At 72.4% G+C, this 225767-nt stretch carries 214 protein-coding genes, 2 pseudogenes and 2 riboswitches (2 of these 218 running past the window's edge); of the genes and pseudogenes, 98 read left to right on the forward strand and 118 right to left on the reverse strand.

Going from position 1 to position 225767, the window contains the following annotated elements; translation table 11 throughout:
* The 8 genes in view from pyrF to pyrR are tightly spaced (at most 24 nt apart) and all read right to left on the reverse strand, a layout consistent with a single transcriptional unit that may run on beyond the window.
* On the reverse strand, window positions 1-513 hold the 5' portion of the coding sequence (pyrF, locus tag ACGFI7_RS16815; RefSeq protein ID WP_393405036.1) for an orotidine-5'-phosphate decarboxylase. It extends 186 nt beyond the left edge of the window; only the first 513 of its 699 coding nucleotides appear in the window; the start codon lies at window positions 511-513; its stop codon lies beyond the left edge, outside the window.
* On the reverse strand, window positions 510-1487 hold the full coding sequence (locus tag ACGFI7_RS16820; protein WP_393405039.1) for a dihydroorotate dehydrogenase: 978 nt from the start codon (window positions 1485-1487) through the stop codon (window positions 510-512). Before ACGFI7_RS16820 ends, pyrF begins: the two co-directional genes overlap by 4 nt.
* Before the next feature lie 12 nt (window positions 1488-1499).
* Window positions 1500-2366 carry a dihydroorotate dehydrogenase electron transfer subunit gene (locus tag ACGFI7_RS16825; protein ID WP_393405695.1) on the reverse strand — a complete coding sequence of 289 codons (867 nt, stop codon included), beginning with the start codon at window positions 2364-2366 and terminating at the stop codon, window positions 1500-1502.
* 24 nt (window positions 2367-2390) lie between these two features.
* The gene (carB, locus tag ACGFI7_RS16830; protein ID WP_393405042.1) at window positions 2391-5678 is read right to left on the reverse strand and encodes a carbamoyl-phosphate synthase large subunit; all 3288 of its coding nucleotides are present in this window, start codon (window positions 5676-5678) and stop codon (window positions 2391-2393) included.
* Window positions 5665-6771 (reverse strand): glutamine-hydrolyzing carbamoyl-phosphate synthase small subunit, encoded by a 1107-nt coding sequence (gene carA / locus ACGFI7_RS16835; RefSeq protein WP_393405045.1) that lies wholly within the window; start codon window positions 6769-6771, stop codon window positions 5665-5667. Before carA ends, carB begins: the two co-directional genes overlap by 14 nt.
* Window positions 6768-8057, reverse strand: a complete 1290-nt coding sequence (locus ACGFI7_RS16840) for a dihydroorotase (RefSeq protein ID WP_393405047.1) — start codon at window positions 8055-8057, stop codon at window positions 6768-6770. The genes carA and ACGFI7_RS16840 overlap by 4 nt, the downstream gene beginning before the upstream one ends.
* Window positions 8054-8971 (reverse strand): aspartate carbamoyltransferase catalytic subunit, encoded by a 918-nt coding sequence (locus tag ACGFI7_RS16845; RefSeq protein ID WP_393405050.1) that lies wholly within the window; start codon window positions 8969-8971, stop codon window positions 8054-8056. Before ACGFI7_RS16845 ends, ACGFI7_RS16840 begins: the two co-directional genes overlap by 4 nt.
* Window positions 8968-9513 (reverse strand): bifunctional pyr operon transcriptional regulator/uracil phosphoribosyltransferase PyrR, encoded by a 546-nt coding sequence (gene pyrR / locus ACGFI7_RS16850; protein ID WP_393405053.1) that lies wholly within the window; start codon window positions 9511-9513, stop codon window positions 8968-8970. The genes ACGFI7_RS16845 and pyrR overlap by 4 nt, the downstream gene beginning before the upstream one ends.
* A 144-nt stretch (window positions 9514-9657) precedes the next feature.
* Here pyrR and ACGFI7_RS16855 point away from each other — a divergent pair, with 144 nt between their 5' ends.
* The 5 genes from ACGFI7_RS16855 (at window position 9658) to ACGFI7_RS16875 (ending at window position 14951) form a co-directional block, all read left to right on the forward strand.
* Entirely contained in the window at window positions 9658-10896 is a 1239-nt protein-coding gene (locus tag ACGFI7_RS16855) for an arginine deiminase (protein ID WP_393405056.1), read from the forward strand.
* 2 nt (window positions 10897-10898) lie between these two features.
* Window positions 10899-11834: a carbamate kinase gene (gene arcC / locus ACGFI7_RS16860; protein WP_393405059.1), complete on the forward strand. Its 936-nt coding sequence runs from the start codon at window positions 10899-10901 to the stop codon at window positions 11832-11834.
* Window positions 11835-11844: 10 nt separating this feature from the next.
* A complete protein-coding gene (locus ACGFI7_RS16865) occupies window positions 11845-13266 on the forward strand; it encodes an amino acid permease (RefSeq protein ID WP_393405061.1) in 1422 nt (473 codons plus the stop codon).
* Entirely contained in the window at window positions 13267-14133 is an 867-nt protein-coding gene (locus ACGFI7_RS16870; protein ID WP_393405063.1) for a universal stress protein, read from the forward strand.
* Window positions 14134-14456: 323 nt separating this feature from the next.
* On the forward strand, window positions 14457-14951 hold the full coding sequence (locus ACGFI7_RS16875; RefSeq protein ID WP_148032734.1) for a transcriptional regulator: 495 nt from the start codon (window positions 14457-14459) through the stop codon (window positions 14949-14951).
* Window positions 14952-16438: 1487 nt separating this feature from the next.
* Here the strand turns inward: ACGFI7_RS16875 and ACGFI7_RS16880 are convergent.
* Window positions 16439-17344 (reverse strand): SAV_6107 family HEPN domain-containing protein, encoded by a 906-nt coding sequence (locus tag ACGFI7_RS16880; protein WP_393405066.1) that lies wholly within the window; start codon window positions 17342-17344, stop codon window positions 16439-16441.
* Between ACGFI7_RS16880 and ACGFI7_RS16885 the strand changes: the two genes are divergently transcribed.
* On the forward strand, window positions 17286-17669 hold the full coding sequence (locus ACGFI7_RS16885; protein WP_393405068.1) for an SdpI family protein: 384 nt from the start codon (window positions 17286-17288) through the stop codon (window positions 17667-17669). The two genes, ACGFI7_RS16880 and ACGFI7_RS16885, sit on opposite strands and share 59 nt — an antisense overlap.
* A gap of 803 nt (window positions 17670-18472) precedes the next feature.
* The gene (locus ACGFI7_RS16890; protein WP_393405071.1) at window positions 18473-19195 is read left to right on the forward strand and encodes a class I SAM-dependent methyltransferase; all 723 of its coding nucleotides are present in this window, start codon (window positions 18473-18475) and stop codon (window positions 19193-19195) included.
* On the opposite strand, the gene ACGFI7_RS16895 is transcribed toward ACGFI7_RS16890, so the two are convergent.
* Entirely contained in the window at window positions 19182-19373 is a 192-nt protein-coding gene (locus tag ACGFI7_RS16895) for a ferredoxin (protein ID WP_393405073.1), read from the reverse strand. The two genes, ACGFI7_RS16890 and ACGFI7_RS16895, sit on opposite strands and share 14 nt — an antisense overlap.
* A 9-nt stretch (window positions 19374-19382) precedes the next feature.
* Window positions 19383-20582 carry a cytochrome P450 gene (locus ACGFI7_RS16900; RefSeq protein WP_393405076.1) on the reverse strand — a complete coding sequence of 400 codons (1200 nt, stop codon included), beginning with the start codon at window positions 20580-20582 and terminating at the stop codon, window positions 19383-19385.
* Window positions 20583-20667: 85 nt separating this feature from the next.
* Here ACGFI7_RS16900 and ACGFI7_RS16905 point away from each other — a divergent pair, with 85 nt between their 5' ends.
* The gene (locus tag ACGFI7_RS16905) at window positions 20668-21282 is read left to right on the forward strand and encodes a TetR/AcrR family transcriptional regulator (protein WP_393405079.1); all 615 of its coding nucleotides are present in this window, start codon (window positions 20668-20670) and stop codon (window positions 21280-21282) included.
* A gap of 4 nt (window positions 21283-21286) precedes the next feature.
* Here the strand turns inward: ACGFI7_RS16905 and ACGFI7_RS16910 are convergent, their stop codons facing one another.
* Both ACGFI7_RS16910 and ACGFI7_RS16915 read right to left on the reverse strand, forming a co-directional pair.
* Window positions 21287-22954, reverse strand: coding sequence for a hypothetical protein (locus ACGFI7_RS16910; RefSeq protein ID WP_393405080.1), 1668 nt, complete (start codon window positions 22952-22954; stop codon window positions 21287-21289).
* 99 nt (window positions 22955-23053) lie between these two features.
* Entirely contained in the window at window positions 23054-23869 is an 816-nt protein-coding gene (locus ACGFI7_RS16915; RefSeq protein WP_393405082.1) for a peptidoglycan-binding protein, read from the reverse strand.
* 96 nt (window positions 23870-23965) lie between these two features.
* Between ACGFI7_RS16915 and ACGFI7_RS16920 the strand changes: the two genes are divergently transcribed.
* Entirely contained in the window at window positions 23966-24442 is a 477-nt protein-coding gene (locus ACGFI7_RS16920) for a YbaK/EbsC family protein (RefSeq protein ID WP_393405085.1), read from the forward strand.
* Window positions 24443-24478: 36 nt separating this feature from the next.
* Window positions 24479-25042 carry a GNAT family N-acetyltransferase gene (locus ACGFI7_RS16925; RefSeq protein ID WP_393405088.1) on the forward strand — a complete coding sequence of 188 codons (564 nt, stop codon included), beginning with the start codon at window positions 24479-24481 and terminating at the stop codon, window positions 25040-25042.
* 134 nt (window positions 25043-25176) lie between these two features.
* Here the strand turns inward: ACGFI7_RS16925 and ACGFI7_RS16930 are convergent, their stop codons facing one another.
* Window positions 25177-25776 carry a disulfide bond formation protein DsbA gene (locus ACGFI7_RS16930; RefSeq protein ID WP_393405090.1) on the reverse strand — a complete coding sequence of 200 codons (600 nt, stop codon included), beginning with the start codon at window positions 25774-25776 and terminating at the stop codon, window positions 25177-25179.
* Window positions 25777-25808: 32 nt separating this feature from the next.
* Complete coding sequence (gene metF / locus ACGFI7_RS16935) at window positions 25809-26732, reverse strand: methylenetetrahydrofolate reductase [NAD(P)H] (protein WP_393405092.1); 924 nt, start codon at window positions 26730-26732, stop codon at window positions 25809-25811.
* A gap of 86 nt (window positions 26733-26818) precedes the next feature.
* Between metF and ACGFI7_RS16940 the strand changes: the two genes are divergently transcribed.
* A complete protein-coding gene (locus ACGFI7_RS16940) occupies window positions 26819-27886 on the forward strand; it encodes a polyprenyl synthetase family protein (protein WP_393405093.1) in 1068 nt (355 codons plus the stop codon).
* Between the two features lie 10 nt (window positions 27887-27896).
* Here ACGFI7_RS16940 and thiE read toward each other — a convergent pair whose 3' ends face one another.
* Genes thiE through ACGFI7_RS16955 form a run of 3 tightly spaced genes read right to left on the reverse strand, consistent with a single transcriptional unit; the run spans window position 27897 to window position 30087 of the window.
* Window positions 27897-28541, reverse strand: a complete 645-nt coding sequence (gene thiE / locus ACGFI7_RS16945) for a thiamine phosphate synthase (protein WP_393405095.1) — start codon at window positions 28539-28541, stop codon at window positions 27897-27899.
* Window positions 28519-28893 carry an Rv2175c family DNA-binding protein gene (locus ACGFI7_RS16950; protein ID WP_393405098.1) on the reverse strand — a complete coding sequence of 125 codons (375 nt, stop codon included), beginning with the start codon at window positions 28891-28893 and terminating at the stop codon, window positions 28519-28521. The genes thiE and ACGFI7_RS16950 overlap by 23 nt, the downstream gene beginning before the upstream one ends.
* 30 nt (window positions 28894-28923) lie before the next feature.
* A complete protein-coding gene (locus ACGFI7_RS16955) occupies window positions 28924-30087 on the reverse strand; it encodes an NAD(P)/FAD-dependent oxidoreductase (protein WP_393405100.1) in 1164 nt (387 codons plus the stop codon).
* A 129-nt stretch (window positions 30088-30216) separates the two neighbouring features.
* Window positions 30217-30334: riboswitch (TPP riboswitch) on the forward strand.
* Between ACGFI7_RS16955 and ACGFI7_RS16960 the strand changes: the two genes are divergently transcribed.
* From ACGFI7_RS16960 to pknB, 4 genes are all read left to right on the forward strand, one after another.
* On the forward strand, window positions 30324-31874 hold the full coding sequence (locus tag ACGFI7_RS16960) for an FAD-dependent oxidoreductase (RefSeq protein ID WP_393405102.1): 1551 nt from the start codon (window positions 30324-30326) through the stop codon (window positions 31872-31874). Its footprint overlaps the riboswitch before it by 11 nt.
* Complete coding sequence (gene thiS, locus ACGFI7_RS16965) at window positions 31871-32071, forward strand: sulfur carrier protein ThiS (RefSeq protein WP_393405105.1); 201 nt, start codon at window positions 31871-31873, stop codon at window positions 32069-32071. The genes ACGFI7_RS16960 and thiS overlap by 4 nt, the downstream gene beginning before the upstream one ends.
* Complete coding sequence (locus ACGFI7_RS16970) at window positions 32025-32819, forward strand: thiazole synthase (RefSeq protein ID WP_393405108.1); 795 nt, start codon at window positions 32025-32027, stop codon at window positions 32817-32819. Before thiS ends, ACGFI7_RS16970 begins: the two co-directional genes overlap by 47 nt.
* Before the next feature lie 265 nt (window positions 32820-33084).
* Window positions 33085-34974, forward strand: a complete 1890-nt coding sequence (pknB, locus tag ACGFI7_RS16975; protein WP_393405110.1) for a Stk1 family PASTA domain-containing Ser/Thr kinase — start codon at window positions 33085-33087, stop codon at window positions 34972-34974.
* Here the strand turns inward: pknB and alc are convergent.
* From alc to uraD, 9 genes are all read right to left on the reverse strand, one after another.
* Entirely contained in the window at window positions 34971-35915 is a 945-nt protein-coding gene (alc, locus tag ACGFI7_RS16980; RefSeq protein WP_393405112.1) for an allantoicase, read from the reverse strand. The two genes, pknB and alc, sit on opposite strands and share 4 nt — an antisense overlap.
* Complete coding sequence (gene allB, locus ACGFI7_RS16985) at window positions 35916-37217, reverse strand: allantoinase AllB (protein WP_393405116.1); 1302 nt, start codon at window positions 37215-37217, stop codon at window positions 35916-35918.
* Between the two features lie 11 nt (window positions 37218-37228).
* Window positions 37229-38371: a glycerate kinase gene (locus ACGFI7_RS16990; RefSeq protein WP_393405118.1), complete on the reverse strand. Its 1143-nt coding sequence runs from the start codon at window positions 38369-38371 to the stop codon at window positions 37229-37231.
* A 61-nt stretch (window positions 38372-38432) separates the two neighbouring features.
* Window positions 38433-39812: an 8-oxoguanine deaminase gene (locus tag ACGFI7_RS16995; RefSeq protein WP_393405120.1), complete on the reverse strand. Its 1380-nt coding sequence runs from the start codon at window positions 39810-39812 to the stop codon at window positions 38433-38435.
* On the reverse strand, window positions 39809-40279 hold the full coding sequence (locus ACGFI7_RS17000; protein WP_393405122.1) for a (2Fe-2S)-binding protein: 471 nt from the start codon (window positions 40277-40279) through the stop codon (window positions 39809-39811). The genes ACGFI7_RS16995 and ACGFI7_RS17000 overlap by 4 nt, the downstream gene beginning before the upstream one ends.
* The gene (locus tag ACGFI7_RS17005) at window positions 40279-41139 is read right to left on the reverse strand and encodes an FAD binding domain-containing protein (protein ID WP_393405125.1); all 861 of its coding nucleotides are present in this window, start codon (window positions 41137-41139) and stop codon (window positions 40279-40281) included. The genes ACGFI7_RS17000 and ACGFI7_RS17005 overlap by 1 nt, the downstream gene beginning before the upstream one ends.
* A 3-nt stretch (window positions 41140-41142) precedes the next feature.
* Window positions 41143-42006 (reverse strand): factor-independent urate hydroxylase, encoded by an 864-nt coding sequence (gene pucL / locus ACGFI7_RS17010; protein WP_393405128.1) that lies wholly within the window; start codon window positions 42004-42006, stop codon window positions 41143-41145.
* Complete coding sequence (gene uraH, locus ACGFI7_RS17015) at window positions 42007-42306, reverse strand: hydroxyisourate hydrolase (RefSeq protein WP_393405131.1); 300 nt, start codon at window positions 42304-42306, stop codon at window positions 42007-42009.
* Entirely contained in the window at window positions 42303-42812 is a 510-nt protein-coding gene (uraD, locus tag ACGFI7_RS17020; RefSeq protein ID WP_393405135.1) for a 2-oxo-4-hydroxy-4-carboxy-5-ureidoimidazoline decarboxylase, read from the reverse strand. The genes uraH and uraD overlap by 4 nt, the downstream gene beginning before the upstream one ends.
* A gap of 171 nt (window positions 42813-42983) precedes the next feature.
* Here uraD and ACGFI7_RS17025 point away from each other — a divergent pair, with 171 nt between their 5' ends.
* Window positions 42984-43826, forward strand: a complete 843-nt coding sequence (locus tag ACGFI7_RS17025; RefSeq protein WP_393405137.1) for a deoxyribonuclease IV — start codon at window positions 42984-42986, stop codon at window positions 43824-43826.
* Window positions 43827-44351: 525 nt separating this feature from the next.
* Here the strand turns inward: ACGFI7_RS17025 and ACGFI7_RS17030 are convergent.
* From ACGFI7_RS17030 to ACGFI7_RS17040, 3 genes are all read right to left on the reverse strand, one after another.
* Window positions 44352-45092 (reverse strand): LytR/AlgR family response regulator transcription factor, encoded by a 741-nt coding sequence (locus tag ACGFI7_RS17030; protein WP_393405140.1) that lies wholly within the window; start codon window positions 45090-45092, stop codon window positions 44352-44354.
* A gap of 65 nt (window positions 45093-45157) precedes the next feature.
* Window positions 45158-46282, reverse strand: coding sequence for a sensor histidine kinase (locus tag ACGFI7_RS17035; protein WP_393405143.1), 1125 nt, complete (start codon window positions 46280-46282; stop codon window positions 45158-45160).
* 55 nt (window positions 46283-46337) lie between these two features.
* Window positions 46338-46934: a molybdopterin-dependent oxidoreductase gene (locus ACGFI7_RS17040; protein WP_393405146.1), complete on the reverse strand. Its 597-nt coding sequence runs from the start codon at window positions 46932-46934 to the stop codon at window positions 46338-46340.
* Window positions 46935-47182: 248 nt separating this feature from the next.
* Between ACGFI7_RS17040 and aroF the strand changes: the two genes are divergently transcribed.
* Complete coding sequence (aroF, locus tag ACGFI7_RS17045) at window positions 47183-48214, forward strand: 3-deoxy-7-phosphoheptulonate synthase (RefSeq protein WP_393405149.1); 1032 nt, start codon at window positions 47183-47185, stop codon at window positions 48212-48214.
* 38 nt (window positions 48215-48252) lie between these two features.
* Here the strand turns inward: aroF and thiI are convergent, their stop codons facing one another.
* On the reverse strand, window positions 48253-49449 hold the full coding sequence (gene thiI / locus ACGFI7_RS17050; RefSeq protein ID WP_393405151.1) for a tRNA uracil 4-sulfurtransferase ThiI: 1197 nt from the start codon (window positions 49447-49449) through the stop codon (window positions 48253-48255).
* A gap of 274 nt (window positions 49450-49723) precedes the next feature.
* Between thiI and ACGFI7_RS17055 the strand changes: the two genes are divergently transcribed.
* Window positions 49724-50500, forward strand: coding sequence for an MHYT domain-containing protein (locus ACGFI7_RS17055; RefSeq protein WP_393405153.1), 777 nt, complete (start codon window positions 49724-49726; stop codon window positions 50498-50500).
* 148 nt (window positions 50501-50648) lie between these two features.
* Here the strand turns inward: ACGFI7_RS17055 and ACGFI7_RS17060 are convergent, their stop codons facing one another.
* Window positions 50649-51674 (reverse strand): 6-phosphofructokinase, encoded by a 1026-nt coding sequence (locus ACGFI7_RS17060; protein ID WP_393405155.1) that lies wholly within the window; start codon window positions 51672-51674, stop codon window positions 50649-50651.
* A gap of 116 nt (window positions 51675-51790) precedes the next feature.
* On the opposite strand from ACGFI7_RS17060, the gene ACGFI7_RS17065 reads away from it, so the two are divergent.
* Window positions 51791-53263 (forward strand): FGGY family carbohydrate kinase, encoded by a 1473-nt coding sequence (locus ACGFI7_RS17065; protein WP_393405157.1) that lies wholly within the window; start codon window positions 51791-51793, stop codon window positions 53261-53263.
* A gap of 16 nt (window positions 53264-53279) precedes the next feature.
* Here the strand turns inward: ACGFI7_RS17065 and ACGFI7_RS17070 are convergent, their stop codons facing one another.
* Window positions 53280-53783, reverse strand: coding sequence for a hypothetical protein (locus tag ACGFI7_RS17070; RefSeq protein WP_393405159.1), 504 nt, complete (start codon window positions 53781-53783; stop codon window positions 53280-53282).
* A gap of 43 nt (window positions 53784-53826) precedes the next feature.
* Here ACGFI7_RS17070 and ACGFI7_RS17075 point away from each other — a divergent pair, with 43 nt between their 5' ends.
* A complete protein-coding gene (locus ACGFI7_RS17075) occupies window positions 53827-54549 on the forward strand; it encodes a Clp protease N-terminal domain-containing protein (protein WP_393405161.1) in 723 nt (240 codons plus the stop codon).
* On the opposite strand, the gene ACGFI7_RS17080 is transcribed toward ACGFI7_RS17075, so the two are convergent.
* On the reverse strand, window positions 54546-55466 hold the full coding sequence (locus tag ACGFI7_RS17080; RefSeq protein ID WP_393405163.1) for a lactonase family protein: 921 nt from the start codon (window positions 55464-55466) through the stop codon (window positions 54546-54548). The genes ACGFI7_RS17075 and ACGFI7_RS17080 overlap by 4 nt on opposite strands.
* 22 nt (window positions 55467-55488) lie before the next feature.
* Here ACGFI7_RS17080 and ACGFI7_RS17085 point away from each other — a divergent pair, with 22 nt between their 5' ends.
* Window positions 55489-56427 carry a GNAT family N-acetyltransferase gene (locus tag ACGFI7_RS17085; RefSeq protein ID WP_393405165.1) on the forward strand — a complete coding sequence of 313 codons (939 nt, stop codon included), beginning with the start codon at window positions 55489-55491 and terminating at the stop codon, window positions 56425-56427.
* Window positions 56428-56431: 4 nt separating this feature from the next.
* Here ACGFI7_RS17085 and ACGFI7_RS17090 read toward each other — a convergent pair whose 3' ends face one another.
* Both ACGFI7_RS17090 and ACGFI7_RS17095 read right to left on the reverse strand, forming a co-directional pair.
* On the reverse strand, window positions 56432-57454 hold the full coding sequence (locus tag ACGFI7_RS17090; protein ID WP_393405168.1) for an alkaline phosphatase PhoX: 1023 nt from the start codon (window positions 57452-57454) through the stop codon (window positions 56432-56434).
* A gap of 152 nt (window positions 57455-57606) precedes the next feature.
* Window positions 57607-58074 carry a Dps family protein gene (locus ACGFI7_RS17095; protein ID WP_393405171.1) on the reverse strand — a complete coding sequence of 156 codons (468 nt, stop codon included), beginning with the start codon at window positions 58072-58074 and terminating at the stop codon, window positions 57607-57609.
* A gap of 89 nt (window positions 58075-58163) precedes the next feature.
* Between ACGFI7_RS17095 and ACGFI7_RS17100 the strand changes: the two genes are divergently transcribed.
* The 3 genes from ACGFI7_RS17100 to mmuM all read left to right on the forward strand — a co-directional run bounded on the left by ACGFI7_RS17100 (window position 58164) and on the right by mmuM (window position 62182).
* Window positions 58164-58889 (forward strand): helix-turn-helix domain-containing protein, encoded by a 726-nt coding sequence (locus ACGFI7_RS17100; protein ID WP_393405173.1) that lies wholly within the window; start codon window positions 58164-58166, stop codon window positions 58887-58889.
* Window positions 58886-61156: a VIT domain-containing protein gene (locus tag ACGFI7_RS17105; protein ID WP_393405175.1), complete on the forward strand. Its 2271-nt coding sequence runs from the start codon at window positions 58886-58888 to the stop codon at window positions 61154-61156. The genes ACGFI7_RS17100 and ACGFI7_RS17105 overlap by 4 nt, the downstream gene beginning before the upstream one ends.
* 168 nt (window positions 61157-61324) lie before the next feature.
* A complete protein-coding gene (mmuM, locus tag ACGFI7_RS17110; protein WP_393405697.1) occupies window positions 61325-62182 on the forward strand; it encodes a homocysteine S-methyltransferase in 858 nt (285 codons plus the stop codon).
* A 12-nt stretch (window positions 62183-62194) separates the two neighbouring features.
* Here the strand turns inward: mmuM and ACGFI7_RS17115 are convergent, their stop codons facing one another.
* On the reverse strand, window positions 62195-62902 hold the full coding sequence (locus ACGFI7_RS17115) for a lysophospholipid acyltransferase family protein (protein WP_393405178.1): 708 nt from the start codon (window positions 62900-62902) through the stop codon (window positions 62195-62197).
* Window positions 62903-63050: 148 nt separating this feature from the next.
* On the opposite strand from ACGFI7_RS17115, the gene ACGFI7_RS17120 reads away from it, so the two are divergent.
* Both ACGFI7_RS17120 and ACGFI7_RS17125 read left to right on the forward strand, forming a co-directional pair.
* Window positions 63051-63809, forward strand: coding sequence for an alpha/beta hydrolase (locus tag ACGFI7_RS17120; RefSeq protein WP_393405181.1), 759 nt, complete (start codon window positions 63051-63053; stop codon window positions 63807-63809).
* A 46-nt stretch (window positions 63810-63855) separates the two neighbouring features.
* Entirely contained in the window at window positions 63856-64350 is a 495-nt protein-coding gene (locus ACGFI7_RS17125; protein ID WP_393405184.1) for a hypothetical protein, read from the forward strand.
* A gap of 84 nt (window positions 64351-64434) precedes the next feature.
* On the opposite strand, the gene ACGFI7_RS17130 is transcribed toward ACGFI7_RS17125, so the two are convergent.
* From ACGFI7_RS17130 to ACGFI7_RS17160, 7 genes are read right to left on the reverse strand one after another with little or no spacing between them, the layout of a single operon-like run.
* Window positions 64435-65541 carry a hypothetical protein gene (locus ACGFI7_RS17130; RefSeq protein ID WP_393405186.1) on the reverse strand — a complete coding sequence of 369 codons (1107 nt, stop codon included), beginning with the start codon at window positions 65539-65541 and terminating at the stop codon, window positions 64435-64437.
* Between the two features lie 39 nt (window positions 65542-65580).
* On the reverse strand, window positions 65581-66279 hold the full coding sequence (locus ACGFI7_RS17135) for an endonuclease/exonuclease/phosphatase family protein (RefSeq protein WP_393405189.1): 699 nt from the start codon (window positions 66277-66279) through the stop codon (window positions 65581-65583).
* Window positions 66280-66283: 4 nt separating this feature from the next.
* Entirely contained in the window at window positions 66284-67216 is a 933-nt protein-coding gene (locus tag ACGFI7_RS17140) for an ROK family glucokinase (RefSeq protein ID WP_393405191.1), read from the reverse strand.
* A 14-nt stretch (window positions 67217-67230) separates the two neighbouring features.
* Window positions 67231-67653, reverse strand: coding sequence for a DUF5304 family protein (locus ACGFI7_RS17145; RefSeq protein ID WP_393405193.1), 423 nt, complete (start codon window positions 67651-67653; stop codon window positions 67231-67233).
* A gap of 38 nt (window positions 67654-67691) precedes the next feature.
* A complete protein-coding gene (locus ACGFI7_RS17150; RefSeq protein WP_393405195.1) occupies window positions 67692-68873 on the reverse strand; it encodes an ArsA family ATPase in 1182 nt (393 codons plus the stop codon).
* A 1-nt stretch (window position 68874) separates the two neighbouring features.
* Window positions 68875-69312, reverse strand: a complete 438-nt coding sequence (locus ACGFI7_RS17155; protein WP_393405198.1) for an SRPBCC family protein — start codon at window positions 69310-69312, stop codon at window positions 68875-68877.
* A gap of 46 nt (window positions 69313-69358) precedes the next feature.
* Window positions 69359-70126, reverse strand: a complete 768-nt coding sequence (locus ACGFI7_RS17160; protein WP_393405201.1) for a metallophosphoesterase — start codon at window positions 70124-70126, stop codon at window positions 69359-69361.
* Window positions 70127-70263: 137 nt separating this feature from the next.
* Between ACGFI7_RS17160 and ACGFI7_RS17165 the strand changes: the two genes are divergently transcribed.
* The 5 genes from ACGFI7_RS17165 (at window position 70264) to ACGFI7_RS17185 (ending at window position 75746) form a co-directional block, all read left to right on the forward strand.
* Window positions 70264-72030 (forward strand): AMP-dependent synthetase/ligase, encoded by a 1767-nt coding sequence (locus tag ACGFI7_RS17165; protein ID WP_393405204.1) that lies wholly within the window; start codon window positions 70264-70266, stop codon window positions 72028-72030.
* A gap of 132 nt (window positions 72031-72162) precedes the next feature.
* A complete protein-coding gene (locus ACGFI7_RS17170; protein ID WP_393405206.1) occupies window positions 72163-72537 on the forward strand; it encodes a hypothetical protein in 375 nt (124 codons plus the stop codon).
* A 136-nt stretch (window positions 72538-72673) separates the two neighbouring features.
* Entirely contained in the window at window positions 72674-73960 is a 1287-nt protein-coding gene (locus ACGFI7_RS17175) for an ABC transporter substrate-binding protein (RefSeq protein ID WP_393405209.1), read from the forward strand.
* Window positions 73960-74832, forward strand: a complete 873-nt coding sequence (locus ACGFI7_RS17180) for a carbohydrate ABC transporter permease (protein ID WP_393405212.1) — start codon at window positions 73960-73962, stop codon at window positions 74830-74832. The genes ACGFI7_RS17175 and ACGFI7_RS17180 overlap by 1 nt, the downstream gene beginning before the upstream one ends.
* Window positions 74829-75746 carry a carbohydrate ABC transporter permease gene (locus tag ACGFI7_RS17185; RefSeq protein ID WP_393405215.1) on the forward strand — a complete coding sequence of 306 codons (918 nt, stop codon included), beginning with the start codon at window positions 74829-74831 and terminating at the stop codon, window positions 75744-75746. Before ACGFI7_RS17180 ends, ACGFI7_RS17185 begins: the two co-directional genes overlap by 4 nt.
* 1 nt (window position 75747) lies before the next feature.
* Here ACGFI7_RS17185 and ACGFI7_RS17190 read toward each other — a convergent pair whose 3' ends face one another.
* The 8 genes from ACGFI7_RS17190 to ACGFI7_RS17225 form a co-directional block, all read right to left on the reverse strand.
* The gene (locus ACGFI7_RS17190) at window positions 75748-76833 is read right to left on the reverse strand and encodes a glycosyltransferase family 4 protein (protein ID WP_393405218.1); all 1086 of its coding nucleotides are present in this window, start codon (window positions 76831-76833) and stop codon (window positions 75748-75750) included.
* A complete protein-coding gene (locus ACGFI7_RS17195; protein WP_393405221.1) occupies window positions 76830-78362 on the reverse strand; it encodes a M48 family metalloprotease in 1533 nt (510 codons plus the stop codon). Before ACGFI7_RS17195 ends, ACGFI7_RS17190 begins: the two co-directional genes overlap by 4 nt.
* The gene (locus ACGFI7_RS17200) at window positions 78359-79162 is read right to left on the reverse strand and encodes a hypothetical protein (RefSeq protein WP_393405224.1); all 804 of its coding nucleotides are present in this window, start codon (window positions 79160-79162) and stop codon (window positions 78359-78361) included. Before ACGFI7_RS17200 ends, ACGFI7_RS17195 begins: the two co-directional genes overlap by 4 nt.
* A 102-nt stretch (window positions 79163-79264) precedes the next feature.
* The gene (locus tag ACGFI7_RS17205; RefSeq protein ID WP_393405227.1) at window positions 79265-79720 is read right to left on the reverse strand and encodes a C40 family peptidase; all 456 of its coding nucleotides are present in this window, start codon (window positions 79718-79720) and stop codon (window positions 79265-79267) included.
* Between the two features lie 154 nt (window positions 79721-79874).
* Window positions 79875-80041: riboswitch (cyclic di-AMP (ydaO/yuaA leader) on the reverse strand.
* 314 nt (window positions 80042-80355) lie between these two features.
* Window positions 80356-81330 (reverse strand): NlpC/P60 family protein, encoded by a 975-nt coding sequence (locus tag ACGFI7_RS17210; protein ID WP_393405230.1) that lies wholly within the window; start codon window positions 81328-81330, stop codon window positions 80356-80358.
* A gap of 84 nt (window positions 81331-81414) precedes the next feature.
* The gene (locus ACGFI7_RS17215; protein ID WP_393405233.1) at window positions 81415-82737 is read right to left on the reverse strand and encodes an NYN domain-containing protein; all 1323 of its coding nucleotides are present in this window, start codon (window positions 82735-82737) and stop codon (window positions 81415-81417) included.
* 469 nt (window positions 82738-83206) lie between these two features.
* Complete coding sequence (locus tag ACGFI7_RS17220) at window positions 83207-83875, reverse strand: response regulator (protein ID WP_393405236.1); 669 nt, start codon at window positions 83873-83875, stop codon at window positions 83207-83209.
* Between the two features lie 296 nt (window positions 83876-84171).
* Window positions 84172-85371 carry a sensor histidine kinase gene (locus ACGFI7_RS17225; RefSeq protein WP_393405239.1) on the reverse strand — a complete coding sequence of 400 codons (1200 nt, stop codon included), beginning with the start codon at window positions 85369-85371 and terminating at the stop codon, window positions 84172-84174.
* Window positions 85372-85954: 583 nt separating this feature from the next.
* On the opposite strand from ACGFI7_RS17225, the gene ACGFI7_RS17230 reads away from it, so the two are divergent.
* From ACGFI7_RS17230 to ACGFI7_RS17240, 3 genes are all read left to right on the forward strand, one after another.
* Window positions 85955-86596: an ATP-binding cassette domain-containing protein gene (locus tag ACGFI7_RS17230; protein WP_393405241.1), complete on the forward strand. Its 642-nt coding sequence runs from the start codon at window positions 85955-85957 to the stop codon at window positions 86594-86596.
* A gap of 193 nt (window positions 86597-86789) precedes the next feature.
* Entirely contained in the window at window positions 86790-87602 is an 813-nt protein-coding gene (locus ACGFI7_RS17235; RefSeq protein WP_393405243.1) for an ABC transporter ATP-binding protein, read from the forward strand.
* Window positions 87599-90586, forward strand: coding sequence for an FtsX-like permease family protein (locus ACGFI7_RS17240; protein WP_393405245.1), 2988 nt, complete (start codon window positions 87599-87601; stop codon window positions 90584-90586). Before ACGFI7_RS17235 ends, ACGFI7_RS17240 begins: the two co-directional genes overlap by 4 nt.
* On the opposite strand, the gene ACGFI7_RS17245 is transcribed toward ACGFI7_RS17240, so the two are convergent.
* The 3 genes from ACGFI7_RS17245 to ACGFI7_RS17255 form a co-directional block, all read right to left on the reverse strand.
* Window positions 90583-91968 carry a hypothetical protein gene (locus tag ACGFI7_RS17245; protein ID WP_393405247.1) on the reverse strand — a complete coding sequence of 462 codons (1386 nt, stop codon included), beginning with the start codon at window positions 91966-91968 and terminating at the stop codon, window positions 90583-90585. The two genes, ACGFI7_RS17240 and ACGFI7_RS17245, sit on opposite strands and share 4 nt — an antisense overlap.
* Window positions 91969-92561: 593 nt before the next feature.
* Window positions 92562-94010 (reverse strand): serine/threonine-protein kinase, encoded by a 1449-nt coding sequence (locus ACGFI7_RS17250; protein WP_393405250.1) that lies wholly within the window; start codon window positions 94008-94010, stop codon window positions 92562-92564.
* Entirely contained in the window at window positions 94000-95508 is a 1509-nt protein-coding gene (locus tag ACGFI7_RS17255) for a serine/threonine-protein kinase (protein ID WP_393405253.1), read from the reverse strand. Before ACGFI7_RS17255 ends, ACGFI7_RS17250 begins: the two co-directional genes overlap by 11 nt.
* Before the next feature lie 84 nt (window positions 95509-95592).
* Between ACGFI7_RS17255 and ACGFI7_RS17260 the strand changes: the two genes are divergently transcribed.
* Both ACGFI7_RS17260 and ACGFI7_RS17265 read left to right on the forward strand, forming a co-directional pair.
* Window positions 95593-97317, forward strand: coding sequence for a DEDD exonuclease domain-containing protein (locus ACGFI7_RS17260; protein WP_393405256.1), 1725 nt, complete (start codon window positions 95593-95595; stop codon window positions 97315-97317).
* A gap of 17 nt (window positions 97318-97334) precedes the next feature.
* Complete coding sequence (locus tag ACGFI7_RS17265; protein ID WP_393405259.1) at window positions 97335-97622, forward strand: Lrp/AsnC family transcriptional regulator; 288 nt, start codon at window positions 97335-97337, stop codon at window positions 97620-97622.
* Window positions 97623-97812: 190 nt separating this feature from the next.
* Here ACGFI7_RS17265 and ACGFI7_RS17270 read toward each other — a convergent pair whose 3' ends face one another.
* The 4 genes from ACGFI7_RS17270 to ACGFI7_RS17285 are packed head-to-tail and all read right to left on the reverse strand — an operon-like array spanning window position 97813 to window position 102057.
* The gene (locus ACGFI7_RS17270) at window positions 97813-99465 is read right to left on the reverse strand and encodes a cytochrome bc complex cytochrome b subunit (protein WP_393405262.1); all 1653 of its coding nucleotides are present in this window, start codon (window positions 99463-99465) and stop codon (window positions 97813-97815) included.
* Complete coding sequence (locus ACGFI7_RS17275) at window positions 99462-100583, reverse strand: Rieske 2Fe-2S domain-containing protein (protein WP_393405265.1); 1122 nt, start codon at window positions 100581-100583, stop codon at window positions 99462-99464. Before ACGFI7_RS17275 ends, ACGFI7_RS17270 begins: the two co-directional genes overlap by 4 nt.
* Window positions 100580-101389, reverse strand: coding sequence for a c-type cytochrome (locus ACGFI7_RS17280; RefSeq protein ID WP_393405268.1), 810 nt, complete (start codon window positions 101387-101389; stop codon window positions 100580-100582). Before ACGFI7_RS17280 ends, ACGFI7_RS17275 begins: the two co-directional genes overlap by 4 nt.
* A gap of 14 nt (window positions 101390-101403) precedes the next feature.
* Window positions 101404-102057, reverse strand: a complete 654-nt coding sequence (locus tag ACGFI7_RS17285) for a heme-copper oxidase subunit III (protein WP_393405270.1) — start codon at window positions 102055-102057, stop codon at window positions 101404-101406.
* Window positions 102058-102253: 196 nt separating this feature from the next.
* Here ACGFI7_RS17285 and ACGFI7_RS17290 point away from each other — a divergent pair, with 196 nt between their 5' ends.
* Window positions 102254-102652, forward strand: coding sequence for a hypothetical protein (locus ACGFI7_RS17290; RefSeq protein ID WP_393405699.1), 399 nt, complete (start codon window positions 102254-102256; stop codon window positions 102650-102652).
* A gap of 9 nt (window positions 102653-102661) precedes the next feature.
* Window positions 102662-103702, forward strand: coding sequence for an anthranilate phosphoribosyltransferase (gene trpD, locus ACGFI7_RS17295; protein WP_393405271.1), 1041 nt, complete (start codon window positions 102662-102664; stop codon window positions 103700-103702).
* A gap of 421 nt (window positions 103703-104123) precedes the next feature.
* On the opposite strand, the gene ACGFI7_RS17300 is transcribed toward trpD, so the two are convergent.
* The 4 genes from ACGFI7_RS17300 to ACGFI7_RS17315 all read right to left on the reverse strand — a co-directional run bounded on the left by ACGFI7_RS17300 (window position 104124) and on the right by ACGFI7_RS17315 (window position 108327).
* Window positions 104124-105278, reverse strand: a complete 1155-nt coding sequence (locus ACGFI7_RS17300) for an Ig-like domain-containing protein (protein ID WP_393405273.1) — start codon at window positions 105276-105278, stop codon at window positions 104124-104126.
* A 201-nt stretch (window positions 105279-105479) separates the two neighbouring features.
* Complete coding sequence (locus ACGFI7_RS17305) at window positions 105480-105893, reverse strand: cytochrome c oxidase subunit 4 (protein ID WP_393405275.1); 414 nt, start codon at window positions 105891-105893, stop codon at window positions 105480-105482.
* A complete protein-coding gene (gene ctaD, locus ACGFI7_RS17310) occupies window positions 105890-107566 on the reverse strand; it encodes a cytochrome c oxidase subunit I (RefSeq protein ID WP_393405277.1) in 1677 nt (558 codons plus the stop codon). The genes ACGFI7_RS17305 and ctaD overlap by 4 nt, the downstream gene beginning before the upstream one ends.
* Complete coding sequence (locus ACGFI7_RS17315) at window positions 107563-108327, reverse strand: cytochrome c oxidase subunit II (protein ID WP_393405279.1); 765 nt, start codon at window positions 108325-108327, stop codon at window positions 107563-107565. Before ACGFI7_RS17315 ends, ctaD begins: the two co-directional genes overlap by 4 nt.
* Before the next feature lie 217 nt (window positions 108328-108544).
* On the opposite strand from ACGFI7_RS17315, the gene ACGFI7_RS17320 reads away from it, so the two are divergent.
* Genes ACGFI7_RS17320 through ACGFI7_RS17330 form a run of 3 tightly spaced genes read left to right on the forward strand, consistent with a single transcriptional unit; the run spans window position 108545 to window position 110396 of the window.
* Window positions 108545-109678 carry a cysteine desulfurase family protein gene (locus ACGFI7_RS17320; RefSeq protein ID WP_393405281.1) on the forward strand — a complete coding sequence of 378 codons (1134 nt, stop codon included), beginning with the start codon at window positions 108545-108547 and terminating at the stop codon, window positions 109676-109678.
* Complete coding sequence (locus tag ACGFI7_RS17325) at window positions 109675-109920, forward strand: sulfurtransferase TusA family protein (protein ID WP_393405283.1); 246 nt, start codon at window positions 109675-109677, stop codon at window positions 109918-109920. The genes ACGFI7_RS17320 and ACGFI7_RS17325 overlap by 4 nt, the downstream gene beginning before the upstream one ends.
* A 59-nt stretch (window positions 109921-109979) precedes the next feature.
* On the forward strand, window positions 109980-110396 hold the full coding sequence (locus tag ACGFI7_RS17330) for a CBS domain-containing protein (RefSeq protein ID WP_393405285.1): 417 nt from the start codon (window positions 109980-109982) through the stop codon (window positions 110394-110396).
* 61 nt (window positions 110397-110457) lie between these two features.
* On the opposite strand, the gene ACGFI7_RS17335 is transcribed toward ACGFI7_RS17330, so the two are convergent.
* The gene (locus tag ACGFI7_RS17335) at window positions 110458-111444 is read right to left on the reverse strand and encodes a carbohydrate kinase family protein (RefSeq protein WP_393405287.1); all 987 of its coding nucleotides are present in this window, start codon (window positions 111442-111444) and stop codon (window positions 110458-110460) included.
* 115 nt (window positions 111445-111559) lie between these two features.
* Entirely contained in the window at window positions 111560-111913 is a 354-nt protein-coding gene (gene erpA / locus ACGFI7_RS17340; protein ID WP_393405289.1) for an iron-sulfur cluster insertion protein ErpA, read from the reverse strand.
* 157 nt (window positions 111914-112070) lie between these two features.
* Here erpA and nadA point away from each other — a divergent pair, with 157 nt between their 5' ends.
* A complete protein-coding gene (gene nadA / locus ACGFI7_RS17345) occupies window positions 112071-113222 on the forward strand; it encodes a quinolinate synthase NadA (RefSeq protein WP_393405291.1) in 1152 nt (383 codons plus the stop codon).
* On the opposite strand, the gene ACGFI7_RS17350 is transcribed toward nadA, so the two are convergent.
* From ACGFI7_RS17350 to ACGFI7_RS17380, 7 genes are all read right to left on the reverse strand, one after another.
* Window positions 113219-113821 carry an SIMPL domain-containing protein gene (locus ACGFI7_RS17350; RefSeq protein WP_393405293.1) on the reverse strand — a complete coding sequence of 201 codons (603 nt, stop codon included), beginning with the start codon at window positions 113819-113821 and terminating at the stop codon, window positions 113219-113221. The two genes, nadA and ACGFI7_RS17350, sit on opposite strands and share 4 nt — an antisense overlap.
* 16 nt (window positions 113822-113837) lie before the next feature.
* Complete coding sequence (locus ACGFI7_RS17355) at window positions 113838-116138, reverse strand: protein kinase (protein ID WP_393405295.1); 2301 nt, start codon at window positions 116136-116138, stop codon at window positions 113838-113840.
* Between the two features lie 81 nt (window positions 116139-116219).
* The gene (locus tag ACGFI7_RS17360; RefSeq protein ID WP_393405297.1) at window positions 116220-117593 is read right to left on the reverse strand and encodes an alpha/beta fold hydrolase; all 1374 of its coding nucleotides are present in this window, start codon (window positions 117591-117593) and stop codon (window positions 116220-116222) included.
* 42 nt (window positions 117594-117635) lie between these two features.
* Window positions 117636-118193, reverse strand: a complete 558-nt coding sequence (locus ACGFI7_RS17365; protein WP_393405299.1) for a hypothetical protein — start codon at window positions 118191-118193, stop codon at window positions 117636-117638.
* A gap of 5 nt (window positions 118194-118198) precedes the next feature.
* Window positions 118199-119098, reverse strand: a complete 900-nt coding sequence (htpX, locus tag ACGFI7_RS17370; protein ID WP_393405301.1) for a zinc metalloprotease HtpX — start codon at window positions 119096-119098, stop codon at window positions 118199-118201.
* 2 nt (window positions 119099-119100) lie between these two features.
* Complete coding sequence (locus ACGFI7_RS17375; RefSeq protein WP_393405303.1) at window positions 119101-119379, reverse strand: hypothetical protein; 279 nt, start codon at window positions 119377-119379, stop codon at window positions 119101-119103.
* The gene (locus ACGFI7_RS17380; RefSeq protein ID WP_393405305.1) at window positions 119376-120206 is read right to left on the reverse strand and encodes a PspA/IM30 family protein; all 831 of its coding nucleotides are present in this window, start codon (window positions 120204-120206) and stop codon (window positions 119376-119378) included. The genes ACGFI7_RS17375 and ACGFI7_RS17380 overlap by 4 nt, the downstream gene beginning before the upstream one ends.
* Window positions 120207-120358: 152 nt before the next feature.
* On the opposite strand from ACGFI7_RS17380, the gene ACGFI7_RS17385 reads away from it, so the two are divergent.
* Complete coding sequence (locus ACGFI7_RS17385) at window positions 120359-120946, forward strand: DUF3043 domain-containing protein (protein ID WP_393405307.1); 588 nt, start codon at window positions 120359-120361, stop codon at window positions 120944-120946.
* A gap of 3 nt (window positions 120947-120949) precedes the next feature.
* Here ACGFI7_RS17385 and ACGFI7_RS17390 read toward each other — a convergent pair whose 3' ends face one another.
* Window positions 120950-121885 (reverse strand): hypothetical protein, encoded by a 936-nt coding sequence (locus ACGFI7_RS17390; protein ID WP_393405309.1) that lies wholly within the window; start codon window positions 121883-121885, stop codon window positions 120950-120952.
* A gap of 72 nt (window positions 121886-121957) precedes the next feature.
* On the opposite strand from ACGFI7_RS17390, the gene ACGFI7_RS17395 reads away from it, so the two are divergent.
* Complete coding sequence (locus ACGFI7_RS17395; RefSeq protein ID WP_393405311.1) at window positions 121958-122959, forward strand: aldo/keto reductase family protein; 1002 nt, start codon at window positions 121958-121960, stop codon at window positions 122957-122959.
* Between the two features lie 54 nt (window positions 122960-123013).
* Here the strand turns inward: ACGFI7_RS17395 and ACGFI7_RS17400 are convergent, their stop codons facing one another.
* Window positions 123014-123220 carry a hypothetical protein gene (locus tag ACGFI7_RS17400; protein WP_393405313.1) on the reverse strand — a complete coding sequence of 69 codons (207 nt, stop codon included), beginning with the start codon at window positions 123218-123220 and terminating at the stop codon, window positions 123014-123016.
* A 153-nt stretch (window positions 123221-123373) separates the two neighbouring features.
* Here ACGFI7_RS17400 and ACGFI7_RS17405 point away from each other — a divergent pair, with 153 nt between their 5' ends.
* Window positions 123374-124411, forward strand: a complete 1038-nt coding sequence (locus ACGFI7_RS17405; RefSeq protein ID WP_393405315.1) for a bifunctional adenosylcobinamide kinase/adenosylcobinamide-phosphate guanylyltransferase — start codon at window positions 123374-123376, stop codon at window positions 124409-124411.
* A 16-nt stretch (window positions 124412-124427) separates the two neighbouring features.
* On the opposite strand, the gene ACGFI7_RS17410 is transcribed toward ACGFI7_RS17405, so the two are convergent.
* Window positions 124428-125225 carry an ABC transporter ATP-binding protein gene (locus ACGFI7_RS17410; RefSeq protein WP_393405317.1) on the reverse strand — a complete coding sequence of 266 codons (798 nt, stop codon included), beginning with the start codon at window positions 125223-125225 and terminating at the stop codon, window positions 124428-124430.
* Window positions 125226-125297: 72 nt separating this feature from the next.
* Here ACGFI7_RS17410 and ACGFI7_RS17415 point away from each other — a divergent pair, with 72 nt between their 5' ends.
* Window positions 125298-126023, forward strand: a complete 726-nt coding sequence (locus ACGFI7_RS17415; protein WP_393405319.1) for an aminoglycoside 3'-phosphotransferase — start codon at window positions 125298-125300, stop codon at window positions 126021-126023.
* Window positions 126020-126835 carry an adenosylcobinamide-GDP ribazoletransferase gene (locus ACGFI7_RS17420; RefSeq protein WP_393405321.1) on the forward strand — a complete coding sequence of 272 codons (816 nt, stop codon included), beginning with the start codon at window positions 126020-126022 and terminating at the stop codon, window positions 126833-126835. Before ACGFI7_RS17415 ends, ACGFI7_RS17420 begins: the two co-directional genes overlap by 4 nt.
* Here ACGFI7_RS17420 and ACGFI7_RS17425 read toward each other — a convergent pair.
* Genes ACGFI7_RS17425 through ACGFI7_RS17435 form a run of 3 tightly spaced genes read right to left on the reverse strand, consistent with a single transcriptional unit; the run spans window position 126817 to window position 129031 of the window.
* The gene (locus ACGFI7_RS17425; RefSeq protein ID WP_393405323.1) at window positions 126817-127728 is read right to left on the reverse strand and encodes a CPBP family intramembrane glutamic endopeptidase; all 912 of its coding nucleotides are present in this window, start codon (window positions 127726-127728) and stop codon (window positions 126817-126819) included. The genes ACGFI7_RS17420 and ACGFI7_RS17425 overlap by 19 nt on opposite strands.
* A complete protein-coding gene (locus tag ACGFI7_RS17430) occupies window positions 127725-128687 on the reverse strand; it encodes a hypothetical protein (RefSeq protein ID WP_393405325.1) in 963 nt (320 codons plus the stop codon). The genes ACGFI7_RS17425 and ACGFI7_RS17430 overlap by 4 nt, the downstream gene beginning before the upstream one ends.
* A complete protein-coding gene (locus ACGFI7_RS17435; RefSeq protein ID WP_393405327.1) occupies window positions 128684-129031 on the reverse strand; it encodes a GntR family transcriptional regulator in 348 nt (115 codons plus the stop codon). Before ACGFI7_RS17435 ends, ACGFI7_RS17430 begins: the two co-directional genes overlap by 4 nt.
* Before the next feature lie 104 nt (window positions 129032-129135).
* Here ACGFI7_RS17435 and ACGFI7_RS17440 point away from each other — a divergent pair, with 104 nt between their 5' ends.
* The 13 genes from ACGFI7_RS17440 (at window position 129136) to ACGFI7_RS17500 (ending at window position 143734) form a co-directional block, all read left to right on the forward strand.
* Window positions 129136-130614 (forward strand): leucyl aminopeptidase, encoded by a 1479-nt coding sequence (locus tag ACGFI7_RS17440; RefSeq protein ID WP_393405329.1) that lies wholly within the window; start codon window positions 129136-129138, stop codon window positions 130612-130614.
* 42 nt (window positions 130615-130656) lie between these two features.
* Window positions 130657-132021, forward strand: coding sequence for a dihydrolipoyl dehydrogenase (gene lpdA / locus ACGFI7_RS17445; RefSeq protein WP_393405331.1), 1365 nt, complete (start codon window positions 130657-130659; stop codon window positions 132019-132021).
* A 37-nt stretch (window positions 132022-132058) separates the two neighbouring features.
* Window positions 132059-133558 carry a 2-oxo acid dehydrogenase subunit E2 gene (locus tag ACGFI7_RS17450; RefSeq protein WP_393405333.1) on the forward strand — a complete coding sequence of 500 codons (1500 nt, stop codon included), beginning with the start codon at window positions 132059-132061 and terminating at the stop codon, window positions 133556-133558.
* Window positions 133559-133691: 133 nt separating this feature from the next.
* The gene (locus ACGFI7_RS17455; RefSeq protein ID WP_393405335.1) at window positions 133692-134480 is read left to right on the forward strand and encodes a hypothetical protein; all 789 of its coding nucleotides are present in this window, start codon (window positions 133692-133694) and stop codon (window positions 134478-134480) included.
* Between the two features lie 28 nt (window positions 134481-134508).
* Window positions 134509-135402, forward strand: a complete 894-nt coding sequence (locus ACGFI7_RS17460; RefSeq protein ID WP_393405337.1) for a TIGR01777 family oxidoreductase — start codon at window positions 134509-134511, stop codon at window positions 135400-135402.
* 32 nt (window positions 135403-135434) lie between these two features.
* Window positions 135435-136172, forward strand: coding sequence for a Type 1 glutamine amidotransferase-like domain-containing protein (locus tag ACGFI7_RS17465; protein WP_393405339.1), 738 nt, complete (start codon window positions 135435-135437; stop codon window positions 136170-136172).
* 38 nt (window positions 136173-136210) lie between these two features.
* On the forward strand, window positions 136211-136903 hold the full coding sequence (gene lipB, locus ACGFI7_RS17470) for a lipoyl(octanoyl) transferase LipB (protein WP_393405341.1): 693 nt from the start codon (window positions 136211-136213) through the stop codon (window positions 136901-136903).
* Window positions 136904-136966: 63 nt separating this feature from the next.
* Entirely contained in the window at window positions 136967-137926 is a 960-nt protein-coding gene (locus ACGFI7_RS17475; RefSeq protein ID WP_393405343.1) for a hypothetical protein, read from the forward strand.
* 48 nt (window positions 137927-137974) lie between these two features.
* The gene (lipA, locus tag ACGFI7_RS17480) at window positions 137975-138904 is read left to right on the forward strand and encodes a lipoyl synthase (RefSeq protein ID WP_393405345.1); all 930 of its coding nucleotides are present in this window, start codon (window positions 137975-137977) and stop codon (window positions 138902-138904) included.
* An 89-nt stretch (window positions 138905-138993) separates the two neighbouring features.
* Window positions 138994-140019 (forward strand): helix-turn-helix domain-containing protein, encoded by a 1026-nt coding sequence (locus ACGFI7_RS17485; protein ID WP_393405347.1) that lies wholly within the window; start codon window positions 138994-138996, stop codon window positions 140017-140019.
* Between the two features lie 45 nt (window positions 140020-140064).
* Window positions 140065-140448, forward strand: coding sequence for a VOC family protein (locus ACGFI7_RS17490; RefSeq protein ID WP_393405349.1), 384 nt, complete (start codon window positions 140065-140067; stop codon window positions 140446-140448).
* Window positions 140448-141257 (forward strand): alpha/beta fold hydrolase, encoded by an 810-nt coding sequence (locus ACGFI7_RS17495; protein ID WP_393405351.1) that lies wholly within the window; start codon window positions 140448-140450, stop codon window positions 141255-141257. Before ACGFI7_RS17490 ends, ACGFI7_RS17495 begins: the two co-directional genes overlap by 1 nt.
* A 32-nt stretch (window positions 141258-141289) precedes the next feature.
* Window positions 141290-143734 carry a beta-glucosidase gene (locus tag ACGFI7_RS17500; RefSeq protein ID WP_393405353.1) on the forward strand — a complete coding sequence of 815 codons (2445 nt, stop codon included), beginning with the start codon at window positions 141290-141292 and terminating at the stop codon, window positions 143732-143734.
* A gap of 53 nt (window positions 143735-143787) precedes the next feature.
* On the opposite strand, the gene ACGFI7_RS17505 is transcribed toward ACGFI7_RS17500, so the two are convergent.
* Complete coding sequence (locus ACGFI7_RS17505) at window positions 143788-144930, reverse strand: RNA-guided endonuclease InsQ/TnpB family protein (protein ID WP_393405355.1); 1143 nt, start codon at window positions 144928-144930, stop codon at window positions 143788-143790.
* A 107-nt stretch (window positions 144931-145037) separates the two neighbouring features.
* Between ACGFI7_RS17505 and ACGFI7_RS17510 the strand changes: the two are divergent.
* From ACGFI7_RS17510 to ACGFI7_RS17520, 3 genes and pseudogenes are all read left to right on the forward strand, one after another.
* Window positions 145038-145136: pseudogene (locus ACGFI7_RS17510) on the forward strand (transposase); the annotation flags it as partial.
* A gap of 331 nt (window positions 145137-145467) precedes the next feature.
* Window positions 145468-146163 carry a DUF4191 domain-containing protein gene (locus ACGFI7_RS17515; protein ID WP_393405357.1) on the forward strand — a complete coding sequence of 232 codons (696 nt, stop codon included), beginning with the start codon at window positions 145468-145470 and terminating at the stop codon, window positions 146161-146163.
* Window positions 146163-146927, forward strand: coding sequence for a class I SAM-dependent methyltransferase (locus ACGFI7_RS17520; RefSeq protein WP_393405359.1), 765 nt, complete (start codon window positions 146163-146165; stop codon window positions 146925-146927). The genes ACGFI7_RS17515 and ACGFI7_RS17520 overlap by 1 nt, the downstream gene beginning before the upstream one ends.
* Here ACGFI7_RS17520 and ACGFI7_RS17525 read toward each other — a convergent pair.
* From ACGFI7_RS17525 to ACGFI7_RS17535, 3 genes are read right to left on the reverse strand one after another with little or no spacing between them, the layout of a single operon-like run.
* Window positions 146908-147849, reverse strand: a complete 942-nt coding sequence (locus ACGFI7_RS17525) for a hypothetical protein (RefSeq protein WP_393405361.1) — start codon at window positions 147847-147849, stop codon at window positions 146908-146910. The genes ACGFI7_RS17520 and ACGFI7_RS17525 overlap by 20 nt on opposite strands.
* Entirely contained in the window at window positions 147846-148451 is a 606-nt protein-coding gene (locus ACGFI7_RS17530; protein ID WP_393405363.1) for a TetR/AcrR family transcriptional regulator, read from the reverse strand. The genes ACGFI7_RS17525 and ACGFI7_RS17530 overlap by 4 nt, the downstream gene beginning before the upstream one ends.
* A gap of 48 nt (window positions 148452-148499) precedes the next feature.
* Entirely contained in the window at window positions 148500-148961 is a 462-nt protein-coding gene (locus ACGFI7_RS17535) for an RDD family protein (protein WP_393405365.1), read from the reverse strand.
* An 89-nt stretch (window positions 148962-149050) separates the two neighbouring features.
* On the opposite strand from ACGFI7_RS17535, the gene ACGFI7_RS17540 reads away from it, so the two are divergent.
* The 4 genes from ACGFI7_RS17540 to ACGFI7_RS17555 all read left to right on the forward strand — a co-directional run bounded on the left by ACGFI7_RS17540 (window position 149051) and on the right by ACGFI7_RS17555 (window position 152303).
* Window positions 149051-149347: a hypothetical protein gene (locus tag ACGFI7_RS17540; protein WP_393405367.1), complete on the forward strand. Its 297-nt coding sequence runs from the start codon at window positions 149051-149053 to the stop codon at window positions 149345-149347.
* A gap of 85 nt (window positions 149348-149432) precedes the next feature.
* On the forward strand, window positions 149433-150857 hold the full coding sequence (gene glnA / locus ACGFI7_RS17545) for a type I glutamate--ammonia ligase (RefSeq protein WP_393405369.1): 1425 nt from the start codon (window positions 149433-149435) through the stop codon (window positions 150855-150857).
* A 90-nt stretch (window positions 150858-150947) separates the two neighbouring features.
* Window positions 150948-151307, forward strand: a complete 360-nt coding sequence (locus ACGFI7_RS17550) for a hypothetical protein (RefSeq protein ID WP_393405371.1) — start codon at window positions 150948-150950, stop codon at window positions 151305-151307.
* Between the two features lie 66 nt (window positions 151308-151373).
* On the forward strand, window positions 151374-152303 hold the full coding sequence (locus ACGFI7_RS17555) for a class I SAM-dependent methyltransferase (protein ID WP_393405373.1): 930 nt from the start codon (window positions 151374-151376) through the stop codon (window positions 152301-152303).
* A 196-nt stretch (window positions 152304-152499) separates the two neighbouring features.
* Here the strand turns inward: ACGFI7_RS17555 and ACGFI7_RS17560 are convergent, their stop codons facing one another.
* Window positions 152500-153303 (reverse strand): SDR family NAD(P)-dependent oxidoreductase, encoded by an 804-nt coding sequence (locus tag ACGFI7_RS17560; protein WP_393405375.1) that lies wholly within the window; start codon window positions 153301-153303, stop codon window positions 152500-152502.
* A 206-nt stretch (window positions 153304-153509) separates the two neighbouring features.
* Window positions 153510-154298, reverse strand: coding sequence for an SDR family oxidoreductase (locus ACGFI7_RS17565; RefSeq protein ID WP_393405377.1), 789 nt, complete (start codon window positions 154296-154298; stop codon window positions 153510-153512).
* A 162-nt stretch (window positions 154299-154460) separates the two neighbouring features.
* On the opposite strand from ACGFI7_RS17565, the pseudogene ACGFI7_RS17570 reads away from it, so the two are divergent.
* A pseudogene (locus tag ACGFI7_RS17570) lies at window positions 154461-156260 on the forward strand (ABC-F family ATP-binding cassette domain-containing protein); the annotation flags it as partial.
* Between the two features lie 82 nt (window positions 156261-156342).
* Here the strand turns inward: ACGFI7_RS17570 and ACGFI7_RS17575 are convergent.
* The 3 genes from ACGFI7_RS17575 to ACGFI7_RS17585 are packed head-to-tail and all read right to left on the reverse strand — an operon-like array spanning window position 156343 to window position 160907.
* On the reverse strand, window positions 156343-156867 hold the full coding sequence (locus ACGFI7_RS17575) for a GNAT family N-acetyltransferase (protein WP_393405379.1): 525 nt from the start codon (window positions 156865-156867) through the stop codon (window positions 156343-156345).
* Between the two features lies 1 nt (window position 156868).
* Window positions 156869-157918 carry a hypothetical protein gene (locus ACGFI7_RS17580; protein WP_393405380.1) on the reverse strand — a complete coding sequence of 350 codons (1050 nt, stop codon included), beginning with the start codon at window positions 157916-157918 and terminating at the stop codon, window positions 156869-156871.
* Window positions 157919-157967: 49 nt separating this feature from the next.
* On the reverse strand, window positions 157968-160907 hold the full coding sequence (locus tag ACGFI7_RS17585; RefSeq protein WP_393405382.1) for a bifunctional [glutamine synthetase] adenylyltransferase/[glutamine synthetase]-adenylyl-L-tyrosine phosphorylase: 2940 nt from the start codon (window positions 160905-160907) through the stop codon (window positions 157968-157970).
* Window positions 160908-160984: 77 nt separating this feature from the next.
* On the opposite strand from ACGFI7_RS17585, the gene ACGFI7_RS17590 reads away from it, so the two are divergent.
* The 3 genes from ACGFI7_RS17590 to ACGFI7_RS17600 are packed head-to-tail and all read left to right on the forward strand — an operon-like array spanning window position 160985 to window position 163378.
* On the forward strand, window positions 160985-161506 hold the full coding sequence (locus tag ACGFI7_RS17590) for an HXXEE domain-containing protein (protein WP_393405384.1): 522 nt from the start codon (window positions 160985-160987) through the stop codon (window positions 161504-161506).
* A gap of 13 nt (window positions 161507-161519) precedes the next feature.
* Window positions 161520-161990: a MarR family winged helix-turn-helix transcriptional regulator gene (locus ACGFI7_RS17595; protein WP_393405386.1), complete on the forward strand. Its 471-nt coding sequence runs from the start codon at window positions 161520-161522 to the stop codon at window positions 161988-161990.
* Entirely contained in the window at window positions 161987-163378 is a 1392-nt protein-coding gene (locus tag ACGFI7_RS17600) for a carboxylesterase/lipase family protein (RefSeq protein ID WP_393405388.1), read from the forward strand. The genes ACGFI7_RS17595 and ACGFI7_RS17600 overlap by 4 nt, the downstream gene beginning before the upstream one ends.
* On the opposite strand, the gene ACGFI7_RS17605 is transcribed toward ACGFI7_RS17600, so the two are convergent.
* Entirely contained in the window at window positions 163333-164037 is a 705-nt protein-coding gene (locus tag ACGFI7_RS17605) for a type 1 glutamine amidotransferase (RefSeq protein WP_393405390.1), read from the reverse strand. The two genes, ACGFI7_RS17600 and ACGFI7_RS17605, sit on opposite strands and share 46 nt — an antisense overlap.
* Before the next feature lie 41 nt (window positions 164038-164078).
* On the opposite strand from ACGFI7_RS17605, the gene ACGFI7_RS17610 reads away from it, so the two are divergent.
* Window positions 164079-164924: an alpha/beta hydrolase gene (locus tag ACGFI7_RS17610; RefSeq protein WP_393405391.1), complete on the forward strand. Its 846-nt coding sequence runs from the start codon at window positions 164079-164081 to the stop codon at window positions 164922-164924.
* A gap of 49 nt (window positions 164925-164973) precedes the next feature.
* On the opposite strand, the gene ACGFI7_RS17615 is transcribed toward ACGFI7_RS17610, so the two are convergent.
* Both ACGFI7_RS17615 and glnA (ACGFI7_RS17620) read right to left on the reverse strand, forming a co-directional pair.
* The gene (locus ACGFI7_RS17615; protein WP_393405393.1) at window positions 164974-165690 is read right to left on the reverse strand and encodes a PaaI family thioesterase; all 717 of its coding nucleotides are present in this window, start codon (window positions 165688-165690) and stop codon (window positions 164974-164976) included.
* A gap of 300 nt (window positions 165691-165990) precedes the next feature.
* Window positions 165991-167352: a type I glutamate--ammonia ligase gene (glnA, locus tag ACGFI7_RS17620; RefSeq protein ID WP_393405395.1), complete on the reverse strand. Its 1362-nt coding sequence runs from the start codon at window positions 167350-167352 to the stop codon at window positions 165991-165993.
* Between the two features lie 151 nt (window positions 167353-167503).
* Here glnA (ACGFI7_RS17620) and ACGFI7_RS17625 point away from each other — a divergent pair, with 151 nt between their 5' ends.
* On the forward strand, window positions 167504-168049 hold the full coding sequence (locus tag ACGFI7_RS17625) for an EF-hand domain-containing protein (protein WP_393405397.1): 546 nt from the start codon (window positions 167504-167506) through the stop codon (window positions 168047-168049).
* Window positions 168050-168057: 8 nt separating this feature from the next.
* A complete protein-coding gene (locus ACGFI7_RS17630) occupies window positions 168058-169038 on the forward strand; it encodes a terpene synthase family protein (RefSeq protein ID WP_393405399.1) in 981 nt (326 codons plus the stop codon).
* On the opposite strand, the gene ACGFI7_RS17635 is transcribed toward ACGFI7_RS17630, so the two are convergent.
* Window positions 169029-170000: a DUF5937 family protein gene (locus ACGFI7_RS17635; protein ID WP_393405401.1), complete on the reverse strand. Its 972-nt coding sequence runs from the start codon at window positions 169998-170000 to the stop codon at window positions 169029-169031. The two genes, ACGFI7_RS17630 and ACGFI7_RS17635, sit on opposite strands and share 10 nt — an antisense overlap.
* A 58-nt stretch (window positions 170001-170058) precedes the next feature.
* On the opposite strand from ACGFI7_RS17635, the gene ACGFI7_RS17640 reads away from it, so the two are divergent.
* Genes ACGFI7_RS17640 through ACGFI7_RS17655 form a run of 4 tightly spaced genes read left to right on the forward strand, consistent with a single transcriptional unit; the run spans window position 170059 to window position 176551 of the window.
* Entirely contained in the window at window positions 170059-171291 is a 1233-nt protein-coding gene (locus tag ACGFI7_RS17640) for an MDR family MFS transporter (protein WP_393405403.1), read from the forward strand.
* A gap of 36 nt (window positions 171292-171327) precedes the next feature.
* Entirely contained in the window at window positions 171328-173202 is a 1875-nt protein-coding gene (locus ACGFI7_RS17645; protein WP_393405405.1) for an ATP-binding protein, read from the forward strand.
* A gap of 47 nt (window positions 173203-173249) precedes the next feature.
* Entirely contained in the window at window positions 173250-174728 is a 1479-nt protein-coding gene (locus ACGFI7_RS17650) for a BTAD domain-containing putative transcriptional regulator (RefSeq protein WP_393405407.1), read from the forward strand.
* Between the two features lie 53 nt (window positions 174729-174781).
* Window positions 174782-176551 carry an NAD+ synthase gene (locus ACGFI7_RS17655; protein ID WP_393405409.1) on the forward strand — a complete coding sequence of 590 codons (1770 nt, stop codon included), beginning with the start codon at window positions 174782-174784 and terminating at the stop codon, window positions 176549-176551.
* Between the two features lie 34 nt (window positions 176552-176585).
* On the opposite strand, the gene ACGFI7_RS17660 is transcribed toward ACGFI7_RS17655, so the two are convergent.
* From ACGFI7_RS17660 to ACGFI7_RS17685, 6 genes are all read right to left on the reverse strand, one after another.
* Window positions 176586-177812, reverse strand: a complete 1227-nt coding sequence (locus ACGFI7_RS17660; RefSeq protein WP_393405411.1) for a hypothetical protein — start codon at window positions 177810-177812, stop codon at window positions 176586-176588.
* Window positions 177809-178195: a hypothetical protein gene (locus ACGFI7_RS17665; RefSeq protein ID WP_393405412.1), complete on the reverse strand. Its 387-nt coding sequence runs from the start codon at window positions 178193-178195 to the stop codon at window positions 177809-177811. The genes ACGFI7_RS17660 and ACGFI7_RS17665 overlap by 4 nt, the downstream gene beginning before the upstream one ends.
* Window positions 178192-180288 carry a hypothetical protein gene (locus tag ACGFI7_RS17670; protein WP_393405414.1) on the reverse strand — a complete coding sequence of 699 codons (2097 nt, stop codon included), beginning with the start codon at window positions 180286-180288 and terminating at the stop codon, window positions 178192-178194. The genes ACGFI7_RS17665 and ACGFI7_RS17670 overlap by 4 nt, the downstream gene beginning before the upstream one ends.
* A gap of 49 nt (window positions 180289-180337) precedes the next feature.
* Window positions 180338-180937 carry a TetR/AcrR family transcriptional regulator gene (locus ACGFI7_RS17675; RefSeq protein ID WP_393405416.1) on the reverse strand — a complete coding sequence of 200 codons (600 nt, stop codon included), beginning with the start codon at window positions 180935-180937 and terminating at the stop codon, window positions 180338-180340.
* Between the two features lie 7 nt (window positions 180938-180944).
* Complete coding sequence (locus ACGFI7_RS17680) at window positions 180945-182495, reverse strand: MFS transporter (protein WP_393405418.1); 1551 nt, start codon at window positions 182493-182495, stop codon at window positions 180945-180947.
* A gap of 90 nt (window positions 182496-182585) precedes the next feature.
* Window positions 182586-183935 carry an MFS transporter gene (locus tag ACGFI7_RS17685; protein ID WP_393405420.1) on the reverse strand — a complete coding sequence of 450 codons (1350 nt, stop codon included), beginning with the start codon at window positions 183933-183935 and terminating at the stop codon, window positions 182586-182588.
* A gap of 144 nt (window positions 183936-184079) precedes the next feature.
* On the opposite strand from ACGFI7_RS17685, the gene panB reads away from it, so the two are divergent.
* Window positions 184080-184907 (forward strand): 3-methyl-2-oxobutanoate hydroxymethyltransferase, encoded by an 828-nt coding sequence (gene panB, locus ACGFI7_RS17690; RefSeq protein ID WP_393405422.1) that lies wholly within the window; start codon window positions 184080-184082, stop codon window positions 184905-184907.
* Window positions 184908-184911: 4 nt separating this feature from the next.
* Here the strand turns inward: panB and ACGFI7_RS17695 are convergent, their stop codons facing one another.
* From ACGFI7_RS17695 to ACGFI7_RS17705, 3 genes are read right to left on the reverse strand one after another with little or no spacing between them, the layout of a single operon-like run.
* Entirely contained in the window at window positions 184912-185838 is a 927-nt protein-coding gene (locus ACGFI7_RS17695; RefSeq protein WP_393405423.1) for a threonine/serine dehydratase, read from the reverse strand.
* The gene (locus ACGFI7_RS17700; protein ID WP_393405425.1) at window positions 185835-186131 is read right to left on the reverse strand and encodes an ArsR/SmtB family transcription factor; all 297 of its coding nucleotides are present in this window, start codon (window positions 186129-186131) and stop codon (window positions 185835-185837) included. The genes ACGFI7_RS17695 and ACGFI7_RS17700 overlap by 4 nt, the downstream gene beginning before the upstream one ends.
* Before the next feature lie 27 nt (window positions 186132-186158).
* Window positions 186159-187331, reverse strand: coding sequence for a trans-sulfuration enzyme family protein (locus ACGFI7_RS17705; protein ID WP_393405427.1), 1173 nt, complete (start codon window positions 187329-187331; stop codon window positions 186159-186161).
* Between the two features lie 59 nt (window positions 187332-187390).
* Between ACGFI7_RS17705 and ACGFI7_RS17710 the strand changes: the two genes are divergently transcribed.
* The 6 genes from ACGFI7_RS17710 to ACGFI7_RS17735 all read left to right on the forward strand — a co-directional run bounded on the left by ACGFI7_RS17710 (window position 187391) and on the right by ACGFI7_RS17735 (window position 192953).
* The gene (locus ACGFI7_RS17710; protein WP_393405429.1) at window positions 187391-188842 is read left to right on the forward strand and encodes a PLP-dependent aminotransferase family protein; all 1452 of its coding nucleotides are present in this window, start codon (window positions 187391-187393) and stop codon (window positions 188840-188842) included.
* A 76-nt stretch (window positions 188843-188918) separates the two neighbouring features.
* Window positions 188919-189602 (forward strand): alpha/beta hydrolase, encoded by a 684-nt coding sequence (locus ACGFI7_RS17715; RefSeq protein ID WP_393405431.1) that lies wholly within the window; start codon window positions 188919-188921, stop codon window positions 189600-189602.
* A gap of 45 nt (window positions 189603-189647) precedes the next feature.
* Window positions 189648-190535 (forward strand): ABC transporter ATP-binding protein, encoded by an 888-nt coding sequence (locus tag ACGFI7_RS17720; protein WP_393405433.1) that lies wholly within the window; start codon window positions 189648-189650, stop codon window positions 190533-190535.
* Window positions 190532-191251, forward strand: coding sequence for an ABC transporter permease (locus ACGFI7_RS17725; protein ID WP_393405435.1), 720 nt, complete (start codon window positions 190532-190534; stop codon window positions 191249-191251). The genes ACGFI7_RS17720 and ACGFI7_RS17725 overlap by 4 nt, the downstream gene beginning before the upstream one ends.
* An 8-nt stretch (window positions 191252-191259) precedes the next feature.
* A complete protein-coding gene (locus tag ACGFI7_RS17730) occupies window positions 191260-192345 on the forward strand; it encodes a sensor histidine kinase (protein ID WP_393405437.1) in 1086 nt (361 codons plus the stop codon).
* A complete protein-coding gene (locus ACGFI7_RS17735) occupies window positions 192342-192953 on the forward strand; it encodes a DNA-binding response regulator (protein ID WP_393405439.1) in 612 nt (203 codons plus the stop codon). Before ACGFI7_RS17730 ends, ACGFI7_RS17735 begins: the two co-directional genes overlap by 4 nt.
* A 100-nt stretch (window positions 192954-193053) precedes the next feature.
* On the opposite strand, the gene ACGFI7_RS17740 is transcribed toward ACGFI7_RS17735, so the two are convergent.
* Together ACGFI7_RS17740 and npdG are read right to left on the reverse strand one after the other, a co-directional pair.
* Window positions 193054-193761, reverse strand: a complete 708-nt coding sequence (locus ACGFI7_RS17740; protein WP_393405441.1) for a MerR family transcriptional regulator — start codon at window positions 193759-193761, stop codon at window positions 193054-193056.
* 126 nt (window positions 193762-193887) lie between these two features.
* Window positions 193888-194541, reverse strand: a complete 654-nt coding sequence (npdG, locus tag ACGFI7_RS17745; protein ID WP_393405443.1) for an NADPH-dependent F420 reductase — start codon at window positions 194539-194541, stop codon at window positions 193888-193890.
* 120 nt (window positions 194542-194661) lie between these two features.
* Between npdG and ACGFI7_RS17750 the strand changes: the two genes are divergently transcribed.
* Window positions 194662-195240: a hypothetical protein gene (locus ACGFI7_RS17750; RefSeq protein WP_393405445.1), complete on the forward strand. Its 579-nt coding sequence runs from the start codon at window positions 194662-194664 to the stop codon at window positions 195238-195240.
* Here the strand turns inward: ACGFI7_RS17750 and ACGFI7_RS17755 are convergent.
* Window positions 195237-196235: a zinc-dependent alcohol dehydrogenase family protein gene (locus ACGFI7_RS17755; protein WP_393405701.1), complete on the reverse strand. Its 999-nt coding sequence runs from the start codon at window positions 196233-196235 to the stop codon at window positions 195237-195239. The genes ACGFI7_RS17750 and ACGFI7_RS17755 overlap by 4 nt on opposite strands.
* Before the next feature lie 89 nt (window positions 196236-196324).
* Between ACGFI7_RS17755 and ACGFI7_RS17760 the strand changes: the two genes are divergently transcribed.
* Window positions 196325-196717: an ArsR/SmtB family transcription factor gene (locus ACGFI7_RS17760; protein ID WP_393405447.1), complete on the forward strand. Its 393-nt coding sequence runs from the start codon at window positions 196325-196327 to the stop codon at window positions 196715-196717.
* On the opposite strand, the gene ACGFI7_RS17765 is transcribed toward ACGFI7_RS17760, so the two are convergent.
* Window positions 196714-197673: a LysR family transcriptional regulator gene (locus ACGFI7_RS17765; RefSeq protein ID WP_393405449.1), complete on the reverse strand. Its 960-nt coding sequence runs from the start codon at window positions 197671-197673 to the stop codon at window positions 196714-196716. The genes ACGFI7_RS17760 and ACGFI7_RS17765 overlap by 4 nt on opposite strands.
* A 71-nt stretch (window positions 197674-197744) precedes the next feature.
* Here ACGFI7_RS17765 and ACGFI7_RS17770 point away from each other — a divergent pair, with 71 nt between their 5' ends.
* The 3 genes from ACGFI7_RS17770 to ACGFI7_RS17780 all read left to right on the forward strand — a co-directional run bounded on the left by ACGFI7_RS17770 (window position 197745) and on the right by ACGFI7_RS17780 (window position 199624).
* Complete coding sequence (locus ACGFI7_RS17770) at window positions 197745-197993, forward strand: hypothetical protein (RefSeq protein ID WP_393405450.1); 249 nt, start codon at window positions 197745-197747, stop codon at window positions 197991-197993.
* Window positions 197994-198059: 66 nt separating this feature from the next.
* Entirely contained in the window at window positions 198060-198725 is a 666-nt protein-coding gene (locus ACGFI7_RS17775) for a TetR/AcrR family transcriptional regulator (protein ID WP_393405452.1), read from the forward strand.
* Complete coding sequence (locus ACGFI7_RS17780) at window positions 198722-199624, forward strand: alpha/beta fold hydrolase (protein ID WP_393405454.1); 903 nt, start codon at window positions 198722-198724, stop codon at window positions 199622-199624. Before ACGFI7_RS17775 ends, ACGFI7_RS17780 begins: the two co-directional genes overlap by 4 nt.
* An 80-nt stretch (window positions 199625-199704) precedes the next feature.
* On the opposite strand, the gene ACGFI7_RS17785 is transcribed toward ACGFI7_RS17780, so the two are convergent.
* The gene (locus ACGFI7_RS17785; protein ID WP_393405456.1) at window positions 199705-199890 is read right to left on the reverse strand and encodes a hypothetical protein; all 186 of its coding nucleotides are present in this window, start codon (window positions 199888-199890) and stop codon (window positions 199705-199707) included.
* A gap of 22 nt (window positions 199891-199912) precedes the next feature.
* On the opposite strand from ACGFI7_RS17785, the gene map reads away from it, so the two are divergent.
* The gene (gene map / locus ACGFI7_RS17790; RefSeq protein ID WP_393405458.1) at window positions 199913-200761 is read left to right on the forward strand and encodes a type I methionyl aminopeptidase; all 849 of its coding nucleotides are present in this window, start codon (window positions 199913-199915) and stop codon (window positions 200759-200761) included.
* Here the strand turns inward: map and ACGFI7_RS17795 are convergent.
* The 4 genes from ACGFI7_RS17795 to ACGFI7_RS17810 all read right to left on the reverse strand — a co-directional run bounded on the left by ACGFI7_RS17795 (window position 200748) and on the right by ACGFI7_RS17810 (window position 205211).
* Window positions 200748-201137 carry a sensor histidine kinase gene (locus tag ACGFI7_RS17795; protein WP_393405460.1) on the reverse strand — a complete coding sequence of 130 codons (390 nt, stop codon included), beginning with the start codon at window positions 201135-201137 and terminating at the stop codon, window positions 200748-200750. The two genes, map and ACGFI7_RS17795, sit on opposite strands and share 14 nt — an antisense overlap.
* A 176-nt stretch (window positions 201138-201313) precedes the next feature.
* Window positions 201314-203284: a cytochrome c oxidase assembly protein gene (locus ACGFI7_RS17800; protein ID WP_393405462.1), complete on the reverse strand. Its 1971-nt coding sequence runs from the start codon at window positions 203282-203284 to the stop codon at window positions 201314-201316.
* The gene (locus tag ACGFI7_RS17805; RefSeq protein WP_393405464.1) at window positions 203281-203883 is read right to left on the reverse strand and encodes a copper resistance protein CopC; all 603 of its coding nucleotides are present in this window, start codon (window positions 203881-203883) and stop codon (window positions 203281-203283) included. The genes ACGFI7_RS17800 and ACGFI7_RS17805 overlap by 4 nt, the downstream gene beginning before the upstream one ends.
* 44 nt (window positions 203884-203927) lie before the next feature.
* On the reverse strand, window positions 203928-205211 hold the full coding sequence (locus ACGFI7_RS17810; RefSeq protein WP_393405466.1) for a helix-turn-helix domain-containing protein: 1284 nt from the start codon (window positions 205209-205211) through the stop codon (window positions 203928-203930).
* Window positions 205212-205675: 464 nt separating this feature from the next.
* Here ACGFI7_RS17810 and ACGFI7_RS17815 point away from each other — a divergent pair, with 464 nt between their 5' ends.
* Window positions 205676-208501, forward strand: coding sequence for a BTAD domain-containing putative transcriptional regulator (locus ACGFI7_RS17815; protein WP_393405468.1), 2826 nt, complete (start codon window positions 205676-205678; stop codon window positions 208499-208501).
* 8 nt (window positions 208502-208509) lie between these two features.
* On the opposite strand, the gene ACGFI7_RS17820 is transcribed toward ACGFI7_RS17815, so the two are convergent.
* Entirely contained in the window at window positions 208510-209991 is a 1482-nt protein-coding gene (locus ACGFI7_RS17820) for a PucR family transcriptional regulator (protein ID WP_393405470.1), read from the reverse strand.
* A gap of 94 nt (window positions 209992-210085) precedes the next feature.
* Here ACGFI7_RS17820 and ACGFI7_RS17825 point away from each other — a divergent pair, with 94 nt between their 5' ends.
* Genes ACGFI7_RS17825 through ACGFI7_RS17835 form a run of 3 tightly spaced genes read left to right on the forward strand, consistent with a single transcriptional unit; the run spans window position 210086 to window position 213948 of the window.
* Complete coding sequence (locus ACGFI7_RS17825) at window positions 210086-212254, forward strand: xanthine dehydrogenase family protein molybdopterin-binding subunit (RefSeq protein WP_393405472.1); 2169 nt, start codon at window positions 210086-210088, stop codon at window positions 212252-212254.
* A 20-nt stretch (window positions 212255-212274) separates the two neighbouring features.
* Entirely contained in the window at window positions 212275-212508 is a 234-nt protein-coding gene (locus ACGFI7_RS17830) for an EF-hand domain-containing protein (protein WP_393405474.1), read from the forward strand.
* Between the two features lie 54 nt (window positions 212509-212562).
* Window positions 212563-213948 carry an NCS2 family permease gene (locus ACGFI7_RS17835; RefSeq protein ID WP_393405476.1) on the forward strand — a complete coding sequence of 462 codons (1386 nt, stop codon included), beginning with the start codon at window positions 212563-212565 and terminating at the stop codon, window positions 213946-213948.
* Here ACGFI7_RS17835 and ACGFI7_RS17840 read toward each other — a convergent pair.
* Complete coding sequence (locus tag ACGFI7_RS17840) at window positions 213945-214817, reverse strand: excalibur calcium-binding domain-containing protein (protein ID WP_393405478.1); 873 nt, start codon at window positions 214815-214817, stop codon at window positions 213945-213947. The two genes, ACGFI7_RS17835 and ACGFI7_RS17840, sit on opposite strands and share 4 nt — an antisense overlap.
* A gap of 157 nt (window positions 214818-214974) precedes the next feature.
* On the opposite strand from ACGFI7_RS17840, the gene ald reads away from it, so the two are divergent.
* Window positions 214975-216090 (forward strand): alanine dehydrogenase, encoded by a 1116-nt coding sequence (ald, locus tag ACGFI7_RS17845; RefSeq protein WP_393405480.1) that lies wholly within the window; start codon window positions 214975-214977, stop codon window positions 216088-216090.
* Between the two features lie 9 nt (window positions 216091-216099).
* Here ald and ACGFI7_RS17850 read toward each other — a convergent pair whose 3' ends face one another.
* Together ACGFI7_RS17850 and ACGFI7_RS17855 are read right to left on the reverse strand one after the other, a co-directional pair.
* A complete protein-coding gene (locus ACGFI7_RS17850; RefSeq protein ID WP_393405482.1) occupies window positions 216100-216558 on the reverse strand; it encodes an SRPBCC family protein in 459 nt (152 codons plus the stop codon).
* Between the two features lie 89 nt (window positions 216559-216647).
* Window positions 216648-217358 (reverse strand): DUF3105 domain-containing protein, encoded by a 711-nt coding sequence (locus ACGFI7_RS17855; protein WP_393405484.1) that lies wholly within the window; start codon window positions 217356-217358, stop codon window positions 216648-216650.
* A 123-nt stretch (window positions 217359-217481) separates the two neighbouring features.
* Between ACGFI7_RS17855 and ACGFI7_RS17860 the strand changes: the two genes are divergently transcribed.
* Both ACGFI7_RS17860 and ACGFI7_RS17865 read left to right on the forward strand, forming a co-directional pair.
* Window positions 217482-218111: a DUF305 domain-containing protein gene (locus ACGFI7_RS17860; RefSeq protein ID WP_393405485.1), complete on the forward strand. Its 630-nt coding sequence runs from the start codon at window positions 217482-217484 to the stop codon at window positions 218109-218111.
* Window positions 218112-218164: 53 nt separating this feature from the next.
* Window positions 218165-219568, forward strand: a complete 1404-nt coding sequence (locus tag ACGFI7_RS17865; RefSeq protein ID WP_393405487.1) for a phytoene desaturase family protein — start codon at window positions 218165-218167, stop codon at window positions 219566-219568.
* Window positions 219569-219587: 19 nt separating this feature from the next.
* On the opposite strand, the gene ACGFI7_RS17870 is transcribed toward ACGFI7_RS17865, so the two are convergent.
* From ACGFI7_RS17870 to ACGFI7_RS17890, 5 genes are all read right to left on the reverse strand, one after another.
* Window positions 219588-220637, reverse strand: a complete 1050-nt coding sequence (locus ACGFI7_RS17870) for a threonine aldolase family protein (RefSeq protein WP_393405489.1) — start codon at window positions 220635-220637, stop codon at window positions 219588-219590.
* Complete coding sequence (locus ACGFI7_RS17875) at window positions 220634-221263, reverse strand: SDR family NAD(P)-dependent oxidoreductase (protein WP_393405491.1); 630 nt, start codon at window positions 221261-221263, stop codon at window positions 220634-220636. Before ACGFI7_RS17875 ends, ACGFI7_RS17870 begins: the two co-directional genes overlap by 4 nt.
* Window positions 221260-223365, reverse strand: coding sequence for a DUF6421 family protein (locus ACGFI7_RS17880; protein WP_393405493.1), 2106 nt, complete (start codon window positions 223363-223365; stop codon window positions 221260-221262). The genes ACGFI7_RS17875 and ACGFI7_RS17880 overlap by 4 nt, the downstream gene beginning before the upstream one ends.
* An 86-nt stretch (window positions 223366-223451) precedes the next feature.
* Window positions 223452-224111 (reverse strand): response regulator, encoded by a 660-nt coding sequence (locus ACGFI7_RS17885; protein WP_393405495.1) that lies wholly within the window; start codon window positions 224109-224111, stop codon window positions 223452-223454.
* 89 nt (window positions 224112-224200) lie between these two features.
* Window positions 224201-225767, reverse strand: partial view of a serine/threonine protein kinase gene (locus ACGFI7_RS17890; protein WP_393405497.1) — the 3' portion only. It continues 251 nt past the right edge of the window; the window shows 1567 of its 1818 coding nt (coding positions 252-1818); the start codon falls outside the window, past its right edge — the gene reads right to left on this strand; it ends in the stop codon at window positions 224201-224203.

Here is a 225767-nt window from a genome sequence, read left to right on the forward strand (position 1 = left end):
GAGCGTGATGTCGTCGCCCACCTCCGCGCGGACCGCGCCCACCTCGTGCGGCGAGCACACCAGCGCGGTGGCGCCCGCCGACACGGAGAGCGCGGCCAGGCGGCGGACCGCGTCGGGCGCGGGCCCGGCGAGTCCGATGCGGCCGAGGTCCTCCTCGGCGAGCGAGGTGAGCACGGTGACGGCGGCGATCTGGGTGTGCGGTGCCGCCTCGACGGCCGCCCTGATCATGGCGGGCCCGCCCGCCGCGTGCACGGTCAGGATGGCCGGCCGCAGCCGGGCGACGGCCTTGGCGGCGCCCGAGACGGTGTTGGGGATGTCGTGCAGCTTGAGATCGAGGAAGACCTTGACGCCACTGGCCCCGCGCACGGAGGCGATCACGTCGGGCCCGTAGCGCAGGTAGAGCTCCAGGCCCACCTTGACCGTGCTGACGTGCGGGGTCACCAGGCCGGCCCACCGGGCGGCGGTCTCCAGGTCGGGGGCGTCGAGGGCGACGGCGATCGGTGCGGGAGTCAAGAGGTGCTCTCCTCGGTGTCGACGAGCAGGTGCCGGGCGGCACTGCCCGGCGGGCGGTGGGCCAGGCCGACCGCGTCGGCCAGCCGCTGGAATCCGCGCGCCTGCAACAGGTCCTCGAGCTCGCGCTCGATGCGCAGGCACGCGTACGGGTCGTGGAACAGCGCCGTGCCGACCCCGACCGCGCAGGCGCCGGCCAGGATGAGCTGGAAGGCGTCCCTGCCGGTCATGACGCCGCCGACGCCGATGAGCGGCACGCCGGGCAGCGCGGCGTGCACCTGCCACACGCAGCGCACGGCGAGCGGCAGGATGGCCGGGCCGGACAGCCCGCCGGTGACGGCGGCCAGCGACGGCCGCAGGGTCTCGGTGTCGATGGCCATCCCGAGCGGGTTGTTGATCATCGAGAGGGCGTCGGCCCCGGCGTCGACGCAGGCGCGGGCCACGGCCACGATGTCGGCCACGTCGGGCGCCAGCTTGGCGACGACCGGGACGTCGTAGCGCATGATGGACCGCACGGAGGCGATCACCTCGGCCGCGGTGCCGCCCTCACGGGCGAAGACGCGGCCGCGGTCTTCCATGTTGGGGCACGACAGGTTGACCTCGAGCGCGGTCACCCCGGGCGCGTCGGCGAGCCTGCGGGCCAGCTCGGAGTACTCGGCGACGGAGCCGCCGCCGACGGACACGATGGTCTTGATGCCGCGCTGGGCCAGCCAGGGCAGCTCGCGCTCCAGGAAGGCGTCGATGCCCGGCCCCTGCAGGCCGACGGCGTTGAGCATGCCGGAGGGCGTCTCGGCCATGCGGGGCGTGGGCCGGCCGGCCCGCGGCGCCATGGTGACCGAGCGCGTGGTGAGCGCGCCCAGCCGGTGCAGGTCGAAGAACTGGGCCAGTTCGCGCCCCGAGGCGGCGCAGCCCGCCGCCGTGCAGACCGGGTTGGCCAGCTCCACGTGGGCGAGGAAGGTGCGCATGTCGACGGGCATCGCGCTCACCCGCTATCCGGCATGGCGGGCACCGCCTCCCGGGGCGCCGAGCGCGTCGAACGGGATCGTTCCGACGTCCTCGAAGCGCACCCGCTCGCCGCGGAACACCGGACCCTCGGCGCAGGCGCGGACCATCCGGGTGGCGCCGTCATCGCCGATGACCGGCAGCACGCACGTCATGCAGACGCCGATGCCGCACGCCATCGACTCCTCCACCGCCACCTGGACGGGGATGTCGAACTCCATCGCCACGGCGGTGACGGCGCGCAGCGACTCCATCGGCCCGCACGCGTAGACGGCGTCGGCCCGCGTGTCGGCGATCACCGAAGGGAGCGCGTCGGTGACCCTGCCCCGCACCCCGAGCGAGCCGTCCTCGGTGGTGAGCGTGGTGGTCTCGGCCATGCGGCGGGCCCGCATGGCGCCGAACACCCGGTCGGCGCTGGCCGCGCCGAGCACGAAGTCGACCCGGCAGCCGCGCTCCAGCAGCATGTCGGCCAGCGGGAACAGGACAGCGGAGCCGTACTCGGCGCCGACCAGCACGCAGTGGACCGGGTCACGGGGCAGCGGGAACGGCCGGCCGAGCGGCCCGACCAGGTCGAGCGTGTCGCGGGCGCGGCGCTCGGCCAGCCACGCGGTGCCGGGGCCGCGCACGGTGAAGACCAGCTCGACCGTGCCGCCGTAGTCGGCCTTGACGTCGTGGATGGTCAGGGCGCGCCGCGTCACCATGGACGTGTGCGCGCCCCCGACCGCGACGGAGACGAAGTGGCCGGGACGGTAGCGCTCGGCGATGCCGGGCGCCACCACGGTCAGCGCATGGTAGGCGTCGACCCGGCGCGTGGTCAGCACCGTGCCCGTCACCTGCACCGGAGTGCCGGCCAGTCTTCTTCACCTCCCGAGGGTGTGTCAGCCCCGTAGTGCCTGAGCGTGCTCCTGGAGGGACCGTACGCCCACATCGCCCCGCACGATGGCCTGGATGCCGGCCGCGGCGGCGGCGAGCCCCGCGACCGTGGTGATGCACGGGATGCCCCGCAGCACCGCGGCGGTGCGGATCTCGTAGCCGTCGAGCCGCGACCCGGCCTGGCCCGGGCTGTCGAACGGGGTGTTGACGATCAGGTCGATCTCTCCGTCGAGGATGGCCTGCACGCTGGTGGGCTCACCTCCTGGACCGCTCCCCTCGCTGTGCTTGCGCACGATCTTGGCATGGACGCCGTTGCGGCGCAGCACCTCGGCCGTGCCCTCGGTGGCGAGGATCTCGAAGCCCAGGTCGGCCAGCGCCTTCACAGGGAAGATCATGGCACGCTTGTCCCTGTTGGCCACGGATACGAACGCGCGTCCCTTGGTCGGAAGTTCGCCGTAGGCGGCCGCCTGCGACTTGGCGAAGGCGATGCCGAAGAACGCGTCGATGCCCATGACCTCGCCGGTGGAGCGCATCTCGGGCCCGAGCACGATGTCGACGCCGCGGAACCGGTTGAACGGCAGCACCGCCTCCTTGACCGCGATGGAGGCGTCCAGGGGGAGCGTGCCGCCGTCGCCCTCGGCCGGGAGCATGCCCTCGGCGCGCAGTTCGCGCAGCGTGGCGCCGAGCATGATCCGGGCGGCCGCCTTGGCCAGCGGCACCGCCGTCGCCTTGGACACGAACGGGACGGTGCGGCTGGCGCGAGGGTTGGCCTCCAGCACGTAGAGCACCCCGGCGGAGATCGCGTACTGGACGTTGAGCAGCCCGCGCACGCCGACGCCGCGCGCGATGGACTCGGTGGCGGTGCGGATGCGCTTGATGTCGGCGCTGCCCAGCGTGATCGGCGGCAGCGCGCACGCCGAGTCGCCGGAGTGGATGCCGGCCTCCTCGATGTGCTCCATGACGCCGCCCAGGTAGAGCTCGTGGCCGTCGTAGAGGGCGTCGACGTCGATCTCGACGGCCTCGTCCAGGAACCTGTCGACGAGCACCGGGTGCCCGCCCTCCTGGGCGGCCATGTAGCGGGTGAGCGTGTCGTCGTCGTACACGATGGCCATCCCGGCGCCGCCGAGCACGTACGAGGGACGCACGAGCACGGGGTAGCCGATCTCGCCGGCGATGGAGAGTGCCTCGGCGACGGTGGTGGCGGTGCCGTGCTTGGGCGCGGGCAGCCCGGCCTCGGCCAGCACCCGCCCGAACGCGCCGCGTTCCTCGGCCAGGTGGATGGATTCGGGCGAGGTGCCGACGACGGGCACGCCGGCGTCCTTGAGCGCCTGCGCGAGGCCGAGCGGCGTCTGCCCGCCGAGCTGCACGATGACGCCGGCGACCGGGCCGGTCTGCTGCTCGGCGTGCACCACCTCCAGGACGTCCTCCAGGGTGAGCGGCTCGAAGTAGAGCCGGTCGGAGGTGTCGTAGTCGGTGGAGACGGTCTCGGGGTTGCAGTTGACCATGACGGTCTCGAACCCGGCTCTGGACAGCTCGAAGGAGGCGTGCACGCACGCGTAGTCGAACTCGATGCCCTGGCCGATGCGGTTCGGCCCGGAGCCGAGGATGATCACCTTCTGGCGGGTGCCGGTCGGGACCTCGGTCTCCTCGTCGTAGGCGGAGTAGAGGTAGGGCGTCTTGGCGGCGAACTCGGCGGCGCAGGTGTCGACGGTGTTGTAGACGGGCCGCAGGCCGAGGGCGTGCCGCAGGTCGCGGACGCGGGCCTCGCCGATGCCGCGGATCTCGCCGATCTGGGCGTCGCTGAAGCCGTGACGCTTGGCCCTGGCCAGCACCTCGAAGGTCAGCTCGTCGGCGGCGGCGATCTCCCCGGCCTCCTCGTCGAGGAGGAAGAGCTGGTCGAGGAACCACGGGTCGACGCTGGTGGCCTCGAACAGCTCCGCGGCGGTGGCGCCCGCCCGGATGGCCTGCTGCATGGCGCGCAGCCGGCCGTCGTGCGGGGTGCGGCACGCCTCCAGCAGCTCGTCCTTGGACGGCGCCGGGCCCGCCCAGGAGAACGACGACTCCTTCTTCTCAAGCGACCGCAGCGCCTTCTGCAGCGCCTCGGGGAAGGACCGGCCGATGGCCATGGCCTCGCCCACGGACTTCATGTGGGTGGTGAGGGTGCGGTCGGCGCCGCGGAACTTCTCGAAGGCGAACCGCGGCACCTTGACCACGATGTAGTCGAGGGTCGGCTCGAAGGAGGCCGGGGTCTCCTTGGTGATGTCGTTGGGGATCTCGTCGAGGGTGTAGCCGATGGCCAGCTTGGCGGCGATCTTGGCGATGGGGAAGCCGGTGGCCTTGGACGCCAGCGCCGACGAGCGCGACACCCGCGGGTTCATCTCGATGACGATCATGCGGCCGGTGCGCGGGTCGACCGCGAACTGGATGTTGCAGCCGCCGGTGTCGACGCCGACCTCGCGGATCACCGCGATGGCCACGTCGCGCATGTTCTGGTATTCGCGGTCGGTGAGGGTGAGCGCGGGCGCGACGGTGACGCTGTCGCCGGTGTGGACGCCCATCGGGTCGATGTTCTCGATGGAGCAGACGATGACGACGTTGTCGTTCTTGTCGCGCATCACCTCCAGCTCGTACTCCTTCCAGCCGAGGATGGACTCCTCCAGGAGCACCTCGGTGGTCGGGGAGGCGTCGAGCCCGGCCCCGGCGATGCGCCGCAGGCCGGTCTCGTCGTAGGCGAACCCGGACCCGGCGCCGCCCATGGTGAACGACGGCCGGACGACCAGCGGGTAGCCCAGCTCGGCGGCCCCGGCCAGCACCTCGTCCATGGTGTGGCAGATGACCGAGCGGGCCGATTCGGCGTTCAGGCCGTGCTCGGCGGCGACCTTGGCGACGATCTCCTTGAACCGCTCGCGGTTCTCGCCCGCCTGGATGGCGTCGAAGTCGGCGCCGATCAGCTCGACCCCGTAGCGCTCCAGCACGCCCGCCTCGTGCAGCGCGACGGCGGTGTTGAGCGCGGTCTGGCCACCCAGGGTGGGCAGCAGCGCGTCGGGGCGCTCCTTGGCGATGATCTTCTCGACGAACTCGGGGGTGATCGGCTCGACGTAGGTGGCGTCGGCGAACTCGGGGTCCGTCATGATGGTGGCCGGGTTGCTGTTGACCAGGATCACCCGGAAGCCCTCGGCACGCAGCACGCGGCAGGCCTGGGTGCCGGAGTAGTCGAACTCGCACGCCTGCCCGATCACGATCGGCCCGGAGCCGATCACCAGCACTGACGTGATGTCCTCACGCTTGGGCACGGCTCATAACCTCGCAGAACTCGTCGAAAAGGTAGGCGGCGTCGTGGGGCCCGGCGGCGGCCTCGGGGTGGTACTGGACGCTGAAGGCCCGCCCGTCGAGCAGGCGCAGGCCCTCCACGCAGCGGTCGTTGAGGTTGACGTGGCTGACCTCGGCGGGGCCGTACGGGGTGTCGAACGGGCCGTCGAGCGGGGCCTCGACGGCGAACCCGTGGTTGTGCGCGGAGATCTCCACCTTGCCGGTCCGGATGTCCTGGACGGGCTGGTTGACGCCGCGGTGGCCGTAGCGCAGTTTGTAGGTGGACAGGCCGAGCGCCCGGCCGAAGAGCTGGTTGCCGAAGCAGATGCCGAAGAACGGGATCTTCGCCTCCAGCACCCGGCGCAGCGCGGTGACGTCGGCGGTGGCCGGGTCACCGGGGCCGTTGGAGAAGAACACCCCGTCGGGGCCGACAGCCGTGATGTCGTCGTACGTCGCGGTGGCGGGCAGCACGTGCACCTCGCAGCCGCGCTCGGCCAGCCGGTGCGGGGTCATGCCCTTGATGCCGAGGTCGACGGCGGCCACGGTGTGGCGCCTGCCGCCGATCGCGGGCACCACGTAGGGCTCGGCGGTGGCGACCTCGGCGGCGAGGTCGGCGCCGGTCATGGCGGGCGTCTGCCGCACCCGCTCGACCAGCTCCTCGACCGGGCCGGCCGGGTGGGAGAAGATGCCGGCCCGCATCGCGCCCCGCTCGCGCAGGTGGCGGGTGAGCGCGCGGGTGCCGGGGATGGCGATGCCGACGACGCCCTGCTCCTTGAGGTAGTCGTCGAGCGAGCGGGTGGCCCGCCAGTTGGACACCACCCGGGACGGCTCGCGCACGACATAGCCGGCGACCCAGACGCGGCCCGACTCCGGGTCCTCGTCGTTGACACCGGTGTTGCCGATGTGCGGGGCGGTCATGGCGACGATCTGGCGGTGGTAGGACGGGTCGGTGAGCGTCTCCTGATAGCCGGTCATCCCGGTGTTGAAGACCATCTCGCCGAAGGTCTCGCCTTCGGCGCCGTAAGGGGTTCCGTGGAAGACGCGGCCGTCTTCCAGCACGAGCACCGCTGTGGTCACACCAGCTTCCCTTCGAGGACGGTGGGCTTGCCGCGCAGGAATGTGGCCACTACCCGCCCGGGCAGGGTCATCCCCGCGTACGGGGTGTTGCGGCTCCTGGAGGCGAAGGACGACGGGTCCACCTGTGTGCGGTGGGAGGGGTCGTAGAGGGTGAGGTTGGCGGGCACGCCGGCCTCGATCGGGTTGCCGTGACCGGCCAGGCGGCCGATGCGGGCGGGAGCGTACGACATGCGCTCGGCGACGCCGGCCCAGTCGAGCAGGCCGGTGTCGACCATGGCCTCCTGCACGACGCTGAGCGCGGTCTCCAGGCCGATCATGCCCATGGCGGCGGCCGACCACTCGCTCTCCTTGTCCTCCACCGGGTGGGGGGCGTGGTCGGTGGCGACGACGTCGATGGTGCCGTCGGCGAGCGCCGCGCGCAGCGCCTCGACGTCGGCGCGGGTGCGCAGCGGCGGGTTGACCTTGTAGATGGGGTTGTAGGCGCCGACCGGCGACTCCTCGACCAGGTCGTCGGTGAGCAGCAGGTGGTGCGGGGTCACCTCGGCGGTGACGTTCCAGCCCTTGGACTTGGCCCAGCGCAGGATCTCGACGGAACCGGCGGTGGAGACGTGGCAGACGTGCAGCCGGGAGCCGACGTGCGCGGCCAGCAGGCAGTCGCGGGCGATGACCGCCTCCTCGGCGACGGCGGGCCAGCCGGTGAGGCCGAGCCTGCCGGAGACGTCGCCCTCGTTCATCTGCGCGCCCTCGGTGAGCCTGGGCTCCTGGGCGTGCTGGGCGACGACGCCGTCGAACGCCTTCACGTACTCCAGGGCGCGGCGCATGAGCACCGCGTCGGAGACGCACTTGCCGTCGTCGGAGAAGACGCGGACCCGGGCCGCGGAGTCGGCCATCGCGCCCAGCTCGGCGAGCTGGCGGCCCTCCAGCCCGACGGTGACGGCGCCGACGGGCTGCACGTCGCAGTGGGCGTACTCGCGGCCGAGCCGCCACACCTGCTCGACGACGCCGGCGGTGTCGGCGACCGGGGAGGTGTTGGCCATGGCGTGCACGGCGGTGTAGCCGCCGCGGGCGGCGGACTGGGTGCCGGTCTCGACGGTCTCGGCGTCCTCGCGGCCTGGCTCGCGCAGGTGGGTGTGGAGGTCGACGAGGCCGGGCAGGGCGATCGCGCCGCCGCCGTCGAGCTCGTCGCCGGCGCCCCGCAGATCGGGGCCGACCTCGGTGATGACGCCGTCGTCGACGCGGATGTCGGCCGGTTCGCCGCCGAGGATCCGTACGTTTCGAATGATCACGCTATCTCTCCCCCGAGGAGCAAGTAGAGGACGGCCATGCGGATGGTCACCCCGTTGGCGACCTGCTCGACGATGGTCGAGCGCGGCGAGTCGGCCACCTCGGCGGCGATCTCCATGCCCCGGTTCATCGGGCCGGGGTGCATGACGATGGCGTCGTCGGGCATCTTGGCGAACCGGCCGCGGTCGAGCCCGTAGCGGCGGGAGTATTCGCGCTCGCTCGGGAAGTAGGCGGCGTTCATCCGCTCCTTCTGCACCCGGAGCATCATGACCGCGTCGGACTTGGGCAGCACCGCGTCGAGGTCGTACGAGACCGCGCACGGCCAGGTGTCGACCGAGACGGGCAGCAGCGTGGGCGGGGCCACCAGCGTGACCTCGGCGCCGAGGGTGTGCAGGAGCAGCACGTTGGAGCGGGCGACCCGGCTGTGGAGCACGTCGCCGACGATGGTGATCTTGCGCCCGTCGAGGCCGCCCAGGCGGCGGCGCATCGAGAACGCGTCGAGCAGCGCCTGCGTGGGGTGCTCGTGGGTGCCGTCGCCGGCGTTGACCACGCTGCCGTGCACCCAGTTGGCCAGCCGGTGGGGCGCGCCCGAGGCGGCGTGGCGGATGACGACCGCGTCGGCGCCCATGGCCTCCAGGGTGAGCGCGGTGTCCTTGAGCGACTCGCCCTTGGAGACGCTGGACCCCTTGGCCGAGAAGTTGATCACGTCGGCGGACAGCCGCTTGGCCGCGGCCTCGAAGGAGATGCGGGTGCGGGTCGAGTCCTCGAAGAACAGGTTGACGACCGTGCGGCCGCGCAGGGTGGGCAGCTTCTTGATGGAACGTTCCGAGACCCTCGCCAGCTCCTCGGCGGTGTCGAGGATGAGCAGCGCCTGGTCCCTGGTGAGGTCTCCGGCGGAGATGAGATGGCGCTTCACCTGGCCCCCTCCTTCCTGAGGATCACGGCGTCGCGCCCGTCGGTCTCGCGCAGGGACACCTTCACCTTCTCGCTCTTGGCCGTAGGGAGGTTCTTGCCGACGTAGTCGGCGCGGATGGGCAGCTCACGGTGGCCGCGGTCGACCAGGATGGCGAGCTGGACGGCGGCCGGGCGGCCGAACTCGCTCAGCGCGTCGAGCGCGGCGCGGACCGTGCGTCCGGAGTAGAGGACGTCGTCGACCAGCACCACGATCTTGCCGTCGACGCCGTCGGCGGGCAGGTCGGTGCGGCCGAGCGGCCGGGCGGGGCCCTGGCGCAGGTCGTCGCGGTACATCGTGATGTCGATCGACCCGACGGGGATCTTGACCCCTTCGAACTGCTCGATGCGCTCGCCGAGCCGGTGGGCGAGGGTCACGCCGCGGGTGGGGATGCCGATGAGGACGACTTCGTCGGCGCCTTTGGTGCGCTCGAGGATCTCATGCGCGATGCGGGTCAGCGCCCGATGGATGTCCGGGCCTTCGAGGACGGCCCTGGGTTCGGACATGCCGGAATCTCACCACCTTTCCCGCCTCACGGGACGGGTCTTAAAGGGCTGTGGTCGCGACACACAGTACCAGGCGCTACCAGCCAGAACGGGACGCACCCCGGCCGGAGGTGATCCCTGGGCGAGGGTGGGGATAGAGACACAATGACGTTCCGTGTCGACTCCGAAGTGGGCGTGCTCCGGCAGGTGCTGGTGCACCGGCCCGACCTCGCGCTGAAGCGGCTGACCCCGACCAACAAGGAGGCGTTCCTCTTCGACGAGGTGCTGTGGGTCCAGCGGGCGGTGGAGGAACACGAGCAGTTCCAGCGGGTGCTGCGGGAGCGGGGCGTGCGGGTCCTCCTGCTCGACGAGCTGATCAGGGAGACGGTGGAGATCCCCGAGGCGCGCCGGCACATCCTGGACAAGACCGTCGACGAGCGGTTCCTCGGGCCGCTGGCGGTCGACGACGTGCGCAACACCCTGGACGCGATGGACTCGGCCACTCTGCAGCTGTTCCTGACGGGCGGCATCACCAAGCGCGACCTGCTCGAACGCGACTGCGACCCGACGTCGGTGGCCTACCACTCGCTCGACGACGACGACTTCGTGCTGCCGCCGCTGCCCAACCACCTGTTCACCCGCGACCCGTCGTGCTGGGTGTACGACGGGGTGGCGGTCAACGCGATGCGCAAGAAGGCCCGGATGCGCGAGACCGTGCACATGGAGGCGATCTACGCCTTCCACCCGGCGTTCGCCCCCGGCTTCGACCGGCAGGGCGGCTTCCGGGTCTGGCTGCCGGGGCAGGCGATCGCGCCGGCCACCATCGAGGGCGGCGACGTGCTGGTGATCGGGCGCGGCGCGGTGCTGGTCGGGATGAGCGAGCGCACTCAGCCGCAGACGGTCGAGATGCTGGCCAGGCGGCTGTTCGAGCGGGGCTCGGCGACCCGGATCGTGGCGCTGCGGATGCCTCGTACGCGCGCCTTCATGCATCTCGACACGGTGATGACGATGGTCGACGTGGGCGTGTTCACCAAGTACGCGGGCCTGGGCATGCTGCCCTCCTACACGATCGAGCCCGGCGACAACGAGAAGGAGCTGAAGGTCACCGACCATCCGCCGGAGGACATGCACCGGGTCATCGCCCGCGCCCTGGACCTGGACGACATCAAGGTGCTCACCGCCACCCAGGACGTCTACGCCGCCGAGCGGGAGCAGTGGGACGACGGCTGCAACGTGCTGGCCGTCGAGCCCGGCGTGGTGATCGCGTACGAGCGCAACACCACCACCAACAACCATCTGCGCCAGAACGGCGTCGAGGTGATCACCATCCCGGGCAGCGAGCTGGGGCGCGGCCGGGGCGGCCCGCGCTGCATGAGCTGCCCCCTCGAACGAGAGGGGATCTGACCGTGCGGGTCATCATCGCGCTCGGCGGCAACGCGGTGCTGCGGCGGGGGCAGCGGCCCGACGCCGCCGCGCAGATCGCCAACGTGAACGCGTCGATCAAGACGCTCGCCGGGCTCGCCGCCGAGCACGAGCTGATCATCACCCACGGGAACGGCCCCCAGGTCGGCATGCTGGCCCTGGAGAGCGCCGCCGATCCCGACCTGAGCGGGCCCTACCCGTTCGACACCCTCGTCGCGCAGACCCAGGGCATGATCGGCTACTGGATCCTCCAGGCTTTGCAGAACGCGCTGCCCGGCCGGCAGGTCATGGCCATGGTCACGCAGACCCTCGTGTCGGCCGTCGACCCGGCCTTCGACGACCCCACCAAGTTCGTCGGGCAGATGTACGAGCAGGCGGACGCCGAGAAGCTGGCCGCCGAGCACGGCTGGACGGTCAAGCCCGACGGCGAGCAGTGGCGGCGGGTGGTCCCCTCGCCCACCCCGCAGCGCGTGGTGGAGACCCGGCTGATCCACAAGATGGTCCGCGAGGGCATGGTGGTGATCTGCGCGGGCGGCGGTGGCATCCCCGTCATCCGCGACGAGAACGGCCGGCTCACCGGCGTCGAGGCGGTGGTGGACAAGGACCTGACCGCGTCGATCCTGGCCGAGGCGCTGGAGTGCGACGCGTTCCTCAGCCTCACCGACGTGCCCCGCGTGATGCGCGACTACGGCACCCCGCGCGCGTCCGAGATCGCCCACACCACCCCGCACGAGCTGCGCGCGCTGGACCTGCCCGCCGGGTCGATGGGTCCCAAGGTGGAGGCGGCCTGCCGGTTCGTCGAGCACACCGGCGACATGGCCGCCATCGGCCGGCTCGACCAGGCCGAGCTGATCCTCGAGGGTGACGCCGGCACCATCGTGACGCCCAACGCGCGCTGGCCGCTCACCGGCACGCTCTAGGAGATCTGTCATGGCCGGCCTACAACGCCTCTTCAGGACCAAGCCCACCGAGCGGATCGTCGCCGAGGGGGGCCACGGCGAGGGCGGCGAGCTGCGGCGCACGATGGGACTGTGGCAGCTGACGCTCTTCAGCGTCGGCGCCACCCTCGGCACCGGCATCTTCGTCATCCTCGGCCAGGCCGTGCCCAAGGCGGGCCCGGCGGTGGTCCTGGCGTTCGTGCTGGCCGCGATCACGGCGTTGTTCTCCGCGCTCTCGTACGCGGAGCTCGCCGGGACCATCCCGGTGGCCGGGTCCTCCTACTCCTACGCGTACGCCACGCTGGGCGAGCTGGTCGCCTGGGTGTGCGGGTGGTGCCTGATGCTGGAGTACGCGGTCTCGGTGGCGGCCGTGTCGGTCGGCTGGGGCGAGTATCTCAACGCGTTCCTGGAGAGCCTGGCCGGCTGGAGCCTGCCCGACGCCATCACCCGCTCGCCCGGCCAGGACGGCGGCGTGGTCAACGTCACCGCCATCCTCATCGTGCTGCTGGCCACCTGGCTGCTGATGCGCGGCGCGTCCGAGAGCGCCACGGCCAACGTGGTGTTCGTGGTCATCAAGGTGGCGGTGCTGCTGTTCTTCTGCGCGGTGGCGTTCACCGGCTTCACCGCGGGCAACTTCGCGCCGTTCGCGCCGATGGGCGTCGCGGGCATCACCGCCGCGGCCTCGCAGGTGTTCTTCTCCTACATCGGCTTCGACGCGGCCTCGACGGCCGGCGAGGAGGCCAAGAACCCCCGGCGCGACCTGCCGTGGGCCATCGTGCTGTCGCTGGTCATCGTGACGGCCGTCTACGTGCTGGTGGCCGTGGCCGCCGTCGGCGCGATGCCGTGGACCGACTTCGACCCCGAGCACACCGAGGCGAGCCTGTCCCTCATCGCCGACCTGGCCACCGGCTCCACCTGGGCGGGGCTGATCATCTCGTTCGGCGCGGTCATCGCCATCGCGAGCGTGGTGCTCACGGTCATGTACGGGCAGACGCGCATCCTGTTCGCCATGTCCCGCGACGGGCTGGTCCCCCGGATCTTCCAGCGGGTGAGCATGCGCCGGCAGGTGCCCGCGGCCAACACACTCATCGTCACCGCCTTCGTCTGCGTGCTCGCCGGGCTGGTCCCGCTCGGCCAGCTCGCCGAGGCGACCAGCATCGGCACCCTGTTCGCGTTCGCGATCGTGAACGCGGGCGTGCTGGTGCTCCGTTATCGCAGGCCCGACCTGCCGCGCAGTTTCCGCACACCGTTCTTCCCGGTCACCCCGGTGCTGGGCGTGTTGTTCTGCTTCCTGGTGATGGCCGGGCTGGCCGGGGTCACCTGGGCGGCGTTCGGGCTGTGGATGCTGGCCGGGCTGGTCTGCTATTTCCTGTACGGCTACCGCCACTCGCGGCTGAACGCCGAGGTGCCATAGATGAAGATCGAGACTGTGCTGAGCGGGTTCGTGCCGGAGCCGCGCGGCCGCGACGGGCTGGCGCTGGCCGTGCTGCTGGCCCGGCAGACCGGCGCCCGGCTGGAGGTGGCGTTCGTGAAGGCGCCCGCCTGGGACACCCCGGGGCCCGGCCGGGCGGAGGCGAGCGCGTGGGCGGCCTTCCTGGAGGAGCAGGCCGAGGCCACGCTGGCGCAGGCGCGCGAGCTGGCGGGCGACGAGGCCGGCCTGGTCGACTACACCCATCGGGGCAGCGGGCGCGGGCTGGTGGAGCTGGCGCGCAAGCGCGGCGCGGACGTGGTGGTGATCGGCTCGGCGCCACGCGGCGGGCGGGGGCGCATCTCCGTGGGCAGCACCGCCGACCAGCTCCTGCACGCCTCGCCGGTGCCCGTGCTGCTGGCCCCGCGCGGGTACGCCGAGGCCGCGCCCGCGGCGCTGACCCGGCTGACCGTGGCCTACCGCCGTGGCCGCGGCGCCGACGCGGCGGTCCAGGGGGCGGCCAAGCTGGCGGTCGCGCTGGACCTGCCACTGCGGCTGGTGACGCTGGTCGTGGCGACCCACCGGCGGCACCCGATGGGCGAGGAGCTGCGGGCCGGGATGCGCGAGCAGGCCCTGGCCGACCTGACCGCCGCCGCCCGCGGCCACCGGCGCCGCCTCGAGGTGGACGTGCAGGTCCTCGAAGGCAGGAACATCGCCACAGCCATGCGGGCGGGCTCCTGGGAGCCGAGCGAAATGATCATCTGCGCCTCCAGCAACACCGCGCCGCTCAGGCGGGTGTTCCTGGGCGACACCAGCATCAAGATCGTACGGGCGGCGACCTGTCCGGTCATGATCCTGACCCGCCAGCCCTGACTGGTTCCCCTGTCGGCGGAAACCGCCGTGGTTACTCGGCAATCTATGACGAAGTACAGTTACTACAGGGACAAGAGGGGCTTAAGAGGCGTTCCATGCCGGACCGGATTCGGCATCTTTTTTCCAATCAGCTTGACCTTAGGCGTCGACCCCTTTACCGTCACTGTGCGTAACCAGCACCGCGCGGCGTTCTGGGGAAACCCAGGGCCATCGCTACCGATTGGTGCCCCGAGCGGCACCGGACCCCCGGTGGCACCGGCATTCGCCGCAAGGGAGCACAATCTACTGAGAGCTATAGATACGAGGAGCCGGGGGGCCACACGATGCCGTCTGAGTACGCAAAGTCGCTGGGTGCACGACTCCGCGCGATCCGCACCCAGCAGGGCCTGTCCCTGCACGGAGTCGAGGAGAAGTCGCGTGGCAGGTGGAAGGCCGTGGTCGTGGGCTCGTACGAGCGTGGCGACCGTGCGGTCACGGTGCAGAAGCTTGCCGAACTTGCCGACTTCTACGGGGTGCCCGTCTCCGAGCTGCTGCCCGGCGGCGCCGCGCCGAGCCCGCTCGGGCCGACGCCCAAGCTTGTGATCGACCTGGAGAGGCTGGCCACGCTGCCCAAGGAGAAGGCGGGGGCGCTGGCCCGCTACGCCGCCACGATCCAGAGCCAGCGGGGCGACTACAACGGCAAGGTGCTCTCGATCCGCCAGGAGGACCTCCGCTCCCTGGCCGTGATCTATGACAAGTCGCCGAGTGAGCTCACCGAGGAGCTGATCAGCTGGGGCGTCCTCGACGCCGAGGCCCGCCGGGCCGTCGAGACGTTCTGACCCCGGCACCGCACAACCGCACCAGCGAGGGGCGCGCCCACCCGGGCGCGCCCCTCGCTGCTTCTGACAGAAGTCCTAAACTCCCCCACATCAGACATTTCGCCGGAGCATCCGAAAGGGGCGGCGCTTTATCCGGCGATTCCGACGTTTGATAATTCAATCAACTCCTCACTTACTCTTGACTCCCGCCTCCCGGCGTATGCCCGAGGACGACGGCACCAGCAACCCCGCGGTCCCCGCCCGAACAGAACCCCAGCATCCCCACCGGGACCAGGAACAGACCCGAGCGGGCAGTGATCTGAGACGACCCATCCGGGAAGCAGTCCCGGAAGGGCGAGCCGTACGGGGCCCAGACCCGTCCAGGCGGAGGCACGCGAAGTGCGGACCCGAACTACGGAGCCCTGCCGAGAGCGGAACCCCGAGACGATCCGACGGGACCAGACCCCGACCAGGACAGAGCTACGCAACGGCCCGCTCGGGAACCTACCCCTCGACACGCCGGAGCCGTAGAGAGCCCAGAACCCGACGGACCGCAAACCCGAACAGCGGAGCCCCGCCGAGAACAGAACCCGAACAAAGCCGGAGAAGCACGCAGAGCGGAACCCGAGCCGGACGAGGCCTACCGGAACGGAACCCCCAGCGAGAAGGAAGCCACACGACACAGCACCGAACGGGACCGAGCGAACGGAAGCCCCGCGGGACAGGCCCCGAGCGAAACCGAGCCGACCGAACCGGGCCCGACGAAAGTGGACCGCCCAGGCGGTGCCGGGACCAGGCGGTGCCGGGACCAGGCGGTGCCGGGACCAGGCGGTGCCGGGACCAGGCGGTGCCGGGACCAGGCGGTGCCGGGGCCAGGTAAGGGCAAGCTCGGAGACGGCGTAGGAGCTGCACGCGACAGAACCCACACGGACCGAAGCCGCGCAGGACCGGAGCCGCGCCGGACCGAAGCCGTACGGGGCCGGAGCCGCGCAGGACCGGAGGCGCGCCGAGAGCGACCCGAGCAAAGCCGGAATCACGTGGGAGGCAGCCCGAGCGCGACGGCGTTGCGCCAAGACAGAGCCCGAGCTCGACGGAGCTGTGTCGAGGCCAGAGCCCGAACCAGGGACAGCTGGAATCGGCGGAGAGCCACAGGAGAAGACGCTGAGCCACACGGAGAAGCCGTTGAGGCACAGAGGAAGGCGTTGAGGCCAAGGGGAAGACGCTGAGGCACAGGGGAAGACGCTGAGCGGCGGGAAGCAAGGCTGCGACACGGTCGGCGCAGGTGGAGATGGTCATCGGGCGCGAAGGGGGGGATCGCCGGGCACGGCGGGGCCGGCGATGGTCGTCAGGCTGGACGAGGGCGGCTCGTCGGCCTGGCGTGAAGAGCGGCGGACATCCCATCGGCGCGGTGACCGCCGTGGCGGCCGGCGCCTGGCCCCGTTACGTCTCCTCCTGCGAGGGCTGGGGCGGCGGGGAGACCGGGGCGCTCGTGGGGGATGGATGGGATGTCATCCCGCCAGGGGCACGTCCACAGGGAGCTGGGGCTGGGAAGGGACGCCCAGCAGGCCCTCGACCGTGCAGACGAAGGTCTCGGCCTCCGCCATGATCTCGTCCGCGTCCGCGGCGGTGACGCCACGGACCATGCCGGCCTCGGCGGCGGCACGCTTGGCGGCGCTGGCCGCGAAGTAGGCCGCCCACTCCGCAAGTGAGGGCTCGGCCTCGGGCAGCAGCTCCCACGCGCTGCGCAGGCGGCGCCTGCGGCCCTGGGTGGGCTGCGGGCGGGCGGCCAGGATCGCCGCGGCGGCGCGCAGAGCGGCCAGGTGGGCCGACACGTAACGCGACGCCGGACTGCGAGCCGTCGCAGCCTCCGCCAGGCAGGAACGTGAATCTGTCAGATGTGCCCGAACCGCAGGCGACAGCCTGGGCCCGGGCGTTTCTCTGGGCCGTGGTGCCATCATGCTCACCTCCTGAGAGTCGTGGGCGACTCCCGGCGTTTCCACCGGTAAGGCCAACGATCGCAGACCCCACCGACATTTCCGCCGGGCAGGCCGGACGAGGAGCTTCCCCTCTCCCCGTCCGGCCAGGACGCGCCCACTCGTCTCCGCCGACGACGAGGACGCGCCCTTCGCCCTCGGAGCCTGACCGCGGGTCGGCGCTTGGGGGAAGCGCATGGCCCGCGACCAGGTCCTTTCGACGTGAGCCGCGAGCCTCACGTCACATGGTCGAACATAATTTCGATCACGCTCGGTGTCAACCTGTTCCACGAACACAGGTTCGATGACCATGACGCAAAACGACCGTGTTCTCATGATTACGGCGTTCCTGTGATCGGCGGTCGTGGTTACGATGGCGGGCATGGGGCCGATCCTGATCACCGCTATCCTCACCGCCCCCGTTCTGCTGCTCCTCCTCATCCCCTTCCATGACGAGTCCGGCGCCGTCGACAGCCGTAACGGGCTGGCCGGGTTGCGCACGCGGGAGACGCTCGCCTCGCGCGAGGCGTGGGACGCGGCGCACACGTGGGCCAAGGCGCCCCTGCGACGGCTGGCCGCCGTCATGGCGGGGGTGCTGGTGGTGTCCGCGGGCGTCGAGCTGGTGGTCGGGCTGCCGGAGGGCGTCCAGGTGGCGGTGGTCATAGGCCAGGCCGGGCTGCTCGTAGGCGGACTTTCACTGGTCGGGTGGCGCGCTCACCGACTGGCCGCGCGGGTGAATCACGAACTCGCCGGCGGACCTCGATGAGCCGCACAGCCCCCGCACTCCCCCGCGACCAGATCCCACCCACCCCCGCGCCGGGTCTCATACCAATCCTCGCCACCAACTCCCCGCCCAGCCCCGTACTTGATTCCACGGCCGGCTCCGCGTTCAGTGCCACGGCCGGAGGCCCCATACTCGGCACCGCGCCCAGCCCAGCGCTCGGGTCCATGACCAGCTCCGCACTCGGTACCACAGCCAACCCCGCGCTTGGTTCCACGGCCGGAGGCTCCATACTCGGTACCGCGCCCAGCCCCGCGCTCGGGTCCATGACCAGCCCCGCGCTCGGGTCCATGACCAGCTCCGCACTCGGTACCACGGCCAACCCCGCGCTCGGTTCCACGGCCGGAGGCTCCATGCTCGGCACCGCGCCCAGCCCCGCGCTCGATTCGACGGCCAGCGCCGCGCTCTCCCGCGCCCGAGCCTCGGACTCCCCCGTCCTCCCCGGCGGACGTCCTACGAGCCTCCAGAGACACCCCCGCCAGCAGCCCCCAGGAGGTCCGGCCTTCCCTCGAGGACCAGCCGCTCTCACGCCCCTCCCCCAGCAGCAGGTCCCAGACAACCCCACCCTCCGCCAGAGACCAGCCCCGGACGCTCCCACGCCCCGCGAAGAGATCCCGTGTGGTGGTCCTGCGCTCATCCTGGAGCCGGCTACAGACGCCCCGAACGATCCCACCCTTCACCAGGCCCCAGCCACAAACTCCCCAAAGAGCCCCTGGCGGTCCCGTTGGCCGGTTCCCGGATGGAGGGGCGGGGCGCGGGCCGGAGGGTTCGGGCGGTTCGCGCGGCCCGTGCCGTTGCTCGTCGGGGCGGCCGCGATCGGTCTCACGTGGGAGGCGGCGCTGCCGCTCAGTGAGGAGATCCTGCACCTGGGCGGGCCGGTCACCCTGCGGGGGCTGCGGCAGGGTCTGGCGCGGCTGGTGTACGACCGCCGGTACGGGGTGAACACGGCGGAGTTCGCCGATCTGAGCGACTTCGGCCTCGATCATCCGGAACGGGTCTACTACTCCCCCGCCCACTGGGGCACGCTGCGCCGGGCGCTGCCGGCGAGTGACGTGCGCGAGCACGACGTGTTCCTCGATCTCGGCGCGGGCAAGGGCCGGATGGCGCTGGAGGCGGCCAGCCGCTATCCGTTCGCGCGGGTGATCGGCGTGGAGCTGTCGCACGAGCTGACGGAGATCGCACGGTCCAACCTGGCCGGCACCCGGTTGCGGCTGCGCGCGGGCAGCGTCGAGTTCGTCCGTTCGGACGTGCTGGACTACGAGATCCCGGACGACGTCAGCGTGGTGTTCCTGAACAACCCGTTCCGGGGTCGCATCTTCGCCGCCGCCGTGGACCGGCTGATCGCCTCCGCGGACCGCAGGCCGCGCCCGCTCACCGTGGTCTACTTCAACCCCGTCGAGGAGTCGTACCTCCTCGGCACCGGACGCTTCCGCCATGTGCGGACGGTCCGGCGCCGGTCGGGTGACGACGTGTTCGGCACGACCCGCGTCTATGCACTCAGACGGCCTTGAGCGCGCCTGAGGGGCACAGTGTCACGGCCCGCCGGGCCTTCTCCTCGAGCCCCTCGGGCGGGACGGGCTGGAGGAGCAGGACGGTCCCGTCGTCCTCGCTCTGATCGAACACCTCGGGCAGGGTGAGCGCGCACATGCCCGCACCGATGCACACCGTCGTGTCGGCCTCAATCTTCATGGCTTCTGCTTACCAGGTCACGGGCAGCCGGTGCACGCCGTAGATGCCCATGTCGGTTCTGAGCGGCACCTCGTCGGCCGGCACCGCCAGCCGCAGGCCGGGGAAGCGGCGCAGCAGGGCCGCGAACCCGATGCGCATCTCCGACCGGGCGAGCTGCTGGCCCAGGCACTGGTGGATGCCGTGGCCGAAGCCGAGGTGGCCGGACGCGGGCCGGGTGATGTCGAGCCGGTCGCCACCGGGGAACCGCGCGGGATCGCGGTTGATCACCGGCAGGTGCAGGGTGACCGACTCGCCCTTCTTGATCAGCTGCCCGTCGATCTCGACGTCCTCCAGGGCGGACCTGACCGGGCCGACGTGGATGATGGACAGGTGCCGGAGCAGTTCCTCGACGGCGTTGTCCATCAGCGACGGGTCGTCGCGCAGGGCTTCGAGCTGGGCCGGGTCGGCGAGCAGCGCGTAGGTGCCGAGGCCGAGCATGTTGGCGGTGGTCTCGTGCCCGGCGACCAGCAGCAGGAACGCGACCCCGGCGAGCTCGTCGTCGGTCAGCTCGCCGCCCTCGACGAGGCCGCCGAGCAGGTCGTCGCCCGGGTGCTCGCGCTTACGTGAAATCAGCCCGTACAGGTAGGCGAAGACGCGGCCGATGGCGGCGAGCGCGTCGTCCGCCTGCACGTCCAGGCGCACCATGATCTTGGTGTCCTCCTGGAAGGCCGCCCTCTCCTCGTACGGGACGCCGAGCAGTTCGCAGATGACCAGTGACGGGATGGGCAGCGCGAAGGCGTCGACCAGGTCGATCGGGCCGCCCGCCGCTTCCATCTCGTCCAGCCGGGCCTCGGTGATCTCCAGGATCCTGGCTTCGAGCGCCTTCATCCGGCGCACGGTGAACTGCCCGGTGAGCAGCTTGCGGTAGCGGGTGTGCTCGGGCGCGTCGGTACGCAGGAAGAAGCCGGGCGGGACCTTGAACTCCTGGGCGCGGACCTCCCGGGCGAGTTCGGCGCGGGCCGCCAGGGGCGAGTGGGCCAGTTCGGGCCGGTTGCTGAAGCGCGGGTCGGCCAGGATCGCGCGGGCGGCCGCGTAGCCGGTGACGAGCCAGCCCTCGTGGCCGTCGGCGTAGCGCATCCGGTGCACGCTCCCCTCCTCCCGGAGCCGTGCGTAGGTGTCGGGCGGGTCGAACGGGCGTTCCCGCTCGGTGGTCAGCGTCAGGCCGGTCATGCTCGTCTCCTTCTCCGTGTCGTCACTCCAGAAAACATCACTCGATGCAATTTTGCAATCTGTGAAGCTAGAGTACTCTTCGGATATGAGCGGGCTACGGGAGCGCAAGAAGCAGCGCACGCACCGGGCGCTGGTGAACGCCGCGCTCCGGTCGTTCAAGGAGAAGGGGTACGAGGAGACGACGATCGCGGAGATCGCGGCCGCGGCCGACGTGTCGGCCCGCACCTTCTTCAGCTACTTCGCCAGCAAGGAAGACGTGATCTTCCACGACTACCCCGAGCGGATGCGCCACGTCCTCGACCTGATGGCCGGGCGCCGGCCGGGCGAGCCGGTGACGGACCTGCTGCTGCGGACGATGCGGGCGAGCCTGGAGCAGGCCGCCGACCCCGACGTCTTCGACATGGAGGAGGCCGCGGCCCGCATGGAGCTCATGCTGACCGTGCCCGCTCTGCAGGCCCGCGCCCTCCATCTGCTGTTCGAGCAGCAGCTCCGCCTTGCCAAGACCCTGGAGCAGGCCTACGCGGGCGAGCTCGACGCGGTGGAGGCGGCCGCGGTGGTGGGCTCGCTGGTCGGCGCGGTCAAGCTCGCCGCCATGGTCAGCATCACCCGGGGCGACCCGCGCGAGCAGGTGTGGGAGGCCATCACGGCGGCGGCCGAGATCTCGCTGTACGGGCGGCGACAGCTTCCCGCCGAGGCCTGAACGCTCAGCGGCACGAGCCGGATGCCCAGGCCGTCCAGCCGCCGCCCCGCCCGCTGACGGCCCAGCCCTCGGGAGGCGGCCCGGCGGTGTCCGGGACGACCGCGGTGCAGGCGCCGGGCGGCGGCCCCTGACGGGCGCCGTCGTAGCGCTCCAGGGCCGTCCACCACACCTTGTTGGCGAGCGGCAGCGCGATCCGCCACGGCAGCCGCGCGTCCACCGCCACCCGGCCGCCCGCCGCCGGCGCGGGCAGCCCGTCACCGGCTCGCGGCGCGGCCGGCGCCAGGTAGGCGGCGAAGGCCAGGTGGATCGCCGCGAGCACGGCCGACACCGCCGCGCCCCGGTGACGCGGCAGGCAGGCGGCGGCGGTCAGGCAGGCCAGGAACACCGCCGCGACGGCCGAGGCCTTCGCCATGTCGAGGCTGTCCCGTACCCCGCTGAGGAAGGAGATCTCGGGGAAGTCGAAGGCGATGAAGGCGTAGCGGCGCAGCCGGTCGCCCGCGTACCAGGCGGCGGCCCCGCCCGTCACCGCGGCGAGCGCCGCCGACGCGGCCGCGTACCGCAGGACGGCTCCCCGGCGGGCGCGTACCAGCGCGACCAGGCCCGCCAGCAGCCACACGACGGCCACGCACGCCAGATAGCGCCCGTAGGCGTAGTTGCCGACCCGGTGCTCGTCCGGCAGCGCGGCCGAGGACGCGTAGGCGATGCCGAGCGTGGTGGCCAGCAGCGCGCCCGCCGCCACCCGCAGCCCGAACGGCCCGGCCCGCCGCACCGCGACCACCACGGCCGCGACCATGCCGGCCCCGGCGAGCCCCCACGTGCCGACGATCAGGTACCAGAGCTGCCCGGCGGCGCCCGCCAGCGCCCACGCCTGCCCCTCCAGCGACGTGAACCGCTCGACGGCCAGCCCGCTCAGGTCACGGTGACCGCCGGGGTAGAGCCCCGCGGCCACCGCCCCGTTGAGCGCCTGCCCGGCCGCCAGCACCACGCCGGCGGCGGCGAGCGCGGCCACCCCGGCCCGGCGTGGCAGCCGCCGCCCGGCCAGCAGCCCGACGACCACGGCCACCGTCACGGCCAGGATCACGGTGCCGCGCAGGTGCACCGCCGCCGCGTACGCGGCCACCGTCCCCGCGCCCAGCGCCGCCCGCACCGAGCCGCCGCGGGCCAGCTCGTGCACCGCGAGCAGCCAGCCGAGCAGCAGTGTCGGCAGCATCGCGTCGGCCAGGGCCAGCCCCGAGAACAGCAGCAGCGACGGCGCGGCCCCCGCCGCGAACCCCAGCGGCAGCGCCGCCCGTCGGCCGAGGCCCAGCCTCCGCAGCATCAGGTACGCCAGCGGGAACACCCCGGCGGCGGCCACCGACCCCAGCACGACCACCAGCCGGTACACGGTCACGGGGTCGTCGGCCAGCCAGTGCGCCGGCGTCAGCAGCAGCGCGTATCCGCCCTGATAGAACGTGGAGCCGCTGAAGTCGGCGGCCGGGCCGCCGGCCAGCCAGCGCGCCGCGATCAGGTAGCCGGTCTCGTCAGGGTTCGCCACCGGCCTGGTGTGGAAGCGGAACAGCCATAACCGCAGCGTCACCTGCACCAGGAACCCGGCGGCCAGCAGCGGGCCGGGGCGGATCCTCGACGCGCGGGCCGCGGGCGCGGCGACGACGGCGGTGAGCGTGGACGGCATGAGACTCCCCCAGCCGCCCCGGGACCCTCCCGGAAGCGGTGAGGGGAGTCCACCAGCAGACCCCTAACGCCCCCGTCACCAAGATCGGTTATGCGGACGTTATCTCCGGAACTTGCCCCGCACGTGCACCGGCACCCCGGTGCCCAGCAGGCCGGGCAGCTCCTCGGCCACGTTCATCGGCAGCCGCACGCACCCGTGGGAGGCCGGGTAGAGGGGCACCGACAGCGCGCCGTGGAAGGCGATGCCGCCGTTGAAGAAGATCGGGTTGTAGAGCTCGCCGAGGTAGGACTTGTGCCAGCCGTCACGCCGCCAGGTGGTCTTGAACGAGCCCGTCGGCGTGCTGGCCGAACCGCAGAAGCGCTGCTCCTTGCCCTGCCACACGGTGGTCTCGCAGTAGGGGACGCCGCTGCCGGACGACATGTGGCTGATCAGCTTCAGCTCGCCGTCGACGTACAGGGTCATGATCTGCTTGGACAGGTTGACCTCGGCGCGGGTCCGCCTGCCGTTCTTGGCCAGGACCTTGGGCAGCTTCGGCTGCTCCAGGGCGCGCCAGGTGGTCTTGCCGATGGTGCTGGTCGGCGTGATGCCGTTGACCTTCTGGAACGCCCAGACGGCGGCGAGCGTGGTGCCGCCGTAACGTCCGTCGATCTTGCCGGGGCGGTAGCCCAGCTCGCGCAGCCGCTTCTGCAGCCAGACGACCGCCTTGCCCTTGGCGCCCAGCTTCAGCTTCTTGGTGGGCGCGATCACTGGCTCGGTCGCGGTCACGGGCGCGGTCGCGGGCCGCGCGGCGAGCGCGCCCGCCGCGGCGGGGATGGCCTGGAACGCCGCCTCGGCGGGTGCGGCTCCGCAACCGGTCAGCGCGACCGCCCCGGCGGTCAGGAGAGCGAGCACTCCCGGAAGCCGTCGAGCCCTCACCGGTATCACCTCTCAAGCAGGTAACAAGCGAATCAAAGGACCCTACACCACCCGTCAAAAGGGTCATGCGAGAGTCAATCTGTTTAGAGTGTGCGCATGCCCGAGAAGTTGCCCGCCAATGCGGTACGAGTGGAAAACGCGCTCCGGAGCCTGGGCGCGACCGGCGAGATCGTGGTGCTGCCCGAGAAGGCGCCCACCGCGGCCACCGCGGCCGCGCAGCTCGGTTGCGAGGTAGGCGCCATCGCCAACAGCCTGATCTTCGACGCTGACGGGGCGCCGCTGCTGGTCCTGACCAGCGGCGCGCACCGGGTGGACGTGGACCTCGTCGCCCGTACGGCGGGGGTGTCGAAGGTGCGGCGGGCCACGCCGGAGTTCGTCAGGGAGGCCACCGGGCAGCCCATCGGCGGTGTCGCCCCGGTGGGGCATCCGGCGCCGGTCCGGACGTTGGTGGACAACTGGCTGCAGAAGCACGAGGTGGTGTGGGCGGCCGGCGGCCATCCGCTCACCGTCTTCCCGACCACGTTCGACGAGCTGGTCCGCATCACCGGCGGCACGCCCGTGGACGTCGAATGACACGGATCGTCGAATGACACGGATCAAGGTGCGACGGTGATCGAGTTTCGCGGCGCGGACCCCGCCGAGTTCGGCGAGCGGCTGGACACGGTGCTGGACGTCTACACCTCCGCCATGCGCCCGCCTGCGGAGCAGGTCGCGGGCCGCGGCAGCATCATGCGCAACCACGCGACCTACCCCTTCTTCCAGTGCTACTTCGCCGAATGGCGGGACGCGCCGGAGGGAGTGAAGATCGTCGGGTTCGCGTACGGCTTCCGCGGCGCCCCGGGCCAGTGGTGGCACGACGTGGTCCACCGGTCGCTCGCCGACCGGGCCGGGCGCGACGTCGCCGACGCGTGGCTGGGCTACGCGTTCGAGCTGGCCGAGATCCACGTGCATCCCGACTACCAGCGCAAGGGCATCGGCCGCGCCATGATCACCACCCTGTGCGCGGGCCGGCCGGAGCGCACGGCCGTGCTCTCGACGCACGACCGGCCGACCGTCGCCCGCCACCTGTACGCGGCCATGGGGTTCGTGGACCTGCTGAGCCGGTTCGTCTTCCCCGGAGGTTACGAGGAGTATGCGATCGTCGGCAGGCGGCTCCCCCTGACGCCTTCGTGACCTGAGGTTTTGCCGACCATGACGCAGGGCATCACCTTGACGGAGGGTGATTCACCCTTTACCTTCCGCACACCCATCCGCACACCCATCCCCAACGCCACCCGCTCGGTCCCCCTGCGGGCGGGTGGCACCGATCACGGGAGCCGGGGTTCCTCGTGGGGCAGGCCCTTCAGCTCGTGGAAGTGCGGGGTGCCGGCGACCAGGAGGGTGCCGTCCCAGAGGCGCCCGGCCTGCTCGCCCTCCGGAACCTGTGAGATGACCGGGCCGAAGAACACCACCCGATCCTCGCCCGCCCCGCTGACCGCGATCACCGGGGTGCCCGACTCGCCGCCCATGAGTGCCATGCCCTCGGCGTGGGAGGCGCGCACCAGGTGGTCGTGCTCGTCGGTGAGCCCGGCGTCGGCCAGCTCGGCGGGCAGGCCCGTGGCGGTGAGCGCGGTGCGCAGGTCGCCGATCCAGTCGTCGTTGTCGCCGGTGGTCCACAGCGCGGTGTAGAAGCGGCCGAGCGTCTCCTGGCCGTAGCGGTCGGCCACCACGGCGGCGATCCGCGCCGGCACCCACAGGTAGCCCTCCGGGTCGCCCTCGGGGTCGTCCTCGCGGCCCTCGTTGAGCACCGCGAGGCTGAGCACGTGCCAGCGCACCTCGACCGGGCGGACCTCGGTCACCTTCACCAGCCACCGCGAGGTGAGCCAGGTGTACGGACAGGACGGGTCGAACCAGAAGTCAGCGATCATGTCTCCAGTCAACACCCGTCACGCCCCGCCGGTCAGGCGGACATGACCGGGGTCGGCTGGAGTCGCTGGAAGACCTCGCGTGAGGCGCTCGACCGGTTGAAGGTGATGAAGTGGATGCCCGGGGCTCCCTCGTCGAGCAGCCGCCGGCACAGCTCGGCGCCGTGCTCGATGCCGAGCTCGCGCACCGCGGCCGGGTCGTCGGCCACCTTCTCGAACCGGGCGGCCACCTCCGGCGGGAACGGCGCCCCGGAAAGCTGCTCGGACCGGGCGATCGTGCTCATCTGCGTGACGGGCATGACGCACGGGATGATCGGGGTGTCGCAGCCCTGGGCCGCCACCCGGTCACGCAGCCGCAGGTAGTCGTCGGCGCGGAAGAACATCTGCGTGATCGCGTAGTCGGCGCCGGCCCGGCACTTGCGCACGAAGTGCTCGGTGTCGGCCTCGATCGACGGCGAGCGGGGGTGCTTGTAGGGGAACGCGGCCACGCCCACGCAGAAGTCGCCCGACTGGCGGATCAGCCTGACCAGGTCTTCCGCGTACAGGACGCCTTCAGGATGGGCGACCCACTCGCCGGTGGGGTCGCCGGGCGGGTCGCCGCGCACGGCGAGGATGTTGCGCACGCCCGCGTCGGCGAAGCGGCCGATCAGGTGGCGCAGCTCGCGCACCGAGTGGTTGACGGCGGTGAAGTGGGCGACCGGCGTCAGCGTGGTGCCGTGGGCCAGCCGCTCGACGATGTCGACCGTGCGGTCGCGGCTGGAGCCGCCGGCGCCGTAGGTCACCGACACGAACGTCGGCCGGAGCGACTCGAGCTCCCTGATCGCCTTCCACAGCTGCCGCTCGCCCTCGTCGGTCTTCGGTGGGAAGAACTCGAAGGAGAACGACCGGCCACCCGAGGCCAGCAGCTCCCGGACGGTGGGGACACGGTCGGGCAGGATGGAGGGTTGACCAAGCGCCATGGCCCCCAGCGTACCCTCAGCCCCCTCGGCGACGGCACCGGAACCTGGTCGGCGGCCTTTCCCGGCCGGGCCACTAGTCTCAAGACATGACCGTTGACGCCGCGAAGATGGACGACCTGCGCCCCCAGGTGGACCGCCGCCTCAGGGAGTTCGTCGATCGGCGCCTCCCGTCCGACGGCGAGCCCGACTTCCTGCCGCTCCGCGCCGCCGCGGAGGATCTGCTGGCCGGGGGCAAGCGGCTGCGCCCCGCGTTCTGCTACTGGGGCTGGCGCGCCGCGGGCGGCGGCGACGAGCCCGGCGTCCTGACCGCGGCGGCCTCGCTTGAGCTGCTGCAGGCCAGCGCCCTGGTGCACGACGACGTGATGGACAAGAGCGACCTGCGCCGCGGCATGCCCGCCGCTCACCGCCGCTTCCAGGCGCTGCACGAGAAGGCGGCCTGGCACGGGTCGGCCGAGCAGTTCGGCGAGGGCGCGGCGATCCTGCTGGGCAACCTGCTGCTGATCTGGTCGGGCGAGATGTGGCGCACCAGCGGGCTGCCCGCGCCCGCGCTGGCGGCGGCCCAGCCGGTGCACGACCACATGCGCACCGAGCTGATGTGCGGCCAGTATCTCGACCTGCTGGAGCAGGCCAACGGCGAGAACACCTTCGACTCGGCCCTGCGGGTCGCCCTCTACAAGAGCGGCAAGTACTCGGTCGAGCAGCCGCTCCGGCTCGGCCTGGTGCTGGCCTCGGGCGGGCGGGAGCCGTGGGTCGACGAGCTGTGCACCACCTACGGCACCCGGGTGGGCATCGCCTTCCAGCTGCGCGACGACATCCTGGGTGTGTTCGGCGACCCGGCGGCGACCGGCAAGCCCGCGGGCGACGACCTGCGCGAGGGCAAGCGGACGATGCTCGTGGCGCGCACGCTCGCCGCCGCCTCTCCGGCCGACGCGGCGACCGTGCGCCGCCTGCTCGGCGACCCCGAGCTCGACGGCGCCGGGGTCACCGCCCTCCGCGACATCATCGACGGTACGGGGGCGCTGCGGGCGTGCGAAGACATGATCGCCGACTACCTCGGCGAGGCCCTGGCCTCGCTGGAGCAGGCGCCGATCACGGCGGAGGCCCGGGCGGCGCTGGCCGACCTGGCCGTCGCCGCCACCTCACGCAAGACCTGACCCGCGCGGGTCAGCGCGAGCCCTCGGCCAGGCGCTTGGCGAACTCGGCCGCCGCCGCGCCCGGGTCGTCGGCGTCGGTGATCGCCCGTACCACCACCACCCGCGAGACCCCGTACGACATGATCTCGTCCAGGTTGGCCAGGTCGATGCCGCCGATGCCGAACCACGGCCGGTCCGTGCCGAGCGACGCCGCGTGCCTGAGCAGCGGCGGGCCCGGCGCGTGCCGGCCCGGCTTGGTCGGCGTGGGCCAGATCGGGCCGCAGCAGAAGTAGTCGACGCCCTCCTCCACCGCCGCGGCGGACGCCTCGGCGAGGGAGTGGGTGGACCTGCCGATGACGATGTCGTCGCCGAGCATCTCTCGCGCGACCGTCACCGGTAGGTCGTCCTGCCCCAGGTGGAGCACGTCGGGCCGGGCGGCGAAGGCGATGTCGGCCCGGTCGTTGACCGCGAGCAGCTTGCCGTGGCGGTCGCAGGCGTCGCGGAACACCTCGAGGAGCTCCAGCTCCTCCCGGGCCTCCAGCCCCTTCTCACGGAGCTGGACGATGTCCACGCCACCGGCGAGCACCGCGTCGAGGAACGCGGCGAGGTCGCCGCGGTCGCGCCGGCCGTCGGTGCAGAGATAGAGGCGGGCGTCAGAAAGCGAGGGCTTGGGCACGCCGCTTGACCTCGGTGTGACGACCGGCTCTGATCGCGTCGACGGGCGATCCGGGCAGTGAGTCGTCTGGGGTGAACAGCCAGCGCAGCGCCTCGACGTCGTCGTAGCCCGCGTCCTGGAGGACGGTGAGTGTGCCCGGCAGGCCCTTCATCACCTCACGTCCGTCGAGGAACACCGCGGGCACCTGTGGCCCGCCGCCGCCCCGGCGCACGCCGAGGAGCTTGTGGTCCTTGAGGAGTTGCTTGGCGCGACCGATGGTGAGCCCCATCCGGTCGGCCACTTCGGGGAGAGTGAGCCACTCGTCGACGAGGGCGTCGGTCTCCCGGTCGATCTGTGCAACAGAAAGCGTCACGAAACCACAACTACCACACGCCGTGCTTGCTCAAACAACACAATCTCGTAGGGGTACGTCCGGATCTACCAGGCGTTCCGGGTCCAGCCGGTGGCCCGCCTCGACGATCCGGCGGCCCTGGACGAGATCCCGCGGCCGGTCGACGGCCAGCACGGCCGCGAGAGTGTCGTCGGCGGCCAGCCAGCAGGCCGACCACTTGCCCGTCACCTCACCCCGGTGGACCAGCCGCTCGCCGGCCGGATGATGGCCGGCGTACTGGACCATGTGGCCGAACTGCTCCGACCAGAAGTACGGGACCGGGTCGTACACCGCCTCCTCGCCCAGCAGGGTCGCGGCGGCCACCTCGGGCGCGCCCAGCGCGGTGTCCCAGTGCTCGACCCGCAGCCGCCTGCCGAAACGGCGCGACCACCAGGCGGCGCAGTCGCCCACGGCGACCACGTTCGGCAGCGACGTGCGCAGGTGCTCGTCGGCGACGACGCCGTTGTGCAGGTCGAGGTCGGCGTCGGCGAGCCACTCGACGGCCGGGCGGACGCCGATGCCGGTCACCACCACGTGCGCGTCCACGAACCCGCCGCCGACCAGCGCCACGCCGCCCTCGTCGACCGAGGCGACCATCGTGTCCAGGCGCAGGTCGATGCCGTCGTACCAGGACTGCGTGCGGGCGCCGAGCTCGGCGCCGACCGCGTGGCTGAGCGGCGCGGGGCCCGCCTCGATCACCGTGACCTCGCAGCCGGACCGGCGGGCCGCGGTGGCCACCTCGGCGCCGATCCAGCCCGCGCCGATGACCGCCACCCGGGCGCCCGGCACCAGCAGGGCGCGCAGCTCCAGCGAGTCGTCCAGGGTGCGCAGCACGTGCTGCGGGCCGTCGCCGGGCAGCGTGATCGGCTCCGCGCCGGTGGCGATCACCAGCCCGTCGTAGCCCAGCTCGCCCTCGGTCGTCTCCACGACGCCGTCGCGCAGCGCCTTGGCGGTGACGCCCGGCCAGAAGTCGACCTCCAACGCCACCAGGTCGGAGTCGACGAAGCTGGAGTCGGCGTCGCCCAGCAGCACGGCCTTCGACAGGGGCGGCCGGTCATAGGGCCGGTGCCGTTCCTGACCGATCAGCGTGATCCTGCCGGCGAACCCGCGTGCGCGCAGCGCCTCGACGCTCCGCACGCCGGCCAGCCCCGCGCCCACCACCACGACATGATTCACGTAAGCGACCATAACGGGGGCCGCCCGGCGCCGTCGCGCCGAGGCCCGGTTCACGCCCCACCTGGCACTCCACCTCACCCGGTACGGGTCCGGCGTGTCGGTCAGCCGCCGGAGGTCGTAGGGTGGGGGTGCACGACGCGCGGGAGTCCGGCCGTTCACCGGGCTGAGAGGAAGGCTGCACCGGGCCTTCGACCGCAAGACACCTGATCCGGATCATGCCGGCGAAGGGAGCGGACATGGATGTGATCGTCGGAGGCGGCGTCGTCGGCCTGTCGATCGCCTGGCGGCTGGCCAGGCGGGGGCGCGAGGTCCTGGTGGTGGACCCGTCCCCGGCCCGCGGCGCCTCCTACGCGGCGGCGGGCATGCTGGCCCCGATCAGCGAGGTCGCCTTCACCGAGGAACCCCTGCTCCGGCTGGGCGCGGCGTCCCTGCGCCGCTGGCCCGCCTTCGCCGCCGCCCTCGCCGCCGACGCCGGCCTCACCCCCGACGGCCCCCCTCCCCCGGCCGACACCGCCCTCGCCGCCGGCGTGGGGCCCACTTCCCGGGCTGGCACCGACCTCACCGCCGACGCCGGACGCACACCGCCCACCGGCACCACCAACGCGGGACGCGCGCCCTTGGCAGCCGCCGACGCGGCGCGTACTCCCCCTGCCGACGTCGGCCTCGCCGCCGACGCGGGACACCCTTCCCCCGCTGATGCCGCCCGGCCGGTGGGGTCCGGGGGTGCGGGTGCGGGGGCCGAGTGGTTGGCGGCGGCTCGGGCCGGGCTGGATCTGCGGGACGACGGGACGCTGGACGTGGCGTTCGGGTCCGACGACCTGGCGATGCTCGACGAGCAGGCCCGGTTCATGGAGAAGCTGGGGCTGCCGGTGGAACGGCTGACGGGGCGCGAGTGCCGTCGGCTGGAGCCCATGCTGGCGCCCACCGTCCGGGGCGGGCTGCTGGCCCGTACCGACGCCTGGGTCGACCCGCGCCGCGTGACCGCGGCGCTGCTCGCCGCGCTGGACCGGCTGGGCGTCCCGGTGGTGCGCGCCCGCGTGACGGAGCTGCTGCGCGACGGCGGCGGCCGGGTGACAGGCGTACGGCTGACCCCCGCTGAACCTGCCCCGGGGCCCGCGACGACGATCGGCCCCTCAGCGCGACCCGAAACCGCGCCCGCCGCCCTGCGCGCCGCCCTGCCCGCGTCCCTGTCAGCCACCACGCCCGCCGCCCTGCGCGCCGACATGCCCCCCGCCGTGCCCGTGGGAGCTCTTCGACGCGCAGCCCAGGTGCCTGAGACGCTGGTCGCGGAGCGGGTGGTGCTGGCGGCGGGGGCGTGGAGCGGGGAGCTGGCAGAGGTGCCGGTGCGGCCCGTGAAGGGCCAGATCATGCGCCTGCGGTCACCTCAGCCGCTGCTCGGCCGGTGCGTGCGCGGGACCGTGCACGGCAACCCGGTCTACCTGGTGCCCCGGGGCGACGGGGAGCTGGTGGTCGGCGCGACCCAGGAGGAGCTGGGGTTCGACACCAGGGTGACGGCGGGCGGGGTCTACGAGCTGCTGCGGGACGCCAGGGAGCTGGTGCCCGGCGTCACGGAGCTGGAGGTGGCCGACGTGGTGGCGGGGTTGCGTCCGGGTACGCCGGACAACCTGCCGGTCATCGGGCCGAGCGGGATCCCCGGGCTGGTGCTGGCCACCGGCCACCATCGCGGCGGGGTGCTGCTCACGCCGCTCACCACCGCGATCCTGGAGGGCGAGGAGACCGACCTCGCGACACTGTGCTCACCGGCGAGATTTCGGGATGTGGCATGAAAGTGATGATCAACGGGGCCGCCCGCGAGGTGGCCGAGGGCATGACCGTGGCGCAGGCCGTGCGGACCCTGACCGAGGCTCATTCAGGCGTGGCGGTGGCCGTGAACGACGAAGTGGTCACCCGCGGCGCGTGGGAGACGACGGCGCTGCGTGACAGCGACCGTGTGGAGGTGCTCACGGCGGTGCAAGGTGGATGATCTGGTCATCGCCGGGGAGAAGTTCTCGTCCCGGCTCATCATGGGCACCGGCGGCGCGCCGTCCCTGGGCGTGCTGGACCAGGCGCTGGAGGCGTCGGGCACCGAGCTGACCACGGTGGCGATGCGGCGGCTGGACCCGAACGCCCGCGGGTCGGTGCTGGACGTGCTGCGCCGGCGCGGCATCAAGGTGCTGCCGAACACCGCGGGCTGCTTCACCGCGGGCGACGCCGTGCTGACGGCGCGGCTGGCGCGCGAGGCCCTGGGCACCAACTGGGTCAAGCTGGAGGTCATCGCCGACGAGCGGACCCTGCTGCCCGACCCCATCGAGACGTTCGACGCGGCGGAGCGGCTGGTCGCCGACGGGTTCGTGGTGCTGCCGTACATCGGCGACGACCCGGCCCTGGCCCGGCGCCTGGAGCTGGCCGGGTGCGCGGCGGTGATGCCGCTGGGCTCGCCGATCGGCTCGGGCCTGGGCATCAGGAACCCGCACAGCATCGAGCTGATCGTGGAGGCGGCCGGGGTGCCGGTGATCCTGGACGCGGGCATCGGCACGGCCAGTGACGCGGCGCTGGCGATGGAGCTGGGGTGTGACGCGGTGCTGCTGGCCACGGCGGTCACCCGGGCGCAGCGGCCCGAGCTGATGGCTTCGGCGATGCGCTCGGCGGTCGAGGCCGGGCGGGCGGCCCGGCTGGCGGGCCGGATCCCGCGCCGCCGGTACGCCGAGGCGTCCTCGCCGATGTCCCCCTGACGCGCGTCCTCGGACGGCCCCTTTCGGAAACGCTGAGCGTCCGAGAGGGGCCGACCGAAAAGGGAGAATTTTTCCGTGGAAGTTCTCCCTCCCGGCGGGACGGCTCTCCCGGGGGCGGATCGGCGCCGCAGCGGCGGTGACGAGCCACGGGATGCGGGTTCTCCGGTGGCGCAGGAGTACTCTTGCGTCACGGAACGGCACGGGTCGGCATCGGTTTCGGATGGTCAGGCCCTCCCGAGGGCGAAACGCCCGTAAACTCAGCCGCGTGGACACGACGACTGCGGACCCTCTGGTCGGTCGGCTGCTCGACGGGCGTTACCGCGTCGAGTCCCGGATCGCCCGGGGTGGCATGGCGACTGTCTACCTCGCGCTCGACGTCCGGCTCGACCGGACCGTCGCGCTGAAGGTGATGCACCGCTCGCTCGCCGACGACCCTGCGTTCGTGCGCAGGTTCATCGGCGAGGCGAAGTCGGTGGCCAGTCTTTCGCACCCCAACGTGGTGCACGTGTTCGACCAGGGCACCGACGGCGACGTCGTCTACCTGTCGATGGAGTACGTTCCGGGCAAGACGCTCCGCGACGTGCTGCGCGACCGTGGCAGGCTGCCCGCCCGCGAGGCGCTGGAGATCATGATCCCGGTGCTCGCGGCGCTCGGCGCGGCCCACCAGGCGGGCATGGTGCACCGCGACGTCAAGCCCGAGAACGTGCTGCTGGCCGACGACGGCCGCATCAAGGTGGTGGACTTCGGCCTGGCCCGCGCCATCGAGGCCACCAACCAGACGCGCACCGGCGTGATGATCGGCACGATCGGCTACATGTCACCCGAGCAGGTGATGACCGGCGGCGCCGACGTGCGCAGCGACGTGTACGCGGCCGGCATCATGCTGTTCGAGCTGGTGACGGGCCGGCAGCCGTACGACGGCGAGACGCCGATGTCGGTCGCCTACCGCCACGTGCACGACACGGTGCCGGCGCCGTCGTCGCTGGTGGGCGAGGTGCCCGCGCTGATCGACACGCTGGTGGCGCGGGCGACGGCGCGCGAGCCGCAGGATCGTCCCTCGGACGCGACGGCGATGCTGGTGCAGGCGGTCGAGGCGCACCGTGCGCTGCCGAGGCTGTCGGGCGCGCAGCACGCGCGGCCGAGCGGCGCCTACACCAGTCCGGCGGCGGCCCCGGCGCACACGCTGATCCAGCCGCGCGAGGAGGTGCCCCCGCCGGCCCCGCCGCGGCCCAAGGGCGGCCGGATCAAGCCGACCTGGTTCCTGGTGGCGCTGGCCGTGATCATGGTGGCCGCGGTCGCCGCGACCGGGCTCTACTTCTCGCAGAAGAGCTACAAGATCGTGCCCGACCTCGTGGGCAAGAACCTAGCGGTGGCCGAGCAGAGCGCGCGGGCGCAGGGCTTCAAGGTGGCCAAGGTCGAGGGCCGCCACGACGAGAAGATCGCCGAGGGGTCGGTGCTGAGCATGGAGCCGGCCCACGGCACCGAGGTGGAGGCCGGCACCACGATCACGCTGGTGCCGTCGCTGGGCCCGAAGCGGGTGCTGGTGCCGAAGACCGCCGGCATGACGCAGGACGACGCCAGGGCGGCGATCGGCGAGGCCGGGCTGACGGTCGGCAAGATGCGCCGCGTCAAGAACCTCGAGGTGGAGCGCAACCACGTGATCCGCACCTCGCCGCAGGTGGGCGAGAAGGTCAAGGAAGGCGCCAAGGTCGACATCTACGTGAGCGCGGGCCTGGTCATGCCGGACGTCGCGGGCATGCCGAAGGACGAGGCGGCGGCGTTCCTGACCGAGCAGGGCTTCCAGGTGCAGGTCAACGAGGTCGACGACGACGCCGAGCCCTGCACCGTGATCGCGCAGGCGCCGAAGGCCAAGTCCGAGGTCGACCGGGGCACCGGCGCGATGATCACGGTCGCGCGCTGCCAGACCGACTTCTGGCACTGGTTCCAGGGTGATCAGGAGGCCCGCGACGACCGGGAGTTCCGGGTCATGCCGGGCGTGATGGGCAAGAGCATCAACGACGCGAAGAACGAGCTGCAGGCCCAGGGCTTCCGGGTGCGGGTGCACAACCTGTCCAACAGCGGCGTGGTGCGGTTCCAGCGCCCGGGGCCCAACGCCGAGCGTCCGCCGGGCTCAGAGGTCCACCTCTGGCACTAGCTCAGGTGGCCCCACAGGCGGACGCGGGCCAGCCCGCCGTCGGGGTGGATGTCGACGCGTACGTGGTCGACGGGGTCGTGCGGCGCGAGCCGGAAGCGGTGCGGCGTGTCGGGCCGGAGCGGAGTCCTGTCCAGCAGCGGGACCTCGCGGTCGCCGTCGAGGCCGGTGAGCGTCACGGCGGCGGGCGCGTTGAAGATCAGGTTGGTGGTGTCGATCTCGGCGAGGCTGACGCGCCCGCGCCCGGCCAGGCGGACGACGAGCCAGTCGTGGCCGCCGTCGCGGCGGCGCGCGGTCTCCCAGCCCTCGGCCTGGTTGCGGGCCAGGCCGGGGGCGATGACGTTGTTGGGCGAGGAGTAGAACGCGTCTGAGCAGGCGGTGACCAGCCCGCCGTTCTCCAGCGCGGCGAGGTCGAGGCCGAGCCCGTCCCAGACGGACAGGTCGGGGCGGGGCTCGCCGTGCACGCGCAGCCGGGCGATGCCGCCGTCGGGATACATGAGCAGCCGTACGTGGGTGAAGCGGCGTTCGCCGGCCACCTCGAACAAGTGCTCGCTGTCGCCCTTGAGCGGGCTCTTGGGCACGATCGTGACCCAGTCGGCCCGCTCCAGCTCGTCGGCCGATGGGTGGCCGGCGACGTCGGCGGCCTCGACGGCGGCGTGCGGCGGATAATTGCCCTTGAACCAGGCGGTGTCGACGACCACGCCGCGGACCACGCCGGGCAGGCCGAGCCGGACGATCGCCCAGTCGTGCCCGGGCTCGCGGCGGCGGCGGGTCTCCCAGCCGTCGTAGACCTGCCCCTTGCCGTCGAAGGTGGCGGCCTGGAAGGCGGGCCTGCCGGGCCGGATGAGGTTCTCCTTCCCGGCGAACGACTCGTCGCTGGCGGCGATCACCGATCCGCCGTGCCGGCGCAGCGCGAGGTCGGGCAGGCGGGTGAGGTCGCTCATCTACGCTCCCAGCAGGAAGGTCCCGTACGGGACGTCGTCGACGGGCCGGCCCCGCAGCCAGGTGGTGAGCACGGCGCCCTTGAGACGGCGGCCCTGGTACGGGGTGACGGGGTTCTTGTGGTGCAGCCGGTGGGCGTCGACGGGTTCGGCGGCGTCCGGGTCGAAGGCGACCAGGTCGGCGTCGTTGCCCGGCTCGATGCCGCCCTTGCCGCGCAGGCCTGCCAGCCGGGCCGGGGCGGCCGACATCCAGCGGGCGACGTCGGCGAGCCCGTGCCCGCGCCGGGACGCCTCGGTCCAGACGGCGCGCAGCCCGAGCTGGAGCGAGGCGACGCCGCCCCAGGCGGCGGCGAAGTCGGGCACCTTGAGGTCGGCTGTGGACGGCGAGTGGTCGGTGACGACGCAGTTCAGCACGCCGCGGGCGAGCCCGTCCCAGAGCCGGTCGCGGTTGGCGGCGGAGCGGATGGGCGGGCAGCACTTGTAGGCGGTGTCGCCTTCCGGCACGTCCTCTTCGGTGAGCGTCAGGTAGTGCGGGCAGGTCTCGGCGGTGACGGGCAGGCCGTCGGCCTGGGCGGCCTCCAGCACGTCGAGGCAGTCGGCGCTGGAGACGTGCAGGACGTGCGCGCGGGCACCGGTCTCGCGGGCGAGCCGGACGACCCGCTCGACGGCGCTGCGCTCGGCCGCGCCGGGCCGGGAGCGGAGGAAGGCGGCGTAGCCGGGGCCGGCACACTCGCCCAGCAGGGCGGGGTCCTCGGCGTGCACGACCAGCAGCCCGCCGAACCCGGCCAGCCCGGCCATGACCTCGCGGATCTCCTCCGGCGCGAGATGCGGGAACTCCTCCACCCCGGACGGCGACATGAAGCACTTGAACCCGCGCACGCCCCGGTCGTGCAGCGGCCGGAGGTCATCGAGGTTGCCGGGCACGGCGCCGCCCCAGAAGCCGACGTCGACGTGGCACTGCCCCTCGGCGGCCCGCAGTTTCTCCTCCAGCGCGGCCACGCTGACGGTGGGCGGCAGCGCGTTGAGCGGCATGTCGACGATCGTGGTGACGCCGCCGGCCGCGGCCGCCCTGGTGGCGGTGGCGAACCCCTCCCAGTCGGTGCGGCCGGGCTCGTTGACGTGCACGTGGGTGTCGACCAGGCCGGGCAGCAGGACGAGGTCGCGCAGGTCGACGTCCTCGGCCGTCTCCAGCGGCGCCGCGTGGTCGTGCAGCGCCGCGATCCGCCCGGCGCGGACGGCCACGGCGAGCGGCCGCTCGCCCTCCGGGGTGACGGTCCTGTGGGATCGGACGACGAGGTCGTACAAGGCGTGCTCCTTCAGGCGAGCCGTTCGGCGGCCAGCAGGGCCGTGAGGCGGGCGAGGAGCGGGCGGGCCTCGGCCATGCTGCGGGCGGGGTCCGGCTCCAGGTCGGCGAGCGCGTACGCGGCCTCGATGCCGGCCTCGCGCAGCTGCTCGTCGGTGAGGGTGCGGCGGCCGCAGACGGCGACCACGGGGACGCCCGCCGCGGCGGCGGCGCGGGCGACGCCGGCGGGGGCCTTGCCGCGCAGCGTCTGCTCGTCGAGCGAGCCCTCGCCGGTGATCACCAGCCGGGCGCCTTCGACGTGCTCGGGGAAGCCGAGCAGGTCGAGTAGGTAGTCGATGCCGGGCCGGATGCCGGCGTGCAGGAAGGCAAGGGCGGCGAAGCCGACGCCGCCGGCCGCGCCCGCGCCGGGCGCCCCTGCGACGCCCATGGCGCGCGGGGTGTCGTCGTGCTCGACGGCGCCCGCCAGGCCGTGAGTGCGGGTGGCCACGGCGGCGAACCGGCCGAGCGCGGCGTCGAGCAGCTTGACCTGCTCCGGGTTGGCGCCCTTCTGCGGCCCGTAGACGGCGGCGGCGCCGTGCGGGCCGAGCAGCGGGTTGTCGACGTCGCCGGCCACCACGAACGAGACGCCGGAGACGTCGAGGAGGCCGGAGACGTCGATGCGGTCCAGGTCGCGCAGGGCGGCGCCGCCGCGGGCCAGGTCGCGGCCCTCGGCGTCGAGGAGCCGAGCGCCGAGCGCCTGGACCATGCCCGCTCCCCCGTCGGTGCAGGCGCTGCCGCCGAGGCCGAGCACGATCCGGGTGGCGCCCTGCTTGACGGCGTCGGCGATCAGCTCCCCGGTGCCGTGGCTGGTGGCGGTGAGCGGCTCGGGCCCGGCGGGCAGGCGGCGCAGCCCGGACGCCTCGGCGAGCTCGACGACGGCGGTGCCGTCGCGCCTGGCGTACGAGGCGTCGACGGGCTCGCCGGTCGGCCCGGTCACGCGCACGGGGACGCGGTCGAACCCGGCGGCCACGGCGGCGTCGACGGTGCCGTCGCCGCCGTCGGCGACGGGCAGCTCGACGGCGGGGACGCCGAGGTGGGCGGCGACGGTGGCGGCCACCTCGGCCGCGGTCAGCGATCCCTTGAACTTGTCCGGGGCGACGAGGACGTGCTGGACCACTGGGGAACTCCTGTCATGGACGGCATAGCGGCGAGATCCACCATCATCACATCCGCGCGTCTCAGAGCTCACGGGAGGCGGTGAACCCCTGCTCCTCCGCCATCCGCAGCAGGCGGCGGTGTGCGTCGGCCCCCGCCCGCCCGGCGGCGTCGTGCGCGACGGTGCGCAGCTCGCCGTCCTCGACCACGGTGCGCCCGCCTACCAGGAGCCTGGCCAGCGGCGGCTGGGGGCCGAAGACGAGCGCGCAGACCGGGTCGGTCACGGCGGCGGTGAACGGCCCGTCCACCCGCCACAGCGCCAGGTCGGCGAGCTTGCCCGGTTCCAGCGTGCCGAGGTCGTCCTCGCGGCCGAGGTTGCGTGCGCCGCCGAGGGTGGCGACCTCCAGCGCCTGGCGGGCGGTGAGCGCCGTCGGGCCGTAGCGGGCCCGCTGGAAGAGCAGCGCCTGGCGCATCTCCCCGGCCAGGCCGGTCAGCTCGGACGAGGCGCTGCCGTCGACGCCGAGCCCGACGTTGGCGCCGCGCCGCAGCATCTCCGACACGCGGGCGATGCCCGCGCCGAGGCGGCCGTTGGACGAGGGGCAGTGGGCCGAGCCGGTGCCGGTGCGGGCGAGCTTGCCGATGTCGGCGTCGTCGAGGTGCACGGCGTGCGCCACCCACACGTCAGTGCCGAGCCAGCCGAGCTTGTCCATGTAGTCGACCGGGCGCATGCCGAACTGGGCCTGGCAGTGCTCCTCCTCGTCGAGCGTCTCGGCCAGGTGGGTGTGCAGCCGCACGCCCTTCTCACGGGCGAGCCTGGCGGCCTCGGTCATCAGCTCGCCGCTGACGGAGAACGGCGAGCAGGGCGCGACCGCGATCCGCAGCATCGAGGACGGCGACGGGTCGTGGTAGGCGTCCACGGCGTCGGCGGTGGCGGCGAGGATGTCGTCCAGTTCCTCCACGACCACGTCCGGCGGCAGCCCGCCCGCCGACTGGCCGCGGTCCATGGAGCCCCGGGCCGGGTGGAAGCGGATGCCCAGCTCGCGGGCGGCCTCGATCTCGGCGGCGAGCAGGTCGCCGCGGCCCTTGGGGAAGACGTAGTGGTGGTCGCTGGAGGTGGTGCAGCCGGTCAGCGCGAGATAGCCGAGCCCGGCCGTGGCCGCGCCCCGGACGACCTCGGCGTCCATGGCGGCCCACACCTGGTAGAGCGCCACCAGCCAGGCGAACAGGGTCGCGTCCTGGGCGAGTCCCTGGGAGGCCCATTGGTAGAGGTGGTGGTGGGTGTTGACCAGGCCGGGGGTGGCCAGGCAGCCGGTGGCGTCGATCCGGGTCGCGCCGTCGGCGTCGGCGGGCCGGTCCATCGGGCCGAGCGCGGTGATCCGGTCGCCGTCGACGAGGATCCAGCCGCGCTCGATCTCCGGGCCGGCGACGGGGGCGAGGTAGGCGTTCTCGATGAGCAGGCTCACCGGGCCGCCGCCTTGCGCTCGGCCGCCAGCCGGACGGCGTCGAGGATCTTCTCGTAGCCGGTGCACCGGCACAGGTTGCCGGCCAGCGCCTCGCGGATCTCCGCGTCGGACGGGCGTTCGACGCGTTCGAGCAGGTCGTGCGCCTGCACGATGAGGCCGGGCGTGCAGAAGCCGCACTGCACCGCGCCGGATTCCACGAACGCCTCCTGCACCGGGTCCAGCCCCCGCTCGGCAAGTCCTTCGACGGTGCGCACCCGGCGGCCCTGGACCTGGCCCGCGGCGACCAGGCAGGCGCAGACCGGCGCGTCGTCGAGGTAGACCGTGCAGGAGCCGCACTCGCCCTGCTCGCAGGCGTTCTTGGACCCGGGCAGGCCCAGCCGCTCGCGCAGCACGTACAGCAGGCTCTCGCCCTCCCACACGTCCTCGGCCGTCTCCTCGCGGCCGTTGACCGTGAACGTCACCCTCATCAGGCCGCCCTCCTTCCCAGATGGTCCTGCCACGCCCAGGTGAGCGTGCGGCGGGCCAGCACCGCGATGGCGTGCCGGCGGTAGCCGGCGGTGCCGCGCACGTCGTCGATCGGCGAAGCGGCGGCCGCGCACAGCTCGCCGAACCGCGTCAGCAGCGCGGGCGGGAGCGGCGCCGACCAGTCGAGCTCGGCGGCGAGGAACTCCTCGGCCTCCAGGGCCCGGCGCGGCGTGGGCGCGGCGGAGCCCAGCCCGGTGCCGACGCGCCGCTCGTCCGGGTGCAGCGCGACCGCGAACGAGCAGACGGCGATCACCATGGCGTTGCGGGTGCCGACCTTGGAGAAGTACTGCGGCCCGGACGCGGGGGCGACGTGCACGGCCTTGATCAGCTCGTCAGGGAGCAGCGCGGAGCGCTTGACGCCCAGGTAGAACTCGTCGGCGGGGATCGTCCGGACGCCGCGGTCGCGTGACTCCACCTCGACGGCGGCGCCGGCGGCGAGCAGGGGCGGATGGCTGTCGCCCGCGGGCGAGGCCGCGCCGAGGTTCCCGCCGACCGATCCGCGGTTGCGGATCTGCGGCGAGCCGACCGTCCGCGCCGCCTGCGCGAGCCCCGGCAGCGCGCCGCCGAGCTCGGTGATGATCGTGCTGTACGGGACGGCGGCGCCGATCCGGTGCCGGCCGCCTTCCAGGGACCAGGTGGCCAGCTCAGGCACGGCGGTGAGGTCGAGCAGGGCCGGCGGCCGGCGCACGGCGAAGTTGATCTCGACCATGACGTCGGTGCCACCCTGGACGGGCACCGCGTCCGGCTGGTCGGCCTTGGCGGCCAGCGCCTCGGCCCATGTGGTGGGGCGCAGGAATTCCATCGCTCACTCCCAGGCGAATCCGGCGTCGGGTGCGTCGTCGCGCAGCACCGTGCCCTCGATCAGCCCGTAGGGCCGGTCGGCGGCGTAGAAGATCTCGTTCTCGTTGTCCAGCCCGAACGGGGCCAGGTCGACGAGGAAGTGGTGCTTGTTCGGCAGGGTCAGCCTGATCTCGCAGATGTCCGGGCAGGTGGCCAGCACCCGTTCCCCCATCGCGTACAGGGTCTGCTGCAACGACAGGCTGTGCGTGCCGGCGAACGCCTCCAGCAGGCACCGGCGGACGAGCGCGTGGGACGCGGCGAAGTCGCCGCTCGTGCCCGCGTGCCGCCAGCGGGCGTCCACGGCGGTGGCGAGGATCCGGTCGGTGGCGGGCCGCAGCGTGGTGTACGGGTCGGTGCGGAAGCCGTGGAACTCCGAGCCGGTCGTGTTCATCACCACCAGGCCCGTCAACCCGGAGACCAGGCTGGCGCGGCCGTCGCGGTCGTGGTGCACCACGCAGGTGCGCACCTCGCCGCCGGAGCGGGCGAAGGAGTGGCCGGTGTCGCCGATCCGGTCCCAGCCGTACTCCTCGATCGCGACCCTGGCGTGGTGGATCGTGTCGTGGCCGGTGAAGTGGCGGGCCAGCAGGAGGGCGAAGTCCTCGATCTGGTCCACGCCGTGCTCGCGGGCCAGGGCGTACGCGGTGTTCTTCTGCGTGTCGGTCGGCAGCACGGCGGCGTTGTCGCCGGTGAGGTGCGCGTCGCGCATGGCGCCGGACAGCGAGGTGCTGACGTTGACGTCCTTGACGTGATGGACGTCGCCGTCCCTGACGACCCGCACCAGCCTGGTCTCGGCCTTGCCGTAGCGGTTGGGCCCGAGAACGATCGCCATTTAGCTCCCTCGGTAGGTGGAGTACGCGTACGGGCTGAGCAGCAGCGGCACGTGGTAGTGGTCGGCCGGGTCGGTCACGGTGAAGGCGATGACGACCTCCGGGTAGAAGGTGTCGGCCAGATGGGCGCCGGTGTCGAACACCACCCGGTGCACGCCCGCGCCCGGCTGCCAGCCCTTGATCCGGCCGTCGGCGTCGGTGACGCCCTCGGCCACGACCTCGCCCGCGTGCTCCAGCCGTACCCGCATCCCGGCGGCGGGCCGGCCGGTCGTCGCGTCGAGCACGTGCGTCGAGAAGCTCATCGGTCCCCCTCCGCCAGCTTGCCCGCCCGGAGCCGGGTGATCTTGGCGAGTTCCTCCCGTACGGTGCGGCGCTCGGTCTCCTCGTCGTGGCCGAGCCGCTCGCGCAGCAGCCGGAGCATCTCGGCGCCGGTCCGGCCGGTGGCGCAGACGAGGTAGACGTGCCCGAAGCGCTCCTCGTAGGCGCGGTTGCCCTCGGCGAGCGCGGCGCGCTGCTCGTCCCCGACCCCGGCCTGCTCGCGGCGGGACCAGGCGGCCTCGCGCGAGTCGCCTGCCGGGCGTTCGCCGATGCGCGGGTGGGCGCTCAGCGCCTCCAGCACGGCGGGCCAGTCCAGCGCCAGCACGGCCTGCCCGGCGGTCTCCGTGAGCCGTTCCTGGTCCGGGTAGGGGCGGCGCGCGGCGACCTCCCGGGCGAAGGCGCGGGAGGCGCAGCAGGCGAGCAGTTCCTTCTCCGCGTCCTCCTGGTCGAGGGCGTTGAAGGCGGCCAGCCCGGCGGGTGTGTGCGGCATGAGACGAGTACACACACGCCGGTCGTGCCCGGTCCAGCCGCGAGAACTCCGAACCGGCCCCCGGGTTGGCCAAGACTTTTCGTGTCATGCTCCAAGCCGCCGCGGGCGCGCGGGCGGCCACCGGCCTGCCGACCAGCGCGGACGTCGCGGGGTCGTACACTGATGGCCATCATGACCCCACGCTCTCTCATCGGCGGCCACGTGTCCGTCAGCGGCGGCCTGGCCAAGGGCGGTCTCGCCTACATGGCCGAGATCGGCGCCGAGATGATCCAGGTGTTCGTCACCAACCCGCGCGGCTGGGCCCTCCCGCCCGGCAAGCCCGACCAGGACGCGCTGCTCGCCGAGTCCGGTGTCGAGACCTTCGTGCACGTCCCCTATCTGGCCAACTTCGGCTCGCCGAACGCCGAGACGCTCGCCAACTCGGTGGCGGTGGTCCGTCACACGCTGCGGCGCGGCGCCGACATCGGGGCCAAGGGCGTCGTGGTGCACACCGGGTCGGCGGTGTCGCAGCCGCGCGACGACGCGATGCGCCAGCTGCGTGAGCATCTGCTGCCGCTGCTCGACGAGATCCCCGACGGCGGGCCCGACCTGCTGCTCGAGCCGATGGCGGGGCAGGGCGCGATGCTCTGCGCCACGGTGGAGGACCTGGAGCCCTACCTCGCGGCGCTCGACTGGCATCCGCGGGCCGGCGTCTGCCTCGACACCTGTCACGCCTTCGCCGCGGGTCACGACCTGGCTGCGGAGGGCGGCGTCCGCGACACGCTCGACCTGCTCCACAAGGTCGCGCCGGGCCGGCTCAAGCTGATCCACGCCAACGACTCCAAGGACGTGTGCGGCGCCAAGAAGGACCGTCACGAGAACATCGGCGCGGGCCACATCGGCGCCCGGCCCTTCGCCGAGCTGATGCGTCATCCGGCGGCGGCGGGGGTGCCCCTCTGCATCGAGACGCCGGGCAAGGCCGACAAGCACCGCGAGGACATCGAGACCCTGAAGCGCCTGCGCGACGAGGGCTGAGCCCCCGGGCCTCCGTGCAAAGGGCGCCCGCCGGTGGGATCCGGCCGCCCCCGTGTGGCCGGATCGCGGTCTGTCCGCGACCCCCGCGGGCGCCCCTGCACGTGTCCGGCCGGCGGGCCCCACCCCCCGGTCAAGGGCCCGTCAGCCGAGGTGACCTGCGTGGTCACCAGGGATCCGGCGCATACGGCGAACCTTTCGGCTCGTCCCCCCGATGCGCCGGGTGGCTTCCGATGCCGAAACACTACGGTCGTGATCTACCTGGGGTAACCCCCTTCGCGACCAGCTCGTCGAACGGCGCGTAGCCATCGATGTGCGGAGCGTGTCCGTACGATGTGCGGTCGTCCGGGTGCGACGAACGGTCGCTTCCCGGGTGCCGAGCGTCTCCACCGGGATGCGGGACCAGCGCGGGCCGAGGCAGCGCGAGGCGTGTGACCTGCGAAATCACGATCGTTCCCGAACATGGGGGACCGGCGGGCGGGCGTGCGCCCGGCCCTCGTTCACACCCGCCCCGAGGGCGGGAGCGCGTCAGGACATGACGCCGCGGTGCTGGCGGACCAGCTGCTCGCGCACCTGCCTGGTGTGCCGCCGGCTGACCTGCAGGGTCTCGGTGCCGACGGTGAGGGTGACGCGGCCGCCCTCGAACCTGAGCTCGCTCACGTGGCGGCTGGAGACCAGCGTGCTGCGGTGGACCCGGATGAACCCGGCGTCCGCCCAGCGGCGCTCCAGAGCCGCCAGCGACATGCGGACGAGGTAGCTGCCGTCGACGGTGTGCAGGCGCACGTAGTCGCCCTGGGCCTCGGCGAAGCGCACCGCCTGCTGCGGCACGAACCGGGTCCGGCCGCCGAGCTCGACCGGGATCACGTCGTCCTGGCCGGGATCGGGGGGCGGCGAGGAGGCGACCTCCAGCCGGCGCACCGCCTCCGCGAGCCGCTCGGCCCTGACGGGCTTGAGGAGGTAGTCGACGGCCTCCAGCTCGAACGCCTGCACCGCGCACTCGTCGTGGGCGGTGACGAACACCAGCTTCGGCGGGCTGGGGAAGCCGCCGACCAGCCGGGCCAGGTCGAGGCCGTCGAGGCCGGGCATGCGGATGTCGAGGAACACGGCGTCGAGCCGCTCGCCGGTCGCGACCATCTGGACCATGTCCTGCAGCGCCGTGACCCCGTCGGACGCGGTCAGCACCTGCTCGACGCGGCCGTCCTGGCGCAGCAGGTAGGCCAAGTCCTCCAGCGCGGGCACCTCGTCGTCGACGACCAGCACACGAAGCATGTCACTACGCTGCACCAGAAACGCCGGGCTCACAAGGCCCAAGAACACGATGGGTGACTGTGGCGTCACAGAGAGGTCAGTTGCGCCTTCGGCACCCGCAGCCGCACCTTCGTGCCCGCGCCCAGCGCCGTTTCTACCCGCAGCCCGTAGCCGTCGCCGTAGATCTGGCGCAACCGCAGGTCGACGTTGGCCAGGCCGATGCCGGCGCCCTCCCGGCCGGGGTCCTCGTCGAGCACGCGCCTGGCGCGTTCGGGGTCCATGCCTGCGCCGTCGTCCTCGACCGTGATGTGCGCCTCGGGGCCGGCGTCGCGGGCGACGATCCGCACCTCCCCCGCGCGGCCGCGCATGCCGTGCTTGATGGCGTTCTCGACCAGCGGCTGCAGGCACAGGAACGGGACGGGCACGGGCAGCACCTCGGGCGCCACCTGAAGGCTGAAGCGCAGCTTGTCGCCGAACCTGGCGCGCTCCAGCAGCAAGTAGCGGTCGACGCAGGTGAGCTCGTCGGCGAGGGTGGTGAAGTCGTCCGCCCGGCGCAGCGCGTACCGGGCGAAGTCCGCGAAGTCCAGCAGCAGCTCGCGGGCGCGGCCGGGGTCGGTGCGGACGAACGAGGCGATGGTGGTGAGCGCGTTGTAGACGAAGTGCGGCGAGATCTGCGCGCGCAGCGCGCGCATGTCGGCCTCCAGCGCGCGCCGCCGCGAGGTGTCCAGCTCGGCCAGCTCCAGCTGGCCGGACATCCAGCGGGCGACCTCGCCGACGGTGCGCACCAGCCCGGCGCTGAGCTCGTCGTCGAAGGCCGCCAGCGCCCCGACGACCTTGCCGTCGACGGTGAGCGGCACGACGACCGCGCCGTACGGCTCGCCGGCGAACACCTGGGCCCGGCCGGCGGCGAGCGCGGACCTGGTGTAGGTGAGGACCTCGTCGGAGCAGGGGCCGTCCCAGGCCAGCGCGGCCTCGGTGGAGGTGATCGCGACCGCGTACGTGCCGAGCAGGGCGTGCAGATGGCGCACGGCCTTGCGGGCGGAGTCGCGGTTGAGCCCCGCACGCAACGCGGGGGCCGCCAGGGCGGCGAGGTGCAGCGTGGTGAAGACCGCCTCGCGATCCCGGCGTTCCGGCACCGCGCGGCGCCGGGCAAGGGTGTAGCCGAGGACGAAGGCGAGACAGGGGAGCACCACGCATGCGGTGGTCAGCATGCGGGCAACCGTAGCCAACAACCGCCCAGGTGGTGGCGGAAACCCGCAGGTCACCTCATGGTGGGCCGTCGCCCGGGTCCTCCTGGTAGGAGTAGCGCTGCTCGCGCCACGGGTCGGCGACGTTGTGGTAGCCGCGTTCCTCCCAGAAGCCCCGCCGGTCCTCCAATAGGTACTCGATCGCGCGCACCCATTTGACGCTCTTCCACCCGTACAGGTGGGGCACGACGAGGCGGACGGGCGCGCCGTGCTCGGCGGTCAGCGGCTTCTCCCCCATCTCGGTGGCGAACAGCGTGGCCTCGGCGGTGAAGTCGGACCACCGGAGGTTGGCGCTGTAGCCGTACTCGGCCCAGATCATCACGTGCCGCACCCCGGGAGCGGGTGGGGCGGCGGCGACCACGGCGGCCGGGGCCACGCCGCGCCACTCCAGGTCGGGCACGGAGAACTTGGTGACGCAGTGGAAGTCGGCCACGCGGGTCGTCTGGGCCAGGCCGGAGAACTCCTCCCAGCCGAAGGCGTGCTCGGCGCCCGAGGCGGTGGCGCCGAACACCTTGAAGTCCCACGACTCGGGCTTGAACGGAGGCACCCGGCCGTAGTGGATCACGGGTAGGCCGCGGGGGACGTACTGGCCTGGCGGCAGGCGCGTCTCCTCCACGATTACTGCTCCCCTCGCCGGTCGCTCGGTCTTGAGCCATCCTGCCACCGGTGGGTGAGCGGCCGGGCAGCGGGTCGACGTGGGGTAGTATTGCCGCACTATGCGCACCGCGTTCCTGTTTTGGTATGGCGACGGACCCATCGGTCGGACCGTTCGCCACCTAGCGCTGCGCTAGCAGACATAGGCGAGCACGAAGGCCCCGGGTCCGACAGGACCCGGGGCCTTCTGCGTTTCCCAAGGGAGTACACATGGTCATCGTGATGGGCCCCGAGGCCACCTCGGCGGACGTGGCGTCCGTCGTCGCCGTCGTGCAGTCGGCCGGCGTGGAGGCGTTCGTGAGCAAGGGGGTGCAGCGGACGATCGTCGGCCTGGTGGGCGACGTGACCCAGCTCGACGCGGCGGGCCTGCGCGGCATGGCGGGGGTACGGGACGTGATGCGGATCTCCAGTCCCTACAAGCTGGTCAGCAGGGAGAACCACCCCGAACGCTCGACGGTGCACGTGGGCGGGGTGCCGATCGGGCCCGGCACGGTGACGCTCATCGCGGGCCCGTGCGCGGTGGAGACGCCGGAGCAGACGCTGGAGGCGGCCAGGATGGCGCAGGCGGCCGGGGCGACGCTGCTGCGCGGCGGAGCCTACAAGCCGCGCACCTCGCCCTACGCGTTCCAGGGGCTGGGCGAGCAGGGGCTGCGCATCCTGGCCGACGTGCGTGAGGAGACCGGGCTGCCGATCGTGACCGAGGTGGTGGACGCGCACGACGTGCCGCTGGTGGCCTCGTACGCGGACATGCTGCAGGTCGGCACCCGCAACGCGCAGAACTTCGGGCTGCTGCAGGCGGTCGGCGCGGCCGGGAAGCCGGTGCTGCTCAAGCGCGGCATGAGCGCCACCATGGAGGAGTGGCTGATGGCGGCCGAGTACATCGCGCAGCGCGGCAACCTGGACGTGGTGCTGTGCGAGCGGGGCATCAGGACCTTCGAGACCGCGACCCGCAACACGCTGGACGTGTCGGCGGTGCCGGTGGCGCAGCGGCTGTCGCACCTGCCGGTGCTGGTGGACCCGTCGCACTCGGGCGGCCGTCGCGACCTGGTGCTGCCGCTGAGCCGGGCGGCCATCGCCGTCGGCGCCGACGGCGTCATCATCGACGTGCACCCGCGGCCTGAGCAGGCGCTGTGCGACGGGCCGCAGGCGCTGGTCGACACCGACCTGGGCGAGCTGGCCCAGGTCATGCGCGACTTCCCGCCGCTGCTGGGCAAGACGGCGGCGGCCGCGCTGGCGGTCTGACGCTTGAAGGGGCGGGGCCCGGCGGGCCCCGCCCCCGGTCAGAGCGTGTACTCCTGGATGGAGTCGGCGAGCTGGACGGCCAGCTCCTCGGCGTCGAGGCGCTTCTCGATCTGCTTGAGGTCCTCGATCTTGGCGCGGGTCTCCGCGCGGCGCGGGGCCAGGAGCGTGCAGCAGTCTTCGTCGGGCAGCTCGGAGATCTCCAGCGTGCCGATGCGCCGGGCCTCGGCCATGATCTCGGTCTTGTCCCAGCCCACCAGCGGGCGCAGGATCGGCAGGTCGACGGCGTGGTCCTGGGCGGTGATGTTGGCCAGCGTCTGGGAGGACACCTGGCCCAGCGCGTCACCGGTGATCAGCGCGCCGGCGCGGATGCGGTGGGCGACCTCCTCGGCCGTCTTGAGCATCAGCCGCCGCTGGGCGATCACGGCGAGCCGGTCCTGGCCGGAGTTGCGGATCGACTGCTGGGCCTTGCCGAACGGCACCACCCACAGCCGTGACGCGCCCTGGAACCGGTCGAGCTTCCGCACCAGCGCGTAGGCCTTGTAGATGGACTCGGACGTGGTGAACGGGATGCCGGAGAAGTGGAGGAAGTCGACGTGCAGCCCGCGCCGCATCATCCGGTAGGCGGCCACGGGCGAGTCGATGCCGCCCGACATCAGGACCAGCGCCCGGCCGCTGCTGCCGACAGGGAGGCCGCCCTGTCCGGGCAGCCCGCCGGTGAAGACGAACACCTCGTCCCTGTCGACCTCGATGAACAGCGTCAGCTCGGGGTTGCTGAGGTCGACCGGCAGGCCGTACTCGTCGTTGATGGCGCCGCCGACGAGCCGGTCGAGCTCGTTGGAGCGCAGCGGGAAGCGCTTGTCGCGGCGGCGTGAGCGGACCGCGAAGCTGGCCTTGCGTGCGACCTCCTCGCGCTCGGCGAACAGCGCCAGCCCGGCCTTGAGCACGGTCTCGGGGTCCTTGGCGACCCGCCAGGCGGGGTGGATCCACACCAGGCCGGGCACGTCGGCGACCCGCTCGGCGACGGCCCGCGCCCGCTCGGGGGTGGTGCCGCCGGGCAGGAAGATCGCGATGACGCCGTGCCGCCTGCGCACGTCGACCCTGAGGTCGAACTCCTTGAGCGCGTGGCGGATGTTGCCGATGAGGCGGCGTTCGAACAGCTCGCGGTTCTTGCCTTTGAGGACGATCTCGCCCAGCTTGAGCAGAACGCACGGCTCGCCCAGGGCCGACATCGTCATGGTGGAACCTCCGGGGAGACAGGGGATGCGCGCTCTGAGGGCAACGCTTCAGGGCATCGAGTTTAGTCCGGAGAGGGCATTCGCGGACGCTCCGAGCTTGGCTCATCTTAATGATCAAGCCGCAGGTCGCGCGTCGTTCCGGCCGTCACAGAACCGTTAGTTGCGCTTTCATCTAAATCCCGCGCATACTCCCTCCAACGGAATTCTAGGGGCGGGTATGTCACCAATTGACCATTTCGCGTATGGATGGATCACGCCGATCCTCGCGTACGCCATGTCGAGCCTGGGTTCGCTGCTCGGGCTGCTGCTCAGCTCCCGCGCCCGGCTCGCGCACGGGCGGGAGAGCGGCTACTGGCTCGTCGGCGCGGCCGTCGCCATCGGCGGCACCGGCATCTGGACGATGCACTTCATCGCCATGATGGGCTTCGCGGTGAGCGGTACCGTGATCCGTTACGACGTGCCTCTGACCGCCGCCTCCGCCCTGCTGGCCATCGTGGTCGTCGGCGCGGGCCTGTTCCTGGTCCACTACGGCAGGCTGCGGACGCCGTACCTGATCGGCGGCGGGGTGCTGGCCGGGCTCGGCGTGGCCGGCATGCACTACCTGGGCATGATCGCGATGCGGATGTCCGCGCACGTCTCGTACGACCCGATCACGGTCACGCTGTCCGTGCTCATCGCCGTCGCGGCGGCGACCGCGGCGCTCTGGTTCGCCGGCCGCGTCTCCGGAGCGCTGAAGACGGGCGGCGCCGCCCTGCTCATGGGCGTCGCGGTGACGGGCATGCACTACACCGGCATGCTGGGGATGTCGGTGGAGCTGCACCACACCCCGGGCCACGTGGGCGGCACGCCGGGCATCGACTTCCTGCTGCCGCTGGTCGTCGGCATCACCGTGATCACGGTGGGGCTGCTGCTGGCCGTCATGCTCTCCCCCAGCGAGCGGGAGCTCCGCCACGAGCAGGAATTTCTCGCCCGCGCCCAGGGACGGCCGCCGGTCAGGGACAACAGCGGGGGCGCGCCGGATGTGGATCTCTTCGGCACGCCCCGCGGTTGAGCTATCTCATGGGTACGGCTTGCGACGCGTGGTGGGCCGCCTACTCGCCGCGGCGCAAGCCGTACCCCTAAGGGGGGTTGTAGCGGTAACCCCGCTGTTGAAGAAGGTACGGCCGCCCGCTTGCAAGTCGCTTACAGCCCGGAAACACTCACCCGAAGAAGACCTCGGCCTCGGTGTAACGCTCGGCCGGCACCGTCTTCAGCTCGGCCGTGGCCTCGTCCAGCCCGACGCGGATGATGTCGGTGCCGCGCAGCGCCACCATCTTGCCGAAGTCGCCGTCGTGCACCGCGTCGATCGCCTGCAGGCCGAACCTCGTGGCCAGCACCCGGTCGAAGGCCGTGGGCGTGCCGCCGCGCTGGATGTGGCCGAGCACGGTCGTGCGGGCCTCCTTGCCGGTCCGCTTCTCGATCTCCTTGGCCAGCGTCTCGCCGATGCCGCCCAGCCGGACGTGCCCGAACGCGTCGAGCTCCCCTGCCTGCAACTGCATCTGCCCCTCGATCGGGTGGGCGCCCTCGGCGACCACGATGATGGGCGAGTAGCGGGTGCGGAAGCGGGACTCGACGTACTCGCAGACGCGGTCGATGTCGAACGGCTTCTCCGGGATGAGGATCACGTTGGCGCCGCCGGCCATGCCCGCGTGCAGCGCGATCCACCCGGCGTGGCGGCCCATGACCTCGCAGATGAGCGCCCGGTGGTGGGACTCGGCGGTGGTGTGGAGCCGGTCGATGGCCTCGGTGGCGATGTTGACCGCGGTGTCGAAGCCGAAGGTGTAGTCGGTGCCGGACAGGTCGTTGTCGATCGTCTTGGGCACGCCGACGACCTTGACGTCGCGGTCGAAGAGCTGCTTGGCCACGCCGAGGGTGTCTTCGCCGCCGATGGCGATGAGCGCGTCGACGCCGGTGGCCGCGAGGTTCTCCTTGATCCGGTCGACACCGCCCTCGATCTTGAGCGGGTTGGTCCTGGAGGAGCCGAGTATGGTGCCGCCGCGCGGCAGGATGCCCCGGACGGCCTGGATGTCCAGCGGCATCGTCTCGCCTTCCAAGGGACCGCGCCAGCCGTCACGGAAGCCGACGAACTCGTGTCCGTAGACGCTCACCCCCTTGCGGACGACGCCTCTGATCACCGCGTTCAGACCGGGGCAGTCGCCCCCTCCGGTGAGCACTCCTATACGCATGGCGGGTTCCTCCCGACGTGGTTCACGACCAGAATCGCATTGTGCCCGTCGGTACGGGCATTGGTCTAGACCAAAGGCGAGCGTAGCGGCCTAAACGTGGTTCAGGAGGCGATTTCGTGAGCGTGTTGGCCATTGACGCGGGGACGACGGGCGTCACGGCGCTCGTGGTGACCGAGGACGGCCGGATCGAGTCGAGGGGGTACGAGGAGTTCGCCCAGCACTTCCCGCGCCCGGGCTGGGTGGAGCACAACCCCGAGGACATCTGGCAGGCCACGCTGAGCGCCTGCGCCACCGCGCTGCGCGGGGCCGCGAGGACGCCGGCCTGCGTCGGGATCACCAACCAGCGCGAGACGGCGGTGCTGTGGGACCGGCGTTCCCTGGCCGCGCCGCGCCGCGCCGTCGTGTGGCAGGACCGCCGCACCGCCGGCATCTGCGAGCGGCTGCGCGACGCCGGGCACGAGCCCCGGGTGACCGAGCTGACCGGGCTGCGCCTCGACCCGTACTTCACCGGGTCCAAGCTCACCTGGCTGGCCGAGCACGACCCGGCCGCCTGGGAGGGCGTCACCTCGGGCCGGGTCGTGGTGGGCACCGTCGACTCCTACCTGATCGCCCGGCTCACCGCGGGCGCGCGGCACGTGACCGACCCGTCCAACGCCTCGCGCACGCTCCTGTACGGGCTGGAGTCCGGCGCGTGGGAGCCGGAGCTGTGCGAGCTGTTGGGGGTGCCCGAGTCGGCGCTGCCCGAGGTGGTGCCCAACTACGGCGAGCTGGGCCGGACGGACCCCGGCGCGTTCCTCGGGCTGTCCCTGCCGATCAGCGGGGTGGCGGGCGACCAGCAGGCGGCGCTGTTCGGCCAGACCTGTTACGGGGTGGGCGAGGTCAAGTGCACCTACGGGACGGGCTCGTTCATCCTGACCAACACCGGCACCGAGATCGTCCGCTCGGAGTCGGGGCTGCTGACCACGGTGGCCTGGCAGGCCCCGTCGGGCGAGCGCACGTACGCGCTGGAGGGGTCGGTGTTCGTGACCGGCGCGGCGGTGCAGTGGCTGCGCGACGGGCTCGGGCTGATCGGCACCGCGGCGGAGTCCGAGGCGCTGGCCCGCACGGTCACCGACAGCGGCGGCGTGGTGTTCGTGCCCGCGCTGACCGGGCTGGGCGCCCCGCACTGGGACCCCGAGGCGCGCGGCCTCATCACCGGCATCACCCGCGGCACCACCCGCGCCCACCTGGTGCGGGCCACGCTGGAGGCGATCGCGTTCGAGGTCCGCGACGTGGTGGAGGCGTCGGCCGAGGGGCGGCCGCCGGTGCTCAAGGCCGACGGCGGGGCCAGCGGCAACGACCTGCTCATGCAGTTCCAGGCCGATCAGCTCGGCACGCCCGTCGAACGGCCGGTCATCCAGGAGACCACGGCGCTGGGCGCGGCGTTCCTGGCCGGGCTGGGCGCGGGAGTGTGGGGCTCGCCGGACGAGCTGCGCAAGACCTGGCAGCTCGACCGCCGCTTCGAACCGGGTGAGCGCGACGACGCTGCCTACGCCCACTGGCGCCGGGCGGTGCGCCTGGCGATGACGACACACGGAGAGACGTTGTGACTGCCGGCGACAACTGTCACTGAGCATCCATCGCGTCTGGCCCTCCGGCACCTCCTCGCCCAAGGGACTGACCGCCATGCAGCGCGGACCGCTCCCGTTCCGCGAGGAACTCGTCCAGCAGCATGAAAAGGACGTCGATGACCTTGGCCTCCTCCTCGCGGGTCAGTTCCCGCCGCTTCCACCCCTCGGGGAGAGCGATATGGCGCACTTGCCCATGCCAGGCGTGATCACAGTCCTGGCCTCGCCGAGCCACCAACCACTCCCGCCAGCCACGCAGGCCAGGGCCTCCATGCCGCAGGGCATGCTGGTCATATCCGTCCAGGAACCCCTCCACCGCAGCGAGCCGCGAGCCGATCACGAACAGGCCCAGCCGCTTGGCCACCAGGGCGAAGTACTCACGTTCGCTCATCCCCGCCAGGTCCGTCGTCACCGGTCCGCCTCCCGACGCCACCGCCACCTCGATCTCGGTGACAAGTATCGCCGGGATGTGACAACCATCCGAGGCAATCAGAAACGTCAACCTGAGGTTGACGGCCCGAGGCGCGTCAACCTATGGTTGACGCATGGAACACACCGTCCGTCTCGACGACCTCATCGCGGCCGTCAAGAGCCGTCATCCCGACGGTGACCCGCTCGGCGAGCTGTCCGACGCGGTCACCCTGGGCGAGCACCTCGGCGAAGTGGCCGACCACCTGATCGGCCACTTCGTCGATCGTGCCCGCAACTCCGGCGCCTCCTGGACCGACATCGGCCGCAGCATGGGCGTCTCCAAGCAGGCGGCGCAGAAGCGCTTCGTCCCCCGGGAGGGCTCGCTCTCCGACGACCTGCGCGTCTACGCCCGCTACACCGACCGCGCCCGGGTGGTGATCGTCAAGTCGCAGGAGGAGGCGCGCCGGCTCGGGCACGACCACATCGAGCCCGGCCATCTGGTGCTCGGCCTGCTGCACGAGCCCGACGGGCTGGCTGCCAGGGCCATGGTGACGCTCGGCGCGCCGCTCGCCGAGGTCAGGCAGGCGACCGAGGGCGCGCTCGGGCCCCGCGGCGACGCCTCGGCCACCCCGCCGTTCGCCGCGCAGGCCAAGAAGGCGCTGGAGCTGACGATGCGCGAGGCGCTGCGGCTCGGCCATAACTACGTCGGCACCGAGCACCTGCTGCTCGCCCTGCTCATGCTGGACGACGACCCGGCCACCCGGGCGCTGGCGGGGCTCGGCCTGACCAGGGAGTCCGTCGAGGAGCAGGTCACGCGCATGCTGGCGGAGTTCGCCGAGAGAGGCGGGAGCGACTAGGCGGGCAGCACGCAGGAGGCGCTCTCGACCTCGATCACCTCGCCCGTCGGCTCCGGGACGCCGTCGGTGAGCGCGAACTCCACGACGTTGCCCGCGTACTGGTTGGCGACGTACATGCGGTCGCCGTCGATCGCGAAGTGGCGCGGCCAGTGGCCACCCGACGGCACCTCCGCCACCTGGGACAGGTCGTCGGCCCGGAGCACGGAGATCGTGTCGGGGCCGCGGTTGGCCACGTAGACCAGGTCGCCCGCGAGCTCCAGGTGGGAGGGGGCGTTCTCCGTCACGGCGGTGGAGGCGCGCACCCGGATGCCGTCGTCGCCGGGGGCGAGCCGGGTGACGGTGCCGTCGAGCTCGCCCGCCACGTAGAGGACCGGCCCGGCGAAGGCGAAGTGGCGCGGGCCGGTGCCCGGCGGCAGCGCGATCGGCTCCAGCGCCTCGCCCTCCAGGGTGTAGCGGCGGATCTGGTCGGTGCCGAGGTCGGAGACGTGCAGCAGGTCGTCGTGGAAGACGGCCTGGTGGGCGTGCGGGCCCTGCTGCCGCTCGGGGTGGGGCCCGGAGCCCTGGTGACGGAGCACGATCGGGTCGCCGTCGAACACCCCGCGCGCGTCGAGCCGGTGGAGGCCGGCGGTGCCGTCGCCGTAGTTGGCGACCGCGAGGAACGCCCCGGACGGGTGGACGGCCAGATGACACGGGCTGTCGCCGTCGCTGGAGCGCTCGTCCCACGGCGCCAGCCGCCCCTCGCGGACGCTGAACGCGGTGATCCAGCCCTGAGCCAGCTCCCCCACCGCGTAGATCATGGGCAGCGACGGATGGCGTGCCAGAAAGGACGGGGCCGCGAGGCGGGCCAGCTCACCGCTGGAGGTGACGACGCCGGGCCCGTAACCGCCTATATAGAGGTGCCTCTTCACATCTCCCATCCTCTCATGGTTGACTGAGGCAATGAGTTCGTTGACAGAGGCAAGGATTTCCGAGGTCCGAGCCTTCAACCGCTTCTACACCAAGGTCATCGGGGTGCTCCAGTCCGGCATGCACCACCTGCCCTACTCGCTGACCGAGGGCAGGGTGCTGTACGAGGTCGCGCACGCGGACTCGATCGAGACCGGCGAGCTGCGGACGCTGCTCGACCTGGACGCAGGCTACCTGAGCAGGATCCTGACCAGGTTCGACGCCGACGGCCTGATCGTCAGGGAGCGCTCGGCCGCCGACGCGCGCAAGCATGTCGTACGGCTCAGCGCGGCGGGCCGCGAGGCGTTCGAGGCGCTCGACCGGGCCTCGACCGAGGACATCGGGCGGCTCCTGGCCGGGCTGCCGGAGGACGCCAGGGAGCGGCTGGTCGACGGCATGCGCGCGATCAGGGACGTGCTCGACCCGCCCGCCGGACCGGAGACCGTCCTGATCAGGCCGCCCCGCGACGGCGACCTGAGCTGGGTGGTCCACCGGCACGGCGTGCTCTACGCCAGGGAGTACGGCTGGGGCAGGACGTTCGAGCAGACGGTGGCGCGCATCGTCGCCGACTTCGACCCGCCGGGCGACGCCGCCTGGATCGCCGAGGTCGGCGGCAGGCCCGCCGGCTGCGTCTTCTACGTGCGCAAGCCGGACGCGACGGGCCAGCTCAGGCTGCTGCTCGTGGAGCCGTCCGCGCGCGGGCTCGGCCTGGGCCGCCGGCTGGTCGACGAGTGCCTGCGGCACGCCAGGGCCGACGGCCGCGAGCGGGTGGTGCTGTGGACCCGCGACTGCCTGTCCAGCGCGCGCCGCATCTACGAGGCCGCCGGGTTCCGGCTCGACTCGGAGGAGAAGGGCGTCGAGAACGGCATCGAGGTCAACGAGCAGATGTGGTCCGTCGACCTCGCGGCCACGCCGAGCTCGAACGGGCGCTGACGGGCTACCTGCGGAACGGGCCGGTGACCTCGAACGTGTGCCCCTCCGCCGCGCCCCGCCTGGCGGAGAAGTAGAGCCGGTCACCGCCCGGCGCGAACGCCGGCCCGGTCAGCTCGGCGCCCGGATGGCCGTCGAGCCGGAGGAACGGGACGATCTCCCGGTCGGGGGTGATCACGTCGATCCGGGTGGTGGTCATGGACACGAACAGGTCGCCGGACGGGGCCGCGGTGACGGCGCGCACGCCGTCGCAGATCCGCTCCACCGCCGAGGTCTGCGCGTCGTACGCCCACAGCGCGCCGTCGCCCCTGGTGGTGAAGTAGCACACGCCGCCGGCGTAGTGGCAGGCGTCGCCGCCGTCGAACCGGCGCGCCTCGCGCACCTGGTGACGGGTGCCCTTGAGGAGTGCGGCCGGCCACGGCACCTGCTCCCACCGGCCGGAGGAGCACAGCACCTCCAGCGTGCCCTCGGTCAGGTCGCCCCAGTCGTACGGGCGGAACCGGTAGAAACAGCCGTCGCGCTCGCCCTCGGTCAGGTAGACGACCTGCCGGTCGGGGTCGCAGGCGGCCGCCTCGTGCTTGAACCGGCCCATGGCCAGCCGGGGCCGGGCCGCGCGGGCGCCGTACGGGTCGCACTCGAACACCCGGCCCCGGTGGCCGAGCTCGCACGACAGCCAGGTGTGCCAGGGGGTGGCGCCGCCCGCGCGGTTGAGCTCGGTGCCGGACAGGATGCGGTAGGCGTCGGCGACCGAGCCGTCGGGCCGGAAGCGGATCGCCGCCGCGCCGCCGAGCAGGGGCAGCTCGGAGTTGGACACGTAGATCCAGCCGTCGCCGTCGGGAAAGCACGCGCCGCCGTCGGGCGCGGCGTGCCAGGTCAGTGCGGCGACCTTGCTCCCGGAACGGGCCACCACCCTGCCGCCGAACCCCTCGGGCAGCGACAACCCGTCGGTGCCGGGCTCCCGGACCGGGCCGTACGGGCTCACGCCGCCCCGGGAGAGCGGGCCCGTACGGAGGAGAGTCTTGTGGGACATCGGTTGGGCCTCCCTCTGGATGCCACGGTAGTGGACCGCACGGACATGAACGGGGAGGACGCCGAGATCGAACGACATGCGAACGGCCGGCGGCCTCTCGGCATGCGGAAGCCCGGGGCCGATCGGCTCCCGGGCTCGTGTCCGCACCCGCATCAGCTCATGGCCTGGAACATCCAGTGCTGCTTCTCGATGTCCTGGGTGATCGCGATGAGGAGGTCCTGCGTCGCCGGGTCGGACTCCTCGGTCAGGTCGATGCGCTCGCGCATCCGCCTGCTGACGCCGCCGAGGATGTCCGTCATGCCGGAGACCACCTTGCCCGACTCGATCCAGCCGGACTCCGGCTGAGCCAGCTCGGTGGCCTTGGCCACGGTGGCGGCCCGGCCGTCGGCGTTGATGCCCAGGGCGGACATGCGCTCGGCGATGGTGTCGGTGTGCGTGCGCGCCAGCGCGACGACCTCGTCGAGCTGCAGGTGGACCGAACGGAAGTTGGGGCCGATGACGTTCCAGTGCATCTGCTTGCCGACCAGCGAAAGGTCGATCAGATCCATGAGCGCGCCCTGGAGGCACTTGGCGGTCGTGGACTTAGCGTCGCCCGAAAGCGGGCTGGTAATCGTAGCCATGCCGTACCTCCTCCCCGAGGATGTCCCTTCCATGCCTCGGCATCCGGATTTCCTTGACACTGTAATAGTGACAGTGTCATCGTGAGGGTATGAGCGACACCTGGACCATCGGCGAACTGGCGGAGCGTGCGGCCGACGCGCTGCGCGCGCACGCGCAGCCGCTCAACGGCCGGGTCCGCGAAGTGCCGGGCGAGCGGCTCATCAGGTGGTACACGACGATCGGGCTGGTCGACCCGCCGCTGACCCGGCGCGGCAGGATCGCCCGCTACGGTCGGCGTCACCTGCTGCAGCTGGTCGCCGTCAAACGGCTGCAGGCGGAGGGGATGTCGATCGCCGACATCCAGGCCGCCCTGACCGGCGCCGAGGACGCCGCGCTCGAAGCCGCGGCCCGCCTGCCCGGCGCCCCTGACCCGGCGGAGGCGCCCCGGCCCGCCGCCCCGCCCGTGGCCTACCAGGGGGACGGGCAACCGGCGCCTCGGGCCAGGTTCTGGGCAGACCGGCCCGTACCGGAAGCGGACCGGTCCGTAGGGAAAGCGGACCGGTCCGTAGGGAAAGCGGACCGGCCCGTACTGAAAGCGGACACGTCCGTACCGAAAGCGGACCGGTCCGTACCGGAAGTGGACCGTCCCGTACCGGAGGCGGTGCGGGAAGGCGGGCGTGAGGCGCCGGGAGCCGTGCACGGGGTGCGGCTGGCGGCGGGCGTGATGCTGGTGCTGGACGGAACGGGCCGGGTTCCGGCGGATGACGACGTGCGGGCGGTGCTCGCGGCGGCTGGGCCGCTGCTCGCGGTGCTCGAAGAGAGGGGACTCACATGAAGATCACATCGCTCGAGCCCGCCCGATGCGTGCCGGAGCCCGACGCCGGGATCGGCGCGCTGCGGACCGAGCGCGGCAATCTGCCGCTGGAGAGCGTAGACGTGCACGCCGCGATCGCGGGCCTGGTCGCCGGGGTCGAGGTGGCCCAGGGCTTCCGCAACCCGTTCGACGTCACGCTGGAGGCCACGTACGTCTTCCCGCTGCCCGACAGGGCCGCGGTCACCGCGTTCCGGATGGAGGCGGACGACCGCGTGGTCGAGGGCGTGCTGAAGGAGCGCGGCCAGGCGCGCGCCGACTACGACAGGGCGCTGCGCGAGGGCAGGCGGGCGGCGATCGCCGAGGAGGACCGGCCGGACGTGTTCACCATCCGGGTGGGCAACATCCTGCCCGGCGAGCGGGTGACGGTCCGGCTGACGCTGAGCCAGCCGCTGCCGTACGAGGACGGGGCGGCGACGTTCCGCTTCCCGCTGGTCGTGGCGCCCCGCTACATCCCGGGCGAGCCGATCGACGGCCCGCCTGCGGGACAGGGCACGGCGCCGGACACCGACGCGGTCCCGGACGCCTCCCGCATCACTCCCCCGGTGCTGCTGCCCGGCTTCCCGAACCCGGTCCGCCTGTCCCTGTCGGCCACGATCGACGCGGCCGGGCTGGACCTGCGCGAGCTGGCCTCCAGCCTGCACGTGGTCGAGGAGGAGGGCGACACCGTACGGCTGCGGCCGGGTGAGCGGCTGGACCGCGACTTCATCCTGCGGCTGTCGTTCGCCGCGTCCACGTCCCTGCAGTTCGACGGCGCGGGCACGTTCGGGCTGTTCGTGGTCCCGCCGGAGCTGGAGGCGGAGCGGCGGCCGCGCGACCTGGTGCTGCTGCTGGACCGTTCGGGCAGCATGGCGGGCTGGAAGATGGTCGCCGCGCGCAGGGCGGCGGCCCGGATCGTGGACACGCTCACCCCGCGCGACCGGTTCGCGGTGCTGGCGTTCGACTCGGTGGTGGAGGAGGCGTTCGAGGGGCTGGCCGAAGGCTCCGACCGCAACCGCTACCGCGCGGTCGAGCACCTGGCCAGGGTGGACGCGCGCGGCGGCACCGAGCTGCTGGACCCGCTGCGCCGGGCGATCGTCTTGCTCGACGGCGAGCACGACAGGGAGCGCGTCCTGGTGCTGGTGACCGACGGCCAGGTGGGCAACGAGGACCAGATCCTGGAGCAGACCGGCGGCGCGCTGTCGGCGATGCGGGTGCACACGGTCGGCATCGACCGGGCGGTGAACGCCGGCTTCCTGGGCCGGCTGGCCGGCCTGGGCGCGGGCCGCAGCGAGCTGGTCGAGTCGGAGGACCGGCTGGACGCGGCCATGGAGCAGATCCACCGCCGGATCGGCGCGCCGCTGGTGACGGACCTGTCGCTGAAGGACCTGGACGTGGAGCCCGGCACAGTCACCCACCTGGGCTCGATCTTCCCCGGGGTGCCGCTGCGGGTCTACGGGCGGTGCCGGGGCGGCTCGGCGGTGACCGTGCGCGGGCTGGCGTCCGGCGCGCCGTGGGAGCAGCGGGTGTCCGGCACGGTCGCCGACAACCCCGCCCTGCGCGCCGTCTGGGCGCGCGCCCACCTGCGCGAGCTGGAGGACCGGTACGCGATGGGCGAGCGGGAGCTGGAGCAGGAGATCGTCCGGGTCTCGCTGGAGCACGGCGTGCTGTGCCGGTTCACCGCCTACGTCGCGGCCGACACCCGGCAGGTGGCCGAGGGCGGGCCGGAGCACCAGGTCGTCCAGCCGGTGGAGCTGCCGAGCGGGTGGGCCCCGCCGGTCGCGCCCCAGTCCTACGGGTTCACCGCGATGGCGGCGCCGAGCCCCGCCCCGTTCGCGCAGGCGGCCCCGCCCCCGGTGGCCGCCGGCGGCGTGCCCGACTTCCTGACCGGCGCGGCCGGAGGTCCGAGGGGCCCGATGTTCGCCCGCCGGGCGCCCGCGCCGCGCGCGACGCGGAGCCTGGACACCGTCAGGGCCCAGCTCGTGGCCGAGCTGGACCGGCTGAAGGCGCTGCACGCGCCGAACGCGCTCTACCTGGCGGATCTGGGGTCCCGGCTGGCCGCGCTCTCGGCGTACCTGGGCGGGCACGCCGAGCTGGCGGCGCTGGCCCGGGAGCTGGAGGCGGCCGACCGGCCGGAGGCCGATCCCGGGGCGCTCAGGCGGCGCGCGATCGAAGTGCTCACCGCCCTCACCGGCGGTACGCCGCCGGAGAACCCGGGCGAGGAGCGCCGCCCGTTCTGGAAGCGGGCCTGACCGCCGTTCCCGTGCCCGGCCGGCGAGCCCCGGCTGGGCACCGGAAACCCGCGCGCCCCTCACCAGCGCCCGGCCTTTCACCGGGTCGCCGGCTGAGGGCGCGCGAAAACGTGGGTTCCGGAGAACCGGACGACGCCGTACGGACCATATTCTGGACAGGTGAGCACGATGGTTCTGGACGGTGGGCTCGCCACCCAGCTCGAAACGCTCGGCGCCGACCTCGGCGACGAGCTCTGGTCGGCGCGCCTGCTGCTCGACGACCCCGGCCTGATCCGGCAGGCGCACGCCGCCTACTTCGGGGCGGGCGCCGACGTGGCCACGACCGCGAGCTATCAGGCGTCCGTCCCCGGCTTCCTGCGCAAGGGCCTCGACCTCGACCAGGCTGAGCGCCTGATGCGCCTGTCGGTCGAGGTGGCCGCGCAGGCCCGCGACGAGGCGGGCGGAGGGCTCGTCGCCGCCTCGATCGGCCCCTATGGGGCGTTCCTGGCCAACGGCGCCGAATACACCGGCGACTACGGCCTCGACGAGGACGCCCTGCTGGCCTGGCACCGTCCCCGCTGGGAGATCCTCGCCTCCTCGGAGGCCGACATGCTCGCCTGCGAGACCATCCCGTCGGCCGCCGAGGCGCGGGCGCTGGCCCGGCTGCTGGCCGAGACGCCGTCGGTCAAGGTGTGGGTGAGCTTCTCCTGCCGCGACGCCGCCCACATCAGCGACGGCACCCCGATCACCGAGGTGGCGGCGTTGTTCGCCGGCAACTCGCAGGTGGTGGCCGTCGGCGTCAACTGCACCGCCCCGCGGCACATCCCCGGCCTCATCGCCGCCCTGCGCGGCGGCCTGCCCGTCGTCGTCTACCCGAACTCGGGCGAGACCTGGGACGCCGCCGAACGCCGCTGGCACGGGCTGGCCGACCCGATCGAGTACGGGCTCGCGGCCAAGGAGTGGCAGGAGGCGGGGGCGTCGCTGATCGGCGGCTGCTGCCGCACCACGCCCGAGTACATCCGGCAGATCCGCGCCCACCTGACCTGAGCCGCGCCCCGGTCAGTCGCCCTTGGCCGCGGCCCTGGCCGCCCGCTCCATCTCCACCTTGGCGCTGGCGGCGTACTTGTCGACGTACTCCTGCCCCGACAGCTCCATCAGCGCGTACATGATCTCGTCGGTCACCGCCCGGAGCACCAGCCGGTCGTCCTCCATGCCGTAGTAGCGGGAGAAGTCGAGCGGCTTGCCGAACCGCACCACGGGCCGGATGCCGACCTTGGGCATCGGCCGCCCCGGCGGCATCATCTCGAAGGTGTTGACCATGGCCCACGGGATGACCGGGGCCCGCGACTCCAGGGCGAGCCTGGCCACGCCGGTCTTGCCCTTGTAGAGGCGGCCGTCGGGCGAGCGGGTGCCCTCGGGGTAGATGCCGAGCAGGTGGCCCTCGCGCAGCACCCGCAGGCCGGTGCGGAGCGCGGCCTCGCTGGCCTTGCCGCCGGAGCGGTCGATGGGGACCGTGCCGACGCCGCTGAAGAACAGGCGGGTGAAGAAGCCCTTCACGCCACGCCCGGTGAAGTAGTCGGACTTGCCCAGGCTGATGACCTTGCGCCGGAGGTGGAGCGGGCCGAAGAAGTGGTCGGCGAAGGAGAGGTGGTTGCCGGCGAGGATGCCCGGCCCCTCCTTGGGCACGTTCTCGACGCCCTCGGCCATCGGCCGGAAGACGATGTGGAGGATCGGCCCCAAGATGGCCTTGACCACCCAGTAGAACACCCGGCCACCTCTTCCTCACGTGACGGTCGCCAATGCGTAGTCATCTTCCCATCCCACGGTGGATGCTCCTACACCACCTCTCGCACAAATGCCCTGGATCGTGCGACGATCGGGCAGTTCCGGGATGAAAAAGCATGGAGGAGCTGTTATGCCGCTCATGCCAGGCGCCGAGCCCTACCACCACCGAGCAGGTCCGGTCGGCGTGCTGCTGTGCCACGGCTTCACCGGCACTCCGCAGTCGCTGCGCCCATGGGCCGAGTATCTGGCCGGGCACGGGCTCACCGTGTCACTGCCGCGTCAACCCGGGCACGGCACCACCTGGCAGGAGATGAACCGCACCCGCTGGGAGGACTGGTACGCCGAGCTGGAGAAGGCGTTCGAGGACCTCCGTGGCCGCTGCGCCGAGGTGTTCACCGCCGGGCTGTCGCTGGGCGGCTGCCTGGCGCTGCGGCTGGCCGAGATGCACGGCGACGGGGTGCGCGGCGTGGTGGTGGTCAACCCGTCGATCACCAACGACGTGTGGCTGCTGAAGCTGGCGCCGCTGCTGAAGTGGTTCGTCCCTTCGGTGCCGGGCGTGGCCAACGACGTGAAGAAGGCCGGCGTCACCGAGCTGGCCTACTCCCGCACCCCGGTGAAGGCCGCCGCGTCGCTGCCCGACCTGTGGTCGCTGGTGCAGGCCGACCTGAACAGGGTGACCCAGCCGCTGCTGGTCTACCACAGCACCGACGACCACGTGGTGAAGCCCGCCAGCGTGGCCATCATCCGCGAGAAGGTCCCGCACGCCACGATCGAGGAGCTTGCCGATAGCTACCATGTTGCGACGCTGGACAACGATGCCGACAGGATCTTTGCCGGGAGCCTCGACTTCATCCGAACCCATGCCTCGGTACCCTTGCAGAGGGACTGATCGCACCCAGGGGGAAGTCGCGATCGCTGTGGAGAGGCCCATCTGAGTGACGCCCCAGAGTGACGAGGACGAGGTCTGGCGTCAGATCGTCGCGTCCTTCAACGACACAGCCGAGCGCGACTCGGCCGATCAGCCCTGGCCGGACAGCGAGAACGTCCCGGCCGAGCCGGCCCGGCGGGTGGTCAAACCGCCGGAGGAGTTCGCCGCCTCCGACGACGACCTTGAGGCCGACGGCACGGGCGGGTCCGACGAGTCCGAGGAGCCGGACCGGCGGGAGGACGAGGAGGAGGGTGAAGGCCACTACGTGCCGCCGCCTCCGCCCCCGCTGCCCAAGCTCGACCTGCCGACCAAGCTCGCCTGGGCGGCGCTGTTCGGCGGCCCCGCCTACCTCCTGGTCGCGGCGATGGCCGGCTGGCACATGGAGGGCTGGGCGCTGTTCACCGCGGTGGCGGCGTTCATCGGCGGGTTCGTGGCGCTGGTCGTGCGGATGGGCGACGGACCGCCGGGCGACTCCGGCTGGGACGACGGAGCCCGTCTCTAGACCCGCGCGCCCCGAGGATCCACGACTCCGGCTCGTGCGGTCGGAGGGATCCAGGACCTCTGTGGCTCGCGCGGCCTGACGGGCCTACGACTTCTCCGGCTCGCGCGGGCCGAAGGACTCGACCACGTCGGTGTAGCGTTCCTTGCCGTCGACCGCGTGGCCGACCGCCCACACCGCCTGGCTGCCCGCCAGATAGGTGACGGCCTGCAGCCGGACGCTGCTCCGGCCGTCGGCGGCCACGCCGCGCATCACCTCGCACGAACGCGTGTCGCAGCGCAGCAGGTAGGCCTCGGCGGGGCGCGCGGGGTCGTGGCCGGAGATCCAGTAGCGGCCCTTGCCGTCGCCGGTCACCCCGTAGAGCCTGACGCCACCGGTCGGGACGGGCAGGCGCCGCCACTGCTTGCCGTTCCAGGCCAGCGCGAGCGGCTCGATCTCGCCGGGGCCGTGGTAGACGCCGCCCACCGCCAGCGCCCGCTTGCCGCTGTCGGCGTGCACGTCGCGCAGGTAGCCGCCGGAGACGGCCGGCGTCTTGACCTTCTTCCACGAGCTTCCGGACCGCTTCATGATCAGCGGCCCGGTGCCGGTGTCGCCGACGGCGAAGTCACCGTCGACGGCGTAGAGCGCGCCCTTCTCGGCGGTCTCGCGGACATGCCAGTCGCCGTCCTCGCGGGTGACGACGAGCGCGTGCTTGCCGCGGCTGCCGACGCTCACGACCCGGTCCGCGCCCGCCTCGACCCCGCCCAGCCAGTCGCCGCTGCGCAGCCCCTGCGGCCTGACCCGGTCGAAGCCCGCGACGTTGCCGTGGGCGAGGTAGGGCAGGCCGTCGTGGCCGTCGCCGACCGCCCACACGTCGCCGGGCCCGGCGGCCGAGACCGACCGCAGGTTGCCGGCGCCGGTGGTGTCGCGGATGCCGATCTCGCTCCACCGCTCTCCGCTCCAGTGGCGGATGGTGCCGCGGTTCTTCCATACGTCCCAGATCTGCTGCTGGCCGACGGCCCACACGTCGCCGGGCGACAGGGCGAGCACGTCGGAGAGCGAGCCGTCGACCGGCAGGCGCACGCTCGTGGTCCGCTGCCACGCGTCGATGGCGGCGGGGCGTGGATCGGCATGCGCGGCGGTGGGGAGGCCGGGTACGGCCAGGGCGGCCGCCAGGATCATGGTGAGCGCACGCCGCTGAGAGCGACGGGTCATGAAGGGAATGCTACGGGTTGCGGGGATGCGGGACGCCCTTCACCCGCCAAGTCTCAGTTCGGCGACGACCGGCAGATGGTCGGTGGCGGCGACCAGATCGTCCCCGGTGGCGTCCACTCCGCCGCAGGACACCACCCGGATCCCGGGCGCGGCGAAGAGGCCGTCGATGCGGTGTCCTGGCCGCCGGGCGGTGAAGGTCAGCCCGTCGCCCCGCGGGGCCGCGGCGTAGCAGTCGGTGAGCTGCCCGGCGAGGTAGCGCCAGGTGGGCTGGTGCGGGTTCTCGTTCAGGTCGCCGCCCAGCACGACGGGCGCGCCGTACGGTGCCGCGAGCCGGCGCACGCGGGCCATCGCCTCGGCGGCGTGGTGCAGCCGGGCCCGGCCGTCGAGGTCGAGGTGGACCGAGCCGACGGCCAGGGCCGCGCCGCCCACCTCCACGACGGCCGCGGCCAGCCCGCGCGGCTCCAGCCCGAGGAAGACCCGCAGCAGGCCGCTCTCGGCGCGCAGCAGCCGCACCCGGGGCCCGGCCAGCACCGCCACCCCGGTCATGCCCTGGCCCGCCACCAGGCGCAGCCCGCAGCGGGCCGCCAGCCTGCCGCACCGGGCCCGCCAGCCGACCATCCTGGGAGCCTCCTGCAGGCAGATCAGGTCGGCCCGCATCGCGGTCAGCACACGGACGAGCGCGCGCACGTCGTCTCTCAGGCCCCGCAGGTTGTACGTGCCGACCCTGAGCGCGGTCACCCGATCAGCGCCGGCGGGCCAGGTCGGCCGCGCCCACCAGCCCGGCGGAGGCGCCGAGCTCGGCCAGCCGCACCTCGGCCACCGGCCGGTGGCCCCGGCCGGTCAGCCGCTTCTCGAACGCCGCCCTGGCCCGGTCGAGGAACAGGTCGGCCGCCCTGGACACGCCGCCGCCGACGATGAAGCAGCCGGGGTCGAGCACGGCGGCGAGGTCGGCCATGCCCTGGCCGAGCCAGTCGGCGAGACCGGCGAACGCGGCGAGCGAGGCCTCGTCGCCCTTGCGCGCCGCCTCGGTCACCTCCTCGCCCTCGATCTTGCCGCCGGCCAGCCCGAGCAGGATCTCGGCCCGTTCCGGGTGCGCGGCGGCGATCTCCCTGGCCTCGATGACCAGCGCGTTGCCGCTCGCGTACTGCTCCCAGCAGCCGTGCAGGCCGCAGCCGCAGAGCCGGCCGTCGGGCACCACCTGCATGTGGCCCAGCTCGGCGCCCATCCCCCAGCGGCCGCGGTAAAGGGCGCCGTCGACCACGATGCCGCCGCCGATGCCGGTGCCGAGGGTCAGGCAGACGATGTGGGACTGGCCGCGCCCAGCGCCGAACGTGGACTCGCCCCAGGCCATGGCGTTGGCGTCGTTCTCCACCACGACGGGCAGCCCCACCAGGCCGCTGATCCGCTTCTGCAGCGGCTCCTCGCGCCAGGCCAGGTTGGGCGCGAAGCGCACCACCGAGCGGGACTCGTCGACGAACCCGGCCGCGCCGATGCCCACCGCCTCGATCTCACGCCCCTCGCCGAGCTCGCGGACGCAGGCGGCGACGGTCTCGGCGACCAGATCGGGGTGTTCGGCGTCGGTGGGTCTGAGGGTCTGCTCGACGATCGTGCCGTCGTCGTCCACCACACCCGCGGCGACCTTGGTGCCGCCGATGTCCACACCGATCGTGAGCATGGCCCATCCCTCTGCTAGTCCAGGTCTATGTGTTCCACATTGTCGCGGTCGTCACGCCCTCGATCGTCCCGCGTCCGCGGCGCGGGACGGCTGCTGAGCACGTCGAGCGCGTCGCGGAAGGCGGCGAACAGCTCGCCGCCCGCCGCCACGAGGTGGGTGGCGACGTCGGCGGTGCGCTCGCCGCCCGACTCGCGCTGCGCAGCGATGGCCCGGCAGACCGGGCAGGCGCGGCAGACGTACTCGTCCTCCGGATCGGAGACGGCCTCGCTCCACACGTCCTTCTCGGACCGCCCGCCGCCGGTGAACGAGTTGAACATGGTCTTGCCGACCTGCCTGGTGGCGCGGCCCTGCAGGCTGTCGAGGAGCTTGCGCGCCTCCTCGGCGACGGTGCCGATGGGATCTCTGTCGTTTCCTGAGTTGCGAGCGTTCTCGGTCATCTGGCCCTCCCGGTCGGTACGGCGTCCGCCCTCTTCGCTCACGTGCCGTCCCGGCCGCGCGCTTCGTCGGTTTCCGCCTCCGAGGTGAACCGTACCCGGAGCAGGCCGTCGCGGAGCACCGCGCCGCTGATCTTCCTGCGCGCGAGCGCCACGGGCAGCGCCAGGATCCGCCGGTACGGGCCGGCGGTGATGATCAGTTCGTCGCCCTTGCGCGCCAGGTCCACCGCGCCCCGTTCCGCGCCGGGCAGGGCCAGGGTGAGCTCGTCGGCGGCCAGTTTCAGCGGCGGCTCGACCGCGGGCGGCGCGAACGGGTCGCTCTCGCCGTACAGCGCCTCGCCCACGGCGGCCAGGGCGTGCCTGCCCACGGGCTCGGCGGGCAGGTAGGGCACGGTGTGCACGGGCAGCGGCGCGAACGACTCCTCGGCCTCGGCCAGCAGCCGGGACTGGGCCGCCACCCAGCGGGCGCGCCACTCGTCGGCGTCGTCGCCGGGGAAGACCCGGTTGGCGATGACCGCGTCGACGCGGTAGCCGTACAGATTGAGCGAGGTGAGCGTACGCCTGGCCTCGGCCAGCACCACCGCCTCCGGCGTGAGCACGAGGCGCACCGAGGCGTGGTCACCGGTGAGCAGCTCGCGCACCTCCATCAGCCCGCGGTGGAAGCGCTCGCCGGCGCTCATCACCTCCTCGCCCGGCGCGCTGACCCGGGCCACGCCGCGCACCAGCGGCGCGGCCAGCCGCATGAGCTTGCGGCCGACCGGCATGAGCCGGTTGACGTGCCAGTCGAGCGCCTCGGGCAGCGCGAGCAGGCGCAGCGTCTCGGCGGTGGGCGCGCAGTCGACGACGATGACGTCCCAGCGGCCCTCGCGGGCGTGCTCGCGCAGCTCCAGCAGGGCGATGACCTCTTCGGCGCCGGGCAGGACGGTGATCTCCTCCGAGGTGATCTCGTCCAGGCCCAGCTCGGTGAGCACGCCCCGGGCGTAGTCCTGCAGCTCGCCCCAGTGGCGTTCGAGCGTGCGCTGGGTGTCGACCTGGTGCAGGTGGAGGCCGGGGGCGATCTCACCGGGCTCGGCGGAGAGCGCGTCGGCCAGGGAGTGGGCGGTGTCGGTGGAGACGATGAGCGTCTTGAGGCCGCGCCTGGCGGCGAGAGTGGCGGTGGCCGCCGCGGCGGTGGTCTTGCCGACGCCGCCCTTGCCGGTGAAGAGGAGGACCCGCGTGGTCACCTCAGCGGCCTTCGACGCGCTTCTTGAGGCCCTTGAGCGCCGTGTCGACGATCACCTTCTCCGCCTTCCGCTTGATCATGCCGATCATGGGGACGGCGAGGTCGACCGCGAGCTCGTACGTCACCTCGACTCCTCTGCCCGTCTCGGCAAGCAGGTAACTCCCGTCGAGCTCGGCGACCATCTTGCCGGGCTCGATCACCTGCCAGGTGACGCTCTCGTCGTCGTTCCAGGCGTAGGCCAGGGTGTAGGTGTCGCTGATCACGCCGGCGTCGAGCACGAACCGCACGGTGTGCGGGCGTCCGTCGGGGGCGCTGGTGAGGACCTCGGCGCTCTTGACCTGGCCGGCCCACTCCGGGTAGGAGGGGAGGTCCGCGATGACCGCCATGACGCGGGTGCGGTCGGCGTCGATGACGATGCTCGAACTGGTGCGATCAGCCATGGCCCCAAAATAGTGCAGGAACCGCCCCCCGTGCGGGAGCGGCTTGTCACCACTCGAGCACGTACGGGACGCCCTTGCCGCGGAAGTGACCGACGTTCACGCACTCGGTGCGGCCGATGCGGGTGCGCCGGTGCAGCGGCTGGTGGACGTGGCCGAACAGGGCGTAGCGCGGCTGGGTGCGCCTGATCAGCTCCAGCGTGGCCTCGCTGCCCCGCTCGAAGCGCCGGGCCACCACGTCGTAGAGCAGCTCGGGCACGGCGGGCGGGATGTGGCAGCACAGCACGTCGACCTCGCCGATCGCCTCGACCTTGGCGGCGAACTCCTCGTCGCTGATCTCGTTGGGGGTCCGGTAGGGGGTCTTGAGCCCGCCGCCGACGAAACCGAACCGCAGCCCGCCGATCTCCACGGTCTCGCCGTCGAGCACCCGGTGACCGGGGCCGAGGTAGTCGTTCCACAGACGGGGGACGTCGACGTTGCCGTAGGTCAGGTAGGCGGGGGCGGGCATGGCGGCGAACAGCTCGGCGTACTGGGCGCGCACGTGGCGCTCGATGTGGTCGCGCGGCTCGCCGCCGAGACTCGCCCACAGCTCGGCCGACATGGCCCTGGCCTCGTCGAACCGTTTGGCGGTGCGCAGCGCGATGAACTCCCCGGCCCGCTCGGCGCCGAACAGGTCGGCGAAGATGCCCTGGCCGTGGTCGTCGTAGTCGATGAACAGGATGAGATCACCGAGGCAGATCAGCGCGTCCGCGCCGTCGCCCGCCCTGGCGAGCGCGTCGGCCCTGCCGTGCACGTCGCTGACCACATGGACCCTCATGCGGGGAATCCTATGAGTAACGCCTGCTAGCGTGATGAATGGCTTCTCATAACGCCTGGATGACGAAAGCTACCCATTGGTAACTTAACGCGGTAACGTCCGGGTGGTCCGAAGCGTGCACCTGGAGGAGTGGATCCGTGCGCGAATACAGCGTTCCCGTGCTGGTGGATGTCCCGGAGTCGGCCTCGCTGGCCGACACCGTTTTCCGGCGCGGCGAGCAGGAGCCCGGCCGGGTGATCCTGCGGCGCAAGGCCGGCGACGGCTGGCCCGCGATCACCGCGGGCGAGTTCCGCGACCAGGTCGCCGACCTGGCCAAGGGCCTGACGGCCGCGGGCGTCGGGCACGGCGACCGGGTGGCGCTGATGTCGCGCACCCGCTACGAGTGGACGCTCGTCGACTACGCGATCTGGGCGATCGGCGCGGTCACCGTGCCGATCTACGAGACCTCCTCCACCGAGCAGGTCAGGTGGATCCTCTCCGACAGCGGGGCCAAGGCCGCCTTCGTCGAGCTGGACAACCACGAGCAGACGGTGCGCGACGCGGCGCCCGGGCTGAAGCACGTCTGGCGGGTCGAGGCCGCGCTGGACGGCTCGATCGACCCCGCCGGCGTCGACGACGCCGCGCTGGCGGAGCTCCGGTCGCGGGTGAGCGGGTCCGACCTGGCGACGATCGTCTACACCTCCGGCACCACCGGCCGGCCGAAGGGCTGCCTGATCACCCACGACAACCTGCTGTTCACCGCGCTGAACGTGCTGCGCGGGCCGCTGCGGCCGTTGTTCACCGGCGACCCCGCGGCGCTGCTGTTCCTGCCGCTGGCGCACATCTTCGCGCGGATGATCCAGGTCGTGCTGGTGGAGGCGGGCGCGGTCATGGCGCACACCCCCAACATGAAGAACGTCGGGCCCGACCTGCAGGACTTCAAGCCCACGTTCCTGCTGGGCGTGCCGCGCGTGTTCGAGAAGGTCTACAACGCCGCCGAGCAGAAGGCCATCACGGGCGGCAAGGGCAAGATCTTCGCCAAGGCCGTCGACGTGGCGGTGGCCTGGAGCAAGGCGGAGGCCGACGGCGGCGCCGGGCTCGGGCTGCGGCTGCAGCACACGCTGTTCGACAAGCTCGTGTACGCCAAGCTGCGCGAGGCGACGGGCGGCCGGCTGTCGGCCGCGGTGTCGGGCGGGTCGGCGCTGGGCGACCGGCTGGGCCACTTCTTCCGCGGCGTCGGCATCGAGGTGTTCGAGGGCTACGGGCTGACCGAGACGTCCGCGCCGTGCTCGGTCAACATGCCGGGCGGCAACAAGGTCGGCACCGTGGGCCGGCCGCTGCCCGGTGTCACGCTTCGCGTCGCCGAGGACGGCGAGATCCTGGCCAGGGGCCGCAACGTGTTCGTCGGCTACTGGAACAACGAGCAGGCCACCGGCGAGGTCGTCGACGCCGACGGCTGGTTCCACACCGGCGACGTGGGCGACCTGGACGAGGACGGCTACCTGCGCATCACCGGGCGCAAGAAGGAGATCCTGGTGACGGCGGCGGGCAAGAACGTCGCGCCGGGCCCGCTGGAGGACGCGCTGCGCGCACACCCGCTCGTCTCCCAGGCGCTGGTCGTCGGCGAGGGGCGGCCGTTCGTCGGCGCGCTGGTCACGCTCGACCCGGAGGCGCTGGCGCCGTACGCCCCGGCCACGGCCGCCGAGCTGCGCACCGACCCGCGCATCCTGGCCGAGGTGCAGGGCGCGGTCGACCGGGCCAACAGCATGGTGTCCAAGGCGGAGCAGATCAAGAAGTTCACCGTGCTGGCGACGGACATCACCGAGGAGAGCGGCCACCTGACCCCGACGCTCAAGATCAAGCGTGCTGTGGTGATGCGTGACTTCGCCGCCGACATCGAGGCGCTGTACGACGCGAAGGGCTGACCTGGAGCTCCAACCAGTTAAAGAAACGGTGTGGAGTCATTCCGTGACTCGGAGTAGCCTTTCGCTGACAGTTCGGGACCGGAGATCCCTAACATCCCCGGTCCCTACCTCCGAAGGTAGGGGAAGTGACCCATGAGCATCAATGACACAGCCGTTCGATTCGGCACCGCGATCCAGAACGAGCTGATCGCCATCCGGGCCGACCAGATGGAGATGGGCCAGCAACTGACCGAGCGCGTCAACGGCGTGGCCGAGCGGGTGAAGGTCGTAGACAAGAAGGTGACCCTCCTCGACCAGCGGGTCACCTCGCTGGAGGTCAAAGTCGACAACCTGGCCGAGTCCGTCGACAAGCGCTTCGACGCGGTCGACCAACGCTTCGAGGCTGTCGATCAGCGGTTCGACGCCATGCAGGCCACGCAGACCGAGATGCAGGCCACGCAGGCGCAGATGATGAAGATCCTCATCGACATCCAGCGCAAGATCGGCAACTGCCCGTCCTGCAACTGACGATCATCCGAGAGGCCGCCGGGGTCGCCCCGGCGGCCTCTTCGCGTATGTCCGTTGACAGTTTGAAAAGTTGGCTTTTCGATGAGGGGTGATCGAACTCGGGGGAATCTGAGGGTCCGGCAAGGAGGAACCACCCATGGACCAACGTCCGCCGATATCTCGCCGCAATTTACTTCTCGGTACGGCCGCCGCCTTCGGCGTGCCCGCCGTGCTCGCCGGTTGCGGCGGCTCCGAGCAGCCGAGCCCCGGCAGCAGCGCCACCGGCAACCTGGGCACCGTCACTCTGGGCTCCAACGCATCCGACGAGGTGCCGAAGAAGTCGCTGGCCACCGTGGTCAAGAACTTCACCCTGGCCGACGTGAAGATCAACACTGTCGACCACAACACGTTCCAGGAGAACATCAACCGCTATCTCAGGGGCACGCCCGACGACGTGTTCACCTGGTTCGCCGGCTACCGCATGCAGTTCTTCGCCGAGCAGGGCCTGGCCACGGACATCTCGGACGTGTGGCAGGAGATCGGCGGCGACTACACCCAGGCGTTCAAGGACGCCTCCACCGGCACCGACGGCAAGCAGTACTTCATCCCGTTCACGTACTATCCGTGGGCCGTCTTCTACCGCAAGAGCGTGTGGGAGGAGAAGGGGTACGAGCCCCCCAAGACGCTCGACGAGCTGACCGCGCTCGCCAAGAAGATGCAGGGCGACGACCTGGTGCCGATCGCGTTCGCGGACAAGGACGGCTGGCCCGCCATGGGCACGTTCGACATCATCAACATGCGGATGAACGGCTACGACTTCCACATCGCGCTCATGGCGGGCAAGGAGTCGTGGACGGATCCGCGGGTCAAGCAGGTGTTCGACACCTGGCGCGGGCTGATGGAGTTCCACCAGCCGGCGTCGCTTGGCCGCACCTGGCAGGAGGCCGCGCAGTCGCTGGCGCAGAAGAAGAGCGGCATGTACCTCCTCGGCATGTTCGTGGCCCAGCAGTTCCCCGAGGAGGACCTGGACGACCTGGACTTCTTCACCTTCCCGGAGATCAACCCCACCTACGGCACCGACTCGATCGACGCCCCCATCGACGGCTACATGGTCTCCGCCAAGGCGAAGAACGTCGACGCCGCCAAGGCCCTCGTCAAGCACTTCGCCCAGGCGGCCTCCCAGGACGTCGCCACCGAGCTGGACCCCGGCACGCTCGCGGCCAGCTCGAAAGCCGACACCAGCGGCTACAGCGCGCTGCAGAAGCGCGGCGCCGAGCTGGTCTCGCAGGCCGCGCACATCGCCCAGTTCCTCGACCGTGACACCCGGCCCGACTTCGCGTCCACGGTGATGATCCCGTCACTCCAGTCGTTCATCGACAAGCCCGCCGAGATCGACTCCTTGGTGAAGAGCATCGAGCAGCAGAAGGCCAACATCTTCCGCTGATGGCCGTCAAGACCCGTCGCTACTCCGCCCGCGACGTGACCGTGCTGGTCATCGGGCTGGGGGTGGCCGTCATCGTCAACGTGGGCCTCATCTGGGGGCCCACGTTGGCCTCCGTGGCCCTGTCCGCCACCGACTGGAACGGCTTCGGGCCGATCGAGTGGGTCGGCGGGCAGAACTACGCCGACCTGGCCGGCGAGTACCCGCCGTTCTGGTCGGCCGTCCGCAACAACATTCTCTGGCTGGTCTTCCTCGGGCTGGTCGCGACCCCGTTCGGGCTCTTCTGCGCGGTGCTGCTGGACCGGCGGCTGCGCGGCTCGCGCCTGTACCAGAGCGCCCTCTACATGCCGGTGGTGCTGTCGCTGGCGGTGGTCGGGTTCATCGCCCAGCTCGTCTACTCGCACGACTACGGCGTGCTGAACGCCGTCACCGGGCTGTCGGTCGACTGGCTCGGCGACCGGTCGATCAACATCTGGGTGGTCATGGTCGCGGCCGCGTGGCGGCACGTCGGCTACGTGATGATCATCTATCTGGCGGGGCTGAAGGCGGTCGACCCGGCGCTCAAGGAGGCCGCCGCCATCGACGGGGCGAACGAGAGGCAGGCGTTCTTCCGGGTGGTGTTCCCGACGCTGCGGCCGGTCAACGTGATCGTGCTGGTGATCACGGTGATCGAGGCGCTGCGCGCGTTCGACATCGTCTACGCCATCAACAAGGGCAGGAACGGCCTCGAACTGCTGTCGGTGCTGGTCACCGAGAACATCGTGGGCGAGGCCAGCCGGATCGGGTTCGGCTCGGCCATCGCGGTGATCCTGCTGGTGATCTCGCTCGGGTTCATCGTCACCTACCTGTCGCAGCTGTTCCGGGAGGAACGATGACCCTCATCGCGCCCGTCGACACGAGCCCGGGGCGCAAGGCGGCGACGCCGTCGCGGGCCCCGGTGCGTCCGCTGCGCTGGCTGCTGCACGCCTTCCTGGCGGTGGTGGCGCTGGGCTGGCTGCTGCCGCTCGTGCTGGCCGTGTACGCGTCGCTGCGCCCGTACGAGGAGACCTCCCGGCTGGGTTACTTCTCGCTGCCCGAGGAGCTCACGCTCGACTACTACGGTCAGGCGTGGAGCCAGGCCGAGCTGCCCCGCTACTACCTGAACACGCTGATCATCGTGATCCCGGCGGTGATCCTGACGTTGTTCCTGGCCTCGTTCGTGGCGTTCGCCATCGCCCGGGCGCGCATCCCCGGGCGCAAGACGCTGCTCATCGTGTTCACCGCGGGCAACCTGCTGCCGCCGCAGGTCCTCATCACGCCGCTGTACTCGCTCTACACGCTGATCCCGCTGCCCGCGTGGCTGTCGGACTCCCAGTCGCTGTACGACTCGTACCTGGGGCTGATCCTGATCCACGTGGCGTTCCAGTTCGGGTTCTGCGTGTTCGTCATGGCGAACTTCATGCGCACGATCCCCGAGGAGATCACCGAGGCGGCGCTGGTCGACGGGGCGAGCCTGTGGCGGCGTTACTGGACGCTGACGCTGCCACTGTGCCGGCCCGTGCTGGCGGCGCTGGGCACGCTCCAGTTCACCTGGATGTACAACGACTTCCTGTGGGCGCTGGTGCTCATGGTGTCGGGCGACAAGCTGCCGGTCACCTCGGCGCTGAACAATCTGCGCGGCCAGTTCTTCACCGACTACAACCTGCTGGCGGCCGGTTCGGTGCTGGTGGCGCTGCCGACGCTGATCGTGTTCCAGCTGCTGCACAAGCAGTTCGTGGCCGGGCTGACGCTCGGCTCGACGAAGGGGTGATTCAGAGCAAGGTGTGGAAGCGGGCGGCGACCCGGTCCCAGGACCACTCGCGGACGACCCAGTCGCGGCCGGTCTCGCCCATCTTCCGCGCCTGCTCGGGCCGGGTGAGCAGCTCGGTCAGGGCCTCGGCCACCGGCGCCGGGTCCCGGCCGTCGACCACCAGGCCCGTCTCGCCGTCGCGTACGGCCTCGGGCGCGCCGCCCGAGCGGCCGGCCACCACCGGCAGGCCGGTCGCGGCCGCCTCCAGGAACACGATGCCGAGCCCTTCCACGTCGATCCCGCCCCAGCGGGTACGGCACGGCATCGCGAAGACGTCGGCCGCGGCGTAGTAGCCGGGCAGGTCGGCGGCGGGGACGGTGCCGGTGAAGACGATCGACGGGTGCCCGCCGGCCAGCTTCTCCAGGGCGCGCCGGTGCGGGCCGCCGCCGACCAGGAGCAGCACCGCGTCCGGCACCGCGCCGAGCACCGCCGGCCAGGCCCTGATAAGCCGGTCCTGGCCCTTGCGCGGCACCAGCCTGGACACGCACGCCACCACCGGCCGGCCCGCCAGCCCCAGCTCCGCCTTGGCCGCCTGCGGGTGGTAGAGGCCGGTGTCGACGCCGGGCGCGAGCCGTACCAGCTTGTCGTCCGGGACGGCCCGGGCCAGCCGGGCGCGCGTGTACTCGCCCAGGTAGGTGACCACGTCGGCGTGCCCGCCGATGCGGCGCAGCACCGCGCGGAAGCCTGGCGCGCTCGCCCAGGACGCCTCGTGGCCGTGGGTGAGCATCACCACGCGCCGCGCCCCCGCCGCGCGCAGGCGCGGCGCGAGCAGGCCGAGCGGCGCCGCCGCGCCGAACACCACGGTGTCCGCGCCGTGCTCGGCCACCAGCGCGGCGGCCGTACGGGCGACGGACGGCACGGGCAGCATGAGGCGTCCGGGATGCCGGACGACCGGGTACGGCTGCCCGCGGTCGAACTCGGCGCACCCGCGCCAGGCTGGCGCGTAGACGACGGCGCCGGGGGTGCGCAGCGCCAGTCCGTGCACGAACGACTGGATGCCGCCCGGGCGGGGCGGGAAGTCGTTGGTGACGAAGACGACGCGGGTCACGGTCCGGGGACGCCGTTCAGCCGCGCCCAGGAGCGGGCCATCGCGATCCGCTGCGGCGCCGTGGGATGGGAGGCATAGAGCACATATTCCACCGCATCCGGCGACAAGTCGGAAATGTTGGCTGTTGCCAGGCGTTTTTGCATCGCCGCGAACGTCACCGGGTCGCGGGTCAGGTTCAGCGCGTGGGCGTCGGCCCTGGCCTCGACGTGGCGGCTGACGAGGTTCTGGGCGGGCCCGGACAGGAACGTCGCCAGCGTCATCAACCCCATGATCGCGCCCGCGGCCCGCCAGTCGGCGATCGACGTGACCCCGGCGCGTCCGCGCACCGGCCCGAAGACCAGGTAGAGCAGGATCGCGCCGAAGGCGGCGCCCAGCGCGCCGATGAGCGTGCCGTACAGCACGTCGTTCTCGTCGGCGTGCCCCAGCTCGTGCGCCACCACCAGCTCGACCTCCGGCTGCGGGGCCTTCAGCAGGTTGTCGTAGACCACGATGCGCCGCGTCGCGCCGAACCCCGAGACGTAGGCGTTCAGCGCGGTGGTGCGGCGCGAGGCGTCGGCCACCAGCACGTCCTCCACCGGCACCCCGTCGCGCTCGGCCATGGCCAGCAGGTTCGTCCGCAGCGGCCCGGCGGGCATGGAGTGGAAGTCGTTGAACACCGGCTCGAACACCACCGGGTAGGCGAACGAGGCGGCCACGGTGAGGGTGAACGCCCCGGCCGCGGCGGGGATCCACCAGCGCCTGAACCGGCGGGCCAGCGCCACCACCGCGAGGATCATCACCGCCAGCAGGGCCGTGTTGATGCCGATGCTCTTGAGCCGGTCACCCGTCCACGACACCCAGTCCTGCGTGGACAGGCCGTAGTCGCGCAGCACGGTCTCGAACCAGAGGCCGAGCGGCCAGCGCAGCGCCTCCTCGATCGCCGTCAGCGCGAACACCCCCAGCAGCACCCGCACCCACCACGGCCCGCGCAGCACCCCGAGGACCTTCGCGCCCAGCGGAGTGGCGACGAGCAGACCGGCGAAGACGAGCGTCAGGCCGAGCGACAGGTAGGAGGGGACGCTGGTGGCCGCGTCGAACGCCTGCGCGCGGGCGATCTGCGCGGCGGTGAAGTCCCTGGCGGGATCCGCGGCCACCGGCGGTGCGCCGGGCAGCGCCTGCCACGGCGTCGTCAGCCCCACCACGGCGAGAATCGCCGCCCCCAGCACCACCCCGGCCACCCCGGCCTGCCGGCGCAGCCTCCGATCCGGCTCACCCCTCCCGGGCCTCGAGGCCCCATCCCCCGGCTCGGGCAAGCCGTCTCCCGAAACCTCACTCACCCCCGGCCCAGGGATGGCGCCCTCCGAGGTCTCCCGCGCTCCCCGCCCGGGCTCGCCCGTCAGCGGCGTCTCCCGGGCCCGCCTGCGGGCCGGTCCTGTGGTGGCTTCTCGGCGGGCGGGGTCCCCGGCCGGCGGGTCGCCGGGCCGGGTCGCGGCCTCGTCGCCCGCGGTGCCGTTCCTGTCCTGGCCGTCGTCCACTTCGCGTCCCCTCACCCCAGCTCGTCCCGCACGTACGCGCGCCACTCCCGGGTCAGCTCGCCGATCGTGAGCCCGTACGCGGCGAGCGCCCGGCCGGCGCCGGCACTCCGCGCTTCACGGTAGAGCCTCACCAGGGTCCCCTCGCCCATCCTCGCGGCCAGGTACCGACACGCCAGCCACGCCCCCTGGTACGCCCGCGCCTGCGCGTCCCCCCGCGCGCCGAAGTCCGCCGGCCCGGGCAGGTCGCCGGGAAGCCGCCCGGCCCGCACCTCGGCCGCCAGCTCGGCCGCGGCCACGGTGACCGGCAGCCCGGAATCCCGATAGGCCACGTAGTCGGCGAATCCCTCGTACAACCAGACAGGAAGCCCACCGGTGCCCGCGGCGACGTGGGTGAGCTCGTGGGCGAGCACCACGTCCCGCCCCACCGGGTTGAGCCGGGCGAACCCCTCCGGCACCACGATCACCCGCCGCCCGTCGGCCACGGCCGCCAGCCCGTCCACTCCCCCGGTGCCCGCCAGCCGCGCGGCCTCCGCGCCGGACGCGGGCACCAGCACCAGCGGCCGCACGGTCCCGCCCAGCACCGCCGACACGCGCAGCCCGGCCGCGTCGGCCCGCCGCGCCAGATCGGCCAGCAGCCCAGGTCTGGCCCGACGCCCCGCGACCAGGGCCCGCTCGCCGCGGGCGATCTCCAGCTCACCCCGCCACAGCTCTCGGACGTCGGCCAGCTCGTCAGCCGGGAGTCGTGCCCCGTCGGCCGCGGCGACGGCGAGAACCAGCCCCGTCAGCACCGCTCGACGGCTCACGTACCCGGACACGCTGCCCGATGCTAGCCGTTCGGCACGCCGCGGCTCCCGCGGGACGTGGGCCGGGCAGCACGAAGGCCCCGCCCCCACAGGGGACGGGGCCTTCGTGGACGGTCACAGACCGGGGCGCACCGCTCCGGCGAACGACGACTTCCGCCATCCGCCGAGCTTCTCGATACGCACGGTCTTGCCCGTGCTCGGCGAGTGGATCATCTTGCCCTTGCCGACGTACATGCCCACGTGGCCGAGCCCGCGGAAGAACATCAGGTCACCCGGTCGCAAGTTCTTGTAGGAGACCTTCGTCCTGATGCGCGCGAACTGGCTGTTCGTCACGCGCGGGATCTTCACTCCGGCCTTGCGCCAGGCGAACTGGACGAGACCTGAGCAGTCGAACGCGTTCGGCCCGGTGGCTCCGTACCGGTACGGGTCACCGATCTGCTTCTTGGCCACCGCGACGGCCTTGTGGGCTCTCACCTTCTGCCGAGCGGCCTTCGCCTGCTTACGGGACTTGGCGGTCTTGACTGCCTTGACGACCTTGACCGTCTTGGCAGATTCCACCGCCTTCGTCACGGAAGCTCCGGCTGGGGCGCTCACCGTCTCCGCCTGCGCCGCCGGGACGTGGAGGCCTGCGCCTCCGGCCGTCACGGTCATCGTGAGCGCTATGCCACTGAGGGCAAGACGGGACAGACGGGGGTTATGCGGGGAGGTAGACAGGATTGCTCCTTGACTCTTCCACGAACGCCTACCGGGTTAGCTGACGGATTCGGGCCTGGAAGTCGCCCTACGGCGCGCGTCACGCGCCGATTCACCCCTGATCCCGCCCTGAAATGACGGGTTCGATGGTTCCCCGGCTCCGTACTCCTGGCTGTACGGATTCGGCAGGCCACCGCCCCGGATCAGTTGTCTACGGGGATACGGCGGTGACCGGCGGATGTGTATACGTCCACATCGCGACGCCTGCGGCACCGGCGATGATGGTCGGCGGCGGGCATGGCATGTCCGCCGCGACGCCAGAACCTACGCCGGAAAGTCACGATCTGGCAAAACCGCGGTCAACGAGTAAAGATCTGACAGGACCCTTGTAAGAACCGGCGACCCCAGGTGCACAGGCGGCCTCGTTACTCGAATGTGACCATACTCACACTTACCGCTCTGACGTCATGTCAAGACCCTTGTGTCACACGAGTCACACGAGTTTCAGGAGCTCACGGGCGTACCGCCCCGACGAGACGTCGTCCGTACGACGAAAGTGGGACGACTTTCACGACGTCTCCGGTCTGCGGCGCGTGCACGATCTTGCCGTCACCGGCATAGATGCTCACGTGGCCGAGCCCCTCGCTGAAGATGAGGTCCCCGGGCTGGAGTGCGTCCAGCGAGACCCGCCGGCTGGCCCCCCACGCCCACTGCTGCCAGGTCGTACGCGGCAGGGACACGCCAGCGGCGCGCCAGGACGCCTGGGTCAGGCCGGAGCAGTCCCAGCCGCCGGGGCCGGTGCCGCCGAACTGGTAGGGCTTGCCGATCTGCGCGTAGGCGAAGTTGAGCACGGCGACGGCGCTTCCCGAGGCGGGCCCGGTGTACTTGACGCCGGTGCTGTTCGGGTCGCCGACGCGGTAGGCGCCGAGGCGGTTGAGCAGCTTCTTCTGCTGGGCGATCAGCTTCTCGACCTCGGCGCGCTCCTGCTTGATCTTGTCGCGCTCCTCGTCGGCCTCGCCCAGGGCATCCTGCGCCTTGTCACGCTCGGCCTTGAGCCCGCGGTTCTCCCGGTCGAAGGCGGCCAGCATGCCGGCCCGCTCCTGGCTCAGCTGACCGGTCAGCGCCATCTGGTAGAGCATGTCGTCGGGCCGGTCACTGGTGAGCACGGACGGCATCGCGGTGAGGTCGCGGCCCATCTTGTAGCCGTCGACGGCCATCTGGATGACCTGCTCGCGCAGTTCGGAGACGGTGGCCAGCTTGCGCTTGTAGCTGCCGTTCAGCTTGTCGTAGCGCTTCTTGGCGTCCTTGTAGCTCTCGGTGGCCGTGTTGTAGCGATCGACGACCTTGTCGGCCTTGTCGTTGAGCTTCTCGAGCTTCTTCTTGGCCTGGCTGATCGTCGGTCGGGGATCAGCGGAGACTCCTCCCGCCGGGACGATGATCAGCCCGATCGCTAGACCCGCGGCCAGCGGCGCCCGGCCCAACCTCACAGCTCGCCTCCCAGGGGGAATATATCTGGGGCGAAATAGTACAGAAGTGTTAGGTGGGGTCTCACCTAAACACTGATTTGTAATCTAGGCGCGGCCGAGCCTGCGGAGCAGCAAAGCAGACGGAACGGGTCTGGCTCCCATCCGGCGCACCGACTCGGCGACCTCGCGGTCGGAGGAGACCACGGCCATGGCCCGGCCCGGCGGCTCGGCGCGGACCAGCTGGCGGATCAGGTCGTCGGCGATCTCCCCGGGCGCGCTGAACAGCACCCGTACCCCGCGCGGCGCCACCACCTGCACCGGAGCGTTCAGCTCGGCGCCGTCGAAGACCACGGTCACCTCGACCCTGGTCTGCGCCACCAGCCCGCCCAGCCCCGTCATCAACCGGTTGCGCTGGTCGGCCAGGGTGAGGGTGCCGTAACCGGTCTTCGTCACGTTGTAGCCGTCGATGATCAGATGGACCTGGGGCAGCGCGAGAAGCTGGTCGAGCAGCTGCGGGTCGTCGTCGGCCAGTGCGCGGGCCGGCACCCCGCGCACTCCCGGCACCTCCCCGGCGACGGCGGCCACCGAGTCGGCCGGCCGGGAGATCGTGGTGGGCAGCGCCAGCTCCCTGCGCAGCCCGGCGGAGGCGTCCTGCAGGGCGTCGAGCAGCACTCTGATGCGGGCGTCCTCGATGCTGCGGCCCTCCCTGGCGGCTCTGCGGGAGGCTTCGAGCTGCTTCTCCACGTCCGCCAGCCGCTCGCGCAGCCGGCGCAGCTCGGTCTCACCTGCGCTGCCGGCCGCCGTGGCCGCGACCCGGGCCTCCTCGGCGGCCTGCTCCATCGCCTCGGCCCGCTGCACCGCGGCCTTGGCCCGCTCACGCGCGTCATGCAGCTTGCGGCGCAGGTCGGAGTTCTCGCTCCGGGCGGTCTTGAGCTGCTCGCGCAGCCGGTCGATCTCCTCCTTGGCCGCCGACTTCTGCGCGGCGAGCTGCTCGCGCAGCCGGGAGACGACCTCCTCGCGCTCCGAGCCCTCGGCCGCGGCGGCGCTCTTCTCCAGATCGGCCCGGGCAGCCTCGACCATCTCCTCCCAGCTCGGCGGGCGGATCAGATAGGCGGCAGCGGCGACGAGCACGGGATCGGCGGCGGGCGGCACGTGGCCCTCGGCCAGGGACGAGACGAGCTCCGGCCATCCGGCGCTCACGTGCTCGGCGACGGCCTCGCGGAAGTCCTTGTCGTTCTCCAGCTGGGCGGCGATCGGCGCACTGCCGAGGCGGGCGCGCTTGCGCGGGTCGAACTTGGCGATGCCGCGCAGCGGGGGCGGGATGACGGCAGCGGGCATCGAGCCGAGGACCTGGGCCGCCAGGTCGACGACGTTGAGCCGCACCTGCTCGGGAAGCGGGCGAGACAGGCCTTCACCCGCTGCGCTCATCCCACTGTCCCTTCATGACATGCTCTTTCAGACAAGGGTACGGCTGTCGGGTACCTGTCCGTAACGGGCACCCTTTTCCGGGCAAGCGCTTGTTCAGACCGCCGATTCCGCCTCGGTTTCCGGACCGACCTGCGGCAGGCCTCCCCTCCACCCGGGCCGCGCTGCCACCCCGCCGTCCACGATCAACGGTGCGTATGTGGCCCGTACCAGCACGGAGTCATTCCCGTACGAGCCAGACGACGCGCTGGCGAGACCGGCAAAAACCTGGAATTCCAGCATGGAGGCACGCCATCCCGCCAGCCGCCGGCCTCATGGGGTCACCGTGCCCAGAGGACCAGGACCCCGGACAGCAACCAGAGCGAGAGCCAAGCGTTCCTGGATCGCAACCAGCCTCACCCGAGCCCATCCCCACCAAAGGCGGCAACCCACCCCGCCGGCGCATCCTCCCCTCCCCAGGGCACATGTCCAGTCAAAGACTGGCGTCGTAGACGAGCAGGGCCACCTGGACCCGGTTGTTCAGCTCCAGCTTGGTCAGAATGCGTGAGACGTGCGCCTTGACCGTGGGCACGCTCATGAATAATTCCCGCCCGATCTCCGCGTTGGACCTGCCCTGCCCCACGGCCAGCGCCACCTCCCGCTCACGCTCGCTGAGCCGGTCGATCAGGGTCCGCGCCCGGTCGGCCCGAGCGCCGGCACCGCCGTTGGAGACATGAGAGATGAGTTGCCGGGTCACAGCGGGCGAGAGGATCGGCTCCCCCGCCGCCACCTTCCTGATCGCAGCGACCAACTCACCCGGCGGAATGTCCTTGAGCAGGAACCCGGCCGCCCCCGCACGCAGCGCTCGCAACACGTGTGCATCGGCGTGGAAGGTGGTCAGCACGACGACCTCGGGCGGTGACTTGGCAGCCCGCACCGCCTCGGTCGCGGCGAGCCCGTCGACGTCCGGCATCCGGATGTCCATGAGCACCACATCCGGCCGGAGCTCGGCGACCATCAGCGGCACCTCGGCACCATCCGCCGCCTCACCCACGATCTCGATGTCGCCGACACCACCCAGGATCATCGACAGACCCGCACGCACGAGCGCGTCGTCATCCACGATCAGCACCCGTATCGGCCGCTCCCCCGGCATCGTCATCCGCTCTCCTTCACGTACCACCGAACTGTCCGCCCACCATGACCCACCTACTCACTCCACCGCCCCTCCAACGGAACGAGCGCCATTGTGAGAGACGTTTCCTGACCCCCACTCACCGCCCCACGGCCCCTTCACTTCAGGACCAACCCAGCGCCACCGCAGGGAAACGCCGGACGCCCTGGGCCATCCGCCACCGCCATGTGCCCCAGCGCCTGAACCACCAGGTGGCCTTCCCGCTACCGAGGGGGAACCGCAGACCTCCGGGACCCCTCGGGAGCCGGCAACCCCCACCGTCGTCACGTCTCCGCCGGCCAGGGCAGCCAGGCGTGGACCACGTACTCGCCATCATGGGTCGGGCCGTGTTCCAGCCGCCCGCCCGCCAGGCCGGCGCGCTCCGTCAGGCCGATGAGCCCGGCCCCGGCGCCCGGGATGTGGACGCGGGACCCATGACGGACGGGCAGCCCGTTGCGTACCTCGGCCGCCAGCCCTTCGCCCGGCGCGCCGGTCACGGTGACGCTGACAGGAGCGCCGGCGGCGTGCTTGCGGGCGTTGGTGAGCGCCTCCTGCACGATGCGGTAGAGATTGCGCCCCGGCTTCTCCGGCGCTTCCCTCACCTCCAGGCTCAGGCGCACGTCCATGCCCGCCTGCTCGCACTCGGCCACCAGGGCGGGCAGGTCGGCGAGCGTGGGCTGGGGCCGGTCGGGCACCTCGGGAGCCGTGTCGTGGTGGCGCAGCACCCCGATCACCTCGCGCAGGTCCTGCAGCGCGAGGTGGGCGCTGGTCCTGATCGCCCCTGCCGCTCTGGAGATCTCTTCGGCGGGCGCGTCGGGCCGGAACTCCAGCGCGCCCGCGTGCAGGCTGAGCATGGACAGCCGGTGCGCGAGCACGTCGTGCATCTCCCGCGCGATCCGTTCCCGTTCGAGCCGTTTCGCCTCCTCCGCGGCGCTGTCGGCGCGTTGTCTCAGCGACCAGATGAGCTGCCGCCGTGCCCGGATGACGATGCCCCAGGCGAAGATGGTCAGCACGATCGCGACGCTGATCACCCCGTACACCGGACCGTCGAGGTCCACGTCCTGCCGAAGAAGATAGAACGGCACGATCGTGAGCAGACTGAGCCCCACGAGCGGCCCGGACACCTTGAACGGCCGGTGCACCGCCACCGTGAACAGCGCGACCACGGACGCCCCGCCCACCATCTCGAAGTACGCCGAGGCCACGGTGGTCACCACCGCCAGGGTGATCGGCCAGCGGCGGCGCACCCACACCGACACGCAGGAGATCACCCCGACCACCTGCTCGGCGGCCACCAGCGGTGTCGGCCCGTCGACCTCCAGCGCCGTCAGCAGCGTCAGCCCGCAAGCCAGCAGGAACATGGCGATGTCGACGATCCAGTCGCGAGTGGACCGTCGCACCGGCCCGCCGGCGCTCCCGTCGCCGAGCAGCACGGACGGGAGCACCCACCGGTACTCCTGCTGCGGCTCGCTCGCTCGGTTCACGTTGCCCGAGGTTAAGCCCTGCCGATGCCGCGCGAACAGCGACCAAAGTCGATCGGAAGTCGGGCTTGTCGACGGTCTCGGCGACGACAGCGGCGGGTGACGGGCACTACGACGTGACGGATGCTGCACGCGGCGAAATCCTGGAGATGGCCGCGCGTGCCGTGCCCGGCCTCCTGCACGCGGCCGGTATCCATGGATCCGTCAGCTCACGCGGCCGTGTGGTTCGGCAACGCCCAGCTCATGTAGCCGAGCGACCCGGCAGCGGTGGTCGCGGCGGGGTGCGGCATTCCGTCCCAGCAGTGTCGGCTCACGGACCGGGGCGTCCCGACAACGTCGGCGCACACGGTCAGCTGGCCCGCCGGCGCCCAGCTCGCGTGGCCTTCTAGCCTGACAGCGTCAGGGGGGTGGCGGTGAGCCGCGCGGCTCCCCCACTCGGTCTCGCCCGAGGCCCCTGTGCTGGGCGAGCCCTGCTCGCGCGGCTCACGTACTGCCTGCGGATATAACAGTATGTGTCGGGCTTGCAGCCGACTTGCAAAGTCGTTAATGGTTGACGTAAAGCCAACGGACAGAGGATGCTCCACTGGTGCCCCCGCCAGCACTGTCCTGCCGCGCGCTCTCCTGTGTCGTCACGGGCAGGAAACTCGTCGACAATCTCACGCTCGAACTGGCCGAAGGAGAGCGGGTCGCGCTCATGGGTCCGTCGGGCTCGGGCAAGACGACGCTGCTCACGACGCTGGCCGGGCTGGTTCCGCCCGCCGAGGGCCGGGTCCTCGTGGGCGGCGTGCCGCTGGACGAGGAGCCGGAGCTGCGCACCGGTCTCGCTCTCGTCTTCCAGTCGTACGGGCTGTTGAGCCTGTTGACGGCGGCGGAGAACGTGGAGGTGGCGCTGCGCGCGGCGGGCCGCCCGCCGCGTGAGGCGATGCGGCTGGCGGCGGCGGCGCTGGAGCGGCTGCGGGTGGCCAGGTTCGCCGATCACCTGGTGGAGGAGCTGTCCGGTGGCCAGCAGCAGCGGGTCGCGGTGGCCAGGGCGCTGGCGTTGCGGCCCCGGGTGCTGCTGGCCGACGAGCCGACGGCGGAGCAGGACGCGGTCCACCGCGCGGTGGTGCTGGACGAGCTGCTCGCGGTGGGCGCCGAGGGCACCACGCTGGTGGTCGCGACCCACGACCCGGAGGTGGCCGAGCGCTGCGACCGGGTCATCGAGCTACGCGCGGCGGTCCGCCAATGAGCAAGGTGTCCGGTGACCGAGTTGTCCAGTCATGTGCGGCGCCGATGAGCAAGGTGTCCGGTGACCGAGTTGTCGAATTATGCGCGGCGCCGATGAGCAAGGCACCCCGCGACCGAGTCGTCGCGTTACCCACGGCGCCGATCACCCAAGCGCCCTGCGACCGGGTCGTCCGGTTACGTGCGGCGGTGCGCCGATGAGCATTGTGCGCTGTGACGGGATCGTGCAGATCTACCGGGCGCAGGACGTCGAGGTGGTGGCGCTGCGCGATGTCGACCTGGTGATCGACGCGGGCGAGACGGTGGCGCTGCTGGGCCCTTCTGGGGCGGGCAAGTCGACGCTGTTGTGGCTGCTCGCCGGGCTGCTGAGGCCGAGCGCGGGCCGGTTGTGGCTGGACGGGGTGGAGGTGGGCCGGCTCGACCAGCGCGGGCTCGACCGGCTGCGGGCGGCGCGGATCGGCGTGGTGCTGCAGAACCCGTCGCGCAACCTGATCGGCTACCTGCCAGCCGCCCAGAATGTCGCGTTCGCCCAGCGGTCGGTGAAACGTGACCGCCGCCGGGTGCGTGACCTGCTGAACCGGGTCGGGCTGGGCGACACCGGCGACCGGCCCGCGGGCCGGATGTCGGGCGGCGAGCAGCAGCGGCTGGCCCTGGCCGTGGCGCTGGCGAACTCCCCCCGGCTGCTGCTGGCCGACGAGCCCACCAGCCAGCTCGACGCCGGGTCCGGGCGGCGGGTGATCGATCTGATCAAGGAGTCCGCCGAGGCGGAAGGCACCACGGCGGTGGTGGTGACGCACGATGAGGCGGTCAGCGAGGCGCTGGGCCGCACGGTGACGATCAGGGACGGCCGGGTCGGCGCCGAGGGCCGCCGCGGCGAGGACTTCGTGGTCGTGGGCAGGGAGGGCGCGGTGCAGGTGCCGCCCGAGTACCACCATCTGCTGCCGCCCGGCTCCATGGCCAGGATCGAGCCGCTGGAGGACGGGGTCGTGCTGCGGAGGGCCGAGTCGTGATCCTGCGGGGGCTGTGGGAGCGCCGCGCGCTCGCCCTGGTGGTGCTGCTGATCGCGGTCGTGCCGATCGCCTCGGCCGCGGTGGCCCCGATCTACTCGGCGGCGGCGTTGACCACGATCGTCCGCGACGCGATGCAGGAGGCGCCGGTCGACGGGCGTGGCTGGCGTTACACCTCGACCGGCGGCACCATCGAGGCGAAGGTGGCGGGGTTCACCGCCGGGGCCGATTTCGTGGATCCGCCGGTGTTCGGCATGGAGGTGTCCAGCGCCAGTTCCGAACAGGACGATCCTCGCGCGTACACGCTGGTCTGGCAGGACGGCCAGTGCGAGCACCTGGAACTGGCCCGGGGCCGCTGTCCTGGCGCCGCCCGTGAGGTGATGGCCAGCGAGGCGTCCGGGCTGGAGATCGGCGACGTGGTGCGGCTGAGGTCCATCCGGGCCGCGGAGCCGGGCGCGACCACGCTGGACTCGGTGCCGCTGGAGGTGGTCGGCGTCTACCTGCCGGGCGATCTCGCGGATCCGTACTGGTTCGGCAGGACGCTGTTCGACCCGGCGGGGCAACCGAGCCAGAGCAAGGTGGACGCGCTGTTCACGGTCCGCGAGACCCGTACCGTGACGTACTTCGTCAGCGGTGGCCCCGAGGAGGGGTCCTGGACCGATTACGCCCTGATCCACATCGCCCCGGACCGGCTGGCCGGGACGGATCTGCCGCTGCTGGCGGAGATGCAGGCGCTGGCCGAGGCCACCGGCCGGGACACCGACGCGATCGTGTTCTCGCGGGTGGCCGACACGCTGAAGACGATCAACGCGAACGCCGAGACGCTGGGCGTGCCGGCGCTGCTGGTGGCGGCGCAGCTCGTCGGGCTGGGCTGGCTGCTGCTGTTCCAGACGGTCGGCGACCTGGTACGGGCGCGCGGGCCGGAGATCGCGCTGGCCCGGTTGCGCGGCCACGGCAGGCCGCGGGTGTGGCGGTTCGCGCTGGCGGAGCCGTTGCTGCTGCTCCTGCTGGCGGTGCCGGTCGGCCTCGCGGCGGGGTTCGGGGCGGCGAAGCTGATGATCGGCGCGCTGCTGCCCGCGGGCATCCCGGCGACGTTCCCGCCGTTGGCGGTCGCGGCCGGGCTGGCGGCCATGCTGGGCGGCGTGCTGGCCGCGACGGCGTCGGCGTGGCGCATCGCCACCCGGCCGATCACCGAGGAGTGGCGGCGCACGCCGCGCAGGAGCGCCCGCGGCTGGGTGCTGGACGCGATCGTGCTGGCCATAACGGCGCTGGGCCTGACGGAGCTGCTGGCGGCCGGCGTCATCACCGACGCGTCCGGGGAGAGCACCGCCGCGCTGGCCGTGCCCGGGCTGATGGCTCTCGGCGTCGCGCTGCTGGCCAGCCGGGTGCTACCGGTGGTGAGCGGGTGGCTGTTCGGGCTCACCCGGCGGCGGGGCGGGCTGGGTCCGTTCCTGGCGCTGCGTCAGGTGGCCAGGGGGCCCGTCACGTCGGGCAGCGTGATCGTCCTGGGCACCGCGTTGGGGCTGGCCACGTTCGCCGTGGCCGCGTGGACGGCGACGAGCGGCGACTACGCGCGGGTCGCGGCCTTCCACAACGGCGCTCCCGCCGTGATCAACGTCGACGCGGTCGAGCCGTCCCGCCTGGCCGCCGCGGTCGAGGCAGCCGACCCGGAGGGCGTCGCCGCGCCGGTGATCAAGATGCGGGGTACGCCGCAGCTCGTGGTCGCCGACCCAGAGCGGCTCGCGCGCGTGGCGCACTGGGACCCCGCCCTGGCGGGCGGCGTCAGCCTGGCCGAGGCCATGGCGGCGCTGCCGGGGCCGGACGCCGCCCGGGTATGGGTGCGCGGCGACCGGTTCCGGCTGCAACTCGCCCACGGTGAGCTGCCCCGAGGCTGGGAGGCGCAGATCACCGCCACCTTCCGGATCACCGGCAGGGTGGGCCCCGTCGCGATCCCGATGGGCAAGCTCCGCGCCGCGGGCGGCGCGTACGAGTGGAACCTGCCGCTGCCCTGCCGTCAGGTGGCCTGCGAGCTGCGCAGGATCCACGGCGACCTGACACCCCTGGAGACTGTCGAAGGCGGGGCGTTCACCGAGGTCCGGGTGGAGAAGATGGAGGTGCGGCAGGACGGCCGCTGGCAGACGTTGCCGACGCCGGTCTGGCGGGTGGACCAGGACCCGGACAGGACCGACGGCTCGTTCGCCTTGACCGACGTGGGCGTCCAGGTGCTGCGCCCGGCCACCCATGATCAGGAGCCCGCGGGGATCGTGGTCGGCGACGTGGGCGCGAGGGCGGTGCCGGGCCTGGACAGCGCCTTCACCTACCGCGTGCGGGCCGCGGTCGCCGCCGCCGCGGCGCCGGGCATCACCGACGTGGGCGTCCTGATGGACTTCGAGCAGGCAGACAGGATCTCGTACGGCGTGCATGAGAACGCCGAGTTCCAGGTGTGGACCCGCCAGGCCGACACGGCGGCGCTGGAGCGGGCGCTGGCCGGTGAGGGGCTGACGGTGGTGTCCACGGTGCGCGACAGCGACCTGGAGGCCGGGTACGCCGCCGAGGGGCCGGGGCTGGCGCTCATGCTGCTGCTGGTGTCGGCGCTGGCCGCGGCCGTGCTCGCGCTCGGCAGGACCGTGCTGGCCCTGTACACGGCGGCGCGGCGGCGCGGCTACGAGCTGGCCGCGCTGGAGGCCGCGGGCGCGAAGGTGCCGGCGCTGCGGGTGGCGCTGCTGCTGGAGCAGGCGATCACCGTGCTGGCCGGCACCCTGGCCGGGCTGCTGGCCGGGCTGCTCGCGGCCAGGGCGGCGCTGGGCCGCATCCCGCAGTTCGCCGAGCCGGTGGTCACGCCGCCGCTGCCGCACGAGGTCGCGGCGGCGCCCGTCGCGCTGGTCACCGGCGGCGCGCTGGCGGCCACGCTGCTGTGCGCGCTGCTCATCTCCGAGCTGCTGCTGCGCGGCATCCGGGTGGAACGCCTGCGCGACACCCCGGCCTAGCTGCCGATCGGCTTCTCCGCCAGCGCGGCCATGAACGCCTTGGCCATCTTGAGCGCGCCCTCGCGGGCCTCCTTCTCGGGGAGCATCACGACCTCGGGCGCGTTGGCCGGCTTGCCCTTGGGCCGGTCGGCGCCCGCGAAGTCGACCTCCACGACCAGCGGGCCCTGCCGCACCATCACGCTGGCGCTGCCCGCGTGCACGTCGCCGCGCCGGGTCTGGAGGTAGCCCTGATGGGCGGCCTCGCCCACCCCCTTGACGTCCTTGACGTCGCCGAACACGATGCCGTCGAGCGACGAGTTCTCGGTGGTGTTGCTCCCCGCGCGCCGGGTCGAGTAGTAGGACCCGGCTGCGGTCTTGTCGGCCACACCGGCCCGGTTGGCGAAGCTGTGGACGGTGATGAGGACGCTGCGCACCCGGGTCGTGCCCGCCACGCCCGGCACGTCCAGGTTGAGCCAGCGGCACTCGGTCTGGGTGTCGTTGCCCACCTCGGCGCCGCGGGCCCGGATCACCGGCTTCGGCACCAGCCCGGTGGCGGCCGGGGTGAGCGTCTCGCACGCCGCCGGGAAGATCTTCAGCTCCGACGGTGACGGGGTGGGGGTGGCCTGCGGCGAGCTCGTGGTGGTCGGGTACGGCTGCGCGACCACGTTCGGGTGCTTGGCCTTCCAGTCGGCCACGCCCTTGGCGAAGTGCTTGATGAGGCCGGTCACCTCGCGGATCGCGTTCGCCTCGGTGATCGACTGGACGCTTTCGCTGGTGAGGATCTGCGCGTCCTTGCGCCGCTGGCCGGCCTGGAACTTGACCTCGATGGTCATGTCGTGGACGCGGGCGTAGGCCTGGCCGAACGAGTACCACAGCATGTCGCCGGAGCGCCGCCAGGTGTACTGCGCGTAGGCGCCGTCGGCGACGCCGGGGATGTCCTTGACCGGCGAGATGTACTCCTTATCCCCCTTCGACGGGGTCGGCTTGGCCGTCTCGCGGTACTTCGCGCCTCCGTAGTCGAACTCGTAGGAGTTCTGGGCCATGGTCCTGCCGGTCTTCGCGCCGTCGCCCAGGTGCTGGTTGATCTTGACGTCGATCTCGCGCTCACGCCAGAACTCGCCGTACGAGATGCGATGGTTCAGCCAGTTGCAGGTGAACGTGATGGCGGACGAGTGGTCCCGGGAGCCTTTGACCACGGTCGCCCCGGGGACCAGCCGCTCGGCCTCCTCCTTGGGCAGCATCGCGCAGGCGTCGGGGCCGGCCGCCGGGGCCTTGCCGGCCGAGGCGCCGGTGGCGGTGGCGGTGGCGGTGGGGCCGGTCTGCGGCTGGGTGGCCACGGGGGCGTCGTCGCCCGTCAGCTGGCCGTACACCAGATAGCCGCCCGCGCCGCCGCCCACGAGCACGACCGCACCGGCGGCGAGCAGGGGCAGCAGCCACGCGCGCCGCTTGGGCGGGCGCGGCGGACCGGACGGACCGGAAGGGCCAGAGGGACCGGAAGGGCCACCGATCGGACCGGTCGGCCCGAAAGGACCTCCCGGGCCTCCAGGACCGACGGGTCCTCCAGGGCCTGCCGGACCTCCGGGACCGACCGGACCTCCGGGACCGACCGGACCTCCCGGACCGACCGGACCTCCAGGACCGACCGGACCTCCAGGACCGACCGGACCTCCAGGGCCTCCCATGCCGCCGGGGCCCACCGGACCCGCAGGACCCGGGCCTCCCAAGCCACCCGGCCCCGCCGGGCCTCCCATGCCCGCGGGACCCGGATAGTCGGGCGGGCCCATGGCGTCCGGTGGCATGCGCAGTGTCGGCTGGGGCGCGGGCGGCGGGTATGCGCCGGGGAAACCCGCCGGTGGCTGGAAGGGCCCGCCAGGTGCCGGATGAGGGGACGTCGGCGGCTCGTTCTCGCTACCGGGATGCACCAATGACTCCTGGGGTTAGCCATGACTTGCGGGGAAACATGCTAGTCATCCCGGTTGCAAGCCACTTGAATGCCTCAGCCTTGCAACGCACCCGAGACCATCGCGGCCACGGCGGCGGCGGTTTTCTCGTCGGCCGCCCGGGCGGCGGTGACGTCCCTCCGGAACCAGACCACCTCGGCGATCAGGTTGCTGTCACGCAGCAGCACCGTGGTGGCCGCGCTGCCGGTCGAGCCCGAGTTGATGTAGCGCTCGAAGCGGGTCTGCACGAACGCGGCCTCGCCCAGGTCCGGCATGTCGCGCACCTTTCCGACCTGTTCGCGGAAGACCGACCCCTCGGCGGCCTGCCGGCCGGTGCGCTCCAGGTCGAACCGCCGGGCCGCCACCTCGGCCGCCCCGCGCGAGCCGTCGGGCCGCTCGATCCAGACGCGTACGGTCAGCCTGCGCGGGACCTGGGAGCCCCGCTGCAGCCGCCACTGGCACTCCCCCTCGCGGCTTTTCTCCGGGCCCGTGCCGCCTCCCATCACCTTCTCGACCTGGGTCTCGGTGAGCAGGCGGCAGGGGTCGGGCGCGGTCGCGTACCGGCCCGGCTCTCCCCGGTTGAGCACCGTGAGCCCGTACCAGCCGCCGGCGCCGAGGAGCACGACGGCGGCGAGCAGCACCGGCACCAGCCACCACGTGCGGCGCCGGGCCGGCGCCGGCGGGGTGTAGCCGGGCGAGGCGACGTGCTCCAGCACCTGGCGGACCTGCCCGGCGGCGGGACGCGCGGCCGGGTCCTTGGCGAGCATGGCCACCAGCAGCCCGCCGAGCTCGCGTCCCGCCCTGGCGGGCGGCGGCGGGTCGTGCAGCAGCACGGCGGCGGCCATCGCGGCCGGGTTGGGCCGCTCGAAGGGCGGCCGTCCCTCCACCGCCGTGTAGAGGCTCGCCCCGAGCGACCACAGGTCGGAGGCCGGACCGGACGGCTGCTCGTTGAGCCGCTCCGGCGCCATGAAGCCGGGCGAGCCCGCGCTGCCGTAACGGTCGCCCTTGGCGCCCATCGTGACCGCGATGCCGAAGTCGGTGAGCATGGCCGAGCCGTCGGCGTCGAGCAGGATGTTGGCCGGCTTGACGTCCTGATGGACCATGCCGTATGAGTGCGCGACCTGGAGCGCCGACAGCACGCTGAGGCCGATGCGGGCCACACTCGGCGGCGGCAGCGGCCCGAACTGCCTGATCGCCTGGTCGAGGGAGCGGCCGGTGACCAGGTCCATGATGATCCAGGGCTGGTCGACTTCGAGCACCACGTCGTGGATCATGACGATGGCCGGGTCGCGCAGCCGGCCGGCCGCCCGCGCCTCGTAGATCGCCCGGTCGGCGAACTCGGCCCGCTCGGCCGGGGTCAGCTGCGGCGGGATGCGCACCTGCTTGACCGCCACCTCGCGGTTGAGCATCTCGTCGCGGGCCCGCCACACCGTGCCGGCGCCGCCTTCGCCGAGCCGCTCCACCAGGCGGTAGCGGCGGGCCAGCAGGTAGCCGTCAGCCTGCACGGCGCAACGCCTGCTCGGTCGCCTGCGCGGCCTTGACGGCCGTCTGCTTGATGTCTTCGTCGCCGAACCGCTCGGACAGCGCGGTGTAGCCGACGAAGACCACCAGGTTGGCCAGGCGGAAGTGGACGATGGCGGTGTGGATGCGGCCGGTCTTGCCCTTCAGCTCGAACGCGAACGCCTCCTCACCGACGCCGGAGATCTTCCGCACGGCGGTGCGGGTGACCGGGACGCTGCCGTCGGCGCCGATCTCGGGCCAGGTCCAGTCGAGCGTGTCGTGCTGGCCCCACCAGCGCTGCTGGTTGGCGAAGAGGACGCGGGCCGACTCGGGGGTCATGGCCCACGGGTCGCGGGTGTCGGAGTCCTTCTGCACCTGGATCTCCACCCCGCTGCTCTGGATCGGCCACTGGCAGCGCGGGCCCACCTCGTTGGAACCCGGCATCGCCTTGGGCGGCTGCTGGGTGCGGAGGTAGCGGCCGATCTCCTCGGCACTGAGGAGCGAGCAGACGTCCATGGGGGCCGTGAACGCCTCGGGGACACCGCTCGACGCGCGGTCGCGTACGAGCAGGACGGCGGTCGTGGCGGCGGCGACCACCACGGCAGCGACCGCGGCGACGATCACCCACAGCAGCGGCCTGCCGCGCTTCTTGACGTGTCCGGGGGCCGTGACGTCGTGGTGGACGGGCAGCTGCGGCTGCTGACCGGCGGCGATCCGGCGCAGCGCCTCGATCAGCTGCGGCGCGGGCGGCCGGGCGGCCGGGTGGGGCGCCATCATGGCGGCGATCACCTGGCCGAGCGGGCCGGGCACGTGCGGCACCGGCTGGGTGAGCGTCGCGCGGATGCGCTGGGCCGCCGTGCCGTCGTAGGCGGGGCCTCCGGTGACCGCGAGGAACAGGGTGGCGCCGAGGGACCACACGTCGCTGGCGGGACCACCTGGGTCGCCCTCCAGCCGCTCGGGCGCGATGAAGCCGGGCGAGCCGATCATCAGGCCCTGCTGGGTGAGCGTCGCCTGGCCCTCCTGGCGGGCGATGCCGAAGTCGGTGAGCACCACCCTGCCGCTGTCGGTCAGGAAGACGTTGCCCGGTTTGACGTCGCGGTGCTGCAGGCCGCGGGCGTGCGCGGCGGACAGCGCGTCGAGCATCTCCGCGCCGATCCTGGCCGCGTACTCCGGCGGCATCGGCCCGTGCTCGCGGACCGCGTCGCCCAGCGTGCGGCCGCGCAGCAGCTCCATCACCAGCCACGGCCGGTCGTGCTCGACGACCACGTCGTGCAGCGCCACGATGCCGGGGTGGCGGAGCTGGGCGGTGGCCTGCGCCTCGCGCACGGCCCTGGTGACCAGCTCGGCCCGCTCGTGCGGGGGCAGCCCCTCGGGCAGCGTCAGCTCCTTGACCGCCACCTCGCGGTCGAGCATCTCGTCCCTGGCCAGCCAGACCCGGCCCATGCCACCGCTGCCGAGCGGTCGCAGCAGGAGGTAGCGGTTGGCGAGTCTTTCCCCGGACACAAAGGCAGGGTAACGAAGGATCAAGCCGAATAGTTATTCGTCGGCCTCTGTAACTGTCGGTCGTCCTCTCTATGGTCTTGGTTCGTGGATCCCGTTCAAGGCACTCTCGACGAGCTCGGCACCCCGCTGAGCGAGGTCACGTTCGTCGTGTTCGACCTCGAGACCACCGGCGGATCCCCGGCCGAAGACAAGATCACCGAGATCGGCGCCGTGAAGGTGCGGGCGGGCGAGGTGCTGGGCGAGTTCTCCACCCTGGTCGACCCCGGCGGCCCGATCCCGCCGTTCATCTCGGTGCTGACGGGCATCACCGACGCGATGGTCATGGCGGCGCCGCGCGTCGAGGCGGTGCTGCCGAGTTTCCTGGAGTTCATCAAGGGGTCGACGCTCGTCGCCCACAACGCCGGCTTCGACACCCGCTTCCTCAAGGCGGCCTGCGCCGCCCATGGCTATCCCCCGCCGGCCAACCCGGTGGTCGACACCGTCGACCTGGCCCGCCGGGTGCTGACCCGCGACGAGACGCCCAACGCCAAGCTGTCCACGCTGGCCCGGTTCTTCCGCGCCGAGACCGAGCCGTGCCACCGCGCGCTGCAGGACGCCAAGGCCACCGTCGACGTGCTCCACGGGCTCATCGAGCGGGCCGGGTCCTTCCAGGTCCACACGCTGGAGGAGCTCAAGTCGTTCGTCCGCGCCCCCACGCCCGAGCAGCAGCGCAAGCGCCACCTCGCCGAGTCGGTGCCGCACGCCCCCGGCGTCTACTTCTTCGAGGACGAGCGCGGCGAGATCCTCTACATCGGCAAGAGCACCAACCTGCGCAACCGCGTGCGTTCCTACTTCACCGCCAGCGAGACCAGGCCGCGCATCCGCGAGATGATCGGCATCGCCGATCGGGTCCGCCACATCGTGTGCGCGACCGGCCTGGAGGCGGAGGTGCGCGAGCTGCGCCTGATCGGCGGCGCCAAGCCCCGCTACAACCGCAGGTCCCGGTTCCCGGAGAAGGTCTTCTGGCTCAAGCTCACGCAGGAGCCGTTCCCGCGCCTGTCGATCGTCCGCGAGGTCAAGGACGACGGCGCCGCCTACCTCGGCCCCTTCTCCAGCACCCGGCTGGCCGACGACGCCCGCAACGCGCTGCACGAGGCGGTGCCGCTGCGCCAGTGCACGCAGCCGATCAGCCTGCGCACCCGCCGCGCGGCGTGCGTCCTGCACGAGATGGGCCGCTGCGGCGCCCCCTGTGAGGGCAAGCAGGACCAGGCCGACTACCTGACGTACGCGGAGGCGGCGCGGCGGGCGATGACGCTCGACGCGTCCCCGGTCTTCTCCGCGGTCTCGGCCCGCATGGAGCGGCTTTCGGTCGAGCAGCGCTACGAGGAGGCGTCCGTCGACCGCGACCGGCTGGCCGCGTTCGTCCGCGCCGCCGCCCGCATGCAGCGGCTCGCCTCCGTCACCCGCATCCCCCACCTGGTGGCGGCGAGCCCCGCCTTCGACGGCGGCTGGGACATCCACGTGATCCGCTACGGCCGGCTGGCCGCGGCCGGGGTCATGCCGCGCGGCGCCCACCCCACCCCGTTCGTCGAGTCGCTCACCGCCACCGCCGAGGCCGTGATCCCCGGCCCCGGGCCGGTCCACGCCGCCAGCGCCGAGGAGACCGAGTGCATCCTGCGCTGGCTGGAGTCCCCCGGGGTGCGGCTGGTCGAGGTCGACGGCGAATGGAGCCTGCCCGCCCACGGCGCCGCCCGTCACAAGGCCCGCATCGACCTGGCCTACCAGGGCTTCGACCGCGTCCGCCACCGGGAAGGGCGGCCTCTGCGCTGATTCGATACAGTGGCGTCATGGTCACGGCTATCGTTCACATCAACGCCGAGGTCGACCGCATCCCGGAGGTCGCCGAGACGATCGCCGAGATCGACGGCGTCAGCGAGGTCTACTCCATCACCGGCGAATACGACCTGATGGCCATGGTCCGCGTGGCCGAGTACGAGCAGATCGCCGAGGTCATCCCCGGTCACATCAACAAGGTGCCCGGCGTGCTCAACACCGAGACCCACATCGCCTTCCGCGCCTACTCCAAGCACGACCTGGACGCGGCCTTCTCGATCGGCTTCCCCGACGCCGACTGACGCCGCGCCCTGCTCCGCCGGGCCGCGATGATCGGTCCAGTTCCCCGTACGCCTGGTAGTCGCATGCGCGCATGCCGGGGACTTCGCCGTCGACGGGCTCGTACGCGTCCGTGAACCCGCTGGTGCCCTCCAGGGCCCGGAACAGCGGAAAGGGCCCGGACGAGGTGTCCGGGCCCTTCAGAACCGCTTTCTAGCGCGTCAGCGTGTGGTCCTCGCCGGGACCGACCGCCGCGTGCTCCTCCTCGTGACCGTGGCCGTCGCCGGACTCGAGGGGGATCTTCTCGCCGCCGTACGCCTTCGACATGCGGCTGCGGAGCTTGCCGAGCGGGCCGCGCATGCCCTTCGGCGGGATGCCGGACGGGTCCTCGGCCACCGGCAGCATGAGCACCGGCTCCTTGCCGCGGATGTGCGCCTCGATGTCGTCCGCCGGAGGCGTGTGGACCTCGATGAACTCACCGTGCGGCAGGCGCTTGATGACGCCCGACTCCACGCCGTGGCTGATGACGTCGGCGTCGGAGCGCTGCAGGCCCAGGCAGATCCGGTAGGTGATGATGTACGCCAGCACCGGCGCGACGAAGATCAGCACCCGACCGGCGTACGTGGTCCAGTTGAGGTTGATGTGGAAGAACGCCGAGATCTCGTCGTTCGCCCCCAGCAGCCAGAGCACGCCGTAGAAGGTGATGCCCGCCATGCCGATCGAGGTGCGGTGCGGGTTGTTGCGCGGGCGCTCCGCGAAGTGGTGCTCGCGGTGGTCGCCGGTGATCCACCGTTCCAGGAACGGGTAGAGCGCCAGACCGGTCATGACGATGCCCAGGGGCAGCAGCGCCGGGATGATCACGCTGAGCGGCAGCGTGCCCGCTTGGGCCGTGCCGAACATGTTGATCTCCCAGGCCGGCATGATGCGCAGCGAGCCTTCCAGGAAGCCCATGTACCAGTCGGGCTGGGATCCCGCGGAGATGTCGGCCGGGGTGTAAGGACCGTAGATCCAGATCGGGTTGATCTGGGCGAACGTCGCCAGACCCGCGACCACGCCGAGCGTGAACAGGAAGTAGGCGCCCGCCTTGGCCATGAACGCGGGGTAGAACGGCGCGCCCACCACGTTCTGGTTCGTCCGTCCCTTGCCGGGCATCTGGGTGTGCTTCTGCACCCACATGAGGACCATGTGGGCGGAGATGAGCGCCAGCAGGATGCCCGGGATGAGCAGGATGTGCAGCGAATAGAACCGGGCGACGATGTCCGTGCCTGGATACTCGCCGCCGAACAGGAAGAAGGTGATGTACGTGCCGACCAGCGGCAGCGAGATCGCCACACCCTCGGTGATCCGCAGACCCGCGCCGGAGAGCAGGTCGTCCGGCAGCGAGTAGCCGGTGAGGCCCTCGGCCAGCGCCAGGGTCAGCAGCAGGATGCCGATGATCCAGTTGATCTCACGCGGCTTGCGGTAGGCGCCGGTGAAGAACACCCGCAGCATGTGGGCCATCATGCCCGCCACGAACAGCAGGGCCGCCCAGTGGTGCATCTGCCGGATGAGCAGACCTCCGCGGACGTCGAAGCTGATCTCCAGCGACGACGCGTAGGCCGCGGACATCCCCACACCCTGCAGCGGGGCGTAGGAGCCGTCGTAGATCACGTGCTCCATGCTCGGCTTGAACCAGAACGTCAGGAACGTACCGGTCAGCAGCAGGATGATGAACGAGTAGAGGGCGATCTCCCCCAGCAGGAACGACCAGTGGTCGGGGAAGACCTTGCGCAGGTTGCGCTTGAGGAAGTTGGCTCCGCCCAGCCGCTCGTCGAACCAGTTGGACGGTCCGCCGATCGCCTTGGGAACGGTTGTCAGCTCACTCATGCCTGGCCTCCCTTGGCCCTGGCCTCCGCCTCGGCGTCACCGCGCTCCCAGTAGCTGGGACCGACCGGGACGGCGAAGTCGCCCTGCGCGACGAGGTAGCCCTCGTTGTCGACGGTGATCGGCAACTGCGGCAGCGGCCGGGCGGCCGGGCCGAAGATGACCTTGGCACCGTCGGCGGCGTCGAACGTCGACTGGTGGCAGGGGCACAGGATGTGGTGGGTCGTCTGCTCGTACAGGGCCGCGGGGCAGCCCACGTGCGTGCAGATCTTCGAGTAGGCCACGATGCCGTCGTGCGTCCAGTTCTTGTTGACGCCCGACTTGAGCTCCTCGGGCCGGAACTTGATCAGGATCAGCGTGGCCTTGGCGAGCACGTTCAGGTCGTGCTCGTAGCCCTCGGGCACGATCGACAGGATGCCGCCGGGCGAGTTGAAGTCGGCCGCCCGGATCGGCTCGCCGGTGCCCTCGACGACGAGCCGCAGCGGCTTGCCGTCCTCGGTCTTCTCGCCCCAGACGGTGTGGCGCAGCAACTTGTGGAAGTTGGTGGCCTTCATATTGGTGTTGTCGAGGTCGCGCAGCAGGATCAGCGGGATCAGGCCCAGCGGCGCGGCCGCCAGCAGCAGCGTGCGGCGCATCATCTTGCGCTTGACGAAGCCACTCTCGTTGGCGCCCTCGACGAACGTGTCGGCCACGACCTCACGGTCGTCGCCGCCGGAGACCATCAGGTGGCGCTCCTGGACCAGGGCGTACTTCGGCATGATCTGGCGGACCCAGACCACGATGCCGACGGCCAGGGCCAGCACCGCCACGGTCAGCGAGCTGCCCAGGGCCAGGTTGGACGCGCCGGTCGCCTCAGGGCTGCCCACCTGGAAGACCACGTAGGAGATGAGGAAGGCGATGCCCGCCAGGAACGTGATCAGGAAGCAGAGGGCCACGAGCTTCTCGGCCCGGCGCGCCCTCTGCTCGTCCTGCAGCGTGATGCCGGGGGTCTCGCCCCCGGTGACGCCGGCGTCGTGCGCCTCCGCCTCGCCGAGCATCGAGGTGCCCGGTGCGGGGGTGCCGATCACGCGCTTGGGGACGCGATCGTCCGGCTGCTCGATCTCGTGCTCGTTGTCAGTCATGACTTCTGTCGCTTCTTCGCGGTGATCCAGATGGCGGCGAGGACGAGGGCCAGGATGCCCACGATCCACGCTACGAGTCCTTCGGTGACCGGGCCAATACGCCCGAGGGCAAAACCTCCGGGATCCTTCTGCTCGCGCATCTGAACGATGTAGGCGATCATGTTGCGCTTCTCTTCGGGCGTGATGGTCGTGTCGTTGAAGACCGGCATCGCCTGCGGGCCGGTGACCATCGCCTCGTAGATCTGCGTGGGAGAGGCGTCGTTCAGGTTGGGCGCGTACTTGCCGCGGGTCAGCGCGCCGCCCGCGCCGGCCCAGTTGTGGCACTGGATGCAGTTGGCGCGGAAAAGCTCACCGCCCTTGGCGGCGTCGCCCAGCGCGGGGTCGACCTGCTCGCCGGACGGCACGGCGGGACCGCCGCCGAGCGAGGCGACGTAGGCCGCGATGTCGCTGATGCTCTGGCCGTCGACCCACGAGGGCAGCGGCTTGCGCGGCACCTGGGCGCCCGGGTCGGACGCGGGCATCCGGCCGGTGCTCATCTGGAAGTCGACGGCTGCCGCGCCGACGCCGATCAGCGTGGGCCCGTTCGTCGTGCCCTGGGCCTTCGGCCCGTGGCAGCTGGCGCAGTGGGCCACGAAGAGGCTCTCGCCCCTGGCCACGTCGTCAGCCTTACCCGACGCGAGCGCCGCGTCAGCGGGCTTGCTCACCTGCACAAAGGTGGCATATGCCGTCCCGACCAGCGCCAACGCCAAAATCAGGACGGCATATCTCGCGAGGGGATGCCGCCGCCAAGCGGTGATCCTAACCACAGAGATCCCGTTCCTTACCGAATGATGTAGATGGTCGCGAAAAGACCGATCCAGACGACGTCGACGAAGTGCCAGTAGTAGGACACGACGATGGCGCTGGTGGCCTGCTCATGCGTGAAGCGCTTCGCGGCGTACGTACGTCCCAGCATGAACAGGAACGCGATCAGTCCACCGGTCACGTGCAGGCCGTGGAAGCCCGTCGTGAGGTAGAACACCGACGTGTAGGGGTTGGCGGACAAGGTCGCGCCCTCGCTCGCCAGCTCCATGTACTCGTACAGCTGGCCGCCGATGAAGACCGCGCCCATGAGGAAGCTGACGAAGTACCAGAACCGGAGCTTGCTGACTTGCCCCTTTTCCGCGGCCCACACGCCGAGCTGGCACGTCACACTGGACAGGACCAGGATGATCGTGTTGACCGTCGCGAACGGGATGTTCAGGTGAGCCAGACCCTCGGCCGAGGCGCCCGCCTGGGTGTACGCGGGCCCCCAATCGATGCCTTGGCCCACGCTCACGGACCGGATGGTGAAGTACATCGCGAACAGCGCCGCGAAGAACATGAGCTCAGAGGACAGCCAGACGATCGTACCCACGCTGACCAGGTTGGGTCTGCGGTACGGCTGACCTGTCGTCGTCGAAGTAATTGCGGATGCTGTCGCCACGGGCAGCATTATTGCGGCTCCGGTGGTCGGTCCGGCGCACGACCCCCCGTTAGCGGGAACAAACAGGCATCCAACCTGGGATAATCAGGACATAACCCCCACCTGGGGTGCTGGCCTGGGTTCGCACGCCGTGCCAACGGTACGATCCCAGATGACCCTACCGCTACGACCGATAGTGAGCGCGACCGTGAGCACCGACGACACGATGAAGGTCCTCGTCTACAGCGACGACGCCGCCACCCGGCAGGAGGTAAGGCTGGCGATCGGCCGGCGACCGGCCGCGGACGTGCCCTTCGTGGAGGTCGTCGAGTGCGCCACCGAGCCGAAGGTGCACCAGTGGCTCGGCTCCGGCGAGATCGACGTCGCGGTGCTCGACGGCGAGACCCAGCCCGCGGGCGGCATGGGCGTGAGCCGCCAGGCCAAGGACGAGGTCTACGACTGCCCGCCCATCTGCCTCATCATCGCCCGGCGCGACGACCGCTGGCTGGCCGACTGGTCCAAGGCCGACGCCGTCGTCGCCCAGCCCCTCGACCCCATGGTGCTGGCCGACACGGTCGCCGACCTCATGCGCCGCCGCTCCGCCACCCGACTCAACGCTAAGTAGGTGCCTCACGTGGACTCGCGGACGACCTGGCCAGCCATCCTTTCCGCGCTCCTGTCCGGGGAGCACCTGTCGGCCGACGAGACGGCGTGGGCGATGCGGGAGATCATGTCCGGCTCCGCCACGCCCTCCCAGATCTCCGCCTTCGTCGTCGCGCTGCGGGCCAAGGGCGAGACCGTGGCCGAGGTGACCGGCCTGGCCCGCACCATGCTCGACCTGGCCACGCCGCTGCACGTCGAGGGCCCGATCGTCGACGTGGTCGGCACCGGCGGCGACCGCGCCCACACCGTCAACGTGTCCACCATGGCCGCCATCGTGGCCGCCGCCGCCGGCGCCCGCGTCGTCAAGCACGGCAACCGCGCCGCCTCCTCCTCGTGCGGCGCCGCCGACGTGCTGGAGCACCTCGGCATCCGCCTCGACCTGACCCCCGAGCAGACCGCCAGGGTTGCCGCCGAGGCCGGCATCGCCTTCTGCTTCGCCCCGGTCTACCACCCGGCGCTGCGCTTCGCGGGGCCCACCCGCAAGGAGATCGGCGTCCCCACCGTCTTCAACTTCCTCGGCCCGCTCACCAACCCGGCCCGGCCGACCGCCCAGGCCATCGGCGTGTACGACCCGCGCATGCTCCCGGTGCTGGCCGGGGTCTTCGCCGAGCGCGGCGTCTCCGCCCTGGTCTTCCGCGGCGACGACGGGCTCGACGAGCTGACCATCGCCACCACCTCCACCGTGTGGGTGGTCAAGGACGGCGGCGCCGACCGGACCACCTTCGACCCGGCGGTGCTCGGCATCCCCCGCGCCGAGGCGGGCGCCCTGCGCGGCGGCGACGTGGCCTTCAACGCGCAGGCGGTGCACGACATGCTCGGCGGCAAGCCGGGGCCGGTGCGCGACGCCGTCCTGCTCAACGCGGCCGCCGCGCTGGTCGCGCTCGACGGTCCCGGCGACGACCTCGACTCGGCCATGATCGACGCCTACGCCCGGGTCACTCAGGCCGTCGACTCCGGCCGCGCCTCGGCCACCCTCGACGGCTGGGTCAAGACCAGCAGCTCCGTCTCCTGACGCCCGGGGGGCCTGCTCCGGCGGGCCCATGAGGCTCTGCAGCCCCGGGCCGCCCGCCCCGAGCCACCCGAGCCACCGCAGACCACCCCGAGCCGCCACCCCCGAGTAGCCCCGAGCCGTCCCGGGCCATCCTGGGCCGCAGAACCACCCCCGAGCCGCCTGGGCCGTCCCGGGCCGCTTGGAAGCCCTCGTCGGCCTCCACGAGCGCCCTGCCGCGCGCCCTCTCCCCCCCACAGATCTCCCCGTACGGACAAGGCATCGTTCGGATCTCTCCGTACGGACAGCGCGTCGTCCGGGTCTCCCTCGGACGGACGCTCCTGCGCGCGGGCCACTCGCACAGCGTCCTGAAGGGACGCAGGCAGCCACCGGCGGGCCGCCTGCCCCCCGAGGAACCCCAGGGACGCCCGCCCCACCGGACGGGTCAGGAGAAGGGGAGGGTGGGGCCGTCCTTGAGCGAGCTCCACTGGAGCCACTGCTTCCACGTCTCCTGCCAGTGCCCCCAGCCGTTGGTCGGCTCCAGGGGGCGCGGGGAGCCCGTGATGATGATGGGGTCCCCGATCAGGGTGTTCTTGATGAACCAGGACGCGTTGTCGGGGCTGACGTTCACGCAGCCGTGGCTGACGTTGGCGTGGCCCTGGGAGCCGACGGACCAGGGGGCGCTGTGCACGTACTCGCCGCTGTTGGAGATGCGCACCGTGTTGTACACGGTCATCCGGTAGTAGCCGGACTGGCCGGGGCCGATGCCGGGCGAGGTCATGATGGTGACGGGCTCGCGGGACATGGCCAGGTGGATGCCCGAGGTGGTGTGATATTTCATGACCCCGCCGCGCCCTGCGCTCATCGGCATCTCGCGGACCTTCCTGCCGTTCCGCCGCACGATCAGCACGTGCTCGTTGACGCTGCCCTTGGTGATCTGGGAGCGGCCGACGCGGAAGTCGAGCGCCAGGTCACGCTTGCCGAACATGCCCTTGCCGCCGTGCACGCCCGCAAGGTTGGCCTCGACCCGGACGTCGGTGTGCGCGGGCCAGTACTGGCGCGGCCGGAAGTCGATGTGCTGGTCGTCGAACCAGTGCCAGGCCCCTTCGACGGGCTTGGAGGTACGGACGAGCAGGTTGCGCTCGACCGACACCCGGTCGGTGATCGGCTGGTCGAACGCGATCATGATGGGCATGCCGACGCCGACCGTCACGCCGGTGGTGTTCTTGCTGGGCGTGATGCTCTGGATGTCGAAGGACTTGGCCGCCTTGACGGTGGAGAACGTGCTGGTCTTCTCGGTCTGCTTGCCGTCGGCGTTGGCGGCGACGGAGCTGATCGTGTAGGTGGTGCCGGGGCGGGCGGTGGCGGTGCTGCGCCAGCGGGTCTTGTCGCCGCTGAGCACGCCCGGCAGGGCGCCGTCCGCGCTGCGCACGGTGACGCTCTTGAGCGTGCCGTCCTGGGCCGCCACGACGACCGTCTGATCCGTCGGCACGTTGGCCGACCGGTCGGCCGGCTGGATCGCCACGGTGGCGTCGGGCGCCGCCTGCCGGTCCTCCTCGGCCGCGCTGCTCGCCGAGCACGCCGCCAGCAGCACGGTCATGCCCAGGCTGAGTCCGACACTCAGGGCCGGGCCCAACGATCGATACGCTACGCGCGCCACGCGCACTCCCCCGTCCGAGTCGAGCAGATTCACCTCTCTTATTACCCTGAGTGATCGATTGGCCACATCCGCGTTCCGGTAAAGAACACCAAAAAGCGGGCGTCCCCTCCGAAGAAGGACGCCCGCTCATGGACGAAGGGCTCAGTGCGAGAAGTGGCCCCGGTAATACTGGAACACGAAGCCGATCATCGCCATGATCACCAGGAACACGCCGATGAGGAACATCCACATGCCGATGACGAACCCGGCGAAGGTGAACGCCGCCGCCAGGCAGACGAACAGCGGCCACCAGCTGCTCGGGCTGAAGAAGCCGATCTCGCCGGCGCCGTCGCTGATGTCGGCCTGCTTGTTGTCCTCCGGCTGGGCGCCGATGCGCCGCGCGGTGAACATCAGGTAGTAGCCGATCATGAACGCGAAGCCGACCGAGATGGCCATGGCGGTGGTGCCGACCGGCTCACCGACCCCCGTCGCCGCCTTGGTCCAGAACCAGTAGGCGACGGTCACGCCGGCGAAGAACACGCCGCACAGCAGGAACAGCCAACCTTGAACCTTCATCGGGCCTCCACCTCCGGCGCGGGCTTGGCGGACAGGTGCGGGTACTTGAGGTCGAACGCGGGACGCTCGGACCGGATGGGAGGCAGCTTGGTGAAGTTGTGCCGCGGCGGCGGGCAGGAGGTCGCCCACTCGAGCGAGCCGCCGTAACCCCACGGGTCGTCGACGGTGACCTTGGGCGCGGTGCGCCAGGTCTTCCAGACGTTGTAGAAGAACGGCAGCGTGGAGGCCCCGAGCACGAACGCGCCCACGGACGAGATCATGTTGAGGTCGGTGAAGCCGTCGGCGGCCCCGTAGTCGGCGTAGCGGCGCGGGAAGCCGAGCATGCCCAGCCAGTGCTGCACCAGGAACGTCGAGTGGAAGCCGATGAACAGCAGCCAGAACTGCACCTTGCCGAGCCTGTCGTCGAGCATCTTGCCGGTGAGCTTGGGCCACCAGAAGAAGAACCCGGCGAACATCGCGAACACCACGGTGCCGAAGACCACGTAGTGGAAGTGGGCGACCACGAAGTAGGTGTCGCTGATGTGGAAGTCGAGCGGCGGCGAGGCCAGGATGACACCGGTCAGACCGCCGAGCAGGAACGTCACCAGGAAGCCGATCGAGTAGAGCATCGGCGACTCGAAGCTCAGGTGACCGCGCCACATCGTGCCGACCCAGTTGAAGAACTTCACACCGGTGGGCACCGCGATGAGGAACGTCATGAACGAGAAGAACGGCAACAGCACTTGACCGGTCGGGAACATGTGGTGCGCCCACACGGTCATCGACAGGCCGGCGATGGAGATCGTCGCGCCCACGAGGCTGATGTAACCGAAGATCGGCTTACGGCTGAAGACCGGCAGGATCTCGGTGATGATGCCGAAGAACGGCAGCGCGATGATGTAGACCTCGGGATGGCCGAAGAACCAGAACAGGTGCTGCCACAGCATCGGCCCGCCGACCTCGGGGCTGAAGATGTGGGTGCCGAACTTGCGGTCGGACTCCAGCGCCAGCAGCGCGGCGGCCAGCACGGGGAAGGCCATCAGAACGAGCATGCTGGTCAGCAGGACGTTCCAGGTGAAGATCGGCATCCGGAACATGGTCATGCCGGGCGCGCGCATGCAGATGATCGTGGTGATGAAGTTGACCGCACCGAGGATGGTGGCCAGACCCGACATCGCCAGACCCATGATCCACAGGTCGCCGCCGATGCCCGGCGAGTAGACCGCGTTGGACAGCGGCGCGTAGCCGAACCAGCCGAAGGACGCGGCGCCCTCAGGGGTGAAGAAGCCCGAGACGGCGATGAGGCTGCCGAAGAGGTAGAGCCAGTAGCTCACCATGTTGAGACGCGGGAAGGCCACGTCGGGGGCGCCGATCTGCAGCGGCATGACCGCGTTGGCGAAGGCCGCGAAGAGCGGCGTCGCGAACATCAGCAGCATGATCGTGCCGTGCATGGTGAACAGCTGGTTGAACTGCTCGTTGCTGGTGAACTGGAGCCCCGGCTGAGCCAGCTCGGCCCGCATGACCAGCGCCATCAGGCCGCCGACCAGGAAGAACAGGAACGAGGTGATCAGATAGAGGTTGCCGATCACCTTGTGGTCGGTGGTCGACAACCACTTGGCGATGATCCGGCCCTTGGAGGTGGGCCGGTGGACCGGCGGGGCCGGTGTCGTTACGGGCTCTTGAATGGCGGTCACTGGGCACTCTCCGCCTGGTTGGACGCGACGTACTGGTCGAACTCTTGCTTGTCGACGAGCTTCACCGAGAAGAGCATGCGGCTGTGGTCGACGCCGCACAGCTCGGCGCAGCGGCCGGCGTAGACGCCGCGCTTGTCAAGGGTGGTGATCTCGAACTTGCGACCCGGGCTGTCCTCGGGGATGCCGGGGATGATGTCCCGCTTGAACAGGAACTCGGGCACCCAGAAGGAGTGGATCACGTCGTCGGTCTGGAGCTCGAACTCCACCTTCTCACCGGCGGGCAGCACGAGCTGCGGACCCTGCTGGTAGTCGCTCACCGGCATGCCGGCCACCGGCTTGGTCTCCTTGCCGTCGACGGTCGTGGTGAAGCGCCAGCTCCACTGGAACGCCTCGACCTTGACCTTCACCTTGGCGTCGCCCGAGACATGGGTCAGCGCCTCGCTGTCACGCGCGGTGAAGAAGAAGAAAACCGACACCATGACGAGCGGCACCAGGGTGTAGAGCATCTCGATCGGCAGGTTGTAACGAACCTGCGGCGGGAGCTCGGCCTTGGCCCTGCGTCTGGTGTGGAAGAGGCACGCCCAGATGATGAGCCCGATGACCACCGCGCCGGTGGCGAGCGCGGCGATCCACGCTCCGTTCCACAGACTGGTGACGGTCTCACCCTGCTGGGTGATCGCATCCGGCAGCAGCCCGTTGCCCCACTTGGCCTCGGGAACGTCACTAGCACACGCCGCAGCGGAGGCCGCAAGCAACGCCAAAGCGACGGCGCTCGGCACTCTACGCCGGGCCAACGGTCGCCGTGTCGAACGGCGGGTCGGACTCACGGATCGCCTACCCCACAGATGAAGCCCGGGAGTCTCTCCCGGGCGCTCGTATTTCCTGATGCACAGCTGATTGCAGACACATTAGCGTGCAAGTGCCCCGCCCTTCCGCGCGGCCCCTCCATGGCGTGCCGCGAGTGGGATCATAGGACTCGTGGCGTACTTCGACGCGGCCTCCACCGAGCCGCTGCACCCTCAGGCGCGTGAGGCGCTGCTGGCGGCCATCGACGTCGGCTGGGCCGATCCCGCTCGGCTCTACAACCAGGCCCGCCGTGCGCACCTGCTGCTGGAGCAGGCCCGTACGGAAGTGGCCGAGGCGCTGGGCGCGCGGCCCGACGAGGTGACGTTCACCTCGTCCGGCACGCAGGCCGTGCATCTCGGTCTGCTCGGGACGATACAGGGCAGACGGCGCGTCGGCCGTCACCTGGTGACCTCGGCGGTCGAGCACTCCAGCGTGCTGCACGCCGCCCGGCTGCACGAACGCGACGGCGGCAGCGTCGAGACCGTCGGCGTCGACCTGCTCGGACGGGTCGACCAGGCGGCGTTCGCCGAGGCGGTGGCCCGCCCCGACACCGCTCTGGCCTGCCTGCAGACGGCCAACCACGAGGTCGGCACACTCCAGCCGGTGGCCGAGGTCGCCGCCGCCTGCCGCCGCCACGGGGTGCCGCTGCTGGTCGACGCGGCGCAGACGGCCGGCCGGATGCCGGTGCCGGACGGCTGGTCGGTGCTGGCGGCCAGCGCGCACAAGTGGGGCGGCCCGCCCGGCGTGGGCGTGCTGGCGGTCAGGAAGGGCACCCGGTTCCGCTCCTTCCTGCCGGAGGACGAGCGCGAGCGCCGGCGGGTGCCGGGGTTCGAGAACGTGCCGGGCATCGTGGCCGCGGCGGCCGCGCTGCGCGCGATGACGGCCGACGCCGCCCGGGAACGCTCCAGGCTGTCGGCGCTGGTCGACAAGATCAGGGAGACGGTGCCGAAGGTGGTGCCGGACGTGGAGGTGATCGGCGACCCCGACGAGCGGGCGCCGCACATCGTCACCTTCTCCTGTCTGTACGTCGACGGGGAGGCGCTGCTGACCGAGCTCGACAAGGCCGGATTCGCGGTCTCGTCCGGTAGTTCCTGTACGGCTAGTACGCTTCGTCCATCGCACGTTCTGGAAGCGATGGGCGTGCTCACGCATGGGAATGTCCGGGTGTCACTGCCCAGGGGCGCTTCCGCGGCGGAGGTCGACAGGTTCCTCGCCGTGCTGCCCGAGCTGGTGCTCCGGATCCGCCAGGACGCAGGAGTCGCATGACCGAGACCACTCAGCCGGCATTGACGATCGACGCGCTGGGGAAGAAGTGCCCCATTCCGATCATCATGCTCGCCGAGAAGATCAACTATGTGCCGCTCAACGCCGTGGTGGCCGTGCTCGCCGACGATCCGGCGGCCTACACCGACGTGCCCGCGTGGTGCCGGCTCAAGTCCCACCGCCATGTCGGCTCGTACGAGCTGCCGGAGGGAGGCTGGGCGATCCACGTGCGGCGTAATTACTGACCTGGCCGGTACGGGGTAGCTCCCCTGGTGAGGCACGACGTCACCGAGGGGGGAACGAGATGAGCGACACCGCCGGCGATCTGATGAGCCGGGGCGTGGAGTGCGTCCAGGCGCACGAGACGCTCGACCGGGCCGCGCAGCTCATGCGCGAACTCGGCGTGGGCGCGCTGCCCGTGTGCCTGGACGACCGGGTGACCGGCATCATCACCGACCGCGACATCGTGGTGGAGTGCGTGGCCCTGGGCCACGACCCGGCCCGCGTGCGAGCCGGGGACCTCGCGACGGGCCTGGTGTGGGTGCCGGCCGAGGCCACGGTCGAGGAGGCCCTGACGCGCATGGAGGAGCACCGCATCAAGCGGCTTCCGGTGATGCGCGACCACCGCATGGTCGGCATGATCAGCGAAGCCGACCTGGCCCGCCACCTGCCCGACGACAAGCTGGCCGAGTTCGTGCACCGGGTCTACGCCGGGAGCTAGCCGTACGGACGACACCCGCGCAAACTGCGCCCCCGCCGCTGCCGGCGGGGGCGCGCCCGTGTCAGGGGTGGTAGCAGCGGATGTGCGGGGCGATCTCCTCGGCGGCGGCGGCGCCGTAGGCCGCGGTGAACCGGTCCATGAAGTCCTTCTGGCCGAGTTCGTACTCCTGGCCGCCGACGCGCTCCAGCACGTGGGTGGCGGTGAGGTTGCCGATCTGGCCGCACCGCTCCAGCGACATCCCCCAGGCGAGACCGGCCAGGAACCCGGCGCGGAAGGCGTCGCCGACGCCGGTCGGGTCGGCCTTGCCGCGCTCGGGAGCGGGCCCCACGTGGATCGACGGCTCGCCCTGGCGGTCGATGACCGCGCCCTTGGGGCCGAGCGTGGTGACGCGGACGCCGACGCGGCTCAGCACCTCGTCGTCGGACCAGCCCGTCTTCTGCTCGATCAGGCCCTTCTCGTAGTCGTTGGAGAAGAGGTAGGCGGCGCCGTCGACGAGCTGGCGGATCTGCTCGTCGGCCATGCGGGCGAGCTGCTGGGAGATGTCGGCGGCGAACGGGATGCCGCGGTGGCGGCACTCGTCGGTGTGGCGGAGCATGCCGTCGGGGTCGTTCGGGCCGATCAGCACCAGGTCCAGGCCGCCCACCCGGTCGGCGACGGGCTTCAGCTCGATGAGCCGGGCCTCGGCCATCGCGCCGGTGTAGAAGGACGCGATCTGGTTGTGGTTGTCGTCGGTCGTGCACAGGAACCGAGCGGTGTGCTGGGTCTCGGAGATGTGCACGGAGTCGCAGTCGACGCCGTGGCGCTCCAGCCAGGAGCGGTAGTCGGCGAAGTCGTTGCCGACCGCGCCGACGAGGAGCGGCTTCAGGCCCAGGCAGGCCATGCCGAAGGCGATGTTGGCCGCACAGCCGCCACGCCGGATCTGCAGGTCGTCGACCAGGAACGACAGTGACACCCGGTCGAGTTGCTCGGCGATGAGCTGGTCGCCGAAACTTCCGGGAAAGGTCATCAGATGGTCAGTCGCGATGGAGCCGGTGACGGCGATGCGCACGGGATTCTTCTTCCTCGTTGTCAGCAAGCCAGTTGAGCCCCACGAGGATACGCGAAGGCCCCGCCCGCACAAAGGCGGAGCGGGGCCGGGCGGTGCCGATCGAGCGGGCTCTCGACTAGTTGAACGAGTCGCCGCAGGCGCAGGAGCCGGTGGCGTTCGGGTTGTCGATGGTGAAGCCCTGCTTCTCGATCGTGTCGACGAAGTCGATGGTGGCGCCCATCAGGTAGGGAGCGCTCATCCGGTCGGTGACCACGCCGACGCCGCCGAAGTCCGTCACGACGTCGCCGTCCATGGAACGGTCGTCGAAGAAGAGCTGGTAGCGCAGCCCCGAGCAGCCACCCGGCTGCACGGCGACGCGCAGCTGCAGACCTTCCTCACCCTGCTGCTCGAGCAGGTTCTTGACCTTGGCTGCGGCCGCGTCGGTCAGGATCAGGCCCTGTGCCGTGGTCTCGCTGCTCTCAACCGTCATCTGCTGACTCCCTAACCGGGTCTGTTTCCGACGTCTCGCTATTGACGCTACCAACACTGAGGGGATGCCACACATTCCCGCCCCCTCCCCCGGGGACAAATCGGTCTTCCGGGTATGTCATCATGAATCGTCACTTCGACGATAAGGGGGTAGGGCGATGACCACCCAGACGGGACTTCCGCTCTTCGTGCTTGGCCGGGGCGCCGATCCGCACAGTGAGGCAGGCGTGGACTGCCCCGGTGAGCTGCCACCGGCCTCCGACCCCCAGCTGGTCGAACGGGCCCGCAAGGCCAAGGAGGCGCTCGGCGACCGCCTGTTCGTGCTGGGCCACCACTACCAGCGCGACGAGGTGATCCAGTTCGCCGACGTGACCGGCGACTCGTTCAAGCTGGCGCAGCAGGCCGCCGCCCGCCCGCAGGCCGAGTACATCGTGTTCTGCGGCGTGCACTTCATGGCGGAGTCGGCCGACATCCTGACCACCGACGCGCAGAAGGTGGTGCTGCCGGACCTGGCCGCCGGCTGCTCGATGGCCGACATGGCCACCTTCGACCAGGTCGAGGAGGCCTGGGAGGCGCTGGAGGACGCCGGGCTGGCCGACCGGGTGGTCCCGGTCACGTACATGAACTCCAGCGCGGACATCAAGGCGTTCTGCGGCAGGAACGGCGGCGTGGTGTGCACCTCGTCCAACGCCCGCCGCGCCCTGACCTGGGCCTTCGAGCAGGGCGAGAAGGTGCTCTTCCTGCCGGACCAGCACCTGGGCCGCAACACGGCCGTGCTGGAGATGGGCATGTCGCTCGACGACTGCGTGGTGTGGAACCCGCACCGCCCCAACGGCGGGCTGACCGCCGAGGAGCTGGAGCGGGCGCGCATGATCCTGTGGCGCGGCCACTGCTCGGTGCACGGCCGGTTCACCGCCGAGTCGGTGGACGACGTGCGCGCGCGCATCCCCGGCGTGAACGTCCTGGTGCACCCGGAGTGCCGCCACGAGGTGGTGCTGAAGGCCGACCACGTGGGCTCCACCGAGCACATCATCAAGACGCTGCGCGAGGCGCCCGCCGGGTCCGCCTGGGCCGTCGGCACCGAGCTCAACCTGGTCAAGCGGCTGGCCCAGATGTTCCCCGACAAGAGCGTCTCGTTCCTGGACCGCACGGTCTGCTACTGCTCGACCATGAACCGGATCGACCTGCCGCACCTGGTGTGGGCGCTGGAGTCGCTGGCGCTCGGCGAGGTGGTCAACCGGATCACGGTCGACGCGGACACGGCCCACTGGGCGCGGGTCGCCCTGGACCGGATGCTCGCCCTGGCCTAGTCGCCGAAGACGTAGCCGACCCGGACGGTGACCTGCGTGGTCTGCCGTCCGGGGCTGATCGAGTCGTGCGCCTCGGCCGCCATGGTCCGCATCATCGGGACCGGCGGCCCGTGGAGGTCCTCCTCGCTGATCGACACCACCCGGCCGAGCGGCCGCCCGGCCAGCCCGGCGAGCTGCGCGGCCCTGGCCTCCGCCTGCCGGAACGCCGCCTCCCTGGCCGTGGCCATGGCGGCGTCCGGGTCGGACACCTCGAACGCGATCCCGTTCAGCCGGGCCTCCTCCCCCACGCCGGCGACGGTGTCGATGACGTGGTCGGCCCGCGCCAGGTCGCGGATCACCGCCTCCACGCCCTGCGCCGCCCGGTAGGACGACACCTTCGGGTACGCCTCGTACTCCGGGCCGAGCGACACCTCGGTGGTGCGCAGGTCGTGCGCCGCGATGCCGGCCCCGCGCAGCGCCTCGGCCAGCCGGGCCGCGGCGGCCCGCGCCCCGGCGAACGCCTCGGCCGCCGACCGGCCGCGCACCTCGACGCCGGCGTTCAGCCGCATGATGTCGGGCGCGGCGTCGGCCGAGCCCCTCCCGATCACGCTGATGTCCACGAGGACCCTCCGGCCTCTAGGGTGTGCCCCTGCTGAATCGGAACGCCATCTTGTCGAACTCCGCCCGCTTCGGGGCCGTGGCGAGCACCCTGTTCACCTTCCCGGAAAGGTCGATCACCACCGCCTCGTAACCGGCGCCCTTGGCCCGCCAGACGGCCAGGTGGTCGTCGTCCCACCAGCCGATCAGCCGCTGGCTGGTGAACGGCACCCGGTCCGCCTCGCCGTCGCCGCCGGTGGGGTGCGCGCAGATGGTGCCGGCCGAGGACGGGCAGTGGGCGAGGAAACGGTCGCCGTTGGGCGACACGTCGTCGCCCTCCACCCAGACCGGCTCGCCCGCCGCCGGCACGGTGCGCAGCTTCTTGCCCCGCAGGTCGTAGAACGTCATCCGGCCGTTCACCCAGGTGCCGACCTCGTCACCGCGGGAGTTCCAGAAGAACCGCCACTCGCCCGCGCCCTTCTCGCTGACCCGGTACGTGCGGGCGGTGCCGGCGTCCACGTCGACGATGCCGTACCCGTACTCGACGCTGTCGGTGTCGGTGGCCCGGTACAGGGTGACCAGGGCCAGCTTGCCGTCGGGCGACCAGCGCGGCGTGGTGGGGAAGATCGGGGCGGAGCTGACCTCGATGGCGCGCTTGTTGCCGGTCCGGTGGTCGATGACCGACAGCAGCGCCTTGCGGTCGGTGTTGTAGTCGACGTCGGTGCCGAGCGCGCGGGCGCCGTCGTGGTCGAGCGCGTACTCGAAGTACCGCGAGTTGCGGGTGTAGCGGTCGGTGCCGGGCTGCCTGACGTAGAGCCTCTTGCCGTTCTCGGTCGTGTACGAGGCGAGCTTGACGGGGTCGGTGGCCCGCTCCTCCAGCTCGACGGAGGTGCCCGGGAGCCGGATCGTCCTGGTCTCGGGCGTGGGGGTCGGCGTGGGGGTCGGCGTGCCGGAGGCGACCGTCTGACTCGGTGACGGCGACGGCGTGGGCGTCGGGTCGGGCATGGCGGCGATCCGGTTCACCACGAAGGCGCCGGCGGCCAGCAGCACGGCGGTGGCCACGGCGGCGCCGGCCACGATCCAGCCGGTCCCGCGCCCGCCGCCCGCGCGGGTGGGCGGCGGCGGGTGGTACGGCGCGCGCGGCCCGTATCCGGGGCCCGCCGCGGCGGCGCTCCCCTGCCACAGCAGCCCCGCCGGATCACCGCCCGGGCCGGGGAACGGACCCGAAGGGCCCGAAGGGCCCGAAGGGCCCGAAGGGCCCGAAGGACCCGAGGGACCTGAAGGACCTGAAGGACCGCCGCCGGGCGGCCCGGAGAACCCCCCGGGGTGGAACCTCGCCGGACCGGGACCCGAAGGACCCGCGCCGCCGGTCGGATAGGGCACCCCCGGTCCGGACATGCCCGGGGAGGACGGACCCGGAGGAGGCGCCGGGAAACCCGGACCTCCTGCGGGGGCTCCGCCTCCGTTGCCCGGCGGGAAGCCCGGGGAGTACGGGGCGGGCCCGGCGGGGTTCGCCCACGGGGCGTTCTGGGCCTGTCCCAGGAGGCGCATCAGGGCCTGCTGGGCGGTGGGCCGCCGGGCCGGGTCCTTGGCCAAACAGTCCGCGACCAGCGCGCGCAGCGCGGGATCGTCGATGACGCCGACGTCCGCCTCGCTGTTCATGATCCGGTTGACCACGGCGGGGACGCTGTCCTGCCCGAAGGGCGCCTGCCCCGACGCCGCGAAGAGCAGCGTGCAGGCCCAGGCGAACATGTCCGCCGCGGCCCCCGGGCTCCCGGCGCTGAGCTGCTCGGGCGCCATGAACGACGGCGTACCGATCGCGCTGGCGGTCAGCGTGGAGGTGAGGTCGAGCGCCTTGGCGATGCCGAAGTCGATCACCCGGGGCCCGTCGGAGGCCAGCACCACGTTGGACGGCTTGAAGTCGCGGTGCACAATGCCCGCCTGGTGGATGGCCACCAGCGCGGTGACGGTGCCGATCGCCAGCCGGTGCAGCGCGGTGCCGGCCCGGGGGCCTTCGGTGCGCACCACGTCGGACAGGGTGGGGCCGTCGATGTACTCGCTGACGATGTACGGGCGCCCGTTGACCAGCCCGGTCTCGATCATCTGGGCGGTGCAGAACGGCGCCACCCGCCGGGCCAGCTCGACCTCGCGGACGAACCGTACCGACGCCTCCTCGTCCCCGGCCAGGTCGGTGCGGAGCAGTTTGACCGCTACCCTGGCCCCGTCGGGGGCGGTGGCGAGATAGACGAGGCCCTGCCCGCCCTCGCCGATCCGGCCGGCCAGCGTGTACGCCCCTACCGAGGCAGGGTCCCCTGGGCGCAGAGGCGCGAGCTCGGGCACGATTTTCCCCACATGTGGCTTACGTCATGACTTCCAGACATTGTCGCGGCTTCCGAGCGTCCGCGTCACCCTTTCGCGTTCTCAGACCGCGTCGGCGATGGCGCGCAGCGCCTGCGGCAGCAGCCGAAGCCCAGGTCCCGGCCCGTACGCGCGACCGTAGGCGGGCAGGTGAACGAGGCGCGCGCCCAGCTCCGCGGCGAGCCGTTCCGGGCAGCCTCCCCTGCGCCGGGTGCGGATCACGGTGACGGGGACCGCGGGCAGCCGGTGCTCGGCCCTGATGTCGCGCAGCTCGCCCGCCATGTCGCGGCGGGCCAGCCACTCCCCCGCGATCGTGGCGGGCATCCGCCCGCCCCGGTAGATCCGATGGGTGTCGGCGCAGCCGGCGATCAGGCGGTGCGCGAGCGGCCCGGTCAGCCGGGCCAGCGCGGCCGCGCCCCAGGTGCCGCCGAGCGCGGGCAGCCACGCGCCGAGCGCGCGGCCGATCGAGGAGGTGCCGCGCCCGGGCGGCGGCGGGCACGGAGGATCCACGAGTACGAGCCCGGCCACCCGCAGCGGGTGCAGCCGGGCGAACGCCTCGGCGTGCCACGCCGCCACGGCGTGCGCGACCACCGTGACCCGCTCGGGGTGCTCGGGCGCGAGCGCCGCCAGCCGCGCCGCCTCACCGTGCAGAGTCGGCGGTACGGGCGACGCGGGGCTCAGCCCCAGCCCGGGACGGTCGAACCGGATGACGAGCCGGTCACGCGCCAGCTCGGCGGCGACCGCGTCCCAGTGGCACCAGGCGCCGCCCGGACCGCAGGCGATCAGCACGGCCGGGCCGGAGCCCTGCCGGACCACGTGCAGGGGGCCGGGGATCAGGACCGTGACGTCCGATTCGAGCAGCCGGACGGCCACGTACACGAGCCAGAGCGCGATCATCGCGGCCAGCCCCCGCTGCGCGAGCCCGGCGAGCTGCCCGGCGGCGGACGCGGTCAGGGTGACCGTGCCGGCGACGGCGGTCAGCCCGGTGAGCAGCCACGCCGCCGGAGCCCGCCAGCGGACGCTCAGCACCACCATGGCGACCGGCACCGCCACCGCGGCCGGCACGGCGGCGGCGACGTGCGCCCGGTGCGCGAGCGAGGCGGGGACGCAGGCCGGGTCGCTGAGCACGGCGCAGTCCATCGGGAACAGCCCGGCCAGCGCGGTGAACAGCCCGGCCGCGGCCAGCGCGAGCCAGCCCGGCCACTCCTCGCGTACCCGGGGCGCCAGCGCCACCCCGGTCAGGCACGCCAGCCCGGCCAGCACGTCACCGGTCCTGAACAGGCGGGTCCACGGCTGGTCGCGGGCCGCCAGCTCGCCGATGTAGCCGTGGGCCCTGTCGACTCTCGGCGTGGTCAGCTGGCCGGTGACCCACGCGCTGGACAGCACCGCGGCCCCGATGAACGCGGACGCCGCCAGCACGCACAACCTTCGCTCCACGTGACGATTACATCACCGTGGGCGACCGTACCCCGGAACCGGTCAGAGCCCGGGAGCGCCCCAGACCGGGAACCAGCGGCTGAGGTCCTCCTCCAGCGGCAGCTCGCCCTCCAGCGCGCCGCGCGCCTGGAGCTCCAGGGCGTTGTCGCGACGCTGACCCGACAGCGGCGCGAACGGGTAGAAGGTGCCGCGCTTGTAGAGGTAGACGACGGCGAGCCGCCGGCCGTCGCGATCGGTGAACGACACCAGCGAGCACAGCAGCGACGGGCCGAACCCGGCGCCCTCCAGCGAGGAGTTGACCGCGTGCAGCTCGGTGACCAGGTCGCCGACCGCGTCAGGCGTCCGGCGCACCAGCAGCCAGGTGTAGCCGTAGCTGTCGGTGAACTCCTCGACCCGGCCGCCGAGCAGGTCCTTGACGTCGCGCTCCAGGGTGGCGAACGCGCTCCCCTCGGCCGCGCGGAACGCCACGGAACCGGTGCCCGTCGGTGTGAGCCCGGTCGCCGCCTGCAGGGTCACGGCCGCCGACGGCAGTGCGAACAACGCGTCGAGATTGGGTTTGACCGGCTTCGACCGGCCCAGGATGGCGTCGAGCCAACCCATCGCGCTCAGCCCCTTCCGAGTTGGTTGGAGATCTTCGCGAGCTGGTCCAGCCTGCGCTCCAGCGGCGGATGCGTGGAGAACAGGTTGGCCAGCGTCTCCCCCCTGGCCAGGGCGGGCGCGAAGTAGAACGCGTTGAACGGCTCCGCCTCGCGCAGATCGCGGGTGGGGATCCTGGCCATGTCCCCGGAGATCTTGACCAGCGCGCTCGACAGGGCGGAGGGCTGCTGGGTGAGCAGCGCGCCCGCCCGGTCCGCCGACAGCTCGCGGTAGCGCGACAGGGCGCGGGTCAGCAGGAAGCTGACCGCGTACACCACGATCGAGACGAACATGACGATCAGCCCGATGGGCAGGCCCCCCTGGCCGTTGCCGCGCCGGCTGCCGAGCCCGCTGTAGAGCGCGACCCGGGTCATCAGCCCGGCCACGATGCCCAGGAACGACGCGATCGTCATCACGGCCACGTCGCGGTGGGCGACGTGCGACAGCTCGTGGGCCAGCACCCCTTCGAGCTCCCGCGGCTCCAGCCGGCGCAGGATGCCGGTGGTCACGCAGACGACGGCCTTCTTGCTGTTGCGCCCGGTGGCGAACGCGTTGGGGACGTCGGACTCCGCGATCGCCACCCGGGGCTTCGGCATGTCGGCCATCGCGCACAGCCGATCGATCATGCCGTGGAGCTCGGGGGCTTCCTGCGGCGAGACCTCCCGGCCGTGCATCGCGTACAGCGCGATGCGGTCGGACAGGAAGTACTGCACGAGCAGCACGACCCCCGCGATCACCAGCACGGTCACCGCCTGCGCCCCCAGCGAGATGAGGACGCCGACGAACACCACGTAGAGCAGGCCGAGCAGGAACATCGTCGCCACCATGCGGCGGGTGAGACCGCTGTCGGGCGCGAACCTGGTCTTCACGGCTAGCCCGGAATCAGGCCCTGGTCTCCCAGCATCTCCCGGACCTCCTCGATGGAGGCGTCCGCGGGGGGAAGGATCAGCTCGGAAGGCTCCAGGGAGTCGTCCGGCAGGGTCTTGCCGACGTGGCGCACCTTGTCGAGCAGCGCGTGCAGCTTGACCCGGAACGCCTTCTCGTCGCCTGCGTCGATGGCCGCCTCGAGCTCGCTGTCGAGCTCGTTGAGCACGGCGATGTCCTCGGGCGAGATCTCGATCTGGCCCTCGCCCATGATCCTGACGATCATGCGCCCTCCCCAGGCTGGCGCAGCTGCTGCGTCTGCTGCTGCTGGGGCTGCTGAGCCTGCTGCTGCTGCTGAGGCTGCGGCTGCTGCTGCGGCTGGCCCTGCTCGATGGCGGACTGCGGGGCGGGACCCTGACCGAGCTCGGACTTCATCCTGGCCAGCTCCAGCTCGACGTCCATGCCGCCGCCCATGCGGTCGAGCTCGGCCTGGATGTCGTCGCCGCGGGTGCCGCTGAAGTCGTCGAGCGCGCCGCTGGCGAGCAGCTCGTCGATGGCGCCGGCGCGGGCCTGCATCTGGGCCGTCTTGTCCTCGGCGCGCTGGATCGCGAGGCCGACGTCGCCCATCTCCTCGGAGATGCCGGAGAACGCCTCGTTGATCCGCGTCTGGGCCTCGGCGGCGGTGTAGGTCGCCTTGATGGTCTCCTTCTTGGTGCGGAAGGAATCGACCTTGGCCTGCAGCCGCTGCGAGGCCGTGGTGAGCTTCTCCTCCTCGGCCTGCAGGTTGTCATGCTGGACCCTGAGATCGCCGATCTGGGCCTGCAGGTTGGAGCGGCGCTGCAGCGCCTCCCTGGCGAGGTCCTCGCGCCCCACGGACAGCGCCTTGCGGCCCTGCTCCTCAAGACGCTTGCTCTGCTGCTCAAGGCCGTTGATCTGCAGCTCCACACGCTTGCGAGAAGTGGCGACGTCCGCCACCCCGCGACGCACCTTCTGCAGCAGCTCCAGCTGCCGCTGATAGGAGTAGTCGAGGGTCTCGCGTGGATCCTCCATCTTGTCCAAGGCCTTGTTGGCCTTGGACTTGAAGATCATTGAAAGTCTCTTCATCACGCTCATGCGCGTCGGCCGTCCCCTTCTTCGGTCGTGCTGTGGTCACCCAGTGCAGCGCAGCCGCCTTGGGATTACCCTACGCATAACGCACGAGGGCGTCACTAAGTTGCAGTCCAGGTAGGGTTGAGGTCGTGTTGCGACGCCGTTCCTCATCATCCGTGGACGACACCCCCGTCCCCATAGACGATCCTAAGCCCCAGGGCAAGGGTCGCCCCACTCCCAAGCGCCGGGATGCCGAGAGCAGGCGGCGCCAGCCGGTCACCGCGCCGAAGGACCGCAAAGAGGCCTATCGGCAGATGCGGGCCAAGCAGACCGCCGAGCGCGAGCGGGCCCGCAAGGGCATGCTCGCGGGCGACGAGCGCTACCTGCCCGCCCGCGACAAGGGCCCGGCGCGCAAGTTCGCGCGCGACTGGGTCGACTCGCGGCGCCTGCCGAGCCAGTACTTCCTGCCGTTCTCGCTGCTGATCCTGCTGGCGACCTGGGTGCCGTGGCCTCCGGCCATCCGCGCGCAGGTGCTCAACGCGGTGATCGTCGTGGGCTGGCCGGTGATGATGGTGGGCGTGGTCTTCACCTCCATCTTCGTGTCCTGGAAGGTCAAGCGCGAGGCGGCGGCGAAGCTGCCGGGCGAGTCGATGCGCGGGGTCGGCTTCTACGCCGCGATGCGCGCCCTGCAGATCCGCAAGCTGCGTTTCCCGCCGCCCACGCTGCTGCCGGGCGGCAAGCCGGTGCCGCCGAAGAAGAGGTAGGTCCTACCTCGCCGGCACCCACCGCAGCACGCCCCGCCTGACCTCGGGCACCCGCCCGTCGAGCTCCCGTCCCCGCGCCAGGGCGTCGGCGATCTCCCTCAGCCGGGATCGGTGGTCCGGCGCCGCGCCGACGCCGTCCACGGTGACGGCGCCGGTCGCCGGGTCGACGGCGGCGTACTCCATGCCCGCCGATCCCCGGCGGACGTGGAACGGGATCATCCGGCCGGTCCACCGTCCGTGGTCGTCGTACGCGCACAGGTGGAGCCAGGCGTCGCGGATCCGGCGGACGCTCAGGTCCGTCCCGCCGGACGGCCCGAGCCCCGGCCCGCCGTCGTGTCGCAGCAGCGAGGCCCGCAGGTCGTCGGGGAAGTCCAGGCCCGTCCTCGATTCGGCGACGGCGATCACCCGGGGCCGCCCCGGGCCGTTCAGCTTCGCGTACGTCCTGGGGGCGTTGGCCCGCAGCCAGCGCTCGATGCGCCGCCACTGCCGGTCGACGGCCCGCCTGACGTCGGGGTCGAGCGGGCGGGCCACGACGGGGCGCGGCTCCGGCGCACAGTGCGGCGCGCGGTCCGCGGCGGGGCTCGGTGAGGCGACCGCGCCCGGCGAGACGACCGGAGCCGGGGCAGGGCCTTCCGCCGAGTTCCCGAGGAAGATCACCGCTTCCGGTCTCCGCTCCTGCACGTACCAGCCGCCGCCCGGCAGGCTCGGCCCGAGCGCTCCCTCACCTTCCGGCGCCGGCCACAGGCCCGCTCCCAGGTAGGCGAGCCCTCCCATGACCGCGGCCAGCACGGCCGCGAGCAGGCCCGCGGAGCCCATCCGGCGGCGCGGCGGCGGGCCGGGCCGTAACTCCGGCGCCTTGGCGGCGGCCCGGCGGCGCAGCCGTACGACGATCGCGGTCAGGACGGCCGCGGTGAGCGCCAGGCGGAACAGCTTCAGCACGCGCCGACCCTACCGCCGGATGATCTGCCCTCCATGACGATCAATCCGGGAACACGGCATAAAGTCTGATGCATGGAATTCCGTCACCTCGGCCGCAGCGGTCTCATGGTCAGCGAGATCAGCTATGGCAACTGGCTCACCCACGGCTCCCAGGTCGAAGAGGACGCCGCCAAGCTGTGCGTGCAGGCGGCGCTCGACGAGGGCATCACCACGTTCGACACCGCCGACGTCTACGCGGGCACCAAGGCCGAAGAGGTGCTCGGCAGGGCGCTGAAGGGCGTCCGCAGGGAGTCCCTGGAGATCTTCACCAAGGTCTACTGGCCCACCGGCAAGGGCCGCAACGACCGGGGCCTGTCGCGCAAGCACATCACCGAGTCGATCCACGCCTCGCTGCGCCGCCTGCAGACCGACTACGTGGACCTCTACCAGGCGCACCGCTTCGACGCCGAGACTCCGCTGGAGGAGACGCTCAAGACTTTCGACGACCTCGTCCGGCAGGGCAAGGTGCTGTACGTGGGCGTCAGCGAGTGGTCGGCGCCGCAGATCGCCCAGGCGCTGAAGATCGCCGACGAGATGGGCTTCGACCGGCTCGTGTCCAACCAGCCTCAGTACTCGATGCTCTGGCGGGTCATCGAGAGCGAGATCGTGCCGCTGTGCGAGCGCGAGGGCGTCGGCCAGATCGTCTGGTCGCCGATCGCGCAGGGCGTGCTCACCGGCAAGTATCTCCCCGGCCAGGCCGCGCCCGAGGGCTCCCGGGCGACCGACCAGGCCGGCGGCGCCGGCATGATCGCCCGTTTCATGAAGGACGACGTGCTGGCGAAGGTGCAGGAGCTCAAGCCGATCGCCGCCGACCTGGGGCTGTCCATGGCGCAGCTGGCCGTGGCGTGGGTGCTGCAGAACCCGAACGTCTCCAGCGCCATCGTCGGCGCCTCCCGCCCTGAGCAGGTGCGCGACAACGTCAAGGCGGCGGGCGTCAAGCTCGACGCCGAGGTGCTGAAGCGCATCGACGACGTGCTCGGCTCGCTGGTGGAGCGCGACCCCGCCAAGACGGTCAGCCCGCCGAAGCGGCCCTGACGAGCGCGGACCCCTTGAGCGCGGGGCTCAAGGGGTCCGGCCCTGACTTGAGGGTCACTCCTGGCGCAGCGACAGCCCTCGGTACTCCACCCGGTCCTCCTCCAGGAGCGCCACCTGTTCGACGCCTGTTTCGAGCAGCTCACGCCAGTTCTCGCCGAGCCACGACTCGGCGTCGGCCTGGCTGGGGAACACCTCGCGCGGCAAGGGGCGATCGGTCACCTCACCGCCGTGCGCGTCCTCATAACGCCAACGCCATGTCATGCCACACTCCTTCTCCGCCGGCCCGCCGGCGCACCCCCCGGCGGCACTGGAACCCTACTCCGGACCCGCCCCTTTGATCGATCCATCCAGCCCCGGCTCCCCACCGCCCGGCCGGGTACGGCGCCTTCCGTGCGGGTTTGTACGCTCGGCGCGATGAAGCTTCTCCTCACCGGGACCGCAGGTCCGGCGGGCTGGCCGGAGCCGGGGTGCCCGTGCGCGTCCTGCGCCGGGACCGCCGGGATCCCCGCCCGCCGGCCTTTCGGTCTGGTCGTCGACGACGTGGCGGTGTTCCCGTGGACCGGGGTGCCGCGCGGGTACTCGGTCCTCGCGGACGGGCTGGGGCTCGCCGGACCGGACGGACGGCGGCTGCTGTACGCGCCCGCGGACCGTGAGGTGCCGCTCGGCGCGGACGTCCCGTACGACGTCGTCCTGATCGATCTCCTGGACCGCCCTGAGCGGCTCGGAGCCCTGCGGCGGGCGGGCGCGGTCGACTCCGGCACCACCGTGGTCGCCGTGGGCCTGGACCACCGCGTCCGGTCCCCGGGCGAACTGGACAGGCGGCTGCGCCTGTGGGGCGCGTTCGCCGTCCCGGACGGGACCGTCCTGGACATCGGGGACGCGCCCGCCGAGGGAACGTTCCGGGGAGCCGGGAGCGTCCGGGACGCGGTGCCGCCGCCGAGGCGGGCGCTGATCCTGGGCGGGTCGCGGTCGGGCAAGTCGGCCGAGGCCGAGCTGCGGCTGGCCGCGGACCCGTACGTGACCTACGTCGCCACCGGGCCCACCGGCGAGGGGGATCCGGAGTGGGCGGCCCGGGTGCGCGCGCACCGGGTGCGGCGGCCCGCGCACTGGGACACCGTGGAGACCACGGATCTGGCCGGGGCGATCCGCGCGGCCACGGCCCCGCTGCTGATCGACGGCCTGGGCACCTGGCTGGCGGCGGTCTTCGACGAGCACGCGGCCTGGGACGGCGACCGCACGCCGGTGGACGGGCGGTGCGACGAACTGGTGGGCGCCTGGCGCGAGGCGCGCGAGCGGGTCGTGGCCGTGTCGGACGAGGTCGGCATGGGCGTGGTGCCCGCCACGGCGAGCGGCCGCGCCTTCCGCGACGCGCTCGGCCGGCTGAACGAACGGCTGGCGGCCGAGTCGGAGGACGTCACCCTGGTCGTGGCGGGCCGTCCGCTGGCCCTGTGACCGCCGGGCAGGCGGGTCAGCGGACGGAGCGGGCGTACCACCGGCCGTGCAGGCGGTCGACGTGCAGCGGGAGGCCGAAACACTCGGACAGGTTGGCGGGGGTGAGCACCTCGGTCACCGGGCCGGCTGCCAGCACCCGCCCCTCGCGCAGCAGCAGCGCGTGGGTGGTCGTCGACGGCACCTCCTCCAGGTGGTGCGTGACGGTGACGGTGGTCAGCACCGGCCGGGTCTCGGCGAGACGCTCGACGGCGTTGATGAGGTCCTCGCGGGCCGGCAGGTCGAGCCCGGCGAACGGCTCGTCGAGGAACAGCACCGCCGGGTCGGCCATGAGGGCCCTGGCCACCCGGATCCTGGCCCGCTCCCCCTGCGAGCACACCCGGAACCGCCGGTCGGCGAGGTCCTTGCAGCCGAGGTCGGCGAGGAGCCGCAGGGCCCGCTCGCGCTCGGCGTCGCCGTAGCGGTCCCACAGGGGGGCGCTGGTGCCGGTGTGGCCGGTGAGCACCACGGTGTGGGCGGTGGCTCCCTCCTCCTCCAGGAGGTCCTCGTCGATGAGGTGCTGGCTGGAGGACACCAGGCCGATGTGGCGGCGCAGCTCGCGCAGATCGACGCGGCCGAGCCGGTGGCCGAGCACGGTCACGGCGCCCACGGTCGGGTGGCGCACGGCCGCCGCGAGCGACAGCAGCGTCGTCTTGCCCGCGCCGTTGGGACCCAGGACGACCCAGTGGTCGCCGTAGGCCACCTGCCAGTCGACCGCGTCCAGGAGAGTCTTGCCGACGACCCGGACGCCTACCCCTTCGAGTTCAACCACGTGCATCCGGCCAGCCTAGGGGACGCGGGCGAACGGGTCGGCGCCCTGTCTTCATCCGCCCCCGTAGGATCGGTCGTCATGCGATTTCCTGAGAACGTCTTCGATCTGGTCGGCGGCGAGGACGCGATCTGGTCGGACGACCACGCGGGCCTGAGCGACGAGACGTTGCGCGTGACAGGTCCGCGCGGCGAGTTCTTCATCAAGCGGGGCCCGGTGGCGGTGGCCGAGCACGAGCGGCTGCGGTGGCTCAAGCGCTGGGCGGACGTGCCGGACATCGTGGCGTTCGAGGATGAGGTGCTGGTGCTGGCCGAGGCGGGCTGGCGGAGCCTGGAGCGCAAGTCGGCGCCGCCGGAGGCCGGTGCGCTGATGGGCGGGGCGCTGCGCGCGCTGCACGCGATCCCCGTGGAGGAGTGCCCGTTCGACGAGCGCCTGGACGTCAAGCTGGCCAGGGCGGCCGATCGGGTCCTGGCCGGGCTGGTGGACCCGGCGGACTTCGACGACGACCACGCCGGGCTCACGCCGGAGGAGGTCCACGCCAGGCTGCTGGCCGAGCGGCCGGCCGGCGAGGACCTGGTGGTCACGCACGGCGACTTCACCCCCGCCAACGTGCTCGCCTCCCCGTCGGGCGAGGTGATCCTGATCGACGTCGGCGCGCTGGGCGTGGCCGACCGCTACGTGGACCTGGCCGTCGCGCTGCGAGAGCTGGACGGGCCCGCCGCCGCCGACTTCCTGGCCGCGTACGGGCTCGCCGAGGTCGACGAGGCCAAGCTCGCCTACTACCGGCTGCTGGACGAGCTGTTTTGAGCGTCGCTCCGGGCGCCGAAGGGCTGCGGCTCGCGCTCGGCACGCTCACCGTCTTCCCGGTACGGGTGAACCGGGTGGACCGCGCGGTGGCGGGGCGGGCGATGGCGCTGGCCCCGGCGGTCGGGCTGGCGCTCGGCGTGATCGCCGCGCTGCCGCTGCTGCTGCCCGGTCCACCGCTGCTGGGGGCGGCCCTGGCGCTCGGGGCGCTGGCGGTGCTGACGCGGGGGCTGCACCTGGACGGGCTCGCGGACCTGGCGGACGGGCTGGGCAGCGGCAAGCCCGCCGCCCAGGCGCTCGACATCATGAAAAAGTCGGACATCGGCCCGTTCGGGGTGGTGGCCGTGCTGTTCACGGTCCTCATCCAGGCGGCCGCCCTGACGGAGGCCGGGGCCGTCGGGCTGGTGACCGCGTGCCTGGCCGGCCGCCTGACGCTCGCCTGGGCCTGCCGTCCCGCCGTGCCCGCCGCCCGCCCCGAGGGGCTCGGCGCGATGGTCGCGGGCACGGTACGCACCGGCGTCGCCGCCCTGGTGACCGTGGCCTCGCTGATCGTCGCGGCGCTCCTGGGCACCGCCGCCGGGCTCCTGGGCGCCTGGCGCGCGGAGGTTCCGGCGCCGGATCCGTCCGAGGCGGTCCTGCACCTGTGGCCGGGTGTTCTCGGCCCGCCCGCCGCGCTGCTCGCCGGCCTCGCCGTGGCGTCGCTCCTGCTCCGCCACGCCCGGCGCAGGCTCGGCGGGATCACCGGTGACGTGCTGGGCGCGCTGGTGGAGACCGCCGCCGCGGCGGCCCTGGTGGTCTACGCGCTGGTCGTCTGACCCGTGGCCGGGTTCTCCGCGGACGGGGCCCGTACCGGGAAGACCTTGAGCAGGACCGCCCCGCAGACGGCGAGCAGGACCCAGCCCACGATGCCGGTCAGCCCGGCGAGCGCCAGGTTGGGCGGCTCGGCGGCGTCGCCGAGGACCAGCACGAAGCCCGCGATCGCGTTGAGCGCGCCGTGCGCCACGACGGCCGGCCACACGCTGCCCGAGCGGAGCCGCAGCCACCCGAAGACCACCCCGGCCACCACGCAGAAGCCGGTGAAGTAGAGCGCGGCCCCGGCGCCCAGGTTGGGGTAGTTGTAGCCGAGCAGGGTCAGCGGCGCGTGCCACAGCCCCCAGATCAAGCCAGAGAGCATCAGCCCGGCCACCACGCCCCGCGTGCTGGTGAGCCTGGGCACCAGATAGCCCCGCCAGCCCCACTCCTCGCCCAGCGACGGGATGGCGTTGAGCAGCGGCCCGGCCACCACGCCGACGACGAGCTGGACGACGATCCCGGTGGTCAGGTCGTCGGGGACGGGCACGTTCGCGGCCTGCAGCTGCGACCGGTAGAGGCTCAGCCCGTCCAGGTCGAGGCTGAGCAGCCCGAGCGCGGCGCTGAGCGCGATCGAGACGGCCACCAGCGCCGGGACGCCGAGCCAGGCGGCGAGCACGAGCAGCAGGGTGCGGCCCTTGCGCTCGCCGAGGGTGAGCCCGGTCTCGCGCGCCCAGACCCGGAACGGGGTCCGCGACGCCCGCCACGCCGCCAGTGTGCCGAGAGTGGGGGTGAACATCATCAGCGCGCCCAGCACCTGCACCAGCGGGGTGTCGAGGCCGCCGCGCAGCCACAGGGGAAGGGCGACGAGCCACGACAGGACGAAGGCGACGGCGAGGAAGAGAGGCAGCGGTTTCACGCGACCCTCCTTTCGGAGATGAGGGCGTTGATGAGGGAGGCCCCGCGCTCCGCGTCGTCGATGCTGATGCCGAGCCGGCCCCCGGACCGGTAGCGCAGGATCAGGCAGTCGCCGCCGCGCAGCATGATGGTGGCGGAGCCGGGCAGGCCGCGCACGCCCCAGCCGCCGACCTGGCTCGGGTGCCGGTCCTCCGCGTAGGCGTGCTCGATCTTGTCGAGCCGGATGCGCCGCACCGGCCAGCCGAGCGGCCCGAACGCGAGCGTCACCCCGTCGTCGGTGACCCGGACGGTGAGCGAGGAGGCGAAGAGCCCGACCGCGAGCACCGCCAGCAGCGCCGGCAGCGCGGCCCCCAGTGACGACACGCGGACCAGGCCGGTCAGGTCGAGCGTGCCGAGCACGAACAGCACGGCCGCGCCGGCGGCGGTGATGAGCAGCGGCCAGGGGTTGCTCACCCGGCTGACCCAGACGGCCCGCTGGCCGCGCCGGAGCCGGAGCCGCGGCGGCTCACGGTCGTCGGCCGGCGGGTCGGGCTCTCCCCTGCCCAGATAGCCGCCGAGCGTGGCGGCGGCCAGCGGCACCGCGATCATCACCATCACGGCGAGCGGGCTGAGCCGGGCGTCCTGCCAGGTGGCCGCGTCGAGGTTGGCCGTCACCGTCATGGCGGAGAGGAGCAGGGCGAACAGCGCGCCGCCGGCGAACAGGGCCCACCAGGAGACCCGCCCGGACCTGCCGTGCCCGGCCCGCCTCGCCGAGGCGAGCAGGCCCAGCCACATGACGCCCCAGAGGACGGCCTGCATGACCAGGTAGACGGCGAGGGACACGGCGTTGTCGGGGATCATGCCGGTGCCCCAGTGGACGGCCAGCGGGTCGGGGAGCCGGTCGCGCACCGCCAGCGGCAGAGCCGTCATGGCGGCGGCGACGGCCGCGCCGCCGAACAGGGCGATGGTGCGTGGGGTCATGCGAGCTCCTCGAGAATGGTGATCAGATCCTCCCGGTCGTATCCGTGCTTCCTGGCTTCTTCCAGCAGTTCGCGCATCCGCTCGCGGAGCGGGGCGCGCGGGTCGGCGAGCGCGGCGACGCTGACGCCGCGCCCGCGCCTGAACTCCAGCAGCCCCTCGTCGCGCAGCTCGCGCAGGGCGCGGAGCACGGTGTTGGGGTTGATGCCCAGCGCCGCGGCGAGGTCGCGGGCCGGGGGCAGCCGGTCTCCCCGGGCGTAGTGGCCCTCGCCGATGGCACGGCGGATGGCCGCGGCCACCTGCTCATGCAGGGGGCGGGCGTCGTTGAGGTCCAGGGTCAGCAACATGATGCTAATGACACTAGCACCATGTCACCAAAAGTGCGACACCAGATTCATGGGATGAACCCCTGTTTGTGAGTACGGAGAAACCCTCGATAGAGTCGGTTTACGTGACCACTGTGCGGCTGAACTCAGCAGATCCCGTCTCTTTCGACACCGATGCGTTGATCGTCGGTTTCCGGTCCGGCCCCGACGGTCCCCGTCCCGCCACGGGCGCCGAGGCACTCGACGCGGCCTTCGGCGGCAAGCTGGCCGCCTCGCTGTCCTCCGTGGGGTTCGCCGGCAAGCCCGGCGAGATCGCCAAGCTGCCGACCTTCGGCTCCGTGAGCGCGCCGCTGCTGGTCGCGGTCGGTCTCGGTGAGTCGGCCGACCTCGAGGGCCTGCGCCGCGCCGCTGGTGCGGCCGTGCGCTCGCTGGCCGGCACCGCACGCGCCGCGCTGGCCCTGCCGGCGGAGTCCGCCGCCCAGGCCGAGGCCGTGGCGCTGGGCGGGCTGCTGGGCGCCTACGCGTTCTCGCGCTACCGCACCGGCGACGACCAGAAGGCGCCGGTCGCCGACCTGACCGTGCTGTCCGGCGCGCCGGGCGAGACGGCCGAGCGCGCCTCCGTCCTGGCCGAGTCCGTCTCGCTGGTGCGCGATCTGGTCAACACCCCGCCGTCCGACCTGTGGCCGGCCAAGTTCGCCGAGATCGCCGAGCAGACGGCCGCCGAGACGGGCCTGTCCGTCGAGGTCCTCGACGACAAGCAGCTCAGGGACGGCGGCTACGGCGGCCTCGTCGGCGTCGGCCAGGGCTCGGTCAACCCGCCACGCCTGGTCCGCCTCTCCTACACCCACCCCGAGGCCGGCAAGACCCTGGCGTTCGTCGGCAAGGGCATCACGTTCGACTCCGGCGGGCTGTCGCTCAAGCCGTCCGCGTCGATGGACTGGATGAAGTCCGACATGGGCGGCGCGGGCGCGGTGTTCGGCGCGCTCGTCGGCATCGCCAGGCTGGGCCTGCGGGTCAACGCGATCGGCTACCTCTGCCTGGCGGAGAACCTCCCCAGCGGCACCGCCCAGCGCCCCTCCGACGTCCTCCACAGCTACAGCGGCAAGACGGTCGAGGTGCTCGACACCGACGCCGAGGGCCGCCTGGTCCTCATGGACGGCATCGCGCGCGCCGCCGAGGACAACCCCGACGCGATCATCGACGTGGCCACGCTGACCGGCGCGCAGATCGTCGCGCTCGGCTGGCGCACCGCCGGCGTCATGGCCAACGACGACGAGCTGCGCGAGCTGGTCGTCGAGGTGGCGGGCGCCGCGGGCGAGGGCGCCTGGGGCATGCCGCTGCCGGAGGAGCTGCGCAAAGGCCTCGACTCCCCCATCGCCGACATCGCCAACCTCCAGCCGGAGCGCTGGGGCAGCATGCTCGCCGCCGGCATCTTCCTGAAGGAGTTCGTGCCCGACGGCGTGCGCTGGGCCCACATCGACATGGCCGGCCCGGCCTTCAACAAGGGTGAGCCGTACGGATACATCCCCAAGGGCGGCACCGGCGCGGTCACCCGCACGCTCATCGGACTGGCGGAGCGGCACGCGAGCGCGGCGAACAAATGAAAAGATGAAGCCGTCAAGACCACCCCGACAAGGAGCCTTCCTGTGGCCTACGACATCGTCGTCCTAGGTGGCGGCAGCGGCGGCTACGCCTGCGCGCTGCGGGCGGCCGAGCTGGGCATGTCCGTCGCCCTGATCGAGAAGGACAAGATCGGCGGCACCTGCCTCCACCGGGGCTGCATCCCGACCAAGGCGCTGCTGCACGTCGCCGAGGTGGCCGACGAGACCAGGGAGAGCGAGTCGTTCGGCGTGCGGGCGCGCTTCGACGGCATCGACGTCGCGGGCGTCCACGCGTTCAAGGACAAGATCGTCAACCGGGCCTGGAAGGGCGTGCAGGGGCTGCTCAAGGCCGCCGGGGTCACCCTGGTCGAGGGCGAGGGCCGGCTCGCGGGCGAGCGCCGGGTGCAGGTGGGCTCCGAGGTGTACGAGGGTCGCCACCTCGTGCTGGCGACCGGGTCCGCGCCCAGGTCACTGCCCGGCCTCGACATCGACGGCGAGCGCATCATCACCAGCGAGCACTGCCTGACGATGGACCGGGTGCCGTCCTCGGTGGTCGTGCTGGGCGGCGGCGTCATCGGCGTCGAGCTGGCGAGCGTCTACCGCTCGTTCGGCGCCGAGGTGACCATCGTCGAGGCCCTGCCCCACCTGCTGCCGACCGAGGAGGAGTCCAGCTCCAAGCTGCTGGAGCGGGCCTTCCGGCGGCGCGGCATCAAGTACGAGCTCGGGGTGCGCCTCGACAGCGCCAAGATCACCGACACCGGCGTGCTCGTCACCCTGGCCGGCGGCAAGACCCTCGACGCCGAGATCCTGCTCGTGGCGGTGGGCCGCGGCGCGGTCACGGCGGGCCTGGGCTTCGAGGAGGCGGGCGTGGCGGTCGAGCGCGGCACCGTCACGGTCGACGAGCACTGCCGCACCTCCGCGCCCGGCGTCTACGCCGTCGGCGACCTGATCGCCACCCCTCAGCTGGCCCACGCCGGGTTCGCCGAGGGCATCATGGTCGCCGAGCACATCGCCGGCCTCGGCCCCGCGCCCATCGACTACGCGGGGGTGCCGCGGATCACCTACTCCGACCCGGAGGTCGCCTCGGTCGGCATCACCTCCGCGCAGGCCGCCGAGCGCGGCATGGAGATCGTCGAGCAGGTCTACGACCTGGCGGGCAACCCCAAGAGCCAGATCCTCGGCACGGCGGGCGCGGTCAAGGTGCTCGCCCGCAAGGACGGGCCGGTCGTCGGCGTCCACATGGTGGGCCGCCGCATCGGTGAACTCGTCACGGAGGGGCAGCTCATCTACAACTGGGAGGCTCTTCCCACGGAGGTCGCCCAGCTCATCCACGCACACCCGACGCAGTCCGAGGCGATCGGGGAGGCCATGCTGGCCCTGGCCGGCAAGCCACTGCACGTACACAATTAGTCCAGCCCTCGAGATCAGAACGCGAGAGAAGATAACGATGCCGGTCTCCGTACAGATGCCCCAGCTCGGCGAGAGTGTCACCGAGGGCACGGTCACCCGTTGGCTGAAGAAGGAGGGCGAGCGCGTCGAGGCCGACGAGCCGCTCCTCGAAGTGTCGACGGACAAGGTCGACACCGAGATCCCGTCGCCCTCCGCCGGCGTGATCACGAAGATCGTCGTCGCGGAGGACGAGACGGTGGAGGTCGGCGCCGAGCTGGCCATCATCGACGAGAGCGGCCAGGCCGGCGCCGCCGCCCCGGCCGAGGAGGCGGCGCCCGCCGCGCAGCCCGAGCCGGAGCCCGAGCCGGAGCCGGAGCCCGAGCCGCAGCAGGCCCCCGCCTCGTCGATCCCGCAGCCCGCCCCGGCCGAGCCTGCCCCCCAGCAGCCCGCGGCCCAGCAGCCCGCGCCCCAGCCCGCTCCGCAGGCGGCTCCCCAGCCCGCCCCGCAGCAGCCCGCCGCGCAGGCCCCGACGCCGCTGCCCACCTCGGGCGACAGCCCGTACGTGACGCCGCTGGTGCGCAAGCTGGCCAACGAGCACGGCGTGGACCTCGACTCCATCACCGGCACCGGGGTCGGCGGCCGCATCCGCAAGCAGGACGTGCTGGAGGCCGCCAAGCAGCAGCGCGAGCAGGCTCCCGCCGCCGCTCCTCAGGCCGCCGCTCCTCAGGCCGCCGCGCCCGCTCCCGCCCCGCAGGCCGCGGCCCCCGCCGCCGCGCCCGCCGCGCCCGCCGCGGCGCAGGCCGCCTCGCCCGAGGCGGTGGAGGTCGACACCACGCTGCGCGGCCGCACCGAGAAGATGACGCGGCTGCGCCAGACGATGTCCAAGCGCCTGGTCGAGTCGCTGCAGACGGCCGCCCAGCTCACCACCGTCGTCGAGGTCGACGTCACCAAGGTGGCGCAGCTGCGGGCGCGGGCCAAGGACGAGTTCTTCCGCCGTGAGGGCGTCAAGCTGTCGTTCATGCCGTTCTTCGAGATGGCCGCGATCGAGGCGCTCAAGCAGCACCCGAAGCTCAACGCGACGATCAACAACGAGACCATGGAGGTCACGTACTTCGACGTCGAGCACCTCGCCATCGCGGTCGACACCGAGCGCGGCCTGATCGCGGCGGTCATCAAGAACGCCGGCGACCTCAACCTCGCCGGGCTGGCCCGCAAGACGGCCGACCTGGCCGAGCGGACCCGCGCCAACAAGGTGACCCCTGACGAGATCACCGGCGGCACGTTCACGCTGACCAACACCGGCAGCCGCGGCGCCCTGTTCGACACGCCGATCCTGAACCAGCCGCAGGTCGGCATGCTCGGCACCGGCGCCGTGGTCAAGCGTCCCGTGGTGGTCGACACCCCCGAGGGCGAGGTCATCGCGGTCCGGTCGATGGTCTACCTGGCGCTCACCTACGACCACCGCCTGGTCGACGGCGCCGACGCCGCCCGCTTCCTGACGACGATCAAGCGTCGCCTGGAGGAGGGCCGCTTCGAGGCCCAGCTCGGCCTGGCGTGACCGGGTTCGCTTGATCGGTGAGGGCCGGGCGCGATGGCGCCCGGCCCTTCCGCGTTCCCGGGGCCGGGGATCTTGCGGTTGTCGCGGCCTGCCGGTGTCCCGGACGTGATCTGGCCGCCGCAGCATCATGGTCATGAGAAGGCTGATCGCGGCTTTGACGGCCGCCGCCGCGCTGCTCGCGGGCGCCGCCGTCACGCCGGCGGATCCCGTCGGGGCGCTGAGGTCCGTTCTGGCGCCCGGGCACGGGGTGCGCTTCACCGAGACGGCCGTCCTTTCGGGCGGTGCCGGCGAGCGGGCGGAGAAGCGGCGCGAGGGGGTCTTCGCGCTCGACGCCGAGGGCGCCGTCAAGGCCCTGGACGTCACCATCACCGGGGGCGAGCACGGCCGCGAACGCGCCATCGGGTTCGACGGCGAGATCGGCGGCACCGGTTACCGCTCCGGAGGTCTCCTGGCGAAGTATCTGGGGAAGGGCAAGACCTGGTGGGAGGAGGCCCACCAGTCGCATCTGTGGCACACCGAGCTGCTCGGCCACGACCAGCAGCTCGTCAACCCGGCGGAACCCGCGACGCTGGCCGCCCTGCTGGCTGACGGGCGGCGGAGCGGCAACACGGTCACCGGCGTGATCACCTTCGAGAAGCTCGAACGGGTCTCCCCCTGGGCGGCGGACGCCACCCACATCGGCTGGGATCCGGACACGAGGCTCGCCTACACCGTCACGCTGAACTCCGCTGGTCTGGTCAGCGGGGTGCGGAGCACGTTCACGTTCTCCGGCGGCCTTGAGGAACTGGAGGGCAGGACCCTTCACGTCGACACCCGCTACCGCCGGTGGGGCGGCAAGGTGTCGATCGAGCCGCCGGACCCCGGCACGACGACCACCGAGCTGTGCGTCGAGGGCCGCTGCGGCTGGCGTCTTCCGGGGTGACCGCGGATCGGCGGCGTAGGGTGGCGGTATGGCGATCATCGTGACGGGTGCGTCGGGGTTGCTCGGCGAGGCGCTGGTCGGCGCGCTGCGGGGCGCGGACGAGCGGGTGGTCACTCTGGTCCGGCGCGAGCCCAGAAGCGGCGACGAGGCGCTCTGGCGGCCCGCCGAGGGGGTGCTGGACCCGGCGGTGCTGGACGGCGCGAGCGCGGTGGTGCATCTGGCCGGGGCGCCGATCGCCGGCCGGCGCTGGACCGTGGCGTACAAGAAGGAGCTGATCCGCAGCCGCGTCGACAGCACGAGGCTGCTGGTACGGGCGATGCGGGCGGCGTCGACGCCACCGGGCGTGCTGGTGTCGGCCTCCGGGATGGACTACTACGGCGACACCGGTGACCGGGTGATCGACGAGGGCGCGGACCGGGGGCAGGGGTTCATGCCGGAGCTGTGCGCGCGGTGGGAGGCGGAGGCGGTCGCCGCCGAGGAGTCCGGGGTGCGGGTGGCGCTGCTGCGGACCTCGCTGGCGCTGAGCGGGCGCGGCGGCTCGCTGGCCAGGATGCTGCCGATCTTCAAGGCCGGCCTCGGCGCGCCGCTGGGCTCGGGCCGGCAGTACTGGTCGTGGATCAGCGTCCCCGACTGGGTGGGCGCCGTGCGGCACATCCTGGCGACGCCCGGGGTGTCGGGGCCGGTCAACATGTGTTCTCCCACGCCGGTCACCAACGCCGGCTTCACCCGGACGCTCGGTCAGGTCCTGGGCCGGCCGACGATGCCGATGCCGGTGCCGCGGTTCGCGCTGTCGCTGGGCCTCGGCGAGCTGGCCGGGGCGGCGCTGCTGCCCAGCCACCGGCTGAAGCCGGGGAAACTGCTGGACACCGGCTACGAGTTCACGCATGGCGACCTCGCGGACGCGCTCCGCGCCGTACTGTAGTGAGCTGTTCTTACTTCGCTCCGGGAGATCGCATGACCAGGTCGAGCCAGTCTCACATCCTCGCGATCGGGGGCGGCTCGTTCCGCCCGACCGGCCGCTTCGGCTTCATCGAGGCGAGTCCCCTGCTGCGCTACGGCCTCGACCTGACCGGTCAGGACCGTCCGAAGCTGGGCCTGCTGGCCACCGCGACCGGCGACAGCGCCGAGTGGCTGCTGAAGATGTACGGCGCGTTCACCGGCTGGGACGTCGAGGTCAGCCACCTGACCGTGTTCCCCATGCCCAACGTGGCGGACCCGAAGGCGTGGATGCTGGAGCAGGACATGATCTACGTCAGCGGCGGCAGCGTGGCCAACCTGATGGCGCTGTGGCGGCTGCACGGCCTCGACGAGGCGTTCGAGGAGGCCTGGCGGGCCGGGGTGGTGCTGTCGGGCCAGAGCGCGGGCGCGCTGTGCTGGCACGTCGGCGGCAACACCGACTCCTTCGGCCCCGAGCTGCGGGTGTGGTCCGACGGGATGGGCCTGCTGCCCTACTCGTGCGGCGTGCACTACGACGCCGAGCCGCAGCGGCGGCCGCTGCTGCACGCGTCGGTGGCGAGCGGCGAGCTGCCCGGGGGTTACGCCGCCGACGAGGGCGTGGCGCTCCACTACGTCGGCACCGAGTTCATCCAGGCGGTCAGTTGCCGGCCCGAGGGATACGCGTACCGCGTGGAGCACGACGGCGACGGCGGCGTCAAGGAGTTCAGGATCGAACCTCGGCTGCTGACTTCCTGAATTACCCTACAAGGGTGAGGGAACGGCACAATATACCCATGCGCCCCATCAACGGGGTCGATCCCCACACTCTGGCCGTCGTCCGTCTGGGCGTCGACGTTCCCTACGAGCAAGCCTGGTCGCTCCAGCGCTGGGTGCACGGCAAGCGGGCCGCCGGTGAGATCGGCGACACGCTCCTCGTCCTGGAGCACGCGCCGGTCTACACGGCCGGCAAGCGCGCCGCGGCGCACGAGCGCCCCGCCGACGGCACCCCGGTCATCGACGTCGACCGGGGCGGCCGGGTCACCTGGCACGGTCCCGGCCAGCTCGTCGCCTACCCGATCGTCGCGGTCGGCGACGTCGTCGACTACGTGTGCCGGCTCGAGGAGACGATGATCCAGGTGTGCGCCGACTTCGGCGTCACCGCCAGGCGGGTCAAGGGGCGGGCCGGGGTGTGGGCGGCCGGCGACGCCAGCCTGGGGCTGCCCGACCGGCAGCTCGGCGCGGTGGGCATCCGGGTGGCGCGCGGGGTGTCGATGCACGGGTTCGCGCTCAACTGCGCCAACGATCCGCGGTGGTTCAACCGGATCGTGCCGTGCGGGCTGCCCGACGTGGGGGTCTCGACGCTGTCGGCGGAGACGGGCCGGCGCATCGTGGCCGAGGAGGTCATGCCGATCGCGGAGAAGCGCCTGGCGGAGGCGCTCGGCCGCGAGCCGTTCGACCTCCACGAGGAGGATCTGCTGCGGCGCTGACCGCCCCCGGTCCTCTCCCCTGGGCCCTACTCAGGCGGGGCCGGACTGCTTATGCTCGGGGCCGTGAGACGCGCGGCCGCCTTCCTCCTCGCTCTTGTCGTCCACGCTCTGACGCTCGCCTTCATCGTGCTGGGCGCGTGGACGATCGTGGTCAACGCCGAGTTCGTGTTCGGCTGGCTGATCGGCGGGGTGCTGATCGGCATCGGGTGGCTGCTGCGGCCGCGCCTGGAGCACCTGCCCGCCGACGCCGAGGTGCTCGACCGCGGCGCCGCCGCCGAGCTGTACGGGACGGCCGAGCGGGTCGCGGCCCGGATGGGGGTCCCGCCGCCCGAGCTGGTGGCGGTCAGGGACCTGGCGACCGAGTCCGCGTACCAGAGAGTCGGGATCCGGCGCAGGCCGGTGCTGGTGGTGGGGCTGCCGGTGTGGCTGGCGCTGACGCCGAGGCAGCGGGTGACGCTGCTGGCGGCGGCCTACGCGGGCGCGGCGACCGCCGACGACCTGATCGTGGGCGGCGCGCTGTCGACGCTCGGCGAGTGGCGGCAGGCGCTGCTGGGCTCCGCGCCGCTGCAGGCGCGCGAGGACGCCCGCAACAAGATCACCAGTACGCTCGGCGCGCTCGACACCCCTGACACCACCTACGAGCTGGCGGGGTCGGTGGGCCGTCTGATCGGCCGTGTGCTGGGCGCGCCGGTGCTGGTGGTGGAGTACGCCCTGCGCCGGCTGGCCCGCTCGGGCGACGGCCGGGCGCGCGAGCGGCGGCTGGCGCTGGCCGCGAAGGCGGTCACCGCCGAGGAGGTGGCGGAGCTGGAGGAGCTGATCGCCGGCGGCGGCTACCTCGCGCCGATGCAGGCGGCCGCGCTGCGCGGCGAGAGCGTGCCCGCCATCAGGCGCGAGGCGCTGGCCAGGGCCGCCCGCCCGGGCGCGGCGCCCGCGCTGCTGGGCGAGGCCGAGTCCGGCCGCATCGACGAGGAGCTGCTCGCCCACTACTCCCGCGCGGTGCGCGGATTCGGGCTCATCTCGTGATCCGGGGCCTGGCGAGGGCCACCGGGGCGGGAGACGTAAGCTGGCAGGGTGACCGTTGCTCCTGAAGGCCGAAAGCTCCTCCGCCTGGAGGTGCGCAACGCCGAGACCCCTATCGAGCGCAAGCCCCCGTGGATCAAGACCAAGCTGAGGACGGGCCCCGAATACACCGAGCTGAAATCGCTCGTGCGCCGCGAGGGCCTGCACACGGTCTGTGAAGAGGCGGGCTGCCCCAACATCTACGAGTGCTGGGAGGATCGCGAGGCCACGTTCCTCATCGGCGGCGACCAGTGCACCCGCCGATGCGACTTCTGCCAGATCGACACCGGCAAGCCCAAGGAGTACGACCGCGACGAGCCGCGCCGGGTGGCCGAGTCCGTCCAGCAGATGGGCCTGCGCTACGCGACCGTGACCGGCGTGGCCCGCGACGACCTGCCCGACGGCGGCGCCTGGCTCTACGCCGAGACCGCGCGGCAGATCCACGCGATGGTGCCCGGCTGCGGCGTCGAGCTGCTGGTGCCCGACTTCAACGGCGACCGCGGCCAGCTGGAGGAGGTCTTCTCCAGCAAGCCCGAGGTGTTCGCGCACAACGTCGAGACCGTGCCGCGCATCTTCAAGCGGATCCGGCCCGCGTTCCGCTACGAGCGCTCGCTCCAGGTGATCACGACGGCCCGCGAGGCGGGGCTGGTGACCAAGTCCAACCTCATCCTCGGCCTGGGCGAGACCCGCGAGGAGGTGCTGGAGGCGATGCGCGACCTCCACTCCGCGGGCACCGACCTGCTCACCATCACCCAATACCTGCGCCCGACGCCGCGCCACCACCCGGTCGACCGGTGGGTCAAGCCGGAGGAGTTCGTGGAGCTGCAGCAGGAGGCGGAGGCCATCGGCTTCGCCGGCGTGCTGTCCGGCCCGCTGGTCCGCTCGTCCTACCGGGCGGGCAGGCTCTACCAGCAGGCGATCGCCGCCCGCCAGACGACCTGACCACGTCCCGGGCCCCGGGCTACGGCCCGGGGCTGTCGCGTTTCCCTGATCCCTGCGCCGCGCTACCGTGAGCGTCGAAGGGGGCGAACGTGGCCATTCTGATCCGCACCGGTGACATACCGCCACGGCAACGGCTCGACGCCTGGCGCAGCGTCGTCTGCGACACGCTCGGCCCGCTCGACTTCCACATCGCCCGCGACACCCCGCTGCGGGGGCAGATCGAGGCCGGGCAGCTCGGCCCGATCGGGGTCGGCAAGGTGGAGACCTCCACGCCCCACAGCGTGCGCCGCACGCCGGGCCTGATCCGGCGCGACAGCCCCGAGCTCTACCGGCTGGTGCTCGCCGTGTCGGGCAGCCCGATCCTGTCGCAGGACGGCCGCTCGGCGCGGCTTGCGCCGGGCGAGTTCGCCCTCTACGACTTCACCCGCCCCTACGACCTGGCCTACGACGCGGCGGTGCGGCTGGCGGTGTTCAGCTTCCCGCGCGAGCTGCTGTCGCTGCCCGCCGGCGCGGCCCCGTCGATCACCGCGGTGCCGATCCCGTCCGGCGAGGGCACGGCGGCGCTGGCCGCGCCGCTGCTGCGCCGGGTGGCGCTCGACCTGGAGACCTACCGGCCGGCGAGCGCCGCGCGGCTGTCCACGGTGGTCATGGACCTGGTGACCGCCGCGGTGGCGGAGCACGCCGACCGGCTGGACGAGCTGCCGCCGCGGGCGCGGCAGGAGGCGCTGCTGGCCCGGGCGCACGCGTTCGTCGAGCGCAACCTGGCCGACCCCGGCCTGGACCCGGCGGCCGTCGCCGCCGCCTGCCACGTGTCGCCGCGCTCGCTGCACCGCGTGTTCGAGGCGCGCGAGGAGTCGGTCGCGGGCTGGATCCGCAGCCGCCGGCTGGAGCGCTGCCGTCGCGACCTGGCCGATCCGGCGCTGGCCGGGGTACCGGTCAGCGCGGTGGCCGGCCGGTCGGGGCTGCCCGATCCGGCCCACTTCAGCCGCCTGTTCAAGCGCGCGTACGGGGTGCCGCCCGCAGAGTTCCGGCGGGCCAGCCTGGACGGCGCGCATCGTCAAGGACGTGACGCGGGGATCCAAGACCCGGGCCGCCGCGATCCGCAGACTGGGTGACATCCGCGGGACACGCGGAACCCCCGACGAGGACGGAGTCCGGTCATGCAGCTCTTCGTGAACCTGGCGGTCAAGGATCTCGACCGCTCGAAGGAGTTCTTCACCAAGCTCGGTTTCGCCTTCTACGGCATGGCCGACACCATGGCGTCCGTGGTGATCAACGAAGGGGCGCAGGTCATGCTGCTGGCGGAGCCGGTGTTCGCCGGTTACGCCACCAAGGAGCCCGCCGACCCGGCCAAGACCACCGAGGCGATCCTGGTCGTCGGCCTGGAGAACCCGGCCCAGGTGGACGACCTGGCCGAGAAGGCGGCCGCCGCGGGTGCCACGCCGCTGGGCCCGCCCCGGCAGGAGGGCGGCCGCTACCAGCGGGCCTTCGCCGACCTCGACGGCCACCACTGGGAGGCGCTCTGCCTGGCGCAGCCGGCCTGATGACGGCCGCGACGCTGACGGGCACGGTGGTCTCGGCCGACGGGACCGCCATCGCCTACGACCGCCACGGATCCGGACCTGCCGTGGTCCTGGTGCACGGGGCGTTCACCGGCAGGGGCCATCCCACGATGGGGGGCGTGGCGGCGGGCCTGGCGCCGTGGTTCAGCGTGTACGACTACGACCGGCGCGGGCGCGGCGGCAGCGGCGACACGTCTCCCTACGCGGTGCGGCGGGAGATCGAGGACCTGGCCGCGGTCATCGGGGCGGCGGGCGGCCGGGCGATGGTGTTCGGCGGCTCGTCGGGCGGCGCGCTGGCGCTGGAGGCGGCGGCCCGGCTGCCGGCGGTCACCAAGCTGGCGGTGTGGGAGCCGCCCTACCACGTGACGGCCGACGCCCCGGCGGTGCCGCACGACTTCGCCGCCCGGCTCGACGGCCTGGTCCGGCAGGGGCGGCGGGGCGACGCGATCGAGCTGTTCATGGTGGCGGCGGCGCAGGTGCCGGGCGAGGTCGTGGCGGCGATGCGGGCCACGCCGTCCTGGGCGGAGTCGGAGGCGCTCGCGCACACGCTGGCGTACGAGGCGGCCGTCATGGGGCCGGGCAACGCGCTGCCCGCCGCGCTCCTGGCCGGCCTGGCGCAGCCGACGCTGGTCATGAACGGCGACGCGAGCCCGCCGTGGATGGCGGCGGCCGGTCAGGCCGTGGCGGCGCGCGTCCCCCGAGCCGTGCACCGGGTGCTGGAAGGTCAGACGCACGCCGTGGCCGCCGGGGCGCTGGTGCCGGAGTTGCTGGAGTTCTTCGTGGCGGGGTGACCCCGGTGGGCATGGTCGCCGACACTGTGATCGTGGACTTCGATGACATGATCGGCAGGCTCGACCTGCGTACCAAGGTCAGGATGTTGACCGGCGCCGGCATGTGGGCGCTGCACCCGGTGCCGGAGATCGGCCTGGACCGGCTGGTGATGAGCGACGGGCCGATCGGCGTGCGCGGCGAGCAGTGGAGCGCCGTCAGCCCGTCGATCGCGCTGCCGAGCCCCACCGCCATGGCCGCCACCTGGGATGTGAGCCTGGTGCGGCGCGTGGGCGGACTGCTCGCCCAGGAGGCCCGGCGCAAGGGCGTGCACGTGCTGCTGGCGCCGACCGTCAACCTGCACAGGTCACCGCTGGGCGGGCGGCACTTCGAGTGCTTCTCGGAGGACCCGCACCTGACGGGGGAGGTCGCGGCGGCGTACGTGGCGGGCGTGCAGGAACGCGGGGTGGCCACCACGCCCAAGCACTTCGTGGCCAACGACTCCGAGACCGACCGGTTCACGGTCAGCGTGCGGGTGGCCGAACGGGTGCTGCGCGAGCTGTACCTGCGGCCGTTCGAGCGGGTCGTCGAAGCGGGCGCGTGGGGGATCATGACGGCCTACAACGCGGTCGGCGGCACCACCATGAGCGAGCACGCCGAGCTGGTGCACGGGGTGCTCAAGGGCGAGTGGGGCTTCGACGGGTTCGTGGTGTCCGACTGGACGGCGGTGCGCACGACGGAGGCCGCCGGGCTGGGCGGCACCGACGTGGCGATGCCCGGTCCGCACGGGCCGTGGGGCGACAAGCTGGAGGAGGCGGTGCGCGCGGGGCGGGTGCCGGAGTCGCTGATCGACGACCGGGTGCGGCGCGTCCTCCGCCTGGCCGAGCGGACCGGCGCGCTGGGCGGGCCGCCGCCCGCGCCGCCCGGGGAGGCGATCGACGGGGTGGCGCTGGCGCGCGAGGTGGCCGTGCGGAGCTGCACGCTGCTGAAGAACGAGGCGCCGGACGCCGGCCTGCGCGAGGGCGACGCGCCGCGGGAAGGTGCCGCGCCAGGGGGCGGCGCGCCGTTGTTGCCGCTGGCCGGTGTGCGGTCGATCGCGCTGATCGGGGCGGCGGCGAAGGAGGCCAGGGTGATGGGCGGCGGCAGCGCCCAGGTGTTCCCCGAGCGCGTCGTCTCCCCGCTGGACGGCCTGCGCGGGCGCGGCGACGTCGAGGTCCGGTACGCGCTCGGCACCGACCCGCGCATCCGCCTGGCCCCGCTGGCGGCCCCGGCCACGGCCGCCTTCCTGGACGCCGAGGGCAGAGTCCTGGCCGAGCATCCGCTGGCCGCGGCCGAGGGGCGCTGGATCGGCGAGACGCCCCCGGGCGTGGACGCCGACCGGCTGGCCGGCGTCCGGCTGCGGGCCGCGTACACGGCGGAGACCGGCGGGCGGCACGAGCTGTCCGTGGCGGGCGCGGGCGCGTACACGCTGACGGTGGACGGCCGGGTCGTGCTCGACGAGACGCTCGCCGCGGACGGCGGCGACCCGGCCGCGCTGCTGTCCCCGCCGGAGCGGCGGGTGGCCGTCGAGCTGGCCGAAGGCGTCACGTACGAGCTGGAGCTGCTGCACCGGACGGCCGGGTACCAGGGGATGGTGTTCATCTCGTGCGCGCTCGGCCACGCCGGGCCGTCGCCCGGTGAGGACGAGCTGTTCGCCGAGGCGGTGCGCGTGGCGGCGGAGAGCGACGTGGCCGTCGTGGTGGCCGCGACCACGCCGGAGGTGGAGAGCGAGGGCTTCGACCGCGAGAGCCTCACGCTGCCGGGCCGGCAGGACGAGCTGATCGCGGCGGTCGCCGCCGCCAACCCGCGCACGGTGGTGGTGGTCAACGCCGGGTCGCCGGTGGAGATGCCGTGGCTGGACTCGGTGGCGGCGGTGCTGCTCACCTGGTTCCCCGGGCAGGAGGCAGGGTCGGCGCTGGCCGGCGTGCTGTTCGGCGACGACGAGCCCGGCGGCCGGCTGCCGACGACGTGGCCGGTCCGGCTGGCCGACGCGCCGGTGGTGAACGTGACGCCCGACGGCGGCGTGCTGGCCTACGACGAGGGGCTGTTCATCGGGTACCGCGCGTGGGAGCGGAGCGGGCGGGCGCCGGCGTTCTGGTTCGGGCACGGGCTCGGATACACGACCTGGTCGTACGACGCGATCACCGCCGAGAGCGGGTCCGTGACCGTGCACGTGACCAACACCGGCGAGCGGCGCGGCCGGGAGGTCGTGCAGGTCTACGCGGCCCCGGTGACGCCGGACCCGGAGCGCCCGGCCCGGTGGCTGGCCGGGTTCGCGGTGGTGGAGGCCGATCCGGGGCAGTCGGTGGCCGCCGAGGTGGAGGTGCCCGCCCGTACGTACGAGATCTGGGACGAGGGCGGGTGGCGGGTCGCGCCCGGGGAGTATCTGCTGGAGGCCGCCCGCCACTACGCCGACCGGAGGCTGTCGGCCACGGTCAAGCTGTCAGCTTCTCGGCCGTGAACGACCGAGCTTGCAGCTCCTCGCCGTCGATGGCTTCGACGGTCCGGTCCGCGTCAGGCAGCGTGACTGACTGCCCAGCCCGTCTCACCGCGTGAGGCGATGTTGCGGGCTGCGTTGACGTCGGCGTGCTCAGCGAAACCGCACGACGTACACGAGAAGGTGGCCTGGTCAGGCCGGTTGCGCTTGTCCACGGTCCCGCAGCGCGAGCACTGCTGTGAGGTGTAGGACGGGTCCACGTGGATCACCGCCACTCCCGCCCGGACCGCCTTGTAGGCGAGGAAAGCTCCGAGCTGGTGGAAACTCCAGGAGTGCAGCGTGACCCGCTGGGGCTTGCGGAGCCGTACCCGCTCGCGGATGCCCTGGAGATCCTCCAGTGCGATCCCGCGCCCGGTGCGTTCTGCCTCGGTCACGATGCTTTTGGCGATCACATGGTTGGCGTCGGCCGCGAACCGGGCCTCCTTACGGCGTCGCCGCTTGAGCAGCCGCCTGGCGGACTTGGTCCCCTTGGCCTGCAACCGGCGGCGCAGCCGGCGGTGGCGGTGGCGGACCGCCTTCAGCGCTTTACCGCTGTGGCGGACTCCGTCGCTGGTGGTGGCGATGTTGGCGATGCCCAGATCGATCCCGAGGAATCCATCCGGCGCGGTGACCGGGACGTCCGGCACCTGCACGCATGCGTGCAGGAACCACATCCCGTCCCGGCACACCAGATCCGACTCACCCCGGCGGCAGGCGGCCAGCAGCGCCAGTTGTTCGGCGGAGCCGGTGAAGGCCACCCCTTTCAGCCGCCCGGCGGTCGTCCAGATCGACACCGTCCGCGCGTCATGCTGCCAGGACAGGCACCGGTCGTCATACGGCTGGGCCGCCAGCGGCCGGAAAGAGACGGGTTTGGCTACGGCTTTGACCCGGCGCGGCGATCCGGGCTTGCCCAGGTTCCCGGCGGCCAGGTTGGCGTGCAGGGTGCGGTAGGCGTCGCACACCTTCTTGATCACATGCTGGGCGGCCTGGGCGGCCAGGCCGAACTCGGCCTTGATCCGGTCGTAGGTGTGCTTGCGCAGGTCGAAGGTGCGGAAACAGTGGTGCTGGAACGCCAGCGCCGCGACCAGGTTCGCCGCCCGGTTGGCGGCGTGCAGGGTGGCTTCCAGCGCCGCCGCCTGCTGCGGCGTCGGCAGGAGCTTCACCTGCACCACCAGTTTCACAATCGCACAACCTATCATCCGGTCCGTGTCACCGCGGCGGGAACCCGACCCCGATATCCGGCGGGGCCGCAGCGTGGTTCACGTGGTTCAGCGTGGTTTATGGCCTGCATGTCCACCTGCTGGTGCACTATCCGCCCAAGGTGGCGCTCTCGATTCCGGTCAACTCTCTCAAGGGCGTCTCAGCGCGGCTGCTGCGCAAGGAGTTCCCGGCCCACATCCGCCGGTATCTGCAGGGCGGCCATTTCCGGTCCCCCCGTATATCACCGCGTCCTGCGGCGGAGCACCCCTGACAGTCATTAAGGAGCACATCGAGAACCAGAAAGGGCCAGGCTGAGCCACCCACACAGACCGACCGTCAGAGCACCGCTCGGGCCTGGAGGCCCTCCCGCGCTGGCGTTTCCTCCCGGGCGTGAACGCCCGAGGTTCCAGGCCAGATCACGCTGAACCCGGGGATCCGGCGGGAAGAACGCGGTCGCGGCGGGGATCCGTGGCGGCCGCGTTCCTCTTCTTGTCCGGTTCGTTTGTATCCTTCCTTCCATGGCGAAGTCCGAGGATCCAGAGAAGCCGGGGCGCATCAAGCAGCTCCGCATGATCGCGCAGATCATCAAGCAGTCCAACCCCAAGGGGATGCCGATCGTCTTCCTCTCGGCGGTCGGCACGCTGGCTGTCGTGGTCGTGATCGGGCTCGTCACCGACTACTTGTGGTATTCGATCTTCCTGGGCATCCTGCTGGCGTTCACCGTCGGCCTGGTGGTGTTCGGTCAGCTCGCCCAGCGGGCTCAATACTCGCTGCTGCACGGCCAGGTCGGCGCCGCCGCCGCCGTCCTGCAGGGCATGCGCGGCAACTGGCAGGTCACCCCGGCCATCGCGGTCAACCGCGACCAGGACCTGGTCCACATGGTCGTCGGCTTTCCGGGCGTCATCCTGGTCTCCGAGGGGCCGGGCAACCGCACGGCCCGCATGCTCGCGGCCGAGAAGAAGCGCATCGCCCGCGCGGTGCTGGGCGTGGAGATCTACGACATCCAGTGCGGTGACGGCGAGGGTCAGGTGCCGCTGGCCAAGCTGCAGCGTCACCTGATGAAGCTGCCGCGCAACCTGAAGAAGCCGGCCGTCAACGAGGTCAAGGACCGCCTGCGCTCGCTGCCGAAGAACATGCCGATGCCCAAGGGCCCGATGCCCAAGGGCCCGATGCCCAAGGGCGCCCGCATGCCGCGCGGCCCCAAGATGCGCTAGTGCCGTCGGGTTCGTCGCGGGCCAACCGCGGCTGGTGGGACGGCAACGCCGACGACTACCAGGCCGAGCACGGCGCGTTCCTGCGCGACAGCGGGTTCGTCTGGTGCCCTGAGGGCCTCGACGAGGCCGACGCCCGGCTGCTCGGTGACGTGCGCGGGCGTGACGTGCTGGAGATCGGCTGCGGGGCGGCGCAGTGCGCCCGCTGGCTGGCGGCCCAGGGCGCCCGGGTGGCCGCCTTCGACCTGTCGCGCGGCCAGCTGCTGCACGCCCGCCGCCTCGACGAGGAGACGGGCCTGCGGGTGCCGGTGGTGCAGGCCGACGCCGAGTCGCTGCCGTTCGCCGCGGAGAGCTTCGACCTGGCCTGCTCGGCGTTCGGCGCGCTGCCGTTCGTGGCCGACGCGGGGGCGGTCTTCCGCGAGGTGGGCCGGGTGCTGCGGCCGGGCGGCCGGTTCGTGTTCTCGGTCAGCCATCCGATCCGGTGGGCGTTCCCCGACGACCCGGGCCCGCGCGGGCTGACCTCCGACCGCTCCTACTTCGACCGCACCCCGTACGAGGAGCGCGACGAGGACGGCACGCTCACCTACGTGGAGCACCACCGGACCCTGGGCGACTGGATCGGCCTGATGGCGGGGTCCGGTTTCGCCGTCACCGGGCTGGTGGAGCCCGAGTGGCCCGAGGGGCACGACCGGGTGTGGGGCGGGTGGAGCCCGCTGCGCGGCCGCCACCTGCCCGGCACCGCCGTCTTCAGCTGCGCGCGTATCTAGCGGCCATGGCGTGGAAGGCCGCCTTCGGCTCCCAGCGGGTCTCGTCGAGCATCCGCACGATCCCGTACGAGCCGAGGTCGGCCGCGCCGGCCCTGGTGTAGCCGGCGAAGGTGAACCACAGGGCGGTCTCGACGCCTTCCTCCTCGAACACGTCGAGCAGCTCGTTCAGGTAGCGGACCTGCTCGTCCTCGTCGGGCACCGCGCCGTCGGGCACGAAATAGGCCGAGCCGCCGAGCTCGCCGGCGCCGCGGTAGGCGCAGGTGCCGAACTCGGTGACGGCCACCGGCTTGCCGTGCCCGAAGTGGGCGCGCAGCTCGTCGCGGAAGGTCTCGGCGTTGTACGCGGCGCGGTAGGCGTCCACGCCGACCACGTCGAACGGCGTCCAGTCGACGAACTCCCAGGGCGCGGCGGCGTAGGTGAGCCGGCCGCCGAACAGCGGCCGGACCGTGCGGGCGACCTCGGACAGGTAGCCGTCGAGGCGCTTGACCATCGCCGGGATCTCCTCCTGCCACCACTCCGCCGGTGCGGTGGTCAGGGCGCCCAGGCGCTCGCCGTACGTCTCCCCCGTCAGGAAGCCGGGCAGGAAGGCGCTGGCCTCGCAGCCGGTCACCAGCGTCACCTCGGCGCCGTCGGCGCGCAGGCGTTCGGCGTGCGCGGCGCACTCGGCCAGCATCGGCAGGGTGTCGTCGGGGGTGACGTCCACCGGGAACGGCGCGTACCAGATCTCCAGGCCGGCCGCGGCGGCCTCCTCGGCGGCGACGGCGAGCCGCGCGGGGTCGCCGCCGGAGACGCGGACGGCCCGGCAGTGCAGCTCGTCGGCGATCACCCGGAGCTCGCGCCTGGCGGTGTCGCGGTCGAAGGCCCGGCGGCTGCGGCCGGGCTCGGGCAGGAAACCCGTGTCGTAGTTGATCCCCTTTTTCATGATCCACTCCTGCCGAGGCCGTCGCGAAGCTGGTCGAAAGCAAGGTCCACGTCGTCGGCGAGCAGCCGGCCCGCCTCCTCCAGCGGGGCGCCGGACGCCAGCCGCTGGAAGAACGCCTCCTGCACGGTGGTGACGGCGGCGGTGATCTGGGCCGCCATGAGCTGAGCGGCCGTCGCGGAGCCGGCCGTGTCCGTCAGCGCGGCGGCCAGCTCGTAGCGCTGACCCATGTTGGCCTGGTAGACGCCGGCCATCAGCGCCGGCGCGGCCGCGATGATCCGGACCTGGGCCAGCATCCGGCCGACGTCGGCGGGGCCGCGCGCGGCCATCGCGGTGTAGTGCTCGCGCAGGGCGTCCAGCGGCGTCTGGCCGGGCCGCCGCCCGGTCACGATCGCCGCGGTGTCGTCGTGGATCCCGTCGAGGACCAGGCAGTCCTTGCTGGGGAAGTAGGTGAACAGGGTGACCTTGGCGACCCCGGCCGCCTCGGCGATCTCGCCGACCGTCACCGCGTCGTAGCCGCGCTCCGCGAACAGCTCCAGCGCCACGTCGGCGATGCGCCGCCGGGTCTCTTCCTTCTTGCGCTCACGCAAGCCCGCCATCATCATGAAGGCAGCATAACCGTACTCGGTACAAAAATAAACCCGGTACGGTTTTCACATGCGCACGACCACCGTGTTGGAGACCCGGTCGTGCAGGCCCCGGTGGTCGCGGTCGAAGATGAGCGCGGGCAGGGCCAGCGCGAGCAGGACCGTGCGCACCGCCACGGGGAACCAGCGCGGGTCACCGCCGTCCATCGCCGCGACCCGGATGCCGGCCAGCCGGTGGCCGAACGTCTGCCCCATGGCGCCGACCAGCACGACGTACTGCACCGCGAACACCACCACGGGCAGCCACGGCTGCTCGGCCGGGTTGGTCCTGAGCAGCAGCTGGGTGATGGCCCACGTGCAGATCATCCAGTCGATCACCAGGGCGGCGATCCTGCGGCCCCAGCCGGAGACGGCTCCGCTGCCCTCCTCGGGCAGCCCGAGGCGCTGCCCGGGATAACCGAGATCGACTCCGGCGGCCCTGACCCCGCCCAGCCAGGTCTGCGTCCACCGCGGCTCGTTCCTGCTCATGCGTCAAAGGTATCCGGCGGTGCGGGCGGTCGGGATCGTGACCCGGCCGCGCTTCCGCGACGCCGGTGGTCCGGCCCATGATGGAGGTCATGCCGTACGGGGACGACTTGGACGCGCGCTTCCACGAACTGGTGGCGCAGTTCAGCGAGGAGGAGCGGCGCAGGCTGAGCGCCGCGGCGAGCAAGGGCGCGCGACCGCGACGCCGACGCGTCGGACGCGTCTGGTACGCGGTCGCGGGCGTGCTGGCGGTGGTCATCGCCGCCCTGCTGGTCCTCACCTTCCGCCACGACCTCGTCTCCCCCGCCCCCGAGACGCCCCCCGACTCGCCGTCTCCCGCTCTTCGCGCGCTCGCCTGCGGCCCATCTGGGGACATCTACGCCGCGTAACACGTGCGAAACAATCGAGACACCGTACGGAAACGGCCGCGCCGTACGTTCACGGGTGATAGCCCGTCCCCAGGGAGGTTCGAGAGTGTTCAACTCCGCCGACGACGTCCTGAAGTTCATCAGGGACGAAGGGGTGCAGTTCGTCGATGTCAGGTTCACCGACCTGCCGGGGACGACGCACCACTTCACCTTCCCCGTGGAAAACTTCTCCGCGAGCGTCTTCTCCGACGGCCTCATGTTCGACGGCTCGTCGATCCGCGGCTTCCAGGCGATCCACGAGTCCGACATGCTGCTCCTGCCGGACCCGTCGTCCGCCGTGGTCGACCCGTTCCGCCAGCACAAGACGCTCAACATCAACTTCTTCGTGCACGACCCGCTGACGGGCGAGGCCTACAGCCGCGACCCGCGCAACGTCGCCCGCAAGGCCGAGGAGTACCTCAAGGGCACGGGCATCGCCGACACCGTCTTCTTCGGGCCCGAGGCCGAGTTCTACATCTTCGACGACGTCCGCTTCGAGACGAAGCAGAACGCGGGCTACTACTACATCGACTCCATCGAGGGCGCCTGGAACACGGGCAAGGCCACCGAGGGCGGCAACCTGGGCTACAAGCCCCGCTACAAGGGCGGCTACTTCCCGGTGCCGCCGATGGACCACTTCACCGACCTGCGTTCGGAGATGGTCCGCAACCTCATCGAGTGCGGCATCGAGGTCGAGATGCAGCACCACGAGGTGGGCACGGCCGGCCAGGCGGAGATCGACTTCAAGTTCGGCACGCTGCTCAAGACGGCCGACAACCTGATGCTCTACAAGTACATCATCAAGAGCACGGCCATGGAGTACGGCCACACCGTCACCTTCATGCCCAAGCCGATCTTCGGTGACAACGGCTCCGGCATGCACTGCCACCAGTCGCTGTGGAAGGACGGCTCGCCGCTCTTCTACGACGAGGTCGGCTACGCGGGCCTGTCCGACACCGCCCGCTACTACATCGGCGGCCTGCTCAAGCACGCCCCGTCGCTGCTGGCCTTCACCAACCCGACGGTCAACTCCTACCACCGCCTGGTCCCGGGCTACGAAGCCCCGGTCAACCTGGTCTACTCGCAGCGCAACCGCTCGGCGTGCGTCCGCATCCCGATCACGGGCTCCAACCCGAAGGCGAAGCGCATCGAGTTCCGCGTGCCTGATCCGTCCTGCAACCCGTACTTCGCCTTCTCGGCCATGCTGATGGCGGGCATCGACGGCATCCGCAACAAGATCGAGCCGCCGGAGCCGGTCGACAAGGACCTGTACGAGCTCCCGCCGGAGGAGGCCCGCCAGGTCCCGCAGGTGCCCGGCTCCCTCACCGACGTGCTCAACGCCCTGGAGGAGGACCACGACTACCTCCTCGAAGGCGGCGTCTTCACGCCCGACCTGATCGAGACGTGGATCGCCTACAAGCGCGAGAACGAGGTCGACCCGATCCGGCTGCGCCCGCACCCGCACGAGTTCGAGCTCTACTACGACGTGTGATCGGTTCAGCGTCGAAAGCCCGTGGGGAGGTCCTTCCCACGGGCTTTTCCGCGTCGATCGTCAAGGGCCTGTTCCTGGGAAGCTGATGTCATGCCTGAGCTGGAGCCCGTATCTCTGGAAGATCGGTTGATCGGCAACATCCGCGACGAGTTGGAGGCCCAGAACGCCCTGCAGGAGCTGTCCCTGGACGCGCAGACGCTCGACAAGCTGGCGTGGGCCGTCGCCGCCAACCTGCACTACGCCTTCGACGTGGCATGGGCCCCGAAATGGGCGCACGACGTGCACTCCTGGAGTGAGCCCGACGAGGGCCTGCCGACAGGCGAGAGCCATTTCTCGGAGTGTCTGCGCTGCGGATGGCTGACCGGCCACAACCCAACGCGGGAACAAGCGCTGGCCGAGTACGCGGGCCACGTCTCTACGCATCACCCCAGCCCAGAGGTCAGGGCATAGGCGCTCATCGCCTGCCGGTTCGAAACTCGGTGGATCGGCGGGGGTGGTCGTGGTTACCGTGCCGGGGTGATCTACGAGCATCCTCTGGCGTACGTGCTGGGTCTTGAGGGCATCGCCCTGATGAGGGCCTACACCGGCGAGTACGACCGCGCGTTCGTCGAGGCTCGCCTGGCCGAGATCCGTAAGCTCCTCGACGACGACGCCTTGGCGGACGCCGCGGTCGAGGTCGCCCGGGTGGACACCGTGGCCGGTTACCGGATCTGGTCGCGGACCTACGACGGGCCCAACGCCGCGTTCGATCTCGACGAGCCGTTCATCAGGGAGATCGTCGAGGGGCTGCCGGTCGGTGACGCGCTGGACGCGGCGTGCGGCACCGGCAGGCTGGCGGCCTACCTGGCCGGTCGCGGCCATCGGGTGCGCGGCGTGGACAGTTCGCCCGACATGCTGAAGCACGCGGGCCGGCGGGTGCCGCAGGCGGAGTTCCTGCTGGGCGACCTGTCCTGCCTGCCGGTGCCCGACGAGTCCGTCGGCCTGGTGGTCTGTTCGCTGGCGCTGACGCACGTCCCGGCGCTCGATCCGGTGCTGGCCGAGTTCGCCCGGGTGGTGCGGCCGGGCGGGCAGGTGGTGATCACCGATGTTCATCCGGAGGGTGTGGCGCGCGGGGTGGTCCCGCCGGTGCGGCTGGCGGACGGACAGCCGGGCAGGGTGGCGACGTACCGGCATCGGGTGGGTGACTACCTGCGGGCCGCGCTGGCGGCGGGGCTCCAGGTGCGGCGGTGCGACGAGCCGCCGCACCCGCCAGGAAGGCCGGGCGAACGGACCGACGTCCTGCAACCGTGGGACGTGTGGCCGTGGGCCCTGTACGACCTGGTGCCCGAGGCGGCGCACGCGGCCGTCACCGGGATGGCGTCGATGCTGCTCTGGCACTTCCAGCGTCCGCCGGACGCCGTCGAAGTCCCTGGTCCGCGACCCGACGATCATTCGTGGACGGAATAGTCGAGCCGCTTCAGCGCCGTGACGAGATCGGGACGGGCGGTGGCCTCCGCGGGCGGGCCGATGACCGATGCTGTCGGGACAAGAGCCATCCCCATCGTTCATCGGCCCGTGCTCACGCGCTCCCTCTCGACCCCGTGCCGTCCCGGAAGGCGGCTGTGAAAGATCTTCGTGAGCCGAGATGCCGGCAGCGGGCGGGTCAGACCTGCTTGAGGAAGCCCGCGTCCACGGCGAGGTCGGCGCCGGTCGTGGCGGCCGAGCGGGGTGAGGCCAGGAGGGCGATCGCGTCGGCCACCTCCTGCGGGTCGACCAGCCTGGGGATCGACAGGTTCATCAGCTCCGGCGCCACCCGGTCCAGCACGGCGTCGCGGTCGGCGCCGGTCTGCCCGGCGAGGATGTCGGCCGCGCCGCCCTCCTCGGTCCACCAGGCCGTACGGACCGGTCCGGGAGAGACCGTGTTGACCCGGATGCCCTGCGGGGCGAACTCCTCCGAGAGCGCCTTGGTCACGTTGTTCAGCGCCGCCTTGGCCGCGCTGTAGTCGACGTTCATCGGGGCGGGAAGCCGTGCCGAGCCCGACGAGACGTTGACGATCGAGCCGCCGCCGCGCTCCAGCATGGGCGGGATCGCCGCCCGGATGAGACGTACGACCGCGAACAGGTTGAACTCGAACATGAGCCGCCAGTCCTCGTCTCCCGGGGCCATGAAGGAGAACCGCGGCAGGGCCACTCCCGGCGGCGGGCCGCCGGCGTTGTTGACCAGGATGTCCAGCCCGCCGAACTCGTCCACGGCCCGCGCCACCACCTGGCCGGGCGCGTCCGGGTCCATCAGGTCGACCGGCAGGTGGAGCAGGTCGCCGCCCAGTCCGGCCAGTTCGGGGCCGGGCTTGCGGGAGACGGCCACGACGGTGGCGCCCTCGCCGAGCAGGGTGCGGGTCACGGCCAGGCCGATGCCTTTGGACGCGCCGGTGACGATCGCGACGCGGCCGGAAAGCTGCAGGTCCATGGGTGTTCCTTCGCTAGGGGTCATGCCATCGCGGAACACGCTAGGCGCGGGGACCCCTTGCGGGCTGGCCGCGTTCGGACCGGTGTTTCCGGCGGACTTCGGACACGCATCCCGGGTGCGGCTCCTCGACCGGCCGGCCGCGCCGCGACCTGCTACGTCTGCACGACGTGTCGGCGGATCCCCGTGGTTGCACCTCTGAAGGCGGTTCACAGGTCGTAGCGGCCGAGCACGTCGCGCTTGCGGCCGGTGAGGAACTTGCGCGTCATCCGGCCGGTGGTGAGCCAGGCGATGACGTCGCCGTTCCTGGTGCTGTCGAGCATTTTGCCGACCAGGTACGGCGCGACCTCGTCGACGTGGTCACAGAGGATGTTGAGAAGCTTGCGCTGCTCGCGCACCTGCTCCGGGGCGGCGGCGGCCTCGCGGAGCCAGCCTTCGGTGATCAGCATGCCGGGGCTGACCTGCCCGACCCGTACGGCGGTGCCGGCGACCTCCTTGGCCAGGGCCCGGGTGAAGGAGTCGAGGCCGCGCTTGGTGGCCGAGTAGACGCCCATGCCGGGGCGGATCCGGCCGTCGCTGCCGCCGCCGAGGATGTTGAACACCTGGCCGCCGCCCTGGGCCAGCATGCCGCGCACCGCCACCTGGGAGCCGTACACCGTGCCCAGCATGTTGGTGGTGACCATGGCGCGGACGTCCCCGGGCGTGGTCTCGATGATGGGGCGGGTGGTGTTGGCGACGCCGGCGTTGTTGATCCACAGGTCGACCCCGCCGAGGGCGTCCACGGCGGCGCTCCACAGCTTCTCGACCTGCTCGGGGTCGGTCATGTCGACGGCGCGCCCGTGCACCGTCCCGCCCTCGGGGCGCAGCCGCTCCACGGCCTCGTCCACCGCCGCCTGCGTGCGGCCCGACACGACCACGGAGTGCCCGCGGCGGAGCAGGTCACGGGCGAGTGCGAACCCGAGCCCCTTGGTGCTGCCGGTGACGACTGCCTTCCGCATGGCCACTCCTGGAGGGTCGGGAATCGGCGTTGATCTTACGCCGCGCTGTCGTACCGGGAAAGACCGTAAATCTAGACGAGACGTTGCGTCTTGCGTCGGACATGGCGTAGTCTCTGTGCAAGACGGATCGTCTCGTCTCACGAAAACAAGGAGGTGGGCCCCATACGTACCGCTGCCCAACTGACCCTGACCGAGATCACCAAGCGCTACGACTCCCGCGTCGTCCTGGACCGCGTGTCGTTCGCCGTCAAGCCCGGTGAACGGGTCGGGGTGATCGGCGAGAACGGGTCGGGCAAGTCCACCCTGCTGAGGCTCATGGCAGGCGAAGAACGGCCGACCAACGGCGAGCTGGTGGCCGTCGCGCCCGGCGGCGTCGGATACCTGCCGCAGACGCTCGCGCTGCCGCCGCACACGACCGTGGCCGAGGCCGTCGACCTGGCACTGGCCGACCTGCGGGAGGTCGAAGCGGACATGCGGGCGGCCGAGCGGTCGCTCGGGGAGTCCGGCTCCGATCTGGAACGCTACGCGGAGCTGGTCGCGCAGTACGAGGCGCGCGGCGGCTACGAGGCCGACCTCCGGGTGGAGCTCGCGCTGCACGAGCTCGGGCTCCCCGGGCTGGACCGGAGCCGGCCGCTGGGCACGCTGTCCGGAGGCGAACGCTCCCGGCTCGCCCTGGCCGCCACGCTGGCGTCCGACCCTGAGCTGCTGCTGCTCGACGAGCCGACCAACGACCTGGACGACCGGGCCGTGGCCTGGCTCGAACAGCGGCTGCGCGCCCACCGGGGCACGGTCGTGGCGATCACGCACGACCGGATGTTCCTGGAACGGGTGACCACCGCGATCCTGGAGGTCGCCGACGGGCAGGTGCGCCGCTACGGCGACGGGTACAACGGCTACCTGACCGCCAAGGCCGCCGAACGCGCCGCGCAGGCGCGGGCCCACGAGGAGTGGAAGGCCGAGCTGGACAGGCACGCGGGCCTGGTGACGGCCAACGCCGGCCGGCTGGCCGTGATCCCGCGCAAGACGGCCAAGGCGGGCATGGGCACCGGGGCCTGGCGTGCGCGCTCCCGTACCCACGGGGCCGCCCGGCGCATCCGCCAGTCCCAGCGACGACTCCGCCACCTCACCGACCACCCGGCGACTCCCCCGCCCGAACCACTCCGCTTCACGGCAACCCTCACCACCACAGGCGCCCTGGCGGGAGCCGCCGCAGGGGCTTGGGTGAAGCCCGGGATCGGAGCCCAGGCGGGAGCCGCCGTAGAGGCCGAGGTGAGAGCCACCGCGAGGCTTGCGGCGGGAACCGCGGGAGCTCCGGCGGGAACCATCGCGGAGGCCGAGGTGGGAGCTGAGGTGGGAGTTGCCGCAGGAACTGCTGCGGGAGTTACAGCAGACACCGAGGTGGCCGGGCTCGACGGGGTGGTGGTCGCGGGGCGGCTCTGCCTTGACTCCCTGACCCTGCGGGCCGGGGAGAGATTGCTCGTCACCGGCCCGAACGGGGCGGGCAAGACCACGTTGATGCGGCTGCTCGCCGGCGAGCTGCGGCCCGACGCGGGTGAGGTGCGGCGGTCCGGCAGGGCCGGGTTCTTCCGGCAGGACGACTTGGACGCCCCCGACGGGCGGTCGGACTGGACGGTGCTGCGGGCCTATGGGCACGGGCGTACCGGGAGCCTGGACGAGCACGCGGACGCGTTGCTCGCGCTGGGCCTGTTCCGGCCGGCCGACCTGACGCTCCGGCTGGGCGAGCTGTCCTACGGGCAGCGGCGCCGGGTCGAGCTGGCCCGGCTGGTGAGCGAGCCCGTGGACCTGCTGCTGCTCGACGAGCCGACCAACCACCTGTCGCCGATGCTCGTGGAGCAGATGGAGGAGGCGCTGGCCGCGTTCCCCGGCGCGCTGGTGGTCGTGACGCACGATCGTCGCCTGCGGGCCGGGTTCACCGGCTCCCGCCTGGAACTGGCCGGTGGCGTGGCGATGGCGGCCGGGCCGGACGGCTGCCCGCACGCCGCGGCCATCGTGAGCGAGGCGACGACGCCCCAGGCGGCCCGGGTCATGGCCTGATCCGGTAGAGGACGTGCGGGCGGAGCGGGTTGCCCTCCGCGAGGAAGGGGTGGGCGAAGTCGTCGGCCGGGTCACGGGTCATGCCGAGCCGCCGCATCACCGCCTGGGAGCGCACGTTCAGGACGGCCGTCATCGACACGATCTCCTCCAGCCCCGCCTCGCCGAAGCCGTGCTCGATGGCCCGGCGGCCGGCCTCGGTGGCGTAACCGTGGCCCCACGCGGGGCGGGCCAGCCGCCAGCCCACCTCGACGGCGGGCGTGAACGGCGCCTCGAACGTCTGCATGGCCAGCCCGGCGAACCCGATGAACTCTCCCGTCTTCCGCACCTCCAGCGCCCAGAGTCCGTAGCCGCGCTCGTCGAACCCCTGCTCGATCCGGTCGACCAGGGAATCGCTCTCTGCCCTGGTCAGCGAGGCGGGGAAGAACTCCATCACCTGGGGGTCGGCGTTGAGCGCCGCGAACGGCTCCCGGTCGCTCTCCCGCCACCTGCGCATGATCAACCGTTCGGTCTCCATCTCACCCACCCTGACGACGTGACCGGATGCCGGTGATGCGGCGCAGGACGTCCCACCAGAAGGGCGCGCCGAACATCAGCGCGATGTACGTCAGCAGGAAGCCGGGCCAGTGGCTGGGCGTGACGAGCCGGTCCAGCCAGGCGCCGCCGTTCCAGTGGAAGGACGGCTCGCCCTCGGCGGGGACGGACATGCTGACGATCGCGTTGTCCAGGACCTTGACCAGCGCCGGCTGGCTGAGCGTGTCGGTGATGCACGGCACCGGGTCGGCCTGCTCGCACTGCGCCTTCAGCTCGTCGTACGCGGCGGGGCCGGCGTCGGTCACGGCCGTGACGGTGGCGCGGTAGGCGTTGTCGCGCAGCAGCGTCTTGCCGTACTCCAGCCCGTCGACGGTGAACAGCAGCGTCACCACCAGCGCCAGCAGCGCCACGACCCATTTCACGTACCGCTTGTAGAGCATCGACAGCCGTTCCATCTCGCTGTCGAACCAGCGCTCCACGCCCTGCCGGAACCGGTCGAGGTCACGCTGGGCGGACTCCCACACGCCCTTGAGGTGACCGTGGAGCGGGCTGCCGGTGGCCTTGAGCCTCTCCAGCAGCCCTTCGACGCCGCCGGGCTCGGTCGCGGCCAGCTCCATCATGGCCACCGCGAACCGCTCAGGCGGCAGGTTGGCGATGCTGGTGCGGCCCCGGGTGGGGTGGTCGATCTCCCGTACGCGTTCGTACAGCAGATCGGTGATGCCGTCACCGCCGGTGGCCTCCGGAGGCGGCGTCGACGGCACGGCGGGGGCGGGCTCCTCGTCGTGCGCGGGCCGCGGGTCGCGGGCGAACGGCAGCGCGCCGAACACGTCGCGCAGGCCGGACGGCAGCCAGGAGCGGCCCTTGGGCGCGTCGCCGTCGAGCGTGTCGCGCAGGTAGGCCCAGAGGAACTTGCTGCGGATGGCCAGCAGCCGCACGATGGCCTCGTTCAGCCCGCTGACGAGCAGCGAGAGCATCAGGAAGGCCAGCACGAGGCCGAGCGCCAGATCGATGTACGCGGATAACAAGCCGATCACCCCGCGCTTTGATACACCCTCCCGGGCGCCGGCCGCAATGCCGATGGGCTCAGCCGCCGTAGAAGACGCGGTCGACCACCTGGCGGGCGCGGCGGGTGACGCGGCGGTAGTCGTCGAGGAAGTCCTCCGAGCCGTCGGGCGGGTAGCCGAGCGCGCGGGCGAGGTGGCGGCGTTCGCGGGCGCTCGCGGGCACGCTGTCGCCGGGCCGTCCCTTCACCAGCATGATCGCGTCGCGGACGCCGGAGGCGCGCCGCCACGCCTCGGCCAGCACGATCTCGTCGGCGGGGTCGAGCAGCCCGGCGGCGACGGCGGCGCGCAGCGCCTCCAGGGTGCGGGTGGTGCGCAGGGAGGGCAGCTCGCCGGCGTGCTGGAGCTGCAGGAGCTGCGCGACCCACTCCACGTCGGACAGGCCGCCGCGGCCCAGCTTGGTGTGCAGGGCGGGGTCGGCGCCGCGCGGCAGCCGCTCCGCCTCCATGCGGGCCTTGAGCCGCCTGATCTGCCGTACGGCGTCGTCGGAGATGCCGCCGGCCGGGTAGCGCAGCTCGTCGACCATGGCGATGAACGCGGCGCCCAGCGCGGCGTCACCGGCGGAGAACCTGGCGCGCAGCAGCGCCTGCGACTCCCACGGCGACGACCAGCGGGCGTAGTAGGCGCGGTAGGAGGCGAGGGTGCGGACCAGCGGGCCCTGCCTGCCCTCGGGCCGCAGGTCGGGGTCGATGAGCAGCGGCGGGTCGGGCGCGGGCAGGGCGAGCAGCCGGCGCAGTTCGTTGGCCACGGCGAAGGCGGCGTCGGCGGCGTCCCGTTCGGCGGAATCCTCCAGCGGGTCGTGCACGAACATCACGTCGGCGTCGCTGGCGTAGGAGGATTCCATCCCGCCGAGCCGGCCCATGGCGATGACCGCGAACCGGGTGGGCAGCTCGCCGCGCCGTTCGGCCGACACCTTGGCGATGGCGGCGTCGAGCGCGGCCTGGAGGGTGACGTCGTTCAGCGCCGACAGCGCCACCCCGACCTGCTCGATGTCGATGAGGCCGGTGAGGTCGGCCACGGCGGTGCGGAACAGCTCGCGGCGGCGCAGCGCGCGGACGGCGGCCACCGCGGTCTCCGCCTCGTCGGTGTAGCGGGACACGGCGGCGGACGCCTCGCCGAGCAGCGACTCGGGCGGGCGGACGGCCAGGTCGTCGTCGTCGCCGAGCATCGCCACCGCCTCGGGGGCGTGCATGAGCAGCTGGGTGGCGTACCGGCTGGTGCCGAGGACGCGCGCCATGCGCTGGGCCACGGCGGTCTCGTCGCGCAGCAGCCGCAGGTACCACGGCGTGGCGCCGAGCTTCTCGCTCACCTGGCGGAAGCCGAGCAGCGCGGCGTCGGGGTCGGGCGTGTCGGCGAACCAGCCGAGCATGACCGGCAGCAGCGTCCGCTGGATGGCCGCGCGCCGGGACACGCCGCTGGCCAGTGCGGCGATGTGGCGCAGCGCGCCCTCGGGGTCGACGTAGCCGAGCGCGGCCAGGCGGGCCTCGGCGGCGGAGGCCGACAGCCGCGTCTCGGTCTCCGGCAGCCGGGCCACGGCCTGCAGCAGCGGCCGGTAGAACAGCTTCTCGTGCAGCCGCCTGGCCTGGCTGGCGTGCCGCTTCCAGCGGGTGGTGAACTCGCCGACCGGGTCGGCCTGCATGCCCAGCGCCCGGCCGAGCCGGCGCAGGTCGGCGGGGTCCTCCGGCAGCACGTGGGTGCGGCGCAGCCGGTGGAGCTGGAGCAGGTGCTCCACCTGGCGCAGGAACGTGTACGCCTCCGCCAGGCCGCGCGAGTCGTCGCGCCCGACGTAGCCGCCCCGCGACAGGGCGGCCAGCGCGGGCAGTGTGGCGCGGCGGCGCAGCAGCGGGTCGAGCCTGCCGTGCACGAGCTGCAGCAGCTGCACCGCGAACTCGATGTCGCGCAGCCCGCCGGGGCCCAGCTTGATCTGCCGCTCCCCCTCCGAGCGGACGTGCGCCTCCACCCGGCGGCGCATGGCCTGCACGTCCTCGACGAAGTTGTCGCGGGTGGCGGCGGACCAGACGAGCTCGTTGACCGCGCCGACGTACTGTTCGCCCAGCTCCGGGTCGCCGGCCACCGGCCGGGCCTTGAGCAGCGCCTGGAACTCCCACGTCTTGGCCCAGCGCCGGTAGTAGGCCAGGTGGCTGGCGAGCGTGCGCACCAGCGGCCCGGAGCGGCCCTCGGGGCGCAGCCCGGCGTCCACCTCCCACAGCGAGCCCTCCGCGGTGGCGGCCGAGCAGGCGCGCATCATCGCCTGCGCGAGCCGGGTGGCGGTGCGCAGCGCCTTGGTCTCGTCGGCGCCCTCGCGCGGCTCGGCGACGAAGATCACGTCGACGTCGCTGATGTAGTTGAGCTCCCTCGCGCCGCACTTGCCCATGCCGATCACGGCGAGCCGGGCGTCCTCGGGGTCGACCTCGGTACGGGCGATCGCCAGCGCGGCTTCCAGGGCGGCGCCGGCGAGGTCGGACAGCTCGGCGGTGACCTCCTGGAGCGTGGCCCGGCCGGTGAGGTCGCGGGCGGCCAGGTGGGCGAGCCGGCCGCGGTAGGCGACCCGGAGGTCGACGAGCGCGGTGGAGCCGGTGGCGCGCGGCTCGGGGTCGCCGGGGTCGGCGCCGACGGCGCGCAGCAGCTCCGCACGCGCCTCCCCGAGGCTGGGCAGGGCCAGCGTGCCGAGCTGGTCCGGATGGCGTACGAGATGGTCTCCCAGGGCGGCGCTGACGCCGAGCACGGCGAGCACCCGTTCTCTGAGCACGCCGTCGGCGCGCAGCAGGTCGAGTGCGGCGGGCTCGCGCTCGGCGAGCCGGGTCAGCGAGGCCAGCGCCAGGTCGGGGTCGGCGACGCCGACCAGGGCGTCGAGCAGGTCGCCCAGCTCCACCCCGGCCTGCTCGACCAGGCGGGCGGCGGTGGCGGCGTCGGCGAATCCGAGTTTGGCGAGGCGGGCGGCGGTGGACTCGATCCTGGGCACCCCTCCAGTTTGACAGGCCCGCCGGGTGGCGGCCTAGGATCAAACGCAACGTTGCGTTGCACTTTTGGAGGTGCCGGGTGAAGCGGGTGGCGTGGGGGTTGTTCGCGGCGTGGGCGGTGCACGACGCGGAGGAGCTGGCGACGATGGCGCGCTGGTCGCGGGCGGCGCGGCCGCGGCTGGAGCGGCTGTTCCCGTCGGCGCCATGGGAGCGGCTGGAGGTGTCGCAGAGGCACGTCAACGTGGCGATCGGGCTGATGGGGGCGGTGATGGCGGCGGCCTCGGCCGAGGGCGCGCGCACGGGCGGCCGCAGCCCGCTGTTCCAGGCGGCGCTGGCGGGCTTCGGCGCGCACGGGGTCGTGCACCTGGCCCAGGCGGCGGTCACCCGGGGATACACGCCGGGCGTGGTGACGGCGCCGGTGGTGGTGATCCCGTTCTCGGTGTGGGCGTGGCGGCGGCTCAGGGCCGCGGGCGTGCCGATGGACGGCGGGCCTTCCGTCGCAGTGTCCCTGGCGGCCTTCCCGCTGCTGGCCGCCGCCGTGCACGGCCTCGCCCACGCCCTGACCGGCTCCGGTTTGACGCCGGCTCCTGGAGAACGTTAACGTTTTTAACGTTATGGAGATTAACGATCCGGTGGGGCCACCGGAGGATCTGACGAAGTGGACCGGCTTCCTGCTCAACTGGGTGGCCGCGCACGCCCGCGAGTCCTACGAGCAGGTGGTGGGCCAGGTCGGGCTGAAACCCCAGCATCTGGGCGTCCTCACCCAGATCCGGCAGGAGCCGATGATCCAGGCGCGGCTGAGCGACCGGTTGCGGGTGTTCAAGCCCGTCATGGTCACCCTCGTGAACGAGCTGGAGGCGATGGGCCTGGCCGAGCGCCGGCCGCACGCCACCGACCGCCGCGCCGTGGAGGTGCACATCCTCCCCGCGGGCCTGGAGAAGGTCCGGGAGGTCGACCGGCTCAGCGAGCTGGCCTCCGACGCGTTCTTCGGCCCGCTCACCGCGGACGAACGGCGGACCCTGCACGAGCTGCTCGCCAAGCTCGCCAAGGACGGCCCCGCCGGCCGCTGGGATGACACGCCATGACGCCCGCCGGAGAGCCGCCGCACCGCACGGTCAAGACCCGCGCGGGAGCCGTCCGCGGGTCCGTCCGCGACGGCATCGCCTCGTTCAAGGGCATCCCGTACGCCGACGCGCGGCGTTTCCGGTCACCGGGGCCCGCGCCCTCCTGGGACGGGGTGCGGGACGCCGACGCCTTCGGCACCGCGCCGCCGCAGCGGCCCCCCGCCCCGGGAGTCCCGGCCGTGTGGCGGCCTGGCGACGGCCTCGACTGCCTGACGGTGAACGTGTGGACAGCCGGTCCCGGGGCCGCGCGCCTGCCCGTGATGGTGTGGATCCACGGCGGCCGGTGGGCCTACGGCGCCGCGTCGATGCCGCAGTACGACGGGTCCGTGCTCGCCCGCTCCGGGGTGGTCGTGGTGACCTTCGACTACCGCACCGGCTTCGAGGGGTTCGGCCACGTGCCGGGCGCCCCGGGCAACCGCGGCCTGCTGGACCAGCTGGCCGCCCTCACCTGGGTTCAGGACAACATCGCCGCGTTCGGCGGCGACCCCGGCAACGTCACGGTCTTCGGCCAGTCCGCCGGCGCCGCCTCGGCCGCCCTGCTCGCCGCCGCGCCGGCCGCCGCCGGGCTGTTCCGCCGGTGCGTCCTGCAGAGCCTGCCCGCCGGCTATCTCGGCCCGTCCGAGGCCCGGCAGGTCACCGAGCGGCTCGCGGCCTCCGCCGGCGCGGCCCCCACCCTGGACGGCCTGGCCGCGCTCCCCCCGGAGGCCCTGCTGGCCGAGCCGGGCGCGTTCGCCCCCGTGGTCGACGGTGACCTGGTCACCGCGCCGCCCTGGGAGGCCATCGCCGGTGGCGCCGCCCGGGGGATCGACCTGGTCTGCGGGTTCACCCATGACGAGTACCGCGGCTTCCCTCCGCCGCCCGGCCCCGGGCGGATCGACCTCGCGGCGGTGGTCACGCGGTTCGGCCTGTCCCCCGCCGCCGCCGCTGCCTACCGCGCCGCCTACCCGGGCAGCGCCGCCGAGCTGTTCACCACGGTCATGTCCGACGCCCTGGTGCGCATGCCGACGACCTTCACGGCCGAGGCCCACGCCCGTGGCGGCGGTCGCACCTGGCTGTACGACTTCGCCTGGCGAGGAGGCCCGCTGGGCGCCGCGCACGGGGTCGACGTCCCGTTCGTCTTCGGTCTGCCCCACACCCGCTACGCCGCGCGCCTTCTGGGCGCCGCCCCCGGCTTCGCCGCCCTGTCCGGCCGGATCTGCGCCGCGTGGACCGGCTTCGCGGCCACCGGCGACCCCGGCTGGCCGGCTTTCGACGGGTCCGGCGGCATCACCCGGATCTGGGACGACACGCCCCGGGACACCGCCTATCCCGCGGCGGGCTCGCTGCGCATCTGGAGGGAACGGGCGTGAGCGCGGACCACCCCGGCGAACGCCTCGGCGACCGGACGCCAGGCCGACTCCAGCGCCGGAGCCGCGGCCCGCACCGGCGCGTCGAGGTGCTCCAGGCCGTTGCCCGCGGCCCAGGAGGCGAAGATGTCCGGGGTGGCCTCGGGGTGGAACTGGACCGCCCAGGCGGTGTCGCCCAGCCGGTAGGCCTGGTTCGGGTACCGGTCGCCGGTCATGAGCGGCACCGCGCCCTCGGGCAGCCGGGTCATGGCGTCCCGGTGATACTGGACGGCCACCGCCCGCCCGACGCCGGACAGCAGCGGGTCGTCGGAGGCGGCGGGCAGCGCGACGACCTCGCACGCCCCGACCTCCAGCCCGTCGGCCCCGCGCTCCACGGCGCCGCCGCAGGCCAGGGTCAGGAGCTGGGCGCCGAGGCAGACGCCCAGCGTGGGCGTGCCCTCCTCGACCGCCCTGCGCAGCAGCTCACGGGTGGCCGGCAACCAGGGGCAGCGCTCGTCCTCCCACGCGGCGGCGTCGCCGCCGAGCACGATCAGCCCGTCCGCGGCGCGGCCGGGGATCTCCTCCCCCAGGTACGGCCGGATGACGTCGCAAGGCAGTCCCAGCCAGTCGGCCAGATAGCCGAGCGGAGCGTCGGCCTCGTTCTCGATCACCGTGATGCGCATAGCACCTAATGTAAAGGCCGTTTTGTCCGTAAACTCCCCGCATGAGGATCGAGGAAGTGGACGGCCTGCGGATCGCCACCTTCGGCGGCGGGCCACGGACGATCGTGGCGGTGCACGGGATCACCGCCTCGCTGATGGCCTGGCAGGCGGTCGGGCGGCGGCTCCCTGACGGGTGGTCCCTGGTGGCCATGGACCTGCGCGGCCGCGGTCACAGCGCGGACCTGCCCGGTCCGTACGGGCTGGAGCGGCACGCCGAGGACGTGCTCCGGGTGGCGGAGCACGTGGGCGCGGGCCCCGGCGCGGTGCTCACCGGCCACTCGATGGGCGGGTACGTGGCCGCGCTGGCCGCGGCGCGGCGGGCGTTCTCCCGGGTGGTGCTGATCGACGGCGGCCTGCCGCTGCCGCTGCCCCCGGGCATGGACCCGGACGAGGTCATGGCCGCCACGCTCGGCCCGGCGCTGGCCCGGCTGCGCCAGACGTTCCCCTCGGCGGAGGCGTACCTGGACTTCTTCCGGGCGCACCCGGCCTTCGCCGGGTTCTGGAGCGCCGAGGTGGAGGAGTACGTGCGCTACGACCTGACCGGCCCCGAGGGCGCGCTGCGCTCGCGGGCGGTGCCGGAGGCGGTCGCCGAGGACGGACGCTGGCTGCTGGTGGAGGCGGCCCGGATCGGCGAGGCGCTGCAGGCCGTCGAGGCGCCGGTGTGCCTGCTGCGGGCCCCGCGCGGGCTGCTGAACCAGGACGTCGGCATGCTCCCCGACGACCTGACCGTCCCCTGGCTGGCCCGGCTGCCCGGACTGAAGGACGAGGTGCTGCCGGACTGCAACCACTACACGATCCTGTTCGACGAGCGCTGCGTGGCGACCGTCGTCGAACGCCTCACCTCATGAGAAACGGCGAACGGCCCCGCCAGGCGGGGCCGTCCGTAGCGTCAACAGGTCAGCGCGGAACGATCCAGGTGGCGTTGGCGGCGGCCACCAGGGTGCCGTCCACCTCGTAGATCGCGCTCTCGCCGAACAGCTTGCGGCCCTCGCGGCCGGTCGTGCGGGCCACCACGGAGTAGACGCCGCCCGGGATCACCTTGCGGTGGAACTGCAGCCCGAGCCGCCCCAGCAGGGCCGACTGACCCGGCTGGAAGTGGGCCCAGCCGGTGACGCAGTCGAGCGCGGCGCCCACGATCGAGGAGGGCACGCCGTCGGCGTCGGCCACCGCGAACGGCACCCGCCACCCGGCCGCCACGAGTCCCTCCGCGCCTTCGACCGGTCCAGGGAAGATGCGCAGGCCGTCGCCCGGCTCACGGAACCCGCAGGCGAAGCACTCGGGGAAGGCGTGACCGCGGCGGCCCGCGAACCCCGCCTCGGCCCGTGCGGCCTCGGTGAACGGCACGAACGGCGGCGCCGGCACGTCCTCGGCCACCGGGATGGCCTCGACCAGCGGCTGGTCGCCGTCGTAGAGGGAGACGGAGTTGGCCAGGTGCTCCAGCTTCAGCTCGGTGCCGAGGGGTGTCGGGGCGCGCAGCGTGACCTCGACCGCCGATCGCCCGCCGTTCAGCGCGTCTGTCAAGGTGCCGGCCAGCCAGCCGCCGTTGGCGGAATGGGCCGGCCCCCGGAAACGCTCGGGAACGGTCAGTACGGTCTGCAGGGCAGCCGTCGTCATGCAACACCCTCCTATATCGCCATAAATCAGGCGAAGTACTAAAACGTCGTTTGGGATGGGCCGATAGTACTGGACCTGCTGATCAGCCAGTTCTCGGGACCCACATCACGACATAACGCCACCAACACGGCCGAAACTTCCCGCCCTGCCGTGAAGCCGTACGGTTGCCCGCGATCTCCGACGGGAAACCTCCGGGATCAGTAAAAGATACGGCCCGCACGTTGCGTACAGGTGACTTCCGCATGAGAGTGATGTTGCTCACGCCGCCGCCGGACCGGCGGCGGCGTCACGGCCCGTGCGTCAGAGAACCGGCAGGTAGCGCCCCAGCTCGAACTCGGTGACCGTGCGGCGGTAGTCGCGCCACTCGGCCCGCTTGTTGCGCAGGAAGAAGTCGAAGACGTGCTCGCCGAGCGTCTCGGCCACCAGCTCGCTGCGCTCCATGACGCTGATCGCCTCGTCGAGCGACTGCGGCAGCGGCTGGATGCCCAGCGCGCGCCGCTCGGCGCTGGTCAGGGTCCACACGTTGTCCTCGGCGGCCGGCGGCAGCTCGTAGCCCTCCTCGATGCCCTTGAGGCCGGCGGCCAGGATGAGCGCGAACGCGAGGTAGGGGTTGCAGGCCGAGTCGAGCGAGCGGAACTCGATGCGGGTCGAGCCGCCCTTGTGCGGCTTGTACATCGGCACCCGCACCAGGGCGGAGCGGTTGTTGTGGCCCCAGCAGATGTAGGAGGGGGCCTCGCCGCCCTGGCCGGCGATGGCCTCGGCGCCGCCCCACAGCCGCTTGTAGGAGTTGACCCACTGGTTGGTGATCGCGGTGATCTCGGCGGCGTGCCTGAGCAGGCCGGCGATGAACGAGCGGCCCACCTTGGACAGTTGGTAGTCGGCGCCGGGCTCGTGGAAGGCGTTGCGGTCGCCCTCGAACAGCGACATGTGGGTGTGCATGCCTGAGCCGGGGTGCTCGGTGAACGGCTTGGGCATGAACGACGCCCAGATGCCCTGCTCCAGCGCGACCTCCTTCATGACCAGGCGGAAGGTCATGATGTTGTCGGCCGTGGTGAGCGCGTCGGCGTAGCGCAGGTCGATCTCCTGCTGGCCGGGGGCGCCCTCGTGGTGGCTGAACTCCACCGAGATGCCCATCGACTCGAGCATCATGATCGCCTGGCGCCGGAAGTCGTGGCCGGAGCTGTGGGGGGTGTGGTCGAAGTAGCTGCCGGAGTCGATCGGCTCGGGCCGCCGGCCCTCTTCGGGCCGGTGCTTCAGCAGGAAGAACTCGATCTCCGGGTGGGTGTAGAAGGTGAAGCCCATGTCGGCGCACCTGGCGAGGGTGCGCTTGAGCACCCAGCGCGGGTCGGCGTGCGAGGGCGAGCCGTCGGGCATGAGGATGTCGCAGAAGATGCGCCCGGCGCCGGGTGTCTCGCTCCGCCAGGGCAGGATCTGGAACGTCGAGGGATCGGGCTTGGCGAGCATGTCGGACTCGTAGACGCGGGCGAAGCCCTCGATGGCGGAGCCGTCGAAGCCGATGCCCTCGGCGAAGGCGCCCTCCAGCTCGGCCGGCGCGATCGCGACGGACTTGAGGAAGCCGAGCACGTCGGTGAACCAGAGCCGGATGAACCGGATGTCGCGTTCCTCGAGCGTGCGGAGCACGAACTCCTGCTGGCGGTCCACGGCGTCCCCTCATGAAGACAGTACAGGTCTCCTATCAGCATGCCGTGTCCGTGTTTCGCACACGTTACGTGGGGTGCCGGTGCGAGCCTCACTGACAAAGGCCCCGCCCGGTCTTAATGTGATCACGCAGTCAGTCTCGGGGGAGGCATTGGTGGCTATCGACCTGCTCGATCACAAGCTCGATCGGGCCTTCGACCACATCGACGCGGCCGGCAGGGGCGTCGTGGACCGCGAGGACCTGCTCGGGCTGGGCGCCCGGCTCCTGGTCGGTTTCGGGGAGTCCCCCACGTCGGTGACCGGCAGCGCCCTCGTCGAAGGCTTCGACCGGATCTGGGCGGAGCTGGTGGCCGCGCTCGGCCGCGACGAGGACGCCGACGTGACCCGCGAGGACTTCCGGCTCGGCATGACCGCCGCGTTCGTCAAGGGCGACCGGTACGAGCCGGTCTTCCATCCGGCGGCGGTGGCGGTGGCCGGGCTGTGCGACAGCGGCGGCGACGGCTACGCGGGGCCGCAGGAGTTCCGCGCGCTGCTGGCCGCGTTCGGCACCGGCCACGACGACGCGGACGCGGCGTTCGACCGGCTCGACACCACGGGCAGGGGCGTGCTGACGGTGGCCGAGCTGGTCCGCGCCGCCCGCGACTTCTACACGGGCGAGGACCCCGAGGCGCCCGGCAACTGGCTCTTCGGGCCCCTGTGAGCACCGTGGTGAGCACGACCGTGATGGCTTCCGTACGGTCCGCGCTCCGTTCCGTGCTGCACTGGAAGCCGCTGCTGCCGCTGCCCCGCCGGGGCAGCCGGGCCGCCGCCGCGCTGCTGCCGCTGACCGAGCGGGTGCCGGCGATGGCGGCGCCGTGCCGGATGCATCCGTCGGTGTACGCGATCGAGGCGGCGGTGATCGACTGGGCGCGCCGGACGGGCCTGCGCGCCGACCCGGGCGTCGGCTTCCACCGGATGGCGGGGCGGGCGTTCGCCGAGTTCGACGCGGCCGCCGCGGCGCTGTTCGCGCAGTGGCTGACCTGGCTGTTCCACCTGGACGACGAGCTGGACGAGGGACCGTGCCCGCTGGAGGTGTTCCAGGGGATGCTGGAGGGTTCCGCCGACCATCCGCTGGAGGCGGCCTTCGCCGACCTGTGGCGGGTGACCAGCGCGCGGATGAGCGACCAGTGGCGCCGCCGGTTCGCGGTCAACCTGCAGCGCCAGCACTACGCCTGCCGCACCGAGGCCGAGAACCGGGCGGCGGGCAAGTCGCCGACGCTGGCCGACTACCCGATGCTGCGCCGGGGCACGGTCGGCCCCTACCTGTACGACCTGGTGGAGCCGTGCCTGCGGGTGGAGGTGCCGGCCTGGGTGCACCGGTCGGAGCCGTGGCAGGAGCTGGTCAACTCCTGCAGCGACATCACCGCCTGGTGCAACGACGTGGCCTCGCGGCCCAAGGAGCGCGGCGACGGCCACAACCTGGTCGTGATCGCGATGCGGGAGCTGGGCCTGGGCGAGCGCGACGCGGTCGGCTGGGTGCTCGACCGGATCGCCGAGCGGTGCCGTGACATGAGCCGGGCGGCGCGCCGGCTGCCGATGGACGACCTGGCGCCGGGCACCGCCAGAGACGTGAGCAAGGTGGCCTGCGCCTATCTCGCAGCGCCCCGGGCCCACCTCGACTGGCTGCTGGAGTCGTCCCGCTACGCGTGAGCGGTGCCGGCGAGCGCGTCGCCGGTGGCGGTGCGCCGGTAGACGACCTGCTTGCCGACTCGCAGGCCGACGGTCAGGCCGCTGCCGCTGAGCACGGCCAGGTGCTGGCTGACCGCGCCGGGCGTCAGCGACATCCGGCCGGCCAGCGCCGTGGTGGTGCTCGGCTCGGCCAGCGCGAGCAGGATCCGGGCGCGGCTGCGGCCGATGAGCGCGGCGAGCGCGCCCGGCGCGGGCGGCGGGCCCTGCTCCCACAGCGTGCCGACCCCGAGCACCGGATAGACGAGCATCGCCTGGTAGGGGGCGGCCATGACGGCGACGGACGGCCAGTAGAACGCGCTCGGCACCAGCACCAGCCCGTCGCCGTGCAGCGCCGAGCCCTCGTTGCACCACGGCCGGTCGACGACCAGCCTGCCGCCGCCCCACCTGACGGCCGGGTCGAGCCCGTCGAACAGCTCGCGGGCGCCGCCCCTGGCGAGCTGCCGCGAGCGGCGCAGCACGTCGCGTTCGAGCAGCGCGTAGACGCGCGGCCAGAACTCGGCGAAGCAGGTCTCCCAGTACGCCTCCAGCGCGTCGGCGACCCGCTGGATCCCGCGCGCCGGGTCGGCGGCGAACCGGCGCAGCGCGTCCGGGTCGGCCGGGCGCACTATCCGGGCCTCGTGCAGCGCCCGCTCCGGCGCGGTCCGCCGGACCCGGTCCAGCTCGGCGGCGAAGTCCGGCATGGGCGTGTCGGGCGGCGGCGTGAGGAAGTCGGCGAGATAGCCGCTCGGGGGCACCAGCGCGAACAGCTCGGCCAGGTCGAGCCCGGCCAGGCGGGGCCGCACGCAGGTGAGCCACGGCAGGTGAAGCGCCTGCCTGGCCGGGTCCTGGAGCGTGCGCAGGCTGGCGACCAGCTCCCACAGCGGCGAGAACGCGAACCGGATCCGGGCCACGTCCTCCGGCTTCAGCTCCCAGATCACCGCCATGCCTTTAGTCTGCCCTAAATCGTTCGCCCCGGCGCCCGGCGGAACCGAAGGTTGCGGGGTGACCACCACAGCCCCCGGGAAGCAGTCCTTCCTGCGCGCCGCGTTCGGCGGCATGCCCCGCCCCTTCTGGGCCCTGTGGGGCGGCACCCTGGTGAACCGGCTGGGCGGCATGGTGCTGCCGTTCACCGGCGTATTCCTCACCCAGACGCGCGGCCTGTCCGTGGCCGCCGCCGGTCTGGTGATGGCCGTCTTCGGCGCGGGGTCGCTGCTGTCGCAGCTGGTGGCCGGGACGCTGGCGGACCGGATCGGCCGCCGGGCCACGCTGACCGGCGGCATGGTGGCCACCGCGGCGGCGCTGCTGGCGCTCGGCTACAGCACGACGCTGCCCGCGATCCTGGCCTCGATGCTGGCGCTCGGGCTGGTCGTGGACGCCTACCGGCCGGCCTCGAACGCGCTGGTCGCCGACCTCGTCTCGCCGGAGGACCGGCCGCGGGCGTTCGGGCTGCTGTTCTGGGCGATCAACCTGGGCTACTCGGTCGGCATGACGGCGGGCGGGTGGCTGGCGCAGCAGGGCTTCCTCCTGCTGTTCTGGCTGGACGCGGTGAGCTGCCTGATCTTCGCGGCGCTGGTGTGGCGGGCGGTGCCGGAGACCCGGCCCGAGGCCCAGGCGGAGTCCGGCGGGTTCGGCGTGGTGCTGCGCGACCGGCTGATGATCGCGTACACGCTGGTGATCCTGGGGGACGCGCTGATGTACGCGCAGACGTACACCATGCTGCCGGTGGCGATGACGAGCCTGGCCGGGCTGACCACCGCCCAGTTCGGCACCGCGATGGCGCTCAACGGGGTGCTCATCGTGATCGTGCAGCCGCTCGTCTCCGGCTGGCTGGGCCGCAGGGACGCGTCCAGGACACTGGCCGCCGGGCTGGTGGTGATGGGGCTGGGGTTCACGCTGACGGCCTTCGTCACCAACACGGCCATCCTGGCGGTCACCATCGTCGTGTGGACCGCGGGCGAGATCGTCACCGCGGGCATCGCCGGGACGATCTTGGCCACGCTCGCCCCGGCCCATCTGCGCGGCCGCTACGCCGGGCTGTTCGGGCTCGCCTGGTCGGCGGCCGGGATGCTGGCGCCGCTGCTGGGCAGCGCCCTGCTGGAGGTCGGCGGGCAGCGGGCGCTCTGGTTCACCACGGGCGGGATCGGCCTGGCCGCCGCGGCCGGGATGCTGGCGATCGGGCCCGCGGTCCGGCGGCGTTCAACGGATTTTGATTCGCCGTTGGCCGGAGCCCGATAATTTCTTCCAGCCATCGGGCTGAGAGGACACTTTCCCATGCGCCACGCACGGGCGGCGCGCGGTACGGCGATCGGGCTCGCCATGCTCGCCATCGCCTTGGAGCTCACCAACATCCTGGTGACCGCCCGGTTGCCGCCCGCCGCGTACACCCCCCTGCCGTTCGCGCCGGAGGACGTGGCCGGCACCGCGTTCCCGTTGTTCGGCGCGATCCTGGTGTACCGCAGGCCGCGGCTGCTGATCGGGTGGCTGCTCTGCGCGGGCGGCGTGAGCTCCGCCGCGAACATCCTGTCCGCCAACCTCATCGTCCTGAACGGGGACCCGGGGTGGGGCTGGGTCGTGGTGGAGTTCACCTGGCAGGCATGCCAGCTCTCGCTGGGGGTGCTGCTGCCCCTGCTCTACCCGGACGGCCGGATGCCGTCGGCGCGCTGGCGGTGGGTGGTCGTGCCGGTGGTGGCGGGTCATCTGCTCGCCTGGGCCTCCCTGCTGACCATGGACAAGGCGCTCAGAGACGCCTCCCACCTGCTCGTCACCGTCGGCCTGGGGCTCGCGTTCGCCTCGCTGGCCGTACGGTTCACCCGCGGCGACGCCGTCGAGCGGCGGCAGATCCTGTGGCTGCTCGTCACCCTGCCGGGGCTGCTGATCCCGTGGATCCTCGGCGGGGACGCCTGGTGGCTGGCGTCGTTCGGCATCCCGCTGATCCCGGCGGCGATCGCGGTGGCGGTGCTGCGCTACCGGCTGTTCGGCATCGACACGCTGATCAGCCGGGCCATGGTCGGCACCGGGCTCGCCCTGGTCATCACGGGCGTCTACCTGGCGGCGAGCGCGGCGTCCAGCGTGTTCCTGGCCGAGGTGCACTCGGTCGCCGGGCTGGCGGCGGCGCTGTTCGCCGGGGTGTTCTTCCATCCGATGCGGCAGGCGCTGCAGCGCGGCGTCGACCGCCTGCTCTACGGCGGCACCGGCGTGCCCGCCGCGCTGGCCGCGCGGCTCAGGCACCGGCTGCAGCGCCTCGACCCGGGACACGGGCTGCTGGCCACGCTGGAGGTCCTGCGTGAAGGGCTGTCGGTGACCGGGGTGGCGGTGGAGGTCGAGAACACGACCATGGTGACCGGCTCGCCCGAGCCCGTCGCCCGTACCGTCCCGCTGGTCTGGCACGGCGAGCCGGTCGGGCTGCTGCTCATCGGCCCCACGGCCCGGCGGCGCTTCCCCGCCGCGCACGACGAGCGGGTGATCGCCACGCTCTCCCCGTACATCGCCGACGCCGCGCACGCGGTGCGCATGACCGCGGCCGTGCAGCGGTCGCGGGAGCGGATCCTCGCAGCGCGCGAGGAGGAGCGCCGCCGCCTGCGCCGCGACCTGCACGACGGGCTGGGCCAGTCGCTCACCGGGATGGCGATGGTGATCAACGCCGCCCGGCTCTCCCTGCGCCGCTCCCCCGACCAGGCCGAGCGGCTGCTGGCCGACCTGCGCACGGGCATGGACGCGATCAGCGGCGACATCAGGCAGCTCGTGTACGGGCTGCGCCCGCCCGCGATCGACGAGCTGGGCCTGACCGGCGCGGTCGAGGAGCTGGCCCGGACGCCCGAGGAGCCGGCGACGACGGTGGAGACCGCCGGTGACCTGGCCGGGCTGCCCGCGGCGGTGGAGGTGGCGGCGTACCGGATCGTGCAGGAGGCGCTGACGAACGCGCGCAAGCACGCCGCGGCGGCGCGCGTGACGGTCCGGTTGGAGCGCGACAACGGGCTGCTCCGGGTGACGGTGGCCGACGACGGGTCCGGCATGCCGCCGGACGTGCGGGCGGGGGTCGGGCTGGGATCGATGCGCGAGCGCGCCGCCGAGCTGGGCGGCACCTGCGCGGTCCGGGCACGGGAGGGCGGCGGGACCGTGGTGACCGCGACCCTTCCGGCGCAATAAGCTCTCATTTACCTGCACGTCTGGATGGCCCTAGGCTTATGCCCACAATGTTGACTTTCACCGCGCTCGGACCGTTCCAGGCCTGGGCGGACGGCACCCCCCTCGACCTCGGCGGCCAGCGCCAGCGGGCGGTGCTGGCCCGCCTGATCGTGGCCGGTGGCCGTGCCGTGCCCGTGAACACCCTCATCGACGAGCTGTGGCCGGGCGAACCGCCCGCGCAGGCCCTGTCGACCATCCAGGGCTACGTCTCCCGGCTGCGCCGCGTGCTCGAACCCCGCCGGGCGCCCCGCGAGGAGGCCTCGGTGCTGGTGTCCGCGCCGCCGGGCTACGCGCTGCGGGCCGGGCCCGACCAGGTGGACGCCTGGCGGTTCGAGAGTCTCGCCAAGTCCGACGGCTCCCCTGCCGAGGTCTGGGCGGCCATGGAGGACGCGCTGGCGCTGTGGCGCGGGCCCGCGCTGGCGGAGTTCGCCGACCTGACGTGGGCGGCGACCGAGGCGGCCCGGCTGGAGGAGCTGCGGCTCGTCGCCGTCGAACGGCGGGGCGCGGCCGGCCTGGCGCTCGGGCGGACGACGGCGCTGGTGGCCGACCTGGAGGCGCACGCCGCCGCCCATCCCCTGCGCGAGGAGGCCTGGCGGCTGCTGGCTCTGGCGCTCTACCACACCGGCCGCCAGGGCGACGCGCTGGCCGCGCTGCGCCGGGCCCGCGCGGTCTGGCGTGACGAGCTGGGCCTGGACCTGACGGCCGGGCTGCAGCGCCTGGAGCACGACATGCTCGCGCAGAGCGTGCCCGACCTCCCGGCGGCGCCCGCCGCCGCGCCCGAGACCGCGCCCGCCGCACCGGCCGAGGGGGCGGCCGACTGTCCCACGCTGCGCGTGCTGGTCGCCGACGACCAGGCGCTGGTACGTGCCGGGCTCCAGGTCGTGCTGGCCGCCGAGGACGGGCTGGAGGCCGCCGGGGAGGCCACCGACGGCGAGGAGGCCATCACCGCCGCCCGCACCCTGCGCCCCGACGTCGTGCTGCTCGACATCCAGATGCCGAACCTGGACGGCCTGGCCGCCGCCCGGCGCATCCTCGCGGCCGAGGACCCGCCCAAGGTGATCATGATGACCACCTTCGGCAGCGACGAGAACCTCTACGCGGCGCTGCGCGCGGGCGTCAGCGGGTTCATGCTCAAGACCTCGCCGCCCGAGCAGCTCGTGGCCGCCATCCGGGCCGCCGCCGCCGGTGACGCGCTCATCGACCCGGCGGTCACCACGCGGCTCATCTCCGCCTTCGCCGGCCGGACCGACCCGGCCTCGCCGCCGGCGCTCGCCGGGCTCGCCGACGCCCAGCTCGACGTCGTCAAGCTGGTGGCGCGCGGGCTGACGAACCGGCAGATCGGCCAGACTCTCGCCATGCCGGAGCCGGAGGTGCACGCGACGGTGCGGGCGCTGCTGGACCATCTGGGGCTGTTCGACCGGGCGCAGCTCGTGGTGGCCGCTTACGAGTCGGGCCTGGTCACTCCAGGAAACACCTCGGCAAAATAGCCCGACTTATTGCCCCTTAGTTGGAAAAAATCACGCCGTACTAGGCTGGGGCCGTGGCACAACTGCGCATCGCCCTGGCCCAGACGAACCCGACCGTAGGCGACCTGGCCGGCAACGCCGACAAGCTCGTGGCGTGGGCCCGCCAGGCCGCCGACCGCGGCGCACACCTGGCCGTGTTCACCGAGATGTTCCTCACCGGCTACCCGGTCGAGGACCTCGTGCTGCGCACCTCCTTCGTGGACGCCAGCATCGCCGCGATCGAGGAGGCGGCGCGCCGGCTCGACCAGGAGGGCCTCGGCGACCTGCCCGTGGTCGTCGGCTACGTCGACAGGGCCGGGCTCGCGCCCCGGGTCGGCCAGCCCAAGGGCGCCCCGCTCGACGCCGCCGCCCTGCTCCACCGGGGCCGGGTCGTCGCCCGCACCGCCAAGCACCACCTGCCGAACTACGGGGTGTTCGACGAGTACCGCTACTTCGTGCGCGGCGACCGGCTGCCGATCTTCCGGCTGCACGGGGTCGACGTGGCCGTCGCGGTCTGCGAGGACCTCTGGCAGGAGGGCGGCCCGGTGGCCGTGGTCGGCCAGGCGGGCGCGGGCCTGCTCGTGGTGCCGAACGCTTCCCCGTACGAGAAGGAGAAGGACGACGTCCGCCTGGAGCTGTGCGCGCGCCGGGCGCGCGAGGCCGGGTGCGCGCTCGTCTACGCCAACCAGGTCGGCGGGCAGGACGAGCTGGTCTTCGACGGCGACTCGCTCGTGGTGGACGCGCGCGGCGAGCCGGTGGCGCGGGCCGCCCAGTTCCGCGAGGAGCTGCTCGTCTGCGACCTCGACCTGCCGGTCTCGTCCGCCGAGCCGGGAGCCTTCCCGTACGACGCCGGCGACGGCACCACCATCACCGCGGACCGCCTGGTGCTCTCCGACGACCCGCTCCCCGCGTACGAGCCGGAGCCCGCGAGCGTGGCCGAGCCGCTGGACACGGTCGCCGAGGTGTACGCGGCGCTGGTGCTGGCGGTGCGCGACTACGTGGCCAAGAACGGGTTCGAGTCGGTGATCCTCGGGCTGTCGGGCGGCATCGACTCGGCGCTCACCGCCACCATCGCCGCCGACGCCATCGGGCCGTCGCGGGTGCACGTGGTGCTCATGCCCTCCCGCTACTCCTCCGAGCACTCGCTGGCCGACGCCCAGGACCTGGTCCGCCGCCAGGGCCTGCGGGCGCAGGTGGTGCCGATCGCGGAGATCGTGAACGCCTTCGAGAAGGAGATCGAGCTGTCCGGCCTGGCCGCCGAGAACCTCCAGGCCCGGGTCCGCGGCATGATCCTCATGGGCCTGTCGAACCAGAACGGCCACCTGGTGCTCACCACCGGCAACAAGAGCGAGCTGGCCACCGGATACTCCACCCTCTACGGCGACTCGGCGGGCGGCTTCGCGCCGATCAAGGACGTGCCGAAGCTCATGGTGTGGGAGCTGTCCAGGTGGCGCAACGCCGGCGGCGACCCGTCGTTCCTGCTCCAGGTCGACGAGCCGATCCCGCCGAACTCCATCACCAAGGAGCCCAGCGCCGAGCTCCGCCCCGACCAGCGCGACACCGACTCGCTGCCGCCGTACGAGATCCTGGACCGGCTGCTGGACGACTACGTGGAGAAGGACATGGGCTCGCGCGAGCTCATCGCCGCCGGCCACGACCCCGCCCTGGTATCCCGGGTCATCCGGCTGGTGGACGTGGCCGAGTACAAGCGCCGCCAGTACCCGCCGGGCCCCAAGATCACCCCGAAGAACTTCGGCCGCGACCGCCGCCTGCCCATCACCAACGGCTGGCGCGAGACCACGTAGCCGGGCCCGTTCGGCGAGCAGCATGCCGTAGCGGTCAGGCCAGGAGAAGGGTCAGGCCGCCGAGGGTGTAGCAGAGCATGAGGACGAACAGCGGGATCTGACCCGCCACCGCCTTGGCCGGCGGCAGCAGCCGGACCGAGCGGTCGTGGGCCGCCACCACGCCCGCCACGTGCCCGGCGATGATCGCCAGCACCTGGACGGTCGCGATGACCGAGGACGAGACCAGTTCCCTGTCGACCTCGGCGTCCAGCCCGAGCGCCAGGATGACCGCGCGCTGGCCCTCGATGACCAGCAGCGAGAAGTAGTGCGCGATCAGGTAGCCGATGGCGATCGGGACCAGCGAGTGGGCGAAGCGCGGGGCGAGGCCGCGGGTGCCGCCGATCCGGCCGGCCAGCCACAGGCAGCTCCCGTACAGGACGGCGACGGCGGCGATCGCGGCCAGCAGGCCGGCCGTGCCGAGGCCGACGCGGCCGAGCGGGCCCGACTGGAGCGCGTCCACCCAGGCGGGGGTGGTGGAGAAGCCGTCGTAGCCGGTGCTGCCGAGGAGCACGCACACGGTGGCGACCAGGCCGGGCGCGGGCCGCAGGGCGTCCAGGCCGTCGAAGGGGCTGCGGAGCACGAGGGCGCCGTCGGCCCGGCGGCCGAGGGGGGCGAGCTGGCCGGCCAGGGTCGAGTAGACCTCGAACGGGTCGCCGCGTTCCAGCCAGGCGTGCCCGTACCGGAGGGTTCCCGCCGTCTGCGCGGCCGCGTACAGCGCGAGGAAGGCGAGGAGGGTGGGCGGCGCGGCGGGGTCGGGGGCGACGAGCTCCATCCAGGTGAAGGCGAGCAGGCCGAGTGCGGCCGGCCAGTAGCCGAGCCGCGCCGGCAGCGGGCGGCGGGGCCGGTCGGGCAGCAGGCGGAACGGGTTGAGCAGCCGCCACACCGGGCCGAGCAGCAGCGACACGGGGATCAGGCCGACCCAGAAGAGCACGTAGACGAGGTACGCGCCGGTGTTCGGGGACGCGGGGCCGAGCAGCAGCCAGCCGACGGTGTAGGCGGCGGCGAGCAGGGTGAGGACGCGGAGCGGCCGCGTGGGGAGGCGCAGGCGCAGGGGCAGCCCGGCCCGGTCGCCGCGGAAGCGGGAGTCGGCCCAGAGCAGGCCGAGCGCCAGGAAGGACACGACGAGGGCGGCGAGCGCTCCGGCGTAGGCGTAGAAGAGCGGGATCGGCAGGTCGGCCCGGTCGCCGATGCCGTGCGCCAGCAGGCCGCCGGGAGCCGTCACCGGACCGCCACCTGGACGAGGACCAGGTCGCTCTCGTGGGTCTCCACCTCGAACACCCCGGTCACGTCCGCCACGAACCGCACCGTGGCCGGTTCGCCGGGCCGCAGGGCCGCCTTGACGTCGTAGCCGTGCACGTGCACCTCGTCGGCGACGTCGCTGGTGACGGTGATGCTGACGGTCTGGCCGCGGGCGGCCTCCAGCCAGCCGGACGGCGGCCGGACCCGGCCCGCCTCGATCGCGACCTCGGCGTGCGCCTCCCCCGGCGCGGGGGCGGCGGTGGCCACCTGGTGGCTGTTGCCCGGCCGGTGGTGGGTGTCCGACAGCGTCCCGCACCCCGCGATCGCCAGACTCAGCACGGCGACGAGCACGGCGCGTCCGCTCACGCGGTGACCTCCGCCTCGCTGGGCGTCTTCTCCGGCGTACGGGCGCGGCGCGGGGCGAGGCGGACCACGGCCCAGAGCACCCACAGGCCCGTCAGGAGCCCGCGGATCCAGCCGGGGCCGAGCGGGATCAACGGGATCATCCCGATCATCCGGTCGTAGGCGTCGGCCGCGGCCAGCACGCCGAGCACGATCGTGAACCAGGCGAACGCCCCGGGCCGCAGCGCGACGCCCAGGCAGAGCCACCAGCCGGCCATGAGCAGCAGCGCCACCCCGGTCAGGTACGGGTCCTCCATGGCGGCCGCCACCACGTCCAGCGCCAGCCCGGCCAGGCCCACGATCGACCCGGCCGCGATCAGCCTCAGCCGCCGCTCCCCCGGCTCGCCGACGGCCCGGGGCACGCCGTTCCCCGCGGGGTCGCCGCGCCGCAGCCGGGCCGCGCGCTGCGCCCGCACCCAGAACAGGACCGCGACCAGCGCCAGGACGAGCGAGCCGCCCAGCGCGAGCTGGGTCTCCACCCGGCCGAGCCCGGAGGCGCCGAACCAGTCGCAGCCCGCGGGCAGGCGGGCCTGGGCCGCGTTGAAGTCGGAGCACAGGAACAGCTTGGCAATCTTGACGGGTTCGGCGAGCACCCGGTTGGAGCCGCCCGACAGTTCGGGGGCCCGCGCGCCGCAGGCGGGCAGCGCCGCGGGCGAGCTCAGGGCGACGTCGCTCTGCCAGCAGTTGCCGGTGCCCTGGCCGTCCCACCACACGTCCATGCCGTTGGGCCGCGACTCGCCGGTGGGGCTGCGGCCGAGCACGTTGCCCACGAAGCGGTTGTGGTTGGAGGTGTCGGCCTGCTTGGCCAGGTCCTCCTCGCCGCGGATGAACGCGGGCACGCCGAAGAGCTGGAAGGCGGCACCGCGGTTGTCGTAGACGTGGTTGTCCCTGAACACGTTGTGGTTGCCGCCGGCCACGATGACGCCGGTGCCGGGCGGTACGCCCACCTGGGGGCAGACGACGCCCTTCTCGTAGCCGCGCTCGGCGGGCGGGCGGGAGCAGGTGCCGTCGCGGGTGAAGCGGTAGTAGTCGCGGTTGTTGTCGTAGATCTTGTTGTTCTCGAACAGCGCGTGGTTCTGCGGCAGGCCGGGGTGGTCGGGCCAGAGGCTGTCCATCGTGGCGCCGACCATGTTGTCGTAGAACTCGTTGTCGTGCGCCCACACGGAGTCGCCCGCGGTGCCGGAGTAGCCGAGCGCGTTGTCGTGGCTCTTGCAGCGGCGGATCTCGATGGCGTAGCGGGGCACGTCGTGGCCGCGGCCGTCGTTGATGTTCGAGGCGCTGCCGGGGTAGAGGCCGCCGTCGCCGTTGCCGTACGACTCGCAGTCGGTGTAGAGGCCGTGGTCGCTGGCGAAGGTGAGGAAACCGTACTCGTCGTTCCAGCGCGTGAGCACGCGGTCGATGACGAATCCGTCGGTTTCGAGCACGTACAGGGAGTTGAACGTGGTGCGCTGGGCGGTGAGGTTGTGGAAGTAGACGCCGTCGGCGCGGTCGGCCCTGATGGCGTTGAGCTTGCGGTACTCGGCGTCGACGATCACGTCGAGCGGCCCGGCGCCGGTGCCCTCGATCTGCAGGTTCTTCTTGCCGAGGATGGCGACGAGGTTCTGGTTGTGCGGGCACTGGAGCTGCTGCTCGAAGGTGAGGATCTGGTAGCCCCAGTCGGACCAGCGGGCGGGGAGCTGGGCGCAGGCGCCGGTGGGCGTGGCCTGGCTGGGCTCCTCGCGGTAGAGGCCGGGCAGCATCGCGATCGTCATGCCGGGTTCGTCGACCCGGTCGACCGCCTCCTGGAGGTGCCGGAAGCCGTCCTTCTGGCAGGCGTCGAAGAGGCGGAGGTTGCGTTCCCTCAGGTCGGCGGGGAAGCCGGCGACGCGCCGTTCGAAGTCGGCCCGGTCGGTCTTGCACACCAGCAGGTCGGGCTCGCCGGTGCGCAGCGTGGGGACGCTGCCGGACCCGTCGGGGAAGGTGACGGGCCGTTCCTCGTGCGCCAGCGCCGCGCCTGAGTGCGCGAGCAGAGCCAGGGCGACCACGATGAGGACGGCGATCCTGCGTAAGAGACGCATGATCGCGAGACTAGAACACGGCTCATCTTCTGCCTAGGGCCGCCGGAGCCTAGGCGCGCGGCGTGAAGCCCGCCAGGGCGTGGTCGACGACGCGTTCGGCCAGGTCCTCCGGCAGGTCGCCCTCCGGGCCCCACTTGCTGAAGAAGATCATGGCGCCGGACAGGAGCGCCATGCCGAGCTCCACGTCGAGGTCGGGGCGGAGCTCGCCGTTGGCCACGCCGCGGCGGAGCACCTCCCGCATGGCCACCCGCCGCGGCTCCAGCGCCAGCTTGAAGAACCGCTCGCTGACACGCTTGGACCGGTCGGTCTCGCTCAGCGCGACGTTCATCACGCAGCGGGCCCGGCGATGGCCCGCCTCCCTGCGCACCACGTCGAGCAGGGTGATCAGGTCGCCCCGCACCGACTCGCCGGCCAGCGGCGGGAGCGGCTCGCGGATGGTGGCCAGGGCGTCGACGACCAGATCTTCCTTGTTGGCCCAGCGCCGGTAGATCGTGGTCTTGCCCACGCCCGCGCGGGCCGCGATCGCCTCGATGGACAGCTCCGCGACGCCCATGCCGTCGGCGATCAGGTCGAGGGTGGCCGTGATGATCGCTTTCTCGGCCTTCTCACTGCGCGGGCGGCCCGCCCTGGCTGTCTGCTGGGTGGTCATGTCGGCCTCAGACTACCGCTCGTTCCTGCTGTTCAGGCTCAGGGACGGGACGCGCCTTGCCGGGCATCCACCGGAACACCACCGCCGCGCCGATCAGCGCGATGACCGCCGAGGCGAAGGACGTGATGTGCATGCCGTGCACGAACGCCGCGTTGGCCTGGTCCATCAGCGCCGCGCCGCGCTCCCCGAGCGAGCGCGCCACCTCGGCCGTGGCCATGATGGACTCGCCGCCCGCGTGCTGGACCTCGGCGGGCAGCCCCTGCAGGGCAGGCGCGATCTCGCCGCGGTAGCTGGACGACAGCACCGAGCCGAGCACGGCCACGCCGAGCGCGCCGGCGACCTGGCGGACGGTGTTGCTCATGGCCGAGCCGACCCCGGCCTTCTCGCGGGGCAGCGCCTCCATGATGGCGGTCGTGGCGGGCGGCATGATGTTGGCCATCGCGACACCCTGCACGAAGAACACGGCCAGCAGCACCGGGATCGGCGTGTGCAGGTCGAAGAACGTGTAGCCGAGCAGGATCGCGGTCAGCACCAGGAGGCTGACGGTGGCCGACAGCTTGGCCCCGAACTTCTCGTTCACCCGCTGGCTGAGCGGCGCGAAGATGAGCTGCGCGACCGCGAACGGCAGCATGAGCGCCCCCGCCTGCACCGGGCTGAACCCCAGCGCCACCTGCAGGTAGAAGGTGAGGAAGAACATCCCGCCCATCATCGCGAAGAAGACGATGCCGATCGTGGCGATGGCGGAGGTGAACCGGACGTCGCCGAAGTAGCGCACGTCGAAGGCGGGGTGGTCGATGCGCCGCTCCCACCAGACGAACACCGCCAGCACCGCGACGCCGGCCAGCACCGGCACGAGCACCTCCACGGAGGCGACGGTGGCCAGCTCGCCGCCGCGGATGATGCCGTAGACGACGGCGACCAGACCGATGATCGACAGCAGCACGCCCACCGGGTCGAGCCGCGACGGCTTGGGGTCACGCGACTCCGGCACGATCGGGGCGATCAGCGCCATGCTGATGAGCACGATCGGCACGTTGATCAGGAAGACCGAGCCCCACCAGAAGCGCTCCAGCAGCAGCCCTCCGGTGACCGGGCCGATGGCCACGGCCAGCCCGACGCCGGCCGCCCAGACGCCGATCGCCTTCCCGCGCTCCCGTTGCGGGAAGACGTTGGAGATGATGGCGAGCGTGGCCGGCATGATCGCGGCCCCGCCGACGCCCATCGCCGCCCGCGCCAGGATCAGCTGGCCCGGATCCTGGGCGTAGGCGCTGGCCAGCGACGACAGCCCGAACAACACCATGCCGATGATCAGCATGCGCTTGCGACCGGTCCGGTCGCCGATCACCCCGAAGGTGAACAACAGGCCGGCGAAGACCAGGGTGTACGAGTTGATCGCCCATTCGAGCTCACTCTGGGTCGCGCCCAGCCCGGCCACCGGGTCGGCGATGGTCTTCATCGCCACGTTCAGGATCGTGTTGTCGAGCACGACCGCCAACAGGCTGAACACCAGCACGCCGAGGATCGCCCAGCGGCGTGGATGTCCCGCGTTCTCGTCCATGAGCACACCTTAGAATCGATACGACTGCGTTTCGCAACGCGACCGTATCGCAGGATGTTCCGATACGCAACGGTATCGTTTCGTATCGGCTCAGGCGGTGAGGTCCTCCGGCACCTTCTCCGGCACCTTCTCCGGCACCTTCTCCGGCACCTTCTCCGGCACCTTCTCCGGCTCTGCCCCCGGTTCGGTCCCCCGCCCGGCCCTCGCTTCGGCCCCCGGCTCGACCCCGGACGCGGTGCCCGCTTCGGCCTCTGATGCGTCCGGGACCGGCGGCGGATTCGCGCCGCGACGCCAGAACGGCAGCGCCACCAGCACCATCGCCAAACCCAGCGCACCGGCCACCGCGAACGCCCACGGCGCCCCGTACACGTCGATGACCTTGCCCGCGATGGGCGCCGAGGCCGCGCCGCCGATCAGCAGCGCGGTGCCGTGCAGGCCCATCGCCTCGCCCCGCGCCGCCGCGGGCACCCAGCGGGTGGCCGTCTCGACGGTGGACGTGAGCGCCGGCGCGCAGAGCAGACCGGCGGGCAGCAGCGCCAGCAACAGCCACCACCAGCCGCCGGAGACCAGCGTCACCGGCACGGTGAGCGCCCCCATCAGGCCGATGAGCACCAGCGGCGAGAACCCGCGCGAGAGCATCCCGTACAGGAACCCGCCCATCAGCGAGTAGAGGCACCAGATGCCCACCGCCAGGCCGATCCACCCGGTGTAGCCGCTGTCCTTCATCGTGCCGACCATGGCCAGCTCGGTCGCGGTGAGCACGAACGTGGCGGCCGCGGCGGTGCCGAGCAGCGCCACCAGCCGGGGCGTGACCCAGACCCGCCTCGGGACGGTGACCGCCGGCTCCGCCAGCTCGGCCGCCGACCTGGTCGGCGGGTTGAGCAGCAGCAGGCCGACACCGGCGCCGGTGGTGCCGATCGCGATGGCGGTCAGCGTGGGACCGCTGCCGAACGTCGTGATGCCGAAGACCGCCAGCGCGGGGCCGGTCATGTAGGACACCTCGACCAGCATCGAGTCGAACGAGAACGCCGTGCGGCGCTGGTCGAGCGGCACCATGGCGGCCAGGCACTGACGGATCACCCCGAACACGGGCAGCATGAGCAGCCCGGCCACCCCCGCGGCGACGACCAGCACGGGATAGGGCAGCGCCCAGGCGCACGACCAGAACACCGCCTGCGCGACCGTGGTGACGAGCAGCACCGGGCGCAGGCCGTAACGGTCGACGAACCGCCCGGCCAGCGGCGACCCGACGGCCATGCCGATCGTGCTCGCCGCGGCGATCACCCCGGCCGCGGTGTAGCCCAGTTTGAGTGTCTCCAGGACATGCAGCGTGAGAGACATGCCCATCGCCGTCATGGGCACCCGCGCAGCCAGGCCCACCACCAGCAGCACGCTCACGCCGGGCAACCGGAACAGACGCCGGTAAGGTTCGATAACCATCTTGATTGCTGACCTCCGAAAGCATTCTTCCAGCTCGTACCGACAGTTCCGCGACTGGTTTTCTCCGGGCGCCGCCTGGCATCATCGGGGGTGAGTCCGGGGACGCCACCGGGGCGCCTCGAGACGCTTCCGGAGGTTGACCTCATGTCTTCAACCACCCTGTACGGCGGCGCGTCCGGCCGCCGGGTCACCGTGCGCGACCTCGCCGCGGCCAAGCAGCGCGGAGAGCGATGGCCGATGGTCACCGCCTACGACGCGATGACGGCCCGGGTGTTCGACCAGGCCGGCATACCCGTCCTGCTCGTGGGCGACTCCGCCGCCATGGTCGTGTACGGCTACGACTCCACGCTGCCGGTCACCGTCGACGACCTGCTGCCGCTGACCGCGGCCGTGGTGCGCGGCTCGTCGCGCGCGCTCGTGGTCGCCGACCTGCCGTTCGGCTCGTACCAGTCCTCACCCGCGCAGGCGCTGGAGTCGGCGGCCCGCTTCATGAAGGAGGCCGGCGCGCACGCGGTCAAGCTGGAAGGGGGCCGCCGGGTCGTGCCCCAGGTCGAGGCCCTCGTCTCGGCGGGCGTGCCCGTCATGGCGCACCTCGGGCTGACCCCGCAGTCGGTGAACGTGCTCGGCGGCTACCGCGTGCAAGGGCGCGGGCAGGCGGGCGACGAGCTGATGGCCGACGCCAAGGACCTGCAGCGGGCCGGGGCGTTCTCGATCGTGCTCGAATGCGTGCCCGCCGACCTGGCCGAACGGGTGACGACCTCGCTGGCGATCCCCACCATCGGCATCGGCGCGGGTCCTGGCACCGACGCCCAGGTCCTGGTCTGGCAGGACATGATGGGGCTGACCCCCAGCCCGGCCCGCTTCGTCAAGCGCTACGCCGACCTGGGCGCCGACCTCGACCGAGCCGCCCGCACCTTCGCCACCGAGGTCATCGACGGCACCTTCCCGGCACCGGAGCACGCTTACACCTGACGGATCATCCGGTGGCGAGGGTGGCGGGGTCGGTGTTGGAGCCGCACACCAGCACCGCCACCCGCTCGCCGGGCTCGGGCCGGTAGGCGCCTGACAGCAGGGCGGCGTACGCGGTCGCGCCGCCGGGCTCGGCGGCCAGCCGGTGCTTCTCCCAGAGGGTGCGCCGGGCGGCCACGATGGCGTCCTCGGTGACCAGCACGCTCCGTGCGCCGGCCGCGGCGAGGAGGTCGTAGGCGATCCCGCCGAGCGCGGTGGCGCCCAGCGAGTCGGCCGCCACCCCGCTCACCGTCACGGACACCGGACCGCCCGCCTTGAGCGCCTCGTGGAAGGTGGGGATCCGCTCCGGCTCCACGGCCACGATCCGCGGCCCGCCGCCCACTGCCCCGGACCCGAGTGCGACGCCCGCGGCGAAGCCGCCGCCGCCGACGGCGACCAGGACGGTGTCGACGCCGCCGGTCTGTTCCATCAGCTCCAGCCCGGTGGTGCCCTGTCCGGCGACCACTTCGGCCTGGTCGTAGGCGTGCACCGACAGGGCGCCCGTCTCGGCGGCGCGCTTGGCCGCCGCGTCGGCCGCCTCGGAGTAGATGGCGCCCACCTGGTTGATCCGCGCGCCCAATGCCCGCAGGCCGGCCACCTTGATCGGGCTGGTCACCTCGGGCACGAAGATCTCCGCCCGTACCCCCAGCGCCCGCGCCGCGTACGCGACCGCCAGCCCGTGGTTGCCGCCGCTGGCCGCGATCACCCCGCTCTCCGGCAGCGCGCCGGCCGCCAGCATGCGGTTGAACGCGCCGCGCACCTTGAACGAGCCGGAGTGCTGCAGCAGCTCCAGCTTGAGCACCAGCTCGGGCGTGACCTCCAGGACCGGTGTGCGCAGCACGTGCGCCCCGATCCTCCCGGCCGCCGCCGTCACGTCCGCGTACGCCACCGTCACAGCTCCCCCTCGATCATCCGTTTGAGCTGTGCTATCCGCTCCTCGTCGCGCCGGTAGAACACCCACTGCCTGATCCGCTTGCCGCGGATCAGACCGGCACGCTCCAGGATCTTGAGATGGCCGGTGGCGCTGGGCTGGGTCATGCCGAGCTTCTCCGCGATGGACCGGCCGCACACCCCGTCGGTCACCAGGTCGCCGTCGACCTGGGCGGGGAAGTGGGCGACCGGGTCCTTGAGCCAGGCGAGGATCATCAGGCGCGGCTCGCTGGCCACGGCGCGGAGCTCGGACAGCACTTAGGCATTTTCCTCATTGCCTAAGGGCTATGTCAACGCCTGCTCGAAGTCCGCCCAGAGGTCCTCGGCGTGCTCGATGCCGACGGCGACCCGGACCGTGCCCTCGTTGATGCCGTGCCTGGCCAGTTCCTCGGCGGTGAGCGAGCGGTGCGAGGTGGTGGCCGGGTGCAGGATGAGCGTCTCGACGCCGCCCAGCGACGGCGCGACCAGCGCGAGCCGTACCGACCGCATGAACCGCTCCCCCGCCGCGCGCCCGCCGGCCAGGTCGAACGCGAAGACCCCGCCGAAGTCGGCCAGCAGCTTGCCCGCCACCTCGTACGACGGGTGCGACGGAAGGCCGGGCCAGTGCACGGCCGTCACCGACGGGTGCTCGGCCAGGCGGGTGGCGAGCAGCCGGGTGTTGGCGCAGTGGCGTTCCAGCCGCAGGGCCAGCGTCTGCAGCCCGCGCAGGCTGAGCCAGGCGGCGAACGGGTCCGGCGTCGGCCCCAGCTCGGCCGAGAAGTGCCAGACCTTGCGGTACAGGGCGTCGTCGGCGAAGACCGCCATGCCGCCGACCACGTCCGTGTGGCCGGACAGATACTTCGTGGTGGAATGGCAGACGATGTCCGCACCGTGCTCGATCGGGCGGCACAGCAGGGGCGTGGCGAAGGTGTTGTCGACCACGCTGATCAGGCCCAGTTCCCTGGCCACCGCGCACATCGCGGGCAGGTCGGCGACCTGGCCCATCGGGTTGGCGATGGTCTCCAGATAGACCAGTTTGGTCTGCGGCCGGACGGCGGCCCGCAGCGCCGCGGGATCATGTTCGGGCACATAGCTGACCTCCACGCCGAACCGCGAGACCAGCTCGTTGATCATCCCCGCCGTGCCGCCGTACAACGCCCGCTGGGCGATCAGGTGGTCACCGGGCTTGAGCAGGCCGAGCAGCACCGTGTTGATGGCGCCCATGCCGGAGCCGGTGGCGAGGCCCGCGACGCCGCCCTCCAGCCCGGAGACCGCCTGCTCCAGGGAGCGGACGGTGGGGTTGGTGTAGCGGCCGTAGGTGAACGGGCCGTCGGGCCTGCTCATGCCGTCGGCCATGGTCTCCGGGTCGTCGAAGGCGAACCCGGACGTCTGGTAGATGGGCACCGTGATGGGACGGCTGCCCTCGATCACCGGATGGGGCACGTGAACCGCGCGGGTCTCTGGCCGATAGTCAGTCATATATGAAGGATCTCCGGGAAAGTGGTGCGAGATCAGAGCCAATCCCACAATATTGGTTCATGAATGGGGCCAATACCGACCATCTCGTCGACTTACTGGGCCGCTGGGCGTCCGGCCGGGGGCCGCTCTACCTGCTGCTCGCCGCCCGGTTGCGGGCGCTCGTCGACGACGGCGTGCTGCCTCCCGGCGAACTGCTGCCGCCGGACAGGGTGCTGGCCGGGCGGCTGGCGGTCGGCCGCGGCACCGTGGTGGCCGCGTACGAGCTGCTCCAGCGGGAGGGCCGGGTGCTGCGGCGGCAGGGCAGCGGCACCCGGGTCGCCGAACTGGACCTGCCCGCCACCCGCACCGCGGACGGCGTGATGGCCAACCCGCTGCTCCTGCACATCCTGCACCCGCCCGACGGGGTGCTGCTGCTGACCTGCGCCGCCCCCGACGAGCCGCCTCCGGAGCTGGCCGAGGCGTACGAGGAGGCGGCCGCGCGCCTGCTGGGCATGCGGGACATGGGCTACCAGCCCGCCGGGCAGCCCGACCTGCGTGAGGCGGTGGCGGCCTACTACCGGCGGCGCGGCCTGCCGACGACCGCGCGGGAGATCGTCGTGACGACGGGGGCGCAGCAGGCGCTCACCCTGCTGACCGCGCTGCTGGTGTCGCCCGGCGACCGCGTGCTGACCGAGTCCCCCACGTACCCGGGCGCCCTGGAGGTCTTCCGGCACGCCGCGGCCGTGGTCCGCCCGGCCGTCCTGGACCCCCTGACCCGCTCGGAGGCCGATCTCTTACATGCCGTACGGGAGCGCCCCGCGCTGCTCTACACCGTGCCGACCGCGAGCAACCCGACCGGGACGATCATGGACGGCCGCACCCGCCGCCGGGTGGCCGCGCTGGCCGCCGAGCACGACCTGCCGGTGATCGACGACGAGGTCTGCGCGGAGCTCTGCTTCGACGGCGACACCCCGGCCCCGCTCGCCGCCCACGCCGACGGCGAGCAGGTGATCACGATCGCGTCGCTGAGCAAGGTCGTCTGGGGCGGCATGCGCATCGGCTGGATCAGGGCCCCTGCCCCGCTGGCCGCCCGGCTCGCCCGGCTCCGCGCCGTGCACGACCTGGGCGGGGAGGTGGTCAGCCAGCTCGCCGCCGCCGCGCTGCTGCGCCGCCTCGACGAGATCAAGGACGCTCGGGTACGAGTCCTGCGCGCCCGCCACGACCACCTGTGCGCCGAACTGCGCGCCCGGCTGCCGCAGTGGTCGTTCGAACCGGCCAGGGGCGGGCAGACGATCTGGATCCGGCTGCCGCGCGGTGACGCCGACTCCTTCGCCCAGGTCGCGCTCCGGCACGGGGTGGCGGTCCCGCCCGGCCGGTCCTTCGACCCGCTCGGCGGCCTGGCGGACCGGCTGCGGCTGCACTTCCTGTTCCCGGAGGCCGAGCTGTCGCAGGCCGTGCTGGCGCTGGCGGCGGCCTGGCGGGCCTACGACGGCACCGAGCGGCTGCCGTCACGGCCGACCCTCGTCGTCTGATCCCCCGCCACATCCGGGATCAGCCAGGAGCTGACATCACGGCGGGCGTGCCCACGCGTACGGCAAGGTGTGGAGCATGACCTTCGTGCTCGTACACAGCCCCAGCGTGGGTCCGTCGACGTGGGCGCCGGTGGCCGGGGCGCTGGAGCGCCGGGGCCGTCCGGCGGTGGTGCCCGACCTGAGCGGCGTCACCGAGGGCGGCCCGCCCTACTGGCCGCGCGTCGTGGCGGCGGTGCGCGACGCGGCGCCCGCGGACGGCCCGATCGTGCTGGCCGCCCACAGCAACGCCGGGCTGTTCGTGCCGGTGATCAAGGAGGGGCTGGGCGACCGGGTGGTCGCGTGCGTGTTCGCCGACGCCCACCTGCCGCCGGAGCGCGGGCTGGTCAAGCCGGGGCAGGACGACTTCCTGCCGTTCCTGCGCGAGCTGGCCGGCGAGAGCGGCGTGCTGCCCCGCTGGACCGACTGGTGGAGCGAGGAGGACGTCGCGCCCATGTTCCCCGACCCGGCCGTCCGCGACCGGCTGATCGCCGAGCAGCCCCGGCTGCCGCTCGGCTTCTACACCGACCCGGTGCCGGTCCCCGCCGGGTGGGACGCGGTGCGCTGCTCGTGCCTGTGGTTCGGCCCGCCGTACGACACCGTGGCGGAGCAGGCCCGGCAGCGCGGCTGGCCGGTGCTCCGCGTCCCCGGTCTCCACCTGCACCAGACCGTCGACCCGGAGGCGGTGACCGACGCGCTGCTCAAGCTCTCCCGCAGGTCGTGAATTCTTCACTGCCGCCGCGCGCCCCGGCCAGGAAAGGTCGGAGGCATGACAGCGATCCTGGTGACCGACCTGCTCAAGCGTTATGGCGCCTTCGAGGCGGTGCGCGGCGTCTCGTTCGAGGTGCCCGCCGGACAGATCTTCGCCCTGCTCGGCAGGAACGGCGCGGGCAAGACCACGACCGTGGAGCTGCTGGCCGGGTTCCAGCGGCCTGACGGCGGCTCGGTGCGGGTGCTCGGCCTCGACCCGGTGGCCGACCGGGCGGCGGTACGGCGGCGCACCGGCGTCATGCTGCAGGAGGCGGGGTTCTTCCCCGACCTGACCGTGGCGCAGACCGTCGACACCTGGCGCGGCTTCACCTCCGCGCCCCGCCCCCGCGACGAGGCGCTGGAGCTGGCCGGGCTGGGCGGCAAGGCCGCGACCCGGGTGCGCCAGCTCTCGGGCGGGGAGAAGCGGCGGCTCGACCTGGCGCTGGCCCTGCTGGGCCGGCCCGACGTGCTGTTCCTCGACGAGCCGACCTCGGGCATGGACCCGCAGGCGCGCCTGGCCACCTGGGAGGTGGTGCGCGAGCTGGCCCGGCAGGGCACCACGGTGCTGCTGACCACCCACTACCTGGAGGAGGCGCAGCGGCTCGCCACCGCCATGGCCATCATGGACGAGGGCGCGGTCGTCGCCGCGGGCGGCATGGCTGAGACGCTGGCGGGCCTGAGCGGGCGGGTGGCGTTCCGGCTGCCCGCGGGCGTCCGCCCCGAGGACCTGCCGCTGCCGGTGACGCTCGACGGGGAGCTGGCCGTGTGCCGCGCCGGCGACCCCGACCTGGCCGCCCAGACGCTGCTGAGCTGGGCCGCCGGGCGCGGCCTGCGGCTGGCGGGCCTGGAGGTCCGCACCGCCACCCTCGAAGACCTCTTCCTCGACCTGGCCAGGAGCGCACGATGAGTCTCGCCGCCACCTACCGGCTCGGCACCCGCCTGTTCTGGAAGGACCGGGGCATGCTCTTCGGCTCGGTCGTCACGCCGGTGGGGCTGGCCATCGGGCTGCCGGTCCTCATGCGGAACGTCACCGGCGAGGGCGTGGCCGCCGCGACCACGGTCTTCCACGGCATGATCGCCGTCATCCTGGCGATCACCACGTTCATGACCATGGTCGTCACCCTCACCATGCGCCGCGACCAGCTCGTGCTCAAGCGGCTGCGTACGACCGAGCTGACCGACGCGCAGATCCTGGCCGGGCAGATCGCCAGCGTGGTGAGTCAGACCGTGGTCATCGTCGTGCTGTCGGCGCTGGCGGTGCGGGTCCTGGCCGACGTGCCGCTGCCGGCCGACCCGGTGCTGTTCGCCGCCGCCGTCGTGGCCGGCTCGGCGGTGATGGCGCTGCTCGCCACCGCGTACACGGCCGCGATCCCGCGTGCCGAGCTGTCGGCCGCGTTCGCCATGCCGGTGTTCCTGCTGGCCGGGGTGGGCGCGGGGGCGATGGGCCCGATCCCGCTGCCGTCGTTCGTCCGGGTGGCGCTCGACCTGCTGCCGACCGGAGCCGTGCTCGACGCGGTACGTGACGGCGAGGTGCTGATGCCCGCGCTGAACCTGGCGGTGTGGACGCTGATCGGGCTCGTCAGCCTGAGGCGCTGGTTCCGGTGGGAGCCGAGGCGCTCATAATCGACGTCGTGACCTCCACTTCCGCCAGGCGCATGGCGAGCGGCCTGCTCACCGGCGTCGCCGTCGCCTACACGCTGCTCGGCCTCCTCTACTACCAGTTCGGGATGCTGCCGGGGCTGATGGCGACGGCCGTGATGCTGGCGGTCGTGGCCCTGCACCACCTGCACATCAGGGCCGGGCTGGGCGGCAGGCGACCCGCCGTGTTCCCGCTCACGCTGGTGCTGCAGGCGCTGGTCACCTACGTGCCCGACTTCCTGCTGCCGTCCGGCTACTCGGCGGTGGCGGCGCCGATGCTGGCGGGCAGCGTGCTGGTGTTCCTGCCGCTGCGCTGGGGAGTGCCGCTCGTCGCGGTGATGACCCTGTACGGGGCCACCGCGCTCTGGTTCGGCCTGCCCTTCGCCATCGTGTCGTTCTTCTTCGCCCTCGCCGTGCCCATCACCGGGGCCATGATCTACACGCTGGTGCGGCTGGCCCGGCTCGCCGTCGAGCTGGAGGAGGTCAGAGCGGAGCTGGCCGAGGCGGCCGTGCTGAAGGAACGCCTGCGCATCTCCCGCGACCTGCACGACGGGCTGGGCAGCAGCCTCACCGCCATCGCGCTCAAGGGCGACCTGGCCGGACGGCTGCTCGACCGCGATCCCGAGTCGGCGCGGAGCGAGGTGACGGAGCTGGTCCAGGTGGCCAGAGAGGCGGCGCAGGACGTGCGGCAGGTGGCGCGCGGCTACCGGGAGCTGACGCTGGCGGACGAGACGCGCCGGGCGGTGGCCCTGCTGGAGACGTCGGGCGTGCGCTGCCAGGCCCACCTGACCGACGTGACGCCGCCGAAGCGGTCGGACGAGGCGCTGGCCTGGGCCGTCAGGGAGGCGGCCACCAACGTCCTGCGTCACAGCCACGCCACCACCTGCACGATCACCACCTCCGCACACGCCGGGAAGCTGCGCCTGGAAGTGGCCAACGACGGCGTCCCCGACGGCCCCGTCGTCCATCGGGGCGGCCTCACCGGCCTCGCCGAGCGTGCCGCCCAGACCGGCGGCGCCGTCACCGCGGGACGCGCCGAGTCGGGCGGGTTCCTCCTGACGATGGAAGTCCCGGCATGACGGCGATCAGGGTGATCCTGGCCGAGGACATGCACATGATCCGCGCGGCGCTCACCGCGCTGCTCCGCCTGGAGTCCGACATCGAGGTGGTCGCCGAGGTCACGCGCGGCGACGAGATCGTGCCCACCGCGCTCGCGACCCGCCCCGACGTCGCGATCGTGGACATCGACCTGCCGGTGGTCGACGGCATCACCGCCGCCGCCGAGCTGCGCGAGCGGCTCCCGGCGTGCCGCGTCCTGGTGCTGACCGCGCTCGGCCGGCCCGGCCACGTGCGCCGCGCGCTGGCGGCCGGCATCGAGGCCTTCCTGGTCAAGGACGCCCCCGGCGACCGGCTGGCCGACGCCATCAGGCGCACCGCGGCGGGGCTGCGGGTGCTGGATCCGGAGCTGGTGTCCGCCGCGACGGCGTACGGCGAGAGCCCGCTGACGCCACGCGAGTCGACCGTGCTGAAGGAGGCCGCCCGGGGCGCGTCGGCGGAGGAGATCGCCTCCCGCCTGCATCTCTCCCCCGGCACGGTCCGCAACTACCTCACCGGCGCGATCACCAAGACAGGCGCCCGCAACAAGATCGACGCCATCCGCATCGCCGAGGACGCCGGCTGGCTCTGACCGGCCGCGCCGGGGCCCTCGGACGCCCGAGCGAGGCCAAGGCAGGCTCGGTGGCGTGCCGACGGGGGTGAGCGGCCGGCTCCACCATGCCGTCGAGCGCTCAGAGACCGCGCAGGCGGAGGTAGGCGGCCAGTTCGGCGGTGCCGTCGAGCATGGCCCGGCCGCGCCGCCGGAGCCCCGAGCGCCACGCGGTCAGGGCCTCCTCCAGGGGGCCGACGCCGCCGGCCGCCCGCACCCTGGCGACGGCGCGGGCGATCTGGCGCAGCGGGTAGCCGCCGCGCCGGAGCTGGCGGGCCAGGTGGGCGTCGCGTACCGCCGCGGCAGGGTAGCGGCGGTAGCCGGTGACGGGGTCGCGTTCGGCGTGGAGGATCCCGGCCCTCTCCCACGTACGAAGCGTGGCGGGGTGCAGGCCGAGCTGGTGGGCCAGGGCGCCGACGGTCGGCGCCCCGCGCCCCGGCGGGTCGCTCTCCGAGACGAGGACGCCGAGGGCGGCGGCCACCTCGTCCAGCGTGCCCCGGTCCCGGAGGATCTCGGCGTGGCCCTGGTCGACGAGACGGAAGACGGCCTCCTCGTCACCCGCGTTGGCGGCCCGCAGGATCGCCGCCGCGCCCTGGTGCCCGAACCCCGGCCGGAGCGCGAGAAAGGCGCGGAGCGCCTGGGCGTGCACCGGCGTGTAGTGCCGGTAACCGTGATCGCCCCGCGGGGCCGGAGGCAGGATCCCGTCGTCCTCGTAGTTGCGCACGGCCTGCGCGGACAGCCCGTGCTCGCGGGCCAGATCACTGGGCCTGAGCCGATCGTCACGCGGCACCGTCGCCTCCACGGTGATCAGGTCAGGGCCCGAGGGCGAACACCGCACCCACCCCCGGGGACGCAGCGGTGACCGCCACCACGCCCCGCACGACGCGCAGGCCCGCGACCGGCGGGCCGATGGACGCTAGATGTCGGTGATGCGGATGCCCGCGTGGGCCTTGTAGCGGCGGTTGACCGAGATGATGTTGGCGGTCAGCGCCTCCACCTGGAAGGCGTTGCGCAGCCGTCCGCCGTAGACGCCCCGCACGCCCGGGATCAGGTCGGCCAGCGCCTGCACGGTGTCGGTGGCCTCGCGGTCCTCGCCCAGCACGAGCACGTCGAGATCCACCTTCTCCACCGCCGGGTCAAGGAGCACGACGGCCGACACGTGGTGGAACGCCGCCACCACTCGGCTCTCCGGAAGCACCGCCGCCGCCTGCTGGGCGGCGCTGCCCTCCTCGACGGGCAGGGCGTAGGCGCCCTTCTTGTCGAAGCCGAGCGGATTGACGCAGTCGACCACGATCTTCCCGGCGAGCTGCGGGGCGAGCGACTCCAGCAGCGCCTTGTGCCCCTCGTAGGGCACCGCCACGATCACCAGGTCGTTCTCGGCCGCCACCACGGCGTTCTCGGCGCCGGTGGCCCCGCCCCCGATGGACTCGGCCGCCTCCTGCGCCCGCCCGGCGCTCCGCGATCCGATCATCACCTTGAGCCCGGCCAGCGCGAACCGCCGCGCCAGACCCTTCCCCTGGTCTCCCGTGCCACCCAGAATGCCGATGCTCAGCCCGCTCACGTCAGTCATAGGACGCATCATGCCAGCAGGCGCGCGGCGCCCCCACACGCCCCCGGGTCACCGCACCCGCACCGCCGCGTCAGGGCGAAACCGTCGCCCCGGCCGCACCTGTCAGGCACGATGGATGCCATGGATTCAGGGTCGGTCGCGCACCTGCGTGAAGTGCTGGCCGCCACGGGATGGGTCGAGCGCACCCGCGAGCTGGGCCGGGCGCTGCGCACCACCCGTTCCCCCGGCGGGCTGCTGCTGGTGGGCACCCCCGACGACGAGCCCTGGCATCTGACCGCGCATCTCACCGACGAGGCCCGCCTGTCCGGGCTGCCGCAGCTCGCGCCCACGCTGGTCCGCTGGTCCCCGCCGCCCGGCGCCCCGGCCCACCTGCGGGTGGGGCTGGAGCGCATCGAGCGGACGGCACGCGGCGAGACGTTGTTCGTGGTGGCCGGGCAGCAGGCGCCGGTCCCGCTGCTGGAGCGGGTCGACGACGCCCGCCGCGTCGGCGCCACCATCCTGGCCCTGGAGGGCGGTGACGCGGAGCTGGCCGGGCTGGCGCATGACGCCATCGCGGTCCCGGCGCACGCGCCGCTCAGCTTCGACGGCGCCCAGCACCTGGTGAGCGCGGCCGCGGGCGAGATCCCGCAGCGGCCGGGGCTGCGCGAGCGGCTGGCCCGGCTGCTCGACAAGGTGAGCGGCCCGCAGGTGACCGACTAACGCGCGACGGTCAGTACGATCTTGCCGACTTGCGTGCCCGACTCCAGGTGCCGGTGCGCCGCCACGACGTCGCCCAGGTCGAAGACGCGGTCCACCACCGGGCGGAACGCCCCCGTACGCAGCCCTGAGGCCACGAACGCCTCCGCGCGGCGCAGGCGCTCCGGGTCCCGGGTCGTCTCGTGGACGGTGTAGGTCCGCATGCCGAGGGCGGGCATGCCCAGCTCGAAGCCGGGATAGGGGGTCGGCTCGCCGCTCAGCATCCCGTACTCGACGAGGGTCCCGCCGGGGGCGATCAGCCGGGCGAGGTCCACCACACCGGGACCTGCGACGGCGTCGAAGACGAACTCGACCCCCCGGCCGCCGGTCAGCGCCTTCACCCGTCCGGCCACGTCCTCCTCGTCGGTGACGATCACCTCGGCCGCGCCCTCCTTGAGCAGGATGTCCTTCTTGGCCCGGGTACGGGTGAGCGCGACGGGCGTGGCGCCGACCCGGTCGGCGATCTGGATGGCGGCCAGCCCGACGCTGCTCGACGCGGCGTTCAGCACCACCGTGTCCCCTGGCCGCATCCCGCCGACCTGGACCAGCGCCCCGTAGGCGGTCAGGTAGGGCATCCACACCGCCGCTCCCTCGACCGCGTCCAAGCCGTCGGGGCGGCGCAGCACCGCCGCCGCCGGGACGATCGCCCGCTCGGCGTAGACGCCGTAGTCGTTCTGCGAGAACGCGGGCACGACGCTGACCGGCTGCCCCGGCTCCAGGCCGGTGACGCCCTCGCCGACCGCCTCGATCTCGCCGGCGGCCTCGCTGCCCAGCCTGGCGGGCCACCGCCGCACCGGCTCGATGTAGGTCCCGCTCCTGAACAGCGCCTCCGCCCTGTTCACCCCGATCGCGTCCACCCGGAGCCGGACCTCCCCCGGCCCAGGCTCCCCGACCTCCGCCTCCTCCAGCCGCAGCACCTCGGGCCCGCCGAGCTCGCGGAACAGCACCGTCCTGGCCATCACGCCTCACCCCTTCACGTCACTGCGCCGATCCAAACCCAGAAGTACGATGGATGTCAAACTTCGAGCAGTGTCGTACTATCGAGCACATGGACGACGACGACCGCATCCCGCGCCATCCGGACCTGGGCACGGTCACGCTGCAGCAGATCCTGGAGGCTCTCGTCGACCCGGTGCGGCGGAGCATCGTGACGCAGCTGTGCGACGCCCAGGCGGACGTCAGGTGCGGCGGGTTCGACCTCCCGGTCAGCAAGTCGACCGCCACGCACCACTTCCGCGTGCTGCGCGAGGCCGGCCTGATCCGGCAGCACTACGTCGGCACCGCCCGCATGAACACGCTGCGCCGCGCCGAGCTCGACGAGGCCTTCCCCGGCCTGATCGACGCGCTCGTCACCGCGGACCGCAAACCGATGGCGGGCGTCGAGACAGACAGTCAGCCGGTCGCGGGCGCCGCGGCGGGCCGGAAAGCGGTCGCGACCTAGCCGGCGACCTCGTCGCGGGAGCGGCCGAGGCGGGCGCTGAGCGAGGACTCCAGCTCGGCGGTGGCGCGCTCGATGGCGTCGATGACGACCGCCTGCACCGGGTCCGGCTCCCCCGACCTGGTCCGGCTCACCCTCGTGACGGCGTCGATCCGGCGGGCGCCGACGTCGCGGATGTCGCTGACCCGCACCTCGCCCTCCCGTACGTCCAGCAGCGCCAGCGTGGGCACGATCGCCACCCCGCGCCCGGCGGTCACCAGCGCCAGCGTGGGGGCGAAGTCGGTGATGACGTGCAGCTTGCGCGGCTCGAACCCGTGCAGCCCGGCCAGCCGGTCCAGCGCCTGACCGCACGCCAGTTGCGGTTCGCTCGCCACCCAGGGCACGTCGGCGAGCTCGGAGACGTGCCGCGGCAGCTCGGGCCAGTCCGGCGGCACCACGACGCGATACTCGTCCACGAACAGCGGGCGGATGTCCAGCGACGGCTGGGCGAGCACCGGCCGGCTCATGTCCTGCTCGGTGATGAGCACGTCCACGGCCCCCAGCCGCAGCTCCTGCAGCGCGGGCGGCCCGAACACCTCGTGCACGGCGGGCTCCAGCTTCGGGTGGCGGACGGCGAGCTCGCCCAGGGCCGGCACCAGGATGTGCTGGATCACCGTCGGGAACGCGGCGATGCGCACCGGCCCGGCCAGCCGTTCGGCGAAGCGGGTCAGCTCCCGCCTGGCCTCGGCCAGCTCCTCCTCGACGCGCTCGGCGTACCCCGCGAGCACCCGCCCCGCCGGGGTGAGCGAGATGCGGCGCTGCGAACGGTCCAGGAGCGCGAGCCCGACCTCCCGCTCCAGCTGGGCGAGCTGCTGGGAGACCGCCGACGGGGTCAGGTGCAGCGCCTCGGCGGCCCGCATGACGCCGCCGCGCACATGGACCTCGCGCAGCACGCGCAGCCGCCGGGGGTCGATGTCCACAGAGCAGAGCTTACGCGGGTCTTCTGGATCATTTATTACCGTTCAGTTCGCTATAGCCGGACAATGGCGTCATGGATCTGCTCGTTGAGGCCGTCGGCTGGCTCGGCGCCGCCCTGCTCCTGGCCGGATACGCCCTGGTCTCGTCCGCCCGGCTCAACGGCGACGGGCTCCTGTACCAGCTCATCAACCTGGCGGGTTCGATCTCCCTCATGATCAACAGCGCGTACAACGACGCCTGGCCGTCCGCGGGCCTGAACCTGGTCTGGGCCGCCATCGGCGTCGTGGCCCTGGTCAAGCTCGCCCGCCTCGCCAGGAGATGACCGCCAGGAGATGACCGTCACCCGCACTGACCGGAGCATGCGGTCTCGTGCATTACGATACGGGGCGTGACGTTTCGAAATGGTGGCCCGCGCGGCCGCCCCCGTGACGCGGCCCTCGATCAGCGGATCACGGCCGTCGTCCTGGAGGTGCTGGCGGAGTCCGGTTATGAGGGGGTGTCCTTCGAGGAGGTCGCCCGGCGGTGCCAGACCTCCAAGGCGAGCCTGTACCGACGGTGGGGGTCCAAGCGGGAGATGGTGATCGCCGCGGTCAAGGCCGGGCCCGCACGGCGTGAGGCCGGTGAGCCGATCGACACCGGCACCCTGCGCGGCGACGTGCTGAGCCTGTGCCGGCGCCTGGACCGGACCATGCGCGCCTCGGACAGCCAGACCGCGATGCTGCTCCTGCAGGCGGGCCTGGAGGACCCGGAGCTGTGCGAGGCCATCGAGAACGCCGTCGGCCCCACAGGAGCGCGGCTGCCGCGCCAGGTCGTCGAGGCCGCGATCGCCCGCGGCGAGCTGTCCGAAGGCGCGGACCCCTTCGCGTTCGAGGAGGTGGTCGGCGCCGCCCTCCTGCTGCGCCGGGTCAACAACCTCGCGGTCGACGAGGAGTACCTGTCCGCGCTCGTCGACACCGTCGTCATCCCCGCCCTGAAGGCCTCGTCCGGGCGGGGCCCCCTGCCCGCCGGGATCTTCTCCGGCCGCCCCGCCCCCACCGTGAAGGAGAACGCATGACCACCCGACCGACGATCAGCGGCTTCGACTACCGGGCCGTCCCCGGCGCCGACGGCGTGAACCTCAACGTCGCCGTCGGCGGGAGCGGGCCGGCCGTGGTCCTCCTGCACGGCTTCCCGCAGACCCACTACATGTGGCGGCACGTCGCGGCCAGGCTCGCGGGCGACCACACGGTCATCGTCCCCGACCTGCGCGGATACGGCGACAGCGACAAGCCGGACGGGAGCGACCCCACCGCCTACGCCAAGCGGACCATGGCCCAGGACGTCGTGACGGTCGCGTCCGGCCTCGGCGTGGACCGCTTCGGGCTCGTCGGGCACGACCGCGGCGCGCTGGTCGCCGTCCGCGCGGGCCTGGACCACCCCGGCGTCGTGGACTACCTGGGCATCCTCGACGTCCTGCCCACCCTCGACACCTGGGCCGTGCTGCGGGGGGTCGACGCCAAGGTCGCCTGGCACCTCTACCTGATGGCGCAGCCCGCCGGGCTGCCCGAGAAGATGATCCGCGCGGTCGCTCCGGAGTTCTTCGGCTCCTTTCTGGACGCCTGGGACCCCGGCGGCACGACGTTCACCGCTGAGGAGCGCGCCTACTACGTCGACAGCTCGGTCGCCGCGGTCGACTCCATCGTGGCCGACTACCGGGCCACCGCGAGCGTCGACCTGGAGATGGACCGGGCCGACCGCGAGCGTGGCGCCCGGCTCACGATGCCGGTCGGCGTCATCTCGCAGGACTGGGGCTCCCAGCTCGGCTTCGACGCCGCCTCGCTGTGGCGGGCCTGGGCGCCGGACCTGACCTACCAGCCGACCACGTCCGGGCACTTCATGGCCGAGGAGAACCCCGACGAGACCGCCGCCTTCATCACCGCCCTGGCGGCACGCCCGGCCGCGCGGACCCCCTGATCACGTCACCGCGCCGAGGGGTCCGCCACCGGGCCTCTCGGCCTGCCCGAGCCGAGACGCCCGCGAGGTCCCCGAGGGGGCTACTCGTCGTCCTGGTCGGCCTCGTCCCACGCCTTGTTGCGGTCGGCCGCGCGCTGCAGCGCGCCCGCGGCCTCCTGCTCGGTCGCGTACGGACCCATCCGATCCTTGTTGGGGCAGCCCGCGTCGGGCTCGACCCGCATGTGCTTGAGACAGAACCACCACTGGCCATCGGTCACGGGTTTCATTCTGCCCGTAGACTCGTCTTTCATGACGACACTGCTCCAGCCCGGCCGAATTTCGCCCATGCGAAAGGTTCCCGCCCACATCGAGCGGCCGGAGTACGTCGGCAAGAAGCGCCCCAAGACCGGCGAGTCCGACGTGAAGTCCCCCGAGATCATCGAGCGCATGCGGGTCGCCGGCCGCATCGCCGCCCAGGCGCTCGAAGAGGTCGGCCGGCACGTCCGGCCGGGCGTCACCACCGACGAGCTCGACCGCATCGGCCACGAGTTCCTCATCGACCACGGCGCCTACCCGAGCACGCTCGGCTACAAGGGCTACCCCAAGTCGCTGTGCACCTCGATCAACGAGGTGATCTGCCACGGCATCCCCGACGACACCGTGCTGCGTGACGGCGACATCGTCAACGTCGACATCACCGCCTACATCGGCGGCGTGCACGGCGACACCGACGCCACCTTCCTGGTCGGCGAGGTCGACGAGGAGTCGCGGCTGCTGGTCGAGCGCACCCGCGAGGCGATGATGCGGGCCATCAAGGCCGTCGCGCCGGGCCGCCAGCTCAACGTGGTCGGCCGGGTGATCGAGGCGTACGCCAAGCGGTTCGGCTACGGCGTGGTGCGCGACTTCACCGGCCACGGCATCGGCACCACCTTCCACTCCGGCCTGATGGTGCCCCACTACGACGACCCGTCGCTCCGGGTGGAGCTGGTGGCGGGCATGACGTTCACGATCGAGCCGATGCTGACCCTGGGCACGATCGACTATGACATCTGGCCCGACAAGTGGACCGCGGTGACCAAGGACCGCAAGCGCACCGCGCAGTTCGAGCACACGATCCTGGTCACCGAGGCAGGCAGCGAGATCCTCACGTCGCCCTAGGCACGATCCCCGTCACGGTGGTGCCCTCGTCGGGCACGCCGTTGACCGACAGGGAGCCGCCGAGCTCGGTGAAGGCCGCCCGCATGCGGGCGATGCCCGGCCCGGTCAGCGGCGGCCGGAAGCCCTTGCCATGATCGCTGACCGTCATCCGCAGACCGCTCGGGGCCACCGTGACGGCGATCGACACCGTCGCGGCCTCGCTGTGGCGCTCCACGTTGTCGAGCGCCTCGGCCATGACGGCCAGCACCCCTTTCGCGACCCGCGGCGGCACGTCGGCGGACGGCAGGGCCCACACCTCCACCGTGATCCCGGTGCGTCTCGACCATTCGGCCAGGTGTCCTTCGAGCGCTTCGGCCAGGCTTTCCCCCCCGCGCATGCGCGTCTCTTCCGTCACCGATCTACGCCTTCCTGAGGCCCGAGCGCGCCGGCTTCGCCGCCGGCGTCACGGCGCAGCACACCCCCCACGGCAGGCTCGCGCCTTCCCCCATCGTGAAAAGGCTACCCGGCGTTCCGGCGCCGCGCCGGGGAAGATAGCAGGCACTACCCGATCGGCTACTCGCGCTTGTCGAGCTGGTTGAGCCTGGCCAGGTAGTCGTTGTACGAGCTGAGCTCCGGGTCGCCGGACCGCTCGGCGGAGCGGTCGTCGCGCCGGGCCTTGCGCTCCTCGCTCCGGTACCACTGCACCGCGATGGCCAGCAGCACGATGAGGGTGGGGATCTCGCCGAACCCCCACGCGATGGCGCCGCCGTTCTGCTGCTCCAGCAGCAGCGGGCCGCCCCAGGACCGGTCGAGCTGCTCGTACCAGCCCGGCGCGATGACCGTGCCGGTCATCATCAGCGCGATGCCGAAGAACGCGTGGAACGGCATGGTGACGAACAGCAGCAGCAGCCTGCCCACGTAAGGGAGCTGGTGCGGGCCGGGGTCGATCCCGATGACCACCCAGAAGAACAGGCTGCCGCTGACCAGGAAGTGGAGGATCATGAAGACGTGGCCGAGGTGCTCCTCCATGGCGGCCTCGAACAGGGGCGTGAAGTAGAGCGCGTAGGTCGACGCGATGAAGATCGCGGTGGCGATGCCCGGATGCGAGACGACGCGCACGTACCCGCTGTGCAGGATCGCGGTCAGCCACTCGCGCGGCCCGCGGTCGCCCCGCCGGGCGGCGGGCTTGAGCGCGCGCAGGGCGAGCGTGACGGGGGCGCCGAGCACCAGGAAGATCGGCACGATCATGGCCAGCGTCATGTGCTCGATCATGTGCACGTCGAACATGACCTTGGCGTACCGCGACAGGCCGCTCTGGGTGGTGAAGACGAGGATGGCCACACCGGTGAACCACGCCGCGGTGCGGCCCCACGGCCAGGCGTCGCCGCGCCGCCGCAGCCGTACGACGCCCGCGCCGTACAGCCCGGCCAGGGCGGCGGCGAGGAGCGCGAAGAACAGGTCGAACCACCACAGCGTGAAGATGTTCGCCAGCGAGATCGGCGGCGGCACCGGGTAGCCGAGGAGGTCGAAGGCGCGGTCGGCGGGCAGGCTGACCGGCGGCGGCGGGGTGCGTGACAGCGCCACCGCGAGCCCGATCGTGGCCAGCATGAGCATCAGCTCGCCGCCCGCGAGCCGGGCGAACGCGCGCGGCCGGCCCGCGTCGAGGTCGGCGAGCGTACGCTGGCGGTGCCACCAGCCGACGTAGCCGAGCAGCACGAACGCCACGATCTTGGCCACCACGAGCACGCCGTAGCTGGACGTCCAGAGGTCGGAGAGCGCGGTGAGCCGCGCCAGCACGCTGAAGACGCCGGACAGCCCCACCCCGGCGTAGGCCCACAGCGCCAGCCGGGAGAAGCGGCCGGCGGCCACGTCGAGCTGCGGCCGCTTGAGCGCGGCGTGCAGGGCGAGCACCGCCAGCCCGCCCACCCACAGGGCCAGCGTCAGCAGGTGGAGGGTGAGCGAGGTGAGGGCCAGGCCGTGGTTGGGCGAGGAGGCGGAGTGGCCGGTGAGCGCCGGCGGCGTCAGCGTGACGAGCGCGAGCAGCAGCAGGCCCGCCGCCGCCCCGGCGGTGATGACGCCGCGCGAGAACAGCGCGATCGACAGCCCGAACAGCACCACGAGCGTGAGCGCGATGCCGGGGCTCTCCTGGGTGGCGTAGCCGACCAGGAAGCTGCGGTTGAGGATCTGCGGGACCGGCCGCGCCCACACGTCGGAGACGCTGAACACCATGGTGAGGAACGCCGCCGCGGCCCAGGCCAGCCCCGCCCAGGACGCGGCCCGCACGTAGCTCTGCGCGGTCTTGCCCAGCACGCCCTTCTCGTTGGGCAGCAACAGGGCGGCGGCCAGCAGCAGGCCGACCGTGGCGACGCCGGCGACGTCCATGGCCAGCTTGGAGACCGGCAGCCCCCACCGGGTCACGGCCCCGGACGAGGGCACGCCGAGGATGATCCTGGGGAACGCCGCGCCTCCGGCGATCATGGCGATCACCAGGGCGACGACCGCCGCCCCCGCCGCCGCGAGCGCGAGACGCGCGGCCCTGGTCACGGCTTCTTCTTCCGGGCGCTCAGCAGGAACCCGATGCCGATGCCGACGAGCGCGCCGACCACGATCAGCAGCCAGACCGGGAAGGTCGCGGAGTCGCTCTCCGCGGACACCTCCTGCGCGGGCTGCGTCTCCGCCGGCTGGGACTCCGCGGGAGCCGCCTCCGTGGCGGTCGGCTCCCCGATCGCGCTCTCGGCCGGGGACGCGCTCGCCTCGGGCGTCGCGCTCGGCGGCGGGCTCGCGCCCTTGACGGTGAACGGCACCTCGCCCTCGATCGGGTGGCCGTCGGACGAGACGACCCGGAAGGCGATGGTGTATTTGCCGTCGGGCAGCTCGCCCTTCAGCTCCTGCGTCACCACCACGCCGTCGACCTCGGGGTCACCGGCCTGGTGCTGGCTGTCACCCGGCCCGCGCACGACCACGAAGGGCATGCGCACCTTGCCGGTGAACTCCAGCTCGACCTCGTCGACGGACTTGACCGTGGCGCCCTTGGCGGGATTGCTGCTCTTGAGCGCGTCGTGCGCCAGGGCGGGGCCGGCGGTGACGAGGACGAACAGCGCGGCGAGAATCGCGGTGACGGCCGCGAGCGGGGAACTCTTCATGGCAACTCAAGGCTACCGAGCACCCCGCCCGGTCCGTACCCCGATCAGAGACCTGCGCAGGCCAGCGCGCGCTGGTAGGCCTCCACGCTGCTGTCGGTGTCGCCGATCTCCTCCAGGGTCTCGGCCGTGGCGTACCAGGCGCCGGCCGACTGGAAGGACGACGGCATCGGCTCCAGGGCCTGACGGATGACCCGCAGGTGACGGTCGGCCTCGGCGGCGTCGCCGCGCAGGCTGTGGGCCCGGCCCAGCAGCAGGTGGGCCTGCGGCACCTGGGCGACGGCCGTGTCGGACAGCAGCTCCTCGGCCGCGTGGCCGTGCTCCAGCGCCTTGTCGAGGTCGCCCGTGACGAACGCGACGTGCGCCAGCTCGGTGCGCGCCCGCGCCCGGTCGATCACGCTGGTGGAGCTCTGCTCCTGCTCCCGGATCGCGCGGTGGAGCTGGTCGAGCAGGGAGGCCGCCTCCTCGGGCTGCACCCGCCGCTTGAGCTGCGCGTACGCCACCCGCATCTTGGCCAGCAGCCTCGGGTGGTCGGTCTCGGCCATCAGCGCCAGGGCGCGCTCGGCGAAGGTCAGCGCCTCCTCGCGGTGTCCGGTGTAGTCGGCGGTGTAGGCGGCGTTCCAGTTGGCCGCGGCCATGGCGCGCGGGGTGCCGAGCGCCTCGGCGGCGTTGAGCAGCTCGGCGGCGAACTGCCGGGCCCGCAGGTGGTCGCCGCGGACGAGGTAGGCGGCCAGCAGGGTGGCGCCCAGCTCGACCATCAGGTCGGACCACACGGGCCGGTTGGGGCCGCTCAGGAAGCGCTCGCCGATCTCGACGGCCTCGGTGAGCCGGTTGCTCTGCCGGTTGATGCGGCACAGGGCGATGGCGATCTCGATCTGGCGCTCGGCCGGGAGCTCCTCGCCGCGCAGCCGTTCGAGGATGCCGATCGCCTCTTCGCGCTGGCCGTACGCCTCCGTGGCGAGGGCGAGCCCGAATTCGGTCTCTTGACGAAGCTCCGTGAGACCTGTCAGGTTGTTGTCCGCCAGCAGCTCGGCGAAGCGGCGGCGGGCCTCGGCGACCTCGCCGTTCTCCAGGGCCAGCCGGGCGTAACCGAGCGCGAGCTCGATGTCTTCCATCTGCTCGGCGGTCACTCCGTTGATCAGATAGGAGAGTGAGCAGTCGAGCTTCTGCGCCAGCAGTTCAAGCACGGCCGGCGTGGGAGTGCGCTTGCCACTCTCGATCAAGGAGACATAGCTGTCAGACAACTCCGGATGCGCGAGCTGCGCCTGCGACAGGCCTCGCTGCCGCCGCACCGTCTTTATACGGAGTCCGACTAGATCAGATGTGGTCACGGTCGCCGCTCCCTGAAATGATAAGTTCCAAGCAAGTCCCAGATCCGCGAGGGAGATCCCCCATGCGCACGCGCCTCACCATGTCCGCACTCATTGCCTTGCTCGGGGCCGTGGTGGCCGTTGCAGGTAATAGTACGGCCGCGAACGCGGAAACGTCTGCCCCCGTCTCAGTCTCGATGGTCGCCTTCAACGACGAGCTCTGCTGCTGATCCAGCACGGTGAGAGCGGCGACGCGGTCGCCGTGCCGATGTGACGCTCGTCATGTGATCGCATGGCCGGGCCGTCGGCATGTCGTGCCCCCGTCGCCGCCGCCCCGTCCGATGTTCCCCAGGCCCCACAGGCGATCATCGTAGGCGGGGCGTCTACATTTCTTCTAGACGGTGCCATGTCGGCCTGATCGGCCCCGCTCCCCGCCCGTGATCCGGTCACGCCAGCCGTGGTCCGCGGCACGGGGGGAGAGTCACTTGGCCGATGGCGTCGTCTTCCGGCTCCTGGGGCCGGTCACCGCAGCGCGTGACGGCGTACGGATCGATCTCGGCTCGCCACGCCGGCAGGCGCTGGCGGCCATCCTCGCCGCGTGGCCCGGCCACGTGGTGCCGATGCCGCGGATCATCGACGGCATCTGGGGCGACGACCCGCCCAAGACCGCCGAGCAGAGCGTCTACACCTACGTGGCGGGGCTCAGGAGCGCGCTGGAGCCGTCCCGGCGGCGGCGCGAGCCCTCCAGCCTCGTGGTCGGCGGCGCCGGCGGCTACCTGTTACGGCTCGACCCCGCCCAGGTCGACGCCCTCGCCTTCGCCGAGCGGGTCGACCGGGCCCGCCGCGCCATCGGGCAGGGGGCCTACGCGAACGCGCTGCCCGACCTCGACGAGGCGATCGGCCTGTGGCGCGGCGACGCGCTGGCGGGGGTGCCCGGCCCCTTCGCCGAGGGCGAGCGGGCCCGGCTGACCGAGCTGCGCCTGGCCGCCCAGGAGTTTCGAGCGGAGTCGCTGCTGGGGCTCGACCGTCCGCAGGACGCGCTGTCGCCGCTGCAGTCCATGATCCGCAGTCATCCTCTCCGCGAGCGCCCGCGCGAGCTGCTGATGCTGGCCCTGTTACGGTGCGGCAGGCCCGCCGAGGCCCTGGTGGTCTACGAGGACAGCCGCCGGGTGCTCCGCGCGGAGCTGGGTGTCGAGCCGGGAGAGGCGCTGCGCCGCGCTCACCGGCTGGCCCTGGCGGGCGGGCCTGCCGATCGGGGCGGCGACGTCCGCCCGCCGGCGCCTCGCCAGCTGCCCCGCGAGCTGGCCGGGTTCGTGGGCCGGGCCCCGGAGATCATCCGGTTGAAGGGGCTGCTCGCGCCGTGGGACGACGCCGAGCCGAACCCCCTGGTGGTCATCTCCGGGCCGCCCGGGGTGGGCAAGTCGGCGCTGGCGGTGCGGATCGGCAACCTGGTCAAGGACCGCTACCCCGACGGCCAGCTCTACGTGAACCTGCGGGGGGCGACGGTCGGCCTGCCGGGGCTCGGTCCGCTGGACGTGCTCGGCCGGTTCTTACGCGCGTTCGGCGTCGACGGCGACGCGATCCCCGGCGACGTGGACGAGGCGGCGGCGCTGTGGCGGAGCACCCTCGCCGGCAAACGGGCCCTCGTGCTGCTGGACGACGCGGCCGGGCTGGGGCAGATCCTGCCGCTCATCCCGGCGCCCCGGGGCACCGCGATGGTGGTGACCAGCCGCGAGACGCTCGCCGCGGGCGACGACTGCGTGCAGCTCCATCTGCCGCGGCTGTCGCTGTCGGAGTCCGTCACGGTCCTGGCCAAGCTGGCCGGGGCGGAGCGGATGGCGGCGCACCCGGAGGAGACGGCCGGCCTGGTCAGGCTCTGTGACGGCCTGCCGCTCGCGCTGCGCATCGCGGGCGCGCGGCTGGCCGACCGCCCTTCCTGGAGCGTGTCGGCGCTGACCGGCCGGCTCCGCGACGAGCACCGCAGGCTGCACGAGCTGGAGGTGGGCGAGCTGGCCGTCCGGGCCAGCCTGGCGGCGAGCTGGCGCGCCCTGGACGGCAGCGCCCGGCCGATCGACCGGGTGGCCGCACGCACGCTGGGCCTGCTCGGGTCGCTCCATCTGCACGACGTGACGGCCGAGGTGGCGGCGGCGCTGCTGGGCAGCGGCGCCGACGAGGCCGAGCGGGCGCTGGAACGCCTGGTGGACGCGCACCTGCTGGAGCACCCGGCCAGGCCCGGCCGCTACCAGCTCCATGACCTGGTCCGGCTGTTCGCGGCCGAGATGGCGCCGGACGACGCCGCCGCGCCGCTCGCCCGCGCGCTGAGCTTCTACATCGCCTCGGCGCGGCTGGCCGTCACCGCCATGGACCCGCACCGGGTGCAGGCCGACGGTCCCGAGGTCGACGCCGTGCCGCATGCCGTCGGCGGCCGGGACGAGGCGATCGCCTGGCTGGCCGGTGAGGAGACCAACCTGGTCGCCGCCGCCGGGCAGGCCATGGCGAGCCCCGACGCCGAGCTGGCCCGGCTGGGGGTGGCGCTGTGCTTCTCGCTCTTCTGGTTCCAGCACTACGCGCACGAACCCGTACCGCTGATCACGCTCAACCGGCAGGCGCTGGAGGTCTGCGAGCGGCTGGGCGACCGGCTGGGCGCCTATCACGCGCACGGTCACCTCTCCTGCGGGCTGTCCCTGCAGGGGAAGGCGGAGAGCATGGCGCACCTGGAGGCCCAGCTCGTGCTGGCCGGGGAGCTGGGCGACCGCTTCAGCGAGCAGCGCACGCTGGGCAACCTGGCCAACCTCGCCAACGAGCAGGGGCTGCACGAGCAGGCGCTCGGCCACGCCCGGCGGCAGCTCGCGCTGGCCCGCCGCATCGGCGCCGACGTCGGCGTGCGCTACGCGCTCATCATGCTGGGACGGGCCTGCCAGAGGCTGGGCCGCCCGGCCGAGGCGCGCCGGCACCTGCGGACGGCGCTGGCGGCGGCCGAGCGGATCGGCGACACCGGCCACGTGATGAACGTGTGCCTGATCCTCGGCGAGGTCTGCCTGGACGAGGGCGATCCGGCCGCGGCGGCGGGCCACCTGGAGCGGGCGCTGGCGCAGAACCGCGCGCACGGGAACCGGTTCGGCGCGCTGCAGTGCCTCGTCCTGCTGTCCAGGGCGCGCCGGGCGATGGGCGACGCCCACGCGGCCCTGCCGTACGTCGCCGAGGCGGTCCCGCTGGCCCGGCTGCTGGAGAACGTCAAGTGGCGGCGGGCGGCGGAGTCCGAGCAGCGGATCGTGCACGAGCTGGTCGGCGTGCCCGCCGTGCGCGTGTGAGTGCGGGGTCACTCCGCCCGCAGCGCCAGGAACAGGTCGACCCGGTCGGCCATCGTCGACAGGTCCCTGCCGGTCAGCTCCTCCACCCGCTTGATCCGGTAGCGCACGGTGTTGACGTGCACGTGCATCCGTTCGGCGCAGGCGTTCCAGGAGCCCGCGCAGTCGAGGAAGGTGGCCAGCGTGCGCACCAGCTCGGACTGGTGCCCGGCGTCGTAGTCGAGCAGCGGGGCGAGCAGCCGGTGGGCGAAGGAGCGGCGCACGTCGCCGGGGACGGTGGCCAGCAGCAGCGCGTGCGTGTAGATCTCGTCGGAGGTGACCACCCCGCCGTCCCGCGCCTGGGCGAGCCGCCGGGCGTGACCGGCCTCCTCGACGCCGCCGCGCAGGGCGGACGCACCGGTCAGCGCGCCGCTGAGCCCGACGCGGACGCGGGCGTCCGGCAGCGCGGAGAGGATCTCGGCCCCGGCGCGCAGCCGGGCGGCCAGGGCGGCGACGTCGTGGCCGCGCAGCGGCACCACCGCGACCGCCTCGTCGGCGCCGGGCGGGGCGACGATCTCCCGGCCCAGCAGTTCCTCCAGCACCTGGCCGCCGAGCGTGGCCGGGTCGGGGCCGCGGGTGGCGCCGGGCCGGGGGACGGACGCGCTCACGACCGCGTACGGCTCGGCGACGTCCAGGCCGCAGGTGCGGAAGCGGGCGTTCAGCTCGGTCGCGTCGGCCCCGGAGAGCGCGGCGGCCAGCAGTTGCCCGGCCAGGCGGCGCTCCACCCGCCGCCCCTCCTCCATCCGGCTGCGCTCCAGCGCCACGCAGGCCGCCAGCTCGTAGCCCAGGTCGGCCCGGTCGAGCAGGTCGCCGTCGCAGGCCAGCAGCCAGCCGCCGGCCCGGTGGCCGCGGCCGACGCCGAACAGGGTGTGGCCGCCGGCCAGGCACGGCAGCCGGGGCGCCGTCAGGTAGGCGCGGGCGAGCCCGGCGGGGTCGTCCGGCGCGCCGACGATCACGTCTCCGACGGCGGAGACGACCGCGCCGGTCACGCCGAGCTCGGCGGCGGTCAGCGCGAACAGCTCGGGCAGGTCGGCGCCCTCGGCGACGGCGGCGACGAGCCTGCGGTGGCGGCCCAGCGCCTCGCGCGCGTCGCCGGTGAGGCCGGGCGCGAGCCGCTCGGCGAGAGTGCGGAAGGAGACCTCGGTGGGGACCTCCAGGAGGGGCAGCCCGGCCCGCTCGCACGCCGTCACGAGGTCGGCGGGGATGTGCCCGAGCCATGCCTGTCCGGCGCCGAGCCCGGCCACCCCGGCCTCGACCAGGGCCGTCACGAACCGGGCCGAGTCCTCGGGCCCGGTGCGCCACATCAGGCCGGTCAGCACGAGCTCGCCGCCCGACAGGTAGCGTCCGGGCTCCGGCAGGTCGGTGATGTGGACCGTGGTGAACTCGCGGTCGGGGTCGCCGGTGAGCAGCCGCAGGCGCGGCTCGCCGATCTCCAGCAGGTCACGTATCCGCACTTGGAGGAATATACAAGGCGGCACGTCACCGGGCTTACCCCGATTTCACCTGCCGCGCATACCGGGGCAGCCCGGGCGGTGCTCTACTCGAAGGATGACGGAGACGGCGAGTTCGCTGCGGCACGGCGTCGGCGAGAGCGCGCGGCGGCCGGACGCGGTGCTGAAGGTGACGGGCGAGTTCGCCTACGCCTCTGACCTGTGGCTCGAAGGCATGGTGTGGGGCGCGACGCTGCGCAGCCCGCACCCGTCGGCGTGGATCCGGTCCATCGACGTGGGGCCGGCGCTGGCCGTCCCCGGCGTGCGCGCGGTCCTGACGCACGAGGACGTGCCGGGCGAGAAGTTCTACGGCCTGGAGCACAAGGACCAGCCGGTGCTCGCCATCGACCGGGTCCGCTACCAGGGCGAGCCGGTGGCGCTGGTGGCCGCCGACCATCCGGAGACGGCGCGCCGCGCGGCGGACGCGATCGTGGTCGACTACGAGGTGCGCGAGGCGGTGACGGATCCGCGGCTGGCCACCGAGGTGGTGCGCCACCAGCCGGTGCGCACCGGCGAGGTGTTCGAGGCCGAGGTCGTGGTCACCGGCGAGTACGAGGTCGGCATGCAGGACCAGGCGTTCCTGGGCCCGGAGTCGGGGCTCGCGGTGCCGGCCGAGGACGGCGGCGTCGACCTGTTCATCGCCACGCAGTGGCTGCACGTCGATCGCGACCAGCTCGCCCCGTGCCTCGGGCTGCCGCCGGAGAAGGTGCGGCTGACGCTGTCCGGGGTCGGCGGCGCGTTCGGCGCCCGTGAGGACCTGTCGATGCAGGTGCACGCGTGCATGCTGGCGCTGCGGCTGAACCGCCCGGTCAAGATCGTGTACGGGCGCGAGGAGTCGTTCTTCGGCCACGTGCACCGCCACCCGGCGCGGATGCGCTACGAGCACGGCGCCACCCGCGACGGCCGGCTGGTCTACGTCAAGGCGGACATCCTGCTGGACGGCGGCGCCTACTGTTCCTCCTCCCCCGCCGTGGTGGGCAACGCCGCCTCGCTCGGCGTCGGCCCGTACGAGGTGCCGAACGTGCTGGTGGAGGCCACCGGCGTCTACACCAACAACCCGCCGTGCGGAGCGATGCGCGGGTTCGGCGCGGTGCAGGCGTGTTACGCGTACGAGTCGCAGATGGACCGCCTGGCCGAGGCGTGCGGGCTGTCGCCGGTGGAGATCCGGGTGCGCAACGCGGTGTCGCAGGGCTCGGCGCTCATCACCGGGCAGGTGATCGACTCGCCCGCGCCGCTGGCCGGCATGCTGCGCGAGCTGGAGTCGTTCCCGCTGCCGCCGCCCGCCGACGACGACCTGCGCGCGCTGCCGGGCGGCGTCTCGCAGACCACGCACGGCGAGTCGGTGCGGCGCGGCGTCGGGTACGGCGTCGGCATCAAGAACATCTGCTTCTCCGAGGGCTTCGACGACTACTCCACCGCCCGGGTGCGGGCCGAGCTGGTCAACGGGGAACCGCACGTCACCGTGCACACCGCGGCCGCCGAGGTGGGCCAGGGGCTAATCACGATCCAGGCCCAGATCGCCCGGACCGAGCTGGGCGTGGACCACGTGACGGTGGCGACCGCCGACACCTCGGTCGGGTCGGCGGGCTCGTCGTCGGCCTCGCGCCAGTCGTACGTGACGGGGGGCGCGGTGAAGGCGGCCTGTGAGGCGGTGCGCGAGCGGTTCGGCGGGCTGCCGGTACGGGAGGCGCTGGAGAAGTTCGGCCCCGTGGAGGAGACCCGCGAGTTCCGGCACCGGCCGACGTTCCCGCTGGACCCGCTCACCGGGCAGGGCGACTCGCACACGCAGCTCGCGCTCTGCGTGCACCGGGCGGTGGTGGACGTGGACGTGGAGCTGGGCCTGGTCAAGGTGGTCGAGCTGGCGGCCGTGCAGGACGTGGGCCGGATCCTGAACCCGCAGGCGCTGGAGGGGCAGATCCACGGCGGGTCGGCGCAGGGCCTCGGGCTGGCGCTGATGGAGGAGATCCAGATCAAGGACGGCAAGGTGCTGAACCCGTCCTTCACCGACTACCTGATCCCCACCATTCTCGACATGCCGCCCATGACGATTAAAATCCTGGAGAATCCAGACCCGTCTGCTCCGTACGGATTGCGGGGCGCGGGCGAACCCCCGACACTCTCCTCCACCCCCGCCATCGCGGCGGCGGTGCGCGCGGCGACCGGGCTGCGTTTGACGCGCGTTCCGATCAGACCCGAAGATATCGCCTTGGCCCACACCGGGGGCTGAGCGACGACGGGGAGGACCCAATGGCTGACGCACGCGAGGCCGCCAAGGCCGAGTTCGAGCGGTTCGACGCCGACGGCGACGGCCTGCTGACGGCCGACGAGATCAGGCAGGCCAACGAGGCCCTGGGCGGCCAGGGCGCCGCCGAGGCGGAGATCGAGGCGTTCATCTCGTCCGCCGACCGCGACGGCGACGGCCGGATCGCGCTGGAGGAGTTCGTCTCCCTGGTCGGCGGCGGCAGGCACCACAAGGCATGACCGGCTTTCCCGCCGGGTAGGGCACCCGGCACTCCCCCGTCTCGCTGAAGGGGGATGCCGGTGCTCGACAGATTCTTCGAGCTGTCCCGGCGGGGCTCGACCGTCGGCCGTGAGGTGCGCGGTGGCGTCACCACCTTCATGGCGATGGCGTACATCATCCTGCTCAACCCGATCATCCTCGGCGGCGCTCAGGACATCACCGGCGCGAAGCTGACGATCGCGCAGCTCACCACCTCGACGGCGCTGGCGGCGGCGATCTCCACGCTGCTCATGGGGCTGGTCGGCAACGCGCCGCTCGCGCTGGCCGCGGGGCTCGGGCTCAACGCCGTGGTCGCCTACCAGGCCGCTCCCAGCATGACCTGGCCGCAGGCGATGGGCCTGGTCGTGCTGGGCGGCGCGGTCATCATCGTGCTCGCCGTGACGGGCCTGCGCACCCTGATCATGAACGCGATCCCACTGGCGCTCAAGCACGCCATCAGCGTCGGGATCGGCCTGTTCATCGCGCTGATCGGGCTGGTCGACGCCGGGTTCGTGGCGCGCGGCGAGGGCACGCCGGTGCAGCTCGGCGCGACCGGCCACCTGACCGGCTGGCCGGTCGCGGTGTTCAGCTTCGGGCTGCTGCTGATGATCGCCCTGTACGTGCGGCGCACGCCGGCCGCGATCCTCATCAGCATCGTGATCACCGCGATCGTGGCGATCGTGGTGAACTCGGTGGCCACGATCGACCAGGCCGACTGGGGAGTGGTGGCGCCCCGGGTGCCCGAGTCGCTGGTGTCGGCGCCGGACTTCGGGCTGGTCGGGCAGGTCGACCTGTTCGGCGGCTTCGCCACGGCGGGCGCGCTGACCGCGACCGTGGTGCTGTTCACGCTGGTGCTGTCGGGGTTCTTCGACGCGATGGGCACGATCATCGGCGTCAGCGACGAGGCCGGGCTCGTGGACGACCAGGGGCGGGTGCCGCGGCTGGGCCGGATCCTCACCGTGGACGGCGTGGCCGGCATGGTGGGCGGGGCGGCCAGCGCCTCGGCGAACACGGTGTTCGTGGAGTCCGCCGCCGGCGTCGGCGAGGGCGCGCGGACCGGTCTGGCCAGCCTGGTCACCGGGGCGCTGATGGCGCTGGCCCTGCTGTTCACGCCGCTGGCGGCGGTGGTGCCCGCCGCGGCCGCCGCGCCCGCGCTGGTGCTGGTCGGGGCGCTGATGATGATGCAGAGCAAGAACGTGCCGTGGCAGGACCCGGACGTGGCGATCCCCGCGTTCCTGACGATCGCGCTGATGCCGTTCACCTACTCGATCACCAACGGCGTGGGCGCCGGCCTGATCGTCTACACGCTGATCAAGGCGGCGCGGGGCAAGTTCGGCGAGATCCCCTGGCTGCTGTGGGTGGTGTCGCTGGTGTTCCTGGCGTTCTTCGCGGTCGACTGGCTGGGCGGGCTCTTCGGCTAACGCAGGTCGCCGGAGTTGCAGGCGACGCCGTTGCCGTCGACGTCGACGTACCAGGCGTACTCCTCGTGCGTGCCCTTGGTGTAGGGGCCGTAGCCGGCGGCCGTGGCCTCCTTGCAGGTGGGGAAGCGCTGGTCGGGGGTGCGGGTGCCGGCGCCCCGCTGATCGGCCCCGGTGGGGTCGCCCGGGAGACCGGTGGCGGGCGAGGTGACGGGCGACGAGGCGGGCGGTGAATCGGCGGGCGAGTCGGCCGGGGTGGCGGGCGGCGAGTCGGCCGGGGTGGACGGCTGGGCGGAGTCGCCGAGCAGGCGGGTGGTCAGCGTCTCGGCCTCCTGCTGGGTCATCCCCGCGATGCTGAGGCTGTCGCCGTCCATGCTCTGGGTCACGATGGGCGCGGCCACGACCGTGCGCGGCACCAGCACGACGGCGATCTGCCGCTGGTCGCCGACCTGCTCGTCGATGAGGTCGACGAGCTTCTGCTTGAACGCGGGAGCGACCGCGATCCGCACCGAGTAGGTGCCGTCGCGCTCGCGCACCGCCTCCACCCGCTGCACGGAGGAGACCGTGACGCCGTCCTCCAGCAGGTAGCAGGTGGTCTGCGCGTCGTCGAGCGCCGCCTCCTCACCCGGGCAGGGCGCGGCCTTGGTCTCGCGCACGGGGGCGAAGTGGATCGGCGTGGACAGTCGCTGCGGCGGGTTGCCGCCGAGGAGCGGGGCGTCGGGGGCCTGGGTCATCAGGACGGCGATGGTGCCGAGGACGCCCGCGATGAGGACGATCAGGACGAGCGAGACGATCAGGATGACGGTGGTGACCTTGCTGGCCCTGGGCGGCCCCGGATCCGCTGCCGCCGGCGGCTCTTGCGGCTTGTCCATCGTCGATGTCCCCATCCTGACTACGGGCTGCGGTGAGCTTATCGAGGACCGGTGGATGCCGGGTAATCGACTGAATATTTCTCGTTCTTGCGTGCAGAGGCAGACAATGGAGAAGGAATTACGGCGACAGCGCGGTTGCCCAGGAACGGGAGTGACCATGAAGGTCGGTGTCCCCCGCGAGATCAAGAACAGCGAGTATCGCGTGGCCCTCACCCCGGCGGGCGCGCACGAACTGGTGCGCCAGGGCCACCAGGTGTTCGTCGAGCGGGAGGCGGGCGCCGGCTCGTCGCTCCCCGACGCGGACTTCGAGGCGGCGGGCGCGGTCATCCTGCCGGACGCCGACGCGGTGTGGGCCGGCTGCGACCTGATCCTCAAGGTCAAGGAGCCGGTCCCGGAGGAGTACCACCGGATGCGCAAGGGCCAGGTGCTCTTCACGTACCTGCATCTCGCGGCCTCGGCCGGGTGCACGAAGGCGATGCTCGACGCGGGCGTCACCGGCATCGCGTACGAGACCGTGCAGACGCCCGACGGCCGGTTGCCGCTGCTCGCGCCCATGTCGGAGGTGGCGGGCAGGCTGGCCCCGCAGGTCGGCGCGTACCACCTGATGCGCTCGCGGGGCGGCAGGGGCGTGCTGATGGGCGGGGTGTCCGGGGTGCGGGCCGCCCACGTGGTGGTCATCGGCGCGGGCGTCTCCGGCATGAACGCGGCCGCGATCGCGCTCGGCATGCAGGCCGAGGTGCTGCTCCTGGACAACAACATCGACAAGCTCCGCCAGGCCGACATGATCTACCAGGGCCACTGCCAGACGGTGGCGTCCAACACGCTGGAGATCGAGCAGGCGGTGCTGGAGGCCGACCTGGTCATCGGCGCGGTGCTGGTGCCCGGCGCCAAGGCCCCCGAGCTGGTGCCCGACGAGCTGGTCGCGCGGATGAAGCCGGGGTCGGTGCTGGTGGACATCTCCATCGACCAGGGCGGCTGCTTCCAGAGCTCGCGCCCGACCACGCACGCCGAGCCGACCTACGAGGTGAACGGGTCGATCTTCTACTGTGTGGCCAACATGCCGGGCGCGGTCCCGCACACCTCCACGTTCGCGCTGACGAACATGACGCTCCCGTACGCGCTCGCGATCGCGGACCTGGGCTGGGCCCGCGCGCTGCGCGAGGACCCGGCGCTGGCGCTCGGCCTGAACACCCACGAGGGCCACCTGACCAGCCGGCCCGTCGCCCAGGCGCACGACCTGGAGTGGACGCCGCCGGAGCAGGCCCTCACCTAGGCGAGGTCCTCACCCGGCCGACTCCAGCACCGCCTTCAGGTGCGCGTTGCGCGCCACGATCAGGGCCGTCATGTGACGCCGCAGCGCCACCGACTCGGCCACCCGCCCGAGCACGCCCAGCGGCGCCTCGAACTCCACCGCGTCCCGCATCACCGTGCCCCCGCCGCCGTCGGCCGCGAAGCGGTGCTCGTGACGCCAGCGCCGGAACGGGCCCGCCACCTGCTCGTCCACGAAGAACCCCGGGGCGTCGTAGGCGCTGATCACCGAGGTCATCCGCCACGCGACGCCGAAGTGCCACGCCCGCCACGTGACCTGGTCGCCCGGCCCCATCCGCCCCGACGTGACCCCGCCGACGGCCCGCTCGCGGCTGGCCGCCATGGAGGCCATGTGGGTGTCCACCGACAGCGACTCCTCGAACACCCGGCGCGGAGCCGCCCGGATCAGCGTCACCACCTCGAACCGGACCACGGGCTCATCATTCCTTGATCGGCCCGCCGGATCCAGGGGAAGCGGAAGACCCGGCGGACGTGCCGCCGGGCCTTCCTGGAGAGGTCTGCTTACTGCTGGGACTCCGACGGCTGCGGGGTCGCCGTCTCCATCGGGGTCTGGGTCTCCGCCTTCGGCTCCGGCGGGAGCGGCGCCTGGTCGGCGGTGGTGGTGATGGCCTGCTCGCCGCCGCAGGTGGCGCCCGGCTCAGGCGTGTCCGCGCCGTTCTGGTAGCGCTTGACGAACGCGCCGAGCTTCGGGTCCTCGGGGTTGTCCAGCTTGAGCTGGTGGTTCCAGCTGCTGACCACGATCGGCGCGGGCAGCCCCTCGAACGGGCTGACCAGCATGAATTCCTGCTGGCCGGTGCTCGAGGCCACTTCCTTCAGCTTGGCGACCTGGTCGGCCGGCAGGTCGGGCCGGTAGGTGATCCAGACCGCGCCGTGCTCCATCGAGTGCACGGCGTGCTCGCTGTGGATGGGCTTGTCGTAGATGTCGCACTGTTGCCAGTAGTTGTTGTGCTCCCCGCCCACGGGCGGGGTCTCCTTGTACGCCACCTTGTTCCAGACGTGGTCGCCGCCGTCGTACTTGACGCTCACCACGGCGTCGAGCGACGTCTCGCGCGCCTGCTTGACCAGGTAGAAGCCCACCAGGCCGACGAGCAGGACGATGACGAGCCCGCCTGTCCCCCACATCAGCAATGCGGTGCGGCGTTCCTTGCGCTTCTGCTCGGCCCGCATCTTCTGCAGATGCTCCCGCCGGGCCTGCGCCTTCTCCTTCGTCATCGTTCCTCCATCGGCGAACCAATCCGAGGTCACCCTATTGGTTCGGGGCGTATGCGGAGAATAAGAGCCGCGTAAGCGTCCGATCACGACCCGCTGGGAGAGGTGGGTACGCTGGACAGCGTCATGGAGAAACCTGCCCGCACGTCGCTGTTCGCCGTCGTCGCCGTCCTCGTGCTCGCCGCGGCCGCGCTGCTGTTCGTCCTAGGCGGCCGGGGCGCTCCCGGCGACGCCTCCGCCGAGGCCGGGTTCGCCCGCGACATGGCCACCCATCACGCGCAGGCCGTCGACATGTCCTTCACCATCAGAGACAAGAGCAAGTCGCCGGAGATCAGATCCCTGGCGTTCGACATCATCAACACCCAGGCCAACCAGCGCGGCATGTTCATCGGCTGGCTGCAGCAGTGGGGCCTGACGCAGTCGACCGACCTGCGGCCGATGGCGTGGATGAGCGGCCACGGCCACGGCGGCGCCGCGCGGCCCGGCGAGCGGATGCCCGGCATGGCGTCCGACGAGGAGCTGGCGAAGCTCCGCGAGCTGCAGGGCACCGAGGCCGAGGTGCTGTTCCTGCAGCTGATGATCCGCCATCACGAGGGCGGGGTGGAGATGGCCGAGGGCGTGCTCCGGCTGTCGGGCCGGGAGGAGGTCACCGGCATGGCCCGTAAGATCGTCTCCGGGCAGAAGGGCGAGATCAAGCTGATGACCGACATGCTCGGTCACCGCGACGCGCGACCGCTCCCCTCGATCCTCCAGTGACCCCGCCCCTCCGGGGGTGACCTGTCCGGAACGGTGCGAGAAACGAGGTGGACGTGAGCGCCGACGCGATCGTGGTGGGGTCGGGGCCCAACGGGCTGGTCGCGGCCGTCAAGCTGGCCGAGGCCGGGCGGCGGGTGCTGCTGCTGGAGGCGGCGGAGTCGTTCGGCGGCGGGCTGCGGTCGGCGGAGCTGACGCTGCCGGGGCTGGTCCACGACGTCGGCGCGACCGTGATGGCGATGGCGCTGGCCTCTCCCGCGCTGCGCGACCTGGAGCTGAAGGGCGTCGAGTACGCCCACCCCGCGCTGCCTGCCGCCCACCCTCTGGACGACCGTCCCGCCGTGCTCCTGCATCGCGACCTCGCCCGTACCACGGAGGGGCTGGGACGCGACGGGGCCGTGTGGCGGGTGACGGCGGGAGCGGCGGCGCGGGCCGGATTCCCGCTGGTGGACCTGCTGCTGAAACCGCTGGGGCCGTGGTCGGCGGCGGGCCTCACGGGCGGGGTCGTGGGGGCGGCCGGGTTCGGGGTGGCGTCGGCGCTGCCCGCGACCGCGCTGGGCCGGCTGGCGTTCCGCACCGTGGAGGGGCGCGCGCTGCTGGCGGGCATGGCCGCGCACTCGCTGCTCGACCTGCGGGCGCCGATCACCAGCGGCTACGGTCTCATGCTCGCGTCCCTGGCCCACCTGGTGGGCTGGCCGGTGGTGCGCGGCGGCTCCCAGCGGCTGGCCGACGCCCTGGTCGCGCGGCTGCGCGAGCTGGGCGGCGAGGCGGTGACCGGCCACCGGGTGCGGCGGCTGGCCGAGCTGGACGCCGAGACGGTGGTGCTCGACGTGGCCCCGCGCCAGTTCGTGGAGATGGCCGACCTGCCGCCGGGCTACCGCGACCGGTTGACCCGTTTCCGGCACGGGCCCGGGGCGTTCAAGGTCGACTGGGCGCTGGACGGGCCGGTGCCGTGGCGCGACCCGGCGGTGGCGGCGGCGGGCACCGTCCACCTGGGCGGCACGCTGGAGGAGATCGCGCTGAGCGAGGCGGAGACGGCCGCCGGCCGCCACTCCCCCAGGCCGTACGTGCTGCTGGTGCAGCCGTACGCGGCCGACCCGACCCGGGGCGGGCACACGCTGTGGGCCTACTGCCACGTGCCCAACGGCTCGGCGGTCGACATGACCGGCCCGATCGAGGCGCAGATCGAACGGTACGCTCCGGGTTTCCGTGACCGGGTGCTGGCCCGGCACACGATGAGCCCGGCCGAGCTGGAGGCGGTCAACCCCAACCTGGTGGGCGGCGACGTCGGCGGCGGGCTGGCGAGCCTCGGCCAGTTCCTCAGGCGGCCGGTGTGGTCGCCGGCGCCGTGGCGCACGCCGCTGCCCGGGGTGTTCCTCTGCTCGGCCTCGACCCCGCCGGGGCCGGGCGTGCACGGGGTCGGCGGCTGGCAGGCGGCCCGCCTCGCCCTGCGCCGCTGATCTCCGGCGCCCGGCCGCTTCAGGTGGCGAGCTCCTCGGCCAGCGCGGCGGCGAAAGCGTCGACGTCCTCTTCGGTGGTGTCCCAGGCGCACATCCAGCGCACCTCGCCGGTGGCTTCGTTCCAGGTGTAGAAGCGGAACCGCTTCTGCAGCCGGGCGGTGACGTCCTTCGGCAGGATCGCGAAGACCGCGTTGGCCTCGACCGGGCGGGGCACCTCGACGCCGGGCAGACCCTCGACCGCAGCGGCGAGCCGGCGGCCCATCGCGTTGGCCCGGCGCGCGTTGCGCAGCCACAGGTCGCCCGCCAGCAGCGCCTCGAACTGCGCCGACACGAACCGCATCTTGGACGACAGCTGCATGAACGTCTTGCGGATGTAGTCGACGCCGGTGGCCGCCTCGGGGTTGAGCACCACGACCGCTTCCCCGTACAACAGCCCGATCTTCGTGCCGCCGAACGAGAGCACGTCCACGCCGGCGTCGGTGGTGAGCGCCCGCAGCGGCACGTCCAGCGCGGCGGCGGCGTTGGTGAGGCGGGAGCCGTCGAGGTGGACGAGCAGGCCGAGGTCGTGCGCGTGCGCGCAGACGGCGGCGATCTCGGCGGGGGTGTAGACGGTGCCGAGCTCGGTGGTGTTGGAGATGGACACCACCTTGGGCTGGGCGCGGTGCACGTCGCCGAACCCCCACGCCTGCCGGTCGATCAGCTCGGGGGTGAGCCTGCCGTCGGGCGTGGGGACGGTGAGCAGCTTGATGCCGCCGGCGACCTCGGGCGCGCCGCCCTCGTCGGTGTTGATGTGGGCGGTCTCGGCGCAGATCACCGCCTCCCAGTGGGCGGTCATGGCGCGCAGCGAGACGACGTTGGCGGCGGTGCCGTTGAAGACCGGCCAGGCCTGGGCCCGCTCGCCGAAGTGGTGGCGGAACACCTCCTGCAGCGCCTCGGTGTAGACGTCGTCGCCGTAGGCGATCTGGTGACCGCCGTTGGCGTCGGCGATGGCCTGGAGGATCTCCGGGTGCACCCCGGCGTAGTTGTCGCTGGCGAAGCCCTTGAGCCGGGGGTCGTGCCGGACGGTCACGTGGTGAGGTCCAATCTGGTGCCGTTGAGCTGGTCGGCGGGCTGGTCGTAGAGGCGGCCGATCGCCTCGGCGAGGTCGCGCACGTCGGTGAAGCCGGCGAACGCCGCCTCGGGCTTGGCGGCCCGCATGGCGTCGTTGACCAGGGCCTTGACGACGAGGATCACCGCCGCGGACGAGGTGCCGCGCAGCGCGTCGGCCAGCGAGAGGGTCCACGCCTCCGCGGCGGCCTTGGCCGCGGCGTAGGCGGCGCCGCCGGCGGTGGGGCGCTGGGCGGCCTTGGCGGAGACGATCACGAACCGGCCGTCGGCGCTCCGGCGCAGCAGCGGCTCGAAGGCCAGCGAGACGTGCTGGAGGGTGCGGATGAGCAGGTCGTGCAGCACGTCCCAGTCGGCGAGGTCGGTCTGGGCGAAGCCGGGCCCGCCGCGCCAGCCGCCGACGAGGTGGACCACGCCGTCGACGTGACCATGCTCGGCCTCGATCCGGGCCGCGAGGGCGTCGACGGCGGCGCGGTCGAGCAGGTCGACCTCGTCCTTGTCGACGCCGATCACGGTGTGGCCCTGCTTGGCGAAGTGTTCGGACACCGCGGCGCCGGTGGGGCCGGCCGCGCCCGTCACGAGAATGATCATGCCCGGATCCCCTTCGTCGACTCCACCACGTCGGCCAGCTTACGGCGCAGCGCCTCGTAGAACATGCTCAGGGGGAACTCGTCGGGCAGCACCGCGTCCACCTTGGCCTTCTGCTCCTCCGGCAGCGCGTCGATCCCCCTGGCCCAGACGGAGGCCGGGTCGGGCGCGACGTAGGCGCTCACCAGCTCGTGCGCGGCCAGCCAGTGGGCGACCTTGGAACGGTCGATGCTGTCGCGGTAGAGCTTGTCCACCTCGCCACGCAGGTCGGCCACGCCGTCGGCGACCCGGTCCCAGTCGATGGACAGGCGGTTGTCGGTCCACCGGACGATGTCGTTGCGGTGCAGGTAGGCGAAGAGCAGCTGGCCGCCGAGCCCGTCGTAGTTGCGCACCCGCGGGCCGGTGATGGGGAACCGGAACAGCCGGTCGAACAGCACGGCGTACTGCACGTACCGGGCGTGCGGCACGCCCTCCCGCTCCAGCTTGACGGCCTCGCCGAACGCGGTGAGGTCGCAGCGCAGCTCCTCCAGCGCGTACAGCCAGTACGGCATCCGCTGCTTGATCATGAACGGGTCGAACGGCAGGTCGCCGTGGCTGTGCGTGCGGTCGTGCACGAGGTCCCACAGCACGAACGTGTCCTGGGCGAGCCGCTGCGAGGCGAGCAGGCGGGCGGCGTCCGGCGGCAGGTCGACCTTGAGCGTGCCGACGGCGGCCCTGGACACCTTGCGGAACCGGGCCGACTCGCGGTCGGCGAAGATGCCGCCCCAGGTGAAACGGGCGGGCGTCTGCCGGACCGCGACCGTCTCGGGGAAGAGCACGGCGGAGTGGGTGTCGTAGCCGGAGGTGAAGTCCTCGAACGCGATCGGCACGAACATCGGGTTGTCGTAGCCGCCCGCCTCCAGCTCGGCCAGCCAGTCCGGCCAGATGGTGCGGATCCAGACGGCTTCCAGGTTGCGGTTCGGGTTGCCGTTCTGGGTGTACATGGGGAACACGACGAGGTGTTCGAGGCCGTCGACGCGCTGGGTGTCGGGGTGGAAGAGGTCGAGCGAGCCGAGGAAGTCGGGCACGCCGAGGTCCTGCTCCGACCATCGGGCGAGGTCGTCGGTGACGGCCTGGAGGTACGCGGCGTCGTGCGGGAAGTACGGCGCCAGCTCGCCCACCTTGGCGGCGACGGCGGTGACGAGCTCCTTGGCCCGGTCCTTCTCCTCCGGCACCGAGCCGTCCTTGACCTGGAGCGGCCGCAGCTCCTCCACCAGGGCCTTGAGCTCGCCGAACAGCTCGGCCTTCGGGCCGGACCCGGCGACGGCGGCGGGCGCGTCGTCCGGGACGCGCGCGGCCCAGGTGATGACGTTGCCCCACAGCCTGGCGTGGTCGTGGTCGTCGATCGAGTCGTCGCCGAACAGGTCGGAGTCGGCGAACACCACGACCCTGCCCTGCCCGTACGGGAGCGCGACGGCGAGCGGCGCGCCCGCCGGGTCGGCGTCCTGGGAGGTGGCGAACAGCACAGTGGCGTTCTCGACGGCGTTCCCGGTGACGTTCCCGGTGACGTTCCCGGTGACGTTCCCGGTGGCGAGCACGCCGGAGCGGTAGAAGCAGGCGGACTTGACGCCGGCGAGCAGCCCGTCGCCGGTGGCGGGCGAGGCGACGACCCAGGAGGCGACGCCGCGGTGCGCGTGGCGCGGGTCGCGCACGGTGGTGTGCTCGATGGTCACGCCGAAGCGGGCCAGGAGTTCGGCCAGGTTGTTGCCGTACTTGTCCTGCTCCTCCTCGGCCAGCACGACCAGCCCGCCGCCCGCGGCGACGAAGTCGTGCACGGCGTCGAGTTCCGCCGGGGAGAGCACGGGGCTGCCACCGGTCGTGCGCTCCCAGCGCTCCTCCGCCGGGTGGGCGATGACCAGCACGTCATGCTCCTGGAGCGTTCCCGGGTCGAGCGGGCCCTCGACGTGGGCCGTCACCGTGTGGCCCAGGTGGCGCAGCAGCCCGGCGGCGCGGGCGTAGCTGGAATCGTCGGGGTGAGCGGGGTTCACGGCCTCGGCGATCTCACGCCGGATGGTCCACGACTCGCTGTGGGCCTCGTCGAACAACACCCTGGGGAACGCGTGCATGAAAGATCTCCTGTCATCGCGGCCTTATGACGGAAAATATACACATACCTCCCGAATGGTTCTTCAACCCTTCCCGCATGGTGAGATCAGGTCATGCTGCCGGGCCGCACCACGCCCGACTCGTACGCGAACACCACCGCCTGCGCCCGGTCACGCAGGCCCAGTTTCATGAGCACCCGCGCCACGTGCGTCTTCACCGTGGCCTCCCCCACGTACAGCTCCTCGGCGATCTCCGCGTTGGTGAGCCCGCGGGCCAGCAGGCGCAGCACCTCCAGCTCGCGCGGCGTCAGCTCGTCCAGCCGGGGCGACGGCGTCGGCTCCGCCCGGCCCGCGAACGAGGCGATCACCCGGCTGGTCACGGCCGGGTCGAGCAGCGCGTCGCCGGCGTGCACGATCCGGATGGCCTCGATGAGCTGCTCAGGCGGGGACACCTTGAGCAGGAACCCGCTGGTGCCGGCGCGCAGCGCCGCCCACAGGTTCTCGTCGGTGTCGAAGGTGGTCAGCGTGATCACCTTGGGCGGTGACGGGGTGTCGAGCAACTCCCTGGTCGCGCTCAGCCCGTCGAGCCGCGGCATGGAGATGTCCATCAGCACGATGTCCGGCCTGACCCGCCGGGCCACGGCGATGGCGTCGCGCCCGTCGGCCGCCTCGCCGACCACTTCCATGCCCGGGTCGCTCTCCACGACCATGCGCAGCCCTGCCCTGACCATCGCCTGGTCGTCCACGATCACGATTTTTATGCCCACAGCTTCCGAAGGGTAAAGGGCCGGGGAGTACATGAACAGACATGGATTCAGCAGGTCAAGCCGTACACAAGTCAGGTGCAAGCGGACGATCAGGAAACCTGGACGCTCTGCCGCACCCGCACCTGCGTCTCGGTGTCACAGCGGGGCTGCGCGCAGAAGTACATGATCAGGATCGGCTTGGGCCGATGAGCGATGACGTAGCTGACGAAGCCCAGCTGGTTGCCGCTGCCGCGGTCGCGCAGGGTGCCGTCGTAGCGGGTCGCGTCGCTGTTGCCGGCCCGGTCGGGCACCGGGGCCGACACCTCGACCTCGCCCGGCAGCAGGCCCTCCATCGTAGCCTTCATCTGGTCGCGGGAGGCGCCGGGGTCGAGGGTGTCGGACACCTGGACGTACACGCCCACGGCGTTCTCCCGGTCGCCGCTGATGACCGGGTTGACCTGCGACCAGTCGGCGTTGGCGCCGGAGACGAACATCGACTCGAACTCGGCGGCCCGCGGCGAGGCGAGCGCGAACAGGTCGGCGTGCGAGCGGGCGGTCCACCCCTCGGGGTGCTCGAACGTCACCGGGGCGGCGGCGGTGTTCTCGAAACGCACCCACGACTCGCCGCGCTGCATCACGACGATCATCACGACCAGGGCCAGCGCGGCGACCGCCGCGGTGATGGTGGCCGCCACGATGGGCAGCCGGCCCGGACGGCGTGCCGGTCGCGGGGACGGGCCGGTCGGCGGGCCGCTGCCGGGGCCGGTGATAGGGCCGGACCCGTAACCGTACGGGGAGCCGGGGTGAGGGCCGGAATGCGGGCCGGAATGCGGGCCGGAGCCTGGGCCCGTGCCGGGACCGGAGTGCGGGCCGGAGCCTGGGCCAGGGCTGTAGTGCGGGCCGGAACCCGGGCCGGGACCGTAGTGCGGGCCGGAACCGGGACCGGGGCCGTAATGCGGGCCCGAACCGGCGCCGGAGCCTGGACCGGTGCCGGGGCCCGCGCCTGGGCCTGTGCCCGTGCCGGGAGCTGTGCCGGGACCGGTCCGGGGGCCGGTTCTGGGGCCGGTGAGCGCGCCGTCCGGGGCCGCCGAGCCGGTGATCGCCTCGCGCAGCGCGTCGATGAACGCCGCGCACGACGGGAAGCGCTGCTCGGGCGCCTTGGCCAGGGCCCGCATCATCACCCCGTCGACCTCCAGCGGCAGCTCGGGCCGGAGCTGCGTCAGCGGCGCAGGCTGCTCGGCCAGATGGGCCCAGAGCAGCGCGATGTCGTTGTCGCGCTGGAACGGCAGCCGCCCCGACAGCCCCTCGTACACCACGCACGCCAGCGCGTACTGGTCGGCCCGGCCGTCGATGTGCTCCTTGTTGATCTGCTCGGGCGACATGTAGCGGGGGGTGCCGATGAACTGGTCGGTCTGGGTCAGACCGGAGATCGAGGTGCGGTGCTTGGTGATGCCGAAGTCGGTCAGGTAGACGTGGTCGTTCGCCAGCAGGATGTTGGCCGGCTTCACGTCACGGTGGATCAGGTCGTGCGCGTGCGCGGCGTCGAGGGCTGCCGCCACCTGGGCGAAGATCCGCAGACCCTGGTCGAGCGGCAGCGGCCCCCGGTCGTAGATGAACCGGCGCAGGTCGAGCCCGTCGACGTAGCGCATGGCGATGTAGAGCACCCCGTCGGCGTCG

Source organism: Nonomuraea sp. NPDC048826 (assembly GCF_043198225.1).
Taxonomy (GTDB): domain Bacteria; phylum Actinomycetota; class Actinomycetes; order Streptosporangiales; family Streptosporangiaceae; genus Nonomuraea.

Coding starts and splice junctions, on each gene's coding strand:
- ACGFI7_RS16820 (WP_393405039.1), bottom strand. CDS start 1,487: ATGCCCGTCGACATGCGCACCTTCCTCGCCCACGTGGAGCTGGCCAAC.
- pyrR (WP_393405053.1), bottom strand. CDS start 9,513: ATGTCCGAACCCAGGGCCGTCCTCGAAGGCCCGGACATCCATCGGGCG.
- ACGFI7_RS16855 (WP_393405056.1), top strand. CDS start 9,658: ATGACGTTCCGTGTCGACTCCGAAGTGGGCGTGCTCCGGCAGGTGCTG.
- ACGFI7_RS16865 (WP_393405061.1), top strand. CDS start 11,845: ATGGCCGGCCTACAACGCCTCTTCAGGACCAAGCCCACCGAGCGGATC.
- ACGFI7_RS16870 (WP_393405063.1), top strand. CDS start 13,267: ATGAAGATCGAGACTGTGCTGAGCGGGTTCGTGCCGGAGCCGCGCGGC.
- ACGFI7_RS16875 (WP_148032734.1), top strand. CDS start 14,457: ATGCCGTCTGAGTACGCAAAGTCGCTGGGTGCACGACTCCGCGCGATC.
- ACGFI7_RS16885 (WP_393405068.1), top strand. CDS start 17,286: ATGGGGCCGATCCTGATCACCGCTATCCTCACCGCCCCCGTTCTGCTG.
- ACGFI7_RS16880 (WP_393405066.1), bottom strand. CDS start 17,344: ATGAGGAGGAGCAGCAGAACGGGGGCGGTGAGGATAGCGGTGATCAGG.
- ACGFI7_RS16895 (WP_393405073.1), bottom strand. CDS start 19,373: ATGAAGATTGAGGCCGACACGACGGTGTGCATCGGTGCGGGCATGTGC.
- ACGFI7_RS16900 (WP_393405076.1), bottom strand. CDS start 20,582: ATGACCGGCCTGACGCTGACCACCGAGCGGGAACGCCCGTTCGACCCG.
- ACGFI7_RS16905 (WP_393405079.1), top strand. CDS start 20,668: ATGAGCGGGCTACGGGAGCGCAAGAAGCAGCGCACGCACCGGGCGCTG.
- ACGFI7_RS16910 (WP_393405080.1), bottom strand. CDS start 22,954: ATGCCGTCCACGCTCACCGCCGTCGTCGCCGCGCCCGCGGCCCGCGCG.
- ACGFI7_RS16920 (WP_393405085.1), top strand. CDS start 23,966: ATGCCCGAGAAGTTGCCCGCCAATGCGGTACGAGTGGAAAACGCGCTC.
- ACGFI7_RS16930 (WP_393405090.1), bottom strand. CDS start 25,776: ATGATCGCTGACTTCTGGTTCGACCCGTCCTGTCCGTACACCTGGCTC.
- metF (WP_393405092.1), bottom strand. CDS start 26,732: ATGGCGCTTGGTCAACCCTCCATCCTGCCCGACCGTGTCCCCACCGTC.
- ACGFI7_RS16940 (WP_393405093.1), top strand. CDS start 26,819: ATGACCGTTGACGCCGCGAAGATGGACGACCTGCGCCCCCAGGTGGAC.
- ACGFI7_RS16960 (WP_393405102.1), top strand. CDS start 30,324: ATGGATGTGATCGTCGGAGGCGGCGTCGTCGGCCTGTCGATCGCCTGG.
- thiS (WP_393405105.1), top strand. CDS start 31,871: ATGAAAGTGATGATCAACGGGGCCGCCCGCGAGGTGGCCGAGGGCATG.
- alc (WP_393405112.1), bottom strand. CDS start 35,915: ATGAGCGACCTCACCCGCCTGCCCGACCTCGCGCTGCGCCGGCACGGC.
- ACGFI7_RS17000 (WP_393405122.1), bottom strand. CDS start 40,279: ATGAGGGTGACGTTCACGGTCAACGGCCGCGAGGAGACGGCCGAGGAC.
- ACGFI7_RS17005 (WP_393405125.1), bottom strand. CDS start 41,139: ATGGAATTCCTGCGCCCCACCACATGGGCCGAGGCGCTGGCCGCCAAG.
- pucL (WP_393405128.1), bottom strand. CDS start 42,006: ATGGCGATCGTTCTCGGGCCCAACCGCTACGGCAAGGCCGAGACCAGG.
- uraH (WP_393405131.1), bottom strand. CDS start 42,306: ATGAGCTTCTCGACGCACGTGCTCGACGCGACGACCGGCCGGCCCGCC.
- uraD (WP_393405135.1), bottom strand. CDS start 42,812: ATGCCGCACACACCCGCCGGGCTGGCCGCCTTCAACGCCCTCGACCAG.
- ACGFI7_RS17025 (WP_393405137.1), top strand. CDS start 42,984: ATGACCCCACGCTCTCTCATCGGCGGCCACGTGTCCGTCAGCGGCGGC.
- ACGFI7_RS17030 (WP_393405140.1), bottom strand. CDS start 45,092: ATGCTTCGTGTGCTGGTCGTCGACGACGAGGTGCCCGCGCTGGAGGAC.
- ACGFI7_RS17035 (WP_393405143.1), bottom strand. CDS start 46,282: ATGCTGACCACCGCATGCGTGGTGCTCCCCTGTCTCGCCTTCGTCCTC.
- aroF (WP_393405149.1), top strand. CDS start 47,183: ATGGTCATCGTGATGGGCCCCGAGGCCACCTCGGCGGACGTGGCGTCC.
- thiI (WP_393405151.1), bottom strand. CDS start 49,449: ATGACGATGTCGGCCCTGGGCGAGCCGTGCGTTCTGCTCAAGCTGGGC.
- ACGFI7_RS17055 (WP_393405153.1), top strand. CDS start 49,724: ATGTCGAGCCTGGGTTCGCTGCTCGGGCTGCTGCTCAGCTCCCGCGCC.
- ACGFI7_RS17060 (WP_393405155.1), bottom strand. CDS start 51,674: ATGCGTATAGGAGTGCTCACCGGAGGGGGCGACTGCCCCGGTCTGAAC.
- ACGFI7_RS17075 (WP_393405161.1), top strand. CDS start 53,827: ATGGAACACACCGTCCGTCTCGACGACCTCATCGCGGCCGTCAAGAGC.
- ACGFI7_RS17080 (WP_393405163.1), bottom strand. CDS start 55,466: ATGGGAGATGTGAAGAGGCACCTCTATATAGGCGGTTACGGGCCCGGC.
- ACGFI7_RS17085 (WP_393405165.1), top strand. CDS start 55,489: ATGAGTTCGTTGACAGAGGCAAGGATTTCCGAGGTCCGAGCCTTCAAC.
- ACGFI7_RS17090 (WP_393405168.1), bottom strand. CDS start 57,454: ATGTCCCACAAGACTCTCCTCCGTACGGGCCCGCTCTCCCGGGGCGGC.
- ACGFI7_RS17095 (WP_393405171.1), bottom strand. CDS start 58,074: ATGGCTACGATTACCAGCCCGCTTTCGGGCGACGCTAAGTCCACGACC.
- ACGFI7_RS17100 (WP_393405173.1), top strand. CDS start 58,164: ATGAGCGACACCTGGACCATCGGCGAACTGGCGGAGCGTGCGGCCGAC.
- ACGFI7_RS17105 (WP_393405175.1), top strand. CDS start 58,886: ATGAAGATCACATCGCTCGAGCCCGCCCGATGCGTGCCGGAGCCCGAC.
- mmuM (WP_393405697.1), top strand. CDS start 61,325: ATGGTTCTGGACGGTGGGCTCGCCACCCAGCTCGAAACGCTCGGCGCC.
- ACGFI7_RS17120 (WP_393405181.1), top strand. CDS start 63,051: ATGCCGCTCATGCCAGGCGCCGAGCCCTACCACCACCGAGCAGGTCCG.
- ACGFI7_RS17130 (WP_393405186.1), bottom strand. CDS start 65,541: ATGACCCGTCGCTCTCAGCGGCGTGCGCTCACCATGATCCTGGCGGCC.
- ACGFI7_RS17140 (WP_393405191.1), bottom strand. CDS start 67,216: ATGCTCACGATCGGTGTGGACATCGGCGGCACCAAGGTCGCCGCGGGT.
- ACGFI7_RS17145 (WP_393405193.1), bottom strand. CDS start 67,653: ATGACCGAGAACGCTCGCAACTCAGGAAACGACAGAGATCCCATCGGC.
- ACGFI7_RS17155 (WP_393405198.1), bottom strand. CDS start 69,312: ATGGCTGATCGCACCAGTTCGAGCATCGTCATCGACGCCGACCGCACC.
- ACGFI7_RS17160 (WP_393405201.1), bottom strand. CDS start 70,126: ATGAGGGTCCATGTGGTCAGCGACGTGCACGGCAGGGCCGACGCGCTC.
- ACGFI7_RS17170 (WP_393405206.1), top strand. CDS start 72,163: ATGAGCATCAATGACACAGCCGTTCGATTCGGCACCGCGATCCAGAAC.
- ACGFI7_RS17175 (WP_393405209.1), top strand. CDS start 72,674: ATGGACCAACGTCCGCCGATATCTCGCCGCAATTTACTTCTCGGTACG.
- ACGFI7_RS17180 (WP_393405212.1), top strand. CDS start 73,960: ATGGCCGTCAAGACCCGTCGCTACTCCGCCCGCGACGTGACCGTGCTG.
- ACGFI7_RS17185 (WP_393405215.1), top strand. CDS start 74,829: ATGACCCTCATCGCGCCCGTCGACACGAGCCCGGGGCGCAAGGCGGCG.
- ACGFI7_RS17215 (WP_393405233.1), bottom strand. CDS start 82,737: ATGAGCGCAGCGGGTGAAGGCCTGTCTCGCCCGCTTCCCGAGCAGGTG.
- ACGFI7_RS17220 (WP_393405236.1), bottom strand. CDS start 83,875: ATGACGATGCCGGGGGAGCGGCCGATACGGGTGCTGATCGTGGATGAC.
- ACGFI7_RS17235 (WP_393405243.1), top strand. CDS start 86,790: ATGAGCATTGTGCGCTGTGACGGGATCGTGCAGATCTACCGGGCGCAG.
- ACGFI7_RS17265 (WP_393405259.1), top strand. CDS start 97,335: ATGGTCACGGCTATCGTTCACATCAACGCCGAGGTCGACCGCATCCCG.
- ACGFI7_RS17270 (WP_393405262.1), bottom strand. CDS start 99,465: ATGAGTGAGCTGACAACCGTTCCCAAGGCGATCGGCGGACCGTCCAAC.
- ACGFI7_RS17275 (WP_393405265.1), bottom strand. CDS start 100,583: ATGACTGACAACGAGCACGAGATCGAGCAGCCGGACGATCGCGTCCCC.
- ACGFI7_RS17285 (WP_393405270.1), bottom strand. CDS start 102,057: ATGCTGCCCGTGGCGACAGCATCCGCAATTACTTCGACGACGACAGGT.
- ACGFI7_RS17290 (WP_393405699.1), top strand. CDS start 102,254: ATGAAGGTCCTCGTCTACAGCGACGACGCCGCCACCCGGCAGGAGGTA.
- ACGFI7_RS17300 (WP_393405273.1), bottom strand. CDS start 105,278: ATGACCGTGCTGCTGGCGGCGTGCTCGGCGAGCAGCGCGGCCGAGGAG.
- ACGFI7_RS17305 (WP_393405275.1), bottom strand. CDS start 105,893: ATGAAGGTTCAAGGTTGGCTGTTCCTGCTGTGCGGCGTGTTCTTCGCC.
- ACGFI7_RS17325 (WP_393405283.1), top strand. CDS start 109,675: ATGACCGAGACCACTCAGCCGGCATTGACGATCGACGCGCTGGGGAAG.
- ACGFI7_RS17330 (WP_393405285.1), top strand. CDS start 109,980: ATGAGCGACACCGCCGGCGATCTGATGAGCCGGGGCGTGGAGTGCGTC.
- erpA (WP_393405289.1), bottom strand. CDS start 111,913: ATGACGGTTGAGAGCAGCGAGACCACGGCACAGGGCCTGATCCTGACC.
- nadA (WP_393405291.1), top strand. CDS start 112,071: ATGACCACCCAGACGGGACTTCCGCTCTTCGTGCTTGGCCGGGGCGCC.
- ACGFI7_RS17365 (WP_393405299.1), bottom strand. CDS start 118,193: ATGGGTTGGCTCGACGCCATCCTGGGCCGGTCGAAGCCGGTCAAACCC.
- ACGFI7_RS17375 (WP_393405303.1), bottom strand. CDS start 119,379: ATGATCGTCAGGATCATGGGCGAGGGCCAGATCGAGATCTCGCCCGAG.
- ACGFI7_RS17380 (WP_393405305.1), bottom strand. CDS start 120,206: ATGAGCGTGATGAAGAGACTTTCAATGATCTTCAAGTCCAAGGCCAAC.
- ACGFI7_RS17395 (WP_393405311.1), top strand. CDS start 121,958: ATGGAATTCCGTCACCTCGGCCGCAGCGGTCTCATGGTCAGCGAGATC.
- ACGFI7_RS17400 (WP_393405313.1), bottom strand. CDS start 123,220: ATGACATGGCGTTGGCGTTATGAGGACGCGCACGGCGGTGAGGTGACC.
- ACGFI7_RS17405 (WP_393405315.1), top strand. CDS start 123,374: ATGAAGCTTCTCCTCACCGGGACCGCAGGTCCGGCGGGCTGGCCGGAG.
- ACGFI7_RS17410 (WP_393405317.1), bottom strand. CDS start 125,225: ATGCACGTGGTTGAACTCGAAGGGGTAGGCGTCCGGGTCGTCGGCAAG.
- ACGFI7_RS17415 (WP_393405319.1), top strand. CDS start 125,298: ATGCGATTTCCTGAGAACGTCTTCGATCTGGTCGGCGGCGAGGACGCG.
- ACGFI7_RS17430 (WP_393405325.1), bottom strand. CDS start 128,687: ATGACCCCACGCACCATCGCCCTGTTCGGCGGCGCGGCCGTCGCCGCC.
- ACGFI7_RS17435 (WP_393405327.1), bottom strand. CDS start 129,031: ATGTTGCTGACCCTGGACCTCAACGACGCCCGCCCCCTGCATGAGCAG.
- ACGFI7_RS17450 (WP_393405333.1), top strand. CDS start 132,059: ATGCCGGTCTCCGTACAGATGCCCCAGCTCGGCGAGAGTGTCACCGAG.
- ACGFI7_RS17455 (WP_393405335.1), top strand. CDS start 133,692: ATGAGAAGGCTGATCGCGGCTTTGACGGCCGCCGCCGCGCTGCTCGCG.
- ACGFI7_RS17460 (WP_393405337.1), top strand. CDS start 134,509: ATGGCGATCATCGTGACGGGTGCGTCGGGGTTGCTCGGCGAGGCGCTG.
- ACGFI7_RS17465 (WP_393405339.1), top strand. CDS start 135,435: ATGACCAGGTCGAGCCAGTCTCACATCCTCGCGATCGGGGGCGGCTCG.
- lipB (WP_393405341.1), top strand. CDS start 136,211: ATGCGCCCCATCAACGGGGTCGATCCCCACACTCTGGCCGTCGTCCGT.
- ACGFI7_RS17490 (WP_393405349.1), top strand. CDS start 140,065: ATGCAGCTCTTCGTGAACCTGGCGGTCAAGGATCTCGACCGCTCGAAG.
- ACGFI7_RS17495 (WP_393405351.1), top strand. CDS start 140,448: ATGACGGCCGCGACGCTGACGGGCACGGTGGTCTCGGCCGACGGGACC.
- ACGFI7_RS17515 (WP_393405357.1), top strand. CDS start 145,468: ATGGCGAAGTCCGAGGATCCAGAGAAGCCGGGGCGCATCAAGCAGCTC.
- ACGFI7_RS17525 (WP_393405361.1), bottom strand. CDS start 147,849: ATGAAAAAGGGGATCAACTACGACACGGGTTTCCTGCCCGAGCCCGGC.
- ACGFI7_RS17530 (WP_393405363.1), bottom strand. CDS start 148,451: ATGATGATGGCGGGCTTGCGTGAGCGCAAGAAGGAAGAGACCCGGCGG.
- ACGFI7_RS17535 (WP_393405365.1), bottom strand. CDS start 148,961: ATGAGCAGGAACGAGCCGCGGTGGACGCAGACCTGGCTGGGCGGGGTC.
- ACGFI7_RS17540 (WP_393405367.1), top strand. CDS start 149,051: ATGCCGTACGGGGACGACTTGGACGCGCGCTTCCACGAACTGGTGGCG.
- ACGFI7_RS17550 (WP_393405371.1), top strand. CDS start 150,948: ATGCCTGAGCTGGAGCCCGTATCTCTGGAAGATCGGTTGATCGGCAAC.
- ACGFI7_RS17560 (WP_393405375.1), bottom strand. CDS start 153,303: ATGGACCTGCAGCTTTCCGGCCGCGTCGCGATCGTCACCGGCGCGTCC.
- ACGFI7_RS17565 (WP_393405377.1), bottom strand. CDS start 154,298: ATGCGGAAGGCAGTCGTCACCGGCAGCACCAAGGGGCTCGGGTTCGCA.
- ACGFI7_RS17575 (WP_393405379.1), bottom strand. CDS start 156,867: ATGGAGACCGAACGGTTGATCATGCGCAGGTGGCGGGAGAGCGACCGG.
- ACGFI7_RS17595 (WP_393405386.1), top strand. CDS start 161,520: ATGGAGATTAACGATCCGGTGGGGCCACCGGAGGATCTGACGAAGTGG.
- ACGFI7_RS17600 (WP_393405388.1), top strand. CDS start 161,987: ATGACGCCCGCCGGAGAGCCGCCGCACCGCACGGTCAAGACCCGCGCG.
- ACGFI7_RS17605 (WP_393405390.1), bottom strand. CDS start 164,037: ATGCGCATCACGGTGATCGAGAACGAGGCCGACGCTCCGCTCGGCTAT.
- ACGFI7_RS17610 (WP_393405391.1), top strand. CDS start 164,079: ATGAGGATCGAGGAAGTGGACGGCCTGCGGATCGCCACCTTCGGCGGC.
- ACGFI7_RS17615 (WP_393405393.1), bottom strand. CDS start 165,690: ATGACGACGGCTGCCCTGCAGACCGTACTGACCGTTCCCGAGCGTTTC.
- ACGFI7_RS17635 (WP_393405401.1), bottom strand. CDS start 170,000: ATGGCGGTGATCTGGGAGCTGAAGCCGGAGGACGTGGCCCGGATCCGG.
- ACGFI7_RS17645 (WP_393405405.1), top strand. CDS start 171,328: ATGCGCCACGCACGGGCGGCGCGCGGTACGGCGATCGGGCTCGCCATG.
- ACGFI7_RS17650 (WP_393405407.1), top strand. CDS start 173,250: ATGTTGACTTTCACCGCGCTCGGACCGTTCCAGGCCTGGGCGGACGGC.
- ACGFI7_RS17670 (WP_393405414.1), bottom strand. CDS start 180,288: ATGCGTCTCTTACGCAGGATCGCCGTCCTCATCGTGGTCGCCCTGGCT.
- ACGFI7_RS17675 (WP_393405416.1), bottom strand. CDS start 180,937: ATGACCACCCAGCAGACAGCCAGGGCGGGCCGCCCGCGCAGTGAGAAG.
- ACGFI7_RS17680 (WP_393405418.1), bottom strand. CDS start 182,495: ATGGACGAGAACGCGGGACATCCACGCCGCTGGGCGATCCTCGGCGTG.
- ACGFI7_RS17685 (WP_393405420.1), bottom strand. CDS start 183,935: ATGGTTATCGAACCTTACCGGCGTCTGTTCCGGTTGCCCGGCGTGAGC.
- panB (WP_393405422.1), top strand. CDS start 184,080: ATGTCTTCAACCACCCTGTACGGCGGCGCGTCCGGCCGCCGGGTCACC.
- ACGFI7_RS17705 (WP_393405427.1), bottom strand. CDS start 187,331: ATGACTGACTATCGGCCAGAGACCCGCGCGGTTCACGTGCCCCATCCG.
- ACGFI7_RS17710 (WP_393405429.1), top strand. CDS start 187,391: ATGAATGGGGCCAATACCGACCATCTCGTCGACTTACTGGGCCGCTGG.
- ACGFI7_RS17715 (WP_393405431.1), top strand. CDS start 188,919: ATGACCTTCGTGCTCGTACACAGCCCCAGCGTGGGTCCGTCGACGTGG.
- ACGFI7_RS17720 (WP_393405433.1), top strand. CDS start 189,648: ATGACAGCGATCCTGGTGACCGACCTGCTCAAGCGTTATGGCGCCTTC.
- ACGFI7_RS17725 (WP_393405435.1), top strand. CDS start 190,532: ATGAGTCTCGCCGCCACCTACCGGCTCGGCACCCGCCTGTTCTGGAAG.
- ACGFI7_RS17735 (WP_393405439.1), top strand. CDS start 192,342: ATGACGGCGATCAGGGTGATCCTGGCCGAGGACATGCACATGATCCGC.
- npdG (WP_393405443.1), bottom strand. CDS start 194,541: ATGACTGACGTGAGCGGGCTGAGCATCGGCATTCTGGGTGGCACGGGA.
- ACGFI7_RS17750 (WP_393405445.1), top strand. CDS start 194,662: ATGGATTCAGGGTCGGTCGCGCACCTGCGTGAAGTGCTGGCCGCCACG.
- ACGFI7_RS17755 (WP_393405701.1), bottom strand. CDS start 196,235: ATGGCCAGGACGGTGCTGTTCCGCGAGCTCGGCGGGCCCGAGGTGCTG.
- ACGFI7_RS17760 (WP_393405447.1), top strand. CDS start 196,325: ATGGACGACGACGACCGCATCCCGCGCCATCCGGACCTGGGCACGGTC.
- ACGFI7_RS17770 (WP_393405450.1), top strand. CDS start 197,745: ATGGATCTGCTCGTTGAGGCCGTCGGCTGGCTCGGCGCCGCCCTGCTC.
- ACGFI7_RS17780 (WP_393405454.1), top strand. CDS start 198,722: ATGACCACCCGACCGACGATCAGCGGCTTCGACTACCGGGCCGTCCCC.
- ACGFI7_RS17785 (WP_393405456.1), bottom strand. CDS start 199,890: ATGAAACCCGTGACCGATGGCCAGTGGTGGTTCTGTCTCAAGCACATG.
- map (WP_393405458.1), top strand. CDS start 199,913: ATGACGACACTGCTCCAGCCCGGCCGAATTTCGCCCATGCGAAAGGTT.
- ACGFI7_RS17795 (WP_393405460.1), bottom strand. CDS start 201,137: ATGCGCGGGGGGGAAAGCCTGGCCGAAGCGCTCGAAGGACACCTGGCC.
- ACGFI7_RS17805 (WP_393405464.1), bottom strand. CDS start 203,883: ATGAAGAGTTCCCCGCTCGCGGCCGTCACCGCGATTCTCGCCGCGCTG.
- ACGFI7_RS17825 (WP_393405472.1), top strand. CDS start 210,086: ATGACGGAGACGGCGAGTTCGCTGCGGCACGGCGTCGGCGAGAGCGCG.
- ACGFI7_RS17830 (WP_393405474.1), top strand. CDS start 212,275: ATGGCTGACGCACGCGAGGCCGCCAAGGCCGAGTTCGAGCGGTTCGAC.
- ACGFI7_RS17835 (WP_393405476.1), top strand. CDS start 212,563: ATGCCGGTGCTCGACAGATTCTTCGAGCTGTCCCGGCGGGGCTCGACC.
- ACGFI7_RS17840 (WP_393405478.1), bottom strand. CDS start 214,817: ATGGACAAGCCGCAAGAGCCGCCGGCGGCAGCGGATCCGGGGCCGCCC.
- ald (WP_393405480.1), top strand. CDS start 214,975: ATGAAGGTCGGTGTCCCCCGCGAGATCAAGAACAGCGAGTATCGCGTG.
- ACGFI7_RS17855 (WP_393405484.1), bottom strand. CDS start 217,358: ATGACGAAGGAGAAGGCGCAGGCCCGGCGGGAGCATCTGCAGAAGATG.
- ACGFI7_RS17860 (WP_393405485.1), top strand. CDS start 217,482: ATGGAGAAACCTGCCCGCACGTCGCTGTTCGCCGTCGTCGCCGTCCTC.
- ACGFI7_RS17875 (WP_393405491.1), bottom strand. CDS start 221,263: ATGATCATTCTCGTGACGGGCGCGGCCGGCCCCACCGGCGCCGCGGTG.
- ACGFI7_RS17880 (WP_393405493.1), bottom strand. CDS start 223,365: ATGCACGCGTTCCCCAGGGTGTTGTTCGACGAGGCCCACAGCGAGTCG.